A 222,533-nucleotide genomic window follows, 5' to 3' on the forward strand; every position below is an offset into this window, starting at 1 on the left:
GAAAGTGCGGGAGGGGAGTAAAGTGGGGGATTTGTGGGGGCTAGACTACCTTCGGGCTCCTGATGGGCAGATGTTGATACAGTCCAATGGATATCCACTCACAAGCCTGGTTACTACCCAATATGGCAACGCATTACCTGATTGGACTGCGGGGCTCACCAACACATTTAACTACAAAGGGCTGGGCTTATCATTCTTGCTAGAATGGCGGCAGGGCGGCGATGTGGTGGATCTGGGAGAGAGAAATGCATTCCGCGCCGGGTCCATCAAAATCACTGAAAAACGTTACGAACAGGTGATTTTCAAAGGGGTAACTGAGAAGGAATCTGCGGATGGCCAGGTCACCTATGCTCCCAACACCAAGGCTGTGGTGCTGGATGATGCTTTTTACAATCCGTCTACTGCAAGATATCTCGGTAATGCTGCCAATTTCAACATTCAGGATGGTTCCTGGTTCCGGCTTCGGACGGTCAGCTTGAATTATGCTTTGCCGCAGAGCCTGATCGGGCGATCCGTTTTTGCCGGAGGTGTCAGGTTTAGTTTTACAGGCACGAACCTGTTCCTGAACACGCCATTCAGGGGTTATGACCCGGAGGCGCTCACTTTCGGGTCGGGTACCAACCTGATCGGGTTCGTGGGGAGGAACAATCCTGCTACTAAAAGTTTCCAATTGGGTGTAACAGCTAACTTTTAAGATCTTATGAAAAATATAAAACAAATATGCACATGGCTGATGGTCAGCGTGGTGATCATGCTGTCGGGCTGTGATAACTTCCTGGATGTGAATGTGGATTCGACGCTCAAAGGCGATGCTACCATGCAGGAGTTGCTCCCTACCGCCGAATTTTACACCGGCGAAGCCAGTTACCAGCAAGCTTATGTTGCCTGTCAATATGCGCAGCAGCTGGGCAATGCGATCGGATCCAACGGTACCGATACGTATGCTGAAACGGATAACACCATTGGTTGGTCGAACTTCTACCTGTACGTATTTCCGCAGCTCAATGTCATTATGCAGAAAGGGCAGGCTGAAAATGCGTCGGCTTATGTGGGCATAGCGAAAACATTAATGGCTTATAACCTGGGTATTGCGACAGTGAACTGGGAAAATGTGCCGTACTCTCAGGCTGATCAGAAAAACTTTACGCCGGCCTACGACAGCCAGGAGCAGATATATGCGACCATTCAAAAGCTGTTGGACGAAGCGATCACGGAACTGACCAAAAATACGGGCTCAAAGCCAGCAGCCGACGACCTGATTTACAATGGTGACACAGCTAAATGGATCAAGCTTGCGTATTCATTGAAAGCGCGCTATGCGATGCATTTGTCCAATAAAAATCCAAAACAGGCTGCGCAGGACGCGATTACTGCTTTGCAAAACGGGATGAAAAGCAATGCCGACGATTTTCAGCTGCCATATAATTCCAAAAATCTGAGCCCGTGGTATAGCCGGGTTGCGATACCCAATACGACGAGCAATTTGTCAGTCACATTTACCAACACATTTGTCGATCTGATGAATGGTACCGTTCAGGGGATTCAGGACCCGCGTATCTCAAAGGTTATATCATTGAAAAACAACCAGACGATCTATTCGGGTGTGATACCCGGTTCGGGAAGCGGCTCTACGGTGGATCTGACCGCGAAAGCGTGGCATTCGAACATTCAGTCGCCGCTCGTGATGATGACTTATTCGGAGACCAAAGCAATAGAAGCGGAGGCAAGATTTTTGCTGGCCGCCGCTTCCAATGCAGAGGCCTATGCTGCTTACCTTGAACTGATCCGCTCCAATATGAAAAAAGTAGGTGTAGCAGATGCTGATATCGAAACTTACCTGAAAGCCGCAATAGTGAATGTAGGTGTTTCGAAATTGACATTGCAACACATTATTACTGAAAAATTCAAGTCGATGCTACTGATCGGGGATATATGGACGGACATTAGAAAGTATGATTATCTCGATTTCCCGATGCCGACCAATGTCAATCCGGACTTAGGCGGTAAGCGGATCCAGCGCATGAGATACCCGGATTCAGAGATCACCCGGAATTCCAAAACCGTGCAGGCGAATCAGAAAGATCCTGAAACGCCCATGTGGTTGCTGAGTAAGTAGCAATTGAAATTCAATCCATTGACTTAAATTTTAACAAAAATGAAGAAATACATCAAGGCAGTTTTCGCCATTCTTTCAGCCACATTTTTATTGACGGGCTGTTATAAAGAACCCGATTTGTTCGAGGACCTATTGGTCAGTAATGGCAAAGTGCCGCAGATCTCGGTACTATGGCTGGGCGATAAAAAGGTTTTTTCCGCTGCGGGTGTTTTGCAGCCAGGCATCACAGTCGATTCGACGACCACGGTCATGGTGAATGTTGAATTCACCTCTGAGATTCCGTTGAAAGAGTTTAAGCTATATTCAGCGGCTACCACAACAGGTACGCAGACGCTTATCAGCACGACTCCTGCCGGTACTCAAAAATATGATCAGGAGCTGAGAAACTATGTGGTGAAGATTCCGGTTACGGCGCCAAAGTCGAAAAACACGACGTTGGTGATCTTCGCCGAAGCGATCGGTGACAACAGTCTGGCGTCCACGCAGAAAAATGTGACATTGAAAACCAAACCCTGAGAAACATTTCGGCTCCTTCGGGAGCCGAAATGTTTTCAACAATCGAGGCACATATTCGGTAGTTTACAAACGCGTCATTTATCTTTGGAATGAAAAGCGCTGAAACCATACATGTACCCGATTTTGAATTTTTGCAACAAAAATTTCTTCGTAAAATCCCTGCTTATTGCTTTCGTACAGCTATTTGCATTAACGCATACTTTTGCGCAACAGGCAGGAACAGTTACTTTGACAGGAAAGGTAACGGATGAAAAAACGGGTAAACCGCTGCCATTTGCCAATGTTTTTGTCAATAATTCAACCATTGGGACTAATGCAGACGAGAACGGAAATTATAAACTCGCCAATCTCGCAATAGGTAACCTGGAAATGGCCGTGTCATTTTTGGGCTACGAGACGGTAAAGCAAACATTGCGTTTTGAGCAACCCGGCGTAAAGACCGTCTTGTTCAAATTAAAAGAGGGAATGGAGTTGCAAGGGGTGACTGTTTATGCAAGAAAGAACAAGAGGCGGGAAAAAAACCTGAAAATCATTACGAGGGAATTGCTGGGCAACAGCAAGTTCAGCAAGCAATGCAAGATCATGAACCCGCAAGTGTTACGCATTTCGGAAGACGACGACGGCCATTTGGGTGCTCAAACTACTAAGCCGCTGATCATTGAAAACTACGCCCTGGGTTACCGCATCCACCAGGATCTGGACGATTTCGATTATTTCAGTGGCAAGGTGTATTATGGAGGCAGTACCCGGTTTGAGCTGCTTGTCCCGAAGGACAATGTGCAAAAAAAGCAGTGGCGTGAGAATCAAAAAGTCGCTTACCAGGGTTCGCTGAAACATTTGATCGCCAGTATGGTTTCCGACAGCCTGCAAGAACAGGGATTCAAGGTTTATCAGGTCATTCCCGATTCCATGCGGATGTTCAAATCCGTTCGCAGTACCAATGGACTAAATATGCTTAGCAACCATGTTCACAACCGCATTGAGGCTGTACGGGGAATGCGGCTGGTGCGGCCCGGCGAGCTGGAAACGGAGCGTTTGGTGGTGTCGATGACGCAGCTGGAAGTATTTAACATGAACAAAAGAGGTCGCTCGCCGTACTCGGATATGGGTTACGCGTATACACAAATCACATTGCCGCAGGGCTACATGGTGGTGACGCCCCAAGGCTGGGTGGTGATGCCGATGGGTTTCGAAATCGCCGGTGACCTGGGTAATGACCGTTTTTCATCGCTGTTACCTGCCGATTGGAAGCGGGATGAATAGCATTAGGGCTGAATGGTATTATTTTTTAAGACGATAAATGGCAGGTGTACATTCCAGCTGGGTTTTACTTGCTCCTGGTTAAGAAAACCTCTTGAATAATTCCCCAAAATGATATCGTCGTCGCCGTCCCCGTCAAAATCGTTGACATCCATGCAAATCCACCGGCCATCCTGATGCACAGGAATAGCATGGGCTTTGAAGGTCTTATCGGTATTATTTTGTTCAAAATAGGTGAAAGACTCGTCCGGCTTGTTTTTCAAATCCGGAAAAAAGGCGATAGTGGCAATGTCCGTATCTCCGTCTTTGTCAAAATCAGAAACCATTGCCTTGGTACAACCATTGATCGGATAAAAAAAGGTTTGCTTAAACTCAAAATGATCCGATTGTGTGAAAATGTATAGTCCGTGATAAGGCTTCAAGACCCGCGAATAATCACTGTTATCGCCAGCTGTGTAAACAATGTCCTCCTTGCCGTCATGGTTCATATCGGCCAGCTGAAAGCTGCTGGATCCATAAATGGGAGGGAATCTTAGTAGGTTTCTGGCCACAAAACCACCTTTCCGGTCATTGGTAAATGTCCAGATTCCTTCATCACCATGCGCAAAGAGCGTGATGATGTCGGGCCAGCCATCACTATTGAAATCGCGTATATAGGATATAGTTGCCCCAGGTACCTCCCGGATGGGCACTTTCTGAAACGTGTGATCAGGCAGTTGTTTCAATAGGTACAATCCACCAAGGTTATGACCAAAAGCACAGACGGCGTAATCCATAAGACCATCTTTGTTATAATCGACAGGTGTGCTTTGAATGGGCCGTATCATTTCTGAGGATATTAGCTTCGGCTTCCGCTGCGTTTTTTTATCAACGGCCAGAATCTGACCAAGTGTCCCATCCAGAGCACGCATGCCGCCCATGCAGGTAACCATGTCGGGATCAGTAGCTTTTGGCGGGAAGGATATATCAATAGCTGCGGACTGTAATGGAGTCATTCCTTTTGCATTGAACTGCTGGTCGAAGCGGTACAGCCCTGGTTTTTCTGAATTGCTGGTAACGATACTTTTCGTCGCCGTATCGATGGCAACCAGCATGGTGCTACTGGTCAGGTCGGGTTGTTCAACGGGTTTTAAGAGGCTGAAAACAGCCCAGTCGTGCGCAAGTTTCGGATCTGGTTTGCCGGGAGGTAATGTATCGGGAGCCAGTGTTTCGTAATATTTCAGGATTTTGGACCAATCGGAATGCGAGATGACAGATTGCTTGCCGTGGAGGTAAAAATTGTCCTGCAAAACCTCAATTCCCAGTCGTTCAGCCATGGCAGGAAGCACGCTTGTCAGCCAGGTCGATTTGTCCAGCAAAGCCGGATCAGGCACTATATGGCAATTGCCGCAATATTTGGTAACCAGGATTTTTCCCTCCTCGACAGCAAGCTTGTCACGGTTGGTGGAACACGCTGTGAACGAAAGCGATAGGACGAAAAAATGCAGGTAATAAGTTGGAGCCAGAACGCGTCTGAGAAAATTCATAGAGAAAGGTGAAATTCGGTAATTCCTTTACATAATAATATCCTACAAAAAATCTACTTCGCAAAATGGTGTTTGGTATGTATATACATAATCCAAATTTGATTCTGGTTTGACACTATTTTATCCATTTATGATACTATTCAGTCAAAAAATAAAATTAATAATTCAAATCAGACAATTATTTGTGCAAATAATAATAGATTTGATAGCTTAATAAATATTAACCTAACAGGAAATTATGAAAAGAATCTACAAGAACTCCGCCCGGAGTATCTTTTTCTGCTTCATGCTAAGTTTGACAGCACTGGCATCATTTGCACAAGAACGTAAGGTAACAGGAAAGATTACGGACATTGCGGGTACGGGAATCCCGGGCGCCACCGTAGTTTTGAAAGGGACCCAAACCGGTACTAACACAGATGGTGACGGAGCGTTTTCTATCAACGTAGGCAATGCAACTACCCTTGTGATCAGCTTTGTGGGTTACAAGACCAAGGAAGTAATTGTGGGCAACCAGAGTGTGGTCAACATTCAAATGGAAGATGACGTTTCTGCACTTGAAGAGGTCATTGTAACAGGTTACACCATTGACAGTCGCAGGGAAACGACTGGCGCGGTTTCAACAGTAAAATCGAAAGATCTGACTGCAACACCGTCAGGAAACGTTGAACAGCAATTACAGGGACGTGTAGCGGGTGTGACGGTTATCACAAACGGACAGCCAGGAACTACCAGCCAGATCCGCGTAAGGGGTTTTGGTGCATTTGGTGGTAATGAACCATTGTATGTTGTTGACGGAGTACCAACGGGATCAACGGATTTCCTTAATCCCGACGACATTGAAACTACTACGGTTCTTAAAGATGCTGCCGCTGCTTCTATCTATGGAGCAAGAGCTGCCAACGGTGTAATTGTTTACACTACTAAAAAGGGAACCAAAAAGGCGAAAAAACTAAGCGTTACCTATGACGGACTTTTCGGGGTTACAACTCCGGGTAAAGGCCAAACCATGTTGACGCCTCAGGAACAAGCAGACTGGACCTGGCAGGCAATCCGGAACAATGCATTTCAGGGAGATTCACTTCCTAAATTTACGAACATCGCCAGCGGACAATATGGCTCCGGCGACAAGCCTGTTTTGCCAGACTATATCAACGTGGGTGGAAAAACAGGTGTAATGGGTGAAGTGGACCTGGCAGCAGAAAAATTGAAATACAATGTTGACCCATCACGCGGATCTATTTATCAGGTAGTGAGGGCTAACAAGCAGGGAACTGACTGGTATGATGCGATCACAAGAAATGCACCGTTGCAAAGACACTCGCTTGGCTTCTCAGGCGGTAGCGACAACAGCCGTTTCTACGCAGGTTTCAGTGTGCAGGATCAAAAAGGTATCTTGTTGAACAATGGTTTCAAACGTTACGCTTTCCGTGTCAATACAGAATTTGATGTATTGAAAAACTTTAGAATAGGTCAAAATGCTCAGTTTACTTATCTGCAGGTGCTTGGCCAGGGTGGTGGAGCAGGCGGACAGGGTGTTGCGGCGGATGAAAATGATATCTTGTCAGCATTCCGTATGCCATCGATCATTCCTATTTATGATGAATTTGGAGGATACGCAGGAACGGCAGCGAAGGGTTTCAATAACCCACGTAACCCGGTTGCCAGCAGAGACGGACTTAAAGACAATGCAGGCTTCGCTGGAAATGGTTTTGGTAACTTCTACGCAGAACTGGACATTATTCAGGGCTTGACTTTGCGTTCCAGCGTTGGTGCTCAGTATGCTAACTTTGCCAACAGAGGTTTCAGCAGATTGCAATATGAAAACTCTGAAAATAACTCTGCATTCGGCTACAACGAAGGCTCAGGGCACCGTTTCAGCTGGACATTGACCAACACTTTGAACTTCAAGAAGCAATTTGGTCTGCACAGCCTGGACGTGATCATCGGTCAAGAGGCGCTTAACACAGGTTTTGGTAAAAACCAGTCATCTTCTGGTCTGAACCCGTTCTCGACTGACATCAATTACATCAACATGACGAATGTTGGTTCACGCGTTGTAAATAGCAATTTTTACAAAGGCGTAACTTTCTATTCATTGTTTGCCCGTGCGAACTACACATTCAACGATCGCTATATCCTGACAGGGGTTGTGCGTCGAGATGGATCTTCCCGTTTTGGAGCTAATAACCGTTATGGTGTATTCCCTGCATTCTCTGCAGCATGGAGAATTTCTTCGGAGAACTTCATGAAATCCATTCCTTTCATTACAGAACTTAAACTTAGAGGAGGTTACGGTTTGATGGGTAACTCAAACAACGTGGATCCAAACAACCAATACAGCTTGTTCGGAGCAAGTCTAGGAGACTCATCCTATGACCTAAACGGAACAAATACAAGTGCATTGGAAGGCTACTACCGTACCCGTATTGGTAACAAAAGCGCGAAATGGGAAACCAGTATCACGAAAAACATCGGTATTGACGGTACATTCCTGAAAGGTAAACTGGATATCATTATTGACTTATGGCAAAAAGATACCAAGGACCTTTTATTCCAGGTTCCTGTAACGGCAACTGCCGGATATAATGCTGCTGCTCCGTCGGTTAACGTAGGTAAAATGTCCAACAAAGGAATTGACCTGCAAATCATCAATCGTGGCCGTATCACCAACGATCTGGGTTATGAAGTGAATGTAACAGCCGGTGTTATCAAGAATAAAATTGAGTCACTTGCTCCTGGTATCAACTACCTGACAGTAAACCCTGACTTCCGTGGCATTAAGCCAATCAGAAACCAGATCGGATACTCGATTTCTTCATTCTATGGTTACAAAGTAGCTGGTCTTTACAAGGACAAAGCAGAAGTGGACGCTGCACCTGATCAGGATGGCGCAGGCCCTGGCCGTTTCCGTTACGAGGATATCAACAAGGATGGTGTTATTAACGCAGATGACAGAACGTATCTGGGTAGCCCGGTTCCGAAATTTACAGGTGGTGTTAACCTCAAATTCACTTACAAAGGATTTGATCTTGAAACTTACATGTATACCTCAGTTGGAAACAAGATCTTCAACCTGTCGAAATGGTTTACAGATTTCTATCCATCATTTACAGGAGCTGCTGTTAGTGACCGTGTGAAAGATTCGTGGTTACCTACCAACACGAACACTTCAACTCCGATTTTCGAAAGCACTTCTAATTTCAGTACCAATACGCAATCAAACTCTTTCTATGTGGAGGATGGAACATTCTTCCGTATGCAAAATATCACGTTTGGCTACACATTGCCTGGTAACATATTGAGCAGACTGCACATGTCGAAATTGCGCGTTTTTGCTTCGACTAACAACTTGTTTACTGTAACCAAGTACAAAGGTCTTGATCCAGGTGTAGGTGGAAATGCCGATACCAACTTCGGAATTGACGTAGGTAACTATCCGATCACAAGAAGTTACACGTTGGGTATCAACCTGGGTTTCTAAAATTGAGGAAACAGAGCGATTATTTCACAACATCGGTTTAGACAGATTTTGATAAAAAAATGAATCAAATGAAAAAGATATTATCAAAAGGAGGATTAGCGCTTTTAATGGCGATTATGCTGATCGGATACTCCTGTAAAGAGAACTTTTTGGAAATTCCCGCTACGGGCCAGCTTGATGAAGGACAGCTTTCAACCAAAAAGGGGATTGAAGGTGTGCTTGTATCAGTTTACGGCCAGCTTAACGGGCGTGCCAATCGTATGGCCAGTGCCAGTAACTGGGTATGGGGAAGTGTTCGCGGTGGTGATGCCAACAAAGGAACGGATCCGGGTGATTTCAGTGATATCAACCCTATTCAACGTTTCGAGTATCAGACCACGCAAGGCGTTATCCTTGACAAATGGAAAGGCTTATACGAAGGTGTGGCCCGTGCCAACCTGGTAATGAAGCTGATCGGAGTAGCACAGGCTGACGTTAGTGAAGACGATAAGAAGAGAATTTCTGGAGAGGCTCGTTTTTTAAGAGCCCACTACTACTTCGAACTGAAAAGAGGATTTAACAATACACCCTACGTGGACGAAACGAAGGACTACGGTACGGGAATCGAGTCTGTTCCTAATACAGTGGAATTGTGGCCTTTGATTGAAGCCGATTTAAAATATGCTTACGACAACCTTCCTGAAACACAGGGTGCTGCCGGTAGGACAAACAAATGGGCTGCTGCTTCCTATCTTGCCAAAGTTTACATGTATCAGAAGAAATTTACCGAAGCAAAGGCACTTTTTGACCTGATCATTGCGAATGGTAAAACAACTAATGGAAAGAAATACGGACTCGTTCCTAAATTCCAGGATGCGTTTAAAGCAGCAAATGACAACAATGCAGAGTCTGTTTTCGCGATTCAGGCCGCGGCTAATACCGGTAGTGTAAACAATGCGAACCCAGAGTTTGACCTTAACTGGCCATACAACACCGGTCCAAATGGTCCTGGTAACTGCTGCGGTTTCTTTGCACCAAGCTTTGAGCTAGGTAACTCTTTCCGTACAGATGCAACCGGACTTCCTTTGCTGGATGGTTCGTACAATTCAGCAGGCAAAGAATTGAAAACGGATATGGGCCTGAAATCTTCCGATCCATTTACACCGGATGCAGGTCCTGTCGATCCTCGTTTGGATCACTCCATTGGTCGTCGTGGTCTTCCTTTCCTTGACTGGATCGATCACCCAGGAAATGACTGGATTCGTAACCAATCCAATGCTGGTCCGTATTCTCCTAAGAAATACGCTTATTACAAAGCTGACATCGGATCATTACAGGACAACAGTTCCTGGACGCCAGGTTATACAGCGATCAATGTGAATATCATCCGTTTTGCTGACGTTCTTTTGATGGCTGCTGAGGCTGAGATCGAAGTAGGATCATTGGAAAAGGCAAGAGAGTATGTGAACATTGTCCGGACACGTGCTTCAAACCCTGAAAGCTTTGTTAAAAAAGGGAGCGCTAATGCGGCAAATTATGTGATCAGCACTTACAAAACAGCTTTTGCAAGCAAGGAAGCTGCCCGCACTGCTGTTCGCTTTGAAAGAAAACTAGAACTTTCAGGAGAAGGGCATAGATTCTTTGATCTTGTGCGCTGGGGTGTTGCGGAGTCTACCGTGAATGCATACCTGAACTACGAAGGCAAAAAACTGAGCGGCGCATTGGGAGGAGCCAAATTTACTCCTAACAAAAACGAGTTCCTTCCGGTACCACAAGAGCAAATTGACTTGCTAGGGAAAGAAGTACTGGTGCAAAACCCAGGCTATTGATAAATATCTTTAAAAGTAAAAGGGGAGGTGGCATTAGTTTGCCATCTCCTTTTATTAATTTCGGAGTATCCCAATTCTACCATTTTATTGCACCTACCTAATGTCCTTGAAGTACTTCTATCCGGCACTTTTGATTTTGTTGTTGCTGGCTTCCTGTAAAAAGAAGTTAAAAACTTTTACGCAGCTTGACAGCGATGAGACAGGCATTCATTTTTCCAATCGAATTGCTGAAAATGATACAATGAATATTCTGTCATTTGAATATGTCTATAATGGAGGCGGGGTAGCGCTAGGGGACTTTAATAATGATAGTTTGCCCGATGTTTATTTTACAGGGAATTCCGTGGATAATAAGCTGTATCTCAACAAGGGGGATTTTAAATTTGAAGACGTTACGAAGAAAGCGGGTGTGGAAGCCAAAAACAAATGGTCAACCGGGGTCGCATTGATTGACATTAATAATGATGACCTCCTGGATATTTATGTTTGTTCGTCCGTGCGCAAAGTAGCCAGCGAGCGCGAGAACCTGCTTTATGTGAATCAGGGATTAGACAAAAACAAGGTTCCGGTTTTTAAAGAAATGGGTAAGGAGTACGGAATCGCAGATACAACTCATACTACCAATGCAGCTTTCCTGGATTATGACAATGACGGCGACCTGGATTTGTTTCTGGTAGTGAATGAAATGGACGACAATAATTTTCCAAATAAGTATCATAAAAAGATCGTGGACGGCTCGTCCAGAAGAACGGACAGGCTTTACCGAAACGATTGGAATGCGAAATTGAATCACCCGGTTTTTAGCAATGTGTCCAAGGAAGCGGGAATTCTCATCGAAGGATATGGCTTGGGAGTGAATGTGACAGATATTAATCAGGATGGCTGGAAGGACATATATGTGACCAATGATTACCTGACGAATGACCTGCTGTACATTAACAATGGCAATGGTACATTTACTGACAAAGCGTCAACGTATTTCAAGCATACTTCGCATTCAGCGATGGGCAATGATGTTGCCGATATCAATAATGATGGCCTCGTAGATGTGCTGGCGGTGGATATGATGCCTGCCACCAACCGGCGCAAGAAAATGATGACCCCGGCAAACAGCTATGTTACGTATCAGAACAATGAGCTGTTTGGATACCAGTACCAGGTTGCGCGTAACACATTGCAGCTCAATCTTGGGAGCTCTACAAAGAATGGCAAGGATCCGGTTTTTAGTGAAATAGGTCTGCTGAGCGGCGTCGCAGAGACAGACTGGAGCTGGACACCCATGGTCACTGATTTTGATAATGACGGGTTGAGGGATATCATTATTACCAACGGTTTTCCCCGTGACATCACTGACCTTGATTTTGTAGCGTATCGCAACGAAGTTTCCAGCGTCATGGAGCCTATGATGATGCTGGACTACATTCCGGCAGTGAAACTGTCCAATTTTGCGTTCAGAAATAAAGGTAATCTTGGTTTTGAAGACGTTACGAAGGAGTGGGGAATAGATTTGCCAAGCTTCTCGAATGGTGCGGCCTATGCGGACCTGGACAATGACGGTGATCTCGACTATGTTGTGAACAATATCAATGATTCGGCATTTGTCAGTCGCAACAACAGCATTCAGCTGGCACCAAATGAGAGTAACTATTTGAGGGTTGCGTTTAAAGGTGAACGTTATAATAAAGCAGGCATCGGCGCCATTGCCGAAATTATCTATTCGGAAGGCCAGAAACAGATTGCTGAAAACTCACCTTATCGCGGCTATTTGTCAACGGTGGAGCCTGTCGTCCATTTTGGGTTGGGCAAAATTAGAAAAGTGGATCAGCTAAAAATTACCTGGCCAGGAGGAAAAACCCAGATTTTGAAGAACGTTCAGGGAAATAAGGTTTTGACTGTTTTTGAAAAAGACGCCATAACGGCACCGGTTCAGCCAGGTGGTAATGTTACAGATGGGCAGCTTTTTAGTGATATTACTTCCTTACTCCATGTTCCTTATCGTCATGAAGAGACGGATGTGATCGATTTCAATCTTCAAAAACTGATACCGCATAAAATGTCCCAGTTCGGGCCTGCGCTGGCGGCCGGGGACGTGAATGGTGACGGGCTAGACGATGTTTTCGTGGGTGGGGCCTATACGCACAAAGGCCGGTTCCTGCTACAACAGCCCAATGGGCAATTCAAGGTATCGGACTTGCTTCCGGGAGCAGAGGGGTTGCTAAAAGAGACGGAGGATATGGGCGTGCTGCTTTTCGATGCTGATAACGACAAAGACCTTGACCTGTACATCGTGAGTGGAAGCTACGAGATCAAGGCAGGATCCAATGGTTTGAAAAACATACTTTACTTGAATGACGGTGCCGGAAAGTTTAAGGAAGATCCGGCAGCTTTACCGCAATTCCTCGTCAATGGTTCCTGCGTAAAAGCCGTAGATTATGATAAGGACGGCGACCTGGATCTTTTTATAGGTGGCAGGGTAGAGTCGGGCGTATATCCCAAACCGGTTTCAAGCTACGTATTACGAAATGATACCAAAGATAACGTCGCACGTTTCTCAGATGCTACAAAAGCAGTTGCACCAGAACTAGCGAATATCGGTTTGGTTTGCGATGCATTATGGACTGATTACGATAATGATGGCTGGGTAGATCTTCTCGTAGCAGGTGAATGGATGCCACTTACTTTCTTTAAAAACACCAAAGGGAAGTTTGCAAAGGCTAGTTCAGGGTTGGAAAATCAGAAAGGCTGGTGGGGTAGCTTGCTTTCCGGAGACTTTGATAATGATGGTGATATAGATTACGTGGCCGGCAACCTGGGTGCGAATTCACTCAGTAGGGCCTCCGAAAGCAGGCCAGTGAGCATGTACGCGAAGGATTTCAACAATGATGGCTACTTTGACGCCATTCCAACGGTTTTCTATAAAGCCATGGACGATACCTATAAAGAATTTCCATACAATAGCCGGGACGATATGGGTAAGCAGATTATCCAGGTACGTCAACGTTTCCAGGAATACGGCAAGTTTGCAGAGTCAGCGCTCCCCGACATTTTGAAACCAGAAGAATTGAAGGACGCATTGCATGTTTCAGCCACCTGGATGCGTAGCAGTTACATTGAAAACCAGGGGAATGGTAAGTTTGCATTACACGAACTACCGGTGCAGGCACAGTTCGCCCCGATATTTGGCATGATAGCTGACGATTTTGATCAGGATGGTAATCTGGATATCATGCTTTCTGGCAATGATTATGGATCAGAAGTATCGGTAGGAAGATATGACTCATTTTACGGACTTGTTTTGAAAGGTAATGGAAAGGGCAGTTTTCAACCTCTGACACTGGCCCAGAGTGGTTATGCTATAAAAGGCAATGCAAAAGGGCTGGTTAAACTGGCGGGTTCTGGAAATAAATGGCTGACCGTCACTTCGCAAAACCGTGATTCTCTCCGGTTTCACCAAAGTAGAAGTGAAGCACGTCGGATTGCACTTTTGCCGAATGAAACGGCAGTTACCCTGCAATTCAAAAATGGCAAAAGCAGAAAGGAAGAAATCGGCTATGGCACATCATTCTTGTCCCAGTCTGCACATACCCTCTTTTTGCCGGGATATGTTCAGGCAGCTATTATAACTGACTCAAAAGGAGGAAAAAGGGAAATTAAATAGCAAACCTGGCTCATTTTTTAAAAAGCAAATAATAACAGCGGTCCGGATAGTCAGCAACTATCCGGGCTTTTTTTTGTATTTACTTAACTAGTCTTAAAATATAAATATTCCGATACTAAGATAATATGTCAAACTTACAATTATAATTATTTTCAGTTAAGATGTAACTATCTTTTTATATATAAATTTATGTTTTTAGACCTCATTCCAACGTGAAATTGAAGCATTTTAAAGCAAAAAAGTCACATTTTGTAACCGATTATTTACTATAAATGTCTGAAAATGTGATATTTGTAATATTGACACTTTAAAAAATTACATTAAAATGAGATTAAAAAGTTAACTAGTTCAGGTCGCGTTTATTGAAAAAATGCAATTAAAATTCATAATTTAAATCAAAAAAATGCAATTTGCCATTCACTGGAATATATTCGGTGTTTATTAGATTATTTGATGATGAAAAATTATAGTTTTGAGATGTATAACTAATGTTAACCTAACTAGATACGATGAAACAAAATTACCTTCTCCTGGGAAGCAGGCTTATGTTTAGTATGTTACTGTTTCTCTTGTGTCAAAATGCATTTTCCCAGGATATGACCATATCCGGGAAAATATCGGATGAGTCAACAGGTTCAAGCTTGCCCGGTGCCTCGGTTACTTTGAAGGGTTCGACTACGATCGGTGTCACGACCGATGCCGATGGAAAGTACACCATTAAAGTGCCGTCCAGTGCGCAAACTATTGTGATTTCATTCATCGGGTACTCTGCAAAAGAGGTCGCCATAGGCAACAGGACTATTATTGACGTAACACTGGCCAGCGATGTAAGTGCATTGGAAGAGGTGATTGTTACGGGTTATGGCTCTCAGTCTAAAAGGGACATTACCGGTTCGGTAACCACGGTAAATGCGAAAGACCTTCAATCGGTTCCTGCCACCACATTTGCACAGCAGCTGCAAGGCCGTGCATCCGGTTTGAACATTGTAAACGATGCAACGCCAGGTGGAAATGCAACGGTACGTATACGGGGATTCGGTACTATCGGTAACAACGACCCGTTATTCATTATCGACGGTGTGCCTACCGAAAACCAGGGTAACCTTAACCCAAATGACATTGAAACGATCCAGATCCTGAAAGATGCATCATCTGCATCTATTTATGGTTCAAGGGCGGCCAACGGGGTTGTTATCATTACAACTAAAAGAGGGAAAATAGGCAAGCCGATTATTTCTTTCAATGCTTATTATGGTACACAAAAAACATACAAAGATGCTGAGGCGCTAAACGCTCAGGAGTTGGGCAAGTACCTGTATCTGGCAGACAAGTATGCGGGTAAAACGCCTTCTCATGGTCAGTACACATTCGGCCCTAACGGCGAAGTAACAATACCTGACTATGTGTTCCCTAGCAAAGGAAAAAATGGTTCGCCTGATGTAGACCCGGCCAAATACTCATTGGTACCGGGTAACATTTACGCCATCACCAAAGCAGCCGATACCAACTGGTGGAAAGAACTTACAACTACCGCACCCATTCAGAATTATCAGCTTTCTGCTTCCGGTGGTACAGAAAACAGCCGTTATGCGCTATCAATTGGTTATTTCAGCCAGGATGGTGTCGTGAAATTCATTGGTTATGACCGTTACACGATCCGCGCTAACACTGAGTTTTCAGCACTTGGTAAAAGATTAAGAGTTGGTGAAAACCTCGCGGTGTCATTTGACAACAGAAAAGGAGGATTCGGTAATAACCAGGAACAAAATGCCGTGTCGGGTAGCTACAAGCACCATCCATTGCTGCCTATTTATGACATTGCAGGAAACTTTGCTGGTTCACGCGGAGCCAACTTAGGTAACAATTCCAACCCATACGCAACCCTATACCGCGAAAAAGATAACACAACCTATCGTCTGCGCGCATTTGGTAACGTTTACGGAGAATTTGACATCATTCCTAACCTGACCCTTAAAACCAGTTTGGGTATCGACGGAGTTAGCCAAAGAGGACGTTATATCGGTCGTGCCAACCCTGAATATGTGGAAGGTAGCTTCAACAACGGATCTACATCGACAGATTATTATTCTTACCAATGGGTTTGGTCAAACACATTAAGCTATTCCAGAAACTTCGGTACCAACCACAAAGTAGATGCTTACATTGGTATAGAATCTATCCGGGAATTTGCTGAGGAATTTGGCGCTTCCCGTTCAGGCTATGCCTTTGAAATTCCTTCAATTATCAATTACCTGAACCTTGGAGACGCAACCAAAGCAACCAACTATGGTGGGGTGAACAGGGATTACAGCCTTTACTCACAATTTGGAAAGGTCAACTACGCATATGCTGACAAGTATCTGTTCCAATTTATTTTGAGAAACGATGCTTCTTCACGTTTCCAGCAGGCTTCGAGAAGCGCGCTATTTCCTGCCTTCAGTGCGGGATGGAGGCTTTCGGAAGAAGGTTTCATGAAAGGAATCGGTTTTATCAACGACATGAAACTTCGCTACGGATGGGGTAAAACAGGTAACCAGAAAATCGGGGATTACAACGCATTTACAACTTATCGCGCTGATATCTTCCATGCAGGTTACCCTATCGACGGATCAGGCAGTCAGCCGACTATTGGTTATGATGCTTCATCATTTGGTAATCCAAAAGCTAAATGGGAAACAACAACTTCCAATAACCTTGGGTTGGATGCGACATTCCTGAATGATGCCTTAACACTCGAACTTGATTTCTGGAACAGAAAGACAGCTGACATGTTGTTCTCTACGCCTATTACCTTCACTGCCGGAGATGCCAATGCGCCATCATTCAACGTAGGTGCAATGACTAATAAAGGAATTGACCTCGGTATCGGATATCGTAATACATTGATGAAAGGTGATTTCCGCTACGGATTGTCTGTCAATTATTCGATGTACCGTAACACGGTTGATAAATTGGATGAAAGTGATGCAACCAAATATTTCGGCTCGGGATCACGCGTTCCAGCAGTAACACTTACGCAGGCGGGTCTGCCAATCTCATCTTACTTCGGGTACAAAGTTTTGGGCCTGTTCCAGTCTGACGAAGAAGCCAAAGCATGGGCTCCATACGGATCCTATAACAAGGCAGGTAAATTCAAAATCGCCGATATCAACAATGATGGGAAAATCACGGATGATGACCGTACTGTAATCGGTAATCCGCACCCTGATTTTGTATATGGTGTTAACTTGAACCTGGGCTACAAAGCGTTTGACCTGACGATATTCGGTAATGGTGTGGTTGGTAACGAAATCTTCAACTATCTGCGTTACTTCACGGATTTCAACACGTTCCAGGGTAACAGAGCGAAACGTGCGCTTTACGATGCATGGCAGCCGGATCACAAAGAAGGTACTGTGCCCATTATGGATGCGGATGACCAGATCAGTAGCCGTCCTTCCAGCTATTTTGTGGAAAAAGGTACTTATTTCCGTCTGAAAAATGTGCAGCTGACATTTACGCTTCCAAAAACACTTGCTTCAAAAATCGGTTTTAGTAACGCGCAAGTTTATGTACAAGGTCAAAACATGCTGACCATCAGTAAATATTCAGGTCTGAACCCTGAAATCCAGACGGGTGCGGATAATACCCTTGGCTTTGACGGAGGTTATATGCCAGTGTCCAGGACGTTCCTGTTGGGTCTAAATGTTTCTTTCTGATAACCGGTACTGTAATTGACCCTAAAATATTCAAGATATATGAATACGAAAATTTTAAAATATTTGCTTTCAGTGGGACTGGCGATCGGGATTGTAACCGCTTGTAAGGACTCATTTCTTTCCAAAGACCCACAAGGGCAGTATAGCCCTACAGCCCTTAAAACTCCAAGTGGGGTAGAAGGTTTGCTGATCGGAGCTTACGCGATGATCGACGGACAGGGATTGGACGGTCAGGATTCGTGGAACAATGACATCCAGAGCTGGGTATTTGGCGGATTGGCATCTGACGATTCTTACAAAGGAACGGATGCGGGTGACCAGCCGGAACAGTCATTTATTGAAAAATATGACTTCCAGCCAACCAATAACCACATTAAAAACAAATGGCGCGGACTTTATAAAGGAATTGCCAGGACCAATGATGTGATCAATACTTTGTCAGAAGTAAAAGAAGTAGGCGATACCAGAAGGAAACAGATCATTGCGGAAGCCAGGTTCTTACGCGGGCTTTTCCACTTTGAAGCAAAGAAAATGTGGAAAACCATTCCATACATTGACGAAACTGTTTACAAGCTGGATGATCTGGAAAGTACCAAAATTCCCAATGACAAAGACGTTTGGCCGATGATTGAGGCAGATTTTAAAGCTGCGTCAGAAGGTCTTCCTGAAACACAGTCTCAGGTGGGACGTCCTACAAAATGGGCTGCACTGGCATTTCTTGCTAAAACTTACATGTACCAGGGCTGGAATGTGACCACTGGCGTTGCCAATACTGCCGTATTGCAAAAAGCGAAACCTATATTGGAACAGATCATTGCGTCAGGTAAATTTTCGCTTGCACCCAAGTTTGAGGATAACTTCCTGATCGCAACCCGTAACAATGCTGAATCTATTTTTGAAATTCAGTATTCAGTTTCCAGTGCCTCTGGTGATGCGGCTGACGCAGGTGTAGGTTTGGCTCACCCATACATTGACCCATGGGGATGCTGCGGATTTTACCAGCCTTCTCAAAATCTGGTCAATGCATTCAAAACAAGTGCGACCGGTCTTCCGCTTTTGGATACTTTTAATGATACCGATGTCAAAAACGACCAGGGATTGAAATACTCAGATCCGTTTACGCCTGATGCAGGTACATTGGATCCGCGTTTGGATCAGACTGTGGGCCGTCGCGGTATTCTTTTCAAGGATTTCAAAATCCATGGAAGTGATTTCATACGTGATCCAACATACGCGGGCCCCTATTCTCCTAAGAAACACATTTCAGAAAAAGCAGGTTTCGGTATCAACGGCTGGGGTAACCTGTCGAGTAATAACTACCGGATCATGCGTTATGGAATGGTGTTGCTATGGCTGGCAGAAGTTGAAGTAGAGTTGGGTGGCCTTGAGAATGCGAGAAAGCTGGTTAACCAGATCCGTACAAGAGCTGCTAACCCTGCTGGTTTTGTGAAAAAAGCGGTGCAAGGAACAAAATCACGAGACGACTACACCGTACTGAATGAACCTGCTGCAAATTATCTGATCAAAACTTATGATGCGCCATGGGCTGATGCCGCAACTGCGCGTAAAGCGGTGAGATTTGAAAGCCGTCTGGAGTATGGTATGGAGGGACACCGTTTCTTCGATCTTCAGAGATGGGGTATAGCGGCAGAAACTTTGAACAAATATGTGACCGTTGAAGCAACCAAACGTGTTTACAAAAAGGGAGCCGTGTTTACAAAAGGTAAAAACGAATATTTCCCAATTCCACAGGAAGCCATTGACCGTTCCTACAAAGCAGGTGTACCTACACTGACCCAGGATCCGGCATATAAATAATTTGGTTAATGTAACCAGTATTTGTTAAGCGTTTGTAGTCTAGAAAAGCCTCTGCACCCGATCTGCAGAGGCTTTCTTACTGTGTATCCGTTAATTAATCCTGATCTCCTGAGAAGGTTTTTCAGAACCTGGGATAATGGGAAGCGTCAAATGAAGAATGCCATTCACATATTCGGCCTGAATGTTTTCGGTATCGACCGTCTGGTCGATCATGAAAGTCCTTTCAAATGAAGTCTTGCTGAATTCATGGCGTATCCAGTTTCGGCTATCTTCCTGCTCTTTCTTTAACTCATAAGAAACTGTCAGTTCGTGGCCTTTCACGCTGATTTTGAAATCATCCTTCTGTCTGTCGGGAGCGAAAACCAGCAACTCGTAACTGGTTTCGCTTTTCACAATGTTGACGGGAACTTTATACTCCCGGTTTGGGCCAAATGACCTGCTGAAATGTTCGTGGCGCATTCCATACCCACGATTTCCATATCTGTTATTACACATAGTTGTTTTTGTTTTGAAGTTTAAAATTTTTGAAATCCTTCGCTGGAAGGAGTTTCTGGTTTGACGCTGTCGTTTTTGAAGTGGTCGTAACGTTGTTTCCATTGATGGCCACAACCCGAATGTCCGTAGTGCTGGGACATGCGTTGATGAAACCTTTCTCCAACTGTCAAATGGAGACTGGCTGCGGTGATCAGCGCTACGCTGATACCGAGCAGCATGCGGGTGCTTCTTTTCATGATTTATATTTTTTGAGGATTGTGATTATAATGATCTCTTAGTCCTTCCTTTTGTTCAAAATCGGTGTAATGGTCGTAACGATAATCATGTCGCCAGCGACCTCTCCACCTTCTTCCGGCGAAAAGACGAAAAAGCAGACCTATAAACAGGAAGACGAAAAATGCTTTGAAAAGCAAAAACGGAATGGCGAACAACAAGAATCCACCGAGGATCCCCGCAACGATTACTTTTAAAACTGGTGCGAACATGGCTTTTAAGTTTTTGATGTACAGTATGATAGACGTTCGAGGTGGAGAATTACTTTAACGGATTTGAAAAAATAAAAAAAGCCCGACTTGTGGCCGGGCTCGTTGGATATCTACTCATTCTCAGGAGGTTTTCCGCATCGGTTTCGTATTTCCTGCCGAAATTTAAGGCGGTCTTCGGCGCTCATTTCCCGCCACTTGTTTCGCCATTGCGGACCGAAGGATTGTTCACCAGAATCAGGGTCTTTGAATTTCTCCCAATTTCCCCAGCGTCTTGGCCCGCCACCTTTCGGTCCTCCGAAATTTCCGAAAAGTACCCGACATAGCACAAGTAATCCCACCGCTTGCCAATAAGATATCGTGTTGACGTTTAACAGGGCAGGCAAAATAGCATTCCATAGGAACCGGACGATAGCCCCCAGCGCCAATGCGGCTAACACCGCAAAAACGGGCATCGCGAAACGCATTTTGTATCTATGTGGCTGGTTCATGATTGACAAATTTAATAATTTACAAATTCCTGATACAAAGTTTCAAGCCGCTCGCGCAAATGACGAACTGCATAACGTTTACGGGAAATAAGCGTTTTAATGTTTTCGCCCGTACGGTCTGCAATTTCCTGGAATGTCTGATCTTCCAGCTCATTCCAGACAAATACCTGACGTTGATTTTCGGGCAACTCTGCGAGTGCGATGCCGAGCTGCTCCCAGAACAGCTCCTTCATATATACCGTTTCCGGTGTACCGTCATCGGCGAGCAGAATATCTTTGAAGTAGAATTCACCGTCTTCGTCCTCATAGCCATAATCTTCCAGTGAATCGGGTTTTTGTTTCCGGTACTTATCAATGATCCGGTTACGGGCTACCCTGTACAGCCAACTCCCAATTTGCTCAATCGCCTCTATTTCAGGTACACTACTCAATTGAAACCAAACATCCTGAAGAATATCTTCCGCGTCCTCGTCCGTGTTAACGCGTTGCCGGATAAATCCCAGCAACTGCTTACTATAGGAAGTGACCGTTTGAATGATATTTGGCTTCTTTTGCGACAAACCGAAAGTTAATGATTAGTAACAGGTTGTTAGACGGCGGGCAAGCGAAAATACTTTAAGCAAAAAGGTATTTTTATTGACGATAAGGTCTTATCAATGGTATTTATTAGTAAAGTACAACAATGTGTCAATTGTACTGTTTTAATCCATGTGTCAAATTTCAAACTACTTGTTGTACTATTGCTATAAACGTATAACTATTTTAATATTTATAGATAACAACAAAAAGAACTTTCAAAAGCTGAATAGTGCCTTATTGACTTGTATTTAGAATGTTGACTAAATTTGAATCATCAAACGGAGCAAAAGGGTAACCAAAGCACAAGTTTGAAAGAACTTTAAGTACTAATTAAGTGAATATCTGAAAAGTACAATTAGTTAATTTAATTCAGACATTAAACATTCAAAATAAAATGAAAAAAGCAATCTTGACAATCGCAGTTTTGGTGGGAGTATCAGCTGCTAATCTTTCTATCGCTGGTGATAAAGCCAAAGAAAACAATGCATCAATTGAACTGGTTTCTTCAAGCGAATTGAAATTCAAATTGACTCTTGAAACAGTGAAAGAGAGATCTTCTCTGATCATTAAGGATTTTAACGGAGACACTGTCTACAGCACCTCTCTTCCAAAATCTGAGAATTACTCAAAAATCTTCGATCTATCGAACCTGGCTGATGGTAACTACAGCTTTATCATCAACAATGGCAGCGAAATTTCTTCAAAACCATTTGTGATCTCAACTGAAACAAAACGTCAGGTTACAGCGGTTATTAAATAACCACTAGTCTGCAAAATTTAGGTTTTCAACGTTATTTCGATAAAAAAGGCAGTCTCAACTTGTGGGACTGCCTTTTGCTTGTTTATAACTTGCTACCTTAATAGGCCATCATCTGGTTTTCCTTGCTACTCTGGAAAGCCAGGTCAATCACGCGGGTAGTGCGAAGAATTTCTTCCGGCTTCACTGCCAGCTCCGCACCATTGACAATAGCATCATATACATTCTGGTAGAACGGCGCATAATCGCCCGCTTCGCTTTCGATTGTTCCGGTAAATGCTTCACTGTATAATTTCCCCCAGCGATCCGCAGGTTCTACACCCCATGGTTTCGCTGTGGGTAGTATGTTCTTGCGTAATGTTTCTTCCTGAGGATCCAGTCCGCCTTTGATAAACGAACCTTTTGTTCCGTGAAGCTGATAACGCAAATGGTTTTCATACACCATCAGGCTGGATTTCAGAATGATCAGTTTGTCATCATATCCCAATCTTACATCGAAATAATCGTCGATTTCACTGTTGGGCCTTACGGTACGTATTTCAGCAGTTACCGTTTTGGGCTCGCCAAACAAAACCAACGCCTGATCGATCAGGTGAGGCCCGAGGTTATATAAATTACCGCCGACATCCACTTTCTTTTCTTTCCAGGATTCGGTAGGTACCACCGGTCTGAAACGGTCGTACCTGCATTCGTACTCAACAATGTCTCCCAATTTATCTTCTTCGATCAGCTTTTTGATCGTCAGAAAATCTGAGTCCCAGCGGCGGTTCTGATAGGCTGTTAAAACGAGACCTTTTTGCTTGGCGAGTTCCACCAATTGCATTCCCTCTGCTTCTGTGGCTGCAAATGGTTTTTCGATCACAACATGTTTGCCATTTTCCAATGCATCCATGGCGTAGGAAAAGTGGCTTGCATTGGGTGAACAAATGAACACCACATCAATCTCCTCATCGCTCAATAATTCCTCGACCGATCGTGCATTACCGATCGACGGATCGAACTCCTGTGCTTCATTTTTACTTCTTTCGACCACCGTTTTAATCCTGAAATTCGGATTGGTACTCAGAAACGGAGAATGAAAATATCGTCCGGATAAACCGAAAGCAATTAACCCGACATTGAGAATTTTTGAAGGCATAGTTTTAAATTTAGTCTTTGTGGCAAAGTTAACTTCTAACGACATATGACCAACGGCCAGTTTTAGTTTTATGCCGTTGTATCCTATTTGAGTTTTGAATTAATGACATTATATTTGACTAATACTAAATGCTTTCGCCATGACAACGGAGGAGAAGAAAATTGACCTTATCGGCAAAATTGTCAATCTGGAAAGCGATAAGATCATCGACATGGTTAACGAACTGTTAAACGGTACCAGTGAAGAAGCTGTGTTGAGAAAGGCAGGCTGGGGAAAAGGCATGGTGAACTATGTTTCCGAAGATTTTGATGATTTTATTCCACCAGGCTTTGCGTAAAAATGCCAAACTACCTCATTGATACACACATTCTACTCGGGCATTCGGAAAACGATACAAAGCTATCCAAACCAGTTCTTGCGGAACTCAATTCTCCAAATTCAAGGCTGTATGTAAGTCAAGCTACTTACTGGGAAATGACCATTAAAAAGGGTCTTGGCAAACTCAATCTAACAGTTTCGATTAGCGAATTTTATTTGTCAGCCATCGAAAACTCATTTCAGCTGCTCCCTTTTGACATTACTCATTATCAGACGCTCGAAACTCTTCCACAATATCATAGTGATCCTTTTGATAGGATGATCGTTGCTCAGTCGATTGCGGAAGACCTGGTGATCATTACTCAAGACGAAAAGTTCAGCCTGTATAAAGAACTAACAACTATTTTTTGGAACTAGGCCCAGCAAGTCCTAAGGCAGCGCAAAAGCAACAAACTTGTCGCCCGACTTAGTATTCAGCTTTCCACCGCCACAAGCTATGACGATATATTGGCGACCATTCACGGAATAGGTACTGGGAGAAGCATATCCGGCAGCGGGTAATGTGGCTGTCCAGAGGATTTTTCCGGTTTCTTTTTCAATCGCGCGAAACTTTTCATCCCGGCTGGCTGCAATGAATATCAGGTTACTGGCCGTTACCAGCGGGCCACCGTAATTATCCGTGCCGGTGGGTGGTATGCCTTTGTCGGTGAGTGCTTTATACTCACCGAGCGGTATTTGCCAGCGACGTTGACCGGTGTTCAAATCCACGGCAGTAAGTGTGCCCCATGGTGGCTGACTCACCGGGTAGCCATTTTTATCATACCAACGATTGTACCCGGTATGCTGGTAAGGTACCGTTCCACTTTTTGCGGTTACCAATGCATTATTATCACTTTTATTGAAGAGAAAATCAACAATTGCCTTTCGCTCAGCTTCTGAAATATGCGAAAATGACGGCATCATGCCTTTCCCTTTTTGCAGAATGGCATGTACCTGATCAGTTTTTAATCTTTTATCAACATTAGCGAGCGAAGGATACGAACCATCGTGGTTACCCATTTTGTCGGCTCCGTGGCAGGCGGAGCAATTCATTTGGTATAAATCCGCGCCGGTAACCCCTTTTTTATCGCTAATAACTTCTTTACGGACTAGGGAAGTATACACCGGTATTTCCTTCGCGGGTACATATAGTATGCCTTCCTGATCCGTAGCAGCACCTCCCCATTGCGCACCACCGTCGGTTCCGGGATAAAAAATCGTCATGTCGCCGGTAATGGGAATGTACGCACTGCCTGTTCTGGCTTTACTGAGCAGGCCTGCCAGTGAATCGCGGTCCGCTACAAATGAGTTCAGATTCTCCTTGTGGAAAGACTGACGGGTAAATGGCACAGGCAATGTTGGAATCGGCTGGGTTGCACTGGGTTTTTCGCCGCTCATGGCATCCATTACAAAAGCCGTTTCCTTAATCGGGAACAGTGGCTTTCCTGTAACCCTGTCAAATACAAAAACATAGCCTTGCTTGGTGATCTGCACGACGGCATCAACTCGTTTGCCCTGATGTGTAACCGTAACCAGATTCGGTGGGGCAGGAGGGTCGCGGTCCCAAATGTCGTGATGTACCAATTGGAAATGCCATAACCGCTTACCAGTTGCAGCGTCCAGGGCAATGAGGCAATTCGCGAATAGGTTATCACCCGGGCGGTTCCCGCCGTAAAAATCATAAGCTGCTGAGCCCGTCGGAATGTAAACAATGCCACGGCCGCGGTCAATCGCCATGCCGGCCCATGCATTGGCGCCTCCAAAGTTCTTGCGCGCGGGCTGTGCTTTCCAGGTATTATAGCCGTATTCTCCCTGCGCAGGTATGGTGTGGAATGTCCACGCGAGCTTACCCGTGAGCACATTGAATGCACGTACGTCGCCCAGGAGTGCTGTCTCGGATTCTGCGACACGGGTACCGACGATGATCAGGTTTTTGTAAATCGTATTAGGTGTGTTGGAAGTAATGTAGTCATCAGCGCCCGGACGTTCAATGCCGGTTTTCAGGTTGATTTTTCCTTTTTCCCCAAATGATTCAATGAGTTTGCCGGTAGCAGCATTCAATGCATACAGCCATTTCCCTGCGCCTAAGAAAATCCTTTTGTCAGTCCCTTGTTCCCAGTAAGTTAGCCCGCGGCTGGTTGTTCCGCCATTGTCTGTCAGGCTGGTTTTCCATATTTCTTTGCCGGTTGCCGCATCAATAGCAAAAGCCTGCGTACCTGCCGATACGCCGTAAAGAACGCCGTTTATAATGATAGGGTTGCATTGGATCTGGCTTCGGTTACCAGTGGTGTCCGCACCACCGGAAGCGTAAGTCCAGGCGACTTTCAGCTGTCCCACATTATCTTTGCTAATCTGAGTTAATGGGGAGTAGTGGCTTCTGGCGCCATCGCCATGATACTCCGGCCAGGAGGTGTCTCCCGGATCCGGAAAAAGTAAAAAGCCGGTAAGGATCAGAAAAATTCCGGAGAGGATAATCGGTGCTGACTTCATTTGCGACAATTCGAAGTATGGTTTAAGCCTCAGCCCATAATTCCTTCACTTTTTGCAAATCACGCTTCATAGCATCAAATACCACTTTTTTATCGACCGTAATCTTGTCAGCGCCCTGGTCAGCCCCGCCTAGTGGATATTCGAGGTGCAAGCATACCGGCACATCGATTTTGAGGTCTTTGATTAATTTGAAATACGTTTTAAAATCCACCATTCCTTCGCCCATCGGGACACTTTTCACGGCCCATTTTCCAGTATTGTTTTTCTCCCAGACAAAATCTTTGATGACAATGGTTTTGATGTTAGGCCTGATCAGATTAAAACCGGTTTGCCAGGAAAGTCCGCCTTCCACCGTCGCGTGACGAATGTCGTATTGTGCCCCCATTGTTTTGGCATCAGCTTTTTGGAGGATATTCCAAATCTCAAACATGGAGGCACCTACCATTCGTCCAGAGTGATTCTGGTAGCAGCCTGTCAATCCTATTTTGCTGTTCAATTGGCTTAATCCAGCCATTTTTACCTGATAGTCTGCCAGCAGTTCAGGAATGCTTTTTTGATCATTGTATTTGTACCAGTTCATCCTGTAGTACTTGAAACCCAGTTTGGCGGCTGTTTCCAGTACATTTTTATCAAGAGGATTACCGGCATCTTCCACCGCGGTACAGAACATGAGTGGTGAGAAGCCTACTTTTTTCATCGCTTCGACAGCCATAGGAAGGTCTGTTTCAACCTTTTCAGGCAGAACGTGGCCTTTTGGACGAACCGTGAGGTCGATACCGTCAAAGCCTAGTTCTTTTGCCGCTTCTGCCATATCCTGGTAATTCAGGAATTGCAGGTGCTTTGAAAAAATATTGATCTTCGGCGTATCGGCCAATGCGGTGTGACTTTTTGAAAATGCTTCATTGGTCAGCATAGGGATGGCGCTACCGGCCAGGGCGCTGTTGATCAGGAAATTGCGGCGGGAAATCTGAATGGACATGGTTAAGACTTTGAGATCACAAAAATGTGTTTTCCTTTCTGTTTCAATGCTTTACTTACTAAAACGATCCTCTGTACCGGATGACTGTCCCATTTGGTTTTGAAACTGTTGTATTCCATGCCTTCGGTCGATGGGAATTCTTTGGTTACAGTCCAGCGTTTAGTGTCATAAGTGAGAGAAACCGTTTTTTTACCGGAAGAAGTAAAAATGATTTTTCCGGGAGTTTCCAGATTTACGGCGCAAACCGTCATTAATATTAGGCGCGGACGGCGATGTTTCACAAATTTCTTCCAAATGTCACCACCGTTAGTTAATTGATATGGGTTTAGTTTGCTAGTAATCAGTTAGATAAAATCCCCTTTTGGTAAATGATCGCCTCATTCTACAAATTTCAAAAAATTAAAGTTATAGGTTTACCGAGGTTACAAAATAAGGTTGTAACAATAATCAGAGTAACTGCATCCCCGCAAATTTTATCGCCAGTGTTTAAGTTTTTCATCTGCTAAAACAAATATGGCAGCCAGTTTAAAAGGCCGGTAAACCGTTATTTCGCGGGATATCGATATCTCGAACTCAACATAACAATTGTAAAGATTTCACTTTAACGTCCCGTAAGGACGATGGAACAACTATATTTTAAATATCCCTCATCCATGAGAAACTATTACACACTAAAAAACGATATAACAAACAATCAAAAAGCCGTGTCACTAAAAGTACTTAACACTTTTAGCAGGGTCTTTTGGATCCTGATCGTATTAAGTTGCGCCGACACCCACGCACAGAACGTAACCTATCAAACCTTATATACCGGCCCCACTTTCGATAACCGGTCGATCAATCAAAATTTACCGGTTGGAAGTATCCCCGGGAGTGCAAATGTGGCTTCCGGCAGTGCTAGTTATGCTATATCATTGGCAGTGCCGCCGGGCACAAATGGTATTGCGCCAACTGTCTCGGTGAACTACTATTCTTTGGGAGGGAATGGCGTTTTAGGCCAGGGATGGGGTATTGGTGGTTTGTCAGAAATCACCCGTAGTACCCGAAATATGTATTTCGATAATGAAACAAACCCTGTTGTAATGACAAACAGTGACAGGTTTGTTTTGGATGGGTCCCGGTTGATCGCCAAAGTGGGCAATTATGGAGATCCAAATACAACATATGGAACTGAAAGTGAAAACTTTGCGACCATCACTTCCAAAAGCACCCAAGGAGGCGGGCCTCAGTGGTTTGAAGTTCTTACAAAGGATGGTATCAAGATGGAGTACGGGAATTCTCCGGATTCAAGGCATACCGGCCAAAATGCGACTGTTCTTACTTGGGCATTGTCTCGCATAGTATATCCCGATGGAAATTATATCTCCCTCAAATACAAAGCTGTAAGCTTCGCTTTGCTTATAGAAGAGGTCAACTACACTGGTAATGCCGCTCAATCACTAGACCCTTATAATCAAATTAAGTTCGACTACAAGATCCGAACCATTGATGAAAACGCGGGTTTTGAAAATGATACGCGCATAGAAAGTAAATACTTGCTGGATAAAGTTACTACTAAAACCAGTGGGGTAACTGTCAAGACCTATCAGTTCAATTATGGTCACGATAATATCAATTCTTATCTGAAAGAGGTCATTGAATCAGGTTCCGACGGCACTTCCCTGAACGCCACTATTTTTAAATATGGGGACGCTCCTGCCGAATTTAGCACTGTTACCACAGATGGCTACGACAATCCCTCCTCTACAACCATTACAGGGGATTTCAATGCGGACGGGCTAACTGATTTTCTGGAAGCCAGCCTGATCCCCAATCCGTCCGTATATCGGATGACGGTTTATACTAAGTATCCTGCTTACAATGCAAAACCGAACGATTTTTATGTTGGCAATGTGACGGATGCCCCTGTTACTTACAGCGTAGTCAAGAAGCAAAGTATCCCCAATTCCTTCAATTTTCTCGCCTATGATTTTACGGGTGATGGAGCGGATGACGTTCTGATGACCAACATTGCAGGCGCTGGACAAAATCGTACACTGACCAGTTTGCGCATATACCGCACCGTCCAAAACTATGATTGGGAAACCAATGCCCAGCTTGTCATCCAGTTTGACCCGCTGACGATATCGCCTTATACAGGCTACTCAAAAATTCACTCAAGCGGCCACTTCATTTTTCCGGGAGATTATGACGGGGACGGAATACAGGATATCCTTACCATGCTCGGAAGTAATGCGGTTAATTACAACTGCCATTTGTACAACGGTAAAGTCCAACCAGATTTCGGGTCAATTGTCATTTCGGGGACGCATTTATTTGAAACAACCGATTGGGCGACCGCTGACAAAGTGCATATCGTTGATTTCAACGGGGATGGAAAAAGTGATATCATGCTGATCAAAGGCACTAATTGCGAAATTTTCACTTTTGATGGGTGGACTGCGCGCCGTATCCATTTTTCAACCAATATTTTAACCAAAGACCACCTCAGCTATTTTGGTGATTTCAATGGCGACAGAAAGACAGACATCCTTGCCAAATTGACAACCTCGGGAGCGTGGAAGGTGGTAATATCTAATGGAGTTGGTTTCTATGAATCTCCCTTTACTTTTAATACTACACCCGATACAGATCCATTCCTGGGAGACCAATTGGCGATTGCCGATTTGAATGGGGACGGTAAATCGGATATTTACCACGGCTGGCAATTAATTGCCTCACCAACGGCTAACTATGATGTATATTACGGAAAAGGATATTCGAATGCGGGAGCGGCTTTTTGCCGTATAAACAGCACGTATACTGTTAATTTAGGTGCTCCGCCTCCCATGATAGGTGACTTTAATGGCGACCGGAGAGCTGATGTCATCAATTTCAAGAATATCAATAGCCCAATGGATGTTTTCAACTTCAAAAAGGAGGGCAGGGAAAACATGCTCGAAAAAGTAAAGAACGGATACAATCATGTTACGGAGTGGAACTACAAAAAGCTGACCGATGAAAATGGGTTTCATATCCGTGGAAATCTTACAGCCTACCCTTTAAATGCAATACAGCCAGCACTTTACGCAGTGTCCGATTTCAAATTGCAAAACGGGATCGGTGGCAATAGCACCATTCAATATACTTATGAAGGCACCAAGCTCCATCGGGCTGGAAAGGGCTTTCTTGGATTCAGTAAGATAACTACTAACGACCTGACAACAGGGATCAAAACGGTTGCAGAAAATGAATTCAATACGACTTATTATGCGACCGTTCCTTACCGGACTTCCACCTACCTGGCATCTACAAATGCGCTGCTCAGTCAAACCACCAATACCAATGTATTCGTAACCCCGACAGCTAAACGCTTCTGGGTCCAGACTACCAATGTCTTTGAAAATAACACATTTGAAGGTCGGTCAACCACAATAGGTAATGTTTACGATAATTACGGCAATGTCACGCAAAGTACGGTTAACAATGGGGTTGAAACGAATGTCACTAACACCATCTATGGGGCATATCCGGCTGGTATTCTGAACAAACCAACTTCTGTCACTGTCTCGAATACACGATCGGGCCAGCCTGCGTACACGATTTCGACAGGTTATGGATATAACGGCATTGGCCAGCTGACTTCCAAAACAGATTTTGCAGGACTGCCGAAAAGTGTGGTTACCACTTATGAGTACCACCCCCTCGGTAACCTGAAAAAGACAACCGTGAGCCCCGCCGGTCTTCTAGCAAGAGCTACCTCCTCTGTTTACGATACCAAAGGGCGCTATCCGGAAACCACGACGAATGAGCTCGGTCAAACCTCTTCGGCAACGTATGATCCCAAATGGGGAAAGCCACTGACCCTGACCGGAGTGGATGGTTTGGTAACAACAATGGAGTACGATGCCTTTGGGTGGGAGAAGAAAACCACATTGCCGGAAGGTTATTCGGTAACCCAAAACTATGGCTGGGACGTTTCAGCTAATTCGGTCTGGTATTCGAACACAATTCATCCTGGCAAGCCGGATGTAAAAACGTGGTATGACCTGTTGAGAAGGGAAATCAAAACTGAACAGGAGGGTTTCCAAGGACAAGCCATCACCCAGGTCAAAACCTACGATACCCGAGGCAACCTTTCCACATCGACCGATCCTTATAAATCCGGCGAACCGGTACTAACCACCACCACGCAGTACGATGCCTATAACCGGGCCTTCAATATCAGCAACAACGGGCCATTTGGCACTACGACCATTGGTTACGCCTACGCGGCAGGCAAGCTGACCACCACGACCACTGCTCCCGCAGGTGTATCTTCCAAAACGACCGATGCGAGCGGCCAGGTTGTCAGCGCGACAGACAATGGAGGTACATTGGCCTACACGTATTACAGCCACGGGGGGCTCAAAGAAGTAAGTAATGGTGCTGTGATTACAAGCAGCCAATACGATTTGCAAGGCAGGCAAACTTCGCTGACCGACCTCAACGCCGGGACGACCATTTATGATTACGATGCCTTGGGGCAGCTTTACAGCCAGACCAATGCCAACAGTAAAACGCATACGATGCAATATGACCTGCTAGGCCGGAACATCAACCGCACTGGCCCGGAAGGCACAACGATCAACGAATATTACCCATCAGGCAGCGGGGCTTCAACCAATCAATTGAAAAAAGTAACCGGCTTTGCTGGTAATGTGGAGGAGTACACCTATGATGCATTGGGAAGGTTGCAGACAGCCAAACAAACTGTGGATGCAGCTGCTTACACCACCACCTATGGCTATAACGTTTACGGCGACATGACCTCCGTGTTGTATCCGTCCGGCTTTGGTACCAACCATGCATACGATGGCAATGGTTATCCGCTCACCATCAAAAACAGCACGAACGCCGTAACGCTTTACACCAATACCGGCATGAATGGCCTGGGGCAAAACACTGGCTATTCGCTTGGAAATGGCAAATCTTCGGCAATCACCTACAATTATGGGATACCCAAATTGTTCACTACGGCTGGTGTACAAAACCTGGAACTGACCTGGGATTATCCCAAAGGCAACCTGGACAAGCGAAAAGATTACATCAAAGGCAAAGAAGAGAGCTTTACGTATGATAATCTCAACCGGCTCCTGACTGCGACCGTTTTAGGTAAACCTGCGCAGGTAACTTCCTACACAGCCTCAGGAAACATAACCGCTAAGAGTGATGCCGGGCAGACATTCAACTACCACGCCATAAAATTGAATGCGGTGACGGGTATCATTTCACCCACGACCGCGATTCCGCTGCTAACCCAGGAAATTACATACACCGCATTCTACCAGCCGGAAAAAATTACCGAAGATGGCTCAGGCCAGCCTTATGAGCTGACTTATACTTACGGTGCAGATTATCAGCGGCTAAAAGGTGTCATGAAAAAGAACAATGCGCTGATTAATACGCATTACTACTTTGGAAGCTATGAGAAAGATGTTACCCCTGGCATCGCCGACAAGCATTTGCATTATATCAGCTCCCCAGCCGGGCTGATCGCCATCGTGATCCGGGAAAATGGCAACGATCAATACTACTACACGTATAACGACCACCTGGGTTCGCTGCTCACCATGACAGCGATAAACGGAACTGTGCTGCTGGACCAGAACTTCGATGCCTGGGGCAGGCTTCGCCATCCTGCCAATTGGGACTATGCCAATGTTCCGGCACCGACGAGTTACCTCTACCGCGGTTTCACCGGACACGAGCATTTGACGAATTTCAATTTGATCAACATGAACGGGCGGTTGTATGACCCGGTGGTGGGGAGAATGTTATCTGCGGACAACTATATTCAGGAACCCGGCTTGACGCAGAGCTATAACCGGTATAGTTACGCGCTCAACAATCCGCTGGTGAATACAGACCCAGACGGACAGTTTTGGCAATACGTAATTGGCGGTGCCGTAGGTGGTATTTCTGGCTGGCTGTCCGGACGATCTCAGGGATTAAAGGGATGGGATATGTTTGATAACATTATTGCAGGGGTGGCAGTGGGCGTAATAACAGCGGGTGTTGGTGAAGGTATAACAGCAGGATTTTCTCTTGCAGCCCAATCGGGAATCTCCTCAGCGAGTGTAGCCGCTTATGGGACTGCCGGTGCTGTAAGCGGTGCACTTTCGGGAGCATCAATGGCTGCGATTAATGGAGGAGATATCGGAAAAGGGGCTCTTTGGGGAGGTGTTTTTGGAGGACTGGGCGGTGCTGCGGGAGGTTACTTAAAACACTTACAATTTAAAAGTGCCGTTTTTAATAGCAGCAGTTATCTTGCAGAATGTAAAGATTGCGCAGCCATGTTCCCGGGTGTCAGCGGCAACTGGCTTGATCCTGTCTACATTACTGGGCAGCGAACTCTGGCAACTGGAGCGGTGCAGCCTAGCTATTTCTTTGAGGAATTGGTCATCAGTAATGCATTTGGGAAACTCGCAGGAAGCTTTTTAGGCTTTGCAAACACGCTGAAATTTGGTATTAATAGCGAAGCTAAGCTCGCAACAAATGGTATAAAACTCGCTAGACGGCTTGCTAGTGAAGCTCAGATGTCTGAAAAAGGAATTACAATTATTGGCCCTGGAAAAGTTAGAGATGCGGGACGACTAGCTCAACAATATGGCGGCAAGGCATCAGATTGGGTAAAAAAATCAAGTTCTTCTTTCACTCAGAATAGAACTTCATTTGAAACTCATTGGTATGAGAACATTAAAAACGGTCTTCGGACAGAATATAAAACCAAATTTAAATAGAGATATGAAAGTAGAGTGCATCAGGACATCCCTCGATAATCCACCATTAGATAGTATTAATCATAATTTAGATGAATACTTAACAATTGGTGATTCATTCTTAGTTTACGGAATCCGTTTTGCCGAAAGTGGTAGATATGTTTATATCTATGACGGCAATCATTTAATTGAGGCCCCAATTTCCCTGTTTAAAATAATTCATGATTTGACACCTAAGTGGAAAATAAAGATTTGGGAAAATATGGAAATTACATTTTGGCCAGAATTATTCTACGAATCCGACTTTTTAGAAAATTTTGCCGAAAGAGAATCAGAGGAAAGGCAGCTATTTAGCGATTTGCAATTGGAAATCGAAGAGAGATTTGATTAGCTTGGACTAAAACACAAATGACAATTATTAGCGGATTAATACCATCCATTTGTATCATTTTGGCGTCACTATCTTCGAAAACCGTGCAAATCGACGGTGACAAGTTGCAGTGGAGTCAAAGCCATAAACTCACAATAGATGATTTTGGAATTAAAACAAATCCATTGGAAACAACAACATCTTTGCCCAATTCTACTTGAATTATCAAGTCAATGGCTTTGACTTCTTGACAAGGAATTTCAATAAAAAAGTTCAAAATTGTAAGATCAGAACGGCATCGTGGGTTGACACATCAACAAATATTGTTGAGTCGATTCGCTACCAGCAAGCACTTTTTGATATCTCCGAGATTTATGCCCGGCAATTCAGAAAGTCCTTAGGGGATAACCGAAGAAAGATCTTTTACGGAACACAAATAGCTGAAAAATTGAGTTTTAAAATCATTAGTGATCTTTTAAAAAATAATTGACTATAATAGAGAGACAAGATTTGGGTCTGACAAGATTAAACAAGGAGAGTGGGAGGTGAAAATTCAAAATGAAATAGCTGTATTAAGAGGTAGTAATTTGGTTAAACCACGTTTTATACCACAATAAAAATGGAAATATTAAATAAGATATTAGAGGATAAACATAACAGAATCAATCTGATCAAGCAATTTCAAGAATTTGTATGGAATGATGATATTGCAAATGAAGTTCTGTCAGATCTTGCTTATGATCTAGATTTTTATGAACCAAATGAAGAATGGCGAAAAGAAGATCCCAGTTATTATGGAGATGAACGATTAGAGGAGGAAATAAAATCAACAATTCAAAAATTGAGATAGCAGATGGAAAACCGGTTACAATAAATAACCTAGTCAATGAATATGCATAATTGTAGAATATGCGGATTGTACATTGGTGATTACCGTGGCACGAGAATGGAGAATCCAACCTATGAAATTTGCCCAATTACTTTCATTTGAAAACGTTTTAAACCATAATACTTATTTTTAAAAGCATGAAAATTACCTTTCTAAGCTTTGCACTATTCTTTACCCATTTCACCCGAGCCCAAATCAACCTTGCAATCGACTACAATTGTAAAGATTCAACATCAGGTTTCTCAAACATCGAAGTAATAGACAACAGAGACGGTCAAAAACTGTTAGGTTACATTCATAAAGGAATAGGAAATAATAGCCAGCAAATCGTCTTCAATGGGAGTATTGCGGATACACTGGCTATGTTTTTTAAAAGCAAAGGCGGAACCATACCCAATCAAAAACCAATGGTCTTCATTCTGAATGAACTGTTCATGAACGAAAATACCCGGGAAATCCCTGAAAACGGGAAACTCAAATTATCGGCCAGGCTATTCCTTGAAAATGGATCCGGTAAATATTCCGAAATACTTGCTGTTGACAGTATCTATACCGTAAAGGGATTTGACGTTACAAAAAGGCTGCTTCGATCTGTGAGCGAGGAATTTTGTTCCATTTCGAAAATGGCTGCTGAAAGCATATCAGATCAGGATAAGCCCACTTTCACAAGAGATGAGCTAAATGATCTGGACAGCCTGGAAATAAGCCGGATCCCAATATTTTCAAGTCAAAAACCAAATTCAGGGATTTACAAAGACTACGCGCACTTTGCGCAGAATAACCCTGACATAGCAGCAAAAATCGTCATTGAGAAATCTAAAAAGGGAAAAGTAACAGCCTATCGCTTCTATGGAACCAGAAAGAAAGGAGTGCCATTAGAAACTACAGACCTTTACGCAATCTCGGATGGACTGACTCTGTACAAAGCCACTGCGGCTGGCTTTTTCGAAATTAAAAATGTTAACCAAAGACTCTATTACGACCGGCCAGGATCTTTCACAGATGCGAATAGCAGCGCCATGTGGGGGATGTACTTTGGTGTTGCCGCAGCTGTCATAACCATTCCTTTATCTGCATCGCCAAACAAACATTACCTCTTCCGCTTTAAAATCAACCATCGCAGGGGCAATTCCATTCCGATCGGAACAGCAGAATAGCGAATTGCTTACATGACATTATTGATCACAATCCAAAACAACAACCCAAATGAAAAACACACTTACCCTATTTATCCTCCTCATCATTTCCACCGCACAAACCTGCTCTTCCCAGGACCAACCAAAACCAATCAGCCAGGAATACGAGCCCTGTTGCGGGACCCAACCCGTTGAGTTTTCTTACGAAAAGAAGCGGATTTACGTGCCGAATGTTTTCACTCCCAACAAAGACGGCGTGAATGACTATTTCCTGCCTTTTGTAAACGATATCGTTACGGATGTGTGGGGATTTACCGTATACAGTGCCATTGGCGATACTATACTTTATCAAAGGCCTTACTTCAATTCGAAAATGGCTGTTCAGGATTACGGCTGGGATGGATTACGACCTGATGGGTCCAGGTACAAGGGGTTGTTCAAGTATAAAATGCGTGTGGATGACATCGAAGCACGGAAACACATTGTGGAAGGTCAGGCGTGCGCAATCATTTGTGGCAATAAGTCGGAGGTTTTTAAAACCAAAGCTGGCTGTTACTACCCTGTCCAGGCCGGTAATGATGGAACAGTGGATAAATCGATTGCTGCTGCGGAAAAAGATTGTTTTTGATTTAAACCCGTCTGACTGACTTATGAAAACATTATCTACCCTCATTTGTTTGACCCTGTGGGGATTCGCTTCCCCCGCTCAAAATATCCAATTGGACTATGATGCCGGTGGGAACAGGATATTAAGAAAACCTTCTGTCGGGCTACCTGTAACCCTGGTCAGCTTTACCGCAGAAAAGTCTGTCAGTTCTGTAATGAGCGGTTCGGCCGATAACAGCCCCGAAGTCGAATTCGCGCTGCTGCGGTGGCAAACAGCCGCCGAAATTAACTCAGATCGCTTCGAGGTCCAACGTAGCCAGGAAGGAAAGAAATGGTTTCGTATCGGATCGGTCAACGCGCAGGGCGATAAAACTTCCGATACGTATTATTCATTTACGGACCACACTCCTGCGGAGGGCGCAAATCTTTATCGATTGAAAATGATTGACAAGGATGAAACCTTTGCCTATAGTCGGATTCGAGACCTGCACTTTGAATCAGGCATTCTTGCTTATCCAAACCCTGTCGGGAATATGTTGAATTTGAAAGGATCGGGTTTGCAAACTGTTCAGATATTTAATAACACCGGGAGATTGGTTTATGAGACTTCGCAAAACATCTCAAAAATTAATGTAAGTGCATTAGCTGCTGGGTCATACATTTTAAAACTCATACGTAACAATGGAAGTAATGTTATAAGGAATATCGTCAAGGACTAATCGGCATGAAAGTGCAGATATACTACCAAATTCAGTAGAAACATGCGCTTTCATCTTTTTTGTTAAAATTCGGTTGGACTTTTTAGATAAATAATATGAATGTTGAACGTATACATCGTCGGGATTTCCTGAAAGCAGGAGCGGTCATTTCTTCTTTTATGATTGTGCCAAGGCATGTGCTAGGTAGGGGTTATACTGCGCCGAGTGACAAAGTTGCCCTGGGTTTTATCGGATGCGGACGTCAGAGCGGCGGGTTGCGCAACCGTTTTCTGGATACGATGGAAACCCAGATCGTAGCTGCTTCGGATGTGTATGCTGTTAAACAGGAATCATTTCTCAATGTTACAAACAAATGGTACGCAGACAAGCTGGGTCAAAATAATTACAAATCGGCAGTAGGGATCAGCGATTTCCGTGAACTACTCGCCCGCAAAGACATTGATGCTGTCGTGATCGCAGCACCCGATCACTGGCACGCTGCTATGGCCGTACGTGCGGCGGAAGCTGGCAAAGACATCTACTGCGAAAAGCCACTATCCCTCACTGTCAAGGAAGGACGGGTAATGGTGGATGCTACCCGGAAGAACAGCCGCGTTTTTCAGACGGGAAGCATGCAGCGGTCATCCAAGGAATTCACTCAGGCTGTTCAACTGGTGCGGAGTGGAGCCATTGGTACCGTTCAAAAAGTGTATGTCAATGTAGGCGGGCCACCGAAAGTATGGGATTTGCAGCAGGAGGCAGTTCCCTCGGGACTGAACTGGGATTTATGGATGGGGCCCAATACGAAGGACCGACCATATAATAATGTACTGGCACCAGCGATGGATGCTAAATTTTGGCCGAAATGGCGCGATTATGTGGAGTTCGGCGGAGGCGGTATGACAGACTGGGGCGCACACATGTTCGACATTGCGCAATGGGGACTCGGTATGGATAGCAGCGGGCCTGCCGAACTCATTTATTCCAAACCGGGTAAGGGACTTGTTTATAAATATGCTAACGGGGCGGAGATTATTCACAGGCCGATGGATGGTAAACAGCATTGTCATTTTGTAGGAACTGATGGAGAGGTTTTCGTGGCCAGAGGCGAGTTACGCACTACTCCTGAGCCATTAAAAGACAAAGTTTTTCAGGAAGGAGACTATAAAGTGTACGTCAGTACCAATCATTACAAGGATTTTTTAAATGCCATAAAAACGAGAAAACCACCGATTTGCGATGTGGAAACCGGGCATCGTACGGCGTCGGTCTGCAACATTGGTAATATTACCTATCAGTTGCAGCGCTCTCTTAAATGGGACCCAGCGAAGGAAGTGTTTGATGATAAAGAAGCAAACAAACTGCTTGGGCGCGACATTAGAAAAGAGTGGAAAGTGTATTGAGCTGATAAACTGATTGATACAAACAGGGGGCTTCGATGAGGCCCCCTGTTTTATTTTTAGCGCGCTTGAACGCAGAGCGAACAGATAAAATTGCAGTGAGTTTTTCCAAATTGTGTATTTTTGTAGCATGATCGCAGAGCCTACCACCATACATTTTAAAGAGCTGGATGAGCTGCAAGCGGTTTCGTCGCAACTCATACAAATTGGTAAAGACAGGCCGGTTTGGCTGTTTGAAGGTCACATGGGTGCCGGAAAAACAACGCTGATCAAAGCTCTTTGCCAACATTTGGGCGTTAAGACGCATGTTCAGAGCCCTACTTTTTCGCTGGTCAATGAGTACGAATCAGAAAAAGAGACGGTCTATCACTTTGATTTTTACAGGATTAAAGATGAGATGGAGGCCCTGGATATGGGTGTGGAGGAATATTTCGATTCGGGCAGCTTTTGTTTTGTGGAATGGCCGGGGAATATTGAGTCTTTGTGGCCAATGCAGTATTTAATGTTGCATTTGTCTGCCGACGAAAGTGGGCTGAGAATATTAGAAGTAAAAAAGGTATAAGAGGTTACTGGCAGTTAATTACGTTTTCACTTTCATTTTTTGCTATTCCATGGCGCAACCTCAGATTACCGGTTTCGAAGAGCTGGCCAAGCAGTCGGCACTGTACCCGCAAGAATCGTTACTGGCTGTAAAAAAAGACCAAAATTCGTTACATATAGGCCTGCCGAAAGAGGTTTCTTTACAGGAAAACCGCATTGCCCTTACACCGGATGCGGTAGGGATCCTGGTCAGGAACGGGCATGAGGTATGGGTGGAAAAGGATGCGGGAAAAGGTTCAAACCTTTCTGATCATGAATACAGCGAGGCAGGTGCCAAGATTGTTCAAAGTGCCAAGGAAGTTTACCAGGCCAATTTGATCCTTAAAGTCGAACCTTTGGTGGAAGAGGAGTTCGGCTTCATCAAGTCTGGTACCACGCTGATTTCCGCGTTGAACTTGCCAGCTTTGGAAAAACAGTATTTTGAAAAACTGAATGAACATAAAATTACCGGCATAGGCTATGAGCTGATCGAGGATAAGGTAGGAGGGAAGCCGATCATCAGGGCGATGGGTGAAATCGCCGGCAGTACCGTGCTATTGATCGCTGCCGAATATTTGTCCACACCGAATGGTGGACGTGGAATCATTCTGGGAGGAATTACGGGCGTACCGCCGACGAAAATCGTGATACTGGGCGCCGGTACTGTGGCGGAATACGCGACCAGGGCTGCCATCAGTGTAGGAGCTGACATTAAGGTTTTTGATAAGCACATTTATCGTTTGCAAAGGCTCAAATATTCAATCGGCCAAAATTTATATACCTCTATCATCGATTCCGATACGCTGGCAGAAGCCATAGCGAGGGCTGACGTGGTGATTGGCACCATGCGTGCCGAAAACGGGATCAGCCCATTGGTAGTAACGCGCGAAATGGTGGGAAAAATGAAGCCAGGCTCTGTGATCATTGATGTCAGCATTGACCAGGGCGGATCTTTTGAGACTTCGAGAATGACTTCCCACAAAAATCCGACATTCAAATACAATGACGTGATCCATTACTGTGTTCCCAATATCCCGTCGAGAGTCGCGCACACGGCCAGTACTGCGCTGAGCAATGTATTTTTGCCATTTTTGTTACAAACCGGAACAATTGGAGGTATCGAGGAAATGATTTACGCGAATCGGTGGTTTATGAAAGGAGTGTACTGCCATAAAGGAACGCTCACCAATTCGCACATCGCAAGAAGCTTTAATATGAGGTATAAGGATCTGACGTTGCTGCTGGCAGCGAGAATGTGATTGGCTTTTAGCTGTTAGCTTTTAGCTTTTTACATCCCTTTTGGTAGGAATGGTAGTTGAGTGCCAGATACGTGTCGTTATTCAATGGAATAATGTATAGATAAATTTTCAATGTTAAATAGCCCAAAGCGAACCGCTACCAGCCAAAAAAGCTAAAAGCTAATTGCTAAAAGCTAAAAGTTAATTATGATCAATAACAGTAATGAAAACTCCCTGATGGACGATGCCAATTCTCCGGAATTGAATCAGAAACTGATGGGCTACATATCGCAGGATTTTATCAAAGTTGCTGACCAGCTGAAAGAGGCATCATACCAAATCAGGAAACGCGGATTCTCGGAAAACCCGATTTTTGTGGTGACTAATAACGATCTGGAACTCGGTGCTATGCTGATCGATAGGACGGAATTGACGAACCTTTATTCTTATCGGGCATCTTACATGCAAGAGTTTATCGACCGCAAGCTCATTGGCGAAGAGTCAGTTTTGCTGTTCACCGAGAATTACAAGAACCCGGAAGAATTTTGCTGCCTTTTTGCATTGCTGGGTGATTTCTCAGGGTTTGTGTTTGTTCCGTATCCCGAAGATTAACGGGCGCAAAGTGACCCATTTTTCGGGCCAAATAGGAAGTGACTGCCGATTAATAAACAAATCGGACTAGAGGGAGGAAATTTGATGTCGGAATCGGAAAATTATTTTTAGATTTATCAAATTAATTATTTGACTTTCAGATTAAACATCCCTCTTTATGGAACCAAAATTGATACTTGAAAAAGAATTGGAACCTATTTTCCTCCAAAAATTTCCGCCTTTCTCTGAGGAAGTGAAGGAGTTTTTGGTAAAGTATGGTCCATACATTATGCTGTTCTTTTCCGTTCTTGGGATTCTCGGCTTGCTTACCGCCTTTGGCGTGGGTGGTGCAGTCTTCGGAATGGGCGCAGCATCTGTTGGCTTGGGTGCGGCTTTTTACATAGGCGTTGCGTTGGGGGTGGTTACATTGATCATGTACCTGATGGCCTTCACTCCATTAAAAGCCCGTAAAAGAGCTGGCTGGAACCTGTTGTACTACGCAATGCTAGTAGGCTTGGTAAGTAACCTGATCCAATTTCAGATCGTCGGTTTCATTATCAGCGGCCTGATCGGCTTTTGGGTTTTGTTCCAGATCCGCGAAAAGTACATCTAGCACACATTCTTACACATTTTACTGGAAAGAGCGAGCGGATATCCGCCCGCTCTTTATTTTTACCATTAATCCGTCAAATTACGCTTTCATACTTGTAACTTTAATCGAGCCGCGTATACTTTGCATATTTGGTGCATATTCACCGATCCTTCATCCCTATGAATATTATAGAAGTCCGGAATGTTACAAAAGAGTATTCCAATCACATTGCCCTCGACGATGTAAGTATTTCAATTCCCAAAGGCAGTATTTTCGGTTTGCTAGGACCTAATGGCGCCGGAAAAACCTCACTCATCAGGATCATCAATCAGATCACAGGGCCGGACAAAGGCGAAATACTGTTCGATGGTCAGCCCTTGAATTCCAGCCATATTTCCAGGATCGGTTACCTGCCGGAAGAAAGAGGGCTTTATAAAAAAATGAAGGTAGGAGAGCAGCTGTTGTATCTTGCCCAGCTGAAAGGTTTGTCGCAAAAGGAGGCGATGGAGAAGCTGAAAACCTGGTTTATTAAATTTGACATTAAAACCTGGTGGGACAAGAGCGTATCCGATCTTTCGAAAGGGATGCAGCAAAAAGTCCAGTTCGTATCCACCGTTCTGCACGAGCCCGACCTGATCATTCTCGACGAGCCGTTTTCCGGATTCGACCCCATTAATGCCAATCTGATCCGCGACGAGATCCTGGAACTGAAACAAAAGGGCAGTACTATTATATTTTCGACCCACAGAATGGAAACCGTGGAAGAGCTCTGCGATAACATTGCATTGATCCACAAAGCCAAAAAAGTGCTCGACGGGCCCAAAAAACTCATCAAGGAACAATTCAAGACGCATACCTATTTTGTCGAATACAAAGGGCATATCGACGAGCTGGACCCCATTTACGGCATTCTGGAAGAAAAGGAGATGGAAGACGGATACCATCGCACCAATATTCATCTCGGAGAAGGTGCCAGTCCCAATGCGCTGCTGCTGAACCTGCTTTCGAAAGTGGAGATCAGGGCTTTCGGGGAAAATATCCCGAGTATGAGTGATATTTTTATGCGTTCCGTCAACGAGGTACCCGAAGCCTGAGGAACCGTTCCAACATTTAAACTTCTTTACAATGCGTAATATATTTTTGGTGATCAGAAGAGAGTACATGGTCAGGGTGAAGAAAAAATCCTTTCTGATCATGACTTTGCTCGCACCTTTGCTGTTTGTCGGATTTTACGCGGCAGTGATCTGGGTTGCACTCGGCTCGGTGGATGCGAAAACGGTGCAGGTACTGGACGAGAGCGGTTTGTTCCGGAATGAATTCAAAGATTCTGAGACATTGAAATTTACCTACATTGATAAAAGCATCGATTCGGCGAAGGCCGGTTTCAAAAATAGTGGTGTCAATGCATTGGTATATATCCCCGCCAATGTGATCAAAGAGCCGAAAAGCGTCCGGATCTATGCTGCCAAAAACGTAAGCTTAGACCTTAAATCAGAAATTGAGAAGGTGATTGAGAAGCAGATTGAGGATATCAAACTTTCAGAGGCGGGCATTACGCATAAGATACTTGAAGATTCACGGGTTAATGTCAGCTCGGAAACCATTAGTCTGAATGAAGAGGGGGAGAAGACGAGCAGTTCAGGAGCAGCCACGGTCATTGGCGGAATCTGTGCTTTCCTGATCTATATGTCGGTTTTTATTTACGGAACGCAGGTAATGCGTGGTATCACGGAAGAAAAAACCAGCCGGATTGTGGAAGTCATTATTTCGTCCGTAAAACCTTTTCACCTGATGCTGGGTAAGATCATTGGTGTTGCCCTGGTTGGTCTGACCCAGTTTGTCCTCTGGATTTTACTAACCACAGCCCTGACCAGCGCGACTTCGGCGATTTTTAGCAGCAAAATGCCCAAAGATCCTACTCAAATGGCTCAGGGAATGCAAAAAATGGGGCCTGGAATGGCAACGCAGGGAATGCCTGGCAGTAATGTCGAAAATCCTATTGCTGAGGTGCTGGGGGCGGTTAATAGTCTCAATATTCCTTTGATTGTGGGATGTTTCCTGTTTTATTACCTGGGGGGGTACCTGCTTTACAGCGCACTTTTTGGTGCCGTAGGAGCGGCGGTGGATAATGACGCGGATACCCAGCAATTTATGCTGCCGATCACATTGCCAATTATATTCTCATTTGTATTTGCCCAATTCGTATTACGGGACCCCGACGGTACGCTCGCCTTCTGGACTTCGATCATACCATTTACTTCGCCGGTCATTATGATGGTGCGGATACCATTCGGCGTGCCAGCCTGGGAAATCGCATTATCGATGGTACTGCTGATCATTGGTTTTATGGGCACAACTTGGCTGGCAGCGCGCATTTACCGGGTTGGAATATTAATGTATGGTAAAAAAGTTAGTTATAAAGAACTGGCGAAGTGGATATTTTATAAGTAAGCGTTTCATTTTCTTAACGTTTTTTAAGAGAAGGAAAATCTTGCTGTTGTGGTAAATTTGCTAATTTTGGCCGACCATTGATAAAACTGCTCACTAAGAGTTGCCATCTTTGCGGATCGTGCATATAACTTTTTCAAATTTACCGTCTTTCAGATGACCCGTTTCAACCGTTCCAACAACCTTACGGGTTGGATAGTTTTCGCAATTGCATTAATCACATACTCACTGACGGTCGAGCGGACCGCAAGTTTTTGGGATTGCGGAGAATTTATAGCTTGTGCATTCAAATTACAGGTGCCTCACCCCCCGGGAGCACCATTTTTCCTTTTAATAGGCCGGATATTCTCCCTTTTTGCATTTGGCGACCTCAGTAATGTAGCTTACTGGATCAACATGGTTTCGGTCATGAGCAGCGCATTTACGATCCTTTTTCTATTCTGGACAATCACGTTGCTAGCGCGCAAACTGATCTCGAAAACCGAAGAAGAGCTTACTCAGGGCGATATCGTCCTGTTGCTGGGTTCCGGTATCGTAGGGGCATTGGCTTATACCTGGTCCGATTCATTCTGGTTTTCAGCCGTGGAAGCGGAAGTTTATGGTATGTCTTCATTCTTCACGGCGATTGTGATCTGGGCTGTGTTCAAATGGGAGAAAGTGGAAGATCCTGCTGCGGAAAACCGCTGGCTGATCTTCATTGCCTATCTGGTAGGTCTTTCTATTGGAGTCCATTTGTTGAACCTGGTTACCATTCCTGCGCTAGCATTAGTTTATTATTTCAAAAAATACCCGAAAGGGAATGTCTTCGGAGGGATTCTGGCATTCGTAGGTGGTTTGGTGATTTTGGGGATTATCAACTCAGGAATCATTCCAGGGCTACCTAGTGTGGCAGGAAAGTTTGAGATATTCTTCGTGAATTCGCTGGGGCTTCCTTACAAGTCCGGCGTCATATTCTTCATCATCATTTTCATTGGGTCGCTTATTTGGGGAATCCGTTATTCTCATAAAAAGGCCAATGTGCTATTGAACACAGGCTTGTTGTCACTTGCCTTTGTATTGATCGGATATGCGAGTTACCTAATGGTGCTTGTACGTGCAGAATACAACCCGCCGATCAACGAAAACAATCCCAATGATGTTCTGAGCTTCGTTTCATACCTGAAAAGAGAGCAATATGGCAGCCGTCCTTTGTTGTACGGCCCGTCGTTTGTATCCCGTCCCGTAAGCCAGAAGCGTGGCGCACCGATGTACCGGAAGCAAGATGGGAAGTACGCGATTTATGACTACCGTCCGGAATACGAATATGAGCCAGGTAGCAGTATGCTGCTGCCCCGTATGTACAGCACGCAATCAGGACACCCGCAGCTTTATCAGCAAATGACCGGTTTGGCCGAAGGGCAGAAACCTAATATGGCGCATAACCTGTCATTCATGTTCTCGTATCAGATCGGGCACATGTACTGGCGGTACTTCCTCTGGAATTTTGTAGGCCGCGAAAGTGATGAGGAAGGGGCAGGCAATATGCTGCCGTGGGATGTTGCCAAAAAATACCCGGCGCCTATAGCCAACAATAAGGCACACGATAACTACTTCATGCTGCCATTCATTCTCGGTTTGTTCGGTTTAGTAATTGTTTATTTCCGTCAAAAGCGTGATTTGCTGGTGCTTGGACTGTTATTCGTCCTGACAGGCGTTGCACTGGTGGTATACCTGAATTCTCCGCCTACTGAGCCTCGCGAAAGGGACTACATTTATGTGGGTTCCTTCTATATCTTCTGTATCTGGATTGGTTTTGGCGTGATCGCTATCGCCGATGCGATCAGCAAATTTGTTCAAAGCGCGACAACCCGTGCAGGCGTTGCTACCGGGATATGTTTGGTAGTACCCGTTATAATGGGTGTAAAAGGATGGGACAACCATAACCGTGACCACCGTTACCATTCAGTTGATTTTGCTAAAAACCTTTTAAACTCCTGCGCACCGAATGCGATCCTGTTCACAGGCGGTGATAATGATACATTCCCCTTATGGTATGTGCAGGAAGTGGAAGGCTTCCGTACCGATGTGCGCGTGTGTAACCTCAGCTTGCTGGGAACAGACTGGTATATTGACCAGATGAAACGTAAAACGTACCTGTCAGAAGCGCTTCCGATTTCTCTGGATAAAAGCAATTACGCTTTTGGTAAAAACGACATTGTTCCGTTTTATGAAATACCAAGTGTGAAGGACGGTATCAACCTGAAAGAGTACATGGGATTGGTAAAACAGGAGAATAAAGCCATCCAGGTTCCATTGACCAGCGGTGATATGACTTCCATTTTGCCGTCATCTGTGCTTTTCCTTCCTGTGAATGCAGAGGCAGTTAAAAAGATGAATATCATTAAAAGCGATCTGCTTCCTTTTGTAAGCGATTCTATCAGCTGGACGATTGGAAAAGGCGATTTGTACAAATCAGACCTGATCATGCTGGATATTATTGCAACCAATGACTGGAAGCGTCCGATCTATTTCTCATCTACATTGGGAGGTTCGAGCTACCTCAATCTGAAAGAATATATGCAATTGGAAGGCTATGCGTACCGTTTGTTGCCTGTAAAAGTGCCAGGCGCAAGTGACGGTTATGTGAATGCCGATGTGATGTACAATAACCTGATGACTAAAATGTTCTGGCGTGACCTGGACAACCCAAAAACGTATTACGACAATACATACTTGGGTTCACCGGTTGCCACGGCACGTATCGCATTCCTTCGTCTGGCTGGTCAGCTGATCGCTGATGGTCGTAAAGAAGAAGCTAAGAAAGCAATTGATAAGTCGCTGGCGACGATGCCTGACAAAAGTATCCCTTACGATCAGTTCTCAGCGAACTTCATTGGGCCTTTGTTTGATCTTGGAGAAAGCAAAAGAGCACTGGAAATCGCTGAAACCATGGCCACCCGCTCGGATGAAGTACTCACCTGGGCGAAAGAGAATGGTACTACCAAACGTCGCGACAGCAATGTGTACCTGTACATCATGCAGATTATCGTGCAGGAATGCCGCGAAGCAAAACAAGAAGCAGTCGCTAAGAAGTATGAAGCGTTGTTTCAAAAGCATTTGGCGGCTTTTAATATGTATGGAAACACCGGGCAGCAGTAATCTGTCACAAGTAGTTCTTAATGCAAAAGAGGGAGTGGTTAAGCCATTCCCTCTTTTGCATTTGAGACACATAAGTTGGGCGTTCGGAGACTACGCTTAACTTTGGCCTGCTCTATCAATCAATAACTCAGCCAATCATTCAACTCTAACCTTCACCCAAACCAACCGATGATCCGAACTAGACTCCCTCTTCTCCACTAACTCCGCCATCGGTTCGCCTATCCCAGGCCAGAAAACGCCGCTGTCTAGGATTTTAAATCCTTTTCTGGAAGGCAATACATAATCGGCGCGCATACGCCAGAATGCCGTATGATTTTTGGCAAATGCATTGGCGCTGGTATGTTCGGTACCGCCTTTGCTGGATGGTGGCAGATCATTGTTGACTTCCGGGTGGCTGAGTAGGGATTTGATGCCGTCTGTGCGCGCATTGCCCTCATCCGGTGAAGCATTCTGGTCACCCATGATGACGAATGTTGAATTGGCTTTCAAGCCGCCTTTGATGCCTTTGTCATCATAAATGTAGGCACTGGTTGTTTCGCTGATATAGTCGTGCCAGAAGCGTATTTCGTCGTGGTTGCGTTTGCCGTTGCGGTCTTCTGCACCGTCAAAAGTAGGTGGGGTAGGGTGGCTGGCGAGTATATGGATCGTTTTGCCGCTTACTTGTACCGGAATGTCCCAGTGTGATTTGGAAGAAAGCGGGAACTTCGCCCAGGCTTCCGGCTGGTACCAGTCGCTACCGTCCGGTTTTGTGGTTTTCAATGCATTGGGCATGTCCTTCCATTTGAAGTTTTGAAACGTCCGCACATGATTGATATCAATGGGGTACCGCGACAATAATGCCATGCCGTACTGTCCCGGATACATACCAAAACCCCACGCGTCCGATCCAAATTGCTCAGCTTTTCCATTGTTATCGAGGTCGTATGGGCTGGGCTGGCCGGTATTGACCGTCGAATAGTAGTAATACGGGTAATCAATGCCTTTTGCGCCGTCAGAATCGTCTTTCAGGTAGCCTTTGACAAACTGCAAAACACCAGCCTGCGGATCTTTAACGTAGTCAAATTCATTCAGCAGGATCACATCGGGTCGCACGCTCTTGATAATGCGGGCAATGTTACGGATCTGCTGATTGGTTCCCGAAGCAAGTTCTTTGACCAAAACCTGTTCAGAAATGCCTTTGGTACCTCGCGGAACATAGTTCTCAGCTTCCATACTGACATTATAAGTCGCGAAAGTCAGTTCGGCAGGGGTAGCAGTTTGTGAAAAAAGCATTGGAGCGTAGAGTAATGCAATGGATAATAGAATGGGTTTTATCATGGTTGTGTGATTTCAGTTTATTGATATGATAACAAAAAATGATTGACAACATCATAATGCTGCCGCGATATGAAATGGTTCGCTTCCCGGATTATTATAATATGAAGGTATGATGCCTTCGGAAACAAACAAAAGGCCGTCCCACGTATGAAACGGCCTTTGGCCAATCTTTATATGATCAGGAATTTCAATGGAAGAAGTCCTTCATTTTATCGAAAAACCCTTTTTCATTCTTGCCTGGCTTAGGCTGAAAATTAGGGGAATGTCTCAACGATTCGAGCGTCTCGCGTTCGTCGGACGATAATTGCTGTGGGGTCCATACATTAATGTGAACCAGCTGATCGCCTTTTCCATAACCATTCAGGTCCTTGATGCCCTTTCCTTTCAGGCGAAGTATCTTTCCTGCCTGCGTACCTGACTCAATGTTGATCCTTGCTTTGCCGTCTATCGTTGGGATTTCCACCGAAGTGCCCAATGTGGCATCCACAAAGCTCAGGTGCATATCGAATACGATATTGTTTCCGTCGCGTTTCAGCTGCGCATCTTCCTCTTCTTCTATGACGATCAGCAGGTCGCCAGCCACACCGCCACGGGTAGGTACATTGCCTTTTCCGGACATGGAAAGCTGCATGCCTTCTGCAACCCCGCCCGGAATGTTCAATGTGATGAGGTCGTCTTGTAAAAGCCTTCCTTCTCCCGCACAAGAATCACAACGTTCGCTGATGATCTTGCCGTCACCATTACAGGTAGGGCAAGTACTCGTCGAAACCATCTGGCCGAGCATGGTACTCACTACTTTGCGCACCTGGCCGGTTCCGTTACAAGAATTACAGTTGGTCAGCGAAGTGCCATGTTTGGCGCCGTTTCCACCGCATGTATTGCAAGTTACGTGTCTTTTAACTTTGATCTTCTTTTCAACACCGTTCGCAACCTCTTCCAGGTTCAGTTTCAGTTTGATCCTGAGGTCTGAACCTTTCCGTACCCGGCGCCCGTTTCCACCGCCCTGGCGTCCGAAAATGTCGCCGAATGGACTACTGTCTCCGAAAATATCTCCAAACTGAGAGAAAATATCGTCCATCGAGAATCCTCCGCCACTGAACCCGCCAGCACCTGCTCCCGCTGCACCACCTACACCTGCATGACCGAACTGGTCGTACCGCTGGCGTTTGTTTTCGTCACTCAAAATGCTGTAAGCCTCTGCTGCCTCCTTAAACTTGTCTTCAGCAGTAGGATCATCAGGATTTTTATCCGGGTGAAACTTGATAGCCAACTTGCGGTAAGCCTTCTTAATGTCGTCAGCAGCAGCGCCACGATCTACCCCAAGGATTTCGTAATAGTCTCTTTTCTTTGCCATTTTATATTAATATGTCTTTAACCGCGGCCGGCGCAATGTTTGTCAGGCACCCACGATCACTTTTGCGTAGCGAATCACTTTATCATTCAGGTAGTACCCTTTTTCAATCTCGTCAATCACTTTTCCTTTGAGATCGTCGGAAGGAGCGGGGAACTGCGCGATAGACTCGTGAAGCTCTGCATCAAAAGTTTCTCCTTTTGACTCCATTGGTTTCACGCCTTTGGCTTCGAGGGTTTTAAAAAGCTTAGTGTAAATCAAGTCAACGCCTTCTTTCAATGCGTCAATCTCTGTGGATGAATCGAAAGAGACTTTGGCACGTTCAAAATCATCCACGATAGGCAAGATTAACTTCAATGTGTCCGCACTTGCACCTGATATCATTTCCAGCTTTTCCTTGGCTGTACGTCTGCGGAAGTTCTCAAAATCGGCGTATAGGCGCAGATATTTGTCTTTCAATTCGGCAATTTCAGTTTTCGCAGCGTCTAGCGGGCTAATTTCAGTAGCAGGCGACTCTCCCGTAATCTCCTGGCCAGCATTGTCCAGAGGCACAGAATTGGAAGCTTCGCTATGCTCTTCATTTATAATGTTGTCAGTTTCCAATGGAGCTTGATCCTCGTTCATTTCGTAATTTTTGTCTTGATATATGTTGAAGTCTGTATTTTTCGGCATAATTCTCTATAATAATGTGCCGTATACAATGACCTTTTACCCCCTAAATTATTTTGCCAGGCCTAAAATACTGACAAGATGGCATTTTACAAGCATTTCGTAACTTTGCAGCATGACGACAGACGATATCGTAAGGCAGGAGAGGAGTCAGTTTATCAAAGCAAAGGCCGTCGAAAACGGTTTTGATTTTTGCGGTATTTCAAAGGCAGAGTTTCTTGACAAGGAGGCGCCAAGACTTGAAAACTGGCTGAACCGTAACCAGCACGGCGCGATGGGCTATATGGCCAATCATTTCGACAAACGGCTTGATCCCACAAAGCTGGTGGATGGTGCAAAAAGCGTAATTTCTGTTTTGCTCAATTATTATCCTGAAAAAAGGCTTCCGGAGGGAGAAAAAGACCTCAAACTCTCCAAATATGCCTACGGAACCGACTACCATTATGTATTAAAGGAAAAGCTGGCCTCCCTGTTGCTCGCTATTCAGGAAGAGATTGGGGAGGTGAGCGGGCGGATTTTTGTCGATTCAGCACCGGTAATGGATAAGGTATGGGCTGCTAAAAGCGGATTGGGCTGGATCGGGAAGCATTCCAACCTGCTGAACCGCGACATGGGCAGCTTTTTCTTTATAGGAGAGATCATTTGCGATCTCGACCTTGCCTATGATGGTGCCGTGCAGGATTACTGCGGAACGTGTACCCGCTGCATCGATGCCTGCCCGACAGACGCCATTACTGAGCCGTTTGTTGTGGATGGTAGCAAATGTATCAGTTACTATACCATCGAATTAAAGGATTCGATCCCGCAGGAAGTCCAGGGCAAGTTCGGCAATTGGATATTCGGCTGCGATATCTGTCAGGATGTGTGTCCCTGGAACCGGTTTTCGAAGCCGCATACGACCCCTGAATTTGCATTGCCGGAAAGTTTGGCAGGCTTTAGGAACAATGACTGGCAGGAAATTACAGAAGAAATCTTTCGTGAGATTTTCAGGCGGTCGCCCGTGAAACGCACCAAATATGAAGGTTTGAAGCGCAATATAGATTTTGTTATATCGTCTAAATAAAAAGCACAATTAATTTTTAAACCTTATATTTGAATCCGGGAGTTCCTTTCGATGACTGAATAAAACACTCAAAACATGAGAAAACAATCTGTCAATCTTTGGGCCGTGCTAGTATGTGTGGTGATTGGGCAAGTAATACCAGCCTTGTGGTATAGTGCTTTTTCAGAAAAATGGATGGCTTTGAATGGCTTCACAATGGAGCAGATAAAAGCCGGTACCAGTCCGGTACCCTACCTGGCCAGTATTGTTTCTTCTTCCTTCATGGCCTACACAATGGCCTGGGTCTTTACCAAAATCCCTGTTAAATCGTTACTCGCCGGTTTCCTGATCGGTCTGCTCTTTGGTGTGGTGTTCATTTTGTTTGAAATCATCGTAAAAGACATGTTCTCCATGCGGCCGCTGCTGCTCTCGCTCATCGACGGAGGTGTGAGTGTGCTCGTGTACGCAATCACCGGCGCTATACTGGGCGTTTGGCGTAAATATGAGTAGGAGCGAAATATTCTCTTTCTACGCTTCCCATGTCCATCTTACAATAATACTAGTTCTTATCGGCATGGCCTGTCGGATTTGAAAGCTTATACGTTCCGATGTGTGCTGTTACGCAAATCACACCGCCGCTTCCTGCTATTTAAGCCAAACTGTTTCTATAAGGCCAAATCTTAGTTGGTGTTTCGAGCACGCAACAAAATTTGATCGGTATTTATAAATGTAGTTTAGACAAATAATATTTCTTTTATGATCAATAGTCGGTCTTTTGGTGTCTTGATTATGTGTAAACTCAAAATATTAGTTTAGTGCAATTAAATTTCACAAAATTAATTGCAATACATCTGAATTAGAATTAAATTCCATCCAAATTCAATAAACCCATATTTACCTATGAGAAAAACTTTACGGGTAATGCTACTTACATTGGTGCAAGTAGCATTTTTCATTTGCACATCAGAGGCCCAGGACCGGCAGATTACCGGGAAGGTCACCGATGAAAATGGTTCGGGATTACCAGGTGCCAACATCCTGATTAAAGGTACGACGCGAGGAACAAACACAGATGCCGAGGGTAGTTTCAGTTTATCAATGGCCGGAACAGGCGTCATCATTGTTTCCTCTGTTGGGTATACTTCCAAGGAAATTAATGTCACCGAATCGGTTTCCAACATCTCGGTAAGCCTTGATCCGGATGTGCGGAATCTTGGAGAAGTGGTAGTAACAGCCCTTGGTATTTCCAAAGAGCAGAAAACGCTCAGCTATGCAACACAGGTGATTAACACGGACAATTTTGCGAAAGCAAGAGAGCTGAATGTAGCCAACTCGTTGTCAGGCCGCGTAGCCGGTCTTGATATCGTTCGTTCATCCTCTGGGGTAGGCGGATCGAGCCGCGTGGTGTTGCGGGGTGACAGGTCTATTACTGGTAATAACCAAGCCTTGATCGTAGTCGATGGTGTACCTATCGATAACTCCAATTTCAGCCCGGGTAACGCAAATGGTGGCCGTGACGCAAGTGATGGTCTTTCCAGCATTAACCCTGACGATATTGAATCGATCAACGTACTGAGAGGAGCGTCAGCTACGGCATTGTACGGAAGCCGTGCAGCGAATGGCGCCTTGTTGATCACCACCAAAAAAGGTGTGGTGCGTAAAGGAATCGGTGTAAATATCAACAGCACGTTCCAGATGGAGCAGGCGATGGAACTTCAAAATTTCCAGAATGTATACGGACAAGGCGTGGAAGGCAAGTTCTTCCCAAACAGCGAATTTAGCTGGGGGCCTAAAATGGATGGCCAGCAGGTAGCTGCCTGGGGTCCTGATCCGGCAAATAAGGGCAAGACATACGCGTATTCACCAAATCCAAGCTCTTATAAAGATTTCTACTCAACCGGAACATCTATTGCCAATTCTGTTTCTTTAACGGCAGGTAATGAGAAAGTTCAGACTTATTTTTCTTACACCAATACCGCTGCAAAAGGAGTTGTTTCCAACAACAAACTAGGCAGGCACAATTTCAACCTTCGTCTTTCAAGCCAGGTTACCAGCAGGCTTACCTTCGATGGTAAAGTGACTTATCTGAGCGAAAAAATCGAAAACAGGCAGCAAACCGGTGAAGCTTTTGCCAACCTGCAGCGTCACATTCTGCGTTTGCCAAGAAGTATTTCTTTGGATCAGGCAAAGAGTTATGAGTACGTGGATCCTGCAACCGGTAAAACTTTGCAGAATTACTGGAACCCAGGCTCTAACGGTGGTCAAAATCCTTACTGGATCAAAAATAAAGTATTGGCTCTTGACAACAGGGACAGGATCTACGGATTTACATCGCTTAACTACAAAGTGGCCTCATGGCTATCTGTGCTGGGACGCGCCGGTTATGATAAGTACATTGATAAGTTCGAAGGTAAATGGCACACCAATACCTATACCATTGCTGATTTTGGGGACTATCAAACCAACTGGAGAGACAATTCTGAGCTAAACCTGGATTTGTTTGCATTGATAAGCAAGCAGTTCGGTGCTGACTTCAAACTGGATGGAACAGTGGGTGGTAACATTCTGAAGCGTGATTTTCTGAATCATCAAACGCTTAACAACGGTCTGAACCGTGATAACCTGTTCGTAACCACCAATGCCAGAAACTCGGTTACCAACAGAACCGTTACGCAAACCCGCAAGCAAGGTGTATTCGCTTCGGCTGATTTGATCTGGAAAGATGCCCTGACCCTTTCGGCATCGGCAAGAAATGACTGGTCGTCTACATTGCCAACAGCCAATCAGTCCTATTTCTTCCCATCAGTAGGTGCTGCGGCAGTGTTATCGAGCTTGTTTGATCTTCCACAGGCTATTTCTTTTGCCAAGCTGAGAGGAAGTTATGCATTGACGGGTAATGATGCCGCTCCTTATCTGCTCACCCAGACTTATTCGTATGTTGCCGGTGGTAACACGGGTTACATTGTTCGCGATGCCGTGAAACCTTTTCCAAATCTTAAACCTGAGTTGACAACAGCGAAGGAAATCGGTCTGGAAGCTAAATTTTTACAGAACCGCATCGGTTTTGACCTGACTTTGTATAGCAGTAACTCGAAGAACCAATTGTTCCAGGTGGCATTGTCAACTGCTTCGGGGTGGAGCTCTGAGTACATCAATGCAGGTAATGTTCAGAACAAAGGGGTTGAGCTTACATTCAATGTAGCGCCTATTAAAACAAACGACTTCTCATGGAACATTGATTTGAACTACGCGAGAAACGTCAATAAGGTTATCAAGTTGTCGGACAGGCTTGCCACGCTGACCCTTACCAGTGACTTTATGAACTTCGTGCGTGCGGAAGAAGGCAAAGCATTAGGCCAGATCTATAGCCGTGGTTTCCAGAGAGATGACCAGGGCCGCATTAAGGTAGGTACGAACGGAATCCCATTGGTGACCCCTGGTACGACGGTACCATTGGGAACTTCACGTCCGAAATGGACAGGCGGTATTTCTAACCGTTTCAGCTACAAAGGCATTAACCTGAGCTTCCTGATCAGTGGAAGAATAGGTGGTGTGGTTACTTCATTCACCAATGCAGTTATTTACGCGGATGGTGTGACTGAGGAAACACTGCCAGGACGTGAAGGTATGGTTGTAGATGGTGTTCAGGCAGACGGTAGCAAAAACACAGTTTCTACCACAGCAGAGGCTTATTGGAAATTTGTGGGTGGACGTAACACGCCGATTGGGGAGGCATTTACTTACAGCGCTTCCAACATCAGGCTGAGAGAAGCCACATTGGGTTACAGCATTCCGCAGAAACTGATAGGAAAATCACCTTTCCAGGGTGCTTCTCTTTCAATCGTGGGACGTAACCTGTTTTTCCTGATGAACAAGGCCAAAGGATTTGATCCTGAACTTGTCGCAGGTTCCGGTAATACGACAGTGGGTCTGGAATCATTCTCCATGCCAACCACACGTTCGTTGGGCTTGAATCTTAACTTGACATTCTAATCGTAAACCTGAAAGAAATGAAAAGGAGCTATAAAATACTATCATTCGCTCTCCTTACGACTGTTGCAATTGGAACATATTCCTGTACAGATAATTTTGAGGAGATTAATACCAATAAAACCAAGCTGACGTCCCTGGACGAGTCGGGAACTGAAAACGCATTTGCTGCGGCTCAGTACCGGTCCATTCAGGCAAGCTGGCAAACCTACCAAAGCCTTTTTGCCGATTTGCAAGGTCAGTACTTTGCAAACATTGCCCAAAACTTTTCTTCCGACCGGAATGTAATGGTGGGTAACTGGCTCAATGGCGCATGGACAGGTTTTTATGGCACAGCTATACCAGCCTTGTTAGGAGTTTTGGAAAATACAGGTCCTGGCGGAAAGTATGAGAACCCCGGAAAGTTTGCGGTAGCAAATATCTGGAAAGTATATATGTACCTGCCGAGAACAGATTACTGGGGCCCGATCCCTTACTCCAAAGTAGGCAGCGGTGAGTCGTCGGTTGAGTATGACACCCAGGAGTTTATCTACAAGGATTTTTTAACAACCCTGAAAACGTCAACAGCCGCTCTGGAAGCACTCAAAGGCACAAAGGTTTTTGGTTCTGTTGATCAGGTTTATGCAGGAGACGTGAATAAATGGATCTTGTTTGCCAATACACTGCGTTTGCGGATCGCCATGCGTATGTCCAAAGTGGAGCCCGCGTTGGCAAAAACAGAAGCAGAAGCAGCCGTTGCCGGTGGTACATTGGCTACCAATGCCGACGATGCTTTCCTGAAAGTGACCGCCAACTCATTCAACCCGATGAACCAGGCCACCGCCTGGAACGAGTTCCGTATGAGCGCAGCCATGGAAAGTGTGTTGAAAGGGTACTCGGATCCACGGATCAGCAAGTACTACGCACCCGTTGCAGGAACAGCCGCTACGTTCAAGGGATTGAGAAATGGCTATACCCAGGGGCAGCTTGGCGCTCCCGAAAACAATGCGAATGCAACTTCCAACGTAGCTGATGCATTCCTGCCAGCAGTACAGGACAAAAACCCGTTTGCGATCATGTATGCCTCAGAGGCTTATTTCCTGAAAGCAGAAGGTACGCTGAAAGGCTGGAATATGGGAACAGGTACTGCTAAGGAGTTTTATGAAAAAGGAATTGAAACTGCCATGAAGCAGTGGGGAATCACCGATGCGGCGGCCATTACAGCCTACGTTAATGGTACTACACCTCCTGTTGCACTGGCCGATTTCTCCAAAACACCGGCTTTGACGGACGTACCTGTGAAATTCTCTGCAGATCCGACCAAGCAATTGGAACAGATCATTACCCAGAAGTGGCTTGCTAACTATCCAAACGGTCATGAGGCCTGGGCGGAGTATCGCAGAACAGGCTATCCTAAGCTGTATGCGCGGATTAATTCAGATAACCCGGATTCACCCAAAGATGCCGTTGTTCGTCGTACACCATTCGTAATCGGTGAAACGCAGACCAACAAAATAGCGGTGGATGCGGCGACTACCAAATTGGGTGGTCCCGATAACTCTGCGACCAGATTATGGTGGGATAAGCCTTGATGCAGCAGTTAATGTTATATTGAAAACGATAGCAATGAGGCAGACAAAGTCTGCCTCATTGCTATTTCGGCTGGTCTCAATTATTTTTCGAAATCCAATTTTCTATCATTTCAGTCCATGAGATATTTCTATTTCTTTTTGCTGATTCTCCTTGCCGGTTGTAATGATCAGGAAACCCTATTTACTCGTTTGGATTCGGGAAAAACAGATATCACCTTCAATAATTTTGTGGACGAGGATGCAGAGAACAATGTTTTGCAGTACGGGTACTTTTACAATGGCGGGGGAGTGGCGGCGGCGGATTTTAACAACGACGGCCTGACCGATCTCTACTTCACCGGGAATATGGTCGCCAATAAACTGTACCTGAACACAGGAGATTTTGAATTCGAAGATATCTCGGAAAAATCAGGGACGGGACTGAATGAGGGTTGGAAAACGGGCGTATCGCTGGTGGATATCAACGATGATGGCTGGATTGACATTTACGTTTGCCGCGCGGGAGCGCAGGATCCTAAACTGAGGACTAAATTACTTTACGTCAACAATGGTAAAACTGCTGACGGCATCCCTACATTCACTGAAAAAGCGGCTGAGTATGGCCTCGACGATCCTTCCTACACCACACAAGCCGTGTTTTTTGACTATGACAAAGACGGCGATACCGACTGTTTTTTGCTTAATCACTCCGTTCAGCAATACGCCGGGTTCAGTAATCTGATCGCCAGCTATCGCCAACAGCGCAATGATGCTTATGGGAATAAACTGCTACGTAATGATGCTGGTAAGTTCACCAATGTGACCGATTCGTCGGGCATTGTTTCCAATATTCTCAGCTTCGGTTTGGGGGTCAATGTCAATGATTTCAACAATGATGGCTGGCAGGATCTCTACATTTCCAATGATTACAACGAAAATGACTATCTGTATCTCAATCAAAAAAACGGGAAGTTCAGAGAAGTGATACGGGAAGCGACGGGCCACGTGTCGCTTTATTCCATGGGTACCGACGCCGCGGACCTCAATAATGATGGACTTGCGGACATCGTAACCCTCGATATGCTGCCTGCTTCCAACGAAAGGATCAAGCTTACATCGGGTGATGATAATTATGACAAATACCAGCAGTTGCTCAAAGCAGGATTTCACGATCAGACCATGCGAAACATGTTGCAGCTCAACAATGGTGTGAATGCAGACGGAGTGCCGGTTTTTAGCGAGATAGGGCAGCTGGCAGGAATTTCCAATACGGATTGGAGCTGGGCAGCATTAATGGCGGATTTTGATAATGATGGCTGGAAAGATATTTTCGTTTCCAATGGTTATGCCAGGGATTATACCAATATGGAGTTTTTGAAATATTCCACGGACGTTCAGGTACAGGCGGGCCAGGGTGGAAAAACTCCGACGCAGATGGAAATTATCGCTCAGATGCCACCCATCAATGAGCCGGATTATGTATTTCAAAACCAGAAGAACCTCACATTCACCAAAAAAATAAAAGAGTGGGGATTTGAAAAAAGCAACCAGTCAAGCGGTGCGATATATGCAGACCTGGATAATGATGGCGATCTGGATCTGGTTACCAACAATACCAATGACAAGGCATTTGTATATCAAAACAATGCAGAGACGAAATTGACCAACAAGTCGCTTATGGTCAAGCTGGAATCGCCGAAGTACGCATTCCTGGCTGGTACCAAAGTCACATTGTACAGCGATTCGCTCACGCAGACACAAAGTTTTATGCCGGTTCGCGGATTTCAATCCGCGCAATGGGGGCCTGTGCATTTTGGAATTGGCGGCTCACAGCGCATTGACTCCCTTCGGGTGGATTGGGCTGATGGCAGTTCGCAAACATTGAAAACGGTAACGATCGGTAAGCCCGTCGTCCTGAAATATACAGATGCCAAAAAGGCGGATAATGTGCAATTAATAGCACCAGTCGCAGCCTGGGAGCAGGTTAACCTCTTCGATTTCAAGCATATCGAAGACGTGCGCAATGATTTTCGCATCCAGACTTTGTTGCCCGCTATGCTTTCCTACCAGGGCCCGCATCTCGCACAAAAGGATCTGAATGGTGACGGTACCGATGATTTTTATGTCGGGGGAGGACGTGGACAGGCTGGTGCATTGTTTTTGAGTTCCAATGGAAAGTTTCAAAAATCAATGCAGCCTGCTTTTGAAAAGGATGCAGCTTTTGAAGATGCCGGACTCGCGTTTTTTGATGCCGACCATGACGGCGACAGCGACCTGCTCGTCACCAGCGCTGGCTACGAGCTCAATGCGAATGATCCTTTGCTGGTGCCGAGATTATATATCAACGAAAAAGGAAAATTCAAGCGGGCAGATTTGCCTGCATCCATACCTAATACGTCGGCCATTGCAACTGCGGACGTGGATAAGGATGGCGATATGGACGTTTTTCTGGGTAGCCGCGCTAGGCCGGGCCGTTTCCCTGAGAGCGCGGGTGGGATTCTGCTGATCAATGATGGGAAAGGTAAATTGACGGATCAAACCAAAAGTCAGGCGCCGCAGCTATCGCAGGCAGGAATGATCACCGACGCTACATTTCAGGATCTGGACCAAGACGGATATCCCGAACTGGTACTGGCCACAGACTGGAAGCCCGTGCAGGTTTTTGGAAACAAAAATGGAGCATTCAGCAATATCAGCGACACCTGGGGAACCTCCGGCCTACATGGCTGCTGGAATGTGATCAAACCGGCTGACCTGGATGGCGACGGCGACATTGACTTTGTAGTCGGGAATATGGGTAGCAACTGGCAATGGAACCTTACCTCTCCGGAGGGAATGACATTGTACGCAGGCGATTTTGATAATCTGGGGCGGATCGTACCGGTTATCGGCGTGACGGAAGGCGGCAAGGAATTTCCCTATGCAAGCCGGGACGAGCTGCTGGACCAAATCCCATCGCTCAAAAAGAAATACACCAATTATGTAACCTATTCCAAAGCGACACTAGCAGAAATACTTCCTGCTGAAAAGCTGGACAAGGCACAAAAGCTGACCGCCAAAGAACTCAGAAGTGGTATTCTGGAAAACAAGGGAGGTAAACTCGTGTTTCACGCATTGCCGGTGGAGGCGCAGTTCGCACCCGTGTACGCTATCGCCCTGGCGGACGTGAACTCCGATGGCCAATCAGATATTATTCTGGGAGGCAACCTGAAACAAACGCGCGTCAGGATCGGGAAAAACGATGCCAGTTTGGTGCAGGTATTTCTGAATAAAGGCGCTATGCAGTTTACGTATATGCCTCAGGCTCGAAGTGGTTTTTATGTTACCGGAGATGTCCGTGATCTCACCGTGTTTTCATCGGAAAAAGAGTCTTACCTGCTGGTAGCAATCAACAATGCGAACCTGGTAGCCTACCGTTTGAGAAAAAAAATGAATTAATTTTTAATTAAAAAGATAAAAATTCCATGATCCGTCCAGACGGATCCGCGATTTTGAGATTAAGCATTATTGTGTCCGGTGGTTGCATGGAATTTCATAACTCCTTTTGTTTGAGATTGTTGACTTTTTCTGTTTCGTTTATTTGTAACATTCACACTTAATTTTCAGCCCGTATCTTAAAAAGTTGCAAATAATTCATGGGGTTATTAAAATTATTTAATTATAGAATATTTTAAGATATTTGTTTTTACCGGATGTTGCCTGGCAATTATTCGGCTTATGCCAATTTTAACCAATTATTAATTTACTAATTTATCAAGTTATGAAAGAAAAGCTACTTAGAGCCTTAGGCAAGGGAATGATTCCGCTTGGGCTTGTTTTGCTTTTAGTTTCGCTATCCGCCTCTGCTCAGGAAAGAACAGTAACCGGTAAGGTGACAGACGAAAAGGACCAGGGATTACCTGGTGTATCAGTGACGGTGAAAGGGTCCACAAGAGGATCCAATGCGGACGCGGAAGGTAATTATTCACTAACCGCAGTGAAGGACGGAGATATACTGGTTTTCAGTTCAATCGGTTATGTAAAACAAGAACTGGGTGTGGGCAGCCGCAGTACTTTGGACGTGAAAATGGTACCTGATGCTTCCACGCTGGAAGAAGTGGTCGTAACGGCGTTGGGTATCCAACGTGATAAGAAGGCGTTGACTTATGCAACGCAGCAGATCGGAGGACAAGAATTGCGGCAAGCTGCCAATACCAACTTTGTTGATGCCTTGAATGGTAAGGCAGCCGGTATTGACATTAAAGTGAGTAGCTCCGGCGCAGGTGGTTCTACAAGAGCTGTACTTCGCGGAAACAAATCGTTGCAGGGGTCGAGTGAGGCTCTTTATGTAATCGATGGTATTCCAATGGTTAATAACAAGGGAGGGCAACCAGGTTCTTATGGTGGAACTGATGGTGGTGACGGTCTTTCAGCTATTAACCCGGCCGATATCGAAAGTATCAGCATATTGAGAGGCGCCAATGCATCTATTCTTTATGGTAGCCAGGGTGCCAATGGTGTGATCCTGATCACAACCAAAAAGGGCAAAGAAGGCAAATTGTCTGTGGATTTCAATTCCAGTGCGGTTTTGGAACAAGTATCTGGTCTTCCCAAATTCCAGTACCGTTACGGAACTGTGGGCGGCGATTACAGCTGGACTCCCGTAGGAACGCCAGAAGTTAAATCGGACAATTATCAGAAAGATTACATTAAAGATTTCTTTCAGACAGGCGCTACATTCACCAACTCAGTGGCCATCACTGGCGGTAATGCTAAAACGAACGTGTATTTTTCTTACGCGAATATTTCTTCCAAGGGTATCATGCCAACGAATACCTACAAGAAAAATAACTTTTCGTTCAGACAAAGCACGAAACTGCTGAATGACAAGATGACAATCAGCTCCGGCGTGATCCTGTCTTCGGAAGTATCCAAAAACCGCCCGGGTGCAGGTTACTATAACAACCCGTTGACTGGTTTGTACCTGTTCGCCAGAGACCGCGACTTCAACAGCTACAGAGATAATTACGCGGTGTTCAACGAAGCCAGAAACATGGACAAAATGAACTGGTATTCGACAGAAGAAAAGCAGAACAATCCATATTGGGAACTCAACAGGGATCCTAAACTGCAATCTTACAAAAGGCTTATCGCCAATGTGAAACTGTCTTACGATATCGTAGAGAACCTTAGATTTGACGTGAGAGCCAATATTGACTACAATAACGTTTTGGATGATAAGCGTTACGCAGCGGGTGGTAACTCGGTAAGCGTTAGCCCGAACGGTACATGGGCTTATGCTAAATACACAGATCAATCCATTTACACGGATGGTATCCTTACTTATAATAAGAGTTTTGGCGATTTCAGTGTAATGGCATTGGCTGGTTTGAGTTATCAGAAAAACAAATATTTTGATGGTATGACTGTTAACAATGGTACGGTGTCATTGCAGTATCCTAATGTATTCACGTTTGCGAATATGCCGTACAATGTGATTTTCAATAACCATCCGGATTATAGCAATACCATCAAACAAGGTGCATTTGCCAACTTATCCCTTGGTTACAAGGACTTCCTGTTCCTGGATATCGCGGGTCGTAATGACTGGGCTTCTACTTTGGCCCTTACCGGTAACCAATCTTACTTCTACCCATCTATCGGTGGGTCTGCTGTGATTAGCCAAATGCTTGACTTGCCTAAGGCTATTTCTCTGTTAAAAGTGAGAGCTTCGTTCTCACAAACGGCTAACGAAGTGCCTTATAACAGAGTACTTCCATTGAGCTCGATCGGCGGTGCCGGTGGACCAAGCGGGATAGGTGGTATCAACAGGCCTACACAAGTTCCTTTTACGAACCTGAAACCTGAGAAAATCGTAGCAAACGAATTCGGTTTGGAAACGAAGTTCTTCCACAACAAGTTAGGACTTGACTTTACTTATTACAGCGGCGTAAGTACCAATCAGTTCCTCGAACTGAATGCTCCTTCCGGTTCGGGATACACGAGGTATTATGTGAATGCAGGAAAGATTGAAAACCACGGATTTGAGTTGACACTTAATGCAGAGGTTGTTCGCAGTGATCGTTTCACCTGGAATACGGCAATCAACGCTTCTCAGAACAAAAACAAGATTGTAGAGCTGATCACTTCCAATCCGGACTATCAGGTAGGTGGCGACAATGAAGGTTTTGCATCGCTCATCAAAGCCGGCGGTTCTTTCAATGATGTTTACATCTACAAATTTGCCCGCAATGATGCAGGACAGATCATTTTGGACAAAAATGGTGTCCCTACCAAGGCAGCCAAGCAAACCCTCGTGGGTAACGTGAACCCTAAGCTTCTGCTGGGATGGACCAACAACCTGAGCTATGGTAACTTCTTCGCCAGCGTATTGGTGAATGGTAAATTCGGTGGTGTTGCATTCTCTAAAACAGAGGCATTCCTGGATTCTTATGGCGTGAGCGAAAGATCTGCTGAGGCAAGAGATGCCGGTTCAGTAGCGATCAATGCAGTTACACCAGAAGGCGCAGCTGTTACTTCCATTGCTCCTTACACTTATTACTCAGCCATCGGTGACAGAAATAAGATCATGGAACCTTACGTGTTTTCAAGAACGAATGTAAGGTTGGGACAATTTGTAATAGGCTACAACATTAAAAGCAAGGCTACAAACCCTGTGTTTAAAGATGCTTCTATCTCTTTCGTAGGTAGAAACTTGTTCTTCTTCTACAAAAAAGCACCTTTCGATCCAGAGCAGGCAATGAGTACCAACAATGCTATGCAGTCGACCGACGTTTTTGGTTTACCATCTACAAGATCTTATGGGTTGAACCTGAAGTTTAGTTTCTAAAAGCTTTAAAATCATTGAAATGAAAAAAATACTTATAACACTGGTATCCGCGATTGCACTAGCAGCGTGTACCGACAATTTTATAGAGACAAACCAGAACCCGAACCAAATTTCGGATGAGGTACTTAAACAGGATTTTAACCTGGTAGGGTCTCCGTTTTCGAACATGATCTTCAACTTGAACGGTCACCAGATCGAAGAAGATCTTTGCGCTGATAACTGGATGGGGTATATGGGCACGCCGACGGATTTCGTAGGTAATGTGAACAATACCACTTACTATATCCGCTGGAATACCTATTGGGACCGGGTTTATGGTAGCGTAATGTCCCCTGCGAAGCAAGTGATCCAGCTCGCGAAAGACAACAATCTGCCTATGTTCGCGACCTGGGCGAAGTTGATCCGCATTTTCGCCGTGTCCAAACTGACAGGCGTACACGGGCCGGTTATCTATTCTCAATACGGTACCACCGCTAATTCAATTCAGTATGACAAAGAGTCGGATTTGTACCCGCTTTTCTTCAAGCAACTGGATTCTATTCAAACGGATTTCAACGCCAACAAAGAGTATGTAGGATACAAAAAGTTTGACCCTTCACAGTACGGCGGCAGCATTCCCCGGTGGCAGAAAGTGGTAAACTCTCTGCGTCTGAGATTAGCGATCCGTATTTCGAAGGTAGATCCTGCACTGGCGAAAACCGAAGGTGAAAAAGCTTTGGCTGATCCTGCTGGTTTGATCACTACCAATTCAGATAATTTTATCAATTCATTGAATGGTAACAAGATACCGGTAGCTCAGATCAGTTACGAATGGGATGATACCCGCATGGGTGCCCCGATCGAATCGTTCATGGTAGGCTTGAAAGACGGCCGTATTTCCAAATATTTTGCTCCTGCGGCTAGCGCAGCCTTATATGCGGATCACGCCTCAGTACCTTACAAAGGCGTACGTAACGGCGCATACATCAAAGCAAAAGCGGACCACGTACCTTTCTCGAAAGTGAGCGAAGATTTCCAGACTGTACAAACCAGAAGGAACTTCACCGCAGCGGAAGTAGCTTTCCTTAAAGCAGAAGCCGGACTCAGAGGCTGGGCTGGCGCAGGTGATCCAAAAACCAACTACGAAGAAGGTATCAAGTTGTCATTTGCCGATTGGGGTGCAGGTGGCGTAGACGCTTACCTTGTTGACGCAACCAGCAAGCCAATCAGTTATGTGGACCCGATCGATGCCCGCAATAATTTTACCGCATCTTCGACCATTACCGTGGCTTGGAACAATGCGGATTCGAACGAATTGAAACTCGAAAAGATCATTACGCAGAAATACCTGAACACCTTCACCAATACGCAGGAAGCATGGGTGGATTTCAGACGTACCGGTTATCCTAAGATACCACACGTGGCCAAAAACGATAGTAACGGGGACTGGGGTGTTGTTCCTGCAACTGAATGGATCAAAAGAATGCCATTCGTGAATGCGGAAAGAACTGGTAATACTGCTGCTGTTACAGACGCAGTCGCCAAAATGGGTGCAGGCGCGAAAGATGATATCGCATCTCGTCTATGGTGGGATACAGGTAAAGCAAACTTTTAATATTCAAACTGCAGATACTTTTTGAAATTGGGGTGGCAATCAGCCATCCCAATTTTTTTGTTAGGCGACATGTACTGTGTCCGGGAGGCAGAAAACGTAAAATTACTTGCAAATCAGAAATAAGAAGAAAGCAGTAAGAAATGTAAATTTTCTTACTGCTTTCAAACAAAATGAATGGACTAAGTTTTAACTTCAACTTTCGGTTGAGGTTTTTTGAATCAACCAGTAAATCTTCCTTTTCTTAAATCCGCATCAGTACATTAATGACTATCCGGAACTGCCGCCTTTCCTTTTTATTGCTTCTTTTTCTGACATTTCAGCTGTCGGCTGTCAGGAGCCAGTCGCTCTTTAAGCTGCTTCCCGCCAGGCAAACCGGCATTGATTTCAGCAATGTCATCAATGAGGATGAAAAGCAGAATGTGATGTCCTACGAATATTTTTACAATGGCGGCGGCGTTGCGGTGGGCGATCTCAATAACGATGGTTTCGACGATATTTTCCTGACGTCGAACATGGGTTCCAATAAGCTGTACCTGAACCTCGGTGCAGAGAAAGGGAAGCAAATGAAATTCAAAGACGTGACCGGCTCGGCAGGAAAAGAGATTGAAGGCAGAAAAGGAGGGTGGAAAACGGGCGTAACGATGGCTGACGTGAATGGCGACGGACTGCTGGATATTCACATTTGCTATTCTGGAAAAGTAGAAGACGATAAACGTAAAAATCAGCTGTTCATCAACCAGGGTAATCTCAAATTTATAGACCAGGCCAGGGAATATGGGCTGGACAATGTCAGTTACAGTACCCAGGCCGCGTTCTTTGACTACGATAATGATGGCGATCTGGATATGATGCTGCTCAACCATAGTGTCAAGAAAATTGATAACATGGAACTGGCCAAGTTCAAGCTGGAAACCGATGCTTTGGCAGGCAATAAGCTATTTGAAAATCAGAAAAATCATTTTGTAGAAGTAACGCAAAATTCTGGAATTCACCAGTACCCGCTCACATTCGGGCTGGGAATGGCCATCGCCGACGTGAATCTCGATGGCTGGCAGGACATATATGTGACCAATGACTACAACGAGTCTGATTACCTTTACATCAACAATAAAAACGGGACATTTACGGATGTTACCAAGCAATATTTCCGGCATCTCGCCCAGTTTTCAATGGGTATCGACATTGCCGACTTTAATAATGACGGTCTCCCCGACGTCATGTCGCTCGACATGCTCCCGGAAGATAATCAGCGTCAGAAATTACTGCAGTTGCAGGAAAATTATGAGTCGTTTGAGCTTATGACCAGCCAGGACCTTCATAAGCAATACATGCGGAATATGCTACAGCTGAATAATGGCGATGGCACATTCAGCGAGATCGCGCAGCTTGCCGGCGTTTCCAACACGGATTGGAGTTGGAGCCCGCTTTTTGCTGACTTCGACAATGACGGTTACAAAGACCTCTTTGTGTCCAATGGGTATCTGAGGGATTACACGAATAAGGATTTTCTCAAATACTGGGGCGATTACAAGGTGAGAAGGGCGGTGGATAAAGAGCCTTTGCAGCTGATGGACCTGATTAAAGCCATGCCGTCCACGAAGTTGGCTAACTACATGTTCCGCAATAACCAGGACCTTACTTTTACCAAAATACAGGACGTATGGGGTATGGAGGTGCCATCCATTTCCAGTGGCGCGGTATATGCCGATCTGGACAATGATGGCGACCTCGACCTGGTGGTGAGTAACATCAATGATCCTGCATTTGTGTACCAAAACATGGGTAGTGAGACTAAGGGCAGCTCCTGGCTGCAACTGAGATTGAAGGAGAAATCAGCGAATCTGAACAGTATTGGAGCCAAAGTTACAGTGTTTAACAAAGGCAAATTGCAGTACCAGGAGTTGAATCCAAACCGCGGATACTTGTCCTGTATGCCTTTGAGGCTGCATTTCGGTTTGGGAAGGGAAATGATGGCCGATTCGGTACAGGTGGTGTGGCCGGATGGCAGCGAGGAAATGATACGGCAGGTAAAAGCCAATCAACTGCTGACCATTGAAAAGAAGGAGAAAAAGAAGGCGGAGGGAAACGCTATGTTTTTTGAAATCAATACGGTTTTTAAAAAACAACAAAATAGCATTGCGTACAGGCATGAGGGTTTCAATGAAAATGATTTTAAACGACAGCCGCTCATGCTGTCTATGTACTCGCAGACTGGCCCAATCGTGGCGAAAGGCGATGTGAACAAGGATGGCCTCGATGATATTTTTGTAAGTGGGGACCAAAACAAAAAGGCAAAGATCTGGCTGCAAAAGAACAATGGCACATTCGCTGAATTGCCCGATTTCGCGGTAGGGGATGAGAGTATTTCCGCTGCGACGGCCGCTACTTTCTTTGATGCAAATGGGGATGGTTTTGATGACCTGTACATTGCCAAAGGCGGTTACTCGATGTTTGAACCGAATACCATTTCATTGCAGGACGAAATTTATCTGAACGATGGAAAAGGGAAGCTTAATCTATCAGTACTGTCGACACCAAATTTAAAAGCAAGTAGTAAATCGTGCGTGCGGCCATTTGATTTTGACAAAGACGGTGACGCGGATCTCTTTATCGGCGGGCGCATTATCCCCGGCCGATATCCTGAGGCGCCTGTCTCTTACCTGCTAATCAATGACGGGAAAGGTAATTTCGCGGTCAAAGAGTCGCCGTTTTTCAAAATAGGAATGGTAACCGATGCGCAATGGGCTGATCTCAATGGTGACGGTAGCGTGGAACTCGTGATTTGCGGGGAAATGATGCCGATCAAGGTTTTTTCTTACAATGGAAAGGATTTTGAAGATCAAACTTCGAAGTATTTCAAAAACGAAGAAAGCGGAATGTGGGCCTCATTGAAAATCGAGGACCTGGACGGAGACGGAAAACCTGACCTGCTGGCGGGAAATATGGGCCATAATTCACAGATCAAGGCTTCAAAAGAACAACCGGCAGAACTGTACTTCGCTGATTTTGACAAAAACGGCTCTATTGACCCGTTCTTCTGCTTTTACGTGAAAGGAGAATCGTTCCCATTCGTAAGCCGCGATGAGCTGAATGATCAGATTTATCCAATGCGCAAGAAATTTCCGTATTACAAAGACTACGCGAATGCCTCGATAAAGGAAGTGTTTTCGGCCGAAGATCTTGGCAAGGCTACCCGGCTGGAAGCGAGGGAAATGCGGACGGTCTTGTTTTTGAATCAGGGAGGTCAGTTTGAGAAAAAAGTTTTACCTGTGCAGGCGCAGTTTGCCCCCGTGACCAACATGCTCGTCCGGGATTTTAATCACGATGGTAAGAAGGATGTATTGCTTTTGGGAAACAAAACGGATAATCGGTTGAAACTGGGAAGTATGGATGCGAATTATGGCTGCCTGCTGACTGGCGATGGAAAAGGTGGTTTCAAGTATATGGATCAGCCGATATCTGGTTTGTCGGTAACAGGTGATGTGAAATCGGCGGTGGATATGACCATTAACAAGGAGCGGGTCATCGTGATCGGAGCCTTTAACGAGTCGCTTCAGTTTTATGAAAACAAAGAGAATTAATGCGTAAGTTTTTATTGGTCATCTTGTTTTTGAGCCAATCCGGCAGCATTGCCAATGCGAAGGACGAGCTGCGCAAGCATTTGCAGCCCGCTGTCTTTTCAGTGACCATGGTCATGATCCACGACGTGGTGAACCCGCCTGCCGCGAGCCGTTTTTACACCTATTGTATGATGGGAGGCTACGAGATCGTCGCCCAGAATAACAAGCAGATCGTATCCCCGACTTCATTCATCAAGCGCATTGAACCCATTAAAATTGACGCTGCCACGGGTTACGATTACCAGATCGCGGCGCTGTACTGCATACTGGAAACGGGAAGGCTGATCCTGCCGTCGGGTTATATGTTGGAAGAAGATCAGAAAAAACTGATCATAGCACTCCTGAGGGAAGGGTACAAGCAGAAAAGCATTGACCAGGCCGTGGCCGTGGCGCAGGAAGTGGCCAAAAAAATCGCCGTCAATGCGTCCACAGACGGATATCTCGAACTGAGTACTAGACTAAGATACCGTCCTAAAAAAGGCGATGGTTACTGGTATCCGACACCGCCGGGATATATGGAAGGCATCGAGCCGCATTGGAAAACGATCCGCCCGATGCTCATTGATTCGTGCGACCAATTTGTGCCCAAACCTCCCGTGGAATTTAGTAAAGACACTACCAGTGAATTTTACAAGATGACGAAGGAAGTGTATCAGGTGGGTAAAAACCTGACTGAAAAAGAACGCTTCATAGCATCTTACTGGGACTGTAACCCATTCGCGATCAATACCTCCGGGCATATGTCAATTGGATTTAAAAAGATCAGCCCGGGTGGGCATTGGATGAACATTACCGGTATCGCTACTGCGAAAGCGAATTTGGATCTGGATAAAGGGATCATGGTGCATGCATTGGTGGCGGCTACATTAATGGACGCATTCATCAGTTGCTGGGACGAAAAGTATCGTAGCAGTCGCATCAGGCCTGAAACTGTGATCACTCGGTACATTGATCCCAAATGGCAGCCACTTTTGCAGACACCACCGTTTCCGGAGTATACCAGCGGACATAGCGTGATTTCAACGGCCGTTTCGGAGACATTAACCTACCTGCTGGGCGATAATTTCACATTCCGGGACGATACCGAAGTAATATTTGATTTGCCCACCCGTGATTTCAAATCATTCAGGCAAGCTGCCGAGGAGGCGGCTATTTCACGTCTCTACGGCGGCATCCATTACCGCGATGCGATTGAGAATGGTCAGGTGCAGGGTAGGGCAATCGGGCAGTTTGTCATTGAAAAGCTTAAAAAACAGGGAATTAAACCGGTAATCTGACAAAAATAATTTTATTTTCCTTCACCTTGCAGAAATTCCCACCGAATAAATAAGCCGTACCCTCTGAGAACTTTTTTCGGAGAATTTTCGGCTTTGCGTGTATCTTCCTTGCTTTCGGTATCTTTTCAATCATGATATGAAAAAGTGGAAAATCTCTTTTTTTTGTATGTCTGTTGCTTTTCTTGACTACCATCGTGTTCGGGTCCTATTTAATAGTCGATCAGGCTGTTTCCATTACCAATATGAGAGAAGGGTATGTGGAAACGGAAAATGATTTAGAGGGACTGGTTAAAGTTCTCAACTGCAAAAACCTAACCAAAGCAAAGGTCAAAAAAATGTTTTCTGCCGATTCGTTGTATATACAAATTGATTCCAACAAGGATTCGATTTTTCTCAATCGGGTAATTCTGGTTTTTAGGGATGAGCAATTTGTAGAGGTGATCAATTCCTCGCACGACAATATTGGTTGGCAACGGCTACCATTGTCTCGTAATCAGGACATTCACCGTAGCAACTGAATGGAAGTGGTGTTAAGACTGTGATCGATGAACTAAATTCTAATTATTGATTTTTATGAAAAATCTATCCCGATGTTGATTTCTCGTCTAACTAATTTTTTAAAACGTACACTATGCTTAATTACGGATTTGAAGTTGAATTGAATGCCGAACATCTATGTACTGCGGGTATTGATACACAACATTATGTTATAACATGTATCCTTAGTTCAATTATGCGCAAGGATGAGGAGACACAAGAGATAAGTATTGCGATAGGAGGACTCAATTCAGTTACAAACGACAGCTTGGAATGGTCAAACAAACTCTTGAGTGCGGGGGATGTAATCTCTATAAAAGTAATTGACAAGAATTTTGATGCGCCCTTAAAAATATACACTTCTCCCGATAAGGAGTCTGTATTGAATCAAAAAATAAAATACTATTACCGACTAAAAGAGGAATTAAAGGAATATCTTGATCACTAACCTCTGATTAAAAAAAGCGGCATCCATTACCGCGATGTGATTGAGAATGGTCAGGTGCAAGGCAGGGCTATTGGACAGTTTGTGGTTGAAAAGCTTAAAAAAGAGGGAATTAAACCGGTTTTCTGACAAATATATAGTTTGAAAAAGGTGATTTTGCCTCGAAGTTAGTAGTTTTGAAATCTGGTAAAATCCGTCTGTTTTCAACGAATGAATAAATATTTTCCCTTCTTATTGCTTATTTTTTGCCTATCGTGCCTGTCGCTAAGCGCCCAGGTGGAGTGGAAAAAGGAGCCGGTAGAAGTTCCTGATAAAGAGATATTTCCAAAGTGGAGCTTTGGCGTGAATGGGGGTTACGGATACCGCCTGTTCAGGTCGGGGAGGCGGATTAATGCTTCCAACCGGAATTACATTAAAAATCTGAAATCGGGTATCGCATTTGGTGGAGAGGCTTCCTACTTTCCATGGAAAAAGGTAGGTTTCGGCCTCAAATATGAGCGCTACCAGAGCAATGCAGAAGATGACAATAACCTGAGCGAAGCAGTAACCGTTCAGCATTTCAGCGGCTCACTGATCCACCGCAAATTCCTTAAAAACAACCGCAGCGCTGTACTGACATCCTTTCTCTTGGGTTATCAGCCCTATCAAAATAAAACGGTGGCTGGTTCGGAGCAATTTACATTCACCGGCAAAACAATGGGCTGGGGATTCAGCGTGGGGATTGAGCATCGTTTGAGTGACAAATTTGCGGTTAATCTGACCGGCTCAGCCATGATGGGCGCGGTATACCGGCTGAAAAGAGAAACCGAATTCAATACCGAAGTCCTTCATTTATCCAAGGACAACAGCGTCGATCTGTCGAGGGTATCGCTGACACTCGGGGTGCGGTTTTTGTAAATCCGGCGGAATTGTCTATAAAAAAGTAAGGGAAAAGTAGGATAAAACAGTCTTCCTCTTATACTCTAAACTCACTAAGATTGAACCTTAACCATTTCAAGATGAATTTGAAGCAATTCTGCGTTTCCCTGCTCGTACTGGCGATTATCGGCCTGGCATTTACTGGCCAGACAAAAGCGCAATCCGGAAAATCCAAAGATAAAAAACCATTGGTGGTTTTCGTTACAGGCGACCATGAGTATAGCGGGGAGGAAACTTTGCCGATCATTGCCGCCGAGCTGGAAAAAAATTATGGCATGAAAACCCTCGTGCTAAAAGCCTATCCTGACCATAATAGTGAAAAAAATATTCCCGGCCTGGAAGCATTGAAGGATGCAGACCTGGCGGTTTTTTACCTTCGCTGGCGGCAATTACCGCCCGACCAGCTGGCCCTCATTGAGGCTTACCTCAAAACTGGAAAACCAGTAATGGGTTTCCGCACGACCACCCACGCATTTAATTTTCCAAAAGGCCATGAAAGCGAAAAATGGAATGCATTTGGTGAATTTGCATTGAATTCTCCTCCCGGCTGGGGCGGCGCGGCCAAGCATACGCATTACGGGCACAACAGCAGTACCGACGTGACCGTCATTCCCGAGCAAGCCACCAATCCCATTCTGACAGGTGTAAAAGGTCCTTTTCATGCACGTTCCTGGTTGTACCGCGTGTTGCCGGACTATCCTACCAAAGGCTCAACCTGGTTATTAATGGGCAAATCAGTGAATCCTGATAAGGAAGCCATTGAAAATCCTGTCGCCTGGACGGGTACTAATTCATTCGGTGGAAAAGTATTCATGACGACACTGGGCCACCCCGAAGATTTCAGACTGGAACCGTTTCAGCGACTGGTTGTCAATGCCATTCACTGGGAGCTTGGCAAGAAAGTGCCCAAAGAATGGAAGGGCAAACTGGACATTCAGGTCCCTTACCGCGAAGCAAAATAAATACCCATATTTCCTAAATCCCACTTCAAGATTACCGATCAATGTCTAAACCCAGGAAAATCAGCGTCTCCGTTTCGCTCCTAGCATTTGTGTTGGCCATCATTGGCTTCAGTGCTTTCAAATTCAATCAGTCCGCGTCCATTGATGTTAAAAAGGGACAGCACATTATTCTGCTGGGTAATAACCTGGGTTCCAGAATGATGAATTACGATAATTTCGAGACTGAAATGCAGGTAAGGTATCCCGAGGATATGCTCTACATCCGCAATATGTGTGATGGTGGCGATACCCCGGGGTTCAGGCCGCACGCAAGTCGCAACACGCCCTGGGCTTTTCCAGGCGCTGAGAAATTCCAGACTGAATTGGCCAACCCTTCCCAAAGCGAAGGCCATTTCGACTATCCTGACGAGTGGCTTACCCGCCACAAAGCGGATGTGATCATTGCTTTTTTTGGATATAACGAGTCTTTTGAAGGAAAAGCAGGACTTGAAAACTATAAAGCTGAGCTCGATGCATTTATCAAATACACATTAAGCCAGAAATACAATGGCACCGCGGCTCCGAAACTGGCCATCGTTTCACCGATCGCTTTCGAAGACCTTTCTGCCAAATTCGATCTGCCGAATGGTAAAAAGGAGAACGAAAATATTTTGTTGTATGCCAAAGCCATGAAGGAGGTTTCGGAAAAAAACAATGTGCTGTATGTCGATGCATTTGCACCTTCACAAAAATGGTACACCGATACCAAAGAAGACCTGACCATTGACGGCTCGCAGCTTAATGTGGAAGGTTATAAAAAACTGGGCGTTCTGCTAGCCGATCAAGTATTTGGAAAAGCAGCTCCGAAAGCAGAAAAGAACCGTCAGCTTGTCCACGATGCAGTAATGGAGAAAAACTGGATGTGGCACAATGACATTAAAATCCCAAATGGAGTACACGTTTACGGGCGTCGCTACAATCCGTTTGGTCCCGACAACTATCCTGCTGAAATCCAGAAGATCAGGGAAATGACTGATATCCGTGACAAAGCAGTGTGGCTGGCGGCTTCGAAAGGAGAGAAACTGGATCTGGCGGCTGCGGACAAGAATACGACGCCATTGCCTCCTGTCAAAACGAATTTCAATCCTGAGAAAAACGGAAGCCTTGAATATTTGTATGGTAATGATGCATTAAAAAAGCTAAAAGTGCCAGAGGGTTATAAAATCGAACTTTTTGCATCAGAAGAGGAGTTTAAAGATCTTGCCAAACCGATGCAAATGTCGTTTGATAACAAAGGCAGGCTGTGGATCGCGACGATGCCAAGTTATCCGCATTACAAGCCGGGCGATTCAAAACCAAATGATAAAATCATCATTCTGGAAGATACCAACAATGACGGTAAAGCGGATAAGCAAACGGTTTTCGCAGACGGGCTGCATTTACCACTTGGATTTGAAATTGCTGCAGAAGGCGTTTACGTTTCGCAGGGAACCAACCTGAAACTTTTCACAGATACCAATGGTGATGACAAAGCCGACAAAGTGGAAATCCTGCTCAGCGGTTTTGATGACCATGATACGCACCATAACAGCCACGCATTCACAGTGGATCCTTCGGGAGCTATTTACTCAGGAGAAGGCGTGTTTTTGCATACCAATGTGGAAACATCTTACGGTCCGGTACGTGCAACAAATGGTGGTTTTTACAGATATACACCACAGCGTAAAAAACTGGAACGGACTGCCCAGCTTTCGATTCCAAATCCTTGGGGGATTGCATTTGACGATTGGGGACAGCCTTTCTTTGCCGAAACATCCAGCCCGGATGTACGCTGGATGCTGCCAGGATCGGTATTCCCAAGATATGGAGAAGCTAACCACAAATCGGTTCAGCTGATTGAGAAAGCGCACCTGGTAAGACCGACTTCCGGTTTGGAATTCGTTTCCAGCCGCCATTTCCCCGACGAACTTCAGGGAGACTTTTTGATCAATAACACCATTGGATTCTTAGGGACCAAAGAACATACATTGACTGACGACGGTACCGGCTACAAAAGCCATCACCGCCAGGACCTGGTCGTCAGTGAAGACAGAAACTTCCGTCCTGTTGACATGGAATTCGCGCCAGACGGCTCACTATACGTGATTGACTGGCATAACATCCTCATCGGGCACATGCAGCACAACGCACGTGACCCATTGCGTGACCACTCACACGGCCGTGTTTACCGCATTACCTACCCGTCGAGGCCATTGGTAACACCCGCAAAAGTGGCAGGAGCCAGCATTGACGAGCTTTTTGAAAATCTTAAATTACCAGAATACCGTACCCGTTACAGAACCAGACGTGAACTGAGAGGACTGGACGCAGCAAAAGTTCTACCGAAACTGACAGCCTGGACAGCCAGCCTCGATAAAAGCGACCCGCGTTACGAGCATCATTTGCTGGAAGGATTGTGGGTAAGCTGGGGATTGAATAAAGTAGATCAGAAGCTTTTGAAACAAGTACTGAAAGCGAAGGATTACCACGTGAGAGCGGCTGCGGTGCAGGTTTTACGTTACACAGGCCATCAGGTTCCCGACCAGGCAGATCTGCTCATGCAGGCTGTAAAAGATGAAAACAGCCGGGTAAGACTGGTAGGTATCGTCGCAGCTTCGTGGATAGGAAAAGAAAAAGGCCTGCCGATACTGGCAGAAGCGAAGAAAATGCCGCTGGACGACTGGATGATCCACGCGCATGAAGCTGCGGTGGCCCATTTGAATGGGGTTAATGTGAAAAAAGAACAACAAGCAGTTGCCAAAACTGACCTGAAAGGCAAGGATTTGATACTGTTCAACATGGGGCGGCAGATTTATGCCAAAGAAGGTTACTGCTCAACCTGCCACCAGCCTGACGGGAAAGGTCTCTCGGCTTCCGGTTTCCCGCCTTTGACTGGTAACTGGGTTATGGGTAGTGACGAAAGACTGATTAAACTGGCGCTTAAAGGATTGCTCGGACCCATTGAAGTGAATGGGCAAAAATATCCCGGCCAGGTTCCGATGACGCCATTTGCAGGTTTGCTGAAAGATGAAGAAGTGGCAGCAGTGCTTACCTATGTTCGGAATTCGTTCGGAAACAAAGGCCCGGCTATACTTCCTGAAAAAGTAAAGGCAGTAAGGGCGGCGACGGAAAGCAAGAAGGATTTTTATTCTCCTGACCAGCTGCTGAAAGAACACCCTTTGGAAAAGATGTAGGGCATTGAATGGATATATTGAAGCAAAAGGACAGGACTCGTTTCTGTCCTTTTTGTATTCCAGGGGGTTGAAATGCTCAATCGGTTAGCAAGAGAACCGCTATTGTTTTAACTTCGCGATTGAAATAAATCAATCCGATATGCTTCGAATTTTTGCCGGTATTGCCATCAGTTTAGTCATTTTCATATACTTTGTTTATAATTTTTACTTCTCCGTTAATTTCCCTTTTCAAGATGATTTTTTGCTGATCCAGTTCATTGAAACAGTTTCGAAAGGAGGGCTTGGTTTTATTGGATTGGTTAAGGAACTGTTCAGGACGTTCAATGATCATAAGGCAGTCATTCCGAGGCTTATAGCCCTCATTGAATATAGCATGACGGGTACGCTCAATTTCAGGTTTTACATTGTCCTCGTATTGCTGAACGTCATTTACATATTCTACTTTCTTTACCTTCAATTCCGTAAAACAAAGCTTCCAATATATTACTTTCTGCCAGCGCCATTTCTGTTTTTTCACCCGCTGTATCACGAAATTTCAGGTTGGGCTTTGAATGGAATGCAGCATTCCTACCTGACTGCATTCACGGTTACGGCCATTATTCTGGTGTCGCAGGGCAGCAACCGCGCTTTTTACCTGGCGATGCTATGCTGCTTTCTTGCGACTTTCACGCATGGGAATGGTGTTCTGTCATTTCCAGCTATCGTGTTTTATTTCTTGTGTCTGAAAGACTTCAAAAAGGCCGGGCTTACCGCTCTTTTTATGGTGATCTGTCTGGGTATTTACCTGGCGGGGTACGAATCGGGGCAGGCGGGTAAGCTGCCGGAGGACGTAATGAGTTTTATTGCTTCTCTTTTTGGCTTTATCGGGTCCAGCATGTCGTTATGGGGTAATGCAGTGTTATGGTCAGCGCTATGGGGAGCTTTGATCACCGGCTTTATGGTTTTCCTGACCGTAAAGGTTTTTGCGGTCTATTTCAATAAACCGGTTTGGGTGAAACCAGGTACTGTGGAGCTGCTTACGCTTTTTGGGTTCATCTTCATTACGAGCACAGTGATCGCGCTGTTTCGTTCCTGGGCGGGAGGCACCATTGCAAGCCGGTTCCAGATTTACGCCTGCCTGTCGACGGTGATTTTCTACATCCTTTTGTTGGACTACACGACGATATTCCGCAAAATGGCTGTCCTTTATACCATTACCGCACTAAGCATATTCTACTGGGCTTATTCGCATTATGCGTATACCGGCGTGGTGGCGACGAAAAGAGCTGTTTACCTGGCCGATGTGTATAACTGGCAAACGAATCGTAATATGTTTTCAGTTGAAAAAACGATCGTCAGGAATGCTAGTTTCTATCTATTGCCTGCTTACAAAAAAGGTTTTTTCACAGTACCGCAGCCTGTTGCGACGAAGTCGCAGCTTGACTCTTTGTTTACGACCAATACCACATTAAACAACGGCCAGCAAACTTATCTGGAAGACTGGCGGGTACAGCGTTTTGTGCGCACAGGTGTGGAAGACCTTACCTATTTTTTTGTTGCCGACAATGCTTTTCCGGATCGTAAGGGTTTGCTGGACGATCGGTTTTTGGTTCTAAAAAATACAAACACAGGCCAGATCCATTTGATGGGTGCCAATGCGAAAACGGCTGCCAGAAAGGAAATTTTGACGCAGCAGATATACTACAAAAACGGGTTCAATACGTTTATCAGGAAGGACGATCTCCCGGACGGTAGCTATGAACTGGGTATCCTGGATGTGAAAAACAGCGGTGACAAAAGGTTTTACCGGCTCGGAAAATCATTAATTGTTACCGCTGGCAAACTTGTACTTCGCTAGCTCCATTTTTTCTCGGGAGCGTTTTATTCCCAAATAACCTCGTGCACCCAAATATTGGTTATTTAATATTTCTACAAGGCTTTTTAGTGGCATTAAATCGTCTTTGAACCCTGGATTTATGCGAAAAAAATCGTATCTTTACGGGCTTAAAAAGCCTGAAAATGGTTCTTTTTATCCAAGTGTAAAACAAACTATATGTCAAACGAAACAGTGGTAGAAGTAAATAGTTATTCAGCCGAAAATATCCAGGTTCTTGAAGGTTTAGAGGCAGTTCGTAAGCGTCCGGCCATGTATATTGGTGACACTGGTTTTAAGGGGGTTCACCATCTGATTTGGGAGGTTGTTGATAATTCCATTGATGAAGCGATGGCCGGCTATTGCGATACCATCAATGTTACGATAGAAAAAAATAATTCCATTACTGTTCAGGATAATGGTCGCGGTATTCCAACCGGAATGCACCCCAAGGAGAAAAGATCTGCATTAGAAGTAGTACTGACCGTATTGCACGCCGGGGGTAAGTTCGATAAAGACACATATAAGGTTTCAGGTGGTTTGCACGGAGTAGGGGTTTCCTGCGTGAATGCGCTATCCATACACCTGCGCGCTGAGATCCATCGTGAAGGCAAAATATTTGAGCAGGAATTCAGTGAAGGCAAGCCGTTGTATTCAGCCCGGGTCATTGGCGACTCAGAGAAAACCGGAACATTCATCCATTTTTTGCCGGATGCAACCATTTTTACAGTTACAGAATTCAAATATGAAACCGTAGCTACCCGTCTCAGGGAATTATCCTATTTGAATAAAAGAATCCGCATCACACTGGAAGATAAGCGTGAAGAGGATGAGGACGGCAAGTTCAGAGGAGAAGATTTTTATTCTGAAATAGGTCTGAACGAATTTGTAACTTATCTGGATGCAACCCGCCAACCATTGATCCCTGAGCCTATCCACATGGAAACGCTGAAAGGAACAGTTCCGGTGGAAGTATCCATGATGTACAACACTTCATATAGCGAGAATGTGTTCTCCTATGTGAACAATATCAACACCGTTGAAGGCGGAACGCACGTTTCCGGTTTCAGGGCTGCGTTGACACGGACGCTGAAAAATTACGCTGAAAAATCCGGTGTTCTTGCCAGAGAAAAAATCGAGATCAGCGGAGACGATTTCCGTGAAGGTTTGACAGCGGTGATCTCCATCAAAGTACAGGAGCCACAGTTTGAAGGTCAGACCAAAACCAAATTGGGTAACTCAGAGGTAACCGGTGTCGTAAGCCAGGTTGTTTCAGAAATGCTCGATACTTATCTGGATGAACATCCAAAGGAAGCAAGGGTCATTATTGACAAAGTAATCCTTGCGGCGAAAGCACGTATTGCGGCAAAAAAGGCCCGTGAAATGGTGCAGCGTAAAAATATACTTACGGGTACCGGCTTACCGGGAAAACTTTCAGATTGCTCTGAAACCGACCCTAACGTTTGCGAATTGTATCTGGTCGAAGGGGATTCAGCGGGTGGAACTGCCAAGCAAGGCCGTAACCGGGCATATCAGGCGATATTGCCGCTTCGTGGTAAGATCCTGAATGTCGAGAAAGCGCAGGAATACCGCATTTATGAAAACGAAGAGATCAAGAATATGTTCACCGCAATGGGTGTGCAGATTGGTAAAGATGGTGACGAACGTGCCCTGAATATCGACAAGCTGAGGTATCACAAAATAGTGATCATGACCGATGCGGATATCGATGGTAGTCACATTCGTACCCTGATCCTCACATTCTTTTTCAGATATATGAAGATTTTGATCGATCACGGTTACATCTACATTGCCCAGCCGCCATTGTATCTCGTAAAAAAAGGTAAGGAAGAAAGGTATTGCTGGACTGAATTACAGCGCGAAGAAGCAGTTAGGGCCATTGGTGCCGGTCGTGAAGAGTCGGTGCATGTGCAGCGTTACAAAGGTTTGGGAGAAATGAATGCAGAACAATTATGGGAAACAACCATGAACCCGGACCGTCGCAGCTTGAAACGCGTTTCAATAGAGTCAGCAGCGGAGGCGGATCACTTGTTTTCCATGCTGATGGGTGACGAAGTTGCTCCCCGACGTGATTTTATTGAAAAGAATGCAAAATATGCGCGCGTGGACGTATAGCCGCTAGCTCCGATATATTTGATTGGAAACGGATGGCTGTCAATTTCAGCCATCCGTTTCTTTTTTTATGACGAAATTTAACAGAAACTTCATATACCCGAAAACAATAGATTGTTTAGATTCGTTGAATTTTTAGTTCCATTTACCAAAGTAGTATTTAACAGAATTCCCTATGCCAGGTTCCACTGACCCCATATATAGCAATGAAAAACGAGGCAAACTCACTAATCTTTTTGCTTTTTTCAAAAGTCCAAAGGCGCAAGCCCCGGCGGACGAAAGCAAAGTGGTAAGCTCTTCGGAAAAAGCCAATACACTGGTTCAGCAAAGCGACCTCATCAGCCGCGACCTGAGCTGGTTGAAATTCAATGACCGGGTACTCGACCAGGCTACTAATGAAGATCGTAACCTCTTCGACCGGCTTAAATTCTTGGCTATCACCTCTTCCAACATGGACGAGTTTTTGTCTATCCGGGTGGGAAGTCTCTATAATTACCTCGACTTTGGAAAAGAACGGCTGGACTATTCCGGTTTGCGCGAAATTCCTTTCAGGAAAGTATTGATGCGCGAGCTGCACGATTTTGTGCGTCGCCAGAATGATTGTTACAAAAACCAGTTACTGCCATTATTTTCCAAGCATGGCTTCCGCATAGTAGGCATTGATGAAGTAGAAGACGACGAAAAAGAAGCGGTTGAGGAGTATTTTGAGCGGACCGTGTATCCAATGCTGACGCCCATGCTGTTTGACTATACGCACGCGTTTCCGGTGCTGCTGGCCAAAGTGCTGGTCTTAGGGGTGATCACGCAGGTGAAAGGCACGACTTCGGAAGAAGACAGAAAGCTTTCATTTGTGCAATTACCGCTTAATTTACCCCGTTTTTATGTAATCGAGCGGGAGGATGAGCTACTGTTCCTGCCCATTGAAATGATCGTTCGTGCGCATATCAACAAGCTTTACCGGAATGTCGACATTGTGTCAACCAACATATTCCGCATCCTCAGAAACGGGGATTTTACATTGGAAGAAAGCGACGACATCGAAGCTGACTTTATCGACGAGATCAAACAAAAAATTAAAAGCAGGCGTTTGGGGCGTGTAGTGCAGGTCTATATCGAGCAAGATACCAATCCTGACCTGCTGAGCCTGATCAAAAAGCGCTGGGAAATTGATGATTACAATGTGTTCCCGATCGACGGACTGATCGACTATACTGCATTCTGGAGCATTATCAAACATCCTGAATTCAAAGATCAGATCCCAACGATACACCCGCCGGTGCCACCGCTAGGGCTCGACAGGGAGCGCATTCCCGATATTTTTGAGGTAATGCGTGAGCGTGATATTTTGCTGCACCATCCTTACAACAACTTTGAGCCTGTACTGCAGCTATTGGAACAGGCCGCAGAAGATCCTAAGGTACTGTCCATTAAACTGACGATTTATCGGTTAGCGAAAGATTCCCGTGTCACGGAGGCGCTCCTCCATGCGGCTGAAAATGGCAAACACGTGGCGGTTCTGTTCGAGGTAAAAGCGCGTTTTGACGAAGAAAATAACATCAAGGAAGCCCAGCGCCTGCAAAAGGCAGGTTGTTTCGTCATTTATGGTATTGGTTTGTTGAAAACTCACACCAAACTGCTGCTGATCGTAAGAAACGAGGGTAACCGGGTATTGCGGTATGCACATTTGTCAAGCGGTAATTACAATGAGGATACATCAAGACTCTACACTGACACAGGCTTGCTGACTTCGAACGAGGAGTATACGCATGATATCTCGGAGTTTTTCAATGTCATTACCGGCCATTCCATCCCTTCGGAGTACCAGAACCTGATCACGGCCCCGCGTTACATGCGTGCGAAACTGATCGAGCTGATCCAGCAGGAAGCCGAAAACGCAAAAGCAGGACTGAAAAGTGGTATTTGTATCAAAATCAACTCCCTGGAAGACAGGGATACCATTCTCGAACTGTATAAAGCTTCGGAAGCTGGAGTGCCGATTAAGCTGATCGTGCGCGGCATGTGCTGCCTGCGCCCTCAGCGTGTAGGATTGAGTGAAAATATCACGGTTCGCTCGTTGGTAGGGGACTTTTTGGAACATTCGAGAATATTCTATTTCCACCAGAATGGCAATCCCCTGGTGTACGGCGGTAGTGCCGACGCCATGGTTCGCAGCTTTGATAAACGCATTGAATCACTTTTCAAACTGGTCGATCCGCGGGTGAGGCAGGAGGCTATCCATATTCTTTATTACAGTTTAATGGACAATGTGAATTCCTATGAAATGCAGGAAGACGGAACGTACATCAAATGCGAATTGGAAGGATTGGAGCCATTGAATGTACACGAGGCATTTTATAGCGTCACATTGGACATGGTCATGGCCACGCATTTGTTTGTGGAAGAGGATAAGTTGGTGGAAGAAGGTAACAAAGAAAAGCCTGCAGAACCGGCAGAGATGGAAATCTCTGACTTTGAAGTGCAGGCTGAAAAAGAAGCTTCCTGAAGGTTACTCCTTATAAAAAACGCGTTTAACCCGGTCACCGATACCGGTCAGTAGTTCATAGGGGATGGTGTTGATGCTTTTGGCTAGCTCAGTAATGGGAACTTCTTTGCCGAAAACAATAACTTCATCCCCTTCTTCTGCCCGGGCATTCGTCACATCAACCATGGTCATATCCATACAGATATTCCCGATCGTGGGGCACAATGTTCCGTTCACTAATACATGCCCGATACCATTACCCAAGCCACGGTCATAGCCGTCGGCGTAACCAATGGCCAAAGTTGCGATCGCAGAGTCATGTTCAATGTGGCCTTTTCGACTATATCCCACGGTTTCGCCAGAAGAAAGGTATTTGATCTGTGAAATAATGGTTTTCAATGTCCCAACGGATTGCAGCGCACGTTGTTCCTGGCCGGTCGCCTCCACCCCGTAAAGCCCGATCCCGAGCCTCACCATATCCAGCTTATAATCAGGGAAACGCACAATTCCGGCGGAATTCAGGATGTGTTTAATGGTTTTGTAACCCAATGTGCTTTCCAGCAGCGCCGCGCCTTCAATGAATTGCTGGTATTGACGCATTGAAAATTCATTGTGCACACCTTCATCTGCGCCAACCAAATGGGAGAAAATACTGGCTACTTTCACTGCCGGGTGGCTTTGGAGTTGCCCGATGAGCCATTCAAAATCGTCGTTTACAAAGCCCAGCCGGTGCATTCCGGTATCGAGCTTCAAATGCACCGAAGGAATTTCGGAAGGATCATTTATTTTTTTGATGTAATTAATCCAATCTAGCAGAATCCTGCGGCTGTAAATTTCCGGTTCAAGTTTGTACTGAATGAGCAGGTCGAATGCCGGAACAGTAGCATTCATGACCATGCAAGGCAGGCTGATCCCATACTGGCGAAGCGCCACACCTTCGTCTGCATAAGCCACGCCCAGGTAGTCGACGCGGTGGTATTGCAGCAATGAAGCTACTTCTGAACTGCCGCTGCCGTATGCAAATGCTTTCACCATAGCCATGACCTTCGTGCCGGATCCTACTTTGGACCGGTAGTAGTTCAGGTTATGCGCTAGGGCATCCAGATTGATTTCAAGGACGGTACCATGTGCTTTTTGCTGCAAACGATGCACGATTTTTTCAAATGAAAATGGACGCGCACCTTTTACCAATACCAGGCTGTCTGACAATGTATTAAAAGGGAAATCGCCTAAAAATGTTTCCGTATCAGGAAAGAAATGCTGCGCAGGTAGTTCAAACAGCTCAGCCTGGCTGCTGATCTCGGGCCCTATCCCAATGACTTCATCAATTGCTTTCTCTTTCAATAATTTAGCGACGAGGCCGTAAAGCTCGCCAGGCGTTTGCCCGGTTTGCAGCACATCTGAGAGGATGACGGTCTTTTTCTGACGTTGTTCCTGCTGCCCCAGGAAGTTAAGCGCCATCGAAAGTCCCTGTACATCATTGTTGTAAGCGTCGTCGATGATATAGCAATGGTTGATCCCTTCTTTCAGCTCCAACCGCATGGAGACAGGTTTCAGATGTAGAATCCGATCCTGAATGATGCTATGCGACAGGCCGAAATCGAGCAGGAATACAATGCAATGCGTGAGGTTTTCCAGTGAAGCATCATCCCGAAAAGTAGTCTCGAAGGTATGCTCGCCGTATTTTCCTTTGAATGCAATAACTGTTTTATCTTTTTGAAGATCATAAACAACCTGAATGGATGCTCCTGAATGGCCGCTTCCCCAGCTGATCACTTCCAGAAACGGATTCACCGGCCTTAGTATCAGGCTCACCTCCTCGTCAATGTCTTTATAATCTTTCCTGTAAATGAGTTTTCTGACCTTGGTAAATAAACGCAGCTTCTCCGTGATCTTTTGCTTGCGGCTCCTGAAGCCGTCATCATGTGCCGGGCCAATATTGGTAAATATGCCAATAGTAGGCTGCATGACCGGTTGCAGGTATTCCATTTCATGTGCCTGCGAAATACCAGCTTCAAAAATACCGAGGTTATGTTCCTTACCGAGGTTCCAGACGGAAAGCGGAACGCCTATCTGTGAGTTATAGCTCTTCGGGCTCGCTACGACCCTTTTTCCGGGCGCAGTCAATTGTACAAGCCATTCTTTTACGATCGTTTTTCCATTACTTCCGGCGATACCAACCACCGGAATGTCAAACTGACGCCGCTTTTCTGAAACCAGTTTTTGCAATGCGCGGATAGCAGATGGAACGACCCAAATTTGGGCATCATCCCATTGTGAAGTGAGTGTACGAAGTGCTTCGGAGAATGAGGCTTCTTCCACTACGAACTCTCTGACACCATTTTCGTATAATTCAGGAAGAAACTGATGACCATCGTGTCGTACTCCTTTGATGGCAAAAAATATACTTTGTTCGGGAAAGGAAATCTGTCGGCTGTCGGTTAAAATGTATGCCGCTTTGGTAGTTATTCCTTGTGCGCTATTTCCGGTAAGGCTCATTCCAATACTTTTGTTCAAAGCACAAAGGTATCAAACCTACGTCCATTTTTTAGACTTGAAATAAAATATCATCCCTACCGTGACCGCGGCCATGAGTCCCCACACGTAAAAATATCCATACCTCATTTTTAGCTCCGGCATATAGTCAAAATTCATCCCATAAACACCCACAATGAATGTCAGCGGCATGAAAATGGCTGAAAAAACGGTTAGCGTTTTCATCACGGAATTCATCCTGTTGCTAATGGTGGAGAGATGAACGTCGGCCAAACTAGCCAATAATTCACGGTAGGAATCAATCGTATCCAGCACCTGCATCACGTGATCGTACAGGTCGCGGAAGTAAGGGATTGCTTCTTTTTGAATAAGCGAATTATCCTCCCGGATCAACTGGTTGATCATATCACGCAGCGGCCATATCTGCCTGCGGGCCATGGTCAGCTCTCGTTTTAGGGCGTACAATTCTTTTAATGACAAATCCTCTGAGCCGCGTATCACCTGATCTTCGGTATAATCGAGGCTATCGCCCAATTTTTCTAGCACAATGAAGTAATTGTCGACGACGACATCCATCAATGCGAAAAGAAGGTAATCCGGGCCATTTCTCCTGGTTTTGCCCACAGATGCTTCCAGTCTGTTCGTTACCGGCGTGAAAATGTCATCCGTCAGTTCTTCCTGAAAAGACAGCAGGTAATTTTTACCCAACACAAAGCTCACATGTTCCGAGGTAATGCAGATGGGCGATTCCGTCTCAACGTGAAGCATTTTCAATGTTAAAAACAGATAGCCATCGTCATATATCTCCAATTTGGGCTTATGCTCCGTGTTGACGACGTCTTCTAGCAGCAGCGGATGCAGGTCATACAGTTTTCCCAGCTTTTCAATGAGCACGGTTTCGTGGATACCGTCCACGTCCAGCCAGGTAATCACCGGCTCGCCATTTTCCACTGGCTTACATTCACCCAATGACTTCACTGGCTCATCTCTGAACAAATGATCATTAAATTGTACCCGCCTGATCTTGGTTTTCAGTTCAATGTCAGGTCCAATGTACGTCAGTGTGCCCGGAGAGGTCAGGAGGTTACGTTTTTTGTAGCGTTTCGACCTTTTAATGACCGTATCGGCCGGTTTGGCGTGGTGACTATGCTCTGTTTTGCTCAATGGGTGATCACTTAAGATGGAAGACAAGCAATGGAACGTGCGTATCAACGATCAGTTTCCGGGTTACGCTCGGGTTAATCAGGAATTCTTCGATAAAAGATCTTTCCCTGGAAGACATAATCAGCAGGTCGGCGCCAACTTCATCGCAATAAGCCTCAATTCCGTCCAGTATGTGCCGGTCTTCGCGGATTACGATATCACTTTCTTTGATCGCAAACTTAGCTTTGATCTCTGCAATGTATTGGTTATCAGCTTGAATGTCAGGCTGGCTATCCGATTTGATTTTAAGTAATGTGAGGCTGCTGCCTAAATGGTTCATCAACACAAATACCTCTTTCAGAATGTCACTTTCGTCGTATTCAAACTGTGTCGCATAAACGACTTTCTGAAATTTAGCCGGGTTCGCCTGTGGAGGGATCACCAGCACGGGACATTGGGAATGCAGGGCGATATGCGTTGCAGAGGTACCGATTAGTTTGTCAAGAAATCCACCCGATCCTGTTCTTCCAATCACCACCAATGAAGGCTGATGCTCCTCGATGGCTTCTTCCACAGAAGATTGCACACTGCCGATAGTCCATACCGCTTGCGCGCGATATCCTTCTTCGACGAGTTTGTTCGCGTATCCGTCCAGTCTCTTGCGGAACTCATCTTCCAGCTCAGTGGTAAGTGACAGAAAATCTGTTCCGCCGATTCCTGGTAAAACGTTTCCCGGCGTTATATTTACGTCAGCAATGTAGGGTTGGTACGCGTGGAGGATCAGTAATTCTGTTGTTTCTTTTTCCGCTATAAGTTTCGCAGCAGCAAGCGCACGTTCGGCATTTTCAGAGAAGTCGATCGGAACAAGTATTCGATTCATGGTCATTGGGTTTATTGTGAGGAAATGCAGTTTCCGAACATATCAATTTTAAGAACTGAAACAAAGGATTTTTGTCACGTTTTCTGGGAAACCGATTTGACATCCCCGATCACGCCTGGTTCGGTAGTGGGATAAGGTTCAAATTTTATGCCAGACCGATAGCGTCACCAGCGTTTTTCCGACTTATTTTTAAAGATTGGATTTTTAAAAATATTGATCCAACCCTCTAAAAATTATTTTTTACTAAACAGATATTTATTTCTTGAAATATCATCTATTTAATACAATCATTAAATAAAATTATTCAAAACATATCAAAAATTTTGCGATTTGTGTTAATTACGGCTGTTTGTGTAGTTGGCCTTAAAATGATTTTTTATAAGTTTACCGTTACAAAATAATTCCTCATTTCAACTTTCTGTATGAAGAGCAAGATTACCATTATCAACATTGCCCTGGTTACCATTGCTGCGATAGCCACCGTATTAAGTTCCTATGATATTCTTCCCTTATCCGACAATATTCTGATCACATTGCGCTGGCTGGCGCTGGCGGGGCTGATCGTTTATGCAATCCTGAAAAAAAACCTGACCACTTCCATCCTGATTTCCATGCTGGTAGGAACGGAAATAGGTTACGATTATCCGAAAATGGGGACAGAGCTGCACTTTTTGCGGCAGATCTTTTTACAAATGATCAAGACCGTGATCGCACCGTTGCTGTTCGCGACATTGGTGACCGGTATCGCAGGTCACTCCGACCTGAAACAGGTAGGCCGTATGGGTTGGAAGTCATTGCTGTACTTTGAAGTAGTTACCACTTTTGCATTGATAATCGGACTGTTCTTTGCCAACTGGTTCAAGCCTGGTGTAGGGATTATAGCTCCTGCAACATTAAATGCGACGCTGCCGAAAGTGGCCGAGCAAACGTGGCAGGACATTGTACTACATTCATTTCCGGAAAATGTAGCCAAATCCATTTACCACGGTGAAGTATTGCAGATCGTAGTGTTCAGCGTATTGTTCGGAATCAGTCTTGCATTGTTACCGGCTGCAAAGAAGGAAAAATTTGTACATGGCGTGGAATTGCTGGCTGAGGTAATGTTCAAGTTTACCAAGATCATCATGTACTTCGCGCCGATCGGTGTGGGTGCTGCGATCGCGGAAACAGTGGGCCACATGGGCATTGACGTACTTAGAAACCTGGCGTTGCTGCTCGCGACACTGTACTGCGCATTGATTGTCTTCATCCTGATCGTTTTCGTACCTATCGCCCTGATCGCCAGAATTCCGGTAATCAAATTCGCGAAAGCCATTTTTGAACCTGTATCTATTGCATTTGCCACCACCAGTTCAGAATCTGCATTGCCAAAAGCGATGGAGAAAATGGAAAAATTCGGTGTACCCCGCCAAATCGTGTCATTTGTAATGCCAACTGGTTATAGTTTTAATCTGGACGGATCAACACTTTACCTGGCCCTCGCAACGGTTTTTGTGGCGCAGGCCACCGGGACAGAAATGTCTATCGGACAGCAGCTTACCATGGTTCTTTTGTTAATGTTGACCAGTAAAGGTGTTGCCGGTATTCCAAGAGCAACATTAGTGATCCTGCTGGGTGCTATTGCCAATTTCGGGATGCCTGAATGGCCGGTACTGCTCATTATGGGTATCGACGAATTGATGGACATGGCCCGTACATCGGTGAACGTGACCGGAAACTGCCTGGCTACTGCAGTGATCGCACGCTGGGAAGGAGAGCTGGATGACGAGAAAATGCACAATTCAGATCTAGTGGTAGACGAGCCTGTTGCTACGGGAGTTTAAGTATTAATTTTTTTAGAGTAATTCATTTTTATGTTGACGGTTTACGGAATACCCAATTGTGACACAATCAAGAAAACACGCACCTGGCTTGATAAAAATCAGATCGCATACCAATTTCACGATTATAGAAAAGACGGGATAGGCGAGGAGAGGATCGATAAATGGTTCAAAACGCTGCCCTGGGATAAAGTAGTGAATAAGGCCTCTACCACCTGGAAAGAACTTTCTGACGAAGAAAAAGCGGCGGTCACCGACGAAAAGTCAGCCGCGAAACTCATGATATCGCATACCTCAGTTATTAAAAGACCACTCATAGAGGATGCGGCGGGCAATGCATTGCTGATCGGCTTTTCTGAGAAGATATTTGAAGAAAAATTCTTAGCGCATTAATACTTCGCAGTAATGATCACTGCTTTGGAATTGTCGGAAAGAGTGGTGGCAAAAAGGTAAAAATCGCCCCCCTCTTTCAGTTTCCATTTTTTTCTGAGCTCCTCGGGTTTTGCAGGAAAATTTCTTGTAGTCAGGTTAGCCTTGTCGCCACCAATGTGTTTGGTGATTTCCTTCATATCCGGCTTACAAACTGCGATAATTTTAAAAGAACGCCCGGGAAAGCCAGTAACCGGCTCATCGGAAGTATATAGCTGACTGTTCACCGCCAGTTTATTCACATCATAAATGCTGCAAATACTCTTGAATGCACCCGCTTTCAGCACTGCCGCATGCGGTTCATATAAATAGGCCTGAGGATCAGAGTAAGTAACTGCCGCATTCCGTTCCGTCTCTCTGTCAAAATCAAGCTGATGCAGTATGCCGCCAGCCGAGTCAACGACGCGCGCTTTGATCTTGAAATTCTGCCCGGTTGCATTCTTGTCTAATACAAAAAGCAATTCCTTACATTCCTGCTCATAGCCTACAGTATGTACTTCTACCAGGTTAGTCAATTCTTTGGAGGCCAGATCAATGTCCAGAAGAGGCGAGGTTTTTATCAGGATCTTTGGTGCATTTTGAAACAATACTGAAAGATTCGAAGGAATGTCAGGTGTGCAGTCGGAAAGGAGTACCACTTTTTCCTTGTTGGCGTCGCGCCGGGCGGGATCGGTAAAAATCCAGTCGGAAGGCTTGGCACCATTACGAATCGCTTCCAAAGAGTCGCCGGAATGTACGGTAATGTGGTCAGCGCCTAGCTCCCGAAAATTGAATTGGGCAGTCGCCGCTACTTCTTCCTGCTGTTCGTAATAGTCCGCATGGGCAAAATTTTTGCTCATATAATAAATGTCCACACCCATTCCGCCGGTAATGTCAGTCAGTTGCTGTCCGGAAACAAGGCTGGCCTTGTATTTCGCTGTCGCCTCGGATGAACATTGCTCCACGGACAATGCTGGTGGGAAAATAAGTTGGTCATGAGCAGACCATTCCGGTAATTTCTTTGCTGCTTTTTGGCGCGAAAGGATTTGCGCAGCCAGTTTTTTTACGTCAAAACCTTTGTGCTGGCCCGCTTTCAATATCAGCTGACTAGCATTCTCATGTTTATGTTTTTGGATAAATTCAATTTCTGCTTCCGAAAAACCAGTTTTCAAATTCTCCTGCCCTATCATTGGTTGATTCATAAACTAAACTTTGACGCACTGTTTCGAGTCCCGAAAGTACGGCATTTTGATTTGGGGTCACAGCCAGACCGGAGAGAAATGTACAATAGAAAGATTATCAGATTGATGCGAATTCATCTTTGAATGCTAAGTGTTGATTATCAGGAATATGGGTCAAATGGGGTCAATTTTCTGTTTTGCATTAAGTAGGACTAACCAAATGAAAATTATAAATTGTCACCCAATATCCTATTTCCCTAAGTTTAACCTTTATTTATCATGAGAATTAAGACCTTTGAAGAGTATCAGGTTGCCTACAAACAAAGTGTAGACGATCCCGAAGGTTTCTGGGCGGAAGTGGCCCAACAATTTCAGTGGCGTAAACCGTGGAAGAAAGTGCTGAGCTGGGACTTTCATGAGGCGAATATCAAATGGTTTGAAGGCGGGGTGATGAACATCACCGAAAATGCATTGGATCGTCATTTAGCTGATAAAGGAGATCAGAATGCGATCATCTGGGAGCCGAATGATCCCGAAGACCAGGCAGTGCATATTACCTACCGTGTTTTGTTCGATAGAGTTTGCGGATTTGCCAACGTGCTGAAAAAACACGGTGTCAAAAAAGGCGATAGAGTTTGTATTTACCTACCCATGGTACCCGAGCTGACCATTGCCATATTGGCTTGTGCGCGCATCGGGGCTATCCATTCAGTCGTTTTCGGCGGGTTTTCTGCCAAATCCATCGCTGACCGTATCAATGATGCTGAATGCAACCTGGTCATCACTTCCGACGGTGCTTTCCGCGGTTCGAAGGTAATACCAATGAAAGCGACTGTGGACGAGGCTCTGGTGCAATGTACTACCGTGAAAAACGTGATCGTGATGACACGCACCCGCACACCGGTATCGATGCTCAAAGGGCGCGATCACTGGTGGGAGGAGGAAGTGAAACACGTAGATTCCGTTTGTCCGGCAGAGCCAATGGATGCTGAGGACACCTTATTTATTCTTTATACTTCGGGATCGACAGGGAAACCAAAGGGTGTTGTGCATACGTGCGGCGGCTACATGATCTACGCGACCTACACTTTCGCGAATGTGTTCCAGTACGAACCCGGTGAAATTCATTTTTGTACAGCAGATATCGGCTGGATCACCGGCCATAGCTACATTGTTTACGGGCCACTCTGCTACGGAGCGACGTCCATTATTTTCGAAGGAGTACCCACTTACCCGGACGCAGGACGTTTTTGGCAAATCGTTGAAAAACATAAAGTAGACATCATTTACACGGCACCTACTGCTATCCGTTCGCTGATGAGCTTCGGCCTGGACCCTGTAAAAAAATACGATCTTTCATCCCTGAAAAAACTGGGATCGGTAGGGGAGCCTATCAATGAGGAGGCCTGGCATTGGTATAAGACCAACATCGGTGCCGACCATTGTCCATTGGTAGATACCTGGTGGCAAACTGAAACAGGCGGGATTATGATCTCTCCCCTGGCAGGTATTACTCCTGAAAAGCCAACCTTCGCTACATTACCGCTACCTGGAATCCAACCGGTACTGGTAGATGAGAATGGCCAGGAATTGGAAGGTAATGGTGTGACCGGAAATCTTTGCGTAAAATTCCCTTGGCCTGGTATTATCCGGACTACTTATGGCGATCATGAACGTGCCAAGCAAACCTACTTTTCAACTTATCCGGGTATGTACTTTACCGGGGACGGTTGTTTGCGTGATGAGGATGGTTATTACCGCATTACCGGCCGGGTGGATGATGTATTGAATGTATCTGGTCACCGGATTGGAACTGCGGAAGTGGAGAATGCGATCAATATGCACTTGGGAGTAGTGGAATCGGCGGTGGTAGGTTACGCGCACGACATCAAAGGACAGGGCATTTATGCTTACGTGATCCTGGAACATACGCCCGACGATCCTGAAATGTTCAAGAAAGACATTGCTGCCACAGTTTCGAGCATCATTGGTCCTATTGCCCGACCCGACAAGGTCCAGTTTGTGACAGGTTTACCAAAAACCCGCTCAGGAAAAATCATGCGCCGGATTTTGAGAAAAATATCGGAAGGTGATGTGAATAATCTCGGAGATATCTCGACTTTGCTGGATCCTGGCGTGGTTGAAGATATTAAGAAAGGGGCGTTTTAAAAAACAGGTAGCCCCTCCGGGGCAAAACAATAACTGAAACGGATTGCTACAAACAGGAAATGCCTCTGGCATTGACTAAAACCGCAGAGCGGTTTCCTGTTTGTAGCAATCCGTTTTATGTTTATTTTTTTTAGCTCCGTAGGAGCTTCCTGTTTGTGTAATTATCCTATTTTGGTGGCAGATGCCTTGTCTGCGGCGCAGCCGCATCCTTTTGCACAACCGCCACTGTTACGGGTATCAAATGTCTTCCATACCCGCCAGCCAATGTATCCGGCTGCGGCTATGAAAAGGAGAAATACAATGATCTGTTGAACTGGCATACCTCAAAAACACTTTACGATAACCAATTGTTCCTGGACGCCAGCTTGTAAGCGTGCTGGTAATGATGTTCGCTATGCCACGCATAATTGGCGATCACTTCGTCCAACCTGAAAACACGGTTGGTAGCAGGATGCACGTATGTTCTGGCCAGATCCTTTTCGTCCATTGAATTCAACAACAAAACCCATCGCAAATGCACATAGCGCAGCAACTGAATGGACAACTCTACCTGCGCCATTTTTGCGTCCGGTAGTTCGGCCCAAAGCTGCTCTTCGTACGGTTTGATCACCGGATTATCTTCCGTTAATGCAAGCCTGCACCGGGTATAGGCATTAATGTGGCTGTCGGCAACGTGGTGTACGAGCTGGCGGACTGTCCAGCCGTCAGGCCGGTATGGTGTATTCAGTTTGTCGTCATCCCAGCTGCCGAGCAGATTGATAAACTTAGAAGGCAGCGCGCTGATAATCTGAATGTTAGATTTTACTTCAGCCGATGTATAGCTATCCTGCGATTTGAATTTGCCGATCGGATATTGAAGCTGTTCCAGGTCCATTTATTTAATTTTGAATGAGAGAATGACTGAATGAGTGAATGAGTCCCCCGTGGAACGGCCCCCGTGGAACGGGAATGACCGAATGGGGTCGGTGGTGCGATGTGATTTTTAGAAATTTTCTCTGATCACTTCTACCAGTTCCTTGTGAGCGCCGGAGGCTGCAATGATGTCTCCTCCGAAAAGGTAATTATCGCCGCCATTGAAATCCGTCACGGTACCGCCTGCTTCTTTGATCATTAAAACCCCTGCCGCCATATCCCATGAATTGAGATTGTACTCATAAAATCCATCGAAACGACCGGCTGCTACGTAGGCAAGATCTACCGCCGCTGCTCCCATTCTGCGGATACCATGCGTTTTCTGCATCAGTAGTTCCAGAATGTACATATAGCGTTTTTGCTTTTCGAATTTATAATAAGGAAATCCGGTGGCAATGAGGCTGTCCTGCAAACGCGGCACCTTGGAGACTTTGATGCTTTTTCCATTACACCAGGCCCCGCCTCCCTGCCATGTGTAAAACATTTCGTTCAGGCTAGGCTCGTGGATAACCCCCAAAAGCAATTCTTTGCCTCTGGCTAAGCCCACACTCACGCAGTACACCGGTATACCGTGGATAAAATTGGTAGTTCCGTCGAGTGGGTCAATGATCCAGTTCAATGCAGTAGGATCTGGCTCCTGGCCTGTTGTACCTTCTTCTGTAATGTAGCGTGCTTCCGGAAGTATCTGGCTTAATCCTGCCACCAGCAGCTTTTCAGCCTCCTTATCGACATAAGAAACCAGGTTATTCAGGTCTTTATACTCGATTTTATCACGGGAAAAAAGTGCAGCTTCCTGTTGAATAAATGAAGAAGCCTGCCTTACAATTTCAATGGTTTGTTGTGTCAGCAGTTCAAGATCCATACTATATTATCCTTTTTCGGGAATTTTAGAAAGTGAATTATTAATGTAATAAACCCTGATAATCAATGTGATGATGATGGGGATAACTACATAATTATGTTTCAAAACATTGCCTGTTGCGCAAAGTAAGAGAAATCCGTAAAATATCAACATGAACTGGAACCAGTAAGGTTTCTTCTTTTCGGAAAAGAAGAAGATCAACGGCATCCACAATGGAAAGGCCCAGAGAATGTCATAGTTCCATTGGGTAGTACCATCGTTCCGGATCGCCCACAGGATTACCAGTATCCAGCCAGCAAGCCCGACTATGCCAAATAGTACTTTGTCCAATGTGAAATTGACGATCTCTTTCTTGGTTTGCCAGTAGGTTAATGCCAAAACGAGTACGGCTAATGCCCAGAAAGTGACCGTTGGGGTAAATATGCCTTTGTATACTATGGGTTCAGCAGTAAATAAATCGTTCTTAAAATTGACTAGCGGCATCACACCCGATGCAGTTTTGATCTTTGCATCTGCAAAAGCCGTGGCCAGATTATCCGGCAAAAACGTAGCCTGTTCAGCAGTAGCAATTTCATCGGATTGTGCACCAATCGCCAGATCCATCCCGAAATCCGCCCACGGGTTTTGTTTGAATGCATATCGGTCGATCCATTGCCTGAAACTCAGTTTTTCCTTCGTATATCCTGTATAAATAAGACTATCACCAGTCGCTGCTTTCAATGCATCGACCAAGCGGGTTGCGCAATTGTCATAGAAATATTTGTATTGGTATAAACGATTTTGCGGCAGATAGTTGGTTTCCAAATAGTTGTAAAGCTTCTGTTTTTGTTCCTGCGAAAGGTTTAGCACCTGTTCTGAAATAGAGCGATTTTCTGATCTGTAATAAGGTACAAGCAGAGCCATTGGCTCGACTGAGATCTTGTATGGGAGCGTACCTCGAAGGAATTTGATATAAAAATTCCCTGACTCAAAACTAAAAGTACCATAGCTATATGCATTGTCAAGTCTCAACATCGGATCATAAATCCAGATAGTACTATGTCCGAAGCCAGAGTACAATTCTTCGCCAGGCCCAAAAGTCACGAGACTTACCTTTGTCTGCGGGCTTAATGTGGCGAATTGTGCTGATACTGACAGATTCAGGCTCAGAAAAAAGAGAATGGTAATGGTTAGGCTTTTAAAAGACCGGCGATAGTTTGGGTTCATGTTATTCAGGATCTTCCTCAGCATATTTATCAGATTTCTTTTTCTCTTCGACCTTACCGGCCAGGATGATGACAATCTCTCCTTTAACTGTTTTTTCGGAAAAGTAGGCTATTACTTCCTGAACCGTTCCCCTGACATTCTCTTCATAAATCTTCGTCAGTTCTCTGGAAACGCATACTTGTCTGTCGGCTCCAAAATACTCTGCAAACTGCTGCAAAGCTTTGATCAGCCTGTGCGGAGATTCGTAAAAAATCATGGTACGCTCTTCTTCCACCAGGTTTTGAAGTCGTGTTTGTCGACCTTTTTTATGAGGTAAAAAACCTTCAAATGTAAAGCGATCGCACGGAAGGCCGGAGTTGACCAATGCGGGGACAAAGGCAGTAGGGCCGGGGAGACATTCAACGACGATACCCTGTTTGATACATTCCCTCACCAGCAAAAAACCCGGATCCGAAACGGCAGGCGTACCTGCATCCGAAATAAGGGCCATGCTTTCGCCCTTTAAAATACGTTCAGCAACCCTGGTAACAGTCTGATGTTCATTGTGAATGTGGTAGCTATGCATGGGTTTGGAGATCCCAAGATGTTTGAGCAGCGTACCCGAGGTGCGGGTATCTTCAGCCAAAACCACATCCACACTTTTTAACACATTGATAGCTCGGAGCGTAATATCTTCCAGGTTTCCAATGGGCGTGGGTACTATATAAAGTTTCATTTAAATTCTTTTGGGCACTAAAATATGGGGTAGGCTGTTATTTGCTTTTTTCAAAAATTACGTCAATCGCTGCCGCCAGCTTTTTATCTTTTTCGGTTACGATATCTCCCGCGTCGTGGGTGTTCAATTCAAAAGTGACCTTGTTGTACATATTCGTCCAGAAAGGGTGATGGTCCATGGTATCAACCGTTTCTGCGACTTCGGTCATAAATGCAAAAGCTTTCTTAAAATCTTTAAAAGTGAAGCTTTTTTTTAGTTTATTATCCTCTTCTTTCCACATCATTCCGTCTGTTTTACTTACTGGCATTTTGCCGGGTCAAGACTATTGAGTCTTCACAACCTTATATTCTACAAACTTATCTGGCCGGTCGGTTCGGGCGCATTTAATGGTTTCAATCACATACAGGCTGGCACCTTTAAAATTGCCTGTGCCCGTCATGGTTATTCTTCCGCAATCGTCTTCGCCGGTTCCCCGATCGTAAGTGAAATCAAACCCTGTCAGCTCTATTTGCTTGATGTTCTGGAAAGGTGTTATTTCTTCAATGTTCATTTTTCCTTCTGAAATCCAATCCACTTTCATGGTTACGGCCAGCGAATCTTTGTATGACTTATTGAAAAACTTGTATCCTTTGTAGATCCCTGTGAGGCTCTTTTCTGTAATCTCAGGCACATTCACGACAGGCTCCTTTTCACTTTCTTTTTTACAATTTGTACATAAAGCCAGACAAAACAGTATGCCAGCGTATAGTTTTAACATTGCAATGAAGTGTTTAACTTTTAATAAAAACGAATATACAAGGATTATAGTAGTTTTTAAATTATTAAGGTAAATAGCCGTTTCGCTAATGATCCAGTATATTTGAACTTTGATTCTGTCCAAATCCTTAAGAGATAAAGAAGATCAAAATCATGGATGGGAGACCCCTCCGGATAACCCGAGTAACAAATTATGAAAGTAGAATTAGTCCGTGTAAATGACGCCTTCCACTTTGAAGGCAGCGGTTCATCAGAAGTGAAAGTACATACCGACGGTTCGCCTGACATTGGCGGAAGTAACCTGGGTGTGAGGCCGATGGAGCTATTATTAATGGGCCTGGCCAGTTGCAGCGCGATTGATGTTGTGTTGATTTTAAAGAAGCAACGTCAGGATATCACCGATTTTCGTATCATCACGGAAGGCGACCGCGAGGAGGAGCCGGATACCAAAAGGAAACCATTCAGGAAGATCCATTTGCTATTCAAATTTGCGGGTAACCAGCTGGACGAGAACAAGATCAACCGCGCAATCGCATTGTCAATGGAGAAGTATTGCTCCGCTACTGCCCAAATGGAAGCGCTGGCCACCATTACTTACAGCGTTGAAATCGCGTCGGTGTAGTTCAGAATCAATAAAAGTGTCAATTCAAATTTCCAATGCAGCAATATCACGATTTATTACGCCACATTCTTGAAAATGGTGTCCGCAAAACAGACCGGACGGGAACGGGCACTATCAGTGTTTTCGGCTATCAGATGCGGTTTAATTTAAAAGATGGGTTTCCGCTGGTAACGACCAAAAAGGTACATACTAAGTCAATCATATATGAGCTGCTCTGGTTTTTGCAGGGTGATACCAATATCAAGTATTTGAACGACCATGGTGTTTCAATATGGAATGAATGGGCGGATGAAAATGGTGACCTTGGGCCGGTCTACGGCAAACAGTGGCGCAGCTGGGAAGGGCCAAATGGCAAGTCAGTCGATCAGTTGCAGGAAGTTCTGAAACAACTCAAAAACTCACCCGATTCGCGCAGGATCATCGTTTCAGCCTGGAACCCGTCCGAATTGTCGGAAATGAAATTGCAGCCATGCCATGCATTGTTCCAGTTTTACGTAGCTCCTCCCGATACGGATGCCGGCGAAACGAGAGGTAAGCTTTCCTGCCAGCTTTATCAGCGCAGTGCAGATGTTTTTCTGGGTGTACCGTTCAACATTGCGAGTTATGCCCTGCTGACGATGATGATCGCGCAGGAATGTGACCTGGATCTGGGAGATTTTGTCTGGACGGGCGGCGATACGCACATTTATCTCAACCATTTGGATCAGGTAGAATTGCAATTGAGCCGAGAACCGAGAGATCTGCCGCAAATGGCTATCAATCCTGATGTTAAAAGTGTGTTTGACTTCAAATTCGAAGATTTCGAACTTCAAAATTATAATCCCTGGCCTGGCATTAAAGCGCCGGTAGCGGTTTAGGGATTCATACGAATGAGCATTCAGTACATTTTAGAGATCATTGGAACCTTTGCTTTTGCGATTTCCGGCGCGCTTGCCGTGAAAGATCAAAAGCATCAGGATTGGTTTGGTGCCAGTTTTACCGCATTCATCTCTTCAATTGGCGGTGGTACATTGAGGGATATTTTGCTCGACAGTTACCCATTAGTCTGGATCAGCGACATTACCATCATGTATGCCATTATGGCTGGCATTTTGGTCACATTCGTTTTTTATAAATACCTGTTACGCCTTCGCAAGACATTATTCCTTTTCGACACTTTCGGTATCGCGCTTTTTACGATCGTAGGAACCGAAAAGGCATTGCATTTGGGTGTCAGACCTGAAATAGCAGTGATTATGGGTGTTTTTACTGCTACAATGGGCGGGGTGATCCGCGATGTGATGACGAATGAAATCCCCATCATTTACCGCAAGGAAGTGTATGCAACGGCATGTTTTGCAGGAGCATGCAGTTATTTATTGTTGGACAAATTGGGAGCAGGGCGTAATGTCGCTTTTATTTCTGCATCGCTCGTCATCATCGTCATCAGGATCCTGGCCGTCCGCAACGGATGGAGCGTTCCCAGATTTTTTAGGTAAAAAAATGCCGTCCGGGATGTAACATTGCATCATCCCGGTCCGGCAAACGATTATTTCTTTTTCTTCTTGCCTTTTACTGTCGACACAACTTCTTTCACGGGCGTCGCTTTGGATTTCATATCCGCCAATCCTTTTTCGATTTGACCTTTGTAAAAAGATGCAAATGCGCCGTCTCCCGAGGTCGCACCGACCGTTAATGCCTTTTGGGCAACTGGAATCGCTTCATTTACTTTGCCTAGTTTGCTAAGTATCTGTGCTTTGATCCACAAATTTGAGAATGACTCTTTCAATCCGATCGCTTTGTCAGCCAGGCTTAATGCTACCTGCAAATCCTTGCCTTTGGACAACAAATAACCCGCAGTGCTTTGTAAAACAGCCACGTCTTCCGGTTTTTCTGCAACCGCTTTGTTCAATGCATTCATTGTCAGGCTTTCCGTACTAACCGCCAAGGGAACGGGGATATTGACAGACGACCATGCGATGTTCAGGTAGGCAGTGCTATCAGTCACCGGCTCAATTTCGATCTTGAATGCTTCGTTGAACTGATTTGAAGTGGGTACTACCATAATCTTGGCCAAATCGTCGGATTCTTTGTAGCCCTCTGCTCCCTGCTCATAATTTTTATTCAATATCACAGTCCACGCAGCGCCTGAAGGAATGCTGAATAATGCATACTTACCAGCTGGTACTTTTCTGCCGCCGAATGAAAACTCGGTACTTGCCTCGAATGTCGTTGCCGCATTGGCACCGGTGCGCCAGATCTTGTTGTAAGGAGCTAATGTTGAGCTGTCGGCAAAGACTTTACGTCCTTTGATGAATGGCCGGGAATATTTGACTGTAAAATCAGTGACACCAATAGTCTGCATAACCCCAGCGCCCGGACTAGCTTGCGGCGTGCGCTGGCCCATGGATTGGGTTACCAGCAATGCGGCGATGGAAACAGATAACAGATACTTTTTCATTTTGAATAAGGTGGTTTATTTCTTGAAGTATTAAACTTGTGGTGAAATTAGAATGAAAAAATTACATAGCCTACATGAAAAGAAACAGTTTGCTTTCCCTGCTCAACTCCTATCAGCCCGAAACCGGTAACGAGAAAGAAATGTGGCAGGATACCATCAATTTTGTAAAAGAAAACCCGGATTGTTTCGAAAGGAGTTTGCTGAAAGGCCACATTACCGCGTCGGGCTGGGTGCTGTCATCCGACAAAAGTGCAGTTTTGCTGATGCACCATAGTAAGCTTGATAAATGGTTTCAGCCGGGCGGACATTGTGACGGTGATCCGGAAGTGGAACAAGTGGCAAGGAAAGAGGTTTTCGAAGAGACAGGTGTAGAAGATTTACAATTGTTGAAAGCCGGTATCTACGATGTGGACGTACATTTGATCCCCGAGCGAAAAGAAATCCCCGAGCACTACCACTACGATATTCGCTTTGTATTCGCTGCCGGAAGTGATCAGTCGATCACGATGAACAGCGAGTCCAAAGATGTAAAATGGATACCTTTAACCGAAGTACAAAATCTGCACGATTCTGAATCGATCATGCGAATGGTACGGAAGGTCAGCGCTTTATAAATTTCAATGTCCTTTCCTGGCTGGCGACTTTAATGTTGATCAGGTACAAGCCCGACGGAATATCACCGGTCGATATCTTGTGGTTGCCGGTCAGCCTCGACTGTGATGCATTCAACGTTTTTCCATTGGCACCGAGCAAAGTCAGTTCCGCATTTTTACCTATTAATGTGGAAGGAATAGTCAATATAACCTCACTTTGAACAGGGTTAGGCGCCAGGACGATTGATTTTAACAGTTCATTTTCAGTACCTAGGGGTGTGAATTCTGTGGCAATGATTTCTTCTGCTTTGGTCGCGCTCGGTACGCCGTACCCGAGTAGATTATCAGGTGCGGAAGCCTGGCTCCCTGATTTTTTCAATACATAAATGATCTGCTGAGCTGTCAGCTCTGGATGCGCCTGCCATAATATTGCGGACAAACCGGCAATGAGCGGGGAGGAAAAAGAAGTGCCGCTTCCTGCGGAAACACTGCCGGAATTATTCCCGACAATGGTACCGGCACCCACCGCTGCCACATCGGGTTTTTGAACGCCAGCTGCATTAGGTCCCACTGAACTCAATGATGCGTAGGAGCGGTCGTAGTTGCTGGCACCGATTGTGAATACGGAGTCAACGTCGGCCGGAGCGCCGATGAAATGCCAGCTTTTGTTCCCGTCATTACCAGCCGAATTGGTGACCAATATTCCGGTACGGGTTGCAAAACGTGCTGCACGGCTCACAATTGTGGTTTTGCCGTCCATATCTGCATAAGTATGATTGTAAGCATCAGTATCGAATTCTTCCTCAAAAGTGGTGTAACCCAATGAAGAATTAATGATATCCACACCCAGGCTGTCGGCGCGTTCTGCGGCCAGCAGCCAGGTTATTTCCTCATAGGGAGACTCTGCCAGGTCATTTTCAGTCCGATATAGCGCAAAAGAGGCTTTAAATGCCGCTCCTATCATGACACCAGGCTGGTTTGCCGCAATGGTGGATAGCACGGACAAACCATGGGAGCCGTCGCCATAAACTTCACCGTCGCGTGCAACAAAATCATGCGTGTCGATGATCCTGTTTTCATCTTTTAAATGTTTCAGGAACGGTACTGCATTGCCATTGCTGAACCCATTATCCAGCACGGCAATGAGCATATTCTCGCCATGAAATCCCTTTTTATGCAGTTCCGGTACCTCCATAAGTGCCAGTTGTGCATTCATGTTGCCATAGTTAAGATCCTCGGTAGCCTCGATTTTTTCCCTAACAGCAGCGACGCGCTCTATACCGGGCGTTTTGGAAGTAAGATTAGCGACTGGCAAATTCAGTTCTATACCTTTGTAGAAAGCGAGTTTTTTGATAGCTGCAAGCTGTTCCGCCGAGGCTTCTACTAATGTACCATTGAACCAGCGGGAGGAGTAAATGATCTTCGCCCCGGTTTGCTTTACAGCTGCTATATAGTCAGGATTGACGGGAAGATCCTGCGTTTTGACTGAAATGTTCTGGCGGGTTCTCCGGGTTACCGAACGTTCGGATAGAAAAGCAGTCGGCTTATCAATGGAAAATGGCGAATTGGCTTTGTCCTTATATAAAACGAGGTATCTGGGATTGCTTTGGGCCAGACAAAAAGGTTGCGCCGCCAACGTGAAGATGATGAAGTATAATAAAGATCTGATCATTGTTTTTCGAATTTTTGAATGATAATCGTTTCCCTCGACCCCGAATTGATAACTCCTTTTCCAAGGCAGTCAGGTGTATAGCAATATTGTAAGTTGATCCGCTCCCGCAGTATGAGACCAACGTTCTGCGCATATATTTCTATATACTTATTTTTGGACAAAAGTGTGGAATCATCTTGCCTGACGATGGTGACGGTATTCGGGAAATACAATGCGCCACACCGATAGGGTTTTCCAAAGTCTTTTACCTTACAAAGGCGCTTGCCTGCCTGGTTATACGCATTGACGTCCCAGGACATTCCGTCATAAACAGGAGATGTTATTTTAATGACAGGCTGGCCAGTTTCCTGTGCAAATGTCTGAGAAATTGTTTGCCATGTTACCGACGCAGAGTCCGGGTACCAGCGTTGATCGGGTTCCTGATGATCGTAGGATAGGGGAAATGTGGGCTGTCCATTGGCTTGACCGAAGGATTTACCTGTTCTCTGGCGAATGTAATAGTGCTTCGAACTAACCTGTCCGTCGGTTGCGAACCTGGTTTTTTCTATATTAAATTCCAGTTGCTGGCCTGATTCGAGCGGGAAATAATCGTTTCCTGATCTGTTAACGGGTTGGTCAGGGCCGGAGCAGGAAGTAATGATGAAATGTACAAAGAGGCATAGGGTGTGTTTTTTCGATAGCATGTGTTTTCATAGTGTGTTAGGCAACTTTTTCGCCGGGTATTTTCCGGCCACCCAAATGCGGGCATTCCAGTAGTTTATTAATGCCCGGGTAAGGTACGATCGTTTTCAGGTAACCGTAATTATCAGCCAGCGGAATGGTACTGTTATTGTCTCCCCTGGAAATATCAACATCATTCATGCCAAACTGACAAGGATGTTCATAACCGCAGGCATGCGTAATTTCAATGATTTCCTTGGCCATGGTAGTCATATAATTACTGAAACGCTCGCTTTTAAGAGCCGGATCAATGCCCGCTTCCAGCCATTTATTATTCGTAGCGATACCAGTAGGGCAGCGATTGGTGTGACACGACTGCGCCTGAATGCAGCCAATAGACATCATGGCTTCCCTCGCAACATTGATAATATCTGCACCCATTGAAAACGCCATGACCGCCTGTGCTGGCAATCCTAGTTTTCCTGACGCGATGAATGTGATCTTGTCGTTGAGATTTCTTTTTTGAAAAATCTTGTAAACGGTACTGAATGCAAACACCAATGGCAGCGATACGTGGTCTGCAAATGAAGGCGGTGCAGCCCCGGTACCACCTTCACCACCATCGATGGTGATAAAATCAGGGCCTTTGCCGGTTTCGACCATTAAGTCAGCCAACTCTTCCCACATATCCGTTTTACCTACTGCTGATTTTATGCCGATCGGCAGTCCGGTAGTTTCGGCCATTTGTTCAATGAAATCGATCATGCCGCGTACATCTGAGAATGCGCTATGGTAGGGCGGCGATACAATGTCCACGCCCATGGGTACCTGGCGTATCTCTGCGATTTCGGCGGTGATTTTACTGGCTGGCAATACGCCACCTTTTCCGGGCTTGGCTCCCTGGGAAAGTTTCAGTTCGATCATCCTCACGCTTGGATTGTTCTGCGTCATTTTCACCAGCTTCTCCATCATGAAGTTTCCCTCCGGATCGCGCACGCCGAAATAGGAAGTTCCCATATTGAAAACGACGTCCGCGCCGAACTTGTGGTAAGGCGACAATCCGCCTTCGCCGGTATTATGATAGTTGCCAAACTGGTAGGAACCTTTGTTCAGCGATTCAATGGCACGGGAAGATAGCGAACCGAAACTCATTGCGCTCACATTCACAACAGAACGTGGACGGTAAGGTCGCCTGCGGTGATGGTATAAGCCTATGACTTTGGCCGAAGGAATGGTGTAATGATGCGGATCATTACCGTTTCTGACGTGATGATTATGTGTAGAATCCAGCCTGAACGGCAGCATTGCAGGTTTGATCAGCACATAGCCGGGCTCCTGCATATTTTGGTCCGTACCAAATCCCTGGTAATTGTTTTCTTTTTTGGAAGAAGCATAAATCCACGAACGCTGCCGACGATTGAAAGGAAGTTCTTCGCGGTTATTAGCAACAATGTACTGACGAATTTCGGGGCCGATCTTTTCGATCATGTACCGGAAATGCCCGACGAGCGGAAAGTTGTGCTGAATCGTATGCTTCCGTTGCAAAATGTCCCGGAGCGCAATAAACGCTAACACGAGGATGATATAAACCCAAACTGGCACAGATGCTAAAAACGACAACACATTCTCCATAAAGTCAGCGGCTTACATTTCTTCCCAGGATGTAACTTTTGCAAGGTCTTTCCAGTACCCCGGATAAGATTTTACGACTACCCCAGGCTCTTCAATGATGATAGGGCTCACCATACCCGCCGGTGCGAAGGCCATCGCCATCCGGTGATCGTCATAGGTATGAATGGACGGAGGCGTTGTCAATACGGCATCTTTATTGACCGAAACCTCGTATAAATGGTCCTTTTCAATTTCTTTAAGCCCTGCACCCAGTTTTTTAAGTTCTTCCTGCAAAGCAAAAATCCGATCAGTCTCTTTAATTTTCAAACTTTCAACACCTGTCATGGAAAGACGGATATTTTTCACGGCGCAGCAAACTGCTACGGTTTGTGCAAGGTCAGGACAGTCGGTGAAATCCCAGCCAATAGACGGAGCGGCGGGGATTTTGGTTAATAATACGCCACCATCGGTGAATACACTTTCCACACCCAGATGCCTCATGATATCCACAATGGCACTGTCGCCTTGCAATGAGTCTTTTTTCAAACCCAACAATTCTACCTCAGCTTCTTCGGCCAATGCAACAATGCTATACCAGTAGCTCGCACCCGACCAGTCGGATTCAATGGCGTAGGGCTTAGGCTGGTATTTCAGAGGTGGTACATGTATGGTATTGGTCTCCCAGTCAGCTTTGTAGTCGATACCGAAGTACGCCATCTGGTTCAATGTCATTTCGATATAAGGCTTTGAACCTACTTCACCTTCCAGTTTAATGTTAATCCCGCCAGGTAATTCGGGAGCGATCAATAGCAATGCAGAAATGTATTGGCTGCTGACGTCACCGCGCATTGTAATTTCATTGGTACCTGAATAATTAAACCCGTTCAGCTTCAATGGTGGGTAACCCTGTTCTTTTTCGTATGTAATGTCTGCACCCAGTACGCGCAATGCATCCACAAGGATCCCTATCGGGCGCTCGCACATGCGGGGCGTTCCGGTCATGGTTTTGGACTGATTGGTAACAGCAAAATACGCAGTCAGAAATCGCATAGTGGTTCCTGCATCAATCACGTCCGCAATGTGATCGCCGGAGCCGAGCAAACGCTGCATGGTCTGCGAGTCGCGTGCTTCCGAAATGTTGGAAAGCTCAGATTTAAAACCGGTAAGGGCATTAATGATCAAAGCACGGTTACATTCACTTTTGGAAGCTGCTAGTTGGATGACGGCCTTTATAGGTTGCTTTGGGGGATTGACGAGAATGGATTTCACTTTTAAAAATTCAGAATTAAAACTAAGATTTCAATAGGTTTCAAGCACCTTTAACTTATTCCTGCCATTGATTTTTAGCGAAGAAAAGGTAAGCTTATAGCAAACATAACCGGCTGCCATGAGAGCGCCGCCTACTACCAGGGAAGAAGTGTCGGTGGTATATCTTTTATTATCAACACCCTTGTTAAAAAAGTCGGCGCCAATGTATATTAGTCCGGCCAGCGGTAAAATCGGCGCTAATTGTGAAATGAAAGGAATACGTTTCGAAACCTTCATCAACCGCACATCTTTTAGCAAAATCTCCTGATAATCCATTCGCCCGATAGCCTCGTTGATCACCGCAATACTGAAAGAAGAGTCGGTCACACTGGCGACCGTCTCATTAAAGCGGATCGTTTCATTATGCATCCTGAACTTAATATTATCTCCCGGGAAAAAGCGGTAACGATGAAAACCTCCGATGACAGGAGAGGCGTCAAGTACCAGGTATTTCTGGCCTGGCGTGGCTATAACTCGGTTGGTATTGCCTTGTTTTAGAAAAAGTTCTTCGCTGGTAAGGGCTTTTTTGGGGTCATAATGATCCTGAGACCAGGCCTGCGAATTCCCTAGCAGGAGCAAAAGGACAATTGGAAGTAGTTGTCTCATATATTAAAAAGAATGGTTCAAATATAGGGAATCATTCTTTTAAACGGGCAAAAGTGTTGCAATGTTGCTTCTTAAAAAAGCATTAAATTTCCTCCTCCTCAGGGGTTTCTTCTTTTGAAACTTTGACGGAAACACCACCAGACACCAGCATTTTCATCACGTCTGTCGACTTCGCATCAAGCAGTGTTACGTGTTCAGTTGGCACGATAAACAATTCACCTGACAAGGAGTAAGAGAGTGGCATATAAACCGCGACATGATCCGCAATTTTGAGATGACTCAGGTCAGTTTGTGTAATAAAACCGATCTTTTTAATGTCAGTGTCCTTGTACATCGTCACCAGTACAGGCTGATTGAATTTCTTTTTATCGCCGACAAAAGCGAGGATCAGGTCTTTAATAGAGTAGTAAATCAGGCTTACCAGCGGAAGCCTCCGCATGATTCTTTCCGTGAATTTGAAGAAAGACTGCGGAACAATGGTCGAAAATAAAAAGCCAAGCAGAACAATCCCGAATATAATGATCAGCACGCCGAGTCCTGGCAAATACACGGACTGCTCGTTAGAAATGGGAATGTCGATCGGGATAATGTTGTCCAGAAACTCAACGCCGGTCCAGATGATGAGCGCTGTGGCATAGAGCGGAGCCACCAGCACAAGTCCCCGGATGAAGTAATTGATAATCCTTTTAAAGAAGAAGTTTTTTATTTCCATTGAATAGGTCGCCTGTGATGTGGCAGGCTGATTTGCAGAACGGTTGCTTTTTATTTTGCGGGTAATGAATGGCCGGACTGCGCACAAGGCCGGTGTTAAAATTCAGATCATCCTGGTGAATTATTGGACGATGCCAATTGAATTAGGATATTTGCAAAAATCCGGGTTTTAAAAGCCTCACTTTTACAATGCCCGGTAAAAATAAAAAGAAGTTCATTCATTTAACGTATATGTATCAGGCCAGTTATTTAAAACATTTTACCGAAGCGGTTTTTCTTGCGATAGGATGTTCACCCGAAGAGGCCCGGCTGGCTTCGGAAGTACTAGTAAGCGCTGATTTGCGGGGAGTTGATTCGCACGGGATCGCCCGTTTGGCTGGTTATGTACGTTTATACGATCACGGGAGGCTTAATCCTAATCCGGAGGTAAAGGTTGTGTATGAAACGCCTAGTACGGCTGTGGTGGATGGTGACCGTGGGCTCGGGCTGGTAGTAGCGCCCAGAGCAATGGAAATTGCGATGGAGAAAGCTGAAAAAGTGGGTTCTGGCTGGGTGTCTGTGCGCAATTCCAACCACTTTGGCATTGCGGGTTATCATGCGATGCTGGCGTTGGAAAAAGATATGATCGGCTGGACGATGACTAATGCAGCTCCGCTGGTAACGCCGACTTTTTCTTTGGATAAATTATTGGGTACCAATCCGATAGCAGTTGCTGTTCCGGCGAATGAAGAGCCGGCTTTTGTAGCTGATTTTGCGTCAACGGCAGTCGCTTATGGTAAATTTGAAATCTTGCAGCGTAAAGGCTTGCCCGCTCCGCTCGGTTGGGCGCAGGATGCCGAAGGTAACCCTACTACGGATGCCAATGCCGTGAAAAGTGGGGGAGGACTATTGCCGCTGGGATCGGACCGCGAGCATGGAAGCCACAAAGGTTATGGGCTGGGTGCAATTGTGGATATTTTTTCAGGAGTGCTTTCGGGTGCTAACTTTGGCCCGTGGGTACCGCCATTTGCTACCGCAGGGTTCATGACAGCCCAGCAAGGTGTTGGCTTGGGTACCGGCCATTTCCTGGGTGCCATGCGCGTGGACGGCTTCCGGCCTGCGGAAGAATTTAAGAACGATATGGATAAATGGATCCGTGCATTCAGAGGAGCACGGGCTGTGGAAGGACAGAAAGTGATCATCCCTGGCGATCCTGAGCGCGAAATGGAGGCTGAAAGAAGTGTAAGTGGAATTACTTTGCTAGAACCTGTCGTTCTATCTCTTGCTGAACTTGCAGCACGCTTTAGCATACCATTTGAGAAGAATATTTAAGGAAAACAATCAAAATAAGAAGCTAAAAGCTAATCGCTAACAGCTAAAAGCCAAAAAATATGTCGCGTAATTTCAAAGTAGGGTTGTTCGTTACCATCGCAATTCTGACAACAACATTCTCATTTTATTTCTGGCAGATCTTCAAAACGCCTAATCTCCAAGCTGATACTGAGAGCAGTTTTGTACTGCTGATACCGGAAGGTGCAACTTATAAAACGGTTTTGGACACGTTGAATAAACACGATGTGATCAATGATCATATTTCCTTTCAGTTTTTGGCCAAATTTTTGAAATACACTGAAAAAGTAAAACCCGGGCGGTATGTGATCAAGCCTAAAACCAATAATTATGCGGCGCTCAAAAAGTTGATATCGGGCGATCAGGATGCTGTAAAACTGACATTCAATAATATCAGACTGAAAGAGGATCTGATCAAGCGCATTGGAAGCCGTTTTGAGTTTGGCGAGGAGAATTTCAGAAAAGCATTGGACAGCCCTGAAGTGTGTAGCAAGTACGGTTTGGACACACTCACGATCGTCTCCATGTTCCTGCCGAACACTTACGACATTTTCTGGACTACTGGTACCGAGAAATTCCTCGACCGGATGCATAGTGAATATAAAAAGTACTGGAGTGACGAAAAGGTGGCCAAAGCGAAAGCGATCGGACTGACGCCGGTCCAGGTATCCATTCTCGCATCGATCGTCGAAGAAGAGCAGGCCAAGAAAGTGGACGAGCGTGCGAGAGTAGCAGGACTGTATATCAATCGTTTGAATGCGCAAATGCCTTTGCAGGCTGATCCTACGATTAAATTTGCTTTGCAGGACTTTGCAATCAAACGGATATTGAACGGGCATCTTCTAACCAAATCTCCGTACAATACTTATATCAATACCGGCCTGCCTCCTGGCCCGATCCGTGTAGCTGACTTCAATTCGCTGGATGCGGTACTCAACTACGACAAGCACGATTACATTTATATGTGTGCCAAAGCGGACTTTTCGGGTTACCACGCTTTTGCCACAAACTATACCGATCACCTCGCCAATGCCCGTTTGTACCAGGCAGAGTTGAACCGGCGTAAAATCATGAAATAATCATGTTTAGCTACGAAGTGAAGGGGGTTAGGGTGCGATATGCAGATACTGACCAAATGGGATACGTGTATTACGGAAATTATGCCCGGTACTACGAAATAGGTAGGGTTGAGGCATTGCGGAGTCTCGATTTTCATTACAAAGTGATGGAGGACGAGGGAGTCATGATGCCCGTTTACGAAAATAGGTCGCGGTACCTGAAACCTGCCCGGTATGATGATGAACTAAGCATCCGAGTAACGTTGCATGAAATGCCAGGTATAAGAGTCGTTTTTCATTACGAGATCCGTAACCAGAACGACGTGCTGCTGAATACCGGCGAAACGACATTGGTTTTTCAGCGTCGCGACAATGGGAAGTTGTGTGTGGCGCCGGAAAAATTGCTTAACAAGCTGAAACCGTATTTTGAAATCAAGGAGTAACCCAACAGGACACACTATGCTTGAAAAACTGTTGAAAAACCGCCATATCAAGCGACTTATCATTTGGCTACAGCAAACGATGCTGCTCAAAGGGACAGTTTCCCTGTATGATGTTCTGGTCAATCTGGTAAAAAGTAACCGGAAATATGATATCGATCAGCGGGCATCGGCGGTGGCTTACAGTCTTACATTGGCATTATTTCCAGCCATTATCTTCCTTTTTACGCTCATTCCCTACATCCCGATCGAGCATCTGGATATGCAGATCATGGAGTTGCTGCGGGAGAATATTCCTAGAGGAATTTATGACGATGCCGATCAAACGATCATTGATATTGTAAGCAGACCACGGAAAGGCGTATTGTCCCTCGGTTTTATATTTGCGATGATCGCTTCTACCAACGGAATGATGTCGTTGATGCGCTCTTTTGACATGGTTTATGAGGATCAGGAAACACGTGGATTTCTAAAAATCCGCGGCATTGCGATTTTACTGACATTGCTCCTGCTAGTTGTCCTTTTTCTTTCAGTTATTCTTCTGATCGTGGGGGACGCCGTCATGAACCTGGTCAACGACTGGCACATTTTCAAGGACAATTGGCTGATTAACCTGCTGAATATTACCCGCTATGTAGTCAGTTTCGGGTCATTAATGCTGACCATTTCAATCATTTACCGATTTGCGCCGTCTCATGGTCGGCAGCTTGCTTTTGTTAATGCTGGTTCCATGGTCGCCTCTGTTTTAATACTTGCAGCGACGTACGGATTTTCATTTTATTTGTCAAGATTCAGCTCATACAACAAGCTTTACGGATCCATTGGTACGATGATCGCCCTCATGATCTGGCTTTATCTGCTCGCTTTTGTAATCATACTTGGCTTCGAAATCAATGCCAGCATTATCGCTGCAACCAGGATCAAGAAAGTAGCTAAGGGGTAACTTGCCGCTAAATAACTATCTCAGTAACTTCATTTTATTGTTCCTAGCTTTGTGCTTTGAGGCGTATAAATAATAACAAACGCCTTCGTGAGATTGGAATTCGCATTACTGCGTGTTGAAATGAAAGCATTGGAAAAGCCATTGGTTACCGTGATCCTGACCACTTATAATCAGGAAAAATACATAGAGGAAACACTCACTTCAGTATTTTATCAGACATATCCCTACATTCAGCTCATTGTTGTCGACAATGCCAGCACCGATCGTACGCTAGCGGTTATTGAACGTTTTAAAGCATCAGCTCCTGCGTTTCAGATCATCCGAAACAAGACTAATGACGGTTTGTGCAAGGCGTTTAATCAAGGGCTTAGCATTGCCAACGGCAAATACATGATCGACCTCTCCGGAGACGATATCATGATGGCCGACCGGATCGAAAAGCAGGTTGAGACTTTTGAAAAACTACCGGACGAATTTGCTGTGGTATTCTCAAATGCAATCTACATTGATCAAAAAGGTTCTCGGCTCCACAATCACTACGCGGTGGATGCGCGTGAAAAAACACTTATTCCAGTTCCTTCGGGGGATGTTTACAAAAATATCCTGGAAAAATATTTCATTTGTACGCCCACTATGATGATGAGGACAGCGGCCCTTAATCAAATGGGTGGCTACGATGAAAGTTTAATGTTCGAGGATTTCGATTTCTGGATCCGTTCTTCTGTTCTCTTCAAATACTATTACCTCGATGAGATTCTTACCCAAAAAAGAATCCATCCTTCTTCACTCTCCACCAAAGTTTATCAAAAAGGCAGCGGTATACTGGCTTCTTATTATGCCGTCTGCAACAAGGCGTACGATCTCAATCGTGACCAGCAGGAATTTGATCTTTTAGCAGCGCGAATCCGTACATTTATCAGGAAATGTCTGTATGCCCAGGAGTTCGAGCTGGCGATCCGTTTTCGCAGATTGCTGAACTATATCGAGAACCCCGGATGGCAGACAGAGGTGATCGTTTTTATGTGCAGGCTGCATCTTCCGCTGAATTTTGCTTACCGGTTTTACATCAAAAATTTAAAAAAAGCGTTAACTCAGGAAGGATTTAGCTTTTAGAATTGTTATTTCAAAAAGTTATTTAGTTCCTATGCCCGCTGAGTTCATTAAAATTTACCCGCAAAACCCTGATGAGAGAAGAATTCGTCAGGTAGTTGATTGTCTGAAAAACGGTGGTTTGGTGATTTATCCTACTGACACGGTTTATGGCTTGGGCTGCGACATTTACAATTCGCGAGCTGTTGAAAAAATAGCCCGGATAAAAGGAATTAAGCCTCAAAAAAATGACTTTTCCTTCATTTGCTACGACCTGAGCCACATTTCTGATTATGCGAGAGTAGGTAACGCTGCATTCAAGATCATGAAGAGAGTTTTGCCAGGTCCCTATACTTTTATTTTGGAAGCAACAAGCAATGTGCCCAAACTGCTTAACACCAATAAAAAGACAGTAGGTATCCGTGTGCCAGGCAACCTTATTCCTCGGTTGATCGTAAAAGAATTAGGTAATCCTATCGTTACTACGTCGATCAGGGATGATGACGAAATTGTCGAGTATTCGACTGATCCTGAGCTTATTTATGAGAAATTTCAGCATCAGGTCGACATGGTCATCGACGGTGGGTTCGGTGGTAATGTTGCCTCAACGATTGTGAAGGCCGACACAGATAATTTTGAAATAATCAGGGAAGGGTTAGGTGACATTAGCGTTTTTTTATGAGACGAAAATTGTAATGATCTAAGTTGGTTTTGAACAATGCTGACCACAGAAAATAATTATTATAAATTTTTTGATAATATCATAAGGCTTTACCATATTTGATAGTGCCAGAATTAGTGAATATTAATGGTCAGTCCGGTGAAGTAAGGATTGAATTGCAGTATATGCCCTGTTTGGAGTATTTTACATGTTTATTGCAGTACGGCCGGATTTATATTGATGTGGATGAGCGGTATGTGAAGCAGACTTATAGAAACCGGTGCAGCGTGCTTACTGCGAATAAGATTGACACATTAACGGTACCTGTAAAAGGATACGACGCAGCCAGCCCCACAAAAGACATATTGATTGATTACAACCAGGATTGGACGAGGCGTCACTTGGGTTGTTTGAAATCCGCCTACGGAAAATCTCCGTTCTACGAATTTTATGCACCCGAATTCATCCGGATATACGAAAAGAAATTACCTTATCTGGTAGATCTGAATTATGAATTATTGACAATTTGTCTTAGATTGGTAGGTATAAAGAAAGATTTAAGGTACAATTTGTCAGGTGAGTTGGAAGGCAAAATTGACGTTGTAAATGATATGTCGCTTATTAACAACAAGAAAAGCCAGAATTCTAATAAATATTACCAGTCAGTACCTTATTACCAGACCTTCGGGAATGATTTTGTGAGTAACCTAAGTATTGTCGATTTACTTTTTAATATGGGGCCCGAAGCAAAGAGTGTTTTGTCAAGATCCTGTAAGTCTCAATAGAGCTATTTTGAACAAACAAGGATCAAGTAGCGTTTAGAATTTTAAAACACTTTTTATTGCTACACAATGGAAGCAAAATTTTCGAATAGAGTGAAAGAAGTAATCTCGATGAGCCGGGAAGAGGCCCTCCGTCTCGGACATGATTACATTGGTGCGGAACACTTGTTACTTGGAATGATCCGTGAGGGTGATGGAGTGGCGATTGGCTTACTTAAAAAACTAGGCGTATCCCTGGACGATGTTCGTCAGACGATCGAACAGGCTACCAAAGGTGCCGCCACCAATAATGTTAAAAATTTACAAAATATACCGCTGACCAGGCAGTCGGAAAAAGTTTTGAAAATTACTTATCTGGAAGCAAAAATATTCAAAAGTACCCTTATCGGTACTGAGCATTTGCTCCTTTCCATATTGCGGGATGAAGACAATGTTGGCACCCAGATACTTCATAAATTTAATGTTAACTACGAAGTCATCAAAGAAATGTTAGAATATCAATCATCAGGATCCAGACCCCATATGGGACCGGAGACCGAAGACGGAGATGATGAAGCAAGAGGTGGCATGTTTGGAGGGGGAAGTGGCTCCGCATCAGGAAAAGAATCAAAAGGCGCTGAGAAGTCTCGCACGCCAGTATTGGATAATTTTGGCCGGGATTTGACCAAAATGGCCGAGGTCGGCAAGCTTGACCCAATCGTAGGACGTGAAAAAGAAATTGAGCGTGTTGCCCAGATCCTTAGCCGTCGTAAGAAAAACAATCCTATTTTGATCGGTGAGCCAGGTGTTGGTAAAACTGCTATCGCAGAAGGCCTTGCCCTGAGAATCGTGCAGAAAAAAGTGTCCCGCGTTCTTTTTGGAAAGCGTGTCGTAACACTAGACTTAGCTTCATTAGTTGCCGGAACAAAATACCGTGGACAGTTTGAAGAGAGAATGAAAGCCGTGATGAACGAGCTGGAAAAATCTCCCGACGTCATTTTATTCATAGACGAGCTTCATACGATCGTAGGCGCCGGTGGGGCTTCCGGATCACTGGATGCTTCCAACATGTTTAAACCAGCATTGTCTCGCGGAGAGATTCAATGTATCGGTGCTACTACATTGGACGAATATCGCCAGTACATCGAGAAGGACGGAGCATTAGCACGTCGTTTCCAAATGGTAATGGTGGATGCAACTTCCATTGAAGAAACCATTCAGATTCTTGAAAACATCAAGGATAAATATGAAGAGCATCACCATGTAAACTATACTGCCGAGTCAATTAGTACCGCGGTGAAATTGTCTGAACGTTACATTACAGATCGTTTCCTTCCCGATAAAGCGATCGACGTATTGGATGAGGTAGGAGCGAGGGTTCACATCAGCAACATTACTGTTCCTGAAGACATTCTGGTTTTGGAGGAACAAATCGAGAATATCAAGCAGGAAAAGAACAGGGTTGTAAAAAGCCAGAAATACGAAGAAGCAGCGCAGCTGAGAGATCGTGAGAAGAAATTGATCGATCAGCTTGACCGTGCTAAACTGGCGTGGGAAGAAGAAACTAAGCAAAAACGTTACACCGTTACTGAACATAATGTTGCTGAGGTAGTTGCGATGATGACGGGGATACCCGTTACCAACGTGTCCATGGACGAAGGCAAGAAATTGCTGAACATGGCCGACGAGCTGAAAGCGAAGGTAATCGGTCAGGATCCGCCTATCGAGAAGTTGACCAAAGCCATTCAGCGGACCAGGGTTGGGCTGAAAGATCCTAAAAAACCAATTGGCTCATTCATATTCCTTGGACCAACCGGTGTAGGTAAAACGGAACTTGCTAAGGTGTTATCTACTTATCTGTTTGATAAAGAGGATTCATTGGTTCGGATCGATATGAGCGAGTACATGGAGAAATTCAGCGTATCTCGTTTGGTAGGAGCCCCTCCGGGATATGTCGGTTACGAAGAAGGTGGTCAGTTGACTGAAAAAATTCGTCGTAAACCATACAGCGTGGTGCTTTTGGATGAAATCGAAAAAGCGCACCCGGATGTTTTCAATATCCTGTTGCAGGTTTTGGACGACGGTATCCTGACGGACGGCTTAGGTCGCAGGGTCGATTTCAGAAATACGATCATCATCATGACATCTAACATTGGTGCACGTGATTTGAAAGATTTCGGATCTGGGATCGGTTTCTCTACCAAAGCGAAAAATGAAAATCAGGACGATATTATGAAAGGCACCATTCAAAGTGCGCTTCGTAAAGCATTCTCTCCTGAATTCCTGAACCGTTTGGATGACGTGATTGTGTTCAACTCGCTACAACGTGAAGATTTGCACAGAATCATCGATATATCCCTCGGTAAGCTGTTCAACCGTGTGAAAGGATTAGGATACGAAATAGAATTGACCGTACCTGCGAAAGATTTCCTTTCTGAAAAAGGATACGATCCACAATACGGAGCTCGTCCATTAAACCGGGCGATCCAGAAATACCTGGAAGATCCCGTAGCTGAGGAAATACTAAAAGGTGATTTGCGTGAAGGCGATGTCCTCGTTGCGAATCATGAAGAGAACAGTGAACAATTGGTGATCAGTGTTCGTAAAAAAGAAGAAGAATTGGCCAATTAATAGGCTAATCTTTTAAAGGTAGCAATGCTTGAAGAGGCGGGTCATTTGATCTGCCTCTTTTTTGTTAACATTCGTTGGCAAGAAATGAATACACTTTTTACTAAATAGTCGTTATGATTTAGTTTATATTTAGCCCAAGAAAATTATTATATCAAATGGGGATAAAATTCAGGAATGCCAAGATTTTTACGATTCTAAGCTTTCTTTTAGGCTTTAATAATTTACAAGCTCAGAAACTTTCCTCCGGTCCGCAAGTCCTTACTTTTTACTCTGATGCTGACGATACAGAACAGCCATATGGACTTTATCTTCCCAAGAATTTTGATGAAAACAAGAAATATCCGTTGGTAATCATGCTCCACGGAGCTGGTTCAAATCACCGGCTTGCATTGAAACGTGTTTTTGGTAAAAGCAATGCTGAAGGCGAAACGGATGTGGAAGCGAGTCGGTATTTTCAGCAGTGGGACGACGTCGATTTTATCGTTGCATCGCCATATGCGAGAGGCACAGCCGGGTACCAGGGCATTCCGGAGGAGGACGTTTATGGTGTTCTGGATGATGTTAAGAAACGTTTCAAAATTGATGAGAACAAGACGTATCTAACCGGCTTGTCAATGGGCGGTGGAGGAACGCTTTGGATTGGTCTCACGCGTCCTGATATTTGGGCTGCCATTGCACCGGTGTGCCCTGCACCTCCGGAGGGAACATTTGATCTCGCTTCTAATGCATTGAATTTTCCGGTACACTTTTTTCATGGCGATGCAGATCCGGTTGTTCCCGTTGACGGAACGCGAAAATGGGTGCAGCATTTGCAGGATATTGGCGTTGAAGTAAGTTACAAGGAATTTGTGGATGTGAAGCACGACAGCTGGGTAAGTGCTTATGACAACGAGTTTATATTTGAATGGTTCGGTCATGCGGAGCGAAATCCTTATCCGGACCGTGTCAAATTTGTAAGTAAGCAGTACAAATACAACAAGGCGTTCTGGGTGCGGTTTGATAAGATGACCCCAGGAAGTCTGGCTGAAATAGATGCTAATCTGAACAAGCCGAATGCTGCGACCATTACTACGAAAAACCTTGCAGCTTTTACGGTTAACTTGAAAGGGCATCCGAAATTTAATGCTGCTTCTAATATCACTTTTACCATTGATGGAAAAGCGGTGACTGCAAAAACCGACAGTTCTCTGTCTTTTGTCAAGAATAACAATGTTTGGGCTGTCGCCAGTAACCCTATTGCAACTGGGTTGGTGAAGAAAAAAGGAGCAGAGGGGCCCATTTATGATGCATTCTCAACGCGCCATGTGTATGTGTACGGCACGGCTGATAATCCATCGCCAGAGGAACTTAATAGGCGTTTGGACATTGCAAATTTGGCTGCCGACTGGTCGCATTACCGCGGGCCATTCCTGGGGCGGATAATGTTTTTCCCAAGAGTTGTTTCAGATAAAGAAGTTCGTCCGAGCGATATTGAAAGTAGTAACCTTATCCTTTTTGGTACCAAAGAAACCAATGCTGTGATTGCGAAGTATGCGGATAAGCTGCCGTTACACATGAATCCGGCGGATAAGGCGCATGGATTGTTTTACATTTTTCCTGTCGAGAAGCACTATGTGGCTGTGAATTCAGGTTTGCCATGGTGGAGTGGGGCGGAGGACAAAGGTTTCCCGTTTGTCTCGGTTATGCACCGTAAACTTCCCGAATTCAAGGACATTTTGTTATTTAAGGATTCGTCAACCAATGTCATTGTAGATGGGAATTTCTCAGAAAATTGGAAGATCACTGAGGATGTGAAAACTAAACTTTCCGGATCAGGAGCCATTACAATTACCAAATAATAATAACCAACCCCAAATTTTTATACAATCAAATGAATCACAACGAGAAGATTTCAAGGAAATCATTCATAAAGGCGGGTGCTTTTATGTTAGCAGCTCCAATGCTTTCAAAGTTAGATTTGACTTCAAAAGCGCCTTCTAAAATCGGTTTGCAACTTTATACGCTGAGAGCAGACCTTGCTAAAGATTTGGAAGGCACATTGAAAAAAGTAGCAGCAATCGGCTATAAGGAAGTTGAGCTTTTTGGATATAATGATGGGAAATTCTTTGGCAAAACTCCAAAGGAATTTAAGGCCATCTTGGGCGGCCTGGGACTGGCTCCCGTAAGCGGGCATTATGGCGCTGGCGTTCAGAATAAGACTACGAAAGGAACACTGAGCAACGATTGGCAGAGAGCTGTGGATGACGCGGCGGAGCTGGGGCAGAAGTATGTAAACTGTGCGTACCTGACGGACGAAGAAAGAAAATCCATTGAAGATTACAAAAAGTATGTAGACCTGTTCAACAAATCCGGCGAGGTTGCTAAAAAGGCTGGGCTACAGTTTGGATACCATAACCATGATTTTGAATTCAAGAAATTAGATGGGCAGCTTCCTTATGATTTGATCGCAAGTACCGATCCAAAGCTGGTGAAGCTGGAACTGGATCTTTATTGGATCGTGAAGGCTGGTCTGGACCCTGTTGATCTTTTCAAAAAATATCCGGGCCGTTTCCCATTGTGGCACGTGAAGGATATGGACAAAACCGACAAATCGTTTGCCGAAGTAGGAACTGGATCCATTGATTTCAAGAAGATCTTCGATCATCGCAAACTAGCTGGACTGACCCATTTCTTTGTAGAGCAGGATGTCGCCAAGATACCAGCTATTGAAGCAATCGACATTAGTTTCAAGAATGTTACCAAGATGAAGGTTTAACATTTAGCTGCAATAAAAAAAGACCTGGCCGCATAGCAGCCGGGTCTTCCAAATTATGCAGATAAAAATATCAGTTTACTAACTGTAATTTAAGTTCGTTAAGGCGGCTTTTCAGCGAAGCGTCGATCTGGCGGTCATCGATACGAAGAACGTAACCTCCGATCAGGCTTGGATCCACTTTTTCCGCAAGCTGCACAGTTCTGCCGGTTGCCGAAGTAACAATGTCAGTGAATTGTTTGCGCAGCTCATCTGTAAGCGGGGTAGTAGTTACCACAGTCGCTTTCTGAATTCCTTGATTAATGTTATAAGCTTTGATGAATTCTGCGGCGATTTCATCCAGAATAGCCTCTCTATTTTTTCTTGTGATAATTTTGAAAATGGCGTAGGAAACAGCATTAACGCGGGCTTCAAAAAGTGCCTTTAAAATGCCCGCCTTTTTTTCGTGACGTACAACAGGGCTTTTCAATGCAAGCATCAGGCCTCTGTTTTTATCAGCTGTATCTTTGAACAAAACCATGTCCTGATAAACCGCTTCCAGAACATCTTGTTCTTTGGCAAGATCGATTAGTGATTTTGCATATCTGGCAGCTACAATGCTTACTGACATCGGAAATTAAATTTAAATACCTTTTAATTAAGACGTGCAGATGAAGCAAGTTCTGCGATCAATTTTTCCTGGGCTTCTTTGTCTTTCAATTCACGGTTCAGAACTTTCTCTGCGATTTCCAATGAAAGTGTCGCAACTTCTTTTCTGATCTTGGCCACGGCTACCTGCTGTTCATTGCGGATCGCTTCACGTGCGCTTTCAATCATCTTTTGTGCTTCTACTGATGCTTTGTCTTTGGATTCAAGGATGGTGCGGTCAGCAGCATCTTTGGCATCACGTAAGATCTGGTCACGAATGGCATTCGCTTCTACGATAAGCTTTTCGTTGTCAGCTTTTAACTTAACCATTTCAGCTCTTGTTCTTTCTGCAAGATCAAGTGCGCCCTGAATTTCGTTTTCGCGTTCTTTAAGACCATTGATAATTGGTTTCCACGCGAATTTTGCCAAAATGAAAACTACCAGCAAAAATACCACAAGCATCCAGAAAATAAGGCCTGGGTTTGGAGTAAGCAATGACATAGTATAAATGAGTTTTGAGTGTAAGATTATAAAGGTGTTACCCTTTTACTGGCTCTCTTCTTATTAAAATTTCGTGGGAGCCTAATGCTCCCACGATGATTTTTTGGTTACCTCCATACCTAATGTATCGGAAGTAAGGACCTGAGTCCAATGTTTCTACTAAAGCTTGAACGAGATCAGCAGACAGATAACCGCTGCAAACAACGCTACCGCTTCAATAAGGGCAGCTATGATAAGCATTGCAGTCTGGATAGCACCGGCAGCTTCTGGTTGACGGGCGATACCTTCAACAGCGCTACCACCGATTTTACCAATACCAAGACCAGCACCGATAGCTGCAAGACCAGCACCGATAGCAGCACCGAATACTGCAAGACCTGCACCACCTTGTTCTGTAGCCTGAAGCAAAATTTGAAGCAACATAATTGTGTTTGGTTTAAAATATAATTAATAAAAAAGAGATTCAGATCAATGTCCGTGGTCTGCGTGGCTATGTTCTTCAATAGCACTGCCGATGTACATGGACGATAACAGGGTAAAAATAAACGCCTGGATAAATGCTACCATGATTTCGATAAAGTTCAAAAACAGGGCGAAAAGCGAGATAACCGGGGCGATAACAAAACTTTGAAAAATGAATATCAAACCGAAAAGGCTCAATAGGATAATGTGACCTGCTGTCATGTTGGCAAACAACCGGACCATCAATGAGAAAGGCTTCATGAATACACCTACGATCTCAACCGGGATCATAATGATCAACAACGGCAGGGGAACACCAGTCGGTCTTACAAGGTGCTTGTAGTAATTGCCATTCGCATTCAGGTGAACAACGATGAAAGTCAAAACAGCCAATGTCATGGTTACCGCGATGTTTCCGGTAAGGTTAGCAGAGCCTGGCAGCAATCCTAAAATATTATTGATTAGAATAAAGAAGAACAATGTCAGCAGGTAAGGCAGGTATTTTTCATACTTAGGCCCTACGTTTGGTTTAACAACATCGTCGCGGATGAATAGGATAATAACCTCCATAGCAGACTGAAATCCTTTCGGGGCTTTTCCTTTGTTGTTCTTATAAGAGTTGGCAATGCTTGTGAAGACGAGAATCAAAATAACCGCGCTCAGTAGCATGGATGCCACATTCTTGGTAATGGAAAAATCATAAACAACACGAGATTCGTCAACGGGTACTATCTGCTCTGAATCACCATGAACCAGATGATAACCATTGTATTCGTGGTGATCGTTGTGGAAGTTGGAAGAAGAGAAAACTTCAATTCCGCGGTCAGCAGAATAAAGGATAACCGGAAGCGGTATCACTACACCGTGTGTCATTTCCCACTCGTGTGAGTCGGCAATGTGGTGCATGATCATTTGGCCAATATTGAACTTTTCCTCTGACTCTTCAAGCTTATGTTCAATTTTATGCTCTTGATCATTAATGCCTTCCACAACCTTTTCAGCGGTGTGCTGGGTAGGTTCTTCTGCCCGTACAGGAATGTTGAAAAGGCAGGTTGCCGCAACTAGGGCAGTAGTAAAAAACAGTCTCAAATAGGTATACATAAATGCTTGAAATACTATGCTTTGTCAATCGCGGCGCAAGTTACGATACAAACCATATATTTCAAAGCATGTGTAAAACAAATAGAGTGCAAAAAAATTGGTAATAAATAGGAATGAATCACTTAGCCCCTGATATAAAAACAATGCGATAAAGACCAGAGTAAGGACAATGCGGCCAACAATGGTAGAAATGTAAAATGTGACAAATTTTTCACGATTGTTTCGTAATCCGAATTCCATCAGCCTGTGCGCAAAGAATGACAGCCCGAAAAAGAAGATCAGAATGTACCATATATAAGGATGCAGGAATGAATCATAGTGAAAGTACTGAGCAAGGAAAAATACAATTCCCAAAATTGCTGATGCGAGTAATGTGCGTAACATGCCGGATGGATTACGTGAGGTCTTACTGTTTAGTAAAACTTTTAATGAGGAGATATAGAGATGCCGCAATGGAGCCTAGGGACAGAATCAGCGTCCATACCGGCACCTTGTTTTGCTGGTATTCGTCCAGCTTGTAGCCGCCGTAGGTAAAAACCAGAATGGTACCGAGCATTTGCATGGCCATACCCGAATATTTCAGAAATCGCGAAGGTGAATTTTCACCTGAGAATTTGCCATTCGCGTTCGCCGGATCACTATTATCTTTTTTCATGCAATTGGTGTAGAATATTAAGGTAAAATTGCTTCAAATTTTACAAATGACCTTATCTTCGATACGTAATTATTCAAAATACCGTTTTAGATTTGCTTGAATAAGAAGAAAAAAGACATCCCTAACGTCAACTTTGTGGCCGACCGTTTAGCTTCCAATATCCGCAGAATTGCCTTACTGATCACTACTACCTGTTTGCTGGCCGCTTGTTCGCAGTTTAGCAGCCGTCCGGGCGCGACCACTTTTCATAATATCTCGGCGCGGTATAATGCTTATTTCATGGCGGAGCAGGACATGATCGAGGCGGAGTTTACGATGAGGAAGGCTTTTAAGGAAGATTATAATCAGTTACTGCCTATCCTATTACCGATGGATTCGGTGCTCTCACTTCCGGTGAAGCCCCAATTGCAGGACGCGATCAAAAAGGCCTCCATCGTGGCCGAAAAGCATCAGAATAGCAAATGGCTGGATAATAGTTACATTCTTTTAGGTAAATCACGGTTGTATCTGGGGGAATGGGCCGACGGGTTGGAGGCATTGCGTTATGTATATGCCAATGGGCGCGACGAGAATGACAAGAACAATGCGCTAATCCTCTTGATGCGTGCCTATATCGTCAGAAAGGATTACTCCAATGCACTGGGCGTGGCAGAATACCTGAGCCAGCAACCGCTTAATAAAGCAACGCTCAAAGATTTTTACCTTACCAAAGCCTATTTGCACCAGCAGAACGGCGAGTACCTCACTTCCGTGGCCATCCTGGAAGAGACATTTCCATTGCTGAAAAAATCAATCGAAACGGCGAGAATACATTTTGCAGCGGCGCAGATGTATGACAGACTTGGTCAGTATGCATTAGCTAACAAACATTACCGCAGCGTGAACAAGAACCGCCCGGATTACGACCTGGGCTTCTATTCTTCCATGAACTCGCTGCAAAATGAGGTGGTTTTGAATCCTAAAAAAGACCTCAGTTCTGTTGGTTTTGATAAAATGCTGAAAGACCGTAAGAATGACGATCTGAAAGACAGGATCTATTTTACAATGGGGCTACTTGCTGAGCACAGGAAACAAATCCCGCAGGCAGTTGCTTACCTGCAAAAAGGCGCAGCAGCATCCAAAGGAAAGAACCTGGAACAAAAGGCCTATACCTATTTACAACTGGCGAGAATACATTACGAATCGCTTGAAAGTTTTGAACTGTCGAAGGCATATTATGACAGTGCGCTGGCGATTTTGCCGCAACAGGCTCCCGAATATCGTTTGGTAGCGGACCGAAAAAGAGCACTGGACAGCTTCGTTGCTCAATATACCATTGTGACAACCGAAGACAGTTTGCAAAAACTAGCACGGCTTAACCCTGCCGCGCTGGATAATAAGATCGATGCGATCATTGAGGAAAAAGAAAAACAGCGATTGGCGGAAGAAGAGAAAGCAAAAAAAGCTATGCTGGCTGCCCAAACCGCAAATCCTCAGAACACAACCAATTTGCTAAGCAATGGCAACGAACGAAGATGGGAACTCTATGATCCTGCTTTGATTAATCAGGGAAAAATAGAGTTCAAAAGGGCTTGGGGAAACCGACAACTTGAAGATGACTGGCGCAGGAGCAGCCGTCCATTGCGATCGACCGCAGGAAATAACGCCATTAATCCGGCCGATAGCTCTGCTACGGTGGCAGGAACGGAAGCCTCGACGAGCATGAAAAAAGGCGATCCTCAATGGCAGGAAGTGCACGATCTGTTGAAAAAGAATATTCCATTGACCGACCAGCAGTTTGCCGATTCTCAAAAAAAGAAAGAGGACGCGCTGTACAATCTCGGTAAAATATATCGTTTCGACCTGAAAGAATCGCAACGCGCCATTACAACATTTGAACGCGTACTGGCCGATTTTCCTAAAACACAATATAAAGACGAGATCTATTATTTGTTGTACCTGAGCTACGAAGACAATAATCAGAATAAATCGGCCTGGAAGGACAAGCTGCTGAGCGAGTACCCGACTTCCACCTATGCAAGGCTCGTCAGCAAAGCCACTGATGTGGCGGGTTCCGCGAATTCCGGAAATCCGGTAAAAGAGTATGAAGCAGTATATAAAATGTACACGGACGGTAATTTTACCAAAGCATTAGAAGACATTGAACAAAATCTTCCTGCCTATAAAGGCGGTTCTATGGAAGACAAATTCGCACTTTTGCGTGTTTTCCTGATTGGAAAAGTCAGGGGCAAAGAAGCTTATTCGCAAGCCATTACAGAATTCATACGGCTGTATCCTTCCAGCATTTACCTGCCCAGGCTCAAAGAAATGCAGGAACTTAATTCACTTTCCATGGGCAAGAGATAATAGCCCGAAATTGTATCTTTGTTCGTTTACTACCTAATAACCCCACATATATGATTGAATTGCAACCCGGAAAGTACCGTCGCAGCATTATCCGACTTTGGAAATATGTTGGAATAGGACTGGGTCTTGCTATACTTTATATAGTAGCAGTAAGTTTCAATTTTTTCTGGCTGTTTGGAGACATGCCGGATCTAAAAACGCTTGAAAACCCCAAAAGTGAGTTGGCCTCCGAAGTGATCAGCGAGGATGGTAAGTCATTGGGCAAGTACTTTATCGAGAACAGGACCCCGATTGAGATATCTCAAATTTCCCCTAATCTCATCGATGCGCTGGTAGCTACCGAAGATGCGCGTTTTGTGAACCATTCAGGTATTGACCCACGCAGTTTATTGCGGGTTTTTAAAGGTGTGGTATCAGGGAATTCAAGTTCGGGCGGAGGTAGTACATTGACGCAACAGGTTGCAAAAAACCTTTTCAATACGCGTTCAGAAGAATTTGAAGGTTTATTGGGAAAAATACCTGTTATCAGGATCGTGATCGCGAAAACCAAGGAATGGGTACTATCGGTCGTCCTGGAAAGGAAATATACCAAGCAGGAGATCATGCAAATGTATCTCAACACCGTATCCTTTGGTAATAACACTTACGGAATCAAGGTAGCGGCCAAAACCTACTTTAACAAAGAAGCCTGGGACCTGAATGTGACCGAGGCGGCATTGCTGGTAGGAATGCTGCAAAACCCGACATTGTTCAATCCGCTGCGTTTTCCGATCAATGCATTGAACCGCAGAAACACCGTACTGGCTCAGATGACGAAGTACGAGTACATTCCAGAAGAAGATTTTTTAAGATATAAGGAAAAGCCGCTCGGCCTGGAATTTACAATTGACAGCCATAATACTGGCTTGGCGCCGTATTTCAGAGAGTCCATGCGTGGTTACCTCAAAAGCTGGGTCAGGGTCTACAATGAAGAACATGACACGAACTACGACCTGAACACAAGCGGGTTGCGCATTTATACTACCATTGATTCCCGCATGCAGCGGTATCAAGAGGACGCGTTGAAAGAACACATGAAACAGCAGCAAAAGTTGTTTGATGCACACTGGAAGGGCCGAAATCCATGGTCGTACGAGAATGGAAAGGAAATACCTGGCTTTATCACCACGGCTGCCAAAAGATCACCCCATTTTATATCATTGAAACGGGACCTTGGCGAGGAAGAGGCCTGGAAAATCATGCGTAAACCTTACAAAATGAAGGTGTTTACCTGGGACGGAGAAAAGGAAATGATTATGAGTCCGATCGATTCCATTGCCTACTACAAACGCTTCCTGAGAGCCGGAATGATGTCAATGGATCCAAGAAACGGTCACATCAAGGCTTGGGTAGGTGGTATCAATTTCAGGTATTTCAAATATGACCACGTGAAGCAAGGTTCTCGGCAGCCTGGTTCTACCTTCAAACCCTTTATATATGTGTCGGCACTGGACAAAAACTTTTTAACGACCTGTGATCACGTGACAGATGCTCCGGTTTATTTTGGCCCTTCTGACGGCGTTCCCGGTGGCTGGTCTCCACATAACTCGAATAACAAGTATTCCTATCAGTCACTATCATTAAGGCAAGCATTAGGTAAGTCAGTCAATACGGTGAGCGCTTACCTGATGAAAATGGTCCGTCCAAAAACAGTGGTTGAATACGCCCACAAGCTTGGTATCAACAGCAAATTACAGGAAGTGCCTTCGCTTTGTCTGGGGATCAGTGATGTATCGGTTTTTGAAATGGTAGGCGCTTATTGCTCATTTGCAAATGGCGGACATCGTACGGAGCCGATGACCGTTTTGCGCATTGAGGACCGTCATGGCAATGTTTTGCAGGAATTTTTTCAAAAGCAAAATCAGGAAATCAGTGAAAATATGGCTTACAATATGCTATATCTGATGCGCGGAGCAGTAGAAGACCCGGGTGGAACTGCTGGTCGACTTCGTCAGTATGGTGTGACCGAGGGTAATGAAATCGCAGCCAAAACCGGGACTACTTCAAACTATTCCGATGGCTGGTTCATGGGCATGACGCAACATCTCGTGTCAGGGATATGGGTAGGAGGCGAGGACAGGAGCATTCACTTCCGTACCATTGCACTGGGGCAGGGCGGACGTGTTGCGATGCCCGCGTGGGGAATGTTTATGCAGAAAGTTTATAGTGATCAAACGCTCGTTCAGTACCGGAAAGGGCCGTTTAATAAACCTGAGAACTATGTCAGGGAATGTGGCGGCGTGGCTATGGACAGCACCGATACTTATGTGCCACCTTCCCGTTCCGATGACGAAGGAGTGTTGTTTTAATTTTCACTGAATACCCCGTCCGATCCTTGAATATACTTGTTGCCCCCGACAAATTCCGTGGTTCATTGGAAGCAGCCGATGTTTGTCAGGCAGTTACCGAGGGGATATTACTGGCTTATCCGGATGCTACTGTGACTTCCATTCCATTAGCCGACGGGGGCGAAGGTACTTCACGGATTTTGACTGGTCAGGCGAGAGGAAGCTATGTAAAAGTAAGAGTATCCGATCCGCTCGGTCGCGAAATTGAGACGGAGTACGGCTTATCGCACGACAAGCAAACGGCTTTTATAGAAATGGCTGCCGCTTCCGGCCTCGCTCTTTTATCCGTCGAAGAACGTAATCCATTGCTGACCAGTACTTATGGGACCGGTGAGTTAATTAAGGATGCGTTGGACAAAGGAGTTGGCAGAATCATTCTAGGTATTGGAGGTAGCGCGACCACCGAAGGCGGCATAGGTATGGCAGCCGCACTGGGTTGCCGGTTTTTTGATAAAAATAATGCTTTGTTACCACCCAATGGCGCTTCATTGAATGCAATCCATGCTATTGATATATCCCAACTCGATACTCGTTTAAAATCAGTGTCAGTCGTTGTTGCCTGCGATGTTACCAATCCTTTGTTTGGCATGAATGGCGCGGCATTTGTTTACGGCCCACAAAAAGGGGCTGATTCCGACATGGTGACAACGCTGGACAGTGGGTTGAAAAATCTGACAAAAGTAGCATCCGAAACACTTGGGAAAGATGTGAGCAAGGAACCTGGCGCAGGAGCCGCGGGAGGTCTGGGTGCGGGTTGTCTTTGGTTTTTAAATGCCACATTAAAAGACGGTGTCAGCATTGTAATGGATCAGAGCAACATTACGGATATAATTGAAAATTCCGATTTGGTCATTACAGGAGAAGGAAAAGTAGATGAGCAAACGCTGGCCGGTAAAGTAGTAAAAGGCCTCGCAGATTCTTGTAACACCTATGGGGTTCCGTTGGCGGTAGTGTGCGGCACATTACAAATTACCCCGGAACAGGTCCGTTCGGCAGGTATTACCTACGCGGTTTCAGTCTTGAACAGACCGATGGATCTGGACCATGCACAACAAGAAGCTTTCGGGCTGGTAAGAGACGCAACTTTTCATCTGGTGAGGTTGTTTTTTTCAAACAGGAAGAATTGATTGCCCAAGCATACTTACATTCAATGTCTGAATTCAATTATAAAGAAGAACTTTCTAAAATTCCTCTCGATCCCGGCGTTTACCGTTATTTTGACGAAACCGGGGAGGTTATATATGTCGGCAAAGCCAAAAGTTTAAGAAACCGGGTTTCCAGTTATTTCTTAAAAAACAATCAGCACGACCGTAAAACGAAGCGGCTGGTGAGCCAGATCCGGCGCATCGAGTACACCATCGTACTCAGCGAGTGGGATGCGCTTTTGTTGGAAAATCAGCTGATTAAGCAATTGCAGCCCAAGTTTAACATCCTGCTGAAAGACGACAAGACCTATCCATTCATTTGCGTGACGGACGAACCATTTCCGAGGGTTTTTCCAACACGGAATATGGACCGGACAAAAGGAACATTCTACGGTCCATTTGCCAATTTACGATCCATGCATACGCTGCTTGATATGTTCAAGTCGCTGTACCAGATCAGGTCGTGCCAGTTACCGCTCACTAAATCGAATATTGAGGCTAAAAAATTCAAAGTATGCCTCGAATACCACATTGGAAACTGCAAAGGGCCGTGTGAGGGTTTGCAGACCGAGGATGAATACAATACTGAAATAGAGCAGGTTCATAATATCCTGAAAGGTAACCTGTCGTCACCACAGCAATATTTTAAAGAAAAAATGCTTGCTGCGGCTGAGCAAATGGCTTTTGAGAAGGCCCATTCCTGGAAAACAAAAATCGAGCACCTTTCTAATTTTCAAAGCAAAGCAACTGTCATTAACCCAAGGATCGGGAACATTGATGTGCTGACCATCGTGTCCGACGAAGAGGCAGCATACCTGAGCTTTATGAAGATCAAACAAGGTTATATGGTTGCTACTCAAACCATTGAAGTTAAGAAGAAGCTGGATGAGAGTGATTTGGAAATTCTGGCTTTGATGATCGTTGAGATGCGGACTACTTATGGTTCCGAGGCGAAGGAATTGATCTCGAACCTGAAACCAGACCTTGAAATGCGGCTTACGGTAACCGTGCCCCAACTAGGCGACAAGAAAAAGCTGCTTGATATGTCCATGAAAAATGTGATGTATTTCCGGAGGGAAAAAGCAGAGCGGCGGGAAGTTGAAGCTTCTGCTACTTCATCCAAAAAGGACCGCATTCTGATCAGGTTGAAGTCCGACCTGCAACTCAAATCGCTGCCACGCCACATTGAATGCTTTGATAACTCCAACATTCAGGGTACGAATCCGGTGGCGGCCATGGTGTGCTTCAAAGAAGGAAAGCCGTCCAAAAAGGATTACAGGCACTTTAATATCAAAACGGTGATCGGCCCTAATGACTTTGCTTCCATGAATGAAGTGGTGAGCAGACGCTACCTGAGAATGATAGCCGAAGACCAGCCGCTTCCCGATCTGATCGTAGTCGATGGAGGTAAAGGCCAGCTTGGGGCGGCCTGTGATGCATTGAAAAGTCTGGGTATTTACGGTCAAGTGCCCATCATTGGCATTGCGAAAAGACTGGAAGAAATTTATTTCCCGGAAGATTCGCTGCCATTATACATTGATAAAAAATCGGAATCATTAAAGCTGATCCAGCAAATTCGTGACGAAGCGCACCGGTTTGCCATCACTTTTCACCGTGACAAACGAAGCAAAGGCAGTTTGATCAGCGAAATGGAGGGAGTGGTAGGCGTAGGAAAAGTGACGGCTACCAAGTTGCTGAAACATTTCGGCTCCGTACGGGGCATCCGTGAAAGTTCAGTGGAAACGCTGACAGAACTGGTGGGACTGGATCGGGCAAGGAAAGTACGGGCATATTTCGATGCAATGGCTGAATAGCCACATTATGAACCAATGTTTTTACCGGCGATATAACCTGTGGTCCAGGCATTCTGGAAGTTGAAACCTCCGGTAATGCCGTCTACGTCAAGGACTTCCCCTGAAAAAAATAATCCTGGAACAGAGCGGCTTTGCAATGTGTCCGGGTCAATGTCGGTCAATGCGATACCCCCGCAGGTTACAAATTCTTCCTTGAAAGTAGTCTTGCCTTTTACTTCAAACTGACTGTTACTGAGCAGTTCCGCAAGTCTGTTCAGTACCTTGTTGGTAGCATCCGACCAGCGTAACCCTTCATTGATCTCAGCTTTTTCCGCAAATATTTTCCAAAGACGCGATGGTAGCCCAAACTTCGCGTGAGACGAAATCTGCTGTTTAGGTGCTTTGGTTTTTTCCAAAACAAAAAATTCCCTGATCTGTTGCTCATTCATTTCCGGTACCCAGTTGATCCTGCAAATAAACTGATATTCCTTCTCCGCCAGATCGCGCGCACCCCAGGCTGATAATTTCAAAACGGCAGGCCCGCTGAAACCCCAATGTGTGATCAGCAATGGTCCCCGCCAGTCGTGTTTGGTACCCATAATCCGCACATCCGCATCCTGTACCGATACGCCGGCCAGCGGCAACAGGTAACTATCAGGCGTATTGAATGTAAAAAGAGACGGAAGGGGCGGCACAATCTGGTGGTCGTGCTCCTGTAACCAGTCAAAGCCGCTTGCTTTGGGATACCCGCCAGTCGAGATCAGAATCCGATCTGCGTGAATGATTTCCTCATTATCCAACTGAATGTTGAATGTTTGACCTGAATCACTTTGTACCTTGGAAAACGATTTGATAGCAGTCGAGGTACGGATTTCGATCTGATGGTTTTTGGCTGTTTTTATCAAACATTCAATGATGGTATGGGAAGAGTCCGAAACGGGAAACATGCGTCCGTCGGTCTCTGTTTTTAACTTTACGCCCCGTTTCTCAAACCAGGTAACTGTCGAATTTGCGTCAAATTGATGTAAAAGCTTACGTAATAACTTCTCGCCGCGCGGGTAATTTTTGATAAAAAACCTCAAATCCGACGGGTTATGAGTGACATTGCATCGCCCACCGCCGGAGATCCGGACTTTGTTCAGTACCGTTTTATTTTTTTCAAAAATGGTAATCCTGGCTTCCGGAAAAGTCTCGGCAGCAGTGATCGCTGCCATGAATCCTGAGGCTCCTCCGCCTACTATTGCAATTTGCATGTCCCCTTTTTTAATCATACAAAAATGACATGTAAGTTTTAAAAACTGCAATTTCTTTTCATATCTTTCAAAACAGCTTCAAATATTCTAACGAAAACCATCAATAACTATACATGCAAAAAATTCTCGTTATAGGACTAGGAAAAGTAGGTTCATTAGTGGCCACTTTGCTAAGCAAAAGATTTGATGTGACCGGCCTGGATAAGGCGCAACCAGCGGTAGCATTGTCATTTTCTGTGATGACAGGCGACATTAGCGACCAGGATTTTCTGGATCAGGCACTCGCCGGTTTCGATGCTGTGGTGTCATGTATGCCTTATAATTTGAACCTTCCCATCGCCCAAAAGGCATGCGACGCGGGTATTCACTATTTTGATCTCACTGAAGATGTAGCTACTACTTCCGCGATCAGGGAAATGGCCAAGGATAGCCGCAGCATACTCGCACCACAATGTGGCCTGGCTCCCGGGTTTATTGGTATCGTTGGGATGGAGTTGGCGAAACGTTTTACCAAATTACGGGACATTGAGCTAAGGGTAGGAGCATTGCCCCGCTATCCAAATGGATTAATGGGTTATTCCTTTACCTGGTCACCGGCAGGTGTTGTGAACGAATACATCAACGACGCTGAGGTGATCCATAATGGCGTCCGCAAGATGGTACCCTCACTGGAAGGGGTCGAAATGATTAACATTGAAGGCCAGGAATTTGAAGCTTTTATTACTTCTGGCGGACTCGGTACCATGTGCGAAACCTTGGAAGGAAAGCTGGATACATTGAACTACAAAACGATCCGGTACCCGGGACATTGTAGTCTGATGCGGTTCATGCTGTATGAGCTGTGCCTGAAAGACAAGCGTGAGCTGGTCGAGCAAATTCTGACCGAGGCCAAACCGCCGGTGCAACAGGACGTAGTGTATGTATACGCTGTGGTGGAAGGCTGGAAGGATAACAGGCTGGAAAGGGAGGAATTTTACCGCGCCTATCACCCCATTCAGATAGATGGACAACATTGGCGCGCGATCTCCTGGACTACGGCTGCTTCCATTGCGTCGGTGGTGGAAATGGTGGCAGACGGTGTATTACCGGGCAAAGGGTTTATCAAACAGGAAGATATCATGCTCAGTGATTTTCTTCAGACCCAGAACGGCAGGTATTTTGACTAACCCGAATTTCAGGATAAGCATTGAATCATGACAAACATCAAAGAGATATTAGCCAGGCTGAGAATCGAGCCGGTCAATAATGGTATGAGTACGGGGCAGGTAAGCTGGGCAGGAAAAGGACCGATTATTGAGTCATTTTCACCGGTTGACGGGCGAAAAATTGCCGAAGTAGCTGCGGCAGAACGGAACGATTATGATCAGATTCTTGGAAAAGCTACCGAGGCCTTTAAGATCTGGAAATTGATACCGGCACCTAAAAGAGGCGAGATTGTACGCCAGATGGGTGATGAGCTGCGTAAGTTCAAGAATGAGCTGGGCACATTGGTGAGTTATGAAATGGGCAAAAGCTTGCAGGAAGGCTTGGGAGAAGTGCAGGAAATGATTGATATCTGTGATTTTGCAGTCGGACTTTCGCGCCAGCTTTACGGGCTAAGTATGCATAGCGAGCGACCCCAACACCGCATGTACGAGCAGTGGCACCCGATCGGGGTGGTAGGTATCATCTCTGCATTCAACTTTCCTGTCGCCGTGTGGTCGTGGAATGCGATGCTTGCTTGGGTCTGCGGGGACGTATGCGTGTGGAAACCTTCCGAGAAAACACCTTTGACGGCATTAGCCTGTCAAAACATCATTCAAACTGTACTCAAAAATAATGAGGTACCGGAAGGGGTATCCTGTATTCTGACTGGTGCACGTGAGTCAGGTGAATGGCTTGCCAATGATACGAAAATAGCGCTCGTGTCGGCTACGGGCAGTACGCCAATGGGCAGATCAGTAGGTGAGGCAGTGGCACGCCGGCTTGGGCGCAGCTTGCTGGAACTGGGCGGTAACAATGCGATCATCGTGACGCCTTCTGCGGACCTGAATGTGGCGGTTCCCGGCATTGTGTTCGGAGCGGTGGGTACGGCGGGACAAAGGTGTACCTCCACCAGAAGGATCATTGTTCAGAAAGACATATACGAGGAAGTGAAAAAGCGACTGGTAAAAGCCTACGCCCAGTTGCGTATCGGTAATCCATTGGAAGCTCACAATCATGTTGGGCCATTGATTGACAAAGCAGCTGTGAACCAATACCAGGCCACCATTGAAAAAGTGAAAGAGGCCGGTGGGACATTTATTGTCGCGCCGCAAGTGTTGGCTGGGGTAGGTTATGAATCAGGATGCTATGTGGCTCCTTGCGTTGCTGAGGTGGCGAATAGCTATGCCATTGTACAGCATGAAACATTTGCGCCTATTCTTTATTTGATCAAATACGCAGACCTGGATGAAGCGATAGCGATTCAGAACGACGTACCGCAGGGGCTCTCTTCGGCGATTTTCACATTGAATGTGCGGGAGTCTGAACAATTCCTGTCCCAATCGGGATCTGATTGCGGTATTGCCAATGTGAATATAGGAACGTCCGGAGCGGAGATCGGTGGCGCTTTTGGGGGAGAAAAAGAAACGGGCGGCGGCCGCGAGTCGGGATCGGATGCATGGAAAGCTTATATGCGCCGGCAAACTAACACGATCAACTATGGAACCGCATTGCCGCTTGCCCAAGGAATAAAGTTTGAGATAGGCTAATTAAAATTTTTAACTTTGCATTTGAAAACAACACATTATAGCGGTAACGCCCCATTCTCTTGTCATGAAGTACCAGTTAACATCCGAACAGATTTCCTCCAAAGTAGCAGGTGAAACAGTTATTTTAAATCACAACAAAGGTGCATACTATGGGCTGGATGAAGTGGGTCTACTGGTTTGGGATACATTAGAAGGCGGGCCACAGACCATTGATGAGCTTTGTAACGTTGTGGTTCATACCTATGAGGTAGATATGGATACGTGCAGAGAAGACATTGACAGCCTTTTGAAAGACCTTATTTCAGAAAAATTGGTCGAAGAAATAAATTAGATAGTTGGGAAAAGCAGGCGGATATATTGGCAAATGGAACAGCTTGTCCGGTTACGGGAAAATTACGTTTCTCAAATCGGTCTTCTGTTTGCTATGGATCAAGGCCGGATTGTCGCTCTTATCGTTTTCAACATTTCGGAAATTTTTCCACAAACTGACAGGTAATCAGACTAGTAAGGAATTTTCTCAGGAACAGATTGACATGACGGTTTGGGCAGTGGATACCGCTGCTAATTTACTTCCATTGGAATTACTCTGCCTACCCAGAGCTCTGGCTACTAAGTACTTGTTACGCGGAGCACCCTCATTAACACTTGAAATCGGAGTTGAAATCAATCCGGCCAAAAAATTTGAGGCGCATGCGTGGATAGAAAAAAATGGTACCATTATCATCGGAGATTGGCCAACATCTATTTCCTACCAGCGCCTTTGGGTATGGGAGTGACCTACTTTTAATCGACACACATGTATTTTTATAAAGCCTTCGGTTTAAATATCCATTCTGAAATTGTATTGCCGGAGCTAAGCGACGGAGATTCTACAGCGAATGCTGATCTACATATCCGGGTAGCAGATTTCGTACTACCTCCATTAAAAAACACACAGATCCATCGCAGGAGTGTCAAAGCGTCTTTTGGGCAAAATGAGGAAAAACAATTATTTCTTCATTGGAAAGGTATAGCGGCTTTCAAGGCCGTAAATGGCAATTTGCTGGTGGTTTCGCCTGAAACCGACGATCAAAACCTGATCAGTTTGTTTACGGTAAGCGAAGCATTAGGCCTTATTTTGTTCCAACGTGGTTATTTTCTGCTGCATGCAAGTTCGGTCATGGTAGGAGATGAGGCCTGGTGTTTTATGGGAACACCGGGAGCCGGGAAATCAACAACTGCGGCGGCATTTATCAAGGCAGGCTGCAAGTTACTCAGCGACGACCTGACGGCCATTGGTTTTGATTCCCAAGGGGTTGCATGGGTCATTCCGGCATATCCGCAACTTAAAATCTGGGATAAGACGGTGAATGGTCTCGTGTATGACAAGGCTAGCCTGCAACCGGTGAGTGAGGGGGTGAACAAGTTTTCGTACCAACCTAAAACTGGATTTCAGCAGGAACCTGTTAAACTGAAAGCACTTTACTTTTTACATAAAGCCAGAAATAGAAAGCCATTACTGCCACTTTCGGGGCCTGAAATTCCGATTGAGACCCTCAAAAATTTTCCGCTTCCCATTAGTCTTCTCAATGAAGAATCTTTAAAAAAGCATTTCTTGCAAAGTTTTCAATGTGCAAAATCTGCTGCTATGTGGCAAAAGAAGAGACCGGAAGGTTTTGAAAAATTGGAAAAATGGGTCAATGAAGCTGTTGATGAGGTTAATGTATTAATGCATGAATAAATCCATCTCCCCCGAGCTATCGTTACTAATTGCTTCTTGCCTGGGATTCGGGCATGACAAGAGTCAGGCAGTGGATCAGAAGCATTTGTTCAATCTGCTTTATTATCACCAGATCCGGCCGGTTTTCCTCTCCTATATTCACGATAATGGTATCGACATTAGCTTCAAACAGAGATTAACCACGGATTGTCAGCAAATTGCTTTTGCGAATTTGATATGCGCCCAAGAACTGGTTCGTGTCAGCAAGTTATTGACTGCCAGGGGAATTGAAACTTATGCGTATAAAGGTAGCGTGTGGGCTGACTGGTTGTATGGCAATGTAGGACAACGGGAGTTTGGTGATATCGACGTGCTCATTACCCGGGACGATTTTTCAGATGCGATCGAAGTGCTAGCTGACGAGGCAGGCTATATAGCAGATGATTACCGGAAATATTTGCTTGAAACACCCAAAGCAAGAGAGCGGTTTTTTAAGACGGACTACCATATCCCAATGCTCAGAGAGACCGGACACTCAACCAATGTCCTGGAAGCACATTGGGAAATCGCCTATCCCCGGCTGCTTTTCACATTTCCTTCTGATGAATGGGCGCGCTATTCTGAAACACATACTCTGTTAAATCAAAAACTGAATGTGTTCCAAAAGGAATATCAGTTTTTGATCTTACTGGTGCACCACGGGGGGAAGGAGCAATGGCGAAAACTGAAATACATGGCAGATCTTGCTGCCTACATGTTCCGGTACGGGAACGTGACAGACTGGGAAAAAGTGGCTGCGCTTGCGAGGGAAAAAGGTATTTATACTTTGGTAACGTGGAGTCTCGGCATATTGAAGGGACTCGGAGTACCTTGGGCAAAAGAATGGCCTCAACAGATTGCTTCCGTTGAGACCACGTTATTACTTAACCAATGGGAGGCTGCACCGCAGTTGCCCTCGAATTCTACCTGGCCGTATTTCAAGCACGGGTTTGCTATCCACGACGGTTTCAAATACAAAAGCGCACTTGTTCTGGAACATTTGAAATACTTCTCTGAATTACAGCTTCTCTGGCACAAAGCCACATGGTATAAGAAAAACTCCTAAGCCAGAGTTACGGTAATAGTTCCTGAAATGGTTTTTCCGGGAGAGAGAATGTTCAGTCCGTCCCCTGAATTAAATGCATCTACATTGGCGGTTAATGGCTCGATAGCAACGCAATCACGTGCCGGCGGTGTGTACAATACGAGAAAGTTGAGTTTTCCTTCCCCCGTTTCCTGACTGATACGAAGCGTAACATTCTGATTTTCGGAAATCAGCTCGGTTACTGCATTGCCGGATTCGGGCGCTATGATAAAGCAATTGTCGAATGCTTTTCTATAAAGCTGAGTGGGTTTTTCCAGATAAAAGGGTTCCTTACCTGTTGGGATCTGGTTGGAATCAAATGTAACGATCTCGTTGGATGGAATGCTTATTTTCCATGCATCGGCCATTTCGTCACCGATCTGAAAGTACGGATGCCAGCCAAACATAATGGGGCAAGGTTTCAAATCAGTGTTCTTCGCCTCGTAATGCAATGTAAATCTGCCATCAGCATGCAATGTATACGCTACCGAGAAGTCTACCTGGAAAGGATATCCCTCTGGCTCACTTAGTGTCACAGATAATTTCAATGAAGCATAGTCAGCGTGGATGGATTGTTCTTCCAGGTGAAAATGCTTTTTACGCACCAAACCATGAATGGCGTTGAGGTTACCTGTTTCGTTCTTTTCTAACTGATATTCCTTACCTAGAAATTTGTACTTACCGTCGGGAATGCGACTAGCGAATGGGAAAAGCAACTCGCTCGCGCTTTTGGTGTCCTCCACCAATGCATGCGGGGTAGGAGGGGTTTTAAGAACAGAAAAAAGTGTCTGGTTTTTACGCAGAGAAAGCTGGCGCACAATTCCTCCCAGTTCAGGCACAATCACGCACCGGTTTCCAGTCGAAGATTCCTGAATAATGTATTCTGTTAACTCGCCAAATTGTTGTTTAAATATCTCGAATGGCATTGCAATGGAGGTTTAGATGTAGGTTTTAGTAAGCGATGTAAAAATAATAGCCGGACAGTGTTAATGTCCGGCTATTATTTTATTTATTATGGAATTTGGCCCGGGCTAGTCGTTTGTTACGTCTTTGCCGGCTTCTGCCATTTCTTCTTCTTTACCTTCTTTGGCTTCTTTTTCCAATTGTTGTTTCACAACTTCTTCGTGAATAGCAGCTTCTTCGTTGGACCGACGGTTAATGTATGCCTGATAGCTTGTTTCTTTTTCGTAAGGACGTTTGCCAATCAGTTTTTCCAGGTCACTTTGGAAAAGGATTTCTTTTTCAAGTAACTCTTTTGCTAATACTTCGAGTTTGTCCCTTTTGTCAGTCAAAAGATTTTTAACAAACTGGTAAGCCTGGTCAATCAGTTTTCTTACTTCCTCGTCAATGGCTTGCGATGTGGACTCAGAATATGGCTTAGTGAATGAGTAGTCGCTTTGTTTGGAATCATAGTAAGATACGTTTCCGATGCGCTCGTTCATACCATACATGGTCACCATGCTGTATGCTACTTTGGTTACTCTTTCAAGGTCACTTAATGCGCCGGTTGAAATTTTCCCGAATACCACATCCTCAGCCGCACGGCCACCCAATGTCATACACATTTCGTCAAAAAGCTGCTCAGTACGATACAAATACTGTTCTCTTGGCAGATATTGGGCATAACCCAATGCGGCTACACCACGAGGAACGATTGAAACTTTCACCAATGGATCGGCGTGTTCAAGGAACCATCCTGCTACTGCGTGACCTGCTTCGTGGTAAGCAACGATTTCCTTTTCCTCTGGGGAGATCAGTTTGTTTTTCTTTTCAAGACCACCAATTACGCGATCCATTGCGTCCTGAAAATCCTGCATAGTAACTTCATCGCGGTTACGACGAGCAGCAATCAGGGCTGCTTCATTACATACGTTGGCGATCTCTGCACCGGCAAAACCTGGTGTTTGAGACGAAAGCTTTTGAATATTAACGTCTGTTGCCAGTTTCAAAGGTTTCAAATGGACTTTGAAAATAGCTTCACGGCCAATTACATCTGGCTTGTCAACTGATATCTGACGGTCAAACCGGCCTGGACGAAGCAACGCCGGATCTAATACGTCGGGACGGTTGGTTGCTGCTACGATGATAATGCCTGAATCTGTGGCAAAACCGTCCATTTCAACGAGTAGTGAGTTCAATGTATTTTCACGCTCGTCATTGGAACCCGGCATAGCGCCACGTCCACGGGAGCGACCTACTGCATCGATTTCATCGATAAAAATGATACAAGGCGCTTTTTCTTTGGCTTGTTTGAAAAGGTCACGCACACGTGCTGCACCTACTCCTACAAACATTTCAACGAAGTCAGAACCTGAAAGTGAGAAGAATGGTACGCCCGCTTCTCCGGCTACTGCTTTTGCCAACAAAGTTTTACCTGTTCCCGGAGGTCCTACCAGCAAAGCGCCTTTTGGTATTTTCGCACCCAGTTTCTTGAATTTGTCAGGGCTTTGAAGATATTCTACAATTTCTTTGATTTCTTCTTTGGCTTCGTCAAGACCTGCCACATCATTAAATGTGATTTTAACCTTGTTCTCGGCATCAAATAATGTAGCACGTGAACGGCCAATGTTGAAGATCTGTCCGCCTGGCCCAACTCCTCCTGACATTCTGCCAAGAATAAAGTACATCACCAGGATCATGACAATGAAGAAGCCCCAGGTTCCGAGAAAACTGGTCCAGTCATTACGTGTGTCGACGACAAAAGGTACTTTGTCATCGTCAGGAATACCTTCCTGCATTTTGTCAAAATCCTTTTTGAATGTCTCGGCTGATGTTACCTGAAATTGGTAATGTGAGGCTGTCTCGCCTCCGAAGTAATTATTTTCTTTCGCAACAACTTTGTATTTATCAAGTTTCAGTGCCTCTGGTTTCAGGGTAACTTCCACCGACTTGTCATTCACAATGGTCACCCGGTCCACTTCCTTATCGGCCATCATTTTTTCGAAACGTTTCTGAGTAGTTTCCCGTATCGTAGATGTTCTGTTAAGGTAGGTTATTCCCAGTATAGTGGCGATCAAAGCGGCTATAATCCAGCCTTGATATCCTTTCTGGGGACTTTTAGGACTGAGAGGCCCTCTTTTGTTATCATGTTCAGACATTCTGTGTATTAATTAAGAGGAAATATATTAAAACAACATTTCCGGAAAGGCAAACGTTGCCCTTCCGGTCCTTTATACCATGGAATCTTCCAGGTATGTTACCTCTGCATCTCCCCAAAGTTCTTCCAGATCGTAATGCTTGCGACGGTCTTTGTTGAAAATGTGAACTACTACGTCCACGTAGTCAATCAAAATCCATTCTCCATTCGCCTTTCCTTCCTTTTGCCAGGGTTCAGTTTTGGACATTTTGTAAACTTCGTCTTCAACCGAATTGGCCAAAGCATCTATCTGGGTGTCGGAGTTACCCGAACAAATTACAAAAAAATCAGTTATTGAATTTTTAACTTTTCTGAGGTCGAGAATTGTTATGTCCAGGCCTTTCTTTTCTGTCATTCCTTTTGCTACCAGCTCCGAGAGATCTTTTGAGGATAGTTCTTTATTTTTGCGTTCTTTCATGCGTAGTTAATTCCTTTTCTAAACCCTAAAGTAAAACAAAAAAATTGTACAACTCGATACAAGATACCTTAATAATTGGTAAAAAAGTTATATATCTGCCAACTTGTCACTCTACCAACGACATTGCGGCTGAAATAGTGCACGCCGGTTTGTTTGCTGAGGGGACCGTTGTCATAACCGACAATCAAGTGCAGGGAAGGGGGCAGAGAGGTACAACCTGGCTGGCAAATGCGGGGGAAAATCTCACTTTTTCGGTTATTCTGACACCCGAATTCATTCCAATCCCGGAACAGTTTCTGATCAGTCAGATGACTGCACTGGCTTTGAGGGCCTATGCCCACCAATATGTGAAGGATGTGAAAATCAAATGGCCGAACGACATTCACGCCAATGGCAAGAAAATCAGCGGTGTATTAATCGAAAACGCTATTCAGGGTACAAAAATTACCGGTTCAACGGTCGGGATAGGTTTGAATATCAATCAAATGATGTTTAGTGACGGCTATGCGTCTTCATTGTCAAAGGAAACAGGTGTTGAGTACACATTGGCAGATGAATTTCACAGACTATTACAGTACCTGGACTCCTATTATAACAAACTCGGGAGCTTCTCGCAATGGCAGTCTATCCGGATGGAGTATCTGAAACATTTATACGGATACAACGAAGAGGTCAAATTTCTGTATCACGATGAGGTAGTGACAGGTTATGTCACTAATGTGACGCCTCAGGGAAAACTTTGTGTCAAACTTTCCACTGAGGCGCAGATTCTGGAATTTGCATTAAAGGAAATACAATGGGTAAAAGGCTAAGATCAGCCCCATTTACCAAGTACCACCATCACGACTGCACAAATCCCCAGCCCGAGTGATTCTCTGGCAAGTTCAATGTTTAAGCTTCTCATGGCTGTTTCGCCAAAGAAAATGCCTTCAAATGCAGGCGGCCATTGCAGAATACCACCAATTACATAGCCAGCTGCCAAGACGTAAAACACCCAACTAGGCCACAACTCCCTGATACTCATAAAACAGGCCAGTGCAGCAAAGCTGTAAATAGCAATCCATGTCCCTGAATCAGGGTCATTGAGTTGTAAATAGGCGAATATGACAAAAACGATTCCAAAAAATATTTTAACGAGTCTCATGATTAGCGGGGTTTTAATGGGTTGGTCTTTAGCGATATATCAATAAGCCATTCTCTGATCATTCATAACGATAGCAGCCTGGTTTTTTGTTCAGATGTTATCGACAGAATTGGGCCAGCGCATTGGCCGCGTCCTGATATCCCAGATTGAGCGCTTGTTTCAAACTGGTGCAGCCAAGATCTTTTTCTCCGTCATTCCACTGCGACAGCCCTAATCCATAAAACGCCTTACCATACTGACCATCCAGCTTAACGGTTTGGCGAAATGCAAGCGTCGCTTTTTTGTAATCAGCACTCCGGTAGTACGTGTTGCCGAGATTATACCAGGCTTGTTTGTTGTTAATATCCAGTTTGGTGGCCTTTTCAAAATCAGCGATCGCTTCCGGAGTTTTTTCCATGAGTACCAGCAGCTGGCCACGGTTCAGGAATACGTCAGCGGTGTCGGGAGCAAGTGTGGCAGATTTGTTATAATCAGCAAAAGCAGAATCAAGACGGTTTTCGTCCGTGTAGAGCAAGGCGCGATTGAAATAGGGCCGGTAGGAAGAAGGCTGTAATTTAATGGCCTGACCAAAGTCGAGCAATGCGTTAGGGAATTCTTTCAACTCGTAGTAGGCTACGCCGCGTAAATTGAATGCTTCTGCATTGGCAGTATTTTTTTCAATGGCTTTATTGATGAATTCAATGGCTTCACGGGTCTTACCCTGCTGCATCAATTCCTTCCCTTTTTTCAGGAAAGCATCAGAAGATTGGGAACAAGAGTAGAGGAAAAACAGAAAAATAAAAAAAAATAAACGGGGCATACTGATTCATTTCTAGTTGATTCGCACAAAAGTAAGGCGAAAGACGAAATGAATGTTTTCTTTTTGTTAATAAAATGTCTTTATCTTTGGGCTGGCAAATCGGAACTACCAGCTCCTTCCGAATCCCCCAGGTCCTGACGGAAGCAAGGGTAGGTGGTCGATGCGGTGAGATTCTCGGTTTGCCTTTTTTTGTTCCCTTCCAGTTCTAATTTCTTCTTTCTTTTTGCTTTTATCCAGGGTTTTCTACTTTTGTGGAATATTCTAACCAATCAATTCCCAATATGAAATTTTTTATTGACACTGCTAACCTGAAGGAAATTCAGGAAGCACACGAACTTGGTATATTAGATGGCGTTACTACTAACCCGTCATTAATGGCTAAGGAAGGAATTACAGGCAAGGATAACATCATGCGTCATTATAAAGCTATTTGCGATATCGTTGATGGAGATGTAAGTGCTGAGGTAATTTCTATCGATCTGGCTGGAATGATTCGTGAAGGAGAAGAGTTGATCGAGATCGACGATAAAATTGTTGTGAAAATTCCGATGACCAAAGAAGGTGTTAAAGCGCTTAAATATTTCTCGACAAAAGGCGTTCGTACCAACTGTACATTGATTTTCTCTGCAGGGCAGGCTCTTTTGGCTGCTAAGGCTGGTGCAACTTATGTTTCTCCATTCATTGGCCGTCTGGACGATATTTCAACGGACGGTATTGCTTTGATCGAGCAAATCCTGACCATTTATAGAAACTACGGTTTTGAAACACAGGTACTGGCTGCGTCTGTTCGTCACCCGATGCACATTATCCAATGCGCAGAAGTTGGTGCGGATGTCATGACAGGTCCCTTGAGCGCGATGGAGCAATTGCTTAAGCACCCGCTTACTGACTTAGGTCTTGAAAAATTCCTTTCTGATTACAAAAAAGGGAATTCTTAATAATGACATTGTCACACTGAGCGCAGTCTAAGTGCAGGCACTTAGACTGCGCTCAGTGTGACAATCAGGTTGGCCAGACGCCACTCCTTTTAATACCACTTTTACATTACTATGACAGAGTCAACAGAGCCAATAGTCGTACTGGAACGGGCGGATATATATCAGGGCGAACGGCCTGTTTTAAACGATGTACATTTTGAGATAAAGAACGGCGAGTTCGTCTATATGATCGGACGGACTGGTAGTGGTAAAAGTTCTCTTCTGAAAACGCTTTATGCCGATTTGTGGCTTCACACGGGATCTGCCAAAGTAGCGGGTTACGAGTTGCATAATATCAAAAGAGCCGATGTACCATTCCTGCGTCGCCGTATTGGTATCGTGTTTCAGGACTTTCAGTTGCTTTCTGACCGTTCCGTTGAAGATAACCTTGCTTTTGTGCTGAGAGCGACCGGCTGGGAACAGCAGGCGAAAATATCCAAACGTATTGCAGAGGTTTTAATGCAGGTAGGACTGGGTACTGCCCAGAAAAGAATGCCGCACCAACTTTCGGGAGGAGAGCAGCAAAGGGTAGTCATTGCCCGTGCCATGTTGAATGAGCCCAGGATATTGTTGGCCGACGAACCAACCGGTAATCTTGACCCGGAAGTGGGGGATCAGATTATGCAGGTGTTCAGAACCATTAATAATGCCGGAACTGCGATACTAATGGCCACGCATAACCATGACTTTTTGAAAAGATTCCCAGCCCGTGTACTGAAATGCGAAAACGGGAATGTGATCGAAGGTTGAAAATACTAGGACAAAAAAACTAGCACAAAAAAATAGCTCAGAATCGTCTGAGCTATTTTTTTGTGCTTTATTCAATATTATTTGGCTTTCAAATCTATAATTGGAATAATCATTTCCTCCAGTGATACCCCGCCATGCTGGAATGTGTCGCGATACAGGTTCACATACTGATTGTAATTGTTGGGGTAGGCAAAGAAATAATCCTCTTTCGTAAACACGTAAGAAGTGGAAACGTGTGGTTTTGGCAAAAATATACGTTCCGGTTTACGACATACCATCAGGTTTTTATCGTCGAAGCCCAAGTTTTTACCGTGCTTGTAACGCAGGTTTGTATTCGTTTCACGATAGCCGATGATTTTCACCGGTTTCTGAACGCGGATCATTCCGTGGTCGGTAGTCAGTATCAGCCTGCATTTCTTTTCCGCTACCTTCTTGATAAAGTCAAGCAGGGGAGAATGTTGAAACCATGATTTGGTGATCGAACGGTACGCTGCTTCATCTGGCGCCAATTCCTTGATCATCTGCACGTCGGTACGTGCGTGGGACAGCATATCCACAAAGTTATAGACTACCACATTCAGCTGATTATTCAGCATGTTATTGAAATTGTCGATCAGCGATTTTCCCTGATTGGTATTCAAAATTTTGTGATAGGACGATTTAATGTTGAAATGGTTCATTTCAAGCTGCTTTTGCAGGAAATCGTGCTCGTGGTTATTAAGCCCTTCTTCGCCGTCAGGTGTATTTTCGTCGCTTACCCACCATTGCGGATGCTTGCGCTCCATTTCACTTGGCATCAGGCCGGAGAAAATAGCGTTTCTCGCATAACCCGTAGTCGTCGGCAATATGGAGTAGTAAGATGATTCTTCCTCAATGTTAAAATACTCCTGAAGAATCGGCTGGATCATTTTCCACTGGTCATACCGGAAGTTATCGATCAGCAAAAAGAACAATGGTTCGTCCGATCCTTTCAGATGTGGGAATACCTTTTGTTTCATTAACTGGTGCGAAAGGATAGGCTTGTCTGACCGCGGATCATTCAACCAGTCTTCATATTCATCTTCAATGAACTTGCAGAAATTAGCATTGGCCTCACTTTTCTGCATACTAAACACTTCTGCCATGCCCTGGTCTTCTGAACTTTCCAGTTCCAGTTCCCAGTAAATGAGTTTTTTGTAAATATCAGCCCATTCCTCGTGGCCGATCCTGTCCTGGTACTGCATAGCCAGGTTACGGAATTCCTGCTGATAGCTCAGCGTGGTTTTCTCTGTAACGAGCCTTTTGTTATCCAGGATTTTTTTAACGGAAAGTAGTATCTGATTAGGATTCAGTGGCTTAATCAGGTAGTCATCGATTTTGGAACCAATGGCATCTTCCATGATATGTTCCTCTTCACTTTTGGTGATCATGACAACGGGCAGGTTAGGCTGCTGCTGCTTGATTTGGGCCAGCGTTTCTAATCCAGTCATACCTGGCATCATTTCGTCCAGGAAAACGATATCGAAACGGTCATTTTCAATACGATCAAGGGCGTCGGCTCCGCTGTTGACGGGAGTCACATTGTAACCCTTGTTGGTAAGAAACATGATATGTGGTTTAAGAAGGTCTATTTCATCATCAGCCCAAAGGATGTTATATTGCATATAAGTGGTTTTTCAATGGTAATTAAATTATAAAAACAATGTAAGGTTAACGAGGTAATCGCAACCAGTCGTATAAAAATACCGCTTTTAACGTTTTTTAAGAAATTGAAAACATTAATATACGTTCGCCGTTTAATCGCTCAAAATCCATACCAATTGAATGGCCTATTGCAAAAATTTCTTTGTAACCCGGTCGAGGTCATCCGGGGTATCCACACCGTGAGAGTCGTCAGAAGTGATAACAGCTTTAATCGCATATCCGTTTTCCAGCCACCGTAATTGTTCGAGCGCTTCCGCCTTTTCCAGGGAAGAAACCGGCAGCTTGGTGATTTCGGCGAGTACATCGGCGCGGTAGGCGTAAATGCCGATGTGTTTGTAAAATGTGTGGGAAGCGAGCCAGCTGTCAGTTTCCACATTTCTGAGGTACGGAATGGTCTGGCGGCTAAAATACATGACTTCATTTCTTTTATTCAAAACCGCTTTCGGGACATTGACATTGAATAAAATATCCTCATTGTCAATTACTTTCACCAATGTAGCCAACTCGGTGCTACCGTCAAGTACCTGGGCCAGCCTGTCGATCGGCTCAGGGCTGATGAATGGCTCATCCCCTTGAATGTTAATGACATATTCATATTCTCCCGCTGTTTTGGTCAACGCTTCAAAGCACCGGTCGGTACCGCTATGGTGGTCCTGCGATGTCATAACCGCCTTTCCTCCGAAGTTCAGCACATGTTCGAAGATTCTTTCATCATCTGTTGCCACAATTACCTCCGCCAGTTGCGTAGCTTTGGAAGATTGCTCATAAACCCGCTGGATCATACTTTTGCCACCAATGTCAACCAGTGCTTTGGCTGGAAAGCGGGTAGAAGCGTAACGGGCGGGAATTATTCCTAATATTTGCACGAGGTCGTTGTTTGTAAGATCTTGTTCTCAATTTTGTTTCAAAATAAAGCTAAAATATTGCAAAAACTTTTTTCACATACCTTTTCACAAAATATCTGGCGGGTGATCCCTGACTCAGATCCCGATAGTGATCAGTGGATCATAGAGTTACGCGACGTTTCAGAAAAGAAGGTTTCATTTGCCGTCATTGATCTCCGTCGTGAGCAACTCGTTTGGCAGGGTGAACCGGAGGGTACTGATTGGTGGACGTCACTCACCGCATTCACCCACGGTCGCATTTTTTTGCACAATTATCGTTACCCGGAAATTCCTGAACCTACCGACCTGCTTGCTATTGCTGCCAGTAACGGACGGCTTTTATGGGCGTTGCCTGATCACATACTTGTGCAACCGCTGGGCAAAAGCCATTTGGAGGTAGCCAGGAAGTCAGCCGGTCAGTTTCAATATATGCAGTGTGACGCACAATCCGGTGAGTTAATGCCCATTCAGGGAATGACTGATACACATTCAGAGGAAATAATTTTAACCGAGCCAGTTCGTTACAAGGAAGGAAATGTGTATTATCCCAGGTTAGCAACGTTTATTACGGAAACAACCGGCGGCCATATTCCGCTAAGCATTGATTATTTGGAGAAAAGACCCTATATAATCTTTTCTTATTATATTTACCAGCAAGATAAAATTGTTCAGTATCTCCTTATTTTGACGGACCGGAAGGAGCTTGTGTTACACGAAAAACTGACGGAAAAGCGCGATGGGATGGGCAGTTCAACGATGATGCTTAAATCGTCAACGCTGGTATTTCTAAAAAACAATAACGAGTTTTCGAGTTTAACGCTTTCATAATAAATGAAATATATTTTTTGCCTGACCCTTTTGGCAGGTTTGTTGACAGGAATGGTGAGTGCCCGGGCTAAGGGAATGAATGTCATAGACTCGGTAGGAGTCGAAAAAGTGGGGGGCAAAATATTTGTCCTGCACAGAGTAAATCAGGGACAGACCATGTTTGCGGTGGTACGCCAGTACGGAACCACAATCCAATCTCTGCGGGACGCTAACCCCGGAATGAGCGATCAAATCCAGTCAGGGCAAACGATACGTGTCCCTTACACTCCTAAGCTTTCAAAAAAAGAAGCTAGAAAAGAAGAAAAAAAGGAAGAAAGGAAAGAGGCACAGAAGCCTGAGGTGAAGGATGTGAAACCGGTTGTAGATACGCCAGTTACGCAAATTCCGACACCTGTCACTACCTCCCCAACAGCCGGAGCAGCAGTTTCGGTAGCACCAAATGGCCTGCATAAAGTCGAGCCTGGACAAACATTGTACCGGGTTGCAGTAAAATATGGCGTGTTAATGGCTGACCTCCGTAAATGGAATAATCTGGCGGACGATAATCTAAAAGATGGTCAGGAGCTGATCGTAAGCGAAAAAGGGGTTGAGAAAGCAACAGCTGTCGTGACTCCTCCTGCTCCGAAAGTGATTACGACGGTGGTGAAGGATTCGGTGAAAGCTAAAACCGTAGTACCTGAAAAAGTAGTAAAGCCGGTAGAAGAAGTAGCTCCGCCGAAAGTGGTGAAAGGCAAGAAGAAATCTGAGTCAGGGCTTGCGGAAGTGATTGAAACTGATGAGAGTACCAGTAAATTCCTGGGGCTTCACCGCACCGCACCAATCGGCGCATTGGTTGAAGTTTTGAATGAATATAACCAGGAGAAAATCATTGTCAGGATTATTGGAAGGATACCGGACACGAGCATTAATGATGATATTGTAATCAAATTATCATCCCGCGCTTTTGAAAAAGTTTCTCCTAACAGCAAACGATTCAGGGCTGTAGTCAGTTATCTAGAGTAGTGCCCCGAAAATTAACATTATGAAGCATTCACCAGAGTTCAGGTCAAAAAGAGAAGAGGAGAGGGCTGCATTGAAAAATACGGCCGGATACAAGTTGTGGAGCGTCATGTTCACATTGCTATATCCCTTCATCGCTATATTTACATTTGTTTTTTCAGGAATCGTCATGTTTTTCTCAGGTATATCAAGAGTACTGGCCTACCTGTTTGGAGGAAGCCATGCCAAGCACTGAGTTATTGGCTCCTACGATTTCATCCTACATCTTTGAGTTATTAGAAGAAAAATCCGCGCAATATAATCGCCCGGATTTTATTGCTTTTGACCCAATCAGCATTCCCCACCGTTTTTCCAAAAAACAGGACATTGAAATCATGGGTTTCTGGGCGGCGGTACTGGCCTGGGGACAGCGAAAAACCATCATTAATAAATGTCTGGAACTGTCGCAGCTCATGGACGATGCGCCTTATGATTTCGTTATGAATCATCAGGAAAATGATTTGAAACAGTTTCTGAATTTTAAGCACCGCACTTTTAATGCTACCGATACGCTATATTTTATCCACTTTTTTCAACAATACTATCGTCAGCATACCTCTCTCGAATATGCTTTCAGTAGCCATTTAAAGGAAAACGACGTCACCATTGAAAACGCATTGATCGGGTTTCATGAGCTGTTTTCCGATTCAGAGAACTTCCCAACCCGTACCCGCAAGCACATTGCAACGCCGGTAAGAAAGTCGTCATGCAAGCGCCTGAACATGTTTCTGAGATGGATGGTCAGGAATGATGAAAAAGGCGTGGATTTTGGGATCTGGAATACCATCAAACCTTCACAGCTCGTATGTCCGTGCGATGTACATGTGGACCGCGTGGCGCGGCTGCTAGGCCTCATCAAACGCCCGGTCACCGACTGGCAAACGGCCGTTGAACTAACGGCGTCGCTCAAACTAATTGATCCAAATGATCCTGTTAAATACGACTTTGCTTTGTTTGGGCTGGGTATTGAAGGATTTGCGAAGTAGTTATTAGCAAAAAACGCTATCACGAACAGTCCCCTATACTATCACATATTCAAATTATGAAGTATTTAGCTGACAGGGTCAAAATAGTTTAATCAAATACATTTGCTGGATTTAAACTATTTTAAGTGGCTGACCGATAGCTTGTTAGTTTCTGCCTTTTAGTGGTTTCTTTTCGTTTACATTGGTTTTAATGGAAGATTTGAGAGCGCGAAATGCGGTTCAATCATCCATTTAAACTATAAGACAATGAAACGAATTTACAGGATTGCCGGTACCATGGTGATGGTAGCTGGCTTATGCACTCATGGAAGTGCCCAAACAACATCTTCGGGAACGGGAGCTGGAAAGGAGGGGCCAGATGGAACTTTCGTGGGAACCTACGCAGGATCCCAAAATACGACTGGCGCTGATAATACATTTGTTGGAGCATTGTCTGGAATGAAAAACACAGGTGGCAGTCAAAATACTGCCTTGGGAAGTAGGTCCGGTTATGATAACAAACAGGGAGAACATAACACGTTTTTGGGCCACTTTTCCGGTAAAGGAAATCAAAATGGAAGCTGGAATACGTTTGTCGGGTCTATGGCGGGCTCAAAAAACGTGAACGGAGAATTAAATACATTTTTAGGGTATCAGGCTGGGCAGGAAAGTTTTAAGGGAAGTCAGAATATTTTTGTGGGATATAGGACCGGCTATTCTAACTTCGGAGGGGAACGTAATGTGTTTTTGGGGAATAGAGCCGGGGAGATGAATTCACTCGGATTTAATAATGTTTTTCTGGGATACTCTGCCGGGAAAAGCAATTTCAACGGTTCCTCCAACACTTATCTAGGCTTTGAAGCCGATGGAAACGCAAATATCAGTTATGCGACTGCCATAGGTGCGGGAGCAAAAGTGACAAAAGAGCATAGCATTGTACTGGGGACCGCCTTCGACTACGTAGGAGTTGGCGTTTCGGCGCCCGCCTACCAGCTGCATCTGAGCAACTCTTCCGCTGCCAAACTTGGATCGTCTTCCTGGACGATCTGGTCGGATAAAAGGCTGAAAAAGGATATCTCTGACTTCACAGACGGACTGGATCTTTTAAAACAAATCAAACCGGTCAAGTTTCGGTACAATGGTGAGGCAGGTACGAAGTCGGATAAGCAGTTCGTAGGCATCATCGCACAGGATATGCAAAAAATTGCTCCCTATACCATAGGCTCTTCCATGTATCAGGATTCCCTGGGTAACAAAACCGAGTACCTGGATTATGACGCCAATGCCGTTACATACATTCTGATCAATTCGGTGAAAGAGCAACAGGAAGTGATTGACCAGAAGGATAAGGAGATTAAAGAAATGTCTGAAAGAATCGTACAATCGGAGAAAGTTCAACAAGAGCTTATTGCCCGGTTGGAGCGACTGGAAAAAGCTTCACCAGGAATTAAGCTTAACGACGATCCTAACGCAGCGGCAAGAATAGAGCAGAACGCTCCTAACGGCTTTTCTCAAAATACATCGATCAAGTACTATATCCCCAAGGATGTGAAGACCGCCATAATCAATGTTTACACGCTGAATGGCGTTAAAGTTGGCTCCCATAACATTAAAGAAAGAGGGGAAGGAGAGCTAAAACTATCTGCGGCCCAGTTCACAAGTGGCGTCCATATCTATGATCTCATAACAGATGGCAAGAGTAATGGGTCTAAAAAGATGTTGGTAAAATAAGTAGCAATTCAGCACGAGCAAGGAAAAAGGGGTTTCTCACGAGACCCTTTTTTTGTTTGTATCATTGATTGTCCGACGAGCATCGAATCACTTCAGTAATTGGACCTTGACAGCCTGAGTAATGATTCCACATCCGATAAATAATCTACACTGAACCACTTACTCATCCAAATAGTCATGGGCAGTTTCGATACCATACTTTGTAACTGTTACTTGAAGAAAAACAATTATTAAAAATTAAAACAGACAGAAAAATGAAACAATTGTACAAAACGGCCGGGGCGCTTATGATGATTGCCTGCTCGGTCAATCAAGTGAATGCACAAACGCAATTTGGTGCCGGTGCGGGAGCCACCGGTGTCGGCAGGGCCTTTTTCGGGACGGATGCTGGCAAAGTGAATACTGGTAGCTTTAACACATTCTTAGGGCACGAGTCAGGGTCTAAAAATACCAGTGGACAAAATAACTCCTTTATGGGATTCCGGTCGGGGTATTCTAATACGACAGGAGCCGCTAATACTTTTGTTGGAACCTATGCGGGTGCTTTAAACTTTGAGGGGGATGCCAATACTTTTATGGGTAGAAGTGCTGGCGAAAGCAATACCAGTGGAATGAACAATACCTTTCTGGGACATTTTGCGGGATTTTTTAATAAAATCGGAGGCGACAACGTGGCAATTGGTACAGCGGCCGGCTATTCCAATAGTGCTAGCGGGAATGTTGTAGTGGGTGGTCGCGCAGGATTTAAAAATACTAGCAGTTTCAATACTTTCATCGGGTTGGAATCTGGTTATGAGAATTTTACAGGTACGGAAAATACCTTTTTGGGGCATGTCGCCGGCTATCTGAACACTAGCGGTCAACTAAATACTTTCATAGGCTCTGAATCAGGTCATTCGAACATCGTCGGAATTGCTAATGCATTTTTAGGAAATAAAGCCGGATATAATAACACAGGGAGTAATAATGCATTTTTTGGATATGGTGCGGGGTATGACAATGTGTTTGGTGAAAAAAACACTTATCTCGGTTATGCTTCCGGCGGAAGTGCCGGTTTGATCAATGCTACAGCAATTGGTGCCAATACAAAAGTAACCGCCGATAACAGTCTTGTGTTGGGAAATGGTAGCAATGTAGGGATTGGCATTTCAGCACCGACTTACCAGCTACATCTTAGTACCTCCTCAGCCGCCAAACTGGGATCGTCTTCCTGGACTATCTGGTCCGATAAAAGGCTGAAAAAGGATATTTCCGACTTTACAGACGGCCTTGATCTTTTAAAACAAATCAAACCGGTCAAGTTTCGGTACAATGGGGAGGCAGGTACGAAGTCGGATAAGCAATTCGTAGGCATCATCGCACAAGATATGCAAAAAATTGCTCCCTACACCATCGGCTCTTCCGTATGCCAGGATTCCCTGGGCAACAAAACCGAATACCTGGATTATGACGCCAATGCCGTTACCTACATTCTGATCAATTCGGTGAAAGAGCAGCAGGAGCTGATTGACCAGAAGGAAGCCAAAATTCAGGAAATCAGTGCTCAGGTTACCGAGCTTTCGAAACGACTGGAACAACTGGAAAGGATCATTGCTTCCGGGCCGTTGAAACCAGTGGGTAACCCCGCCGCGAAACTAGGTAATGAACCCAATGAGAATGGTGTTGTTTTGGAGCAAAATGCGCCAAACGGTTTTTCGCAAACTACATTAATTAACTTCTTCATCCCCCAGACGGTTAAGGATGCCGTGGTAAATATTTATTCAACAGACGGAGCAAAGGTGGGATCCTATCCGGTAACAGATCGCGGGCAATCCGCATTGAAGCTATCAGCGAAAACTTTTCGCAGCGGGGTATTTATCTATGACCTTGTGACAGATGGTAAAAGCAATGGAGCCAAGAAAATGGTTGTGACTGAATAACTGCTTAAAGCAAAATCCATTAACAACAACAGCGGGCTTCTTTCGAGGCCCGCTGTTGTTATAATATCCTAGCCACATTACATCGCAGCCCCATTAAACTGTATCGTCTCAACCGAAAAGAGCGGCTTCGAACCTGCATCTGGATTTTTAAATACAAAAATCAATTTGTGCAGACTGCTATCTGCTGTCTTTACCGGAATGTTGACATTCCCGGCCGCAGACACCTTCGTTTCTCCTACTTTTGGGCCGTTTGGCGTATCAAGACGAGCCTCCAGGATACCACCGGCAGTCATTCCATCTCTGAACCCGGCAGCAACTTCAATGTTACTAATACCTGTCAGATCAATGTCATCAAAAGTGATGTAGCTGCCATTTTTGGATCCTAGTACTATTTCAGGACCAGTAGGTAATTTGAATTTCGCCACATCCTTTCCGTCGTCGTAGGTGTTCGCATTGATTTTGGCAGGACGCAAGGCAACCGTTTTCGAACCGGTCAACGGGCCCATTTTGCCATTGCCTTTGTCGGTATAGCTGGCTGTGAATATGTAGGAACCGTCTTTTTGCTTGCCCTGCGTTACATAGCTGCTTTTCAAAGGCTTTTTATCAACTCCTTTTTCGTTGGCGAGCGAAAGAATGTATTTCACCATATCTTCCACTTCCTCAGATTTGTGCTGGGGGTGACCAGGCATAACCTGTTCTCCCCAAACGCCGCCACCGCCTTTCAAAACTTTGTCAGTCAAGGTTTTGAGCGAGTTTCTTTCGCTAGCGTATTTCTTAGCCACATCTTTGTAGGCTGGGCCAATGGATTTTTTCTCATTAGAATGGCAGGCTTTGCAGTCACTTAGTTCGATAAGGCGCTTACCTGTTTCAAACCCGGTATTGGCCTGATGGCCTTGAGCAAGTTGCGTTTTATCAAATCCTTCCAGATAATTGATAGTCAACGTTACCTCATCTTCCGGGATCTTTTTATTTGCGAGGCTGCCGTCTTCTTTGTCAGCCACTGCCACTTCGTAATTGACAGGTTTATCATTCCAATAGAAAGTTTTATTGCCTTTGATCGCAACATCTACCTTTGGTATTGCATTACCCACTCTTACGATCACCTCTGAGGTATTGGAGTTACCTGCATTGTCAGTGACTTTTAATGTCGCTGTATATTCCCCAGCTTTGGTATAGGTATAGCTTGGGTTTGGCAATGTACTTTTAGGCAATCCCTTGCCAAATGACCATTCATATTTGATAGCGTCCCCATCGTAATCCAGCGAACCCTTGGACGAAAAATTAACCTTCAAAGGAATAGCACCGGTCGTGTTGGTCGCAGAAGCCGCAGCCACCGGAACGCGGTTTCCTGCATTGTAAGTGATATGGGACAGGCTGGCTTCATCATTTTGAGCAAACCAGTTCGGCCCGTATTCCAATGTATACAACGAGCCGTCGTTTGCAAATTGCATATCAATCGGGTGACTGAATTTAGTATCAGGCAGGAAGCGCTCAATATTCATCAGATCACCTTTTTCATTCATCGTTACAATGTTGATATAATCACGAATCCAGTCGTAGGCAAAGAATTTTCCATTATAGTACTGAGGAAATTTATTCTTGCTGTCCTGAAAATCGGAAGCATAGTAAACAGGACCTGCCATTGCATTACGGCCACCTTTGCCTACGATCGCGCCGAACTCAGGCGAATCGGCGTAGGGATAAAAGATAAAGGCTGGCTGTGCGGCTGGTAATTCCTGTAAACCCGTGTTATGCGGGGAATTGTTGATCGGTTTTGCCGGATCAAACGGTTTTCCCGCAGTACTGTCTGCGAAATTGAAATCAATGTAAGGCTTGTTGTCGGCAATGAATAATGGATAACCGAAGTACCCCGCTTTTCTGGCCTGATTTACCTCATCATAGCCTCTCGGACCTCTTTTTGGGCTGTCATCGGAAGCATCCGGGCCAACATCTCCCCAATACAAATAGCCATTATGCTGGTCTACACTGATCCGGTAAGGGTTTCTGGTACCCATTACATAAATTTCTGATCTAGTTTTGTCGGTACCGGGAGGGAATAAGTTTCCTTCGGGAATATCGTATAGATTAGTGCCGCCCGGCATGTTCGCGCGACGATCACCATAACGAGGCTTAATACGTAACACCTTTCCTCTCAGTGAGTTAGTGTTTGAAGAAGAATGTTGTCCATCCCAGCCTTCTCTGCCCGGACGTTCATCGATAGGCCCGTAACCATTTGATTGAAATGGATTTACATCATCTCCTGTCGACAAATACAAATTACCTTTGCTATCCCATGCAATCGAACCACCCGTGTGGCAGCAATCTGTTCTTTTAACCGGTACAGTCAGTAAAACCTCCTCGGTACTCAGCATCAGCGTATCCTTTACATCGTCATATTTGAAACGTGACAAATGCTGTGCAGTATCCTTCTCCGTCGATGGCGGCGAATAGTACATATAGATCAGCTTGTTGGTTTTAAAGTTAGGATCAATATTCAGCCCCATTAATCCGTATTCCTGCTTGGTATAAACCGGTACTTCACCTACTACTTTGGTCTTCCCGGTTTTGGGGTTATACAGTTTCAGCTTTCCTTTACGCTCGGTAAACAAGACGCGCTGATCGTCCAGGACAACCAGTTCTGTTGGTTCGTCAAGCTTGGTGGAAAGTACTTTTTTGGTAAAACGATTTTCTTCCGGACGTGATTTTGAATAATCCAGTTTGCTGGCCATTACATATTCCAATCCGCCGGTGAGGTGTTTTACAAAAACAGGATCAATGAAGGTAGCGTCTTCATGCCCGAAATTGGTATAGAACGCTTTTCCTCCATCGTATTCGTGGTACCATGACATAGGGTGATTATCGCCCATTTTGCCATCTTTATAAGTCTTTTCGTCAATTTTGACCAGCACAGTCACTTTGGGATTGAAACTTTTGAAGTCGTAAAATTCATCCTTGATCTTCCATTTCTTAGGAAAATCCTTCATGGACTGATGGTTATCATTCACAACATAAGCCTCTCCCTCCTGTACATTCGGATTGCCCGGGTGGCTTGCGAAATACGCACCGGATAATTTGTTGTACCAAGGCCAGTCGTATTCTGTATCCGTCGCAGCGTGAATGCCCAGGTAACCTCCGCCAGCCTGAATGTAGCGTTCAAAAGCATCTTGCTGCTTCTCGTTGAGGACATTTCCCGTGGTATTCAGGAAAATGACCGCACTATATTTTTGCAGGTTTTTTTCTGTAAAAACGATCGAATTTTCGGTAGTATCGACCGCGAAGCCTTTTTCCTGGCCTAGTTTAATAAAGGCAGTTCTTCCAGCCGGGATAGAGCTATGACGAAACCCAGCGGTTTTGGAGAACACCAGCACACGTTTTTCTGGCGTAACAACCTGCGCAAAGGCTTGAAAACACGCGCAGGCCACTAGCAACATGCTTAATGTTCTGAGTTTTTTAAGGAAATTAGGGTAAAGGGGATTACTCATTCTTCGAATTGAAATTGGTTAGTTAAATGGAAAAAACCTATCGTTGATAAGAACGATAGGTTTTTAATATACTTGTTATTAAGACAATTATAGTCCTAAAACTTTGCGGTTAAATGCTTCATCAGCACCTGTTCCGGCAAAATCATCGAATGCTTTTGTGGTCACTTCGATAATGTGGCCTTCAATGAATGGCGCACCTTCCGCAGCTCCCTGTACCGGTGATTTGATGCAGCATTCCCATTCCAGAACCGCCCAGCTATCGTAATTGTACTGAGATAGTTTTGAGAAAATACTACCAAAATCAACCTGACCGTCACCTAATGAACGGAAACGCCCTGCTCTGTCGGCCCAGCCCGCAAAACCACTGTATACACCTTGTTTTCCCGTAGGATTAAACTCGGCATCTTTTACGTGGAATGCTTTGATACGATCATGGTACAGGTCAATGAATTGCAGATAATCAAGTTGCTGCAATACAAAGTGACTTGGATCGTAGTTGATATTGGCGCGGGTATGTCCACCCAAATAATCAACGAACATTTCGAAGGTAGAACCATCGAAAAGGTCTTCACCCGGGTGCAGCTCGTAGGCTACATCGACACCGTTTTCGTCATAAACATCCAAAATAGGTTTCCATCTTGCTGCCAGTTCTTTAAAAGCAGTTTCTACCAAACCAGCAGGGCGCTGTGGCCACGGATAAAGGAATGGCCATGCCAATGCTCCTGAGAATGTCGCGCTGGCTTTTAGTCCCAGATTGGCACTTGCTTTGGCTACATATTTCAAATGCTGTGTTGCCCATTCTGCCCGTGCCTTTGGATTATTCCTAACCTCAGGTATCGCGAAACCGTCATACATTTCGTCGTAGACAGGATGGGAAGCTACCAACTGGCCGATGATGTGCGACGCAAGTTCAGTGATTTCCAGTCCTTTATCGGCCAATTTGCCTTTAAGCTCATCAGCATAGGTTTGCGATTCTGCGGCTTGTTTTACATCAATCACACGCGGATCCCAGGTAGGAAGCTGTAAACCTTTATAGCCGAGCGCAGCCATGTAATCGGCAATGGTATCCAGTGTATTAAACGGCGCTTCATCGCCCAAAAACTGCGCAAGAAATATTCCAGGTCCTTTTATAGTTTTCATAGAATTAATGTTGAATGACTGAATGACTGAATGACTGAATGATTGAACTACTTTGTGTTTTTGCGGGCCTTTGACAAAATTTTGACTATCTCTTCTGCTTCCGACATTAATGACATTAATTTACCTACCGGCAGGATACCAGATTCTGAAATTATTTCCAGCCAGAATAATGACTCATCAGCCTCTTCGATAGTTATACTCAACTTGGCAAAGAATTCATTCTGACTTCTCGATCGACATACAGCTCTATAGTTGGCCCCAACGGATGAGGCTGATCTCAGGAACTGTTTTCCGATAATTCGGGCTTCCTCCGTAGGCGGTAGCGCCTTAAATACCGTTATGCTTCTCAATACAAAATTTTTCGTCCGTTTCTGTAGTAAATTGGCAAAGTGATTTTTGTCGATAGCTTCCTCCATTAATTCAGTGTGTGTTAAAGAGTAATTCAATCATTCATTCATTCGATCATTCAAAATTGATTAGATCGTTACCCAAGCCTGTGCTTTATTGCTTTCAAGAATCTTCTCACAAATCAATAATTCGCGATAGCCATCTGCAAAAGTTGGATAGGTAGGGTTTTCAGGTTGTTTACCTTGTTCGATCGCTGCATAAACTTCTTTAAACATTTGCTTCGACGTATCAGGGAAGCCTTCATTGTGTCCGCCCGGGAAGGTAATCGTGGAGCGTACGTCCTCATTCACCAGGGAAGGATCACGCATCAGGATTTCATTGGCCTTATCGCGGTTGCCGATCCACATTTCATTCGGCGATTCAGAACACCAGCTAAATGTTTTCTTCGAACCTGAAATTTCCAGGGACATACGGTTTTTACGACCGGCAGAAACCTGCGAAACCGTAATTACACCTTTGTTTCCATTGTCGAAACGAAGCAATACATTGGCATGATCCTCAGTTGTGATGGGGACGTCCGCGTAATCCTCCGGTTGCAACATCTTACCTGAGTAGGTTTCAACTGCTTTAAGTGGCTTTTTACGGGTCGGGTGAACCGTGTTGAAATCAGCCATTACTGCCACTGTTTTCAGGCCGGTAATGTATTCCAGGATGTCCATTAAGTGAGAACCAATGTCCGCAATGGCACGGGAGTCACCGGATTTGTCTGGTTCAAGACGCCAGTTGTAATCGGTTTCGTAAAAAAGCCAGTCTTGCAGATAAGAACCGATGAAAGAATAGATCTCTCCCAGTTCGCCTTTTTCACGCATTGATTTCATTTGACGTGCCAAAGGATAGTAGCGAAGGTTGAAGTGTACTGCATTCACCAATCCGGTTTTGGCAGCCAGTTCAACCAGCTCTTCTGCTTCCGCAAGGTCTTTGGCAAGTGGCTTTTCGCAAATCACGTGTTTCCCAGCCAGCAAAGCAGCTTTCGACTGCGAGTAGTGAAGGAAATTGGGAGTACAGATATGAATTGCCTGGATATCGTCTTGTTTCAAAAGCTCATCAAACGTATAGGAACGGGCAATTCCCAGGCTATCGGCCTTTGTTTTGGCCAGTTCAGCGGTTACTTCACAAAGCGCTGCCACTTCTACGTTAGGAAGACGTCTCAAAGCTTCAATGTGTGCGGGTCCAATGAAACCTGTACCGACAACGCCAACTTTAATTTTGTTCATAAACGGGTATTGAATGAAAGGTGAAAAACATCCGCCGGGGCGGTTTAAGCATTGAATATAATGGCAGTAGGGATAATGATCAGAAATCGGTCCACTTGGTGTCCGACTGATTGGAGGCGATCACAGCGTCGATGAATTTCATCGCTCTAACGCCCTCCTTGGCACTCGGGAAATCGTATACGGGATCAGGATCGCGACCTTCCCAATGCGCTCTCAAATGAATGGCAAAGTTCCGGTACAGGTTCGCAAAAGCTTCAAAATAGCCCTCAGGATGCCCGGCAGGGATGCGTGTGTTAACCTGAGCGGCCTTGGATAGGTTACCCACGCCAGTGCGGATGATGCGTACACCCTGATTTGTTTTGTGAATCAACGTGTTAGGCTCCATTTGCTTCCATTGCAAACCACCCGTTTCACCGTAAACCCTGATATTAAGGTCATTTTCCTCCCCATTTGCGATCTGGCTGTTTTGCAAAATACCTTTTGCGCCATTGTTAAAGCGAAGCAGAATATTGGCATCATCATCGAGCAAGCGGCCCTCTACAAAAATGGTCAGATCAGCGCAGATCTGCGTAATGTGCAGACCGGTAATGTACTCAGCCAGGTTTTCAGCATGCGTTCCAATGTCACCCAGGCCACCGGCAGCACCGGATCTTTTGGGGTCTGTACGCCACGCAGCCTGTTTGTTGCCTGTTACTTCCACAAGCGTAGCAAGCCAGCCTTGCGGATATTCTACAATCACTTTTCTGATCTCGCCGATAGCACCCGAAGCGATCATGTGCTTCGCTTCTTTCACCATCGGGTAACCGGTGTAATTATGGGTCAGGCAAAAAACAAGGCCTGTTTTTTCAACTAATGCAGCAATTTCCTCCGCCTCTGCGGTATTTAAACAGATCGGTTTATCGCAAACTACATGAAATCCGTTTTCAAGGGCAAGCTTGGTAGGGGCGTGGTGAACGTGGTTGGGCGTTACGATCGCCACAAAATCCATTCTCTCTCCCTCAGGTAATTGCTTCTCTTTTAAAATCATCTCCTCAAAGTCATTGTAAACCCGGTCGTCAGGGAGGTACAATGCTTTTCCCGTCTCTTTTGACTTGGCGGGATCAGAGCTAAACGCACCGCAAACGAGTTCAATTTCTCCATCCATGATCGCTGCACGGCGATGGACCCCACCTATAAAAGCGTCAAGGGATCCGCCCACCATACCCATTCTGATCTTTCGTGACATTCCAGTTGGTTTAAGGTTTTAAAAAGATTTTACAAACATAAAGAGTAGTATACAGGACTCTTACTTCTTACAAATATAAATTTAACGCGTAAAAAACCCTGCTCGGGAATTGCGAAATGCAGTAGAATTACGCTTAATTTGTTTTTTCTGTGAAAATCTTAAATAAAAACGATAACCCAACAAGTTCTTAATTTATCTAATTCAAATAATTAAACCCTTTTAGTCTCATGACTCAAACAGTTAACAGCGGAAGACTCTTCAATGCCAGTTGTTTTGCGCTAATAACCACCGCATTCTCTTTTAGTATTCGCGCCGGAATTCTTCCGCAATTGGGTACAGAATTCAATCTTTCAGCAGAACAGCTGGGTTTTATCAACTCCATGTGGTTTTTCGGGTTTCCCCTGGCGATGATCGTCGGAGGACTTGTTTATCACTCAGTTGGGCCGAAAACGATCATGCAGGTAGCGTTCGTTTGCCACGCGATCGGTATCATTATGACGATCTATTCAGGCGGTTATACCGGTCTTTTGATCTCCACATTTTTGATCGGTGTAGGTAATGGATGTACCGAAGCGGCTTGTAACCCAATGATTGCGGATGCTTATACTGGTTTGCAGATGAACAAAATGCTAAACCGTTTCCACATGTGGTTTCCTGGTGGAATCGTGGTAGGTAGCCTTGTTTCTAAGTTCATGACTGATGCAAATTTGGGATGGCAGGCACAAATCTGGGTGATCATTATCCCTACATTGGTTTATGCTTACCTGTTCTGGGGACAAGCTTTTCCAAAACCACACGTGGACGGCGTTACTTCAATTGGTGAAAACCTGAAAGCAATGGCAACGCCATTGTTCATATTCATATTCGTTTGTATGGCATTTACTGCCATCAGCGAGTTCGGCCCTCAGCAATGGACCGGCTTGATCATGAGTAAAAGCGGTGCAAGCCCGATGTTGATCCTGGCACTGGTAACGGGATTGATGGCCTTGATCAGATTCTTTGCACACGGGATTGTCGCCACCATTGGGGCGACGGGTATACTTTGGGGATCATCTATACTGGCAGCAATAGGTATTTACCTGTTCAGCACAGTAACTGGCCCAACTGCTTATGCAGCGGCAGTTATCTTCGCAATGGGAGTAGGACTTTTCTGGCCTACCATGATTGGTTTCGTAGCTCAGAATGTACCTCTAAGCGGTGCACTTGGTATGTCAATCGTCGGTGGCGTAGGGATGTTCTCCACTGCGATCTGGCAGCCTGTAATCGGTAAATGGCTTGATGACGCGAAAGCTGAAAAAATGGCAGCCGGACTGACTGGTGATGAAATGGAACTCGCCGCGGGGCAAGCCACATTAAGTACAATGATCCTGTTCCCGGTGGTACTGATCATCGCATTCGGCTTCCTATACTTCTGGATGAAAAACCGCAAGCAGGTACCAGCAACCGCAGCAGCACATTAATAGCTACCGGGCAATGTTCGGATGAATACATAAAATAAGGGGAATGACGTCGGTCATTCCCCTTATTTGTCTTACAAGGCAATTATTATTTCAGTTTAACGATCGTCACGCCTGCACCGCCGCGATCGGGATGCTCGTCCTGCATGCCTGATACCTGCGAGTAGCCGCGCAAATGGTTACGTACGAGTGTACGCAAAATTCCATCGCCTTTGCCGTGGACGATCCGCAGTTCGTCGTAACCGAGCATAATGGCATTATCCATAAACTGATCCACAAGTCCCAACGCCTCTTCTCCACGTTTTCCGCGCATATCGAGGTTGAAACTGAAATTCATCATTCGCTCGTTCAGGTCAACTCCCTTCGCGCTCGTTTTTAACTTTTTCTCGCCGGTTGCCTCCTTGTAGGTTTTGTTGGATACTTTTTCCAACCTGTTCAGCTTGATATTGGATTTCAGATCACCGATCCTGATTTCAATGTCCTTGCCCTTTATGGCCATTACCTCGCCAATCGCCGTTTGTCCGATGATCCTCACGTAGCTTCCCGGCACAATGTCGCCCGCTTCCGGTTCGAAAACCTCTTCGGTCGTGACAGGCTCCGGTACTACTTCCAGTTCCAGGTTTTTCTTGCCAAACGTTTCAAGTACGGTTCTGACGGTCTTGGTTTTTTCCTTCTCAGCCTTATTTTCCTTTATTTCACGAATCGTGTTTTCAATGAGCTGATTGGCGTCGGAAATCAGGTTCTTGGCCTTTTGCTTGGCTTCGTTGACGATTTTCTTCTCATTGATTTCGAGTTTTTCTTTTAAAGAAGTGTAGCCCGCCAGTTGTTTAGCCAACTTACGCTCTTTTACACCGATTTCAATGTTCTTTTCAGCGAAAACCCTTCTCTCGATATCCAGTTCCTTCAACAGTTTTTCAAAGTTAACCTGCTGGTTTCCCAGTTTTTCTTTCGCTCTATGAATGACCGCATCCGGTAACCCGATTTTGGAAGCAATTTCAAATGCAAATGAACTACCTGGTCTTCCGATTTCAAGCTGGTAAAGCGGTTCGAGATGCTCTCCATCAAAACGCATTGCCCCGTTGACGAGACCGTCCATTTTGTCGGCCAGTACTTTCAGGTTAGTGTAATGGGTATTGATCACACCAAATGCACCTGATTTTGTCAGGTTTTCAAGAATAGCTTCCGCAATAGCCCCGCCCAGACCCGGTTCCGTTCCGGTACCAAACTCATCGATCAGGAAAAGTGTTCGTTTGTTCGCAAGCGTCAAAAAATGCCGCATGTTGGTAAGATGGGAGCTATATGTACTCAGGTCATTCTCTAATGATTGCTCGTCGCCAATATCAATAAAGATATTTTGGAAAAAACCCATGGATGAGCCTTCCGCCACCGGCACCAGCAACCCACATTGAAACATATACTGAATCAACCCCACCGTTTTGAGTGACACGGATTTACCACCCGCATTGGGTCCGGAAACGATTAGAATGCGCTGATTATCTTTAAGTTCAATGTTGAGCGGAACTACTTTTTTCCCTTGTTTTTGAAATGATAAATGCAACAATGGGTGGCGCGCGTCACGCCATTCAATAAACTGGCGATTACTGAATGGGGGATTGATAGCACCCATTTCAGCGGCCAGTTTTGCCTTTGCCCGCAGAAAATCCATCAAGCCTAAAAACTGATACGCTTTTTGCAGATCGGGGACAAATGGACGAAGTTTTGCTGTCAGTTCAAGAAGTATCCGGTTGATCTCCCTTCGCTCTTCATATTCCAGCTCTCGGATTTCGTTATTGGATTCAAAGACGTCAGTAGGTTCAATAAAAACGGTTTGTCCGGTAGCGGATTCATCATGGATAAAGCCTGTCACTTTTCTTTTATGTTCCGCCGCAACCGGGATAACCATTCGTCCGTTACGGATCGTCAGCGATACATCATCACCGATCCAGCCACTGCTTCGGGCGGATTTTAGAATGGAATCCAGTTTTTTTCTGATTCCCGCCTGTTCTGAAATAAGCTTTTTCCTGATCCGTGACAGCTCAGAAGAAGCTGAGTCCCGGATCTGTCCGCGATCATCAATAATGCGGTCAATGGCATCAGTAATCTCTTTTTCTACTCTGATGGTCTTGGCATACTCTCCCAAAATCGGGAACGACTCTGCCTCCTGATTTTCGAAAAAGCGAAGGCATAGCCTGATCGTTTGCAGGGATACTTTTAAGTCTGAAAACTCGGGCTGGGTGAGGAGCATTCCTTCAATGGCAGCTCTTCGCAGGTAGGAGGTCGCATCTATATAATTCTGGGATGGAAAGTTTTCACCGATCTGCATAATACGTTGCATTTCGGCAGTCTGGCTCACCAGTTTTTCTACCAAACCAAAGTTCTCTGAAAATTTAATTTTCTCTACAAATCCCTGGCCCAGGGGACTGATACAAGCTTCTTTAAGTCGCTCTCTTAGCTTGTCAAAGCCTAGTTTTTGTTCTAATGTATTTGGGTAGAGCATTTGTTTCTTTTTTTGCTGTTGGCTGTTAGCTGTTAGCTTTTTTTATTTTTATTGACTTTGAGATAAGGTGGAGTTTTTCTGCCATTGACCAACGCCTGCAGTTGGTAATGGTTAAAGAGCTTTAAAGGCCAATAGCTAAAAGCTAACGGCTAGAACCAACAGCTATCCGCTCAAAACAGCATCCTCACTTCCTCTTTTAATATTTTCAATGCATGGGTTACCGGCTGGACGTCTTTGTCGATCACCTGCGCAAAAATTTTCTTAGCCAGATCGGCGGGAGGAGCATCGGCTGTTACTTCCAATGCAGCCTGGTTAATGGCCGCGACTGTTTCGTTCATGGCATTGTTAATCTGCTCCCAGGCCGCTGTACTCATATATAATTGCTGGGCAACATTGTGATTATACTCTTCCCGGATGTCATGTAAGAGAATTTGTTGTAATTCGAGCGCAGTCATAGCCGATGGCACCAGCCGTAGCAACAAATTGCTGGGACTGATACGTTCCAGGAAAAGACACATACGCTCGTAAGCCTGCAATCGCAATGGAAGTGTGATCTCAGTATTTTTACTTCTGATATCCAGTTTCTGTTTGAGGAAAAACTTGTCAGCGACCGTGTTAATGGTGAGGTAAATTGAAAAAGCGATGACAGCTCCAAGCAAAAGGATGGTAAGCAGCAAATAGAATTCCATATATCGTCAATAATTTTATGCTAAAACGAAGGGCAAAATTAAGGGATTGCCCAGATTAAGCAGTTATTTATTTAAAATACGCATGGAACACGGCCGGAAAGATTCGTGTTAACGGTAACGAAAGACACAGATTGAAGTTATTATATGGAAAGTCCTATCCAGCTAACGGAGAAAGCCAAGCTAGAAATCAAGACAACATTAGAAGCCAATAAAATTCCGGATACCTATGGACTCAGGGTAGGCCTACGCGGTGGCGCATGCAGCGGCACCTTTTTACTTGGCTTTGATACCGCCACAGAATTTGATCAAACCTATCTGATAGAAGGAATTCAGGTTTTCATAGACAAACGCCATCTCATGTATGTGATCGGCGTATCTGTCGACTACGAGGAAGGAGCGAACGGCAGCGGTTATACGGTTTCCTCCGCAGAAAAAAAATGAATTTAGTAAATCAATCAATCCTCAATGGTTACATGTTTCCAATTCTCTCCGGAACGTATGCGGTTGAGTTGCGTATGTGTAATTCCAAACTGCTTGGCGATCATTTTCAAACGGTTATTATCGTTTTTAAGCAATTTCTTAATGATTCGAACTTTGCTCTCGGTCAGCTTGTAATTTTTAGTACGCCTTGGGATGACACGGTTGATGAAAGCAGGGTTCTCCCGATTGTGATCGATCATTTCTGCTTTGGTAACCCATTTCAGATTTTCGAAATAATTGTTTTGTTTTTCGAAGTCCACGTGAATCACAAATGTGTGTTCATCGCTCGTTTTGTCCACAAAATACTCGGCAACCAATTTATGTACGTAACGGTTGATGGTTTTGCCTCCTGACACACGGATATTCAATGATCTGTAACCCTGGATAACCGATCCTTTTATGATAACGCCTTCCTTGGGATTATTCTGAAAACTCTTTAACCTTCCATAATTGGATACTTCGTAATGAGGAGCGTTCTCGATTTCGTCGAATTTTATTTTTGCCCACTTTTCGTTCCAGAAACTCCGACTTACATTTAACTCATTCATTTTGATCAAGATATATTATTAGGTTCAAAGGATTTATTACACTGATGTTACTCCCAAATTTCCCCGGAAACGTTTTTGTGCTATTTCGTTGTTCTTTTAGTGTGTGGAAATCCTGGATTCTTATTATTCACCAATTTCAAAAAGTATGAAACGTACTCTTATCATAGGAGCATCTTCCAATCCATCCAGGTACGCTTACCTGGCGGCTCAAAAACTCAGAAATTACGGACATCCCATACTGCTTCTCGGTCGCAGAAAAGGGTTAGCGTTAGGCGAAGAAATTCATTTGGAAAAAATAAAATGGGAAGATGTAGATACCGTTACCCTGTACATTAACCCAAGCCACCAGCCTGAATACTACGACTACATCATTTCGTTAAATCCTAAACGCGTTATCTTTAACCCTGGTACAGAAAATTCTGAATTTAAAAACATCTTACTTAATAAAAATATCATACCAATCGAAGCGTGTACACTTGTAATGTTGTCGATTGGACAATATTAACAGCTTGTGTTACCAGCGGATCAGCGCCGATGCCCAGGTAAAGCCGCTTCCGAATGCAGCAAGGCATAATAAGTCGCCATCTTTCAGCTGCTTATTCTCCCATGCTTCCGAAAGGGCGATCGGAATGGAGGCCGCCGTGGTGTTTCCAAAACGCTGCAAATTGTTGATAACCTGGGATTCTGACAATCCTAATTGCTGTCTTACATAGTCGCTGATGCGGATATTGGCCTGGTGGGGCACTAGTAAGTCCAGATCGCCGGCCGTGTATCCGTTCGCTGCCAGGGCTTCATTAATGACCTCCCCAAAGCGAACAATGGCATGTTTGAAGACTGCATTGCCGTTCATAAAGACATTAAATCCACCTTCCTCGATCAGTTCTTTGGTGACCGGCCTACTTGCGCGGCTGCTTCCGGGATCGCGTACGTAGAGCTCTTCCGCATAGCGCCCATCTGCGTGAAGGTGTGTAGATAATATACAATGTTGTGGATCTTCAGTGGCGGTCAGGACTGCTGCCCCAGCACCATCTCCGAATATGACAGCAGTGTTTCGGCCTGCCGTGCTTTTATCAATCCAGGTGGACTGTATTTCGGAGCCTACTACGAGCGCGGTTTTGTACATGCCCGATTTGATAAACTGATCGGCGATTGAAAGGGCATAAACGAAGCCCGAGCATTGCTCCCTGATGTCGATCACGGGTTTGCCGTCCATACCGAGTTCTCTTTGCATCAAAAATGCGGAACCCGGAAAAAAATAGTCGGGGGTGATGGTGGCGTACACAATGACATCGATGTCGTTGGGCGTTAGTCCGGCGCGATCGAGTGCTTGCCGGGAAGCGGCAGCGGCCATGCTGTAATTGGTGTCTTTTCCAAATTCAAAATAACGCCGCTCACGAATTCCTGTTCTTTCCTGGATCCATTCGTCGGAAGTCTCCATCCATTGGGTCAGGTCATTATTGGTAACAACGTTCTCAGGAACATAATAACCGAGTCCTGTAATGCGCGACAATGTCATACTATATATACTAAAATGAGCTGGTAATGAAATAGTTGGGAAAGCCCTCATCCAATCTCATTACACGGTTTTATATGCGAGGTGATATACTTAAAATAACTACAAAATTGCAATAAAAACTATTGGTTACCAATTGATTCCTTCTTTTTCCTGAGATTCTCAACTACTGAAAGCAGGATATAAATGATGAGAATAGCAGGTACCGCCAGAATTTTCAGCGTGATCAATAACACCATGGTGAGGATGATCAGAATGAACCGTGCTTCGTTTCCTTTCCATTGAAAATGCTTGAATTTTAATGCGATCAACGGCATTTCCATGACCAGTAAATAGGACATGACGACAGTAAGGATGAGTAAATTATTGGTGTTAATGATCAGATCTTTCCAAAATACGTCCTGGGTATGTACGATCAGCGGGAGAGAGCCTATGAGCATTGCGTTGGCCGGGGTAGGGACGCCAATGAATGAATCGCTCTGTCGGGGGTCATTATTGAATTTGGCCAGCCTGATCGCTGAAAATATCGCCATAATGAATGCAGGATAAGCTTTCCATATCCCCAAAAGGTCGGGAATGCTCTGCATCAGCAGCTGATACAGGATAATGGACGGTAAAAGCCCGAACGTGACCATGTCAGCGAGTGAATCGAGATCTTTTCCGATAGCTGAGCTCACCTTTAATATACGGGCAAGAAATCCGTCGAAAAAATCAAAAATCAGCGCAATTCCGATTAATGCACAGGATAGAAGCAGGTTATTATGAAACGCTTCCACAACACCAATACATCCGCAAAGCAGATTTCCACAAGTGAGTGCATTCGGAAGGTTGCGACGGATCATAGGGACGGAGGTAAGGTGATGAACAGAAAAGGTAATGATTATCTGAAAAAGGGATTGTGTTTCTTTTCAAAACCAATAGTAGTGGACTGCATATGACCCGGAAAAACCTGGTACTCGTCCGGTAATGTGAAAAGCTGCGTGCGAATGCTGGACAGTAATGTGGCATGGTCGCCGCCCGGTAGGTCGGTGCGGCCGATGGATAAATGAAAAAGCACATCGCCACCTATGACAAACTTTTGTTCGTCGTTCACAAAAGCTACGTGGCCTGGCGCATGGCCGGGGACAAAAATGACTTTTAACGTAGTGTTTCCAAACGTCACCGACTCTCCTTCTACCAGGTAATGATCGATTTCAGGTTCATCAAAAACTGCAAAACCGTAGTTGGATGCATAACTTTTTACAGCTTTTAACACAGGTTCGTCGAGCCGGTGCAGATAAAAAGGAATGTTGTATTTCCTTTTGAGCGCAGCGATTCCGAGAACGTGGTCGATATGGGCATGTGTGTTGATGATCTTTAAGGGTGTCAGATTGTTGGCAGCAATGTGATCTGTCAGTTCTTTGTATTCAGCCTGGTCATAGCAACCGGGATCAATGATAATGGCTTCACCGGTTTCGTCGGAAAGCAGGTATGTGTTTTCGGAAAAGGGATTGAAGACAAAAGTCTGTATTTGCACCATTCAGGTAACGATTTAAGGCAGTGTTTTTATTTCGTGGCGAAGTTACGAAACACTTTGGAAACCGTCCCGAAACGGTTTGCTAATATCCTTCAAAAGAAAAACGCCGCCACATCCGAAGATGCAGCGACGTTTTTTAAAGTTGATGAAGCGTTGCGAATTAATTGATCTGTTGCTCGGTAATGGTAACCTTGATCCTGTCGTAGTATAATACTGTCAAACCCTCATAACCGGAGTCCGTTCCTACAAATAGCCAGATTTCGCCGTTGGCATTGGCCTTAATAGTGAATGGTTTGTCCGAATTTGTCTTTTTGATCAATGCGTACTTTGAATCTTCGCGGCCATTGGCGACATCGCCAAGAACAATAGCGTCTACACCGCCTTGCGACTGCTGACCTTTATCCAATGTAAATTGATAGAAAGTCTTTTGCAGCTTTCTGGCTGGTTCCGCTCCCGAAGCACCGACTTTGAAATACACGGAACTTCCCGGTGAGCCGCCAACTCCTATACTATTGGCAGGATAGTTTGTAGCCAGGTTAATGTCAAACTGGACGAGATAGGTAGCATTAGGCACAAATCCCGTCACTTTTTTCTTCAGATACATAAACATATCATCGCTGCGATTTGTGCTCTGTATCCGGAATGCATGCTGTGAAGTGTCCAGGCCGGTAGGTAGTCTGGTCTGCGCGAATTTCATCGTTAATGTACTATCGACTGTTGTCGTATCATATTCCGCAAATTCGGCAACCCAATTGTCCGTACCGGTTTCGAAATTGGAATCAACTGTTGTAATCGCGTCCAGGCCGTCGTCATTACATCCTGCCAACATTGCAGCGAGAGACAAACTGGTCCATACCATCCATTTTTTCATGACTTTGAATTGATTTTTATTATTTGAAAACGAATCACTTTCAAATAAGATTGGATTCAGGAATGTTTGGTTGGAAAGAAAGTAACTATACCCTGTGGTTAATTTTTCAAATATTTGACTAGTAATCGGTTATAGATGACGATTTAACCGATAATAAAAATAGTGGGCTTTTTGTGCAGGTCGGGCAAATTTGATTTCCAGTTTTTGACAGACATGGTTTTGATAAATTCGTCAGGTGCCGTCACATTGGACGCAATGCACAGTAATGTATCCGGCGCGCAGGCTTCCAATACCGCCTCCATCAGCTGATTGTTCCGAAAAGGCGTTTCCATGAATATCTGGGTCTGCTGCCGCTGTCTGGCGTCTCTTTCAAGATTCTGGATTTCTTTTTTTCGCAAGGCTCTGTCAATGGGCAGGTAGCCGTGAAAAGCAAAGGACTGGCCGCTCATGCCCGACGACATTAACGCCAGCAGGATTGACGAAGGCCCCACAAGCGGGACCACCCGTATACCCATCTGATGCGCAAGATGCACGGCCACCGCGCCGGGATCAGCCACGCCCGGGCATCCTGCCTCCGAAATGACACCTGCATTCTGCGTAAGCTTTTTCAATTCCTGCGCAGTCACTGACTTGGGCGTGTCTTTATGCAGCTCGATGAAGGTCAGGTCGTCTATTACTTTACCCAATTTCAAGCTACTGATGAAGCGCCGGGCTGTGCGGACATTCTCAACAAAGAACACATTGAGCTCACCGACCGCTTCCTTAATCTGCGGACTGAGCACATTTTGCTGCGTTTCTTCCGCCAGGATTGTTGGAATCAGATAAAGCGATAATTCCGGGTTATTCATTTTTAAGAATTTTTAAATATTTCCAACCATATAGGCTGCAAATGGTTCATAGATGCGTGAACAAAGATAAAACAATGAAACAACTGCTATATATTCCCTTGTTCCTGGTACTGTTGCTGTCGTGTAAGAAAGATAGTATCGATGGTGCCATGTCATTTGCGGATTTTCTGACAATCCAAGGGCCCTGGCACCTAATTGAAATAGAAAGAACCTCTCTGGATAATAAGAATGTATGGGAATCAGTGAGCGCTACCAAGACCGATACACTGGTATTTCGCAGCGATGGGGTTATACTGAATACGGATGGTACCCCGGCATGCTGTGCCCCCAAATCGCTCATTATTAACAATCAGCTGATGGACATCAAACCCCAACTAGCATTACCTGCCAACCCGATTTGCGCTTCGGTTAACTGTGTCAATTGCCCTACCTGGGAGCTGAGCGTGAGTGACGATCAGATGATCGTTTCATCCTGTAACAACCTCAGAAGAAAATATGTCAGATAGTCACTTCCAAAAATTCAAGTAAAGTAGCTACAAACGCTTTCGGTTGTTCCGCCTGTACCCAGTGACCGGCTCCGATAATAGTTTCCAGCCGGGCATTGGGGAACAAGTCTAAAATACCTTCCAGGTCTTCGTCCAGAATATAAGTGCTCTTCTCGCCCCGCATAAATAATGCCGGTGTTTCCACTTTTTGACTGGAATTGATTTCCGCCCCTACATTGGCCATATCTGTGCTTAATAATGGCAAATTGAACCGCCAGCCAAATCCACCTTCATCCTTCCGGTAAAGATTTTTCAAAAGAAATTGCCTCACCGATAAAAGCGGCTCGTATTCACTCAGAATTTCGTCCGCCTGGTTGCGGTTTTCAATTGTATCGACAGGAATAGCATTTAATCCTTTCAATATTTTGGTATGATGAATGGGGTAGGCTTTGGGGCCGATATCCACCACTACCAGCTTTTCAAAAGTCCCCGGATAAGTTACCGCATATTCCATCACTGTTTTTCCGCCCATTGAATGTCCCACCAAAATGGGGTCGATAATTTGCTGCTGCTCGAGAAACTCTTTCAGGTCGGCGGCTAGTGTCGGGAAATTGAGCGGGCCTTCCTGCGGCGAACGACCGTGATGCCGCTGATCCACGAGATATACTTTAAAGCCATTATCTGCAATCGCCTTGCTGATGGTAAGCCAGTTATCCAGAAAACCAAAAACGCCGTGCAGAATAATCAATGGCTTACCAGTTTCTCCGATTTGTTTAAAGTTGAGCTGCATATGCGATGATAAATGCTATTGTAAAATTTGTTGATAGAAATAGTTCTATTTATCTTAACAAGGTTTTTATTCCCCCCTGGCCCGCAAAGGTGGGCACTATTTTTGTGACGGTGAAAGTATCCGTTTGGAAAAAATTAACAATATGGTAACAAAGGCCGTTCTCCATGTCTTTCAGCTACTGCCAGAAAATGTGAAAAAAAGTTTTTCAAAGCTTAAAATTCGGTTTAAAATCGCGTAAGGCATGTATTGATAATTTTTAATAATTTGATAATTTCAAAATATTGAAGTATTGGTACACTATTCTGCATTATTCCAATAGGTCAGGCAGTTACGCGGATTAGTATTGTATTTTAGTAGGATTTAGAGTTTTGTTATTGAAACAAAAAAGGTATTATTTTGCATCAAATATTACTCATCGTCCCCAGATGACAGCTTCTAATATTACAAACCAAATCACCAACATCTATGAACGGGAAAAGTTTACTTTCCAGGGCAGCGGGCCTCTCGCTGGTTGTACTACTATTATCTCTACTGAGTCCTAGTGTTCAGGCTCAGGTTACTTCATCAGCAATTACCGGCCATGTAGCCGACAGCAAAGGTGAAGTGCTTCCAGGTGCTACTGTCGTTGCTATCCACGTTCCATCCGGTTCAAAGTATGGTTCTATTACCAATGAGCAAGGTCTTTACACCATCCCGGCGGTCCGGGTAGGAGGGCCTTACACAGTTACAGTATCATTCGTAGGTTTCAGCGACCAGGCGCAGGAGAACATTTTCGCTAACCTTGGAACAGCAGCCAATGTTAATTTCGATCTGAAAGACGGCGGGACGCAGTTGAGCGAGGTGATCGTTACAGGAGCTGGAAGCGATATTTTTAGCTCGGACCGTACCGGTGCCGCTACTACATTCAACAAGGGTTTGATCACAAGCCTTCCGACACTTGGACGTACATTGAACGACATCACCAAGTACAATGCTTACAGCAATGGCCGCTCATTCGGAGGCCAGGACAGTCGGTACAACAACTTTACCATTGACGGTTCTGTTTTCAACAACGGTTTCGGTTTGGGAAATGAGGCGGCGGCAGGTGGCCGTACTGGTTCATCAGCCATTTCTCTGGACGCGATTGAAGAGGTGCAGATCAACATTGCACCTTATGACGTTCGCCAGTCAGGTTTCGCAGGAGCGGGTATCAATGCAGTAACGCGTTCAGGTACTAATGAATTTTCAGGATCGGTTTTTCACTTTTTGAAAAACGAAAGCCTTGCAGGTAACAAACCGGACGGTAATAAGATCAATATCAATGACTTTAGTGAAAAAACAACCGGTTTCAGACTGGGCGGGCCGATCATTAAAAACAAACTGTTCTTCTTCGTCAATGGCGAATTTGTAAAACGTTCCAGCCCGGCGCTTGATTTTGTATTGAACCGTGGCCAGACAGGAAGCAACGTTTCCCGTACCACAGCGGCTGATCTGGAAGACCTTGGTTCTTTCATGAAAGAAAAGTTCAACTATGATATCGGAGCGATCGATGGTTTTAACAATGAAAACACGAGCAAGAAATTCCTTGCCCGTATCGATTATAACATCAGCGACAAGCATAAGCTGACATTGCGTTACTCGCACCACGATTCTGATTCTGACGTTTTGATCAGCCAGAGCAATAGTAGTAACACGGCGGGTTTTGGTAACCGTACCAACTCACTTTCAGCGATTTCTCCACAGAACACAGGTTACATCATTCAGGACAACACCCGTTCATTCGTAGCGGAACTGAATTCCAATTTCGGAGGTAAATTTGCCAACAACCTGATCGGAACATTCAACAAGCAAATCGAGGACAGAAAGTACAAAGCACCGATCTTCCCAACGGTTGAAATCCAGAAAGACGGATCTACTTATACTACCATCGGTTCCGATCCATTTACGCCAAATAACCGTCTGGACTACGCGACATTCAATTTGACAGATAACCTGACGTATTTCGCAGGAAAGCATACATTGACATTGGGTGCGGCTTACGAGCATTTCAAATCCAATAACCTGTTCTTCCCGACATCAAACGGCGTTTACGTTTTCAAATCGATCCAGGATTTCAAGAATGCAGCGAATGCATACCTTGCTAATCCGAACCTGACAGTTGCTCCTGATACATTGGTTCGTTTCAACTATCGTTACTCATTGCTTCCGGGCGGTGCAGCACCTTGGCAGGAATTCAAGACTCAAACTTTCAGCCTTTACTTACAGGACGAATTCCAGGTTACTTCAAACTTCAAGGTTACTGCCGGTCTTCGCGGAGATTACATTACGATCCCGAATACTTCGAAGCAATATTATAATGCGGATGTAGCATCAAAGACTTTTAGAGATCCGGAAGGACAGCCTTACATTGTCAACACAGGAAATGTTCCTAAGGCCCGCATCTATCTTTCACCACGTATCGGTTTTAACTGGGACGTAAAAGGAGATCATACTACGCAGGTTCGCGGCGGAACAGGATTGTTTCTTTCAAGAATCCCTTATGTGTTAATTTCAAACCAGTTGGGTAACAATGGTGTGAACTCAGCGACTGTTGGATTTAATAATACTACTGCTTATCCATTTACATTGGATCCGTCAGTTTACATTCCGAAAAATACTGCGAAATTAACTGGATATCAGGTGAATGCGTCTGATGAGAATTTGAAATTCCCACAGGTTTGGAAAAGCAACATTGGTATCGATCAGCAGTTGGGCTGGGGCGTAGTAGCTACATTGGAAGGTATCGTTAACAAGAATTACAATGCGCTTCGCTACATCGACGTCAACCTGAAAGCACCGACTGCTACTTTCAGCGGAGCCGACGGTCGTGATCGTTTCCCTGCTTCCGGTCTTACGGGAACTGCGGTAACTCCGGCCCGTTTAGTAGACAAGGATATTTCCAATGTGTATGTGTTGACAAACACCAACAAAGGCTACTCGTACTCGATCACGGGTAAACTTGAAAAACCTGCTACCAGAGGATTCGGTGGAATGGTAGGTTATACTTACGGACAAGCTAAGGACATTGCTTCGGTATCCAGTACAGTGGAAGGAAACGTACCGGGTGTCAATGGATTGAACTACCTGGATCTTGGATATTCAGGAAATGACTTGCGTCACCGTTTTGTAGGATATGTTTCTTATCGCAAGGAGTATGGTGGCAAATTTGGAGGCGCGACGATGTTTACATTAGGCGGCGTGTCTAACAGCGGAACCAAGATTTCTTACATCAGTTCAACCGATTTGAACGGTGATGGTCAGAACAATGATTTGCTGTTTGTTCCAAAAAATGCATCTGATATCGTTTTCTCGACTTTGACTACCACGGTTAATAAGAAAACCTACACATTCTCTCCTGAGCAGCAAACTGAGGCTTTCCAAAAATACATCGATAACCATCCTTACCTGTCGGAAAGAAAAGGAAAATATTCTGAACGTAACGGCGGCGCTTATCCATGGTTGACCCGTTTTGACTTGACAGTTGAGCAAGATTTCTACGTAAAGGTTGGTGCCAAACAAAAGAAAAACATCATTCGTTTGAGAGCCGATATTTTCAATGTAGGTAACCTGATCAACAACAAATGGGGTGTAGCGAACCAGGTAACTGTTTCGTCTAACAGCACACAGTCCAATCCGCTTAACTTTGCAAGCGTGTCGTCAGCCGGTGTTCCTTCTTACAGAATGGGAACGCAGATTGTTAACGGCGAGCCAATCTTGGTTCGTGATGCATTCGTGAAATCACAAACGATCAATGACGTTTGGCAGGCACAGATTGGTATCCGTTATATTTTCAACTAGTATCAATTTAGTACATACAAAGTAAAAGAGCCCGTTCAATCGAACGGGCTCTTTTACTTTACTCGGGGATCTTTTCAACTTTGAGAACCGATTCCATTCCGGCCCGGTAGCCCTCAATGATCAGCCTCGATATATCATCAGAATTGAAATGCTGCAAATCCAGAAAAAGCGGTGCTATGGGGCGTATTACTGTAAGTTTCATTGGGTTACCCCGTAGAATAGAGCGATCGACGTATGATTCTCCCCAGGCAATGTTGCTATTCACGATCTGATTGACCGTAATGTCACGCACTCTTTCTATCAATGTAATGAGGTTGCGGGTGTTAATGTCTTCGGGTTGGTAAAGCAGAGGTGAATGGCAGGCGATCAGCACAATTTCCGTGGCACCGTCTTCTATTGCCTCCCGGATCGGTGCTACCTCCCTGATTCCGCCGTCGAGGTACAGCTGCTGCTCAATTTCCACGGCCGGCATCAGCATGGGAATGGATGAGCTGGCAAACACGAAATCGAGGTAGTTGGGCTGCTGGGGGCTCACATACCGCATTTCTCCGGTCGCGATGTTGACAGCACCTACCTTGATTTTGACAGGTGTATTGCTCAGATATTCTTTGTTGACATTTTTCCGAATCAACTGATGTAGCGGCAATGGATCAACAATACCATCGAAACGGCTCATTAATGTGCTCATCCCCAGTTTGACGCGCGAACGCAGCATGGAGATATCCTGAGGTGCGGTAATATTTTTAATCCAGAATTCCAGTAATCTTCTTCCCGCCACTGACCATTGAACTTCTTTATTATCTAAGGTTTGCTTGCCTGCTTCATTCGCCAAAAAAGTAGCATTCAATGCGCCCACCGAAATTCCGTAGATCATTTCAGGCTGAAAACCATTTTCCAGAACTGCCTGGATCACGCCCACCTGAAAAGCGCCCTTCATAGATCCTCCACCGAGGACAAGTGCTTTCATATCAATAACTTTCCAAAGTGTACTTTATAGGTTCGGGTCAGCCGCTAAGCTATACCTTCCGGGTTTTTCTTCAATTCTAAACATTTTCAAAATAAAATTGATATAAACAGAAGATTTTATTCCAAATTTGAAGATTAGAGTTCAGGGTTCTTGAAAATCTATCCATTGGTAACTCTGTCCGCGACTTTTTAATATCAGGAGGGGAGTATCAGCCCTCGTTCATTAATATGACCCTTTCAATACAGGATATTCAGGCTCCTATTGCAGACGAAATGAAGGCTTTTGAGCAAAAATTTCGTCAATTTATGAAGAGCGATGTGATGCTGCTGGACCAGATCATGAATTACATCGTCAGACGCAAAGGCAAGCAATTACGTCCCATGTTTGTATTTCTTTCCGCCGGGGTCTGCGGAAATGTCACCGAATCAACATACAGAGGGAGCGCGCTCATCGAGCTCCTGCATACGGCAACGCTGGTACACGACGACGTGGTGGACGATTCCAACTACCGCCGCGGATTTTTTTCGATCAATGCATTGTGGAAGAACAAGATAGCCGTGCTGGTAGGGGACTACCTGCTGTCCAGAGGCCTTCTGCTATCCGTTGATCATGAAGAATTTGATCTGCTAAAAATCGTTTCGACGGCTGTGCGTGAGCTCAGTGAAGGAGAATTGCTCCAAATCGAAAAAGCGCGCAGGCTGGATATTAATGAGGAGGTATACTACCAGATCATCAAGCAAAAAACGGCATCATTGATCGCTTCGTGCTGTGCCGTAGGGGCCAGTTCAGTGGGAGCGGGTGCAGATGTCGTGAAAAAAATGCATGCCTTTGGGGAGAAAGTTGGCATGGCCTTCCAAATTAAAGACGACCTTTTTGACTACGGCGAAGACGAGATCGGAAAGCCGCTAGGCATCGATATCAAGGAAAAGAAAATGACCCTACCATTGATTTATGCATTGAACCAGGCCGCCTGGCTTGAAAAACGGCGCATTATCAACATTATTCGCAACGAAAGTCATAAGCCCAAAAAAGTCAACGAAGTGATCGCTTTTGTGAAGGATTCGGGCGGGCTGCGCTATGCACAAGAAGTCATGCAACGCTATGTGGAGGAAGCTCGCGTACTGCTAAATGAGTTCGCAGATTCACCGCACAGGACATCATTGGAACAGCTTGTTCAGTATACTATTGAGCGAAGTAAGTAGATCAATTTATTTTTTAGCCTGATTATCAGGTAAATAAGTTTAAACTATTTCTTGCAAAAGGAAAATATGTAAGTAACTATAATAATATGACTAAACTTTTAGTTATGTTAGCACTTCCATAAAAACCTTTATGTTATGAAAGCTATTTTAACTGCATTAATCTGTTTGTGCTTGCAAACCGCCTATGCGCAAATCAGGGTAGTATCCTCCAAAAACGTTGTGAAGGAAGGTGTGAATAATGTCGCTCTTGCGAATGATTACACAAGAGCAGACGGCCCTGCTGCGAGAGAGGTCATGGATAAGTTCAGTAAGGTTGTTGCTTCTGCATTTCCAAAAGATCCCAGTCCAGGGATAGCGATTTTTACCCAATTTTACTTGAATGCTTCGGGTAGCGTCGAATACCTCATTTTTGATGTCAGGACGGGCGAGGGATATAATAAGGACTCACTGGATGAGCATTCAAAAAATGCTTTTATTGCGGGTTTTGAAGGCTGGAAAGTGACGAAATCACCCGGCAGAAAATTCTCAGTTGTTTCTTTTCACAACATAGGCAAGCAGCCCGTTATCCGTGAGGTGAGGCGTGGAGACAGTTCGGTTGTGGACCTGAAATCTGCATTGGTGTTTCAAGACACATTGAAAGTGAAGCGTCTCTACCTGAATCAATTGGAGTTGAAGACATTACCTGATGTCGTTTACAGATTTCCTAATCTGGAAGAATTGTATTTAGGGGGCAATGAACTGCAAGCATTGAACCTGAATATGCAACGGTTGCCCAAACTAACGCAACTTCATTTGCAGGGGAATCAACTTAGTAACAACAGTTTTGAGATTTCCCCCAACAAAACCCTGACGTTGTTAAACCTAAAAGAGAATAAATTCAATGACCTGCCGAATAACACAGTTCGGCACTCCAAAAGGCTTGCTATACTCTGGCTTGGCGGCAATGATTTGACCGCATTGTCCAGCCGCAGTTTCCGGAAATTAAAACAAGTGCGGGACCTGAATTTTTATAAGTCCAACATTGCTGTTTTGCCAAAGGGGATTAAGAAAATGAAGAATTTGGAAGTACTGGACCTGTATTATAACAAACTTGAAATACTACCGACATCCATTACCAAACTGAAAAGATTGACGCATCTAGCCGTTTCTTACAATCAGATCAGTGCATTGCCCAAAAAAATCGACAAACTTAAAAATGTACACACGCTCTACGCGCACCATAATCATTTGAGCAAGCTCCCGGAGCGGATCGTCAAAATGCAGAAACTAAAAATTATGGATCTGGGATACAACTGGTTTACCAATTTCCCTGCGGAACTGACCTCTTTCGTCAACTTGCAGGAACTAGACCTCTCATCCAATAATTTCCCTGAATTTCCGGAGCAACTGCTCAAAATCAAACACCTCGATAAGCTGTATCTCAGAGGTAACCCATTCCTGAAAGAGGATGCCGAAAAACGATACAATCAGCAGCTGAGTTTTCTGAAAAACAAGAATATCGAGGTGTTTTATTGAGGTTTATAAATTCCACCAATAGGTAAATTTCAACACGATCGCGCGGTTTTTAACCCTGAAATTCTCAGGCAAATAATTATCCGTATACACGATAAACAAGTCCGACGCGGGCTTATACCTCCATTGCAGACGGGCATTCAGGTTGATGTTGTCAGCCTGATTGTTGTACTGCATGAATGTGGTGAAGAACAGGCTGTTGGTGAAGGTAACATCCACGCGAGGCCCTACCAGCCAGAGTTGGGTACGTTTCCACGGCTCTGGCAGGCGGATGTCATTATAGTTACCGGCCATCGTGATCGCCACGTAAGGTTGTACCCGGTATCCCAGCTCCGCGCGCAAATTATTGCGGTGCCCGTTCTGGTAATAGCCTCCAAAAATGCCTGATGCGGCATAAGTAAGGCGGTTTTGCGGGCCGGAGACGATGTCAAATCCGGTTGCTTTCCAATTATGTTCGCTTCCCGTGGGCAATGTGCCTACACCCAGGTTAGTTGGGTCAAACGGACGCAAGAGACGCACGTAGTTGCTGGATCCCCATACCGCTACCGTGGCCCGGTTGATAAAATTAAGGTTATAGGAGAGTATAAATTCACGGTCACTCAGGTCAAATTTTTTGTCCCAAAATACATTGCTGATCAACTTGGGGCCGTGACTGATGATTTTTGGCGATTTGACGAAGAAAAGATAAGCCATATTAGGACTGATCTTGTAGTATCCCAGCCGCACTGCATTGGGGACATAACCCACTTCTGCATTATAATTTTTACCCACATACTCATGCTGCCACTGCCAGGAGAAGTTCGCCTTGGTAAATTTAAGGTCGGCGGCATGTGTGAAATCATCCGAAGATTTTCCCGGTGTAAATGATTTCAGGAACATCACCTTACCCGTCCACAGGTTTTTGGAACTGGCCAGGTTGAATTCCGCCCCAATGTTACGGTTATAGCGATTGGTTGACGAATGTCGGTCCAGGGAATAGTTGGTAGCATCCTTATTAACAAAAATAAACCGGACATTGGAGCGGGCAAGCAACTGCCTCTGCAATGCAAAAACGGCATAATTGTTTCTCGGCGTCAAGCTGTCGGGCGAGCCTGTCTGCACATCCAACACACCGATACGCCAGTTTTTATTGATCTTCCCGCTCATACGCGCGCCAAACTGGATTGGTACGCCCAGCCCAATGCGACGGGAGAAGAATGGCCGAATGGTAGCGTACCCGAAATTGGCGAAAAGGTCAGCGTTTTCCAGAAAGAACTGCCGGCGCTCCGGGAAAAACAACTCAAAACGGTCCAGGTTCGTCTGTTGCACATCGACGTCGACCTGCGAGAAATCCGGATTTACCGTCAAATCGAGGTTAAGCGAAGGGGTCAGTCCGATCTTGACATCACCTCCTATGGTTGGTTTGTATTTGGTCGGCGTATCTTTCTGATAGTCCTTCGTTAACCGGTTAGCAACGTAGGGGATGATGGAAATGTTAGGACCCGGATTGGGCGGTGGAACATCCCATACCAGCACGCCTGTGTAAGCGAGCGACGCCGATGGAAACTGCCTTGGTACCGGTGCCCAGGACGATTTTTCGGAAATAGTAAGATCCTGACGACTGAAATTAATCCCCCAGCGGGTGATACCCGGCTTATAGCGAATGCTTTTGAAGGGAATAGCTGCTTCCCAAACCCATTTATCGTCATCATTTTTAACCGAGCTGACCCATTTATTGTCCCAGCTCAGGTCCACCGTTCCGCCGTCGCCCTGCTGGCCGTCCCAGGGTGCACCCGCCGCATTAGCACCAAACGAAAAGCCATTGGTCTTATCGTCGAAGGTATCCATGAAAAGGAGAAAATTATCATTTTTCCCAAACGCGAAATCCCGTTTCAGAGACTCCACAATGATGGATCCTTTGACTGTTTTGTAATTAATAACGAGAATGTAAAGGTTGTTTTTATCGTAGCACATTTTCACCTCCGTCTCTGCACGCGAGAAGCTGGTGTCCATGGGAGTGATCATGAAGAAGTCCTTCGCCGTTTCTGTGGCAGACCATGCAATGTCGTCCGCTACCCCATCAATGGTTAGCGGGGAAGTAGCGGTGTGGATGTGGTATTGATAATTTTCGTTGGGTTTCTGAGCTAAACTTTGAAAAACGATTAAACAGAAAATGATTTGGGTTAGGATGAAATTACGTTGCACTTGATCGGTTGGGGGTGTAGGAAGTATAATTGACTAAGGATTAGGCACATTCAGCTTCTGAACCACCTGGCATCCGCATAAAATGTGCCGAAAGGAACCAGGGAAGAGAAGAACGACAGGGATGATTTTTTGAATGTCCAGCTCCGCTCGGTAGCGACCTGAATGAGCAAAATGACAAACAAAACGAACAGCACGCCATGGGCCATGCCAACTACACGAACAGCCTGGGGGATGCCAGCGATATATTTTAATGGCATTGCAATGCCTAAAAGAACGAGGTAAGAAACGCCTTCAAGAAACGCGACGATCCGCAGACGGCCGAGTGCTGACTTTATTAAGGTAGAAATCATGAGAAAATCGACAAATGAGAATAATGCACTTTCGTCGTAAAGATACATATTCAAATGCTTGCAACGCACCTTCGTCAACAACCTTTTACATGGAATTGTGATATTTTCAAAATCATCTTATGAGGCAGTTACTTCCAGGGCCGCAGCTTCACCGGATACCAAAGCCCCTTCCATAAATCCTTGCCAGTCGGCCAGATGTTCGCCGGCAAAGTGTGTGTTGAGGAAGGGTTTTTGCAAAGCGGGGCGGGTCGTGTGCCATTGATTGATTCCATACATGGCGTAGGCGCCTTGTGAGAGGCTGTCGGTGCCCCAGTAGTAATTGGCCTGGGATTCGATCATGCCGCGTACATCTCCAAAAAATGGGTTAAGTGTTTGGTGGATCATTTCTTTGCGCCAGGCATCATTTTGATTGGACACCAATTCCGCCTTTTCGCCGATGGTGTATGAAATGAGGACACCTTTGGTGGATGGCTGATTCTTGGTCGCGTGGTAAAAATAATGCGGTACCTGATCCGTGATCATATCAAAGTTTTCGTCTTGCCAGAACCTCTTCTCGAAAAGCAGCGCATTTTTGTTGATACGGGCATATTGCAGTTCATTTAATGCCCTTATTTTTTCATCAGGCAAGCCGGGTTCCCATTGAATGTTCTTGATCGCAAATGTCGGGATCGCGCAGATCAGTTTATCGGCTTCGAAGGTTTGGCCATTTTCGCAATGAACGATCACATTATTTTTCTGTTCAATTTTCGTGACCTTATGGCCGGTGTGAATATGCTCCTGGCCGATCTTTTCAGCCAGTTTTCTAGCGAGCTCTCCGTTACCATTTTTGATTTTCAGATCCATTTCGTTTTTCTCACTGCTTTCAGCAAATGTCGCTAGCGCAATGAATGCGGAAACGTGCCTGATACTTTCTCCGAAATCGGTACTATCCAATAACTCGCGGAGGATGAGATCTTTTCCTTCGCAGCCATTATTGACCAGATACCGCCACCAGTCCATCTGATCCAGATGCAGCTTGTCCTGCTCACTCATCGTTTGGTACTGCTTTAAAAGAACCTTGAATTTGCCTTTCCAGTCGTCCGAGAAGTCCCAGTCGGTGCTTTTGGCATATTGATTTTTATAGATAAGATGGGTGTCAAACTGATTATTGAGTAACTCTAGTTTAAATTCGTCGCATAGCTCGCGCATGCGTATGTGCGAGTTGCCGACCCATTCGGCACCGAGCTCTACGGTGAGGTTTTGGGCGGGATCAACGATATGTGAAAAGACCCGGCCACCCAGCCTGTTGCGTGACTCAAGGACCGTCACGTCTACATTTTTTTTGCGCAATGCATAAGCCGCTGCAAGTCCTGCAAAGCCGCCACCAATGATAATAACCTTTGTTTTTTTACCAATTTGAACCTGACCAAATGCATTGGCAGATACGACGGCGCTACCGGCTAGCAGTGCGGACTGGCGAAGAAATTCTCTTCGGGAACTGAGTTGAGTGATAGTGTTCATGTATAGATTTCAGAATGTTTTCAAGAGGAACAACCTGAAATTAGGACACTATATACGCAACTCAATTTAACCTTTAGTTAGTGGTTAACATATTTACTATTTGGCAGTTATGTTTCAAATAAAAAGGGATCAACAGCGCTGGCTATCGATCCCTTTTTATTTGAAAATTGATGTGTTAAGCAGCCTGGACTTTTGGTTTTACCTTGCTCTGTCCGGCTGGCTGGCTTTCCTTGTTTCTCATTTTGATAAAATCCTTAAAACGCCTGATCGTAGCCAATATAAAGCCTATCACCAGTACAAAAGTCCCTAGCCAGAGAATGTTAATGAGCGGCTTCTCGGTCGCTTTCATCACAATAAAGTCTCGCTGTGTAGTATTGACTGAAAACGAGAACTGGCCCGTTTGAGGGTTAATTTCTTGAAACTGAATGCGCATTCCCAGCTCATTGCTCACCTCGGGCTTGCGCGCTACCATGCGGTCGCGGATCACGAAAGAAGGTGTGATGACAAACTCTTTGTCCTTATCCAAAACTCGGATAATGGCTTTTACGGCTGCATCTCCGGTTCCAAGCTTAACCCCTTCCACCTGCTCGGTCCTTACTACATTGTCCAGAATGGCTACATAGTCATTCACAAAAAATGTATCGCGCAGGTTAACCGTGAAATTCTCGGTCTGACTCCAAACCGGTTCCGCAGTGGGATTGGTCACCATCGAAACATAGGTGTACAAATCTTTATCAACCTTACGCTGAATGTCCGGCGAAGACACGATGCCCCCCATTCTCGGGTTGATCTGTACACGAGGGAAAAGTGTAAAAATCTTGCCCGAAGGCTCACGGTAATCGATTTCGTAATAGAAATTTTCAGGGAAAATCTCGATGGTATCGCCTTTGGAATTGTATTTCTTGTTATTAACTACAATGTCTCTGAGCGCAACCGCGTGAAAATCACCTTCTACAATGTCTACCCAGCTCTTAGGAATGTATCCCGGGATATGGCGTGGCTCTACGCGGACATCACGCCAGGTAAGCATATAATCGCCCATTTTCTCAGCCTTATTGAGCCAAAGCGTAATGTTTTCCTTATTCTCCTTATTGTCATTACTCGTGAATTCCTCGCTGCGGGAAATCATCAAACCTGAATTATTGATAGAAACAACCCGCGTGTATGCAGACGAAAACAGGATACCGATCAGCATCAGGGCTACACCAATGTGCGTGATCGCGCCACCAGATAAGTTGTAGTTTCCACGAATAATGTTGATCAGGATCGTTCCGTTGGCTACCACAGCAAATATCGCCGTTGTCAATAACACGATATATTGAATGTCTTTAACTCCTTTAAAAGTAATGACCGCCGCGCTGATCAGCAATGCGATCAGCAATGGATTATACAAAGCCTGCAACTTGCCTTTACCAACCCTTTTCCACCAGAAAAACTGCCCGATACCTGTCAGCGCAATGATCAGCGAGAAAAACCAGAGCTGGAATTTGTTGTAATGTCCTATTTGGTCGGCAGGTAACGCCATGTTCAGCACAGTTCCGAATGCTTCGGCGATCTTGTTATAAACCGGTATTGAGGTTGTAGCGAGAATCTGGAAACCTGACAGACAAAGTAATGTAGCTCCGATGAAAATCCAGAATTCCTGCGAGTAAGTCGAAACTTCTTCTTCGTCGCTTGGAAGACTTTTCCAGCGATATACTAACAAACCAATCGCTACAATGGTGAAAGTCAACAGGTAAACCAGCAACTGCCCGGAAAGTCCCAGATCCGTAAATGAGTGAACTGAAGCATTTCCCAACACACCGCTCCTCGTCATGAATGTCGAGTAAAGGATCAGTATAAATGTGGCAATCGTGAGTATAAACGATGTTTTAAGCGCGGTAGCGTTTTTACGGCCAATGATCATAGTATGCACTGCCGCAACCAGAATAATCCAGGGAACGATAGAAGAGTTTTCAACAGGATCCCAGTTCCAGTAGCTACCGAAGTTAAGCGTTTCGTAGGCCCAGTAAGCACCCATTAAAATACCTATCCCTAAAATCATGGCCGAAAACAATGCCCATGGCAATGCAGGACGAATCCATTCCTGAATTTTCTTAGTCCAAAGACCTGCGATTGCGAATGAGAAAGGAATTAGCGTAGTAGCGAAGCCTAGGAAAAGGGTAGGAGGGTGGATCACCATCCAATAGTTTTGCAAAAGCGGATTCAGACCATTACCGTCCTTCGGAATGAAATTAGGATCCATCTTGTAAACAGGGAGATCCGGCATTACTTCTTTCAGCAAAAGGAATGGTGTAGAACCGATTTTTAGATCCAGTCCGGGAATGACAACACCGAGTATCATGGATGTCAAAAAGGCCTGTACCAAGGCAAAAACGGTCATTACCGGTGCTTCCCACGATCGGTTCGTGAAGATGAGCACACAGCCCAGCACGACATTCCAAAAGATCCACAAAAGGAAACTACCTTCCTGATCTTGCCAGAAACTGGAAATGGTGTAGCCTGTTGGAAGAGATAATGAAGAATTTTTCCAGGCGTAATGGTATTCGAAATAATGATTGCCAATGATCCAGTAAAGTGAGAACACAACACCGATTACTGCTGCAACGTGGACATAGAATGTGATCCTTGCAAAACGTTTCCACGTGAGGGTATCTTCAATCGCGCCGCCGGCAACCGTGCCCTGGGCCATTCCCGCCCTGAAATAGGCATAGGTTGCCACAAGAGCGGTTACAAATGCAACAATGACCAACAGGTGCCCTGTACTTCCAATCGTGCTGTGAATCATGATTTTGTGGCTGTATGTTCAGTAGTTTCCATTTTACCGTTCTCGTATTTCGAGGGGCATTTCATTAGTATTTTTTCAGCGGAGAAAGCACCGTCTTTCATTTTTCCCACTACAACAACCTGCTCAGATTTATCAAAATCCTGTGGTTTAGTATTTTTATAGACTACCCTTTGCTCTACATTGTTGTTATCGATCAACGTGAAAACAAAGTAATTAGGGTCGATTTCAGGTTTATATTCCATTTCTACAATCCTTCCCGAAACGTCTTTTTTCAATTTGCCAACGACGTGAATACTTTCATTATCGCCATCCTGCGCCATTTCTTTCGCTTTCGAAAAATCGACATAGGTACTGGCGTCGCCAGCCGTTGAAACGATGATTCCAATGGCAACTGCAATGATGATTAAGCCGAATATCTGGATCTTTTTCATGGTACTACTTGATATTTAATTCCTTTTCAATTTTTCTAAGCTTCGCATCGATCCTAAGCATATTCACCGCGATGCCGGCAAAAATGACTGCGATCACAGCCACTACAACCCATATTTTACCATCTTCGCGTAGCTTGTCCGCCATGGGTACTGCTTCGGACGCCTGAGCCATTAAATTTCCTGAGATCAGGAACAAGGTTAAGAGGATGAGGGTGATTCTTTTCATTTTGATCAATGGACTAAAATCGTAACGAATTTTTGATTTGAAATGTTTGTGATGCTGAAAAATACAACCGTTGAAACTAAACTTTGTCAGCGGTAATGATCGCTTCTTCGCGGATGCGGTTGATCCGTTTAATTCTGATCCGCAGCTCTGCAAGCCACAGTCCCAGCAGGATATAACCGATAATGGCAGGGTAAAATACTTTCCTGATATTGTTGTCAAAATCGTAAGAACCGAATGTGCTGTTGCCGCCGCTGCCGGGGTGTAAAGAATCGGTCAGACGTGGGAGAATGTAAATGATCGGAATAAAAACAGCGAAGGCAAAGATGTTGTAAACCGACGAAATTCTTGCTTTTCTCTGCTCATCTTCAAAAGAGCTTCTCAGCAATAAATAAGCTAGATAGATCAGGATACCAACAGCTGCTCCATTCAGCTTGGGATCATTCGGCCAGGGATCGCCCCAGGTATAATTAGCCCACACTGAGCCGGTAAGGCAGCCCAGAATTCCGAAGAAAATCGCAGATTTTGCCAGTTCGCTTGCAATGTCGTCGTCGTTGATATTTCCTTTATTGAGGTACCTGATTGAAAATACCATGGAAGTGAACAGCAGCAATGTCATTGCCAGCCAAAGCGCAACGTGGAAATAAGTGTTGCGGATGCTTTCATTAATAATCGCCAGGTGTGGAACAGGCCCCATTATACCCATCACGATCACGTAGAATATGATGACGATGCAGAGGATTTTCCACCAGATCTTTCTCATTTTGAATCTTTTAACTTTTAAACTAAACTTCGCCAGCCCCAATCATCAGCTTCTCCATAAATAAGGAAAAAGCAGAATGCTGAGCGTAATTACTATGAGGTCAATGGATAATAGTGTGGTGATTTCGTCCGTGCTAACCGACCAGTCGAGCCCGTCCAATGCGTTTTTCGACAGCTTGATAGTCATCAACAACATGGGTAAAATGATCGGAAAACTAAGTACGGCCATTAAAGTAGCACTATTGTCTGCTTTCGATGCAATGCCAGCTACGAGGGTCAGTACCGAAGCAAATCCGATAGCAGCCAGAACAATGCAGATTATAAACAAGCCCATATCTTGAACCGCGTTTCCCATTACAAACGTGTAGAATACAAATCCGAATCCAGATAACAACAACATAATGAATGAGTTGTAAATGATTTTGGAAATAATAATCGCCTGCGGGCTGCACAAGTTGTAATAATATAGCAATCGTCCATGACGTTCCTGGGAGAAGCTTTTGGCAATGGCATTCACCGCTGTAAAAAGCAAAATGATCCAGAAAAGTGTATTCCAGACGATCGGAGTGAGCTGGTTCCTTCTGAGATTGAAACTGAGATAACACACAAAAACGGTGCTGACAACGTACAGCAGCATTCCGCTTAATGCGTATTTCTGCCGCCATTCCAGTGTTACTTCTTTCCAGATAAGGGTTTTGATCTCGTTCAAGATATTGCTCAATCCGCTTTTTTTACTGCTATTTTTCTTTTATAACAGACCTTTCGTGCTGCAAAAGTACTACATAAAGCCTGAGGGAAATAATAAATTGACTACGATTTTGACTGATTTGTATCATGCCAGAGACAATTGCAAGAGTATTGTTTGAATTGCCGTTTGTTAATGCTTAATTTGTGGTTTAAATAAACTGAATCTAAATAAGGAGCGTATGTCTGCTCGTACAGTTTCTCATCTCAAAAAGGGCGAAAAAGGGATCATTAAGTGTTTTAATGACCGGGCAATGTCTTTAAAGTTGCTTGAAATGGGCTGCCTTCCCGGCTGCGAAGTCCGGCTGGATGCCGTTGCACCTTTCGGAGATCCGATCTGTATCAATGTAGGAGGATGTTATAGTCTTTCCCTGCGCCTGAACGAAGCTTCGGTGATTGAATTAGAGTAAAAATACGTTCCGCTTTCAGCCTCTCCATTGAAACAAGTACATATAAAAGTTGCGCTGGTAGGTAACCCGAATGCCGGCAAGTCTACGTTATTTAATGAGTTAACCGGTCTACGCCAAAAAACGGGAAATTTCCCTGGTGTAACAGTCGAAAAGAAATCAGGTACCTTTCGAATTCATGCTGAAAACGGGCAGGAAGCGTCTTATGTAACATTGGTCGATTTACCTGGAACTTACAGCATTTACCCCAAATCAAAAGACGAAACGGTGGTCATGGATATCCTGGCCAACCCCAAGCACCCCGATTTTCCGGATGTGGTAGTCGTTGTTGCCGATGCTTCCAATCTCCAAAGAAACCTGCTTCTTTTTACTGAAATCAGCGATTTGGGGATACCTGCTGTACTCGCTTTGAATATGCTTGACGTCGCTACCAGCATGAACCTGACAGTTAATGCAGTTCAGTTGGCTATGCAGTTGAATGTTCCGGTGGTTCGGATTAATGCACGGACCGGAGAAGGAATTAGCAACTTAAAAGAGGCGATCCGGCAGGTTGCACAGTCCAAAGACAAACCTGCCTTGCGATATTTTTACGAGCCCAAAGGCAATGAAATTGAATTGATAGAGGAGGTGAAAGGGTTGTATCAGATTGATAATGATTATGTTGCCTTGCAGTATGTTTGCCAGCATGACAATTTTTCATTCCTGGAACAGCCTGTTCGTGCCAAACTGGATACCTTAATAGAAAAGTACGGATTCGACGAAAATAATTTCCTTGCCGAAGAAACAGTTGCCCGGTACGAGAAAATAAAACCGATCGTAAGTAGGTCAGTTAAGTCTGAAGGGGCCTCCGAGCAACCCTACTGGACACGTAAGCTGGATAGTATATTACTTCACCGGGTTTGGGGATACGTCATTTTTGCCCTTGTATTGCTGCTCGTTTTTCAGGCCATTTTTGCATGGGCGACATTTTTCAGCGACTGGTTGGATGTAACAGCGGCGCAAGGCATTGAGTGGGCAAAAGAGACCTTGCCCAAAGGCGTGTTGAATGACTTGCTTACAGACGGGGTTCTCGCGGGAATCGCGGGAATCATAGTTTTTATACCACAGATAGCCATTCTGTTCGCATTGGTTTCAATTTTGGAGGAGTCGGGCTACATGGCCAGGGTAATGGTGATTATGGATAAATTGATGCGCCGGTTTGGCTTGAATGGGCGAAGTGTTGTTCCGCTTATCTCGGGAGTGGCTTGCGCCGTGCCAGCCATTATGACTACCAGGAGTATCAGCAGCAGATACGAACGTTTGCTGACGATTCTGGTTACTCCTTTAATGAGTTGCTCTGCCCGTTTGCCCATTTACACGATCCTCATTGCATTGATAGTCCCTGAAAATGAGAAGATTGGGGTTCTTAGTATGCAAGGCTTGATATTATTTGGGCTGTATTTTCTGGGTCTGGTAGGCGCATTGGCATCTGCTTGGTTGCTTTCGCTTTTTATTCCGAGAAAAGAACCCAGCTACTTTATGCTGGAAATGCCTTCCTATAAATTACCCCGCTGGGGGCATGTGGGCTTTGCAATGTATGAAAGTGTAAAATCATTTGTACTGGAAGCAGGAAAAGTAATTATGGCGATATCCATTATTTTGTGGGTGCTGGCTTCCTATGGTCCCGGTGATAATATGGCTGTGGCGGGACAACAGACGATAGCAGCAATGCCTAAGGCTTCACAGGAAGAAATAGATGCAGCTGTTGCGTCCATTCGGCTGGAAACCTCCTACGCAGGTGAATTTGGACATTTTATTGAGCCTGCTATCAAGCCGCTGGGGTATGACTGGAAAATTGGTATCGCATTACTAGCGTCATTTGCGGCCCGGGAAGTGTTTGTAGGAACCATGGCGACTATTTATAGCATCAGCGGGGATTCGGAAGACGTACCTACTGTCAAACAAAGGTTGGTTCAGGAAAGAAATCCGGATACTGGTGGGCGGATGTTTACACCTGCTGTTTGCTATTCCTTGCTGATGTTTTATGTTTTCGCAATGATGTGTATGAGTACGATCGCGGTAGTGTATCGCGAAACCCACGGCTGGAAATGGCCATTGATTCAGCTGGCTTACTTAACAGTTCTCGCCTATGTATCGGCTTTCGCTGCTTATCAGCTGTTGAGTTGAATCAAGGGAAGATCCTGAACGGTTATCTTTCCTTTTTTCTCAGAAAGACGAATAGCTGCGTCCAGATCAACCACGAAATTGCGATCAAACTCGTTTAGATTGATGTTTTTTGAAATCGCTTTTACGAAAAATACTTTATCTGTTTTTTTTATAGGTCTCTCTTTCATTTTTGCGCGAAACTCTTGTCCCAATAATCCTGACTTTCCCATTTCTAACTAAGAAGTAAGAGGTTAATAATCTATTTGCAATACTTTTTCCAATACAAAGAAAACGAACTTCGCTCAATCTGTTGCTAATTAAAATCTTACGGTCAGGGTCTTTAAATATACTTTCTGCTTCAAGATTGATTATATAGTGTTTTTCCTCAGATTTTTTCTCATTTCCTTTATCCCAATCGAATTTTAACGGAGCCATACGAATGCCAAGGTGTTTACTTTGCAGTTGGATAGTGAACTGCAATCACCTTAATAAGACGCGTCGATGGTCGAAAGGTAACGGAGGTAGTTTAAATAAATAAACTACCAGCCCAAACAATCCACAACATCCGAGGCTATCAATGCACTTTGGCCTTTTTGTTCTGCGGCGCGGTCTCCAGCGAGGCCGTGCTCGTAAACTCCGAGAATGGCAGCATGTTCGGGTTTGTATTTTTGTGCCAATAAACTGGTAATGATGCCAGTCAATACGTCACCGGTGCCTCCTGTTGCCATTCCGGCGTTACCCGTGGAATTGAAATGAATGTCACCATTGGGAAGAATAACGGCAGTATTAGCGCCTTTGAGACAAATAATGACCCTATACTTTCTGGCAAATTCTTTTCCGAGTTGCAGTCGCTCGTATTCGTTACTACTCTCTCCGGCAAGCCGCTGAAATTCCTTCGGGTGAGGAGTTAAAATGGTGTTCTCGGGCAGTTTGTCTAATAAAAAGCGATTTTGTGAAAGGATATTCAGTCCGTCAGCGTCAATGATCAGCGGCACTTGTATCGTTTCAAGAAGCTGTTCCATTACTTTGACAGTAACCTCGTCCTGTCCGATACCTGGCCCAATCCCAACGGAAGAATAAGAATCCAGCTCAGGTAGCTGACTGATTTTTTTCTGATCGTCATCCATCACAGCCATTGCTTCGGGAATTGAAATCTGAATAATATCGTAACCACCGCCAGGTGAATGCATGGTCAGCAAACCTACTCCTGATCGGAGGCAAGCCTTTCCTGAAAGTACCGCAGCGCCCATTTTTCCGAAACTTCCCGCGATCAGCAACGCATGGCCGTAGGTGCCTTTGTGAGAAAATTTCTGACGGGGCTTAATGAGTGCTTCCGCCGCCTGTTTGTCGGTATAGTATAAGGAGGTTTCAGTTTTACGGATATAATGATCGCTTAGTCCAATGTCCACCAAATGCCAATCGCCCACATAAGCTGCATTTTGCGGCAGCAAGAATGCGAGTTTAGGAAGCTGGAATGCAACGGTAAAGTCTGGTTCAATGATAGCATCGTCTTCTGCGTTGGGCTGATCGGCATACAAACCGCTTGCAATGTCCACGGATACGAGGTTATTGGACAATTTATTCAATGAATCAATAATCTCTGCCAACAGTCCTTCAACCGGTCGCGAAAGTCCCGAGCCGAGCAAAGCGTCAATGCAGATCACATTTGGAGCAATGGACGGGAAATCGTCTATATGTTGAATGCTTTCGGGCTGTAAGTGATTTTTAAGCCTTTCCAGATTTTCCTGAAAATCAGCGGTAGCATTGTTGCTGTATTCAGCAATGTACACTTTTACATCATAGCTATGAACACTGAGAATTCGTGCAATAGCTAATCCGTCACCACCATTATTACCTTTTCCACAAAATATACGGACGGGCCGGGTGTTAACAAACTGATTACAAAACCACCGGATAAATGCATTCGAGGCGCGTTCCATCAGATCTATTGATGATATCGGCTCATTTTCAATGCTATATGCGTCTAGTGAACGAATTTGTTCTACATTGAAGATCTTCATAAAAATTGGTAAACCGCTTTTACATGCAAGGAAAAAATCTTAGCTTTGCACTCGTTTTCGCAAGAGCTGTTTTGAATGAAGGGGCGTCACCCCATCCGCTGGAAGCAAGCTATCATTTTTAATCCATAAAAGCATTCGTCATGAGCGAACTTATTAAACTCGTAGAAGCTACGATTGAAAATCGTAAATCCGAGTATCCTGAATTTACTTCAGGCGACACGATCAACGTACACGTTAAGATCCGCGAAGGTAACAAAGAGCGTATCCAGCAGTTTCAGGGTACGGTAATGCAACGTCGTAATCTTAGCGCAAGCGGTGAAACTTTCACTGTACGTAAAATCTCAAACGGCATTGCTGTTGAACGTGTTTTCCCAATCCTTTCACCTAGTATCGCAAAAATCGAATTGATTCGTCGCGGTAAGGTGCGTCGTGCCCGTCTGTTCTTCTTACGCGGCCGTCAGGGTAAAGCCGCTCGTATTAAAGAGCTTAAAGTATCGAAGTAAGATAAATATTCTTCGGACAAAAATTTTAAAACCCTGCAAGCGATTTTTTCCTGCAGGGTTTTGTTGTTTTATTGAAGAGCTATTAGCTTTTAACTATCAGCTATTAGCTTCTTTTGTTGAATAGGGCCTGCAAACATTTCTTTTATGAGCATTCCATTTTATAAATACCAAGGTACTGGAAATGATTTTGTACTGATTGATGACCGGAGCAAGACTTTTCCTGTTTCCAAAGCGTTAATCGCGTCTATTTGTCATCGCCGTTTCGGGGTAGGGTCAGACGGACTCATTCTGTTGCAAAATGCAGAGGGTTATGATTTCAAAATGGTGTATTTCAACGCCGACGGAGGTGAAGGCAGCATGTGTGGAAATGGTGGAAGGTGCGTGGTCAGGTTTGCCAATGATCTGGGGCTGTTTTCGGATAGTACCAAATTCATCGCTGTTGACGGCGAGCATGAGGCGAGCGTTTCGGACGATACCATCCGATTGAAAATGTCCAATGTGCAGGGAGTGGAACAATATGACGAATTCGACTTTATCAACACCGGCTCACCACATTACGTTACTTACGTGGATCACATCGAGGATGTGGATGTGGTAAATATTGGAAGTGACATACGCTACGGTTCAGTTTACGGCCCAAAAGGCGGCACTAATGTGAATTTTGTAGAGGTGATTGAAGATAATCATCTAAGTGTGCGTACTTACGAGCGTGGCGTGGAAGACGAGACCTACTCGTGCGGTACTGGGGTCACTGCCTGTGCATTATCAGCACATTTGCACAAAGGCTGGGCTGGCCCGGTTACTGTGGAAACGATTGGGGGTACTTTGGAAGTTGCCTACCAGGAAACTGCACCCGGCGAATTCAATGATATTTATCTGATCGGCCCGGCTGTAAAGGTTTTTGAAGGGAATTTAGACTTGCCAAGTCTTTGAGACTTGGCAAGTCTTGTTGCGTTCTACTCCGCCTCAATAATCCCGCCTTTGACATGGAAAATCTGCTTACCAACCCATTCAGGCACACGGCAGTAATCCATTGCGGCCACTTTACTCCTCACGCCATTTGTACAAATGACAATAATTGTTTGATATGGGATTAGCCAATCACGCTTTTCCCTGATCTCCGCCAATGGAATGTTAATCCCACCTTCGTTAAACTCTTCAAATTCCCAGGTTTCACGAACATCTACAAGCGCGGCTCCCGGATCTTTACTCAGTTCCTGTACCTTTTGTAAATCAATGTCCGTATAAGTATTTTTTGCCATAGTCCTGAAATGCAAAATCGTTACCGGTTATCCGAACACGGCTGACCAGTAACGAAGAAATCGGTAATACTTTTGCGTTATCTTACTGCGTAAGGATGATCGTTGACCACCGGAATATTCTTGGCGATCAATTTATGAATATCCTTCAAAAATGCTTTTTCATCCCGGTCACAAAACGAAAATGCAGTTCCTTTTGCCCCAGCGCGACCCGTCCGCCCGATCCGGTGAACGTAAGTCTCAGGAATATTAGGGATTTCGTAGTTGATCACGTGGGTCAGGTCGTCTACGTCAATACCTCTTGCGGCAATGTCAGTAGCTACCAAAACGCGTGTTGTCTGGCTTTTAAAGTTTTTCAATGCATTCTGACGCGCATTTTGTGACTTATTACCATGGATAGCCTCAGAAGTTACTCCGGCTTTCCTCAATACTTTCACTACTTTATCAGCACCATGCTTTGTTCTGGTGAAAACAAGCGCAGTAGCAATGTTCTGATCTTGTAAAATATGCAGTAAAAGTGAGTTTTTATCCGATTTGTCCACAAAAAACACGGATTGACGGATGGTATCAGCTGTCGAAGAAACGGGGGTAACTTCCACTTTCGCAGGGTTTCTTAGTATCGTGTTGGCCAATGTAACAATGGCCAGTGGCATGGTCGCAGAGAAAAACAGCGATTGTCTTTTCGCAGGAAGCAATTTGATGATTTTCTTCACATCGTGAACAAATCCCATGTCCAGCATACGATCTGCTTCATCCAATACGAAAAATTCAAGCAGGTTCAGTTTAATGAAGCCCTGGTTGATCAAATCCAATAATCTTCCCGGGGTAGCTATCAGCACGTCAACGCCTCTTTGCAATGCGTCAGTCTGAGGTTTTTGTCCTACGCCTCCGAAAACGACAGTATGTTTTACGCCTGTGTGACGTCCGTATGCGGCGAAGCTTTCACCGATCTGGATAGCCAATTCACGGGTAGGAGTTAGTATTAGCGCCCTAATGCGACTCTTTTCGAATTTGCCAACAGGGTTATCATGAAGGAGTTGCAACATTGGAATAGCAAAAGCGGCTGTTTTTCCTGTGCCCGTCTGAGCGCAGCCCAATAAATCCCTTTGCTCTAAAATAATTGGAATAGCCTTTGCCTGAATAGGTGTGGGAGTATTGTATCCTTCTTCTTGCAGAGCCTTAGCAATAGGCTCAATGAGTTTTAAATCTTGAAATGTCATTTGGTTTTTTTAATCGGCTATTCATATTAAAGTTTTGATAAAAACAGCCTTGAATCATATAAAAGGCCTTGTAAGCCAAGGGTATAACAGAACTAAGTTTTTAAACGTTCAGTAGTTACATTCTGCAAAAGTATTCAGGAATGTTTAACTTTCGTCTACATTCATCAACTCATTAGTGATTATGATCAGAGCCATTGCATTAACTATTTTATTATCAGCGGCATTCCTTTCAGTAAATGGACAGGATGTTTTGGTAAAAAGAAACGGCAAGACCATTGAAGGCAAGGTAACCGAAGTGGGAATTGACAAGGTTTTGTACAAAATCAGCAAAGATCCGGACGGGGCTAATTTTGTAATACGCAAAAACGAACTGAACAGGATTGAGTTTGGAAATGGGCAGACCGTTTTTATTAACGACCGTTTTCAGGATGATAAAAAGAGACGTCGACAGGATCCCGATGAAAGTTTTGGAAGAAATTTCATCAATTTCTCACCATTCAAGGCATTAGACAGCGGCCCGGGATTTGGCATAAGTTATGAAGCCATTGTTGACAAGCGCGGATATTTTGGCGTCATACTGCCTGTTACGATGGTCTTTCCTGACAGCTACCTGTATACCTATGATGGAAATCACAACAATTCTGAAATGTATTATTTCTCACCAGGACTAAAAATTTATCCATTTGGTCAGAAAAAAGTTACCTACTCAGTCGGACCCACGGTTTTTATGGGATGGGGCAATAGACGGAGTACTTACACTAATTACGAACCAACGACAGGCGTTTATATAGACGAGAGCGATAACGCCAAAAGGTTCAGGCTCGGGATGCTTGTCAATAATTATGTCAATTTTCAGATCACTCAGCGATTTCAAATCTCCTTGAATGCAGGCCTGGGTTCAAGATATATCGACAGGGAAACTTCTTCGTTCCGAAATTACAGCACAAGCGGAATGCAAATTATGGGCGAGTTCAATTTTAGTCTTGGACTACGGTTTTAACCAATCAAGATCTTTATTTCAAAACCCTGAACACCGGATACCGAAGATATTCTTTTTCGCGGTATGGAGAGTTTTCGTAGATATAATCCAGCTGCGCGCTACCGCTCTTGGCAAACTCAGGATCTGATTTTCGTTTTTCTTCGAGACGTGCTTTTAGTTCGGGTGATTTTTCAAGTAATGTTGCCGCCAGATCTTCGAAGACATAGTCAGAGTAATGTTCTTTTGCCTGTAAAATCGTATCAAAGAAATTCCATTTGAAAAACGAATCGACCGCCTTGGGTTCCAACGTTTCGATAATGTACCGGTTTGTCCATTGATCGACGGGTATGTACCAGTCGCCTTTTTTGAAAGATACTGTCTGCTTTTCTGTTCTTAATGCAACCCCGGTATGCCAGTAATGGCCTTCAAAGGGCTGCTTTGGTGAGTCGTATTTTTCAATGTAGTAGGTCTCTACATCCATTTCTGAATCCTTTTCAAGTTGCTTCACACTCACCTGGTTAAGCCTCAACAGATCAATGATATTATGCCAGCCTTGTGGAATAATGTAAGCTTCGGGCCTGATTACCTCGTCTAACGGCACATAGGTATCGTAAAACGGAATGTTCTTCGTGAATGGCTTGGAGCGGTTATAATGAAGTCTTTCAGCTCCGCTCACTTTACTGGGAAGATATTCAGGTTCATAGCCTTTGAACACGATCTGCGTATTTTTCTCCTTGTTCACTTGCCAGGAAACCGCAAACCTTTCCTGTGATTTAACCGCCTCTTTTGTTTCTTTTCTAAGTTTCAAAAGCTTTGAACGGTAAGCGGCCAGAAAGCGAATATTGCCGTGCAGGTAAGAATAAGTAGCCTTTACACGCTGGTCGTAGGGTTTTAGCATATGTGTTTCCGTCATCACGCCGATGGTGTGAAACAATGCCGCATAGCCTGTCGAATAGCGCGGCCAGTCTGGAAACTGTACAAATCCTTTGTCGGGCGTCTGGCCCCAGGCATTGACATAGGGGGTAGCTTCAAAACCGGTTTCTTTCAAATGCTTGTGCATATATGGAAGGAAAACTTTGTCATTGAATTCACCCAATGAACCTCCCAGCTTGTCTTTTTGTGCATAATCCAATGTCATCACGTACTGGTAGTCAGATCCATTGCTCACGTGCGTATCCGCGAAAAGATCAGGATCCAGCTCATGAAAAATAGCGGCAAAACTCCGCGCATTCCGGGTATCGCTTTTGATAAAATCACGGTTCAGATCATAATTTCTTGCATTACCGCGAAACCCATATTCTTCCGGTCCATCCTGATTGGTCCTGGTCGTGCTGTTACGGTTTAATGTTCCTCCAATGTTGTAAAAGGGAATAATAGCCAGTACAACACTATCCAGTTCCGGAAATTTGCCTGGGTTTGTAACAATGTCCCGGAGCAGCATCATGGACGCATCCACGCCATCAGGCTCGCCGGGGTGGATCGCATTGTTAATAAACAAGATCGCCTTGCCCTGTGCTTTGAGTTTTTGAATGTCAAACTGTTTGTTTTTAGAATACAGAACGAGATGTAAAGGCCTGCCACTATCCGTGAGGCCCTTTTCCTTCATTTGAATGGTAGGGAAGTTCTTTGCCAGCAGCTGATAAAAAGTAATTCCTTCGTCATAAGTGGGCGTTTGTTTGCCACCGCTGATTTCAAAATGGGTTTTGTATTGGGCGTTAGCAGAAATTGTAAAGAGTAATAGGAGAGAGAGTAGGAGTGTCCGCATCGTATATCAAGTTAATCACTTAAATGTAAGAAAATCTGTTCTTTGTAATTTGGTTTTCACCTCATGAAATGCTCAATTTTCACTGGAAGATTTTAGCTACTGGCATATTAGAATACAATTAGAACTGACATTTGCAGGCCTAATCCGGTTGAATACCAGCTGTAAATTCATTATTTTTGGTTAGTCTAAAAAATATTTTCATGGAGTTGTATTATTCTTTTTCGGCCTTAATTGTCCTCTCAGCTATATTTTCATACATTAATTCAAGGTTTTTAAAGCTTCCTTCTTCGATCGGTGTGATGGTCATTGCATTGCTTGTTTCATTAGGTTTAATCGCCACCGACAGCATTTTTCCCAAAATATTTTTCCGGATCACCACCCTGATCGAAAGTGTCGATCTCACTGAAATTCTAATGGGCGCTATGCTAAACTTCCTGCTTTTTGCAGGCGCTATTCACATCCACCTTGAAGATTTAAGGGAACAGCGGATGCCAGTGATCATATTTTCAACGGTGAGCGTGGTTATCAGCACATTTGTAATTGGGTTTCTGGTTTATTACCTGTTACCATTTACCGGAGTTCAAATTCCGTTGATTCAATGTCTGGTCTTTGGCGCATTAATCTCGCCGACCGACCCTATCGCAGTTTTAGGGATTTTGAAACAAGCAGGCGTTCCCAAGACGCTGGAAACAAAAATCGCCGGCGAGTCACTTTTCAATGACGGAATGGCGGTGGTAGTGTTTATATTAATGCTAGCCCTGGCCAGAGGAGAGGAAGTGAATACGTCATTCGGGGGTATAGCGACGCTTTTTGTAAAAGAAGCGATAGGAGGAATTGTGCTGGGGCTTTTACTGGGTTATGTCGGTTCCAAAATGATTTACCGCGTAGACGGATACAATGTGCATGTGCTGATCACACTAGCGATTGTCATGGGCGGGCACCTCGCGGCTCAGGCCATGCACATGTCGGGACCGCTGGCCATGGTAGCGGCCGGGCTTGTGGTAGGTAACTATGGTAAGAACCCGGGAGCTGTTTCAGATACGGAGCGCGACTACATCGACAAGTTCTGGGAGCTGATCGACGAGATATTGAATGCTATTTTATTCCTGATCATCGGCTTCGAATTATTGCTAATCCCGGATATCAAACAATTTGGCTGGGCAGGTTTAATGGCGATTGTAGTCGTGCTTTTTGCCAGATTCATTTCCATTTACATTCCGGTCAAACTGATTCCTTTTCGTAACCGTTTTGGGAAAAAATCCATTGCCATACTGGTTTGGGGAGGTTTGCGGGGAGGTGTATCCATTGCGCTGGCCCTGTCGATAGACAACGACCTGAATAAGGACGTGCTGCTGGCCATTACCTATTTTGTTGTGCTATTTTCGATTATCGTTCAGGGACTTACCGTCGGAAAGCTTACCGCCCGGTTCAATGAAGAAGACGCGAATAGCTAACTATTTGGCTTTCCGTTTTCAATAATTAGCTTGTTAATCAATGCATTAACCTTGTTAAGCCACAAGTACTGGCCGTCGCATGTCCAGTGAGAGTCTCCTTTTTGGTAAGAATGGCGGCCCATTTTGCGGAAGTCGCTCAGGACATCAATATGAGGAATCTGTAATTTTGGATGAGCATATACCCTTTCTATCAATTGGTTATAGTGACCATAATCGGGGCTTACTACTGATACTTTATTGGGAATGATCGATAGTATCACGTGATCAAAACCAAGCGAATCCGCAAATTCACGGCTTTGATTCAGATTCATGACGATGGTATCAATTTCCGTATTGCTGACTTCTGAAAACGCAGAAGTAACATTAGGCGTGTCGGTGTCCATGTAGTAAACCATATCCTGATCATTGTTCACCAGCGTTACCTTCGTGCTCACTTTATCGAAGACTTTTTGATTAAAATCTGCTTTCCAGCTTTTCAAAGTCAGAAACAGGTCATTTTGGAACAACAATCCATCCAATCTGTCTGCCGTAAAACTGGCTTTCAAAGCGTCATCCAGCTGGCCTAGTAGTCTGGGTGATTCGAATTTTGTTTCAAAAGTGGCGGTATCGGGAATCAATACATTAACGCGTGAAACCATTTTTTGCCGGAAATGCCTTTCCACCGATTCGAGCAAAAGAACATTGAGCTCGGAAGTGTCGGTTTTGATATGAAGAAAATCGCTCCATTTCACGTAGGTGTAATGATCCACCGGAAAGTCCTTCTTACCGACACGTCCCTTTTCTGTAAAGCTGTCCCCAATAATGTACAAATGAATTTTCTTGTCCGTAGGTACGCGCGCCGGTGGAGTGTAGCCCTCGCATTGTATTCTGGGGTCTCTGAATTCGGAAAGTGTTGATAGCCGAAAAAGGTCGCCATACTGATAGCCATCATGAACCAGATGCCAGTTTCCGACGAGCCTGAATAGCGGCGGACTTACGCTAATGGCCCAAATGATGCAGCCTAAAATCAGGAATAAGTATTTTAAGAATTTCATATCTCTTAGCGCAACTTAACGGACCAAACCTGTATTTTTTTCTCCGAACGGCTGAATATCAATAATTTGGAATAACCAGGCTGATAAGTGAGCTGTACCGGCATTTCAGAAGGAATCGCCTTGTCGCCCAATCGTTTTCCGGTCATATCGAATACGGTGGTATAATTGCCGGATTTGATCGTGATAAACCTGTTATCCACGCCAAAGAAATGATATTGGATTACCGAATTAGGAAGGATATCCTTGATTTCAAATAAGTCTCTGCCTTCTTTGGTGATAATGGCCGTTTTGGAGTTTAAAGAACGGATCAGAATCCAGTCCAATGAATTTCTGTCAAACAAAGTCTGGAAGCGCGAACCTGGTTCTGGCCTTAACAGCTGTTTTCTTGAAGTTACCTTTCCATCCAGACCGATCCTCACCAATTCGCCCGATACACTCACACCAACAAGTTCCGGCTGACCCGTATCAGGGTTTTGTGCCCAGGTGAATGGACTTTCCGTTCGGGTCAGGATGTCGACTGGGAATCCTTGCCGAACCGTTCCGTTTTCTTTTAAAAGGTAAATTTTACCATTTTTCTGCGTCACGATAAAGCCGCGGTTCCCAATTTGGTTAAGCGCTACGACCGGGCTCTGAATGTTCTCAAAAGCCACGGAATGGTTCAGACGTTTGACAGGTTTTGTGACATTTTCCCAAATGAATAACTCCTCCGCAGCGTTTTTAATGATGAAACGATTACTTCCGTCATCCCCGCCATCTATCGAGTACAATGCGGTAATATCCTCAGACGAAGGCAATGTGGCCGTGAATGTGGTTACCGTCGTAGAATCATCTTCATCCAATGCGTAAATGGTCCTGTTGGTAGCAAAGATGCGTTGTTGTCTGCCAATGTTGAGGAAATCTACTTTGTAGGCAGAGGTAATGATCGGCCCATTGAGTTTGGCGATCGTTTCTGTTTTTCCTTCTCTTAAATTGTTCGTTCTGAGCAGGTTATTTTCTTTGTCCGTTAGCAGGATCTCCGAACTTCCATCCACAGGGTTTTGCAATGCCGCCAATTCCGTATCATAAATTTCCGGCCACTCGATGTCAATGTTCAGAAAAGTGCGGTTCAGTACCTTACCCGCCGTTTGTCGTTTTTTAGGATGAAGTGTTATCTGCGGAAAAGTCTGGTCGCCGTCGTAATGACATTGCAACACCACGGACTCCATTTTGGCGGTCAGGTCAGCATATTTTTTACTGCCCTCACTGCCCGAAGCGGACTGTGCTTTCCGAAGGTTCACGACCATCGAAAGCTGGGCTTCGGACGTACTATTCGTCAGAACGCTGTCATATTCCGGTGATTGCTTCCAAGTGATCTGATTTTCGTAATCCACAATGTAGTTTTGCAGCACCTGTGAATTATTGCTGATCACCAGATAAGGCGCTACGTAGGTGATATAGCTGCGCGGAAAACCGGAAAACATGGGCCCGTAAAGTCCCGAGGGAAGCTCTGGAATTGGAACAGCATAAATGTCATAACCCTGATATTGATCCAGCGAGACATTTGTTTCCTGGTTGGCAAGCCGGGCAAGTTTTTGAAGTACTGGTCTCAGTTTGTCGTAATTAGAGAATTCCGCAAGCAAGATTTTTCCATCGCTGATACTATTGTTTTCTTCCAGCTGACACAAAATCAATTCAGAACCAAGGTTGTCGATCAGTAGGTTACTTTCCTCGGAAATGTAGTATTTGAGCTTATCCCAGGATTCTGATTTGTATTTTTTATGCCATTTTGAAAATTCCTTTTTGAAAGCAGCTTTATCTAACACCGCCGACCGGTATAGAAAAGAAGTTTGCTGGGAAATGTGTTTGTGCCCCGCAAAAGGTGACCCGGGAATGTCCTTTACAATATCGGTGAGGTAGTAATCGGGCGCTGCTGTTCCGGCCGATGTCAAGACCAGGTCGCCTTTGGTTTTTGTCGTTTCAATGTGAAAATCCTGGTGATTTGGGAAGTTCTTCGCAAATTCCTTGAGGATACCGTTTACATTTTCAGGAGAAATGACAGATTTCCAGGCGTCATTACGTAAATAGATGCTGGTACCGTAATCCGAATCATCAATACCGGAGAAATGAGACCGGAGCCTGAAAGATTCAATGTTCAGTGAAGAAGCCCGTACCGCGTCTTCGATCAGGTCGCCATAGTAGCTGAGGATCAGGAAATTGTCTTTGACAAGATACGAGAAAAGTGGGCGGGAATTGGTATCGATAATGTCCGTGATCCGATGATCCTGAAAGGTGTGATGTAGTGCGCGGGTATTGGTCCGCTGCGGGCTACCAAGCCATTTAGCCTCCTCATCACTGACCGGAATGTACATTAATACCCCCCATTCGGTACTGGTCCGGGGATGGTAGGAGTAGGAAAGTGCTTTGCCTTTGAGAAAATTGTATAACCGTTTCTTGTCTGAAGTCAGCAGATTAAGAAGCGATAAATTATCACTTGCTACGTCGAGCAACGGAAGTCTCTTGATATCCAGGTTTGCATCCGTTGCCACATAAAGCGAATCCTGTAAATGTTCGCTGGTAATGACCACAACTGCATTGGACGGAATAAATTTCCAGGCGGCAGAAGAACCGCGTGACCATTTAAACAGGAAATATCCTGCTGACGCGACGATGACAATCAGCAGGATAACAATAATATTTTTTTTCGACACAAGCCTATTTTTTAAGCACGGATCGCTTTTACTTTTTTATTGAGTTCTAGTCGAAACCGCAGCAATTCTTTAAAGCTTCGTATACAAACTTTCCACAGATTCCATTTAACTATTGAAACCGTGCCTGTTTCCCTGTCTTTGTGGGTAATCGGAATATCAAACAATTCCTGACCTGATTTTTTGGCCATGACCGACAGAAAAATGTTCGGAGCAAATGGTTCTGGATCAGGTAATTGATTCATTAATTTTTGCAGAAATGTCCCTTTAATCAAACGGAAAGGAATATTACTGTCCATAATGAAGGTACCGTACACTGTGGAAATTGTTCCGCGCAGGAACTTGGTAATGAACAACCGAACGCCTGCGTCGTGACGTACTTCGCGGTATCCCAGGATAAATTGTGACTGATCCCGCTTGTTCCAGAGTTTATCAAAATCATCCGAAACGAACTGGTCGTCGCTGTCCGTTTGAAAAACATATTGCGAATTCAATTCCAGCGCTTTGCGGTACCCATTGACTACTGCATTGCCATGACCACCATTTTTCTGATTAATAACTGTCAGATTGGAAACCTCCTTTTGTAACTTGTCTAAAAGAACTTGGGTATTGTCTTTTGAACCGTCATTGATTACAATTAGTGTGGTGTTGTCGTTTGGAAATTTATTTTTAAGAAAATTAGTCCAATTATATACTACCTTTTCTATACAATCCTGTTCATTGTATGCGGGCATTACTATACTAAGAAGGTATGACATGCAGAATCTTATTTGGTATGGTTGCGCGAAATTAATAAATAAAGCCAGTAACCGGGCTATGCAAAATGATTATTTAGTAAGCGTACTTATCCTTTAATGCATTAATGGGTTTCTCAAAAAAGTGCCAAGAAACTGACGCTACCATGATCGTCAGCGTAACAACCACCAAAGCTTCGAAAGCGATATTACCTTTCAGGTCAGGCACATACTGGTAGATTTTCCGAAATAGTCTTACCGTTGGGTGCATTGGACCACTGTGAAAGTGATTATAGACAAAGTTATGATAGAGATATAATCCGTAACTGATCTTGCCCAGATACACGCTCACCGGGTTTTCCAGGAAGCCTGCCATCCATCCACCATAACCCATCACAGCTCTTCCGATCAGGAAAAAACCAAAAATGGATGACACCGTCCTGTCTACAACGACGAAAGAGATGTTGTATTTTTGATCAAACGACTTTGACCAGAATTGTAACAATATCCAGGCCAGCAACGCAATAACAACAGGCCACGATTTGTTGAAAAGCTTGACAAATGTTTCGTTTTTATAAAGTTGCAGCCAAGCCATTAACCCACCAAGGGCAAAGGAGTCAAAGCATGCGGGGGTACTCACATAGGTGACGATCCAGTTATCCGCTCCAAAATCTTTGACTGAGAAAAAGTACAAGAAACGAAAAGCGATGCCTATCGCACCAAGTATACCCAGAAATGGTATCAGCTTATTTTTTGGGATGAAAAATATCAGGAATGGAAAGAATAAATATACCTGCTCTTCCACGGCCAGGGACCACAAATGATCCACCGAACCCATCCAGGTTTTGTGGGTGGCCATGTAGATATTAGTGGCATAAAGAGCCAACCAGCCCAGTTTTTGCCTAACCGGAGGAACATCAAAAACAAAGAGCAATGCAATGATCAGGTAGTAAACAGGAAAGATCCTGATCGTTCTTCTGATCAGGAATTTCCTAAGATATTTTTTAAAGCCACCTGGCGTTCCCTCGGTCTTTTCTTTGCTTTTCAGAAGAATCCTGGAAATGAGAAACCCACTCAGTACAAAGAAGATAGTCACTCCCAGTGCTCCGAAAGGAATGACATTTATTTCCACGAAAAGGTGGTCGAGTAGTACCAATCCAACTGCAATGAAGCGTACCCCGTCGAGCTGTATGATATGTCCTTGTGCTGTACTCTTCATGGCTACCAGTTTACCTTCACTTTATTTTTTTGAGTCTGACTCACTTTAATGGTCTGATCTTTAAACAAAATACCTGTATCATCTCCCTGCTGACGGATCAGTGCTACTTTATAAGTTCCTTTTTCCAACTCGGCATAGGGTATTTCCGCATGGAATCCGGGTGCGAAATAGTATTGTTTCAAAAACAGCTCTTTTCGGCTTTTATTGCGGGTTCGAACGGCTGGGTAGATATAGTAACGTTTATCTGAGCTGAGCAGAATGTAGACGCCACTATCCTGTAATCGCTGGCTGGAAAAAGTACTGTTTGAAACATTCAAGAAGCTTTTATCTGCCTCAAAGCTTGTGTGATCATATAATTCCACCAATCCGCGTGAGCTACCGGCGTAGGTTTGTCTATCCGCTACCGCGATCATCGGTAATAGTTTATCGTAGAAAACAGGTGTTTTTTCGACAATGCGAGCCGCGAGCGTGGTGTCCGATACAAGTTCAAGCGTCTTATCCTCAAAATTCCCGTTGAATTGAGAAGTCGTCAAATATTTGCGCAAATTATAGGCATCCACCAGATGATAATGGTAGCTGAACACATTGAATGTGATGGCCAGAAAAACAATGGCGGTAATGTAGGGAGACAAAAAACTCCCGCGTATCGGAATGACTATATATAGATACGCGACTATCAGCAGTAGTACCGAGTAAATTTTGTACTTACTATCTATGAGCCCTTCGAGACCAAAACCTGCCCTACCATAAACTACAACAAGCGCAGTGCCCAGTATAAAAAGGATAGTGCCCAGACAAAAGAGATCTGTATATTTCTCAGATTTGTTACCGTATTTATTTTTGGAAATTCTGAAAAGCGTTGCTGATATGATTGAAACCGCCACCAAAAACAGTACAATGCCGATAAAGAAACAAACCTGGAAATGATCTAGTACGGGGATGGATTCGGCAAATGAACCAAGGAAAGCCATGTAACCCTTTACAAGCTGAAAAATAGAGGCCTTTGAATCAGGATTAGCTTCCGATTTAGCGTAACCATAGAAGTAGCAGAAAATAAGAACACCGCTGGTAATAACCCAAAGTGCAAATCGCTTCCGGTTTTGAGTCAGAAAAATTAAAAACGCCCCGATTGGCAGGACAAATAAGGCATTCGGACTAGTCGAGATTGCAATGACGGCCAGGAAAATGGATATTACAAAAGGTGTTGTTTTGGGATTTATGCAAAGATAGATCGTCCATAATGTCAAAGTCACAACGCCGAAATTCTGGATGGATGCCATTCCCCAGTACATATTCTCCCAAAAAGCCAGAGAAAGCCAGATAAACGGGACCGGAACAAGCGCAAAAAGCGGTTTCTTGTTCTTTTTAAGTATCTCGTGCCAAAGAGGAATAATACCTAAAAGAAGTATATTACCAGCCAGCATCAAGTGCCGGAAATTCAAGGCCCCGAAAACAGAATAATCGATCCAGGTAAAAAGTCGGGTAAGTGCGATCCGGTGCTCATTATGTTGTCGATAAAGGGCCAGGATCTTACTCTTCCAGCCTGTTGCCTGCGAATAGTCCAGAATGAAAGTTTTCAAGGCATGGTCATCCCATTTCGGGATATTCATGGCATAGTAATTCCATACCGTAAAGTAAATGAAGACCGGTAGCAACAGAATCAGGCTCAGAATGATTGTTAAAGCCTTTTTTGTCATGCCGGGATCATTAATTTACCAATGTGGGAAAGGATGGAATCCGGGTCAAGACCTGAAAGCTTTTGGTGGTAAGTCTGGCTTCCGTAACGGCTGTTTGGATAACCCTCTGCTCTTAAACTTTTGAAACCGCGTGGAAAAATTCCTTTTTCCAATAGCTGTACTGAAAGTTGTTGCGCCAGTCCACCTGTGCTGATATGTTCTTCCGCCACCAAAATCGATGGTGCTTTTGCAATCAATGCTGCCAGGTCGTCATTGATTTGCAATGGAAAATGAAGCGCCGTTATCACATTGACCTTGGAAGATAAATCCTCAGATAAAGATAAGGCTGTCAATACGTTATTGGCAATCGGTCCAAGTGCGAAAACGGTTATTTCAGCATTTTCGGAATGGTGAATTACCTTAAAAGAACCTGAGCTAAAACTATTTTCGGGAGTTGTTTTACCTGCGCCGAGCCGCAAATAAGCTGGCCGGGCGTCGGCGGTTATCTGACGGATCACCGGTTCCACTTCATCAGCAAATGCGGGTACCCATACGTTCGCGTTTTGCTGTCCACTCAAACACGCCAGATCTTCAATGGTGTGGTGGCTGCTACCCATGATTCCGTAGCCATAACCACCTCCGTTGCCTACTAAAAAAACTGGTAAGTTATTGAAACATACATCATTACGGAATTGTTCAAGACAGCGGTAAACGATGAATGGAGCAATGCTGTAACAAAAAACTTTGTATCCTTTATGTGCAAATCCAGCTGCTACGCCGATCATATTTTGTTCTGCTACTCCGGCATTGATAAATCTCTTGCCCATTTTGGCTTGAAGATTTTCCAATGCATTATATCCCAGGTCACCAGTTATGAAAACAATGGAGTCGTCCTCCAATGCTAACTGTTCCATGGCGTTTGAAAATTCTTTTCTCATTTGAAATATCGCAAAAGACCATTTTTAGGCCCATGTGGAATAATAGTGGTTTTCTTTAAGCGTACAGAGATATCGTTTGCAATTGTTCGCCTAATTGATGTATTGTTCCCAGTAACTTCCTTGACTGTTCAGCGGATGGATGTTTCACGCCACTGGCATATTGACGTACAAGAGCGGGATTAATGCCGCTTCTTTTGGCGATAGCCGTTATATTCAGGAAATCGTGTTCTTCAAAAAATGCCTGCATATCATAATGCAATTCAAATTCGATTGCTTTGATATCAATCTTTTTCCAAAACTTATCCTCTTTGCCTTCATTGACCTGATAATCAAGAATAATCTCTTTGAGATTATTTATCGCATCTTTTGGTGTCGGGCCATATCCATTTGGCATATAATTGCCTTTCCCTTCTACCCGTGCGAAAAAGTAACCGTCCTGCTTTTCGATAATTACCTCTATCTTTTTCATTTGATCCCGACCTTTTTTAAGATACTGGCAGCGAGACCTTTTCCAACCTCTTTCGCTCCGTGAAAAGGAACAGGTACGGTCTCTCCCGTATTCGGATTTTGAAAAATCTTATGGCTACCCGTTTGTCTGATTTGAATCCAGCCGGATCTTTTCACCAGCCGAAGCAGTTCACTTGATTTCATTTATATAGTGTGTCAAAGGTAGCAAAATTGCTACTTATTTCCGCAATTGCTTCACCAAAGTCCTGATTTCGTCAGCAGTTTTGTAGGACTTGGAACCGCGGCGTATCCGTGTGCGAATGTACTTGGGCCGCTTTTTGGTTTCTTCAAAAATCTTGGTAATGTATTCTCCTAAAAATGAAATGCCTAGAATAGTTAATCCGCCGAAAAATACGATCAGGACGATAACTGTACTGATACCCTGGGGCGTATCCGGGAAAAAGAACAATTTTGCCAGCACCTGCCAGATAATTCCCAGAATGGATAAGCCTGTCAATGCAAAACCCGCATAGCTCATCAATTCCAGCGGTGCAAAGCTGAATGAGAAAATGGCTTTCTTCGCCCACCAGATGTTTTTCGTCCAGTTATTGGTTGAAACTCCGAACATCCGCTCAGGTCTCACATAAGGTACACCCGTTTGTTTGAAACCTACCCAGGCGCGTAACCCCCGCAAAAACTGTTCAGTTTCAGGTAAATCCACCAATTCTTTCACCACTTTTCTGTCGATCATCGAGAAATCACCGGCATCGCGCGGAATTGGAATGTAGCTGAGCCCCTGGAAAATCTTGTAAAAGGATTTATAAAAAAAGTGAATGTGCGGTTTCATTTCGCGCTGTACGCGCACACCGTAGACCACATCATTACCTTCCATCCATTTTTCGTAGAAAGCTGGAATGATCTCGGGCGGGTCCTGCAAATCGCCATCCATTAGTACTACGCAATCGCCAGTCGCGATTTCCATACCGCTCAAAAATGCAGACTGTGAGCCGAAATTACGAGAATGGCTTATGCCTACCACATTGGGATCTTTGTCGCAGATCTTATTGATCACTTCTTCCTGATTGTCGGGAGAACTGTCGTTCACGAAAATGATTTCGTAGCGTACTTTCAGTGTATTGAATGTCTTGACCAGCCTTTCGTACATGAATGGAATGGCCTGCGCATCTTTATAACAAGCAATAATGGCAGTAATAACCGGGTTTAGCTTGGGATTTTCGAACGCCGGAATGACGCTGCTTTCGTACTTAATCTCTTCCTGCCACTGACTGTATTTGGAAAGACCTGTTTCCAGGGAAGTCCGCGCTTTCCATCCAAAATCGTCTTCGAAAGAAGTAGGGTCTCCGTACCATTCTGCGAGGTCCCATTTCCGGTTAGACATACTGCCCCATTGCGGCTCCTGCGCGATAGCAAAGGTTTTTCTCGAAGTATCGACCAGGTCGCCCATGGTCGTTTTTCTGCCGGTTGCAATGTTATAAGATTTCCCGGACGTACTGCTTTCAATTTTTAATGCAGCATCCAGAAAAGCTTCGACGCAATCTTCGATGAAAACAAAGTCCCGGCTTATATCTGGTGAAACCAATGAGGGAAGCTGCTTTTTACGGGCATTTTCTATCAATTTAGGTATCAATCTGTCGGGCTCTTCCCAATATCCGTAAATAGAGTACAACCGCAAATTCAGGGTTTTTAGATCAAAAACCTTGGCATAATATTCTAACAAATACGCAGCTGAAACTTTGGAAACAGCATAATGGCTGTTCGGTTCTACACGATCTGTTTCTTTGGGAGATGTACAGTTAAAACCATATTCGGAGCTGCTGCCGGCGTGAATGTAAACCATTTCACGGGTGCAATTCTGCAAAATATTCACGGTACCAATCACATTGGTCTCGTAAGTCAGGTTGACATTATTTTGCTTACTATATGCCCCGTAGGCTGCAAGATTGAATATGGTTTGTGGCTTATATTTTTCAAAAACCTCCTGAACCGAGTTATTGGACAGAATGTCGCAATGCACAATGTTCTCAAAAGGAACATTCAACAGTTTTAGGCGCCATGCCTTAGTCGCGTCGTGCGTCAAGGCGTAGCAGTCCTGACGGATTTTGAAAATGTCATTGAAAAGATTAGCGCCGATAAAGCCGCTGGCACCAAAAACAAAAACAGGCCCTTTTAATTTTTCTATTTTATCGCGGTAAACCGGTAAATGATCAAGCATTCGTCAATTCATTAAAATAACGTTCCTTAACTTCCATTGTAGCTTGCTCATACTGATCCTTATTCATCGGCAAATAGTGCCATTCCAGCTTGTTTTCCATGTAGGAAACACCCTTACCCTTGACAGTATTAGCGATAATCGCTTTGGGTAATCCGTTTTTATGAGACTTTAATTCGTTGATAGCCAAATGAATGGAATTGATATCATGACCATCCAGTTCGACAGTTTCAAAACCGATCGCGTTCCATTTTTCTACCGAAGCAGTTTCGCCCAGCACTTTATCTGTAAAACCAAAACCTTGCAAACCATTTTTATCAATAATCATAAAAAGGTTATCTAGCTGATTTTGAATGGCGTAATGTGCTGCTTCCCAGGTTGTTCCTTCATTGGTTTCACCGTCGGACAGTAGAGCAAAAGAATAAGTCCCGTCTCCGCTTACCTTCGCAGCATGCGCAATTCCGGTTGCGATCGGTAATCCGTGACCCAGTGAGCCTGTCGCAAAAGGTATTCCTTTATACTGCCGTGGTGCAGGGTGAGCGGGAAGGGTAGTGCCGTCTTCGTAGAATGTGCCCAGTTCTTCATCGGTGATTTCACCCAGTACATTAAGGCAGGCGTAAAGTGCTGCGGCAGCATGTCCTTTGGAAAGAATAAAGGTGTCTTCTTCTGCTTTTTGAAGGAAAAGAACTGCGATCATTAGATCAATGCAGCTCAAAGAACACCCTATGTGTCCGGCATTTGCTTTATGGTACAGACCCAGGATTTTAAGCCGGAGTTCTCCGCTTATTTGTCTTGGGTCATTCAATATTTCTTCTGCGGTCATGCCTTAATGTGTATATCAATGTTAGATTATTACTGACAAAATAACGGCCAAATCTCCGGTTTCGAGTACGCAATATACAAAATCTTATTTGTCGGCCCGGGTTTCAACGCCTAATTGGTTACTCCGAACCATACCTGAGACCCTTCAATCGCTTGATCTCAACAGGTTCCGGATTGTTTGATTTTTTGATCCAAATTACCTCAGTCTGAGTGGTATCCATGGCTTGCACGTATTGTGCATCTTTCGGTAAATACAGATTAGTAAGCTGTGCATCCTGAACGGAGTAAGGCAGGAAAGTACGGTCCATTTCCGAGAGGATCTTAAACCGTGGCGCGGGATAAAAAACGGTATCCCCAGGCTGGTAGATCTCCTGGATTTTCTGGGCTGCTTCGTAATAAGGATTTGGAACCCGCGGAGTGGCAAAATAGCCGTATTTGACCGATTTGTCCTGATAAAACTCATTAAGCCTTGAACCGACAAAATACAACTGAGCAGTAAGGAACACGAATATCAACACTTTGAACTCAACCTTTAATGTATTGTAATATTGCAAAAGCAGGCTCAAAACGATGATTACGTAGGGAAATGAAAATCCGGAGTAACGTTGTGTAAGCCCATTGGTATGCCCGCTTTTGAACGACGTCAAAATCAGGAATAAGGTTGGAAACAAAGCCATGATGTAACACATCCATAGTCGTTTCTTCTCGGTCGAGCTGGCTTTGATGTGAATATCAGGAATAAATGAAAGCGCAAAAACACTGACTGAAAGGATTGCGAACTGTAATTTGTGATTGGTATAAAAAACAGAACTCAGGATAATCAGCAGGTAGGGAAAGCGGTGAGTAAGCCAATCGGGTGTTTTCATCCTGTCTCTGAACCGGTACCAAACGATCAAGAGAATGCCTGTGAAGAGTGCGATAAGCACATTCTTTTTACCGGCGAGAGCGTCGGTCAGTCCATTGGTGAAAATGACGAGATCTGTGAAAATCGGGAGTGATTTGTGATAGACATTAGCCGCAGTCGCTGGCAGAATGATGCCAAACGGATTATTGTACGGCATGGTTTCGGCTACTCTTTTATACAGATCAGCCTGATAATTCAAGGTATACAAGGTGTACTGACCGCCGCCGAAAAGCATCCACAATGTAACACCCGACAATGCAAACACAGCAGCAATGGCCATCCTGACCCAGCCTTTGATGGATCTTAAAAATAACAATGCGTAAATGGCATGAGCCATCAAAACTGAAATCGTCAGAAAGTGGGACAGTAATCCGAGGCCAGCGGCGAGACTATACCCCAGATATAAATAAAACGTCTTTCGATTATCGGACTTATTTTCAATGATCTGTAAGAAAAAATAAGTGGCGAGCAGCGTCAGAAAGAATGTAAGCGAGTAGTTCCGCGCCTGGTGACTATATGCAATGAAAAATGGCTCAATAGCAACGATTGCCGACGCTATCAGTGCAGTGTTTATATTAAAGAACCTTTTACCAAAAAGGTATGTCAGACCAATGATCAACACGCTGAAAATGACTGAAAGAAAGCGGACGGAAAAATCGGAAAGACCAAAAACCACCGTCCACCAATGCAGTATGAGATAGTAGAATGGGCTGTTTCCGATATCACTTCGATTATTTGCCTCAAAATAATCTTCAAGCGTTTTGGGTGCCCAGAACTCCGCCGGAGTGAATGCACGCGGACTGAATGTTTCACTGTAAGTAAGCGACCGGAGCACTCTTAATGGTCTGTAATCGAGCGTCGGAGTCTTCCAGAACTGTGAATCAGACAATTTTAATGTTGAAAAAACTTCTTTCTGATTGGCGCCTTCCAATACAACTCCCTGGCTGATCACCATGGTACTTTTCTCATCAAAGAATATGCTGAAACGATCGAGGTGGTAAAGTCTTAAAGCCAGACCTACGATTAATATGGCAATGAGAATGAGCCGGGACCGTAGGTTTTCGTTTGTGTGGTTCAAAGACATTACAGATGATGTTGGCTAATGACTGCAATTACTGGTCGCTCACGCGGCGAACCGGCATAAGCATGATCAAGTGCCGCGAAATTAAGCAAATTTCCTTTGACAGGATGTTTTTCAAATTTTAAGAATCGTAAACTCTACTCTACGGTTTCTCTGGCGGGTCTGTTCGGTGAGGTTGCTGGCGATGGGTTTGGCTGGTCCCCAGGCTTTGGTTTGTATCCTTTTCGTGTCAATTCCTTTGGACAAAAGGTACCGTTTCACCTGCTGCACACGGTCTTCGGAAAGCTTGACATTTTTTTGGACTTCTCCCTGATTGTCGGTGTGACCTTCCAGCAAAATTTCCATGGTAGGGTAGGCATTCATCGTCGAAACGATCCTGTCCAGCTCAGAAAAAGAGGAAGGGATCACGTCCGCGCTGCTTTGCGAAAACATGGTATTGGTCAATCTGATCTGCTGTCCTGCTTTGATAGGTTGCAGGTAAAGGTTCTTTTTGATAGTGCGGAAACTGGTTTCAGCCGACAAATCCAGATCTTCCGATACCGGGAAATAGCCTTCGCCTGAGGCTGAGATGCGGTATATTTCTTTCAACGGCAAAATGAGCCGGTACTCGCCGGTTTCCGGGTCGAAAGTCGCATTGGTAAAGACCTCATTGTTCTTTTTAATGTCTGCGACGATTTCTGATTTGACTGCTTTATTGGTCTCAGCCTCATAAATCGTTCCGGTAACGACGGCCACTGGCTCAGGCTTGATTTCCGGCGTCATTCTTATGCGGAAAATATCTTCCTGTCCAAGGGATTTTTCACTGGCACTGAAATAGGCGTAGTCGCCCGTTGCGGGAATGTTAATGTATGCATCCCAAAGCGGCGTATTAATCGCTGGCCCCAGGTTTTCCGGTTTGGACCAGTTAATCCAGGTATCGTCCAGGCGGCGCGTGAGGAATAGATCGCCTTCGCCGTAGCCGCTGTGGCCCTGCGATGAAAAATACAATGTCTTATTGTCGAGCGCAAGAAACGGCGTACCCTCATAATCCGCAGTATTGACGGCATTTCCAAGGTGCCGCGGCTCGGACCAGCTATCGTCTTTTTGCAAAAATGAAACATAAAGATCCTTTCCTCCCTCGGTATCACTTCTCTGGACCGAAATAATCATGACATTGCCGAAAGGCGAAACCGTCAATTCCATGCTGCCGACGTAGCCAGCCAGATTGGTGATTTTATACTCCTTTGGAAAGCTCCATCCTTGTTTGGTTTTAAAAGACCGGGAAAGTCCAAAGTACATCGAGCCGTCGGGACGATACACATTGATCAGGTATATGGTTTTTCCATCTGCTGAAATGCTCGTAATGGCATTATCTCCCGCATTATTGATCGGCGAACCAATGTTAGTAGCCTCGGTCCATTGATTTTTATCATTCAATGTCGAAAACCATACGTCCTGCTTTTGGTAAGACCCTATATTGCCCGAAAAATTGCTTCGTGTAAAGAACAAGGTTTTGCCGTCGGGGGAAATAATGGGTGCTACTTCCTGTCCTTTGCTATTAACTTCTTTCCCAATATTTTCCTTCTGGGTTTTCAACTGAATGTCGGCTGCAATGTTGATAACCGCCTCGATAGGTTTGACATCGGAGGAAACACCGACGGCATCTACCTGATTGAAACCGGAAACTTTCCCAGGTTGCAGAATGATTTTAATCGCATTGGCCACGATATCAGCCTGCTTTGGAAAAACGCGCAACATTCTGCCTTTGACCGTCAGTTGTGCTGCCGGTGTGTCAAGGATCAGATATTCTTTCCCGGATTCATCATAGGCATATACACGGGTGATAGAGCCGGGGTTGAAGTTTTCGGCAATGGCGACCTGTTTCAAAGGAATGGCTTTTTCAAAACCTACTTTGATCCATTCTTCATTTCTGCCGTCCGCTTCTGCCGGTGACCAGGCGCAGGGACTATTACCGAAATCGGGCAGTTTATTGGGTATGCCGAGGATCTGTTTGGCGCGGTAAGTGTGGCCGTACTGAGCGGGCCGGTATTCGGATGAGTAACCAAGAACCTTATTTGCCCACAAAATATCCTGACCGTAGCAATGACTCCATAGAACTGCGGAAAGCAGGTAAGTTGCTATACATTTAAAAATAACGTTCATGGGTGCTCCAAAGGCCTGCCGTGCAATTCAATACTGAGTAATATTATTAAGAATACGGCTGAATGTCAAACCTACTGCTTTGTTCCGATCAGCAATATCCAGTCCCAGCCGGGTTGGGAGTCGGGTGGCTGGACTACGGCTTCGTCGGTAGATTTGAAATCACCGCCGCTCCAACGCCTGCCGGTCCTGGGGCTATACCACACTGCTCCAAATTGGGTACCATTCAAATGGCTTAAATTCAGCTTGACCGGACGTGAATCCGGCAGGTATAGCATGGCCATTCGTCTGTTGGATAATGTTACAATGCCGATTTCGGCTTTGTCCAGCGAATCCAGCAGCAGCTCGGGACTATCCGGCTGCATATATTCCCATGGGATTCCTTTCAATATTTTAACCAGTTCATGAATGTACTCAGCACCATCTTTCGTAATATTCGCTTTCCAGGTTGGATTAAAATTTTTGATGGTACTCATGTGGCAAAACCCCGCAGCCGAGCTCAGAATGGACTGATACGCCTGGTTTCGGATGAGTACCGACTGATCCGTAATTTCTTTGGGGAATTCTGAATTCGCAATCAAAAAGGGGCGTAGTGCAGCTTCCGCTGAGTTTTTTTGCCAGTTTGCCAATGCCGCATATTCCGACGGCGTCACGGTTGAATCCGGAATGATGAATTTAAGATCTGAGCGGTTCGTAGAGTCGTCATTCATATTTGTAGGCGAGCAGGTATTGAGCGACGCAAGGATCTGACCGTCGGATTCAGACCTGATACCGTTGGAAATGGCTTTGAACTGCAATGCATTCTGGTACTCTTCTTCGCTGACGATCCAGATAATGTTCGAATATTTTGCAAAGCTTTTTCCCACATAAGCCCCGTAACTTTTCCAGGTTTCTTCCTGCTGTGTGTCAAAAATGGCATTCCAGCTCTTTCTTGAAACTACAATGCCGACCACCAGATTTCGTTCTTTGGCAGCTATAATGATCTTTTCAAAATAGTCAAAATAGGCTTTATTGGGCTTAGAAAGGTCATTGTCTTGAAATGGAGTGATCTTATTGTAATTCCTCTGATTAGGCAACGCAGGCAGCAGCTGTACCAGGAAAGTGTTGAACGACTGTGACTTGCGAATGTCCATATATTGAACCGCTTCAGTGTAATTCAGTTTTCGCAACATTTGCCAGGCCACATCAGCCACCATCAGGAACGGCGAGCCGTGGCTATCAACAATGTGCTTACCGTTTGGACTAATTTTCAGCGGGAATTTGGGATCGACTAACTCATTGCCGGCAGCAAATGACGCGCTGACACCCATGAAGGCAGCGAGGATAAAACTGTAAAAGTATGGTCTGGACAGTTTCATAACTTGCGCCCGAAAGTCTTGTAAATCATTTTTTTTTGGGATCAATACCTTAGCTATTCCTCAGATCTTCAATGGTTTTGATCGGATCTGCCGAACTGAACACAAAGCTGCCCGCTACCAGTATATCCACACCTTCGCGCACCAGCAATGGTGCATTGCCAAGATTAACGCCCCCATCGACCTCAATCTTGAAGGTATACCCGAATTTTTCTCTCAGGTCGTTCAGTTTTGCGATCTTTTTGTAGGTGTTTTCAATAAACTTTTGCCCGCCAAATCCCGGATTGACAGACATAATCAGCACCAGGGAAACATCACCCAGGATTTCTGACAATACTTCGACAGGCGTATGCGGATTGAGGGCTACACCCGGCAGGGCACCCAGTTCTTTAATATGCTGGATCGTGCGGTGCAAATGTGGGCAGGCCTCGTAATGTACCGTGAGCGTAGCAGCACCTGCGTTTCTGAATGCTTCCAGGTAGCGATCCGGCTGTTCGATCATTAAATGAACATCCAACGGTTTTTGAGCATGCCTGTAAATGGCTTCACACACGGGCAAACCGAATGAAATATTAGGGACAAACATGCCATCCATAATGTCCACATGGATGTAGCCTGCGGTACTGGCGTTCAGCATTTCAACGTCGCGCTGCAGATTTGCAAAGTCGGCAGCTAATATGGAAGGGGCAATTTCAGCCATGAAATTTCAATAGTAAATGATAAAACTGGCCGAAATTAACGAATTTATATGATTGCGTTCACTTTAAAAGAGAGGCTGGCGAGTAATGGTGAGCGAACTTGCTCGTCATCGGAAAACGTTCCGGATAGCTCGTACTTCTCGTTGACTAGTGAATAAATTTCAATGGAAGCTTTCTCTGGGAACACGATCCAAAACTCTTTTACACCATATCGTTCATAAATCTTTTTTTTGACGACAGTATCAAGGCGAAAGTTGCTTTTTGAAATAATTTCCACCACCAGATCCGGAACACCCCGTATCCAATCCTGAATGATATGCTCGTTTTGCTTGGCTACAAAGAACAGATCAGGTTGAAGAGAGTTCACACCTTCCTCAAAAATAACGTCAAATGGCGCATTGAAAAGTTCTCCCAGATTATTGGTTTCCACATAATCTTCCAGAATTCTTAGAAGCTTTCTTGAAGCCCTTTGATGCGGTGTTTTTGGACTAGGAGACATAATCTCCTCTCCATTGATGATCTGCGTCAGATCCGGGTTGTACCAAATGGCTGCTTCCATAGTTTTCATAGGTGTCACCTGTTTTACGAAAATACTCAAATTTTGTGAAACTGATCATGTTGAAAAGTGGCTTGTAACACGCAGTCGGTTATCGACATTTGATAGAATACGTGGAACTCATGAATCGGTCACTTTCTTTTCATTATTCCCAAAATTTGGAATTAATCTTAAATTTGGGCTGAATCATCAAAGTAGCCGCCATAACCATGAATCCCGAACAGAAAATCCAGGAGCTAACCGATCAGCTGAACCATTACAACTACCGATATTACCAGGATAGCGTATCGGAAATTTCGGATTTTGAATTTGACAAGTTGTTAAAGGAATTGAAAGCACTGGAAGATCAGTACCCCGAATTCAGGCTGGGTGATTCTCCTACTCAGCGCGTTGGCGGCACGATTACCAAGAATTTCAATGCAGTGTATCACCGTTATCCGATGTTGTCGCTGGATAACACCTATAATGAACAGGAGCTTCGAAATTTCGATGAACGTGTGAGGAAGGGATTGGACGGGGAGCCTTTCGAATACATTTGCGAACTCAAATTTGACGGGATATCATTGAGCTTTACCTACGAAAACGGCGTGCTAGTGAGAGGTGTGACACGCGGCGATGGTACCCGCGGTGACGAAATTACTAATAACGTGAAAACCGTTCGCTCTTTGCCGCTCAGGGTAAAGGCGGAAAATCAGCCAGCGATTTTCGAGGTGCGGGGCGAAGGTTTTATGCCGATCACTTCTTTTCAGAAATTGAATGAAGAAATGGAGACTTTGGGAGAAAATCAATATGCGAATCCCCGGAATGCAGCGTCAGGATCTTTTAAATTGCAGGACTCGGGCGAAACGGCCCGGAGAGGCTTGGATTGCTACGTTTACTATTTTCTGACCGATACTGAATTTTTCAAAAGTCATGAAGAGAGTCTTTTAGGATTGAAATCCTGGGGTTTCAATGTTTCTCCCGGCTGGAAAAAAGTGAGTAACATTGATGACGTCATCGCCTACATTCACGAGTGGGAGGAAAAGCGGATGACATTGCCTTTGGCGACCGATGGTATCGTGATCAAAGTCAACTCGTTTGAACAGCAGCGTGAGCTTGGTTTTACAGCCAAAAGCCCGCGCTGGGCCATTTCATTTAAATATAAAGCAGAAAACAAACCAGCGATACTACGCTCTGTAAACTACCAGGTAGGGCGCACGGGTGCCGTAACACCAGTCGCCAATCTCTGCGACCTGACAGAACGCACACTTCCTTATAATAAAGTAAAAGGAGTACATCTTTCGGGTACCAGGGTGAAGAGGGCGACTTTGCACAATGCGAATGAACTGGAAAGATTGGGTTTACGCATTGGAGATACCGTTTTTGTCGAAAAAAGCGGTGAGATCATTCCGAAAATCACCGGTGTGGATGTTACTCAGCGTGATTTGTTCCCCACCGATCCAATCATTTTCCCAACACATTGTCCCGAATGTAATTCTGAATTACAGCGTAATGAAGGAGAAGTAGCCTTTTTCTGTCCGAACGATAGCCATTGCCCGCCGCAGCTAAAAGGCAGGATTGAGCATTTTATTCATCGCAAGGCTATGAATATTGAAAGTCTGGGGGAAGGTAAGATAGAGCTGCTTTTCGACCTGAACCTGGTTCGGACTCCGGCGGATCTTTACGACCTTACCTATGAAAAGTTGCTGGGACTTGAAAAAAGCATTGCTAATGAGGAAACAGGCAAGACCAAAATCATTAGTTTCAGGGAAAAAACAGTTGAAAATATCCTCAAAGGCATTGATTTATCGAAAACCGTTCCGTTCAAAAATGTGCTTTTTGGATTAGGTATCCGTTTTGTGGGTGCTACTGTTGCCGAGAAACTCGCCGCATATTTCAAATCCATTCAGGCATTGCGCACGGCTAGTTACGACCAGTTGGTTGCTGTTCCTGAAATCGGCGGACGCATTGCATTGAGCATTGAATCCTATTTCAGCATTCCCGAAAATCAGAGTCTTGTAGAGCGGTTGCAACAGGCAGGATTACAAATGGAGAGCGATGAAAAACCCGTAGTACTCGAAAGTGATATGCTGGAAGGTAAAACGTTTGTGATCTCCGGTGTCTTCGAGAATTTTGAAAGAGACGACCTGAAAATGAAGATCGAGGTGAATGGAGGGCGCGTACTAAGCGGCGTGTCGGGTAAGCTCAATTACCTGCTGGCGGGTGCTAATATGGGGCCAGCCAAACTGGAAAA

Annotated in this window: 180 protein-coding genes and 1 pseudogene; 93 read left to right on the plus strand and 88 right to left on the minus strand. The window is 44.8% G+C overall.

Features of this window, described 5'->3' with window-relative positions; all coding sequences use genetic code 11:
• The 4 genes and pseudogenes from ABIO93_RS16040 to ABIO93_RS16055 all read left to right on the plus strand — a co-directional run.
• A pseudogene (locus ABIO93_RS16040) lies at nt 1–694 on the plus strand (SusC/RagA family TonB-linked outer membrane protein); the annotation flags it as partial.
• A gap of 6 nt (nt 695–700) precedes the next feature.
• Nucleotides 701–2,116, plus strand: coding sequence for a SusD/RagB family nutrient-binding outer membrane lipoprotein (locus ABIO93_RS16045; RefSeq protein WP_348069406.1), 1,416 nt, complete (start codon nt 701–703; stop codon nt 2,114–2,116).
• 39 nt (nt 2,117–2,155) lie between these two features.
• A complete protein-coding gene (locus ABIO93_RS16050) occupies nt 2,156–2,632 on the plus strand; it encodes a hypothetical protein (protein ID WP_348069408.1) in 477 nt (158 codons plus the stop codon).
• Nucleotides 2,633–2,755: 123 nt separating this feature from the next.
• A complete protein-coding gene (locus ABIO93_RS16055) occupies nt 2,756–3,895 on the plus strand; it encodes a carboxypeptidase-like regulatory domain-containing protein (RefSeq protein WP_348069410.1) in 1,140 nt (379 codons plus the stop codon).
• A gap of 2 nt (nt 3,896–3,897) precedes the next feature.
• Here ABIO93_RS16055 and ABIO93_RS16060 read toward each other — a convergent pair whose 3' ends face one another.
• Entirely contained in the window at nt 3,898–5,418 is a 1,521-nt protein-coding gene (locus ABIO93_RS16060; RefSeq protein ID WP_348069412.1) for a VCBS repeat-containing protein, read from the minus strand.
• A 238-nt stretch (nt 5,419–5,656) separates the two neighbouring features.
• On the opposite strand from ABIO93_RS16060, the gene ABIO93_RS16065 reads away from it, so the two are divergent.
• The 5 genes from ABIO93_RS16065 (at nt 5,657) to ABIO93_RS16085 (ending at nt 19,884) form a co-directional block, all read left to right on the plus strand.
• On the plus strand, nt 5,657–8,902 hold the full coding sequence (locus ABIO93_RS16065) for a TonB-dependent receptor (RefSeq protein ID WP_348069414.1): 3,246 nt from the start codon (nt 5,657–5,659) through the stop codon (nt 8,900–8,902).
• 68 nt (nt 8,903–8,970) lie between these two features.
• Nucleotides 8,971–10,710 (plus strand): RagB/SusD family nutrient uptake outer membrane protein, encoded by a 1,740-nt coding sequence (locus ABIO93_RS16070; protein ID WP_348069416.1) that lies wholly within the window; start codon nt 8,971–8,973, stop codon nt 10,708–10,710.
• Between the two features lie 100 nt (nt 10,711–10,810).
• Nucleotides 10,811–14,368: a VCBS repeat-containing protein gene (locus ABIO93_RS16075; protein WP_348069418.1), complete on the plus strand. Its 3,558-nt coding sequence runs from the start codon at nt 10,811–10,813 to the stop codon at nt 14,366–14,368.
• Between the two features lie 509 nt (nt 14,369–14,877).
• The gene (locus ABIO93_RS16080; RefSeq protein WP_348069420.1) at nt 14,878–18,066 is read left to right on the plus strand and encodes a TonB-dependent receptor; all 3,189 of its coding nucleotides are present in this window, start codon (nt 14,878–14,880) and stop codon (nt 18,064–18,066) included.
• Between the two features lie 39 nt (nt 18,067–18,105).
• A complete protein-coding gene (locus ABIO93_RS16085) occupies nt 18,106–19,884 on the plus strand; it encodes a RagB/SusD family nutrient uptake outer membrane protein (RefSeq protein WP_348069422.1) in 1,779 nt (592 codons plus the stop codon).
• Between the two features lie 90 nt (nt 19,885–19,974).
• Here the strand turns inward: ABIO93_RS16085 and ABIO93_RS16090 are convergent, their stop codons facing one another.
• The 5 genes from ABIO93_RS16090 to ABIO93_RS16110 form a co-directional block, all read right to left on the minus strand.
• Nucleotides 19,975–20,379, minus strand: a complete 405-nt coding sequence (locus ABIO93_RS16090) for an Hsp20/alpha crystallin family protein (protein WP_348069424.1) — start codon at nt 20,377–20,379, stop codon at nt 19,975–19,977.
• Between the two features lie 20 nt (nt 20,380–20,399).
• Nucleotides 20,400–20,615 carry a hypothetical protein gene (locus ABIO93_RS16095; protein ID WP_348069426.1) on the minus strand — a complete coding sequence of 72 codons (216 nt, stop codon included), beginning with the start codon at nt 20,613–20,615 and terminating at the stop codon, nt 20,400–20,402.
• A 3-nt stretch (nt 20,616–20,618) separates the two neighbouring features.
• On the minus strand, nt 20,619–20,864 hold the full coding sequence (locus ABIO93_RS16100; protein WP_348069427.1) for a hypothetical protein: 246 nt from the start codon (nt 20,862–20,864) through the stop codon (nt 20,619–20,621).
• Nucleotides 20,865–20,974: 110 nt separating this feature from the next.
• A complete protein-coding gene (locus ABIO93_RS16105) occupies nt 20,975–21,352 on the minus strand; it encodes a hypothetical protein (RefSeq protein ID WP_348069429.1) in 378 nt (125 codons plus the stop codon).
• An 11-nt stretch (nt 21,353–21,363) separates the two neighbouring features.
• Nucleotides 21,364–21,912: a sigma-70 family RNA polymerase sigma factor gene (locus ABIO93_RS16110; protein WP_348069431.1), complete on the minus strand. Its 549-nt coding sequence runs from the start codon at nt 21,910–21,912 to the stop codon at nt 21,364–21,366.
• 413 nt (nt 21,913–22,325) lie between these two features.
• Between ABIO93_RS16110 and ABIO93_RS16115 the strand changes: the two genes are divergently transcribed.
• Nucleotides 22,326–22,691 carry a hypothetical protein gene (locus ABIO93_RS16115; protein WP_348069433.1) on the plus strand — a complete coding sequence of 122 codons (366 nt, stop codon included), beginning with the start codon at nt 22,326–22,328 and terminating at the stop codon, nt 22,689–22,691.
• Nucleotides 22,692–22,788: 97 nt separating this feature from the next.
• On the opposite strand, the gene ABIO93_RS16120 is transcribed toward ABIO93_RS16115, so the two are convergent.
• A complete protein-coding gene (locus ABIO93_RS16120; RefSeq protein WP_348069435.1) occupies nt 22,789–23,826 on the minus strand; it encodes a Gfo/Idh/MocA family oxidoreductase in 1,038 nt (345 codons plus the stop codon).
• A gap of 139 nt (nt 23,827–23,965) precedes the next feature.
• On the opposite strand from ABIO93_RS16120, the gene ABIO93_RS16125 reads away from it, so the two are divergent.
• Entirely contained in the window at nt 23,966–24,163 is a 198-nt protein-coding gene (locus tag ABIO93_RS16125; RefSeq protein WP_348069437.1) for a hypothetical protein, read from the plus strand.
• Nucleotides 24,164–24,165: 2 nt separating this feature from the next.
• Nucleotides 24,166–24,561 (plus strand): type II toxin-antitoxin system VapC family toxin, encoded by a 396-nt coding sequence (locus tag ABIO93_RS16130; protein WP_348069439.1) that lies wholly within the window; start codon nt 24,166–24,168, stop codon nt 24,559–24,561.
• Nucleotides 24,562–24,573: 12 nt separating this feature from the next.
• Here ABIO93_RS16130 and ABIO93_RS16135 read toward each other — a convergent pair whose 3' ends face one another.
• Genes ABIO93_RS16135 through ABIO93_RS16145 form a run of 3 tightly spaced genes read right to left on the minus strand, consistent with a single transcriptional unit; the run spans nt 24,574 to nt 27,933 of the window.
• Nucleotides 24,574–26,673 (minus strand): PQQ-binding-like beta-propeller repeat protein, encoded by a 2,100-nt coding sequence (locus tag ABIO93_RS16135; protein WP_348069441.1) that lies wholly within the window; start codon nt 26,671–26,673, stop codon nt 24,574–24,576.
• Between the two features lie 22 nt (nt 26,674–26,695).
• Complete coding sequence (locus ABIO93_RS16140; RefSeq protein ID WP_348069443.1) at nt 26,696–27,652, minus strand: TIM barrel protein; 957 nt, start codon at nt 27,650–27,652, stop codon at nt 26,696–26,698.
• Nucleotides 27,653–27,654: 2 nt separating this feature from the next.
• Complete coding sequence (locus ABIO93_RS16145; RefSeq protein ID WP_348069445.1) at nt 27,655–27,933, minus strand: hypothetical protein; 279 nt, start codon at nt 27,931–27,933, stop codon at nt 27,655–27,657.
• 372 nt (nt 27,934–28,305) lie between these two features.
• Between ABIO93_RS16145 and ABIO93_RS16150 the strand changes: the two genes are divergently transcribed.
• The 14 genes from ABIO93_RS16150 to ABIO93_RS16215 all read left to right on the plus strand — a co-directional run bounded on the left by ABIO93_RS16150 (nt 28,306) and on the right by ABIO93_RS16215 (nt 48,077).
• Complete coding sequence (locus ABIO93_RS16150; protein WP_348069447.1) at nt 28,306–34,413, plus strand: FG-GAP-like repeat-containing protein; 6,108 nt, start codon at nt 28,306–28,308, stop codon at nt 34,411–34,413.
• Nucleotides 34,361–34,783, plus strand: coding sequence for a hypothetical protein (locus ABIO93_RS16155; RefSeq protein WP_348069449.1), 423 nt, complete (start codon nt 34,361–34,363; stop codon nt 34,781–34,783). Before ABIO93_RS16150 ends, ABIO93_RS16155 begins: the two co-directional genes overlap by 53 nt.
• A 598-nt stretch (nt 34,784–35,381) precedes the next feature.
• Nucleotides 35,382–35,612, plus strand: coding sequence for a hypothetical protein (locus ABIO93_RS16160; protein ID WP_348069451.1), 231 nt, complete (start codon nt 35,382–35,384; stop codon nt 35,610–35,612).
• Nucleotides 35,613–35,788: 176 nt separating this feature from the next.
• Nucleotides 35,789–36,808, plus strand: coding sequence for a hypothetical protein (locus tag ABIO93_RS16165; RefSeq protein WP_348069453.1), 1,020 nt, complete (start codon nt 35,789–35,791; stop codon nt 36,806–36,808).
• 49 nt (nt 36,809–36,857) lie between these two features.
• Complete coding sequence (locus tag ABIO93_RS16170; RefSeq protein ID WP_348069455.1) at nt 36,858–37,415, plus strand: hypothetical protein; 558 nt, start codon at nt 36,858–36,860, stop codon at nt 37,413–37,415.
• Between the two features lie 22 nt (nt 37,416–37,437).
• Nucleotides 37,438–38,112, plus strand: a complete 675-nt coding sequence (locus tag ABIO93_RS16175) for a T9SS type A sorting domain-containing protein (protein ID WP_348069457.1) — start codon at nt 37,438–37,440, stop codon at nt 38,110–38,112.
• Nucleotides 38,113–38,207: 95 nt separating this feature from the next.
• Nucleotides 38,208–39,494 carry a Gfo/Idh/MocA family oxidoreductase gene (locus ABIO93_RS16180; RefSeq protein ID WP_348069459.1) on the plus strand — a complete coding sequence of 429 codons (1,287 nt, stop codon included), beginning with the start codon at nt 38,208–38,210 and terminating at the stop codon, nt 39,492–39,494.
• Nucleotides 39,495–39,606: 112 nt separating this feature from the next.
• Entirely contained in the window at nt 39,607–40,053 is a 447-nt protein-coding gene (gene tsaE / locus ABIO93_RS16185; RefSeq protein ID WP_348069461.1) for a tRNA (adenosine(37)-N6)-threonylcarbamoyltransferase complex ATPase subunit type 1 TsaE, read from the plus strand.
• 49 nt (nt 40,054–40,102) lie between these two features.
• Complete coding sequence (locus ABIO93_RS16190) at nt 40,103–41,329, plus strand: alanine dehydrogenase (RefSeq protein ID WP_348069463.1); 1,227 nt, start codon at nt 40,103–40,105, stop codon at nt 41,327–41,329.
• Nucleotides 41,330–41,515: 186 nt separating this feature from the next.
• Complete coding sequence (locus ABIO93_RS16195) at nt 41,516–41,920, plus strand: hypothetical protein (RefSeq protein WP_348069465.1); 405 nt, start codon at nt 41,516–41,518, stop codon at nt 41,918–41,920.
• Nucleotides 41,921–42,077: 157 nt separating this feature from the next.
• Nucleotides 42,078–42,512: a hypothetical protein gene (locus ABIO93_RS16200; RefSeq protein WP_348069467.1), complete on the plus strand. Its 435-nt coding sequence runs from the start codon at nt 42,078–42,080 to the stop codon at nt 42,510–42,512.
• Nucleotides 42,513–42,670: 158 nt separating this feature from the next.
• Nucleotides 42,671–43,585: an ATP-binding cassette domain-containing protein gene (locus ABIO93_RS16205; RefSeq protein WP_348069469.1), complete on the plus strand. Its 915-nt coding sequence runs from the start codon at nt 42,671–42,673 to the stop codon at nt 43,583–43,585.
• A gap of 31 nt (nt 43,586–43,616) precedes the next feature.
• Complete coding sequence (locus tag ABIO93_RS16210; protein ID WP_348069471.1) at nt 43,617–44,942, plus strand: ABC transporter permease; 1,326 nt, start codon at nt 43,617–43,619, stop codon at nt 44,940–44,942.
• Between the two features lie 153 nt (nt 44,943–45,095).
• Nucleotides 45,096–48,077, plus strand: coding sequence for a DUF2723 domain-containing protein (locus ABIO93_RS16215; RefSeq protein ID WP_348069473.1), 2,982 nt, complete (start codon nt 45,096–45,098; stop codon nt 48,075–48,077).
• A 135-nt stretch (nt 48,078–48,212) separates the two neighbouring features.
• On the opposite strand, the gene ABIO93_RS16220 is transcribed toward ABIO93_RS16215, so the two are convergent.
• The 3 genes from ABIO93_RS16220 to ABIO93_RS16230 form a co-directional block, all read right to left on the minus strand.
• Nucleotides 48,213–49,394 (minus strand): endonuclease/exonuclease/phosphatase family protein, encoded by a 1,182-nt coding sequence (locus ABIO93_RS16220; protein WP_348069475.1) that lies wholly within the window; start codon nt 49,392–49,394, stop codon nt 48,213–48,215.
• A 187-nt stretch (nt 49,395–49,581) separates the two neighbouring features.
• A complete protein-coding gene (gene dnaJ / locus ABIO93_RS16225) occupies nt 49,582–50,748 on the minus strand; it encodes a molecular chaperone DnaJ (RefSeq protein WP_348069477.1) in 1,167 nt (388 codons plus the stop codon).
• Nucleotides 50,749–50,790: 42 nt separating this feature from the next.
• Nucleotides 50,791–51,417, minus strand: coding sequence for a nucleotide exchange factor GrpE (locus ABIO93_RS16230; protein WP_348069479.1), 627 nt, complete (start codon nt 51,415–51,417; stop codon nt 50,791–50,793).
• A gap of 112 nt (nt 51,418–51,529) precedes the next feature.
• On the opposite strand from ABIO93_RS16230, the gene queG reads away from it, so the two are divergent.
• From queG to ppk1, 17 genes are all read left to right on the plus strand, one after another.
• Nucleotides 51,530–52,477 (plus strand): tRNA epoxyqueuosine(34) reductase QueG, encoded by a 948-nt coding sequence (gene queG, locus ABIO93_RS16235; protein ID WP_348069481.1) that lies wholly within the window; start codon nt 51,530–51,532, stop codon nt 52,475–52,477.
• A gap of 75 nt (nt 52,478–52,552) precedes the next feature.
• Nucleotides 52,553–52,966 (plus strand): DUF1761 domain-containing protein, encoded by a 414-nt coding sequence (locus ABIO93_RS16240; RefSeq protein WP_348069483.1) that lies wholly within the window; start codon nt 52,553–52,555, stop codon nt 52,964–52,966.
• Between the two features lie 390 nt (nt 52,967–53,356).
• On the plus strand, nt 53,357–56,449 hold the full coding sequence (locus ABIO93_RS16245) for a SusC/RagA family TonB-linked outer membrane protein (protein WP_348069485.1): 3,093 nt from the start codon (nt 53,357–53,359) through the stop codon (nt 56,447–56,449).
• 17 nt (nt 56,450–56,466) lie between these two features.
• Nucleotides 56,467–58,017, plus strand: coding sequence for a SusD/RagB family nutrient-binding outer membrane lipoprotein (locus tag ABIO93_RS16250; protein WP_348069487.1), 1,551 nt, complete (start codon nt 56,467–56,469; stop codon nt 58,015–58,017).
• 117 nt (nt 58,018–58,134) lie between these two features.
• Nucleotides 58,135–61,434, plus strand: a complete 3,300-nt coding sequence (locus tag ABIO93_RS16255; protein ID WP_348069489.1) for a VCBS repeat-containing protein — start codon at nt 58,135–58,137, stop codon at nt 61,432–61,434.
• A 322-nt stretch (nt 61,435–61,756) separates the two neighbouring features.
• Entirely contained in the window at nt 61,757–64,825 is a 3,069-nt protein-coding gene (locus ABIO93_RS16260; protein WP_348069491.1) for a SusC/RagA family TonB-linked outer membrane protein, read from the plus strand.
• Nucleotides 64,826–64,844: 19 nt separating this feature from the next.
• Nucleotides 64,845–66,419, plus strand: a complete 1,575-nt coding sequence (locus ABIO93_RS16265; RefSeq protein WP_348069493.1) for a SusD/RagB family nutrient-binding outer membrane lipoprotein — start codon at nt 64,845–64,847, stop codon at nt 66,417–66,419.
• A 263-nt stretch (nt 66,420–66,682) separates the two neighbouring features.
• Nucleotides 66,683–70,000 (plus strand): VCBS repeat-containing protein, encoded by a 3,318-nt coding sequence (locus tag ABIO93_RS16270; RefSeq protein WP_348069495.1) that lies wholly within the window; start codon nt 66,683–66,685, stop codon nt 69,998–70,000.
• The gene (locus tag ABIO93_RS16275) at nt 70,000–71,316 is read left to right on the plus strand and encodes a vanadium-dependent haloperoxidase (RefSeq protein ID WP_348069497.1); all 1,317 of its coding nucleotides are present in this window, start codon (nt 70,000–70,002) and stop codon (nt 71,314–71,316) included. The genes ABIO93_RS16270 and ABIO93_RS16275 overlap by 1 nt, the downstream gene beginning before the upstream one ends.
• Nucleotides 71,317–71,498: 182 nt before the next feature.
• Nucleotides 71,499–71,834, plus strand: coding sequence for a hypothetical protein (locus ABIO93_RS16280; RefSeq protein WP_348069499.1), 336 nt, complete (start codon nt 71,499–71,501; stop codon nt 71,832–71,834).
• Nucleotides 71,835–71,947: 113 nt separating this feature from the next.
• On the plus strand, nt 71,948–72,301 hold the full coding sequence (locus ABIO93_RS16285) for a hypothetical protein (protein ID WP_348069501.1): 354 nt from the start codon (nt 71,948–71,950) through the stop codon (nt 72,299–72,301).
• 207 nt (nt 72,302–72,508) lie between these two features.
• Nucleotides 72,509–73,195: an outer membrane beta-barrel protein gene (locus ABIO93_RS16290; RefSeq protein ID WP_348069503.1), complete on the plus strand. Its 687-nt coding sequence runs from the start codon at nt 72,509–72,511 to the stop codon at nt 73,193–73,195.
• 101 nt (nt 73,196–73,296) lie between these two features.
• A complete protein-coding gene (locus tag ABIO93_RS16295; protein ID WP_348069505.1) occupies nt 73,297–74,178 on the plus strand; it encodes a ThuA domain-containing protein in 882 nt (293 codons plus the stop codon).
• 41 nt (nt 74,179–74,219) lie between these two features.
• The gene (locus ABIO93_RS16300) at nt 74,220–77,390 is read left to right on the plus strand and encodes a PVC-type heme-binding CxxCH protein (protein WP_348069507.1); all 3,171 of its coding nucleotides are present in this window, start codon (nt 74,220–74,222) and stop codon (nt 77,388–77,390) included.
• Nucleotides 77,391–77,529: 139 nt separating this feature from the next.
• A complete protein-coding gene (locus ABIO93_RS16305; protein ID WP_348069509.1) occupies nt 77,530–79,227 on the plus strand; it encodes a hypothetical protein in 1,698 nt (565 codons plus the stop codon).
• A gap of 195 nt (nt 79,228–79,422) precedes the next feature.
• Nucleotides 79,423–81,378 carry a DNA topoisomerase (ATP-hydrolyzing) subunit B gene (gyrB, locus tag ABIO93_RS16310; RefSeq protein WP_348069510.1) on the plus strand — a complete coding sequence of 652 codons (1,956 nt, stop codon included), beginning with the start codon at nt 79,423–79,425 and terminating at the stop codon, nt 81,376–81,378.
• 172 nt (nt 81,379–81,550) lie between these two features.
• Nucleotides 81,551–83,878, plus strand: coding sequence for a polyphosphate kinase 1 (ppk1, locus tag ABIO93_RS16315; protein WP_348069512.1), 2,328 nt, complete (start codon nt 81,551–81,553; stop codon nt 83,876–83,878).
• 3 nt (nt 83,879–83,881) lie between these two features.
• Here the strand turns inward: ppk1 and ABIO93_RS16320 are convergent, their stop codons facing one another.
• Genes ABIO93_RS16320 through ABIO93_RS16330 form a run of 3 tightly spaced genes read right to left on the minus strand, consistent with a single transcriptional unit; the run spans nt 83,882 to nt 88,376 of the window.
• Nucleotides 83,882–86,356, minus strand: coding sequence for a bifunctional UDP-N-acetylmuramoyl-tripeptide:D-alanyl-D-alanine ligase/alanine racemase (locus tag ABIO93_RS16320; RefSeq protein ID WP_348069514.1), 2,475 nt, complete (start codon nt 86,354–86,356; stop codon nt 83,882–83,884).
• A gap of 36 nt (nt 86,357–86,392) precedes the next feature.
• The gene (gene corA / locus ABIO93_RS16325; protein ID WP_348069737.1) at nt 86,393–87,469 is read right to left on the minus strand and encodes a magnesium/cobalt transporter CorA; all 1,077 of its coding nucleotides are present in this window, start codon (nt 87,467–87,469) and stop codon (nt 86,393–86,395) included.
• A 55-nt stretch (nt 87,470–87,524) separates the two neighbouring features.
• On the minus strand, nt 87,525–88,376 hold the full coding sequence (locus tag ABIO93_RS16330; protein ID WP_348069516.1) for a universal stress protein: 852 nt from the start codon (nt 88,374–88,376) through the stop codon (nt 87,525–87,527).
• A 422-nt stretch (nt 88,377–88,798) separates the two neighbouring features.
• Between ABIO93_RS16330 and ABIO93_RS16335 the strand changes: the two genes are divergently transcribed.
• Both ABIO93_RS16335 and ABIO93_RS16340 read left to right on the plus strand, forming a co-directional pair.
• Nucleotides 88,799–90,199: a cation:dicarboxylase symporter family transporter gene (locus ABIO93_RS16335; protein ID WP_348069518.1), complete on the plus strand. Its 1,401-nt coding sequence runs from the start codon at nt 88,799–88,801 to the stop codon at nt 90,197–90,199.
• A gap of 30 nt (nt 90,200–90,229) precedes the next feature.
• On the plus strand, nt 90,230–90,589 hold the full coding sequence (locus tag ABIO93_RS16340) for an ArsC family reductase (protein WP_348069520.1): 360 nt from the start codon (nt 90,230–90,232) through the stop codon (nt 90,587–90,589).
• Here the strand turns inward: ABIO93_RS16340 and ABIO93_RS16345 are convergent.
• On the minus strand, nt 90,586–91,806 hold the full coding sequence (locus ABIO93_RS16345; RefSeq protein ID WP_348069522.1) for a hypothetical protein: 1,221 nt from the start codon (nt 91,804–91,806) through the stop codon (nt 90,586–90,588). The genes ABIO93_RS16340 and ABIO93_RS16345 overlap by 4 nt on opposite strands.
• Nucleotides 91,807–92,064: 258 nt before the next feature.
• On the opposite strand from ABIO93_RS16345, the gene acs reads away from it, so the two are divergent.
• On the plus strand, nt 92,065–93,954 hold the full coding sequence (gene acs, locus ABIO93_RS16350; protein WP_348069524.1) for an acetate--CoA ligase: 1,890 nt from the start codon (nt 92,065–92,067) through the stop codon (nt 93,952–93,954).
• A 161-nt stretch (nt 93,955–94,115) separates the two neighbouring features.
• Here the strand turns inward: acs and ABIO93_RS16355 are convergent, their stop codons facing one another.
• The 7 genes from ABIO93_RS16355 to ABIO93_RS16385 form a co-directional block, all read right to left on the minus strand.
• The gene (locus ABIO93_RS16355; protein ID WP_348069526.1) at nt 94,116–94,274 is read right to left on the minus strand and encodes a FeoB-associated Cys-rich membrane protein; all 159 of its coding nucleotides are present in this window, start codon (nt 94,272–94,274) and stop codon (nt 94,116–94,118) included.
• Nucleotides 94,275–94,288: 14 nt separating this feature from the next.
• Nucleotides 94,289–94,828 carry a YfiT family bacillithiol transferase gene (locus ABIO93_RS16360; protein WP_348069528.1) on the minus strand — a complete coding sequence of 180 codons (540 nt, stop codon included), beginning with the start codon at nt 94,826–94,828 and terminating at the stop codon, nt 94,289–94,291.
• A gap of 108 nt (nt 94,829–94,936) precedes the next feature.
• On the minus strand, nt 94,937–95,728 hold the full coding sequence (locus tag ABIO93_RS16365) for an inositol monophosphatase family protein (protein ID WP_348069530.1): 792 nt from the start codon (nt 95,726–95,728) through the stop codon (nt 94,937–94,939).
• Nucleotides 95,729–95,734: 6 nt separating this feature from the next.
• A complete protein-coding gene (locus ABIO93_RS16370) occupies nt 95,735–96,958 on the minus strand; it encodes a DUF4105 domain-containing protein (RefSeq protein WP_348069532.1) in 1,224 nt (407 codons plus the stop codon).
• The gene (rsmI, locus tag ABIO93_RS16375; protein WP_348069534.1) at nt 96,936–97,649 is read right to left on the minus strand and encodes a 16S rRNA (cytidine(1402)-2'-O)-methyltransferase; all 714 of its coding nucleotides are present in this window, start codon (nt 97,647–97,649) and stop codon (nt 96,936–96,938) included. Before rsmI ends, ABIO93_RS16370 begins: the two co-directional genes overlap by 23 nt.
• A 37-nt stretch (nt 97,650–97,686) precedes the next feature.
• Complete coding sequence (locus ABIO93_RS16380; protein ID WP_348069739.1) at nt 97,687–97,929, minus strand: 4a-hydroxytetrahydrobiopterin dehydratase; 243 nt, start codon at nt 97,927–97,929, stop codon at nt 97,687–97,689.
• Between the two features lie 42 nt (nt 97,930–97,971).
• A complete protein-coding gene (locus tag ABIO93_RS16385) occupies nt 97,972–98,406 on the minus strand; it encodes a hypothetical protein (protein ID WP_348069536.1) in 435 nt (144 codons plus the stop codon).
• Between the two features lie 192 nt (nt 98,407–98,598).
• Here ABIO93_RS16385 and ABIO93_RS16390 point away from each other — a divergent pair, with 192 nt between their 5' ends.
• From ABIO93_RS16390 to ABIO93_RS16400, 3 genes are read left to right on the plus strand one after another with little or no spacing between them, the layout of a single operon-like run.
• Entirely contained in the window at nt 98,599–99,027 is a 429-nt protein-coding gene (locus ABIO93_RS16390) for an OsmC family protein (protein WP_348069538.1), read from the plus strand.
• A 35-nt stretch (nt 99,028–99,062) separates the two neighbouring features.
• Nucleotides 99,063–99,884, plus strand: coding sequence for a thymidylate synthase (locus tag ABIO93_RS16395; protein WP_348069540.1), 822 nt, complete (start codon nt 99,063–99,065; stop codon nt 99,882–99,884).
• A gap of 12 nt (nt 99,885–99,896) precedes the next feature.
• A complete protein-coding gene (locus ABIO93_RS16400; protein ID WP_348069542.1) occupies nt 99,897–100,505 on the plus strand; it encodes a trimeric intracellular cation channel family protein in 609 nt (202 codons plus the stop codon).
• Between the two features lie 50 nt (nt 100,506–100,555).
• Here ABIO93_RS16400 and ABIO93_RS16405 read toward each other — a convergent pair whose 3' ends face one another.
• Nucleotides 100,556–101,467, minus strand: coding sequence for a DUF2911 domain-containing protein (locus ABIO93_RS16405; RefSeq protein WP_348069544.1), 912 nt, complete (start codon nt 101,465–101,467; stop codon nt 100,556–100,558).
• Between the two features lie 74 nt (nt 101,468–101,541).
• Here ABIO93_RS16405 and ABIO93_RS16410 point away from each other — a divergent pair, with 74 nt between their 5' ends.
• Nucleotides 101,542–102,081, plus strand: a complete 540-nt coding sequence (locus ABIO93_RS16410) for an NUDIX hydrolase (protein WP_348069546.1) — start codon at nt 101,542–101,544, stop codon at nt 102,079–102,081.
• On the opposite strand, the gene ABIO93_RS16415 is transcribed toward ABIO93_RS16410, so the two are convergent.
• From ABIO93_RS16415 to ABIO93_RS16440, 6 genes are all read right to left on the minus strand, one after another.
• Nucleotides 102,068–103,732 (minus strand): S8 family peptidase, encoded by a 1,665-nt coding sequence (locus ABIO93_RS16415; protein WP_348069548.1) that lies wholly within the window; start codon nt 103,730–103,732, stop codon nt 102,068–102,070. The genes ABIO93_RS16410 and ABIO93_RS16415 overlap by 14 nt on opposite strands.
• On the minus strand, nt 103,729–104,415 hold the full coding sequence (locus ABIO93_RS16420) for a hypothetical protein (protein ID WP_348069550.1): 687 nt from the start codon (nt 104,413–104,415) through the stop codon (nt 103,729–103,731). Before ABIO93_RS16420 ends, ABIO93_RS16415 begins: the two co-directional genes overlap by 4 nt.
• Nucleotides 104,416–104,431: 16 nt before the next feature.
• Nucleotides 104,432–106,024 carry an FMN-binding glutamate synthase family protein gene (locus ABIO93_RS16425; protein ID WP_348069552.1) on the minus strand — a complete coding sequence of 531 codons (1,593 nt, stop codon included), beginning with the start codon at nt 106,022–106,024 and terminating at the stop codon, nt 104,432–104,434.
• 12 nt (nt 106,025–106,036) lie between these two features.
• On the minus strand, nt 106,037–107,272 hold the full coding sequence (locus ABIO93_RS16430; protein ID WP_348069553.1) for a 3-phosphoshikimate 1-carboxyvinyltransferase: 1,236 nt from the start codon (nt 107,270–107,272) through the stop codon (nt 106,037–106,039).
• 30 nt (nt 107,273–107,302) lie between these two features.
• Nucleotides 107,303–107,917: a hypothetical protein gene (locus ABIO93_RS16435; RefSeq protein ID WP_348069555.1), complete on the minus strand. Its 615-nt coding sequence runs from the start codon at nt 107,915–107,917 to the stop codon at nt 107,303–107,305.
• Nucleotides 107,918–107,999: 82 nt separating this feature from the next.
• A complete protein-coding gene (locus ABIO93_RS16440; RefSeq protein ID WP_348069557.1) occupies nt 108,000–108,629 on the minus strand; it encodes a DUF502 domain-containing protein in 630 nt (209 codons plus the stop codon).
• Nucleotides 108,630–108,859: 230 nt separating this feature from the next.
• Here ABIO93_RS16440 and ABIO93_RS16445 point away from each other — a divergent pair, with 230 nt between their 5' ends.
• The 10 genes from ABIO93_RS16445 (at nt 108,860) to ABIO93_RS16490 (ending at nt 120,295) form a co-directional block, all read left to right on the plus strand.
• Nucleotides 108,860–109,939: an Ldh family oxidoreductase gene (locus tag ABIO93_RS16445; RefSeq protein WP_348069741.1), complete on the plus strand. Its 1,080-nt coding sequence runs from the start codon at nt 108,860–108,862 to the stop codon at nt 109,937–109,939.
• A gap of 59 nt (nt 109,940–109,998) precedes the next feature.
• Entirely contained in the window at nt 109,999–111,036 is a 1,038-nt protein-coding gene (mltG, locus tag ABIO93_RS16450; protein ID WP_348069559.1) for an endolytic transglycosylase MltG, read from the plus strand.
• A 2-nt stretch (nt 111,037–111,038) separates the two neighbouring features.
• Entirely contained in the window at nt 111,039–111,458 is a 420-nt protein-coding gene (locus ABIO93_RS16455; protein ID WP_348069561.1) for a thioesterase family protein, read from the plus strand.
• Between the two features lie 16 nt (nt 111,459–111,474).
• The gene (locus ABIO93_RS16460; protein WP_348069563.1) at nt 111,475–112,398 is read left to right on the plus strand and encodes a YihY/virulence factor BrkB family protein; all 924 of its coding nucleotides are present in this window, start codon (nt 111,475–111,477) and stop codon (nt 112,396–112,398) included.
• Between the two features lie 87 nt (nt 112,399–112,485).
• Complete coding sequence (locus tag ABIO93_RS16465) at nt 112,486–113,511, plus strand: glycosyltransferase (RefSeq protein WP_348069565.1); 1,026 nt, start codon at nt 112,486–112,488, stop codon at nt 113,509–113,511.
• 31 nt (nt 113,512–113,542) lie between these two features.
• Nucleotides 113,543–114,169 carry an L-threonylcarbamoyladenylate synthase gene (locus ABIO93_RS16470; RefSeq protein ID WP_348069567.1) on the plus strand — a complete coding sequence of 209 codons (627 nt, stop codon included), beginning with the start codon at nt 113,543–113,545 and terminating at the stop codon, nt 114,167–114,169.
• 104 nt (nt 114,170–114,273) lie between these two features.
• A complete protein-coding gene (locus ABIO93_RS16475) occupies nt 114,274–114,933 on the plus strand; it encodes a WbqC family protein (RefSeq protein WP_348069569.1) in 660 nt (219 codons plus the stop codon).
• A 66-nt stretch (nt 114,934–114,999) separates the two neighbouring features.
• Nucleotides 115,000–117,540, plus strand: a complete 2,541-nt coding sequence (locus tag ABIO93_RS16480) for an ATP-dependent Clp protease ATP-binding subunit (RefSeq protein ID WP_348069571.1) — start codon at nt 115,000–115,002, stop codon at nt 117,538–117,540.
• Between the two features lie 155 nt (nt 117,541–117,695).
• The gene (locus ABIO93_RS16485) at nt 117,696–119,378 is read left to right on the plus strand and encodes an alpha/beta hydrolase-fold protein (protein WP_348069572.1); all 1,683 of its coding nucleotides are present in this window, start codon (nt 117,696–117,698) and stop codon (nt 119,376–119,378) included.
• Nucleotides 119,379–119,410: 32 nt separating this feature from the next.
• Nucleotides 119,411–120,295, plus strand: a complete 885-nt coding sequence (locus ABIO93_RS16490) for a sugar phosphate isomerase/epimerase (RefSeq protein ID WP_348069574.1) — start codon at nt 119,411–119,413, stop codon at nt 120,293–120,295.
• A gap of 70 nt (nt 120,296–120,365) precedes the next feature.
• Here ABIO93_RS16490 and atpH read toward each other — a convergent pair whose 3' ends face one another.
• The 6 genes from atpH to ABIO93_RS16520 all read right to left on the minus strand — a co-directional run bounded on the left by atpH (nt 120,366) and on the right by ABIO93_RS16520 (nt 123,638).
• On the minus strand, nt 120,366–120,902 hold the full coding sequence (gene atpH / locus ABIO93_RS16495) for an ATP synthase F1 subunit delta (RefSeq protein WP_348069576.1): 537 nt from the start codon (nt 120,900–120,902) through the stop codon (nt 120,366–120,368).
• A 23-nt stretch (nt 120,903–120,925) separates the two neighbouring features.
• Nucleotides 120,926–121,420 carry a F0F1 ATP synthase subunit B gene (gene atpF, locus ABIO93_RS16500; protein ID WP_348069578.1) on the minus strand — a complete coding sequence of 165 codons (495 nt, stop codon included), beginning with the start codon at nt 121,418–121,420 and terminating at the stop codon, nt 120,926–120,928.
• 159 nt (nt 121,421–121,579) lie between these two features.
• Nucleotides 121,580–121,843, minus strand: coding sequence for an ATP synthase F0 subunit C (atpE, locus tag ABIO93_RS16505; protein WP_244820848.1), 264 nt, complete (start codon nt 121,841–121,843; stop codon nt 121,580–121,582).
• 45 nt (nt 121,844–121,888) lie between these two features.
• Complete coding sequence (atpB, locus tag ABIO93_RS16510) at nt 121,889–122,983, minus strand: F0F1 ATP synthase subunit A (RefSeq protein WP_348069580.1); 1,095 nt, start codon at nt 122,981–122,983, stop codon at nt 121,889–121,891.
• Nucleotides 122,984–123,007: 24 nt separating this feature from the next.
• Nucleotides 123,008–123,367, minus strand: coding sequence for a hypothetical protein (locus ABIO93_RS16515; protein ID WP_348069582.1), 360 nt, complete (start codon nt 123,365–123,367; stop codon nt 123,008–123,010).
• Nucleotides 123,368–123,389: 22 nt separating this feature from the next.
• The gene (locus ABIO93_RS16520) at nt 123,390–123,638 is read right to left on the minus strand and encodes an AtpZ/AtpI family protein (RefSeq protein ID WP_348069584.1); all 249 of its coding nucleotides are present in this window, start codon (nt 123,636–123,638) and stop codon (nt 123,390–123,392) included.
• A gap of 96 nt (nt 123,639–123,734) precedes the next feature.
• Between ABIO93_RS16520 and ABIO93_RS16525 the strand changes: the two genes are divergently transcribed.
• From ABIO93_RS16525 to uvrC, 4 genes are read left to right on the plus strand one after another with little or no spacing between them, the layout of a single operon-like run.
• On the plus strand, nt 123,735–125,984 hold the full coding sequence (locus tag ABIO93_RS16525; protein ID WP_348069586.1) for a tetratricopeptide repeat protein: 2,250 nt from the start codon (nt 123,735–123,737) through the stop codon (nt 125,982–125,984).
• A 50-nt stretch (nt 125,985–126,034) separates the two neighbouring features.
• Nucleotides 126,035–128,332, plus strand: a complete 2,298-nt coding sequence (locus ABIO93_RS16530; protein ID WP_348069588.1) for a transglycosylase domain-containing protein — start codon at nt 126,035–126,037, stop codon at nt 128,330–128,332.
• A 26-nt stretch (nt 128,333–128,358) separates the two neighbouring features.
• A complete protein-coding gene (locus ABIO93_RS16535; RefSeq protein WP_348069590.1) occupies nt 128,359–129,498 on the plus strand; it encodes a glycerate kinase in 1,140 nt (379 codons plus the stop codon).
• 23 nt (nt 129,499–129,521) lie between these two features.
• Entirely contained in the window at nt 129,522–131,330 is a 1,809-nt protein-coding gene (gene uvrC, locus ABIO93_RS16540; RefSeq protein WP_348069592.1) for an excinuclease ABC subunit UvrC, read from the plus strand.
• Between the two features lie 5 nt (nt 131,331–131,335).
• Here uvrC and ABIO93_RS16545 read toward each other — a convergent pair whose 3' ends face one another.
• On the minus strand, nt 131,336–132,562 hold the full coding sequence (locus ABIO93_RS16545) for an NAD(P)/FAD-dependent oxidoreductase (RefSeq protein ID WP_348069594.1): 1,227 nt from the start codon (nt 132,560–132,562) through the stop codon (nt 131,336–131,338).
• A 113-nt stretch (nt 132,563–132,675) separates the two neighbouring features.
• Between ABIO93_RS16545 and ABIO93_RS16550 the strand changes: the two genes are divergently transcribed.
• The 6 genes from ABIO93_RS16550 to ABIO93_RS16575 all read left to right on the plus strand — a co-directional run bounded on the left by ABIO93_RS16550 (nt 132,676) and on the right by ABIO93_RS16575 (nt 138,098).
• Nucleotides 132,676–133,728 carry a saccharopine dehydrogenase C-terminal domain-containing protein gene (locus tag ABIO93_RS16550; RefSeq protein ID WP_348069596.1) on the plus strand — a complete coding sequence of 351 codons (1,053 nt, stop codon included), beginning with the start codon at nt 132,676–132,678 and terminating at the stop codon, nt 133,726–133,728.
• Nucleotides 133,729–133,812: 84 nt separating this feature from the next.
• A complete protein-coding gene (locus ABIO93_RS16555) occupies nt 133,813–135,294 on the plus strand; it encodes an aldehyde dehydrogenase family protein (RefSeq protein ID WP_348069743.1) in 1,482 nt (493 codons plus the stop codon).
• Nucleotides 135,295–135,358: 64 nt separating this feature from the next.
• A complete protein-coding gene (locus ABIO93_RS16560; RefSeq protein WP_348069598.1) occupies nt 135,359–135,625 on the plus strand; it encodes a PqqD family protein in 267 nt (88 codons plus the stop codon).
• A gap of 4 nt (nt 135,626–135,629) precedes the next feature.
• Nucleotides 135,630–136,070: a lasso peptide biosynthesis B2 protein gene (locus ABIO93_RS16565; RefSeq protein ID WP_348069600.1), complete on the plus strand. Its 441-nt coding sequence runs from the start codon at nt 135,630–135,632 to the stop codon at nt 136,068–136,070.
• 20 nt (nt 136,071–136,090) lie between these two features.
• Complete coding sequence (locus tag ABIO93_RS16570) at nt 136,091–137,014, plus strand: serine kinase (RefSeq protein WP_348069602.1); 924 nt, start codon at nt 136,091–136,093, stop codon at nt 137,012–137,014.
• The gene (locus ABIO93_RS16575) at nt 137,007–138,098 is read left to right on the plus strand and encodes a nucleotidyltransferase family protein (RefSeq protein WP_348069604.1); all 1,092 of its coding nucleotides are present in this window, start codon (nt 137,007–137,009) and stop codon (nt 138,096–138,098) included. The genes ABIO93_RS16570 and ABIO93_RS16575 overlap by 8 nt, the downstream gene beginning before the upstream one ends.
• On the opposite strand, the gene ABIO93_RS16580 is transcribed toward ABIO93_RS16575, so the two are convergent.
• From ABIO93_RS16580 to rsfS, 3 genes are all read right to left on the minus strand, one after another.
• Nucleotides 138,095–139,042 carry an aldose 1-epimerase gene (locus tag ABIO93_RS16580; protein ID WP_348069606.1) on the minus strand — a complete coding sequence of 316 codons (948 nt, stop codon included), beginning with the start codon at nt 139,040–139,042 and terminating at the stop codon, nt 138,095–138,097. The genes ABIO93_RS16575 and ABIO93_RS16580 overlap by 4 nt on opposite strands.
• 105 nt (nt 139,043–139,147) lie before the next feature.
• Nucleotides 139,148–141,214 (minus strand): ATP-dependent zinc metalloprotease FtsH, encoded by a 2,067-nt coding sequence (gene ftsH / locus ABIO93_RS16585; protein WP_348069608.1) that lies wholly within the window; start codon nt 141,212–141,214, stop codon nt 139,148–139,150.
• A 72-nt stretch (nt 141,215–141,286) separates the two neighbouring features.
• A complete protein-coding gene (rsfS, locus tag ABIO93_RS16590; protein WP_244820831.1) occupies nt 141,287–141,670 on the minus strand; it encodes a ribosome silencing factor in 384 nt (127 codons plus the stop codon).
• 44 nt (nt 141,671–141,714) lie between these two features.
• On the opposite strand from rsfS, the gene ABIO93_RS16595 reads away from it, so the two are divergent.
• The gene (locus tag ABIO93_RS16595) at nt 141,715–142,482 is read left to right on the plus strand and encodes a biotin--[acetyl-CoA-carboxylase] ligase (protein ID WP_348069610.1); all 768 of its coding nucleotides are present in this window, start codon (nt 141,715–141,717) and stop codon (nt 142,480–142,482) included.
• 2 nt (nt 142,483–142,484) lie between these two features.
• On the opposite strand, the gene ABIO93_RS16600 is transcribed toward ABIO93_RS16595, so the two are convergent.
• Both ABIO93_RS16600 and ABIO93_RS16605 read right to left on the minus strand, forming a co-directional pair.
• Nucleotides 142,485–142,814 (minus strand): transmembrane 220 family protein, encoded by a 330-nt coding sequence (locus ABIO93_RS16600; protein ID WP_348069612.1) that lies wholly within the window; start codon nt 142,812–142,814, stop codon nt 142,485–142,487.
• A gap of 97 nt (nt 142,815–142,911) precedes the next feature.
• On the minus strand, nt 142,912–143,613 hold the full coding sequence (locus ABIO93_RS16605; protein ID WP_348069613.1) for a tetratricopeptide repeat protein: 702 nt from the start codon (nt 143,611–143,613) through the stop codon (nt 142,912–142,914).
• 281 nt (nt 143,614–143,894) lie between these two features.
• Here ABIO93_RS16605 and fsa point away from each other — a divergent pair, with 281 nt between their 5' ends.
• Together fsa and ABIO93_RS16615 are read left to right on the plus strand one after the other, a co-directional pair.
• Nucleotides 143,895–144,551 (plus strand): fructose-6-phosphate aldolase, encoded by a 657-nt coding sequence (gene fsa, locus ABIO93_RS16610; protein WP_348069615.1) that lies wholly within the window; start codon nt 143,895–143,897, stop codon nt 144,549–144,551.
• A 111-nt stretch (nt 144,552–144,662) separates the two neighbouring features.
• Nucleotides 144,663–145,340 (plus strand): ATP-binding cassette domain-containing protein, encoded by a 678-nt coding sequence (locus ABIO93_RS16615; protein WP_348069617.1) that lies wholly within the window; start codon nt 144,663–144,665, stop codon nt 145,338–145,340.
• Between the two features lie 77 nt (nt 145,341–145,417).
• Here the strand turns inward: ABIO93_RS16615 and ABIO93_RS16620 are convergent, their stop codons facing one another.
• Nucleotides 145,418–146,983, minus strand: coding sequence for a bifunctional response regulator/alkaline phosphatase family protein (locus ABIO93_RS16620; protein WP_348069619.1), 1,566 nt, complete (start codon nt 146,981–146,983; stop codon nt 145,418–145,420).
• Between the two features lie 165 nt (nt 146,984–147,148).
• Nucleotides 147,149–147,889 carry a 3-deoxy-manno-octulosonate cytidylyltransferase gene (gene kdsB / locus ABIO93_RS16625; protein ID WP_348069621.1) on the minus strand — a complete coding sequence of 247 codons (741 nt, stop codon included), beginning with the start codon at nt 147,887–147,889 and terminating at the stop codon, nt 147,149–147,151.
• A gap of 57 nt (nt 147,890–147,946) precedes the next feature.
• Between kdsB and ABIO93_RS16630 the strand changes: the two genes are divergently transcribed.
• The 6 genes from ABIO93_RS16630 (at nt 147,947) to ABIO93_RS16655 (ending at nt 154,388) form a co-directional block, all read left to right on the plus strand.
• Nucleotides 147,947–148,735: a DUF4905 domain-containing protein gene (locus ABIO93_RS16630; RefSeq protein ID WP_348069623.1), complete on the plus strand. Its 789-nt coding sequence runs from the start codon at nt 147,947–147,949 to the stop codon at nt 148,733–148,735.
• A 3-nt stretch (nt 148,736–148,738) separates the two neighbouring features.
• On the plus strand, nt 148,739–149,737 hold the full coding sequence (locus ABIO93_RS16635; RefSeq protein WP_348069625.1) for a LysM peptidoglycan-binding domain-containing protein: 999 nt from the start codon (nt 148,739–148,741) through the stop codon (nt 149,735–149,737).
• A 19-nt stretch (nt 149,738–149,756) separates the two neighbouring features.
• Entirely contained in the window at nt 149,757–149,969 is a 213-nt protein-coding gene (locus ABIO93_RS16640; protein ID WP_348069627.1) for a hypothetical protein, read from the plus strand.
• Nucleotides 149,956–150,759 carry a TIGR02757 family protein gene (locus ABIO93_RS16645; protein WP_348069629.1) on the plus strand — a complete coding sequence of 268 codons (804 nt, stop codon included), beginning with the start codon at nt 149,956–149,958 and terminating at the stop codon, nt 150,757–150,759. The genes ABIO93_RS16640 and ABIO93_RS16645 overlap by 14 nt, the downstream gene beginning before the upstream one ends.
• Before the next feature lie 246 nt (nt 150,760–151,005).
• Nucleotides 151,006–152,469 (plus strand): tail fiber domain-containing protein, encoded by a 1,464-nt coding sequence (locus tag ABIO93_RS16650; protein ID WP_348069631.1) that lies wholly within the window; start codon nt 151,006–151,008, stop codon nt 152,467–152,469.
• A gap of 254 nt (nt 152,470–152,723) precedes the next feature.
• Nucleotides 152,724–154,388 (plus strand): tail fiber domain-containing protein, encoded by a 1,665-nt coding sequence (locus ABIO93_RS16655; RefSeq protein ID WP_348069633.1) that lies wholly within the window; start codon nt 152,724–152,726, stop codon nt 154,386–154,388.
• Between the two features lie 77 nt (nt 154,389–154,465).
• Here the strand turns inward: ABIO93_RS16655 and ABIO93_RS16660 are convergent, their stop codons facing one another.
• From ABIO93_RS16660 to ABIO93_RS16680, 5 genes are all read right to left on the minus strand, one after another.
• A complete protein-coding gene (locus ABIO93_RS16660) occupies nt 154,466–157,819 on the minus strand; it encodes a ThuA domain-containing protein (protein ID WP_348069745.1) in 3,354 nt (1,117 codons plus the stop codon).
• A gap of 138 nt (nt 157,820–157,957) precedes the next feature.
• Complete coding sequence (locus tag ABIO93_RS16665) at nt 157,958–159,010, minus strand: sugar phosphate isomerase/epimerase (RefSeq protein ID WP_348069634.1); 1,053 nt, start codon at nt 159,008–159,010, stop codon at nt 157,958–157,960.
• Between the two features lie 47 nt (nt 159,011–159,057).
• Nucleotides 159,058–159,426 (minus strand): four helix bundle protein, encoded by a 369-nt coding sequence (locus ABIO93_RS16670; RefSeq protein WP_348069636.1) that lies wholly within the window; start codon nt 159,424–159,426, stop codon nt 159,058–159,060.
• Between the two features lie 60 nt (nt 159,427–159,486).
• A complete protein-coding gene (locus tag ABIO93_RS16675; protein WP_348069638.1) occupies nt 159,487–160,632 on the minus strand; it encodes a Gfo/Idh/MocA family oxidoreductase in 1,146 nt (381 codons plus the stop codon).
• Nucleotides 160,633–160,711: 79 nt separating this feature from the next.
• Nucleotides 160,712–161,839, minus strand: a complete 1,128-nt coding sequence (locus ABIO93_RS16680) for a Gfo/Idh/MocA family oxidoreductase (RefSeq protein ID WP_348069747.1) — start codon at nt 161,837–161,839, stop codon at nt 160,712–160,714.
• A 245-nt stretch (nt 161,840–162,084) separates the two neighbouring features.
• On the opposite strand from ABIO93_RS16680, the gene ABIO93_RS16685 reads away from it, so the two are divergent.
• Nucleotides 162,085–163,317: an MFS transporter gene (locus ABIO93_RS16685; RefSeq protein ID WP_348069640.1), complete on the plus strand. Its 1,233-nt coding sequence runs from the start codon at nt 162,085–162,087 to the stop codon at nt 163,315–163,317.
• 85 nt (nt 163,318–163,402) lie between these two features.
• On the opposite strand, the gene ABIO93_RS16690 is transcribed toward ABIO93_RS16685, so the two are convergent.
• Nucleotides 163,403–165,811, minus strand: a complete 2,409-nt coding sequence (locus tag ABIO93_RS16690) for an endonuclease MutS2 (protein ID WP_348069642.1) — start codon at nt 165,809–165,811, stop codon at nt 163,403–163,405.
• A gap of 170 nt (nt 165,812–165,981) precedes the next feature.
• On the minus strand, nt 165,982–166,500 hold the full coding sequence (locus tag ABIO93_RS16695) for a hypothetical protein (RefSeq protein WP_348069644.1): 519 nt from the start codon (nt 166,498–166,500) through the stop codon (nt 165,982–165,984).
• A 144-nt stretch (nt 166,501–166,644) separates the two neighbouring features.
• On the opposite strand from ABIO93_RS16695, the gene ABIO93_RS16700 reads away from it, so the two are divergent.
• Entirely contained in the window at nt 166,645–166,941 is a 297-nt protein-coding gene (locus tag ABIO93_RS16700) for an iron-sulfur cluster biosynthesis family protein (RefSeq protein WP_348069646.1), read from the plus strand.
• A 14-nt stretch (nt 166,942–166,955) separates the two neighbouring features.
• Here ABIO93_RS16700 and ABIO93_RS16705 read toward each other — a convergent pair whose 3' ends face one another.
• On the minus strand, nt 166,956–167,528 hold the full coding sequence (locus tag ABIO93_RS16705) for an NUMOD4 domain-containing protein (RefSeq protein WP_348069648.1): 573 nt from the start codon (nt 167,526–167,528) through the stop codon (nt 166,956–166,958).
• A gap of 145 nt (nt 167,529–167,673) precedes the next feature.
• On the opposite strand from ABIO93_RS16705, the gene ABIO93_RS16710 reads away from it, so the two are divergent.
• Nucleotides 167,674–168,033: a CoA-binding protein gene (locus tag ABIO93_RS16710; protein ID WP_348069650.1), complete on the plus strand. Its 360-nt coding sequence runs from the start codon at nt 167,674–167,676 to the stop codon at nt 168,031–168,033.
• Between the two features lie 9 nt (nt 168,034–168,042).
• Here ABIO93_RS16710 and ABIO93_RS16715 read toward each other — a convergent pair whose 3' ends face one another.
• From ABIO93_RS16715 to ABIO93_RS16735, 5 genes are all read right to left on the minus strand, one after another.
• Nucleotides 168,043–169,044, minus strand: coding sequence for a beta-ketoacyl-ACP synthase III (locus ABIO93_RS16715; RefSeq protein ID WP_348069652.1), 1,002 nt, complete (start codon nt 169,042–169,044; stop codon nt 168,043–168,045).
• Between the two features lie 119 nt (nt 169,045–169,163).
• Nucleotides 169,164–169,883, minus strand: coding sequence for a CDP-diacylglycerol--serine O-phosphatidyltransferase (gene pssA, locus ABIO93_RS16720; protein WP_348069654.1), 720 nt, complete (start codon nt 169,881–169,883; stop codon nt 169,164–169,166).
• A 38-nt stretch (nt 169,884–169,921) separates the two neighbouring features.
• Nucleotides 169,922–170,560: an MBL fold metallo-hydrolase gene (locus ABIO93_RS16725; protein ID WP_348069656.1), complete on the minus strand. Its 639-nt coding sequence runs from the start codon at nt 170,558–170,560 to the stop codon at nt 169,922–169,924.
• Nucleotides 170,561–170,717: 157 nt separating this feature from the next.
• Nucleotides 170,718–171,428 carry a hypothetical protein gene (locus tag ABIO93_RS16730; protein WP_348069658.1) on the minus strand — a complete coding sequence of 237 codons (711 nt, stop codon included), beginning with the start codon at nt 171,426–171,428 and terminating at the stop codon, nt 170,718–170,720.
• Between the two features lie 143 nt (nt 171,429–171,571).
• The gene (locus ABIO93_RS16735) at nt 171,572–172,276 is read right to left on the minus strand and encodes an SAM-dependent methyltransferase (RefSeq protein WP_348069660.1); all 705 of its coding nucleotides are present in this window, start codon (nt 172,274–172,276) and stop codon (nt 171,572–171,574) included.
• A gap of 74 nt (nt 172,277–172,350) precedes the next feature.
• On the opposite strand from ABIO93_RS16735, the gene ABIO93_RS16740 reads away from it, so the two are divergent.
• Nucleotides 172,351–172,782 carry a hypothetical protein gene (locus ABIO93_RS16740; protein ID WP_348069662.1) on the plus strand — a complete coding sequence of 144 codons (432 nt, stop codon included), beginning with the start codon at nt 172,351–172,353 and terminating at the stop codon, nt 172,780–172,782.
• Here the strand turns inward: ABIO93_RS16740 and ABIO93_RS16745 are convergent.
• Nucleotides 172,775–173,551, minus strand: coding sequence for an alpha/beta fold hydrolase (locus tag ABIO93_RS16745; protein ID WP_348069664.1), 777 nt, complete (start codon nt 173,549–173,551; stop codon nt 172,775–172,777). The genes ABIO93_RS16740 and ABIO93_RS16745 overlap by 8 nt on opposite strands.
• A gap of 465 nt (nt 173,552–174,016) precedes the next feature.
• On the opposite strand from ABIO93_RS16745, the gene ABIO93_RS16750 reads away from it, so the two are divergent.
• Nucleotides 174,017–177,367 (plus strand): carboxypeptidase regulatory-like domain-containing protein, encoded by a 3,351-nt coding sequence (locus tag ABIO93_RS16750; RefSeq protein WP_348069666.1) that lies wholly within the window; start codon nt 174,017–174,019, stop codon nt 177,365–177,367.
• Nucleotides 177,368–177,425: 58 nt separating this feature from the next.
• Here ABIO93_RS16750 and ABIO93_RS16755 read toward each other — a convergent pair whose 3' ends face one another.
• Nucleotides 177,426–178,334, minus strand: a complete 909-nt coding sequence (locus ABIO93_RS16755; protein ID WP_348069668.1) for a patatin-like phospholipase family protein — start codon at nt 178,332–178,334, stop codon at nt 177,426–177,428.
• Between the two features lie 227 nt (nt 178,335–178,561).
• On the opposite strand from ABIO93_RS16755, the gene ABIO93_RS16760 reads away from it, so the two are divergent.
• Together ABIO93_RS16760 and ABIO93_RS16765 are read left to right on the plus strand one after the other, a co-directional pair.
• Nucleotides 178,562–179,536 carry a polyprenyl synthetase family protein gene (locus ABIO93_RS16760; RefSeq protein WP_348069670.1) on the plus strand — a complete coding sequence of 325 codons (975 nt, stop codon included), beginning with the start codon at nt 178,562–178,564 and terminating at the stop codon, nt 179,534–179,536.
• A gap of 135 nt (nt 179,537–179,671) precedes the next feature.
• A complete protein-coding gene (locus tag ABIO93_RS16765) occupies nt 179,672–181,051 on the plus strand; it encodes a leucine-rich repeat domain-containing protein (protein WP_348069672.1) in 1,380 nt (459 codons plus the stop codon).
• Between the two features lie 3 nt (nt 181,052–181,054).
• Here the strand turns inward: ABIO93_RS16765 and ABIO93_RS16770 are convergent, their stop codons facing one another.
• From ABIO93_RS16770 to ABIO93_RS16805, 8 genes are all read right to left on the minus strand, one after another.
• Nucleotides 181,055–183,232: a DUF5916 domain-containing protein gene (locus ABIO93_RS16770; protein ID WP_348069674.1), complete on the minus strand. Its 2,178-nt coding sequence runs from the start codon at nt 183,230–183,232 to the stop codon at nt 181,055–181,057.
• A 50-nt stretch (nt 183,233–183,282) separates the two neighbouring features.
• A complete protein-coding gene (locus ABIO93_RS16775; protein ID WP_348069749.1) occupies nt 183,283–183,582 on the minus strand; it encodes a DUF3817 domain-containing protein in 300 nt (99 codons plus the stop codon).
• A 117-nt stretch (nt 183,583–183,699) separates the two neighbouring features.
• Complete coding sequence (locus tag ABIO93_RS16780; protein WP_348069676.1) at nt 183,700–185,082, minus strand: NAD(P)/FAD-dependent oxidoreductase; 1,383 nt, start codon at nt 185,080–185,082, stop codon at nt 183,700–183,702.
• Nucleotides 185,083–185,257: 175 nt separating this feature from the next.
• Entirely contained in the window at nt 185,258–187,870 is a 2,613-nt protein-coding gene (gene ccsA / locus ABIO93_RS16785) for a cytochrome c biogenesis protein CcsA (RefSeq protein WP_348069678.1), read from the minus strand.
• A complete protein-coding gene (locus ABIO93_RS16790) occupies nt 187,867–188,301 on the minus strand; it encodes a cytochrome c maturation protein CcmE (RefSeq protein WP_348069680.1) in 435 nt (144 codons plus the stop codon). Before ABIO93_RS16790 ends, ccsA (ABIO93_RS16785) begins: the two co-directional genes overlap by 4 nt.
• Before the next feature lie 4 nt (nt 188,302–188,305).
• A complete protein-coding gene (locus ABIO93_RS16795) occupies nt 188,306–188,527 on the minus strand; it encodes a CcmD family protein (protein ID WP_244820794.1) in 222 nt (73 codons plus the stop codon).
• Between the two features lie 76 nt (nt 188,528–188,603).
• Nucleotides 188,604–189,287, minus strand: coding sequence for a cytochrome c biogenesis protein CcsA (gene ccsA / locus ABIO93_RS16800; protein WP_348069682.1), 684 nt, complete (start codon nt 189,285–189,287; stop codon nt 188,604–188,606).
• Nucleotides 189,288–189,332: 45 nt separating this feature from the next.
• Complete coding sequence (locus ABIO93_RS16805) at nt 189,333–190,007, minus strand: heme exporter protein CcmB (RefSeq protein ID WP_348069684.1); 675 nt, start codon at nt 190,005–190,007, stop codon at nt 189,333–189,335.
• Nucleotides 190,008–190,212: 205 nt separating this feature from the next.
• Between ABIO93_RS16805 and ABIO93_RS16810 the strand changes: the two genes are divergently transcribed.
• Together ABIO93_RS16810 and feoB are read left to right on the plus strand one after the other, a co-directional pair.
• Entirely contained in the window at nt 190,213–190,440 is a 228-nt protein-coding gene (locus ABIO93_RS16810; protein ID WP_348069686.1) for a FeoA family protein, read from the plus strand.
• 27 nt (nt 190,441–190,467) lie between these two features.
• Entirely contained in the window at nt 190,468–192,603 is a 2,136-nt protein-coding gene (feoB, locus tag ABIO93_RS16815) for a ferrous iron transport protein B (protein ID WP_348069688.1), read from the plus strand.
• On the opposite strand, the gene ABIO93_RS16820 is transcribed toward feoB, so the two are convergent.
• Nucleotides 192,588–192,812 carry a hypothetical protein gene (locus ABIO93_RS16820; RefSeq protein WP_348069690.1) on the minus strand — a complete coding sequence of 75 codons (225 nt, stop codon included), beginning with the start codon at nt 192,810–192,812 and terminating at the stop codon, nt 192,588–192,590. The two genes, feoB and ABIO93_RS16820, sit on opposite strands and share 16 nt — an antisense overlap.
• 309 nt (nt 192,813–193,121) lie before the next feature.
• Complete coding sequence (locus ABIO93_RS16825) at nt 193,122–194,603, minus strand: NAD(P)H-hydrate dehydratase (RefSeq protein ID WP_348069692.1); 1,482 nt, start codon at nt 194,601–194,603, stop codon at nt 193,122–193,124.
• A gap of 140 nt (nt 194,604–194,743) precedes the next feature.
• Here ABIO93_RS16825 and rplS point away from each other — a divergent pair, with 140 nt between their 5' ends.
• Together rplS and dapF are read left to right on the plus strand one after the other, a co-directional pair.
• Complete coding sequence (gene rplS, locus ABIO93_RS16830; protein WP_244820788.1) at nt 194,744–195,106, plus strand: 50S ribosomal protein L19; 363 nt, start codon at nt 194,744–194,746, stop codon at nt 195,104–195,106.
• 144 nt (nt 195,107–195,250) lie between these two features.
• Nucleotides 195,251–196,039 (plus strand): diaminopimelate epimerase, encoded by a 789-nt coding sequence (gene dapF, locus ABIO93_RS16835; RefSeq protein ID WP_348069694.1) that lies wholly within the window; start codon nt 195,251–195,253, stop codon nt 196,037–196,039.
• A 23-nt stretch (nt 196,040–196,062) separates the two neighbouring features.
• On the opposite strand, the gene ABIO93_RS16840 is transcribed toward dapF, so the two are convergent.
• A complete protein-coding gene (locus ABIO93_RS16840; RefSeq protein ID WP_348069696.1) occupies nt 196,063–196,368 on the minus strand; it encodes a rhodanese-like domain-containing protein in 306 nt (101 codons plus the stop codon).
• A 77-nt stretch (nt 196,369–196,445) separates the two neighbouring features.
• Nucleotides 196,446–197,585 (minus strand): DEAD/DEAH box helicase, encoded by a 1,140-nt coding sequence (locus ABIO93_RS16845; RefSeq protein ID WP_348069698.1) that lies wholly within the window; start codon nt 197,583–197,585, stop codon nt 196,446–196,448.
• A gap of 181 nt (nt 197,586–197,766) precedes the next feature.
• On the opposite strand from ABIO93_RS16845, the gene ABIO93_RS16850 reads away from it, so the two are divergent.
• Nucleotides 197,767–198,585: a hypothetical protein gene (locus ABIO93_RS16850; protein WP_348069700.1), complete on the plus strand. Its 819-nt coding sequence runs from the start codon at nt 197,767–197,769 to the stop codon at nt 198,583–198,585.
• A gap of 13 nt (nt 198,586–198,598) precedes the next feature.
• Here ABIO93_RS16850 and ABIO93_RS16855 read toward each other — a convergent pair whose 3' ends face one another.
• On the minus strand, nt 198,599–200,329 hold the full coding sequence (locus tag ABIO93_RS16855; RefSeq protein ID WP_348069702.1) for a M14 family metallopeptidase: 1,731 nt from the start codon (nt 200,327–200,329) through the stop codon (nt 198,599–198,601).
• Between the two features lie 200 nt (nt 200,330–200,529).
• Here ABIO93_RS16855 and ABIO93_RS16860 point away from each other — a divergent pair, with 200 nt between their 5' ends.
• The gene (locus ABIO93_RS16860; protein ID WP_348069704.1) at nt 200,530–201,783 is read left to right on the plus strand and encodes a sodium:proton antiporter; all 1,254 of its coding nucleotides are present in this window, start codon (nt 200,530–200,532) and stop codon (nt 201,781–201,783) included.
• Here ABIO93_RS16860 and ABIO93_RS16865 read toward each other — a convergent pair.
• The 15 genes from ABIO93_RS16865 to ABIO93_RS16935 all read right to left on the minus strand — a co-directional run bounded on the left by ABIO93_RS16865 (nt 201,780) and on the right by ABIO93_RS16935 (nt 220,312).
• On the minus strand, nt 201,780–202,817 hold the full coding sequence (locus ABIO93_RS16865) for a hypothetical protein (RefSeq protein ID WP_348069706.1): 1,038 nt from the start codon (nt 202,815–202,817) through the stop codon (nt 201,780–201,782). The genes ABIO93_RS16860 and ABIO93_RS16865 overlap by 4 nt on opposite strands.
• Before the next feature lie 5 nt (nt 202,818–202,822).
• Nucleotides 202,823–205,504 (minus strand): DUF3352 domain-containing protein, encoded by a 2,682-nt coding sequence (locus ABIO93_RS16870; protein WP_348069708.1) that lies wholly within the window; start codon nt 205,502–205,504, stop codon nt 202,823–202,825.
• An 11-nt stretch (nt 205,505–205,515) separates the two neighbouring features.
• Entirely contained in the window at nt 205,516–206,259 is a 744-nt protein-coding gene (locus ABIO93_RS16875; RefSeq protein ID WP_348069710.1) for a glycosyltransferase family 2 protein, read from the minus strand.
• Between the two features lie 73 nt (nt 206,260–206,332).
• On the minus strand, nt 206,333–207,454 hold the full coding sequence (locus ABIO93_RS16880) for an acyltransferase (protein ID WP_348069712.1): 1,122 nt from the start codon (nt 207,452–207,454) through the stop codon (nt 206,333–206,335).
• Nucleotides 207,455–207,456: 2 nt separating this feature from the next.
• On the minus strand, nt 207,457–209,151 hold the full coding sequence (locus ABIO93_RS16885) for a hypothetical protein (protein WP_348069714.1): 1,695 nt from the start codon (nt 209,149–209,151) through the stop codon (nt 207,457–207,459).
• Nucleotides 209,148–210,068, minus strand: a complete 921-nt coding sequence (locus ABIO93_RS16890; RefSeq protein ID WP_348069716.1) for a transketolase C-terminal domain-containing protein — start codon at nt 210,066–210,068, stop codon at nt 209,148–209,150. Before ABIO93_RS16890 ends, ABIO93_RS16885 begins: the two co-directional genes overlap by 4 nt.
• Before the next feature lie 55 nt (nt 210,069–210,123).
• Nucleotides 210,124–210,537, minus strand: a complete 414-nt coding sequence (locus tag ABIO93_RS16895) for a hypothetical protein (RefSeq protein WP_348069718.1) — start codon at nt 210,535–210,537, stop codon at nt 210,124–210,126.
• A complete protein-coding gene (locus tag ABIO93_RS16900) occupies nt 210,534–210,719 on the minus strand; it encodes a type II toxin-antitoxin system HicA family toxin (RefSeq protein WP_348069720.1) in 186 nt (61 codons plus the stop codon). The genes ABIO93_RS16895 and ABIO93_RS16900 overlap by 4 nt, the downstream gene beginning before the upstream one ends.
• Nucleotides 210,720–210,753: 34 nt before the next feature.
• Nucleotides 210,754–212,748 (minus strand): NAD-dependent epimerase/dehydratase family protein, encoded by a 1,995-nt coding sequence (locus ABIO93_RS16905; protein WP_348069722.1) that lies wholly within the window; start codon nt 212,746–212,748, stop codon nt 210,754–210,756.
• Entirely contained in the window at nt 212,741–213,568 is an 828-nt protein-coding gene (locus ABIO93_RS16910; protein WP_348069724.1) for a transketolase, read from the minus strand. Before ABIO93_RS16910 ends, ABIO93_RS16905 begins: the two co-directional genes overlap by 8 nt.
• A gap of 118 nt (nt 213,569–213,686) precedes the next feature.
• Complete coding sequence (locus ABIO93_RS16915; RefSeq protein WP_348069726.1) at nt 213,687–215,555, minus strand: glycosyltransferase family 39 protein; 1,869 nt, start codon at nt 215,553–215,555, stop codon at nt 213,687–213,689.
• 111 nt (nt 215,556–215,666) lie between these two features.
• The gene (locus tag ABIO93_RS16920) at nt 215,667–217,694 is read right to left on the minus strand and encodes an OmpA family protein (protein WP_348069727.1); all 2,028 of its coding nucleotides are present in this window, start codon (nt 217,692–217,694) and stop codon (nt 215,667–215,669) included.
• Nucleotides 217,695–217,765: 71 nt separating this feature from the next.
• Nucleotides 217,766–219,049, minus strand: coding sequence for a DUF4038 domain-containing protein (locus ABIO93_RS16925; protein ID WP_348069729.1), 1,284 nt, complete (start codon nt 219,047–219,049; stop codon nt 217,766–217,768).
• Between the two features lie 49 nt (nt 219,050–219,098).
• Nucleotides 219,099–219,746 carry a ribulose-phosphate 3-epimerase gene (gene rpe / locus ABIO93_RS16930; protein WP_348069731.1) on the minus strand — a complete coding sequence of 216 codons (648 nt, stop codon included), beginning with the start codon at nt 219,744–219,746 and terminating at the stop codon, nt 219,099–219,101.
• A gap of 44 nt (nt 219,747–219,790) precedes the next feature.
• Entirely contained in the window at nt 219,791–220,312 is a 522-nt protein-coding gene (locus ABIO93_RS16935) for a Uma2 family endonuclease (RefSeq protein ID WP_348069733.1), read from the minus strand.
• A gap of 197 nt (nt 220,313–220,509) precedes the next feature.
• Between ABIO93_RS16935 and ligA the strand changes: the two genes are divergently transcribed.
• Nucleotides 220,510–222,533 (plus strand): NAD-dependent DNA ligase LigA (gene ligA / locus ABIO93_RS16940; RefSeq protein ID WP_348069735.1); only part of this gene is annotated, 2,024 nt, incomplete at its 3' end.

This window comes from Dyadobacter sp. (assembly GCF_039919315.1).
In the GTDB taxonomy this organism is placed as follows: domain Bacteria; phylum Bacteroidota; class Bacteroidia; order Cytophagales; family Spirosomataceae; genus Dyadobacter.

What these genes read in the sequence shown, in the direction of transcription:
- ABIO93_RS16045 (WP_348069406.1), top strand. Translation starts at nt 701, where the DNA reads ATGAAAAATATAAAACAAATATGCACATGGCTGATGGTCAGCGTGGTG.
- ABIO93_RS16050 (WP_348069408.1), top strand. Translation starts at nt 2,156, where the DNA reads ATGAAGAAATACATCAAGGCAGTTTTCGCCATTCTTTCAGCCACATTT.
- ABIO93_RS16060 (WP_348069412.1), bottom strand. Translation starts at nt 5,418, where the DNA reads ATGAATTTTCTCAGACGCGTTCTGGCTCCAACTTATTACCTGCATTTT.
- ABIO93_RS16065 (WP_348069414.1), top strand. Translation starts at nt 5,657, where the DNA reads ATGAAAAGAATCTACAAGAACTCCGCCCGGAGTATCTTTTTCTGCTTC.
- ABIO93_RS16070 (WP_348069416.1), top strand. Translation starts at nt 8,971, where the DNA reads ATGAAAAAGATATTATCAAAAGGAGGATTAGCGCTTTTAATGGCGATT.
- ABIO93_RS16075 (WP_348069418.1), top strand. Translation starts at nt 10,811, where the DNA reads ATGTCCTTGAAGTACTTCTATCCGGCACTTTTGATTTTGTTGTTGCTG.
- ABIO93_RS16080 (WP_348069420.1), top strand. Translation starts at nt 14,878, where the DNA reads ATGAAACAAAATTACCTTCTCCTGGGAAGCAGGCTTATGTTTAGTATG.
- ABIO93_RS16085 (WP_348069422.1), top strand. Translation starts at nt 18,106, where the DNA reads ATGAATACGAAAATTTTAAAATATTTGCTTTCAGTGGGACTGGCGATC.
- ABIO93_RS16090 (WP_348069424.1), bottom strand. Translation starts at nt 20,379, where the DNA reads ATGTGTAATAACAGATATGGAAATCGTGGGTATGGAATGCGCCACGAA.
- ABIO93_RS16095 (WP_348069426.1), bottom strand. Translation starts at nt 20,615, where the DNA reads ATGAAAAGAAGCACCCGCATGCTGCTCGGTATCAGCGTAGCGCTGATC.
- ABIO93_RS16100 (WP_348069427.1), bottom strand. Translation starts at nt 20,864, where the DNA reads ATGTTCGCACCAGTTTTAAAAGTAATCGTTGCGGGGATCCTCGGTGGA.
- ABIO93_RS16105 (WP_348069429.1), bottom strand. Translation starts at nt 21,352, where the DNA reads ATGAACCAGCCACATAGATACAAAATGCGTTTCGCGATGCCCGTTTTT.
- ABIO93_RS16115 (WP_348069433.1), top strand. Translation starts at nt 22,326, where the DNA reads ATGAAAAAAGCAATCTTGACAATCGCAGTTTTGGTGGGAGTATCAGCT.
- ABIO93_RS16120 (WP_348069435.1), bottom strand. Translation starts at nt 23,826, where the DNA reads ATGCCTTCAAAAATTCTCAATGTCGGGTTAATTGCTTTCGGTTTATCC.
- ABIO93_RS16125 (WP_348069437.1), top strand. Translation starts at nt 23,966, where the DNA reads ATGACAACGGAGGAGAAGAAAATTGACCTTATCGGCAAAATTGTCAAT.
- ABIO93_RS16130 (WP_348069439.1), top strand. Translation starts at nt 24,166, where the DNA reads ATGCCAAACTACCTCATTGATACACACATTCTACTCGGGCATTCGGAA.
- ABIO93_RS16135 (WP_348069441.1), bottom strand. Translation starts at nt 26,673, where the DNA reads ATGAAGTCAGCACCGATTATCCTCTCCGGAATTTTTCTGATCCTTACC.
- ABIO93_RS16140 (WP_348069443.1), bottom strand. Translation starts at nt 27,652, where the DNA reads ATGTCCATTCAGATTTCCCGCCGCAATTTCCTGATCAACAGCGCCCTG.
- ABIO93_RS16150 (WP_348069447.1), top strand. Translation starts at nt 28,306, where the DNA reads ATGAGAAACTATTACACACTAAAAAACGATATAACAAACAATCAAAAA.
- ABIO93_RS16155 (WP_348069449.1), top strand. Translation starts at nt 34,361, where the DNA reads ATGAGAACATTAAAAACGGTCTTCGGACAGAATATAAAACCAAATTTA.
- ABIO93_RS16160 (WP_348069451.1), top strand. Translation starts at nt 35,382, where the DNA reads ATGGAAATATTAAATAAGATATTAGAGGATAAACATAACAGAATCAAT.
- ABIO93_RS16165 (WP_348069453.1), top strand. Translation starts at nt 35,789, where the DNA reads ATGAAAATTACCTTTCTAAGCTTTGCACTATTCTTTACCCATTTCACC.
- ABIO93_RS16170 (WP_348069455.1), top strand. Translation starts at nt 36,858, where the DNA reads ATGAAAAACACACTTACCCTATTTATCCTCCTCATCATTTCCACCGCA.
- ABIO93_RS16175 (WP_348069457.1), top strand. Translation starts at nt 37,438, where the DNA reads ATGAAAACATTATCTACCCTCATTTGTTTGACCCTGTGGGGATTCGCT.
- ABIO93_RS16180 (WP_348069459.1), top strand. Translation starts at nt 38,208, where the DNA reads ATGAATGTTGAACGTATACATCGTCGGGATTTCCTGAAAGCAGGAGCG.
- ABIO93_RS16190 (WP_348069463.1), top strand. Translation starts at nt 40,103, where the DNA reads ATGGCGCAACCTCAGATTACCGGTTTCGAAGAGCTGGCCAAGCAGTCG.
- ABIO93_RS16195 (WP_348069465.1), top strand. Translation starts at nt 41,516, where the DNA reads ATGATCAATAACAGTAATGAAAACTCCCTGATGGACGATGCCAATTCT.
- ABIO93_RS16200 (WP_348069467.1), top strand. Translation starts at nt 42,078, where the DNA reads ATGGAACCAAAATTGATACTTGAAAAAGAATTGGAACCTATTTTCCTC.
- ABIO93_RS16205 (WP_348069469.1), top strand. Translation starts at nt 42,671, where the DNA reads ATGAATATTATAGAAGTCCGGAATGTTACAAAAGAGTATTCCAATCAC.
- ABIO93_RS16210 (WP_348069471.1), top strand. Translation starts at nt 43,617, where the DNA reads ATGCGTAATATATTTTTGGTGATCAGAAGAGAGTACATGGTCAGGGTG.
- ABIO93_RS16215 (WP_348069473.1), top strand. Translation starts at nt 45,096, where the DNA reads ATGACCCGTTTCAACCGTTCCAACAACCTTACGGGTTGGATAGTTTTC.
- ABIO93_RS16220 (WP_348069475.1), bottom strand. Translation starts at nt 49,394, where the DNA reads ATGATAAAACCCATTCTATTATCCATTGCATTACTCTACGCTCCAATG.
- dnaJ (WP_348069477.1), bottom strand. Translation starts at nt 50,748, where the DNA reads ATGGCAAAGAAAAGAGACTATTACGAAATCCTTGGGGTAGATCGTGGC.
- ABIO93_RS16230 (WP_348069479.1), bottom strand. Translation starts at nt 51,417, where the DNA reads ATGCCGAAAAATACAGACTTCAACATATATCAAGACAAAAATTACGAA.
- queG (WP_348069481.1), top strand. Translation starts at nt 51,530, where the DNA reads ATGACGACAGACGATATCGTAAGGCAGGAGAGGAGTCAGTTTATCAAA.
- ABIO93_RS16240 (WP_348069483.1), top strand. Translation starts at nt 52,553, where the DNA reads ATGAGAAAACAATCTGTCAATCTTTGGGCCGTGCTAGTATGTGTGGTG.
- ABIO93_RS16245 (WP_348069485.1), top strand. Translation starts at nt 53,357, where the DNA reads ATGAGAAAAACTTTACGGGTAATGCTACTTACATTGGTGCAAGTAGCA.
- ABIO93_RS16250 (WP_348069487.1), top strand. Translation starts at nt 56,467, where the DNA reads ATGAAAAGGAGCTATAAAATACTATCATTCGCTCTCCTTACGACTGTT.
- ABIO93_RS16255 (WP_348069489.1), top strand. Translation starts at nt 58,135, where the DNA reads ATGAGATATTTCTATTTCTTTTTGCTGATTCTCCTTGCCGGTTGTAAT.
- ABIO93_RS16260 (WP_348069491.1), top strand. Translation starts at nt 61,757, where the DNA reads ATGAAAGAAAAGCTACTTAGAGCCTTAGGCAAGGGAATGATTCCGCTT.
- ABIO93_RS16265 (WP_348069493.1), top strand. Translation starts at nt 64,845, where the DNA reads ATGAAAAAAATACTTATAACACTGGTATCCGCGATTGCACTAGCAGCG.
- ABIO93_RS16270 (WP_348069495.1), top strand. Translation starts at nt 66,683, where the DNA reads ATGACTATCCGGAACTGCCGCCTTTCCTTTTTATTGCTTCTTTTTCTG.
- ABIO93_RS16275 (WP_348069497.1), top strand. Translation starts at nt 70,000, where the DNA reads ATGCGTAAGTTTTTATTGGTCATCTTGTTTTTGAGCCAATCCGGCAGC.
- ABIO93_RS16285 (WP_348069501.1), top strand. Translation starts at nt 71,948, where the DNA reads ATGCTTAATTACGGATTTGAAGTTGAATTGAATGCCGAACATCTATGT.
- ABIO93_RS16290 (WP_348069503.1), top strand. Translation starts at nt 72,509, where the DNA reads ATGAATAAATATTTTCCCTTCTTATTGCTTATTTTTTGCCTATCGTGC.
- ABIO93_RS16295 (WP_348069505.1), top strand. Translation starts at nt 73,297, where the DNA reads ATGAATTTGAAGCAATTCTGCGTTTCCCTGCTCGTACTGGCGATTATC.
- ABIO93_RS16300 (WP_348069507.1), top strand. Translation starts at nt 74,220, where the DNA reads ATGTCTAAACCCAGGAAAATCAGCGTCTCCGTTTCGCTCCTAGCATTT.
- ABIO93_RS16305 (WP_348069509.1), top strand. Translation starts at nt 77,530, where the DNA reads ATGCTTCGAATTTTTGCCGGTATTGCCATCAGTTTAGTCATTTTCATA.
- gyrB (WP_348069510.1), top strand. Translation starts at nt 79,423, where the DNA reads ATGTCAAACGAAACAGTGGTAGAAGTAAATAGTTATTCAGCCGAAAAT.
- ppk1 (WP_348069512.1), top strand. Translation starts at nt 81,551, where the DNA reads ATGCCAGGTTCCACTGACCCCATATATAGCAATGAAAAACGAGGCAAA.
- ABIO93_RS16320 (WP_348069514.1), bottom strand. Translation starts at nt 86,356, where the DNA reads ATGAGCCTTACCGGAAATAGCGCACAAGGAATAACTACCAAAGCGGCA.
- ABIO93_RS16330 (WP_348069516.1), bottom strand. Translation starts at nt 88,376, where the DNA reads ATGAATCGAATACTTGTTCCGATCGACTTCTCTGAAAATGCCGAACGT.
- ABIO93_RS16335 (WP_348069518.1), top strand. Translation starts at nt 88,799, where the DNA reads ATGAAGAGCAAGATTACCATTATCAACATTGCCCTGGTTACCATTGCT.
- ABIO93_RS16340 (WP_348069520.1), top strand. Translation starts at nt 90,230, where the DNA reads ATGTTGACGGTTTACGGAATACCCAATTGTGACACAATCAAGAAAACA.
- ABIO93_RS16345 (WP_348069522.1), bottom strand. Translation starts at nt 91,806, where the DNA reads ATGAATCAACCAATGATAGGGCAGGAGAATTTGAAAACTGGTTTTTCG.
- acs (WP_348069524.1), top strand. Translation starts at nt 92,065, where the DNA reads ATGAGAATTAAGACCTTTGAAGAGTATCAGGTTGCCTACAAACAAAGT.
- ABIO93_RS16355 (WP_348069526.1), bottom strand. Translation starts at nt 94,274, where the DNA reads ATGCCAGTTCAACAGATCATTGTATTTCTCCTTTTCATAGCCGCAGCC.
- ABIO93_RS16360 (WP_348069528.1), bottom strand. Translation starts at nt 94,828, where the DNA reads ATGGACCTGGAACAGCTTCAATATCCGATCGGCAAATTCAAATCGCAG.
- ABIO93_RS16365 (WP_348069530.1), bottom strand. Translation starts at nt 95,728, where the DNA reads ATGGATCTTGAACTGCTGACACAACAAACCATTGAAATTGTAAGGCAG.
- ABIO93_RS16370 (WP_348069532.1), bottom strand. Translation starts at nt 96,958, where the DNA reads ATGCTGAGGAAGATCCTGAATAACATGAACCCAAACTATCGCCGGTCT.
- rsmI (WP_348069534.1), bottom strand. Translation starts at nt 97,649, where the DNA reads ATGAAACTTTATATAGTACCCACGCCCATTGGAAACCTGGAAGATATT.
- ABIO93_RS16380 (WP_348069739.1), bottom strand. Translation starts at nt 97,929, where the DNA reads ATGTGGAAAGAAGAGGATAATAAACTAAAAAAAAGCTTCACTTTTAAA.
- ABIO93_RS16385 (WP_348069536.1), bottom strand. Translation starts at nt 98,406, where the DNA reads ATGTTAAAACTATACGCTGGCATACTGTTTTGTCTGGCTTTATGTACA.
- ABIO93_RS16390 (WP_348069538.1), top strand. Translation starts at nt 98,599, where the DNA reads ATGAAAGTAGAATTAGTCCGTGTAAATGACGCCTTCCACTTTGAAGGC.
- ABIO93_RS16395 (WP_348069540.1), top strand. Translation starts at nt 99,063, where the DNA reads ATGCAGCAATATCACGATTTATTACGCCACATTCTTGAAAATGGTGTC.
- ABIO93_RS16400 (WP_348069542.1), top strand. Translation starts at nt 99,897, where the DNA reads ATGAGCATTCAGTACATTTTAGAGATCATTGGAACCTTTGCTTTTGCG.
- ABIO93_RS16405 (WP_348069544.1), bottom strand. Translation starts at nt 101,467, where the DNA reads ATGAAAAAGTATCTGTTATCTGTTTCCATCGCCGCATTGCTGGTAACC.
- ABIO93_RS16410 (WP_348069546.1), top strand. Translation starts at nt 101,542, where the DNA reads ATGAAAAGAAACAGTTTGCTTTCCCTGCTCAACTCCTATCAGCCCGAA.
- ABIO93_RS16415 (WP_348069548.1), bottom strand. Translation starts at nt 103,732, where the DNA reads ATGATCAGATCTTTATTATACTTCATCATCTTCACGTTGGCGGCGCAA.
- ABIO93_RS16420 (WP_348069550.1), bottom strand. Translation starts at nt 104,415, where the DNA reads ATGCTATCGAAAAAACACACCCTATGCCTCTTTGTACATTTCATCATT.
- ABIO93_RS16425 (WP_348069552.1), bottom strand. Translation starts at nt 106,024, where the DNA reads ATGGAGAATGTGTTGTCGTTTTTAGCATCTGTGCCAGTTTGGGTTTAT.
- ABIO93_RS16435 (WP_348069555.1), bottom strand. Translation starts at nt 107,917, where the DNA reads ATGAGACAACTACTTCCAATTGTCCTTTTGCTCCTGCTAGGGAATTCG.
- ABIO93_RS16440 (WP_348069557.1), bottom strand. Translation starts at nt 108,629, where the DNA reads ATGGAAATAAAAAACTTCTTCTTTAAAAGGATTATCAATTACTTCATC.
- ABIO93_RS16445 (WP_348069741.1), top strand. Translation starts at nt 108,860, where the DNA reads ATGTATCAGGCCAGTTATTTAAAACATTTTACCGAAGCGGTTTTTCTT.
- mltG (WP_348069559.1), top strand. Translation starts at nt 109,999, where the DNA reads ATGTCGCGTAATTTCAAAGTAGGGTTGTTCGTTACCATCGCAATTCTG.
- ABIO93_RS16455 (WP_348069561.1), top strand. Translation starts at nt 111,039, where the DNA reads ATGTTTAGCTACGAAGTGAAGGGGGTTAGGGTGCGATATGCAGATACT.
- ABIO93_RS16460 (WP_348069563.1), top strand. Translation starts at nt 111,475, where the DNA reads ATGCTTGAAAAACTGTTGAAAAACCGCCATATCAAGCGACTTATCATT.
- ABIO93_RS16470 (WP_348069567.1), top strand. Translation starts at nt 113,543, where the DNA reads ATGCCCGCTGAGTTCATTAAAATTTACCCGCAAAACCCTGATGAGAGA.
- ABIO93_RS16480 (WP_348069571.1), top strand. Translation starts at nt 115,000, where the DNA reads ATGGAAGCAAAATTTTCGAATAGAGTGAAAGAAGTAATCTCGATGAGC.
- ABIO93_RS16485 (WP_348069572.1), top strand. Translation starts at nt 117,696, where the DNA reads ATGGGGATAAAATTCAGGAATGCCAAGATTTTTACGATTCTAAGCTTT.
- ABIO93_RS16490 (WP_348069574.1), top strand. Translation starts at nt 119,411, where the DNA reads ATGAATCACAACGAGAAGATTTCAAGGAAATCATTCATAAAGGCGGGT.
- atpH (WP_348069576.1), bottom strand. Translation starts at nt 120,902, where the DNA reads ATGTCAGTAAGCATTGTAGCTGCCAGATATGCAAAATCACTAATCGAT.
- atpF (WP_348069578.1), bottom strand. Translation starts at nt 121,420, where the DNA reads ATGTCATTGCTTACTCCAAACCCAGGCCTTATTTTCTGGATGCTTGTG.
- atpE (WP_244820848.1), bottom strand. Translation starts at nt 121,843, where the DNA reads ATGTTGCTTCAAATTTTGCTTCAGGCTACAGAACAAGGTGGTGCAGGT.
- atpB (WP_348069580.1), bottom strand. Translation starts at nt 122,983, where the DNA reads ATGTATACCTATTTGAGACTGTTTTTTACTACTGCCCTAGTTGCGGCA.
- ABIO93_RS16515 (WP_348069582.1), bottom strand. Translation starts at nt 123,367, where the DNA reads ATGTTACGCACATTACTCGCATCAGCAATTTTGGGAATTGTATTTTTC.
- ABIO93_RS16520 (WP_348069584.1), bottom strand. Translation starts at nt 123,638, where the DNA reads ATGAAAAAAGATAATAGTGATCCGGCGAACGCGAATGGCAAATTCTCA.
- ABIO93_RS16530 (WP_348069588.1), top strand. Translation starts at nt 126,035, where the DNA reads ATGATTGAATTGCAACCCGGAAAGTACCGTCGCAGCATTATCCGACTT.
- uvrC (WP_348069592.1), top strand. Translation starts at nt 129,522, where the DNA reads ATGTCTGAATTCAATTATAAAGAAGAACTTTCTAAAATTCCTCTCGAT.
- ABIO93_RS16545 (WP_348069594.1), bottom strand. Translation starts at nt 132,562, where the DNA reads ATGCAAATTGCAATAGTAGGCGGAGGAGCCTCAGGATTCATGGCAGCG.
- ABIO93_RS16550 (WP_348069596.1), top strand. Translation starts at nt 132,676, where the DNA reads ATGCAAAAAATTCTCGTTATAGGACTAGGAAAAGTAGGTTCATTAGTG.
- ABIO93_RS16555 (WP_348069743.1), top strand. Translation starts at nt 133,813, where the DNA reads ATGAGTACGGGGCAGGTAAGCTGGGCAGGAAAAGGACCGATTATTGAG.
- ABIO93_RS16560 (WP_348069598.1), top strand. Translation starts at nt 135,359, where the DNA reads ATGAAGTACCAGTTAACATCCGAACAGATTTCCTCCAAAGTAGCAGGT.
- ABIO93_RS16570 (WP_348069602.1), top strand. Translation starts at nt 136,091, where the DNA reads ATGTATTTTTATAAAGCCTTCGGTTTAAATATCCATTCTGAAATTGTA.
- ABIO93_RS16575 (WP_348069604.1), top strand. Translation starts at nt 137,007, where the DNA reads ATGAATAAATCCATCTCCCCCGAGCTATCGTTACTAATTGCTTCTTGC.
- ABIO93_RS16580 (WP_348069606.1), bottom strand. Translation starts at nt 139,042, where the DNA reads ATGCCATTCGAGATATTTAAACAACAATTTGGCGAGTTAACAGAATAC.
- ftsH (WP_348069608.1), bottom strand. Translation starts at nt 141,214, where the DNA reads ATGTCTGAACATGATAACAAAAGAGGGCCTCTCAGTCCTAAAAGTCCC.
- rsfS (WP_244820831.1), bottom strand. Translation starts at nt 141,670, where the DNA reads ATGAAAGAACGCAAAAATAAAGAACTATCCTCAAAAGATCTCTCGGAG.
- ABIO93_RS16600 (WP_348069612.1), bottom strand. Translation starts at nt 142,814, where the DNA reads ATGAGACTCGTTAAAATATTTTTTGGAATCGTTTTTGTCATATTCGCC.
- ABIO93_RS16605 (WP_348069613.1), bottom strand. Translation starts at nt 143,613, where the DNA reads ATGCCCCGTTTATTTTTTTTTATTTTTCTGTTTTTCCTCTACTCTTGT.
- fsa (WP_348069615.1), top strand. Translation starts at nt 143,895, where the DNA reads ATGAAATTTTTTATTGACACTGCTAACCTGAAGGAAATTCAGGAAGCA.
- ABIO93_RS16615 (WP_348069617.1), top strand. Translation starts at nt 144,663, where the DNA reads ATGACAGAGTCAACAGAGCCAATAGTCGTACTGGAACGGGCGGATATA.
- ABIO93_RS16620 (WP_348069619.1), bottom strand. Translation starts at nt 146,983, where the DNA reads ATGCAATATAACATCCTTTGGGCTGATGATGAAATAGACCTTCTTAAA.
- ABIO93_RS16635 (WP_348069625.1), top strand. Translation starts at nt 148,739, where the DNA reads ATGAAATATATTTTTTGCCTGACCCTTTTGGCAGGTTTGTTGACAGGA.
- ABIO93_RS16640 (WP_348069627.1), top strand. Translation starts at nt 149,757, where the DNA reads ATGAAGCATTCACCAGAGTTCAGGTCAAAAAGAGAAGAGGAGAGGGCT.
- ABIO93_RS16645 (WP_348069629.1), top strand. Translation starts at nt 149,956, where the DNA reads ATGCCAAGCACTGAGTTATTGGCTCCTACGATTTCATCCTACATCTTT.
- ABIO93_RS16650 (WP_348069631.1), top strand. Translation starts at nt 151,006, where the DNA reads ATGAAACGAATTTACAGGATTGCCGGTACCATGGTGATGGTAGCTGGC.
- ABIO93_RS16655 (WP_348069633.1), top strand. Translation starts at nt 152,724, where the DNA reads ATGAAACAATTGTACAAAACGGCCGGGGCGCTTATGATGATTGCCTGC.
- ABIO93_RS16660 (WP_348069745.1), bottom strand. Translation starts at nt 157,819, where the DNA reads ATGTTGCTAGTGGCCTGCGCGTGTTTTCAAGCCTTTGCGCAGGTTGTT.
- ABIO93_RS16665 (WP_348069634.1), bottom strand. Translation starts at nt 159,010, where the DNA reads ATGAAAACTATAAAAGGACCTGGAATATTTCTTGCGCAGTTTTTGGGC.
- ABIO93_RS16670 (WP_348069636.1), bottom strand. Translation starts at nt 159,426, where the DNA reads ATGGAGGAAGCTATCGACAAAAATCACTTTGCCAATTTACTACAGAAA.
- ABIO93_RS16675 (WP_348069638.1), bottom strand. Translation starts at nt 160,632, where the DNA reads ATGAACAAAATTAAAGTTGGCGTTGTCGGTACAGGTTTCATTGGACCC.
- ABIO93_RS16680 (WP_348069747.1), bottom strand. Translation starts at nt 161,839, where the DNA reads ATGGGTATGGTGGGCGGATCCCTTGACGCTTTTATAGGTGGGGTCCAT.
- ABIO93_RS16685 (WP_348069640.1), top strand. Translation starts at nt 162,085, where the DNA reads ATGACTCAAACAGTTAACAGCGGAAGACTCTTCAATGCCAGTTGTTTT.
- ABIO93_RS16690 (WP_348069642.1), bottom strand. Translation starts at nt 165,811, where the DNA reads ATGCTCTACCCAAATACATTAGAACAAAAACTAGGCTTTGACAAGCTA.
- ABIO93_RS16695 (WP_348069644.1), bottom strand. Translation starts at nt 166,500, where the DNA reads ATGGAATTCTATTTGCTGCTTACCATCCTTTTGCTTGGAGCTGTCATC.
- ABIO93_RS16700 (WP_348069646.1), top strand. Translation starts at nt 166,645, where the DNA reads ATGGAAAGTCCTATCCAGCTAACGGAGAAAGCCAAGCTAGAAATCAAG.
- ABIO93_RS16705 (WP_348069648.1), bottom strand. Translation starts at nt 167,528, where the DNA reads ATGAATGAGTTAAATGTAAGTCGGAGTTTCTGGAACGAAAAGTGGGCA.
- ABIO93_RS16710 (WP_348069650.1), top strand. Translation starts at nt 167,674, where the DNA reads ATGAAACGTACTCTTATCATAGGAGCATCTTCCAATCCATCCAGGTAC.
- ABIO93_RS16715 (WP_348069652.1), bottom strand. Translation starts at nt 169,044, where the DNA reads ATGACATTGTCGCGCATTACAGGACTCGGTTATTATGTTCCTGAGAAC.
- pssA (WP_348069654.1), bottom strand. Translation starts at nt 169,883, where the DNA reads ATGATCCGTCGCAACCTTCCGAATGCACTCACTTGTGGAAATCTGCTT.
- ABIO93_RS16725 (WP_348069656.1), bottom strand. Translation starts at nt 170,560, where the DNA reads ATGGTGCAAATACAGACTTTTGTCTTCAATCCCTTTTCCGAAAACACA.
- ABIO93_RS16730 (WP_348069658.1), bottom strand. Translation starts at nt 171,428, where the DNA reads ATGAAAAAATGGATGGTATGGACCAGTTTGTCTCTCGCTGCAATGTTG.
- ABIO93_RS16735 (WP_348069660.1), bottom strand. Translation starts at nt 172,276, where the DNA reads ATGAATAACCCGGAATTATCGCTTTATCTGATTCCAACAATCCTGGCG.
- ABIO93_RS16740 (WP_348069662.1), top strand. Translation starts at nt 172,351, where the DNA reads ATGAAACAACTGCTATATATTCCCTTGTTCCTGGTACTGTTGCTGTCG.
- ABIO93_RS16745 (WP_348069664.1), bottom strand. Translation starts at nt 173,551, where the DNA reads ATGCAGCTCAACTTTAAACAAATCGGAGAAACTGGTAAGCCATTGATT.
- ABIO93_RS16750 (WP_348069666.1), top strand. Translation starts at nt 174,017, where the DNA reads ATGAACGGGAAAAGTTTACTTTCCAGGGCAGCGGGCCTCTCGCTGGTT.
- ABIO93_RS16755 (WP_348069668.1), bottom strand. Translation starts at nt 178,334, where the DNA reads ATGAAAGCACTTGTCCTCGGTGGAGGATCTATGAAGGGCGCTTTTCAG.
- ABIO93_RS16760 (WP_348069670.1), top strand. Translation starts at nt 178,562, where the DNA reads ATGACCCTTTCAATACAGGATATTCAGGCTCCTATTGCAGACGAAATG.
- ABIO93_RS16765 (WP_348069672.1), top strand. Translation starts at nt 179,672, where the DNA reads ATGAAAGCTATTTTAACTGCATTAATCTGTTTGTGCTTGCAAACCGCC.
- ABIO93_RS16775 (WP_348069749.1), bottom strand. Translation starts at nt 183,582, where the DNA reads ATGATTTCTACCTTAATAAAGTCAGCACTCGGCCGTCTGCGGATCGTC.
- ABIO93_RS16780 (WP_348069676.1), bottom strand. Translation starts at nt 185,082, where the DNA reads ATGAACACTATCACTCAACTCAGTTCCCGAAGAGAATTTCTTCGCCAG.
- ccsA (WP_348069678.1), bottom strand. Translation starts at nt 187,870, where the DNA reads ATGATTCACAGCACGATTGGAAGTACAGGGCACCTGTTGGTCATTGTT.
- ABIO93_RS16790 (WP_348069680.1), bottom strand. Translation starts at nt 188,301, where the DNA reads ATGAAAAAGATCCAGATATTCGGCTTAATCATCATTGCAGTTGCCATT.
- ABIO93_RS16795 (WP_244820794.1), bottom strand. Translation starts at nt 188,527, where the DNA reads ATGAAAAGAATCACCCTCATCCTCTTAACCTTGTTCCTGATCTCAGGA.
- ccsA (WP_348069682.1), bottom strand. Translation starts at nt 189,287, where the DNA reads ATGAGAAAGATCTGGTGGAAAATCCTCTGCATCGTCATCATATTCTAC.
- ABIO93_RS16810 (WP_348069686.1), top strand. Translation starts at nt 190,213, where the DNA reads ATGTCTGCTCGTACAGTTTCTCATCTCAAAAAGGGCGAAAAAGGGATC.
- ABIO93_RS16820 (WP_348069690.1), bottom strand. Translation starts at nt 192,812, where the DNA reads ATGGGAAAGTCAGGATTATTGGGACAAGAGTTTCGCGCAAAAATGAAA.
- ABIO93_RS16825 (WP_348069692.1), bottom strand. Translation starts at nt 194,603, where the DNA reads ATGAAGATCTTCAATGTAGAACAAATTCGTTCACTAGACGCATATAGC.
- rplS (WP_244820788.1), top strand. Translation starts at nt 194,744, where the DNA reads ATGAGCGAACTTATTAAACTCGTAGAAGCTACGATTGAAAATCGTAAA.
- dapF (WP_348069694.1), top strand. Translation starts at nt 195,251, where the DNA reads ATGAGCATTCCATTTTATAAATACCAAGGTACTGGAAATGATTTTGTA.
- ABIO93_RS16840 (WP_348069696.1), bottom strand. Translation starts at nt 196,368, where the DNA reads ATGGCAAAAAATACTTATACGGACATTGATTTACAAAAGGTACAGGAA.
- ABIO93_RS16845 (WP_348069698.1), bottom strand. Translation starts at nt 197,585, where the DNA reads ATGACATTTCAAGATTTAAAACTCATTGAGCCTATTGCTAAGGCTCTG.
- ABIO93_RS16850 (WP_348069700.1), top strand. Translation starts at nt 197,767, where the DNA reads ATGATCAGAGCCATTGCATTAACTATTTTATTATCAGCGGCATTCCTT.
- ABIO93_RS16855 (WP_348069702.1), bottom strand. Translation starts at nt 200,329, where the DNA reads ATGCGGACACTCCTACTCTCTCTCCTATTACTCTTTACAATTTCTGCT.
- ABIO93_RS16860 (WP_348069704.1), top strand. Translation starts at nt 200,530, where the DNA reads ATGGAGTTGTATTATTCTTTTTCGGCCTTAATTGTCCTCTCAGCTATA.
- ABIO93_RS16865 (WP_348069706.1), bottom strand. Translation starts at nt 202,817, where the DNA reads ATGAAATTCTTAAAATACTTATTCCTGATTTTAGGCTGCATCATTTGG.
- ABIO93_RS16875 (WP_348069710.1), bottom strand. Translation starts at nt 206,259, where the DNA reads ATGTCATACCTTCTTAGTATAGTAATGCCCGCATACAATGAACAGGAT.
- ABIO93_RS16880 (WP_348069712.1), bottom strand. Translation starts at nt 207,454, where the DNA reads ATGAAGAGTACAGCACAAGGACATATCATACAGCTCGACGGGGTACGC.
- ABIO93_RS16885 (WP_348069714.1), bottom strand. Translation starts at nt 209,151, where the DNA reads ATGACAAAAAAGGCTTTAACAATCATTCTGAGCCTGATTCTGTTGCTA.
- ABIO93_RS16890 (WP_348069716.1), bottom strand. Translation starts at nt 210,068, where the DNA reads ATGAGAAAAGAATTTTCAAACGCCATGGAACAGTTAGCATTGGAGGAC.
- ABIO93_RS16895 (WP_348069718.1), bottom strand. Translation starts at nt 210,537, where the DNA reads ATGAAAAAGATAGAGGTAATTATCGAAAAGCAGGACGGTTACTTTTTC.
- ABIO93_RS16900 (WP_348069720.1), bottom strand. Translation starts at nt 210,719, where the DNA reads ATGAAATCAAGTGAACTGCTTCGGCTGGTGAAAAGATCCGGCTGGATT.
- ABIO93_RS16905 (WP_348069722.1), bottom strand. Translation starts at nt 212,748, where the DNA reads ATGCTTGATCATTTACCGGTTTACCGCGATAAAATAGAAAAATTAAAA.
- ABIO93_RS16910 (WP_348069724.1), bottom strand. Translation starts at nt 213,568, where the DNA reads ATGACCGCAGAAGAAATATTGAATGACCCAAGACAAATAAGCGGAGAA.
- ABIO93_RS16915 (WP_348069726.1), bottom strand. Translation starts at nt 215,555, where the DNA reads ATGTCTTTGAACCACACAAACGAAAACCTACGGTCCCGGCTCATTCTC.
- ABIO93_RS16920 (WP_348069727.1), bottom strand. Translation starts at nt 217,694, where the DNA reads ATGAACGTTATTTTTAAATGTATAGCAACTTACCTGCTTTCCGCAGTT.
- ABIO93_RS16925 (WP_348069729.1), bottom strand. Translation starts at nt 219,049, where the DNA reads ATGAAACTGTCCAGACCATACTTTTACAGTTTTATCCTCGCTGCCTTC.
- rpe (WP_348069731.1), bottom strand. Translation starts at nt 219,746, where the DNA reads ATGGCTGAAATTGCCCCTTCCATATTAGCTGCCGACTTTGCAAATCTG.
- ABIO93_RS16935 (WP_348069733.1), bottom strand. Translation starts at nt 220,312, where the DNA reads ATGAAAACTATGGAAGCAGCCATTTGGTACAACCCGGATCTGACGCAG.